The sequence below is a fragment of the Pseudomonas sp. B22129 genome (assembly GCF_044218875.1).
In the GTDB taxonomy this organism is placed as follows: domain Bacteria; phylum Pseudomonadota; class Gammaproteobacteria; order Pseudomonadales; family Pseudomonadaceae; genus Aquipseudomonas.
Window position 1 is genome coordinate 689,087 of record NZ_CP162592.1, and the last position, 230,686, is coordinate 919,772.

Consider the following 230,686-nt stretch of genomic DNA (forward strand, 5'->3'; position numbering starts at 1 on the left):
TCTGCCCAGCAGGGCGGTGAACTCTTCGGGCGAGCCATCCAGTTGGCTGATGCGGGCAAAGGTGTCATCAAGCATCTTGGGGGTGACGCCACCCAACGAAATGAATTGCACCTTGCCCGGCTGGCCCGGCAAATCCAGTTTGTCCTTGAGCCCATAGCGATACGCCAGGCGGATCTCGACTTCTTCCAGCAGTGCGATCCGCCGAAGTTTGGCTTGCGCGGACAACGACGGGTCGTTGTTGATCCTCGCCGTGCGTGCTTCGATGTCGGTGAGCGCGGTTTTTTCCACTTCATCCAGGCGGAACAAGCCACGGGCCAGTTTCATCAGCGCGGGCCCCTGATTGACGTCTGCGGCTGACGCTTTTGCGCGGTAAACCATGGTCATGATTTCCACGTTGCTGAACGACAAAGCAGCGCGGTCACAGCACGTCCCGCGCCCGGCCCAGGCAAACATCTCTTCGCGCAGTGCTTCGGACTCGACACTGTGTTCGCTGATGCTATCGAGCACCGCCCACACTCGTTGCTGCAGGTCTGCATGACCTTCGGCGGGTGCCTGCATATCGTTGAGCATGGTGAAAAAACCGTCGCCATTGGGCTGCTCGCGCACGCTCAGCCACTGGGCTTGCCGGGCTTGCGTCTGCTCTGGCGAAAAACCCTGGCTCCAGCGAGTAAAATTGGCACCCGTGGTGCCGCGAGCACCGCTCCCGGGCGTTGGTCGAAGCGGCGGGGTGAAAACTCCGGCGCTCAGACCGCTCCCCAGCCCCGCCTGCTCGACCCGCGTGCGGTAATCCGCGATGCGTTGCACAGTGGCTTCAGTCAACGGATTATTGCCGACGACCACCCGGCAGCGCAGAGCCAGCGAGCCCTCCAACGGAGCGTCCGCTGGGGGAACAACAAAATCCGGCAAGGTCGTCAGCCGGTTATTATTCAGCGCGACAACATCAAGCAATGGCTGGTCCCCAAGGCCCGCCGGCCATTGGTCGATGCCGGTGTCGCTCAGGTTCACCGAGCGCATATCGCTCATCCGGGTGAAGTCAGGGGTGATCCCCAGCGGGTTGTTCTCGATCATCAACGCCCTGAGCGTACTGCGCTCAGCCAGAATGCCGGCGGTCTCGGCCGTCAGGCGGATCTGGTTCTGGCTCAGATGCAACCGCGTCAAGCCACTCATCTGGCCCAGCGCCGGCGGCAGCTCGTGTAGCTGGTTCTGGGACATTTCCAGCCAGCGCACGCCGTGAAAACGGGTGAGAAATTCTTCGGGAGAAACGCTCAAGCCCATGTTGTTGAGCACCAGCGAACCGACGTGGCTGAAGTCCCCCTCCAGGGCCGGAAGGCTTTCCAACCGCAGGTTGCTCAGGTCCAGTATCTGCCCGATCGCTGCACCGTCTCTTGCGTAGGCTTCGCGTGCATCCTTTCGCCAACACTGGATGATCCGCCTTTTGGCCTCGAATCGATCACCGCCGCCATCATCAAGGCGCAGCCTGTCACGCATGCGCACATAACGTTGACGCCCGCCCCCGCCGCCCGTGGACGCCCACGCGTCGAGCTGCTGAGTGAGCCGTTGCAGCTCGGCTTTGAGCCGACTCACAATGGCTGGCGCGTCTTCACCCAGACCGAGCCAATACACTCTGGCCCGGCCCAGTGAATAACCTGGAAAAACGCTTTGCACATCCAGGATATCGGGCGATTCAACAACGAAGGTATCTTCGTACTTCATATGCTCCATCCCGGGGTAGCTTTGGGACACGCGCTGCCAATAACTGTCCAGCTCCAGCCAGGTGTCAGCGGCAAATGCGTTTGAGCGCAGGTCAATCGCATGGTTGATGCGGATCATTTGTTCGAAGTGCTCAGGGGCCGGGCGAAGGTGCTCGGCGGGGATGCTGCTGAGTTTATTATTCCTGAGGTCGAGCGCTTCAAGGTTCCACTGTTCGAGCAGGCCGGTGGGCCATTGCTCAAGCCCGGTGTGGCTCAGGTCCACCGTTTTGAGCCTGGGCATGTGGCTGAAATCCGGTGGCAGGTGCAAGGGGTTGCTGCTCAGGCTCAACGACTCCAGCCGGTGCATGCGCCCCAATTGCTCGACACTGTTTGGGGTCAGGCGTATCTGGTTGCCGTTGAGCTTCAAGTGGGTCAGGTAGTTCAGTTCGCTCAGGCCTTCAGGCAGCTCGGTCAACGCCGCGTTCTGAATCGTCAACTGCTTGAGCTGCTTGAAACGGCTGAGGAAATTTTGTGCACTCGTGGTCCAGGAGATGTTGTACAGGTCCAGCGATTGCACATGGCTGAAATCCGCAGTCAGTTCCGGCAGGTTCAAGCGTTGCCCGCAGGTGATTTTCAACTCGCGGGTCTGGCGCCGCCAGCAGGCGACGATGGCATCGGAGAACGTCTTGCGGGCACCGCCCTGACGGTCAAACAGGGTGGCGGTTGAACGGGGCTGTTCGTCGATCCATTTGGCCAGGTCCTGTTGCAGTTTTTTGTATTCCTTCTCCAGGCGTGTGAGTTCACCCGACACGTCGCTGCCCAACCCGGCAAGGAAGTCGCGAGTCTGGGCCTCGGTATAGGTCGGAAAGAGCTTTTTCGTGCGCTCGGCGGGTGTGCTGAAGACCCGACTGAGAACGCGCCGCACGCTGAAAGCGCCGCCCAGCAAACGCATCGACGGGTCATAGGCAGGCTTGTTCAGCGGCTGCTCCACCAGCACCGTACGCATGGGCCCGCGCGGCAACGGCGAACGCTGGATAAGTGCCTGCAGCTGTGCGGCATCGGTGGCCGCCAAGGCTTGACGCTCCTCGGCAGACAATTGCTGCCAGAGCGCTGCGTAGAAGTCGCCGGGGGGCGAGCCTTCGAACAAGCCGTCTTCCCTTAACACCAGCTGTTTTTGAAGTGCCGCGTCCGGCGAGCCGATCGCATCCAGCACCCTGCCCGTGGGCGAATACTCTCGCAACTCAATGCGCGTTCCACGGCGCCAGCCGGGCAAGGTTTCCAAGGTGCGCAAGGCCAGGATCCGACTGTCCTGACCCGCCAGGGCGCCCACCTGCAAACCTTCATAAGCCCGCGAGACGCGGATTTCCTGCGCCTGCCATTGGGCTTGCGCCTTGACGTGCTCCGGCAGGCGTTTACGGGTGCGAAAGACCTGTAATTGCTCGTCAGTCAGATTACGCAGCAAATGCTCGGCCATCGGCGTGGGCAGCGCCGGGTAAATGGATTGCAGCCGATTCACGTCGGGGTCATTGCTCAGGTTTTGCTTGCGATAACGCGCCTCCACCCACGTGTTTTGGTTAGCCTCGGCGTACTCGCCGAGTTCCAGGCGCAGCAGCCTGGCGCGCTCGGGCAAGGCATCGCTCGGCGCGCCCGGAAATTCGCTCAGGGCCGGGTCCGAGCCTTGCAGGGTATACAGCACCTCTTGCAACAGCTCACCGCGCGCCATCGCCTGCGCGTTCAACACCACCACGCGAGGCGCCGCCGAGGAAGGTGCTGCGTCCTCCCACAAGATATTCGCCTCGCCATCGATGACCCGCAACCGGGCATCGCCCAGCAGCCCCTTGCGTTGCAGCAAGTCCATTTGCAGAGCCGGGTCGGCCTGGGCATACACGGCGGGTTCGGTAGCCTTCATCTGCGCGATAAACGCATTGAAGTCATCGGCCAGCCTGAAGCGTTGCAGTGTGTCCGTCAGCACCAGCGGTAGCGGGTTGTTGTCGAGAAACCCGGCGCGCAGGGTGTCAACCTCAACGTCGCTGGCTTGCAGTGCCGCTTCCAGGCGCGCCGTGTCCATGCCTTCGGCCGGCAGCCCCAATCGGCTGAGCAGTGTGGGCGTGTCCCAGGTCAGCGGGGTTTCAGCCTCATGCTGCCAAGCCCCTTCCAGGTTATGCGTCAGGCGCGGGGCATAGGCCTGCGGGCGCGTTGGGTGCTCAATGCGGTACTCATTGTTGAGCGGGTCATGACGCACCTGGAAAGGGTCACCGTCGAGGGGCAATACCGTTTTCCCTTCGTGGCTATACAGGCCCAGTTCATTGGACCGGGCGCCGGCAGGCAGACTGACGGGGGCTTTGTAAGGGCTCAGCTCAGGGCGCCAGAGTTTTTCGTCGCCGCCGTCCAGAGTGACAGGCTGCAGCGCTTCGATCACAGGTTCCGGCTTGGCTGCAATCAGCTTGGGCAGCACTTTACCGCCCGCCGCCATGAGCGCGATAAACGCCAGGTTTTCCGCCACATCCACCAGGTGCGCCTTGGCCGCGCGGCGGTCGCCTTCCGCCCATTCGACGGAGCCTTCGAGGGTTTCGTACAGCAACTGGCCGGCCATCACCACCATCATCACTTCACCCAGCACCGGCACGAACATGGACACCACGTTCAACGCCAACATGCCGATACTCAGCAGTTTGGCAAACTTTTCCGAGCGCACCCGCGCGTCTACATCAGCGGTGGGCACCGCATGGCTGCGGGCGTCGGCCAGCAGCTTGTCGCGGTGCTGGTCGAAAAGGTACTCCCACAGGTCATGGTTTTCTTCCCACCCGTGCTGGCCTTTTTGATTGATTGTACTGGGCCCCAGGTACGGGTCCGACCTCAGACGCTTGATCGGCGCGGGGTCGGGCGGCACGTTGAGTACCGGTGCGAATATCGAGAACGGATTTAGCCCGGTGAGAAAATCATTCAGCAGCGGCGAATACGGTTTCAGGCCGGGTGTAGCCCCAGGCGCGGGGGTAACGTCGGTGAGTTCGGCAAAGTACCCCGGCAAGTGACTGTAATGCAGGAACCGGCTGAAAAACCGTTGATAGGCCGTCGGGTTGCCATCGTCGGGTGCCGAGCTGTCGCGGGCCGTGAAACGCTGCTTAAAGAGGGCCGGAACTTCATCCCATTTGACGCGTTTCAACGGCTGGTACGGGTCGTGAGGAATGTAAAGAATCAGGTCATTGGTGTAGCGGTATTTCTCGCAGATCACAAAGGCCAGGCAACCGGTAAGGCGTTTTTTCATCAGCCCGAGGTCACGGAACCACACCTGCCGCTTGCCCATCCAGGGGTGGTTCTCACCATTGATCACCGAAGTAATCATCTGGTAATCGTCCGCTCCGATGGCTTTCGTCAACAGCGCCTGCTCTGCCGCCGCCGCCAGGTCGGCCTTGCGTGCCACGCTGAATTTGTGACGCAACGCTTGCTCGGCGGTGGAGACCTGCGGGTACATGAAGGCCTTGAGGTAGCGTTGATACTGCGCGCCAATATCCAGCGAGCGGCACAAGCCGGTGAACTGCGCGACGGTCAGCGAAGTGCTGACCGTGTCATAGGTATCGCCCTGCGTTGTTGCGACCACAAACCCGGACGAGGCGTGAAACGCCCCCGCCTTGCACTCCCACTCTTCAAAGTTATGCAACGCCGCCTGCAGCAGCGGCAAACGCACAATGTCGAAAGTGCGCAGGGTATAAACCGGCTGCCGGACTTCGATTTCGGTACGCAGTTGCAGGATGGTTTTGTTCACATCCAGGTGCACGTTGAACTGCTCGCTCAACGCCTTGACCAACAGGGGCTCAGCGAAGCTGTCGATGTCTTGCAGCGTGGAAAAGGCCTTGTCGAGCGCGGTTTGCGCGCTGAAGCTGGTGGTGTATTTGTCGCTCAGCGCCTTTTGCTGCTCCGGCGTGGCGTTCAGGTACCAGTCCGGCGGCTGCGCGGGTGCGGCCTTGACTTGCTCGCGCCGGGCCGTGGTTGTTTTGATCAGCCAGGGCGGGCTGGTGCGCTCGAGAAATTCACGGTGAATACTGTGGGTTGCCGCCGGGGTGGCGGAAGGCAGATCGGCCATGATGTGGCTCCTGTGAAAGGGAGCATCAGCACATCATGGCCGACCCTTCGAGCTGCGCTAGATAGTTAGCGCGTGGGCGCTATTTTCAGAACTGCTCACGTGGGTTGAACGCGGCCTTTTTTGCCAGCTCCTGCCACAGCGCAATGGTCTCGTCGTCGGCCTGCTTGGGCATCACGGCCTTGAGCTGGATGTACAGGAAACCGCGCTCACCGGCCTTGTTCAGCAAGCCATGGCCCTTGGCGCGCATGCGTTGGCCGTTCTGGCTGCCGGCGGGCACCTTGAGGTTGATTTTGCCGGTCAGGGTCGGCACGGCCACTTCTGCGCCCAGTGCCAACTCCCACGGCGCCAGTGGCAGGTTGATGATCAGGTTTTCGCCATCCACCTCGAACTTGGAGTGCGGCGCAAACTTGATGATCAGGTACAGGTCGCCATTGGCCCCGCCGCCAATACCCGGCGCGCCCTGCCCCTTGAGGCGGATGCGCTCGCCGTCGGCCACGCCGGCGGGGATCTTCACGTTCAGGCTCTTGGTGGTGTTGGTCACATGCCGGCCCGAGGCGTCGTATTGCGGCACCTGGAAGCTGATCTGCTTGGACTCGGTGGACAAGGTGTCCTCAAGCGCCACGGTCAGCTGCATTTCCACGTCCTGGCCCTTGCGCCCGGTGGGGCGGCGCTGACCGCCGCCAAAACCGTCGCCGCGCGAGCCGAAGATCGAGCTGAAGAAGTCCGAGAAATCACCCGTGTCCTGGCCACCGCCGAAACCGCCACGGCTCTGCCAGCCCGGCGGCCCCTGGAATGGCTGGCCGTGTTGGCCGTATTTGCGCAGCTCGTCGTATTCCGCGCGCTTATCGGCGCTTTTAAGCGCTTCATAGGCTTCGGACGCGTCCTTGAATTTCTCTTCGGCGTCTTTTTCCTTGCTCACATCCGGGTGATATTTACGTGCGAGCTTGCGGTAGGCCGCCTTGATTTCCTTGTCATCGGCGCTCGGCTCTACGCCCAATATCTTGTAGTAGTCTTTGAAATCCATCGGTGGTTCACCATCCCTAATCGAGATCGCACAGCCCGGGGCACAACGTGCGGTGCATTGCACTTGTTGAGTGAAGTGGCCCGGGGGTGCGTCAAAGTGTTATCGGCGCTTGCCGTATGCAGCAGATGTGGGGGCGAATCACCAGGTTTCAAGGAAGATTTAACAGATGGTCGGCCTACGCATCCGCCCTCGACTGGCATACACTGCGCGGCCGTTTTTCAACCGGAACCTGATTGTCATGGAAAACCCATCCCCAGCCCGTGCCTGCGGCATCGACTTTGGCACGTCCAACTCCACCGTCGGCTGGATCCGCCCCGGCATGGAAACGCTTATCGCGCTGGAGGACGACAAAATCACCTTGCCGTCGGTGGTGTTCTTCAACTTCGAGGAGCGCCGCCCGGTGTATGGCCGCCTGGCGCTGCACGAATACCTGGAAAACTACGAAGGCCGGCTGATGCGCTCGCTCAAGAGCTTGCTGGGTTCCAAGCTGATCAAGCACGACACCAGCGTGCTGGGCACGGCCATGCCGTTCACCGACCTGCTGGCGCTGTTTATCGGCCAGCTCAAGAGCCGCGCCGAAGCCAACGCCGGCCGTGAGTTCGAGGAAGTGGTGCTGGGCCGCCCGGTGTTTTTCGTCGATGACGACCCGATGGCCGACCAGGAAGCGGAAAACACCCTGGTGGATGTGGCGCGCAAGATCGGCTTCAAGGACATCTCGTTCCAGTACGAGCCGATTGCCGCAGCGTTTGACTACGAGTCGACCATCCAGAAAGAAGAGCTGGTGCTGATCGTCGACATCGGCGGAGGTACCTCGGACTTCTCGCTGGTGCGCCTTTCGCCGGACCGCCGTCACAACGACAACCGCCAAAGCGACATCCTCGCCACCGGCGGTGTGCACATCGGCGGAACCGACTTCGACAAACAGCTCAGCCTGCAAGGCATGATGCCGCTGTTCGGCTACGGCAGCCGCATGAAGAGCGGCGCCTACATGCCCACCAGCCACCACATGAACCTCGCCACCTGGCACACCATCAACTCGGTGTACTCGCAAAAATCCCAGCTGGCGTTGGGCAGCATGCGCTACGACATCGAAGACACCGGCGGCATCGACCGTTTGTTCAAGCTGATTGAACAGCGCGCGGGCCACTGGCTGGCAATGGAAGTGGAAGAAACCAAGATCCAGCTGACCCACGAAGACAGCCGCCACGTGCTGCTTGACCGGGTTGAGCCGGGTTTGAGCGTGGAGCTGAGCCGGGCGCTCTTTGAGTCGGCGATTGATGGCCTGCTAGAGCGCGTGCGCGGCAGTGTCACGCAGTTGCTCAATGACGCTTCGGTGAGTGTCGCGCAGGTGGACACGGTGTTCTTTACCGGCGGTTCCAGCGGGATTCCGGCGTTGCGCCACAGTGTTTCGGCGATGCTGCCGAATGCGCGGCATGTGGAAGGCAATATCTTTGGCAGTATCGGCAGTGGTCTGGCGATTGAGGCCAGCAAGCGGTACGGCTACTGAGTTTCAGCCGAAAGACCGTGGCGACCCTTTCGCGAGCAAGCCCGCTCCCACACTTGGAATGCATTTCAAATGTGGGAGCGGGCTTGCTCGCGAAGAGGCCAACCCAGGCAACATAAAGCCTTAAACCATCCCGCCGAGCTTGAGCTCACTCTTCAGATACGCATAGTAGATCGGCCCCGCTACCACCCCCGGCAGCCCGAATGCGGCTTCAAACACCAACATCGCCAGCAACAATTCCCACGACTTGGCACTGATCTGCCCACCGACGATGCGCGCGTTGAGGAAGTACTCGACCTTGTGGATCACGATCAAGTAGCCCAGCGCCGCCACGGCCACCCAGATCGACAGCGACAACGCGACGATGGTGATCAGCGTGTTGGACATGAGGTTGCCGATCACCGGCAGCAAGCCGAGCAGGAAGGTCAGCACGATCAGGGTTTTGGTCAGTGGCAGGTGAATGCCGCACAGTGGCAGCACCACGGCCAGGAAGACCGCAGTGAAGGCGGTGTTCAGCGCAGCAATCTTGATCTGGGCGAAAACGATGTTGCGAAAGGCCTGGACCAGCAGGTGCAGGCGGTCGAACAGTGCAGCGGCCAAGGGTTTGCGCTTGGTCAGGTCAGGCACGCGCTGCAGGGCAATGATGGCGCCGAGCACCATGCCGATGAGCAAGGTCACAAACATGTGCGCGGCATCTTTGCCAACCAGCTGCAGTTCGCTCAGGTGCTTGCTCAGCCAATCGCCAATGGCCACGCGAAACTCGGCAGCGCTGGCCGGCAGGTAGGCGTCGATGAACGGCGGCAGCTGGCCGCGAGCGCGGTCGACCACGCCCATGAATTTGTCGAGGGAAGCCCCGGGGTTTTCCGCCTCGTGGAGCAGGAAGCTGATGGCGCCGGCAAAAATCAGGGTCAGCACACTGACAATTAAAGTGCCCAGCAAAGCCACCGCCAACCACCGCGCGCGACGGCCTTCGATCAGGCGCTGCAATTGCGGGGTAAGCATGTTTACCAGCTCATACACCAACAGACCGGCCAGCAGGCTGGGCAGCAGCTTGAGCGGCAGGACGAGCAATAACCCACCGAAAATGATGATGCAACTGACCAGCAACAACACGTGACGCTGCGAAAACGTTGGCATACAGCCTCAAAACGAACGGCGCTAAAGGATGGGCAGTCTGCCAGCCTTGAGGGAATCAAGCGAGAGTCTCAATTGCGAACACTGTCAATGTGGGAGCGGGCTTGCTCGCGAAAGCGGTGTGTCATTCAACACTTCAGGTTCTGAACCACCGCTTTCGCGAGCAAGCCCGCTCCCACAGGGGGGACTCGCGTGTTTAGCTACCTTTGAGGCAGGTGCTCATAAAGGTTTTACGCGCATCGCCGGCCAGCGCCTTGGTTTTTGCCGACGCATTGCAGTCTTTCATCTTCTGCTGCTGCGGGGTCAGGGTCTTGGCGTCGTTGGCCGCAGGCGCCGACAGGCAGGTCTTCATAAAGGCTTTACGGTCATCGCCCTTGAGCGTCTTGGTGGTTGCCTCGGCGTTGCAGGTGGTCATCTTGTTTTGCTGGGCGGTGGCGGCAAAGCCTTGCGAACACAGCAGCAGACCCATCATCAACAGCGGAATACGCAGCATCTTCATGGAGTTTTCTCCCTGTTACCGTGCCGAAAGGGCGCGGCCTACACGGCAGTGTAGTCAAAGCCTGTTACATCTTCACCGGCTGCGAATATTCGACCGACGGTACTGCTCCGGGGTACAGCCAGCGTGGCGCTGGAACATGGCGATGAAGGCCGAGGCGGTGCTGTAACCGAGGTCGAACGCCACGTGCTGCACGCTGCGTTCGCTGTCCAGCGCCTCAATGGCGGCCAGATAACGCAAGCGCTGGCGCCACTCGCCGAAGCTCATGCCGACTTCCCGCACAAACTGGCGAGCCAGGGTTCTTTCGCTGACATGCACCTGCTCGGCCCATTGCGCCAGCGGCCGGTTGTCGCCGGGTTCGGCCTGCATGCCTTCCAGCACGCCCAGCAGCCCGGGGTGACGGGCATAGGGCAGGAAGCAATCGTGAATCGGCGCTTGCTTGAGTTGGTCCACCAGCACCTGGGCCAGGCGAATATCCGCCTCGGTCTGCGGGATATTGACGTCTCGGCGGGCGAAGTCGCTGAGGATGGCCTTGAGGATTTCGCTGATCGCCAAGGTACATGGCGCCTGCGGCAGTCGCTCGCAGAGCTCCGGCGCCAGGCCCACCGAGCGATAGACAATCGCTTGGGCGTTGTAGGAGCTGTGCTCGGTGTTCGGCGGAATCCATACCGCGTACTGCGGCGGTGACATGAAGCGGCTACCGGCCACTTCCATGCGCATCACGCCATTGGCCGAATAGTCCAGCGAGCCCCAAAAGTGTTGGTGCGGCGTGCACTCTGTGTCAGGGGCGAAGTCGGAATAGCGAAAGTACACAGGGCTCGGCAGGCTGGGGAAATCCGCGAGGCGTACGGTGTATCTGGGCATGTTGTCCGGTTCTAGAGGTCGTTTGTCTGGATCGCAGTATAGGCTTCCATCCAGACAGAGGATAATCGCGCTTCATTACCCTATCTGGTTTCTATCGATGCAATACGCGTACCCCCTGCTCGCCATTTTTATCTGGGCCGGCAACACCGTGGTCAACAAGCTCGCGGTGGGCTCGATCTTCCCTGCTGAAATCGGCTTCTACCGCTGGCTGCTGGCGGCGTTGCTCTTTACCCCGTTCATGCTCAAACCGGTGCTTGCCAATTGGGCGCTGATTCGCCCGAACCTGGGCAAGATCTTCATTCTCGGCGTGCTGGGCATGGCCATTTACCAGAGCCTGGCCTACTACGCCGCGACGCTCACCACGGCCACCAACATGGGCATCATCCTCTCGCTGATGCCCTTGATGGCGCTGACGGCGGCGATCATCAGCCTTGGCCAGCGCCTGACTTTCGGCGCGTTGACCGGCGCGGTGTTGTCCTTCGCCGGCGTGGTCGTGGTGGTGTCGGCCGGCAGCCTCGGCGCCTTGCTGCAGCATGGGGTCAACCTGGGCGACGGCATGATGCTGGTCGCGACCCTCGCTTACGCGGTCTACAGCACCCTGCTGAAAAAATGGCAATTGCGCCTGCCGCCGCTGGTGCTGCTGTATTTGCAGATTCTGGTGGCGGTGGTGGTGCTGTTTCCGCTGTTCCTGTTTTCGGCGAAAGCGGGGCTGGGCTGGGCGAATGTCCCGTTGATTCTGTACGCGTGCTTGCTGGCTTCGATGCTGGCGCCATTGGCATGGATGCATTCGATCAAAACCCTGGGGCCGAGCCGCACCACGCTGTTTTTCAACTTGCTGCCGTTGATCACTGCGCTGATTGCGGCGGTGGTGTTGAAGGAACAATTGGCGATGTATCACCTGGTCGGGGGGTTGCTGACGTTGGCCGGGGTGATTTTGTCGGAGCGCTGGACGACACCGGTGCGCCGTGAGCTCGGTGTGGCCTGATACACCGCTATCGCAGGCAAGCCAGCTCCCACACTAGACCGCGTTCCTGCTTTGGAATGTGGTCTAGTGTGGGAGCGGGCTTGCTCGCGAAGAACGATAACGCGGTCTACCGGCTAAACCCCGGCAGCCTTCAACCGCTGCGCATGCTCAACAAACAACCTGATCGGCTCCGCCCCCTTGCCCACCAGCCCCAATGACTGGTTGACGATATCGAAATGGTCCAGCGCATAGTCATCACCAATCACCACGCCCAAGTGTGAACTGTAACGCCCGACCATGCCGTCGCACTGGCCCTTCTCCCGCACGAAGCTGCGGGCGAACAGGCGGCAACTGCGGTGCGTGCCGTCGAACAGGTTACGCCCACGGTCGGTGATACCCGGCTGCAAGGTGCCGGACCAGGAGTAATAGCGCACGCCGTTGACCTCTTCCGCGCCCTGCCCGCCCCATGTCTGCGGCAGGCCTTGAGGGTATTGGCGGTTGAACAGCGCCACGCCTGCGCTCGTCAGTGAATGGTGTGACGCCTGCAAGTCGGCCTTGAAGCGTGGCCCGCGATAGCCGGTTTCCAGCAGCCCCATCACCCACGCAACCCCATGGAACAGTGCGCTCATGAGCCGGCCTTTCACGCTGTCTGGCGGATAATGGGCGTGGATATGGTCCGCCAGCTCCGAGCCATGGTTGGGGCCGGCCACCGAGGTCACCGACGCGACCCAGTCCGGGCGCTTGGCTGCCGCATACCGCGCGGTCAGCGCGCCTTGGCTGTGGCCGATCAGGTTGACCTTGTCGGCGCCGGTCTCGCGGCGAATCCGCTCGATGTGCACCAGCAATTGCTCGCCACGCATTTCGCTGGAATCCAGCGGCGCCACCTGCACGGGAAATACCTGCGCCCCACCCGCCCGCAGCGCCGGAACGATGCCGTACCAGTAAGGAAACAACCCCACGCGCACGAACCCCAGCATGCCGGGCACCAGCACCAGAGGGTAACGCGTGGCAAGGGGTTGCGGCATGGGCAGCGGCTCTGATCAGGAAAGCGACAGTGCCATCCTAGACCAGCGTTTCATAAATCGACATGACCACCCCGTGACAGACTCATGACACCTTAAAAGCCGCCCGCAAAGTCATGCAGTTGGCGTTCGGCCTCTTCACAGGAGCGCTGGAACACTGTTTTGTCCGACTCTTCACCTTCGGCGGCGATCACACTCACGTCGTCGATACCGATGTAGCCCAACACCGTGCGCAGGTGCGGGTCGGCGTGGTTCATCCATTCAAACTCCCCGCCCGGCCCGAACCCACTGCCGCCGCGGCTGGTGATGATCAACGCCTTTTTGCCTTTCAACAGCGCCTGATACTGGGCAATGCCGTTGCTGTCCTGGGTGATATCGAAGGTCAGGCCCATGCGCACGATCTGGTCGATCCAGGCCTTGAGGCCGCTGGGCACGCCGAAGTTGTACAGCGGCATGGCGATCACCAGCAGCTCATGCTCGATGAGTTCGCCGACCAGTTCGTCACTCAGTTGCAGGTCGGCCTTCATCACCTTCGGCAGGGAGTGCGGCTCGGGGTAGAAATTCGCGGCCACGAAGGCTTCGGTGACATGGGGAATAAACGCTCGGCCGACTTCACGGCGGGTCACCTGAGCGCCCGGGTTGATGGCCTGCCAGGCGTCGAGAAACGACTCGGCCAGGCGCCGGGAATGGGAACGCTCACCGCGCGGGCTGGCGTGAATCACTAGCATTTTTTTCATGTGTATATCCTTGGCGAGTTAGACTCAGGCGGCCTGAATGGCCGCCGTTCTTGCTCGCCAATCTAGAGCCGAGCCTCGAGGCCGACAAATGAGCAATAGTTGATCGGAGTGAATTCATTTCACCTGTGGAGCCCACATGTTTGCCACGCTGCCCCTGACCGCCCTGCGCACGTTTGAATCGGCGTCGCGCCTGCTGAGCTTTAAAGCCGCCGCTGCAGAGCTGTCGGTGACGCCCACGGCGGTGTCCCATCAGATTCGCAGCCTGGAAACCTGGCTGGGCATTGCCTTGTTTGAACGCCTGCCGCGCCAGGTTCGCCTGACTGAAGGGGGCGAGCGGCTGTTTCAAAGCCTGCACGGCGCCCTGCTCGACGTGGCGCACAGCCTCGACACCCTGCGCCCGCAACGCAGCGCGGGGCAGCTCACCGTGTCCACCACGCCCGCGTTTGCCGCACTGTGGCTGGTACCACGGCTGGGGCGTTTCTACGCCGCCCACCCCGACATCAGCCTGCGCCTGGACACCCGCTGCGAAGTGGTCGACCTGCAGCAGGACGCCAGCGTCGATCTGGTGATTCGCTACAGCCTGGGGGATTACCCGCACTTGTACGGCCAGTGCCTGTTCGACGAATCCTTTGCGGTGTATGGCTCGCCTGAACAGGTCGCACGGGCCGGCGCCCAGGTGCCGACGCTGATCAGCGTGCGCTGGCACAACTCCGACCTGTACGCCTTGGGTTGGCAAGCCTGGTGCGAAAAAGCCGGTGAAACCTGGCTGGCCCACACCTCACTGCTGCGTGAATACGACGAGGAGCACTACGCACTGCAAGCGGCGATTGCCGGCCAAGGGTTGGTGCTGGCGAGCAATATTCTGGTCTCGGAAAGTGCGGCGTCGGGCCTGCTGGTGCCTTACCGGCCGCAGGTGCGCGTGGACGGCGCCGGTTACAGCGCGTTGTGCGTACCGGGCCGCGAACGCCACCCGCCGGTGCGCGCGTTTTTCCAATGGGTCCGGGAGGAAGCGAAGCTGTCCGGCCATGCACTTTGAAATCCGATAAAACTTTTTGCGTCAGCCAACACTCACAACTTGGAGCGATCACGCCGGCAGAGCGTGGCGCAAAACCGGATTAGCACCAGGAGATTGAGATGACTGAAGCACACTTGACTGACGTTGCGACCCTGCGCAGCCGCGCCCGCCAGAACGTCGAAAATGGCGCCGTCACCGAAGGCTACGACGCCGACCGCAAAGAAATCATCCGCCTGCTCAACGAGTCGCTGGCCACCGAACTGGTCTGCGTGTTGCGCTACAAGCGCCACTACTTCATGGCCACCGGCCTGAAAGCCAGCGTGGCCGCCGACGAGTTCCTCGAGCACGCCACTCAGGAAGCCGAACACGCCGACAAACTGGCCGAGCGTATCGTGCAGTTGGGCGGCGAACCGGAATTCAACCCCGACCTGTTGTCGAAGAACTCCCACGCGCAATACGTCGCGGGCAAGAACTTGAAGGAAATGGTCTACGAAGACCTGGTGGCCGAGCGGATCGCAGTAGACAGCTACCGCGAGATCATCCAGTACATCGGCGACAAGGACCCGACCACCCGCCGCATCTTCGAAGACATCCTGGCCCAGGAAGAAGAACACGCCGACGACATGGCGGATATTCTGCAAGACCTGTAATCAGCCACACCGCAATACCCCTGTGGGAGCGGGCTTGCTCGCGAAGGCGGATTTTCAGTCACCCAAGATATCGACTGATCTACCGCTTTCGCGAGCAAGCCCGCTCCCACATTGGGTTCTCGGTTTCTTCCATTAGCCTCTTACGGTTTTCGGCGCCTTGCCTTCCTTCATCTGTTGCAGCAGCGGCGCACACTGGTTCGGCTCATCGCCACTCGGGGCTACCAGCGCGAGCAACCCGGCCGCCGGGCCTGCGATCACACCCAGCGCCACCATGCCCGCACCTCGCAGCATCAATGGCACCGCTTTCACACCGGCATTGGGCTTGATGAACGGCCCGTTGACGTAAAGCGGCGAGCGCAGGGAAAACAAGCGAAAGCCCTTGGACTCCGGCGTGATGGTCAGGTCCAGTTGCTCGCTGGCCATATTCGCGGTGCCATCGATATAGATAATCGCGTTCTCGGTATCGAACACAAACAAACGCGTGGTCGCCAGGCCGGTCTTGATGCCGAAGTCGGCCGCTGCGCAGTTGATCTTCACTTCCTTGTCGCCGAACAGGCGGCCCACCACGTAGTTGCCCACATTGAGGCCGGCGATTTCCATCAGGCTGCGGCTGATTGCGCCGTCGTTGATGAGCATTTTCAGGTCACCGTTGGACGTACCCAGCAACGCCGCCACGGAGTTGCCACGCCCGGCAATGTCGGCATCGCCGTTGAGTTCACCAAAGCTGGTTTTCATCGGTTCGAAGGTCGGGAACAGCTGCTTGAGCTTGAAGTTGCGCGCAGTCAGTTTGGCGCGGCCTTCCATCGGTGTGGTGCGGCCATTCAAGCGGATCTGCGCATCAAGCTTGCCGCCGGCCACGCCGAAACGCAGGGGCTCCAGGCTCAGTTCGCCGTCGTTAAGCACGAGGTGGGTGTAGAGGTCGGTGAACGGCAACTCGGCGCTGTGCACGATGCGTTTGCCGGTGAACTCCACGTCAGCGTCCATATCGCGCCAGCGCTCGGTGCGGAACTCTTCCACCGGCAGCACTTTGGTCGCCGGCTGTTTGCTTTCACCGCCACGGGCTTTTTGCTTGGCGTTGGAATCGGCGCCGATCAAGGGAGCGAGGTCGGCCATCAGCAATTGGTTGGAGACCAGCGCGCCGGTGAGTTTGGGCCGTGGCTGGCTGGCGACGTAGCCCAGGTTACCGTGGATATCGCTGTTGCCGATCTTGCCGTTGAAGTTCTCGTAGGTGAACGACGCGCCGCTGGCCTCATGCAGCTTGGCGATCAAGTGGCCGTCGGTGGAGTACGCCGGGGAATCGGGCAGGGTCACGCCCGTCAGCGGGTAAAGATTGCCCAGGCTGCTGCCGGAAAGTTTCAGGCGCAGGTCCAGGGCGCCGAGGTTCAGCGGGTCGGTGAGCGTGCCCGCGAGGGCGATGCTGGTGTCGGCGATCTTGACCTGGGCCTGCAACGGAAACGGCTTGGCCGCGTCCTGCAGCGCCAACAGGCCGCCGATCTTGCCGGTGCCGTCGAGCTTCTGGCCGTGGTACTGGCCTTTGACTTTGAGCGCAAACGCGTAGTCCTGAGGCGCCGAGCCTTTTTCCAGGGCCTTCTTGGCATCCGCGTCACCGACGATCTCACCAAAGGGAATCGGTTTGCCCAGTGGGTCGATGATCACATCAAGCTGAGTTTTGAGAGTTTGGTCGTCAAGGGTCACGTGGCCCTTGTCGAAGCCGATGGCGCCAATGTCCACCACCCAGCTGGAGGGCTCGGCGTTGGGGTCTTTGGGGTCGAATTTGAAGGTCCAGTTGGCGCGGCCATCGGCCAGGCGCTGCAAGTCGGCGCTCGGTTCGGTGAGGTCGATACGCGGAATCACCACGCGCTGAACCAGCAACGCCAAGGGCGAAATACGCAGCTCGACTTTCTTGAGCGTGACCATTTGCGGCTTTTTCGACCAGTCGGGGTTACCCAGGGTCAGGTCCTCGGCAATCACGTGGGGCCATGGCACCCAGGCGCGCCAACCCCCTTCATCGGGCTCACGCGCCCACACCACGGCCAGGTTGCCATTGATTGCAAAGGGCCGATGCAATTCTTCAGAGACCTTGGCATTGAGCGGCGGCTTGATGCGGTTCCAGTCAAAGAACACCAGAACCAGTACCACCACGGCGATTAACACAACGAAGCTGGCGCAGCTCCAGGCGACGATTTTACGAGTGCGCGTCATTGCACAGGACTCCTCAACACGACTAGCTGAACTACAGCTCATAAGGCTACGACTGGCAAACGGCGCGGGGGTTTAACCCGATGGGTGAATTAGTCGCAAAAAGCCATTTTCCTGATCGAACGGACAGATTTGATCATCAACGGCGCACCAATGTTACCCACGTTCGTGTCGAAAATACCCAGCACGGTGCAAAACCGCGGGCTTGAGAGGCGCGATTTAGAGCCTTCGAAGGGAACAATCAATTCTGTTGATTATTACCATTGTGTTTATGAACTTTTATATCGACTTATCAAGAGTAGCATTAGCCCTGTACCCACTTTATCGCCCTCCCAAGGAGCAACTCTCATGAAACGCCAAGTACTCGCAGTCGCCCTGCTGTCCGTCCTCGCTTCCAGTGCCTTTGCCCTGCCAGCTGCCGAACAAGCAACCCCACAGAACAAAGCTCAAGCCGTTGAATCCAGCCAGACCCTGGCCCGCAGCGGTTCGCAAGAAGATGAAAACCGTGACTACGCCAAAGGCGCTGTTGCAGAAAATGGTTCGGAACACGCCAACAAACGCGCCTACACCGAAGGTGTTGCTGAAGGTGGCCGTGATCGCCTGGAACAGAAAGGCCTGGTAGAAGGCGGCGCTGAACAAGCCAACAAACGCGCTTACACCGATGGCGTTGCCGAAGGTGGTTCGGACCGCCTGCAAGAACTGCATCAAGCACAGAGCTAACCCCGTGGTGGCCCAGAAAAAAGCCCGATCTGCCGATCGGGCTTTTGCTTTTTCATAGACCGCATCACGCCTTGCCCCTGCCAAGTTCGACGCCAGCAAAGCTGTTTTGCTAGAGTGCGTCGCTGTACTTGCCGACAAAGCCCACCCGCCGATGCTGCCCCGCGCCGAACAAAAGCAACAGACCCGCCTCGCCTTGATGGACGCAGCCCGCCATCTGATGGAGTGTGGCCGTGGGTTCGGTAGCCTGAGCCTGCGCGAAGTGGCCAAGACCGCTGGCATCGTGCCAACCGGGTTTTATCGCCATTTTGATGACATGGACCAGTTGGGCCTGGTGTTGGTAAGCGAAGTCGGCCAGACCTTCCGCGCCACGATTCGCCTGGTACGCCACAACGAATTCGTGATGGGCGGCATCATCGATGCGTCCGTGCGGATCTTTCTGGATGTGGTGTCGGCCAACCGTTCGCAATTCCTGTTCCTGGCCCGCGAGCAATACGGTGGCTGCCTGGCCGTGCGCCAGGCCATCGGCGCCCTGCGCGAAGACATCACCCGCGACCTCGCGGCCGACCTGACCTTTATGCCCAAGCTCCAGCACCTGGACGCCGAAGGTTTGCATGTAATGGCTGACTTGATCGTCAAAAGTGTGTTCGCCACCCTGCCCGACATCATCGACCCGCCCGCCGCAGCCTTGCCCGCCCACCTCACGCCCCAGGCCAAAATCACCCAGCAATTGCGCTTTATCTTTATCGGCCTCAAGCACTGGCAAGGGCTGGGCAGCACTGAGTAAGCCGATCAACCTGCAGTGTGAAAGCGCTTGGCGCTGGTGTAGTTCTTCTTCCAGTACCTTTGACTCAGCGAATCGATCCGCACACGTTTTCCGGAACTGGGCGAATGGATGAACTTGTCCTGGCCGATATACAGGCCGACATGGCTGACCCGGCCGCTGCCGTTACCCGAAAAAAATACGGCATCACCCGGCCTGAGGGCATCGCGCTTGATGGTTGCCGCGCTGGAGCGGTGCATGTCGGAGGTGGTACGGGGCAACTGGATGTTGGCCTCTGTCTTGAACAGGTAGACCAGAAAGCTGCTGCAATCGAAGCCGCGCTCCGTCGAAGTGCCGCCCGCCTTATAAGGTGTGCCGAGCAACTGATGGGCACGGTCGATGACATGATCGATAGCGGTCGGGCGGTACTGGAGGTTGGCCGAAGCCAATGGCGTGACCCCTGCCAGAGTGACGACAACTGCACACAAAAATGACTTGAGCATGATGGACGACGCAGCGAATTAAACACGGCGCAAAGCCTAATCAAAAAGCGCGTTTTTTTTGGAAGTACGAATCCTCGTTCTCAGTAGGAAACCTCCCAAAAACATCTGACGAGAAATAGATGAAAGAAATTTCATGCAGCCTGCAACGGATCTCAACGCAAAACGCCCACATCCAGTGCTATAAACCCTGTAACGCACCAAATTGAAACACTCCCGGAACGGGCTGACGCCCTATTCGGAGGCATGGCTGCGCCTGCCTACAGGGTTTTCCTACTTGCATGCCTGATTGGCAAGCCCCTTGCTCTACCTCTCTTATCGCTCATAGCTGGAAGCCTTCTGATGCTGGTGATCCACCGCCGAATCGCCCCCCAAACCCTCTGGGCCGCCGAGTTGCTGCTGAACTTCGAAGCACGCAGCAAAAGCCGTCTGCGCTGTTTCAGTGCTGACGGTGAAGACGTCGGCCTGTTTCTGGAGCGCGGCCAGCCGCCGCTGCACGATGGCGAATTCCTGCAGGCTGAAGACGGACGCGTCGTACGCGTGTGTGCCCGCCCTGAACAGTTGTTGCACGTCACCTGCAGCAACGCGTTTGAACTGACCCGCGCCGCCTATCACCTGGGCAACCGCCATGTGGCCCTGCAAGTCGGCGATGGCTGGTTGCGCCTGCTGGATGACTACGTACTCAAGGCCATGCTCGAACAACTGGGCGCCAGCACGCAAACCCTCGAAGCCCCCTTCCAGCCGGAACACGGCGCCTATGGCGGTGGCCACCATCATTCGCGCCATGGCGACGAAGATTTCAACTACCCGCCCAAGCTGCACCAGTTCGGCGTACGTCTATGAACCCAGCCTGGGCGCTGTTGCGTCTGGCCAGTCCGCAATTGCCGATTGGCGGCTACAGCTATTCCCAGGGCCTGGAAATGGCCGTGGAAAACGGCCGCGTCAACGATGCCGCAGGCGCCCGGCGCTGGATCAGTGACCAGCTGTCACTCAACCTCGCCCGCTTCGAGGCACCGCTGTTGCTCGCCCACTGCCGTGCCGCAGCCGATGAGGATTGGCCGCGTCTGGCGCAGCTGTGCGAAGAACATCGCGCCAGCCGCGAGACCCGCGAGCTGTACCAGGAAAGCCGGCAAATGGGCTATTCCCTGCAGCAACTGCTCAACGGCTTGCCTGAACTCGATGACGCCGCGCGCAGCTTTCTTGAAAAGCGTACCGAACCCCACCTGGCCCTCGGCTGGGCCCTGGCCGCCCGCGCCTGGGCCATCAGCCCGGATGACGCCCTCGCCGCCTGGCTGTGGAGCTGGCTGGAAAACCAATTGGCCGTGCTGATGAAAACCCTGCCCCTGGGCCAGCAAGCCGCGCAACGCCTGACCAGTGAACTGCTGCCCTTGCTGCAACACGCCCAGCAGGACGCAGCCCGCATTGACCCCGACCATTTGGGCAGCGCCGCTTTCGGCCTGTCCCTGGCGTGCATGGCCCACGAGCGCCAGTACAGCCGCCTGTTCCGTTCCTAGGAGACAACACACATGAACACACAACCCCTACGCGTCGGCATCGGCGGCCCGGTAGGTTCCGGCAAAACGGCCCTGACCCTGGCCCTGTGCCTGGCACTGCGCGACCGCTACAACCTGGCGGTGGTCACCAACGACATCTATACCCGCGAAGATGCTGATTTCCTGGTGCGCAACCAGGCCCTCGCACCGGAGCGCATCATCGGCGTAGAGACCGGTGGTTGCCCGCACACGGCGATTCGCGAAGATGCCTCGATCAACCTCGAAGCGGTGGACCAGCTCAACCGGCGCTTCCCCGGCCTGGACCTGATCCTGGTGGAGTCCGGCGGCGACAACCTGTCGGCCACCTTCAGCCCGGAGCTGTCGGACCTGACCATCTACGTGATCGATGTGTCTGCCGGCGACAAGCTGCCGCGCAAAGGCGGGCCCGGGATTTGCAAATCCGATTTGCTGGTGATCAACAAGATCGACCTGGCCCCCCTGGTAGGCGCTTCACTGGAGTTGATGAACAGCGACACCACCCGCATGCGCAACGGCAAACCCTTTGTGTTCAGCAACCAGAAAACCGGCGTCGGCCTGGAAGAAATCGTCGCCTTTATCGAACGTCAGGGCTTGCTGACTGCAGCCTGATCTCACCCTGAAAAAGGAGCCTGTTCATGGGTCTCAACAAACTTCTCGCAACCGCCGCCCTGCTGCTGGCCCCCGCCCTCGCCTTCGCTCACCCCGGGCATGGCGATAATGGGCTGGTGGCCGGTATCAGCCACCCACTGGGCGGTATCGATCACTTATTGGCGATGGTTGCCGTCGGCCTGTGGGCGGCGCAGCAAAAAGGCAACGCGCGCTGGGCACTGCCCTGTGCGTTTGTGGGCACCATGCTGATTGGCGGCTTGCTCGGCTTCGAAGGCCTGGAACTGCCGGCGCTGGAAAGCGGGATTGCCGCGTCGGTATTGGCGCTTGGCCTGGCGGTGGCATTGGCGGTGCGGCCGCCGCTGTTTGTGGCGGTGGGTGCGACGGCGTTGTTTGCGCTGTTTCATGGGGTTGCCCATGGCCTGGAGTTGCCGGACATGTCCAGCCCGTGGGCGTATGCGGCGGGTTTCGTCGGCGCGACGGCTGCGCTGCACGCTGCTGGTTATGCGGTGGTGCGCTTCCTGCCGGCGGCAGCTGCGCCGTTGGTGCGGGTGGCCGGGGCGGCTTCGGCGGCGACTGGGGTTTGGTTGCTGGCAGGCTGATTTTTCGGCGCACTTCAGGGCCTCTTCGCGAGCAAGCCCGCTCCCACAGTTTGACCGAATACATCCTTGAAATACGGTCGAATTGTGGGAGCGGGCTTGCTCGCGAAGGCGGCAGCACAAACAACAGATAACCCAAGCCTGCTACCATGCGCGCCTACACCCCTGCCGTGACGACGCCAGCCAATGCCCAGCGCTTCCCAACCTTCCTTGAACACCGTGCTCACCCACTTCCACAGCCTGATCGTGCCACTCTGGCAAGGCCCTGGCTGGAATGCCGAGCTGGCGTTGCCCTATGAAGCCCTGGACGCTGATCACCAGCCGTTGCCCCCGCAGCGCTACCGTGCCATGGCTTGCGCCCGTCAGCTGTATCTGTTCGCCAGCCTGATCGGCGAGCCTGACGCGGCTTTCGCCGAAGAACGCGCGGCCGCGCTGTTCCGTTCCCTGCAACGGCACTTCCACGACGCCGAGCAGGGCGGTTGGTTCTACAGCATCGACCCCGCCGGCCAGCCGCTGGACAAGCGCAAAGACCTCTACACCCACGCCTTCATCATTTTTGCCTGTGCCCATTACTGGGCCAAAGTGCGTGAGCCGCTGGTGGAATCGGTGCTCAATGCCGCGCTGGATGTGGTCGCCGAACGTTTCGCTACGGGCAACGGCCTGTACGAAGCAGTGCTGGAGCGTAACTGGTCGTCCCTCGGTTCCGGACCGCTGCAAAACCCGTTGATGCATCTGGCCGAAGGCTTCCTCGCGACCCTGGCAGTACGTGAAGACGCCGTCACGCAGGACGCGCTGCTGGACCTGGCCACGGCCATGCAGAAACGCTTTATCGACCGCCAGACCGGCGTGATGATGGAAAAACCGCTGGGGGCTGTGGATAACTGGTTTGAACCGGGGCATCAGTTCGAGTGGTTCTTTTTGCTGGAATCTTCGGATGTAGTGCGCGGCACCCCACTGCATGCCTCGCTGACGCGAGCCTTCGCCTACGCCGAGCTCAAGGGTGTGGATAAATCGAGCGGTGCGGTCAGCGGCATGCTCGCTCTGGACGGCAGTGTGCGCGACGGTACGCAACGGATCTGGGCCCAGGCGGAATACCTGCGGGCGCTGACCTTGCGGCCGAACAGCGACGCGGTGCTGCAGCGCCAATTGCTGGCGCTGCAGCAGCACTTTTTGCATGAGAAGGGTTGGAATGAATGCCTGGATGCCAAAGGTGCCGTGAGCCGACGGGATATGCCGTCGACCACGCCGTATCACTTGGCGACTTGCTATCAGGGTTTGATCCAGCATTTGGGTTGACCTTTGGTGCCTCATCGCAGGCAAGCCAGCTCCCACATTCAGATGTGTGAATACCTTCAAATGTGGGAGCTGGCTTGCCTGCGATAGCGGTCTACCTGACGGTCACGCAACCCACTTGCGATCCCCGGTAAAGCTGATCGTCAACCACCGCGCCGCATCCGGCTTACCCAGCCCTGTGGATATCTCCTCACGCAACCCGTCGAGGGTGGCGACGTTTTCCACCGGGTAATCCGCCGGCAACACCACATGAATCTCGATAAACCGCGCCCGGCCGTGCTTTTGCACGTAGGACACGTAATCGTCGAAACCATGCTTGGCCTGTGCCGCGTCCATCACCTCGCGCACCTTGTCGTCCAACTGGTCCGGAGCAATTCCCAGTACCTCGCGCAACGCCGGGCGCAGGATCTTGAACGCTGGCGCGAGCATGCTCAGGGCCAGAAGGATCAGGATCAGCGGGTCGACATACACCGCCCATTCGCCATAGCCCTGGGACTTGAGCAACAACGCGGCGAGAAAACTGATCAGCAAACCCACCGACAGCATCGCGTCCACCAGCCAACTGATGTTGTCGAACTGGATCAACGAAGATTTCAGCGTGCGGTTGCGATAACGCACGTAGAAGAAGTAGGCGAATTCAACAACGGTGAACACCGCCGCATAGATGATCACCAGCCCCAACTCGATCTCGCGCCCGCCATTGATGATGCCGAACACGCCATTGAGGAACGCGTAGATCGCGATCAATAACAGGAAGCTGCCTTCGATCAGCAACACCATGGGTTCCAAGTGCCAGTAGCCGAACTGGAAGCGCTCGTTGCTTTTCTTGGCGATCAGCTTGGCCGTGATCAGCATCAACACCTTGATGGCGGTGGCGATCAGCGAGAAAAAGCCGTCGAACAGAATGGACTGGGCGCCAGAAATAACACCCGTGACAATCCCGGCGATCGCTACCGCGAACATCAGGATGGTCGATTGTTTGAGCAGTGCCTGCTCACCTCGGTTACTCACATTTCCTCCCGTTAAAACCTTAAATCCGCACGATGCGGAGGGGTTTTCAGGAAGGGAGTGTACCTTATGGCCTGTTTTTGACCGATATGACGCCATCGCAGGCAAGCCAGCTCCCACATTTGAATGTATTCACAAATCCAAGTGTGGGAGCTGGCTTGCCTGCGATCGGTGCGGCGCGGTCTTAAGCCTTAGCACCACGCTCAATCGCAAACCCAGCCCAGGTCTGGCTCACCGGCATCAACTCCAACCGGTTGATATTCACGTGCGCCGGCGTATTCAGCACCCAGAAGATCGTGTCGGCAATGTCCTGCGGCTGAATCGGCTCGGCACCGGCATAGGTCGCATCGTAACGCGCCTGGTCACCACCAAAGCGCACCAGCGAGAACTCGCTCTCACACAGGCCTGGCTCGATGTTGGTGACACGCACGCCCGTACCCTGCAGATCGCAACGCAGGTTCAGCGAGAACTGCTTCACGAAGGCCTTGGAGCCGCCATACACATGGCTGCCCGGGTACGGATAGCTACCGGCGATGGAACCCAGGTTGATGATGCCAGCGCCACGGCCATGGGCGATCAAGCGTGGCAACAACAGGCTGGTGGTGGTCAGCAGGCCCTTGATGTTGGTGTCGACCATGGTTTCCCAATCGTCGAGGCTGCACTTGGGCGCAGGGTCGGTGCCCACGGCCAGGCCGGCGTTGTTGATCAGCCCGCGCAGCTTGGCAAACGAGGGTGGCAGGTTGGCGATGGCCTCTTCCATGCCCTTGCGGTCACGCACGTCCACGACCAGGCCGTGTACTTCGGTTTGCCTGGAAAGCTCTTCGACCAGCGCATTCAGGCGGTCGGCACGACGGCCAGTGAGCACCAGTTTCCAGCCTGCTTCGGCAAAACGACGGGCACAGGCTTCGCCGAAGCCTGAGGTTGCGCCAGTAATAAACAGCGTGTCGGACATGGTGTTCTCCTTGCGGGCATCGGGGAAAAAATCAGCCAGCAGAATGCCCGTACACCGCCGTTGCGGCAACCCATATGCACCCACCTTCATCTACAACTGATCATTTTTTGATCACGCCGAGCAAAGCCACGCAAACCGTGGCTTGCAGCCATATGCGCGCAGCTTATCCACAGCTGGGCCCACAGTCTTTGGGGGCAAGTGCAAAACGCCTCAGGCCGCTGTGTGCGGGGCTTTCAGAGGGTTTTAGAAAGTTTTTTGCTTGACCTTGGCCGGGCCGTATGTAGACCCATCGACAGAAGGAAAATCAGGACGATGGCTCCAGGCCAGTCATTCCGGCCTCTGCGGCACTCTTTCCAGAGTTTAATCACAGACTTATCCACAGGGCGCAGGGACATATTTCGGTCATATACCTGTGTCTTTAAACAGGTTGACAAACCCCTGGGCAGGTCACCAAAAAACCACTGATCAGAAAACAACCATCACGCTACAGGCCGCGTGGTTATTGGCTTTCAGGCAGGTACTCCCACGTTACCCACAGCCGGTTCCACAGCGAATGGGGACAAGTCAAAACTGTGACAAAACAGGGATTTGCGGCGGCTATATGTCGCGCTTTGGGAAGAGGCTGGATTTGTTTTCCACAATTTGGCGGCGAGCCTGTGAACACCCCAAAAACAAATGTGGGAACCGCTTTATGTGGGAGCTGGCTTGCCTGCGATAGCAGCAACTCGGTTCATCAGATAGACCGAGGTGCCTGCATCGCAGGCAAGCCAGCTCCCACTGAGAGCCGGTTCCCACATGGGTTGTTGCATCAAGCCTTTAGATCAGTGCCCGCCGAGGTAGGCGTTGCGCACTTCCTCATTCACCAACAATTCCTTGCCGGTGCCTGTCAGGCGGATCTCGCCGTTGACCATCACATACGCCCGGTCCGACAAACGCAGCGCGTGGTTAGCGTTCTGCTCCACCAGGAAGATGGTCATCCCGGTGGCCGCCAGCTCGCGCAGGGTGGCGAAAATCTGCTTCACCACAATCGGCGCCAGGCCCAGGCTCGGTTCGTCCAGCAACAGCAGCTTGGGCCGGCTCATCAGCGCGCGGGCGATGGCGAGCATTTGCTGCTCGCCACCCGACATGGTCATCGCCCGCTGGGTACGCCGCTCCTTGAGCCGCGGGAACAGCTCGAACATGCGCTGCATGTCATCAAAGGCGAACTTATCCCCAATCGGGATCGTGCCCATCAGCAGGTTCTCCTCGACGGTCATGTCGGGGAACACCCGCCGCCCTTCCGGCGACTGCGCAATGCCATTGGACGCGATGTAGTGGGACGACTTGTGGGTAATGTCCACGCCGTTGTACAGAATCTGCCCCGACTCGGCGCGCGGCTGGCCAAAGATCGACATCAGCAGCGTGGACTTGCCCGCGCCGTTGGAGCCGATCAGGCTCACGGTTTCGCCTTCGTTGATGTGCAGCGAGACTTTTTTCAGGGCCTGGATCGGGCCGTAAAACACGTCCAGTTCCTTCATTTCGAGGATAGGTGCACTCATACCAGCTCCTCTTCGTCTGCGCCCAGGTAAGCGGCAATCACTTTCGGGTCGTTGCGGATCGCGTCCGGCCCGCCTTCGGCGATCACGTTGCCGTGGTCGAGCACCACGATGTGGTCGGAAATACTCATCACCATGCCCATGTCGTGTTCGATCAGCACCACCGTCAGGTCGTGTTCGTCGCGCAGCAGGCGAATCATCGCGCTGAGGGCTTCGGTTTCCTGCGGGTTGAGCCCCGCTGCCGGTTCGTCCAGGCAGATGATCTGCGGCCGGGTGCACATGGCGCGGGCGATTTCCAGGCGGCGCTGCTGGCCGTAGGAAAGCTCACCGGCCAGACGGTTCGCGCAGTCCACCAGGTCCACCACTTCCAGCCAGTAGAAGGCATGGTCGAGGGCGTCGCTCTCGGCCTTGCGGTAGCCCTTGGTGTTGAGGATGCCCGCGAGCATGTTGCGGTTGACCCACATGTGCTGGGCCACCAGCAGGTTTTCCAGCACCGACATTTCCTTGAACAGGCGAATGTTCTGGAAGGTCCGCGCCAAACCGGCACGGTTCACCAAGTGAGTGCCGCCGAACATCTTGTAGTACACGCGGCTGAAGAAGCTTTTCGGCGACACGAAGTCGACGGCTTTGAAGCGCTCGCCGAGCAACTGGATCACATTGGTCTGCTTGCCGCGAATATTCAGTTCGATCTTGCCGCCGCTGGCTTTATAGAAACCAGTGAGGCAGTTGAACACCGTCGTTTTACCGGCACCGTTGGGGCCGATCAGGGCGAAGATCGAGTTGCGTTCGACCTTGAGGCTCACATCGCTCAGGGCCTTGATGCCACCGAAGTGCATCATCAGGTGTTCCACGGACAGCACGACTTCCTTGCTCATGGCGCTACCCCCTTGCGTGGTGTCACACCGGTACGGCTGATCCGGATCAGGCCCCGTGGGCGCCAGATCATCATCACCACCATCAACACGCCAAACAGCAGCACGCGGTATTCGGAGAAGCTGCGCAGCAGTTCAGGCGCGACGGTCAATACGAACGCCGCGATCACCACGCCGACCGTCGAACCCATGCCGCCCAAGACCACGATGGCCAGGATCAGCGCCGACTCGAAGAAGGTAAACGACGACGGGTTGACGAAGCCCTGATAGCTGGCAAAGAACACCCCCGCCAAACCGGCGGTAGAAGCGCCGATGGTGAACGCCGAGAGTTTGACCAAAACATGGTTCAGGCCCATGGAACGGCAGGCGATTTCATCTTCGCGCAAGGCTTCCCACGCGCGGCCGACCGGCATGCGCGTCAGGCGATGCTTGATGTACAGCACGGCCAGCACCACCAGAAACAGCACGATGTAGATAAACATGAACTTGATGTTGGGGTTGTAATCGATGCCGAAGAACTCGTGGAACGGAATCCCGCCGTCCTTCGCCTTGCGCCCGAACTCCAGGCCGAGGAAGGTTGGCGAAGGCACCGGCATGCCGTTCGGGCCGCCGGTGAACGACAGCCAGTTGTTCAGCACCAAGCGGATGATTTCACCAAAGCCCAGGGTCACGATGGCCAGGTAGTCACCGTGCATTCGCAGCACCGGGAAACCGAGTATGCAGCCTGCCAATGCGGCAGCGATGGCCGCCAATGGCAGCACACTCCAGAAACCCAGGCCCAGGTATTGATAACCCAAGGCCAGGCCATAGGCGCCGATGGCGTAGAACGCCACGTAACCCAGGTCGAGCAAGCCGGCCAGGCCAACCACGATGTTCAGGCCAAGCCCGAGCAGCACGTAGATCAGCCCGAGAATCACCACGGTCAGCAGGTACTTGTTGGCGAAGATCGGGAACACGATGGCAATCACGATCAGTGCCGGGATGATCCAGCGCAGGCGGGATTTGTAGTCGGGCGGCAACACATGCACGCCGGAGCCACTGCTCTCGAAGCCCTGCAGAATCTTCAGGCCCTTGGGGGTTTGCAGGAACAGGCTCAGGGCGAAGCGGCCGGCCATTACGATGGCGACCAGCGTGGCCACACGGGCCGGTTCCAGGTTGAAGCTGTAGCCGTCGAGGACCACGCCGACGATCGGACCGAACACGATCAGGGAAATCAGCCCGGCGAGGACCGTATCGACCACACTTTTCTTGATATCGATGGGTTTGGCAGCAGACATGTTTACACCTTAGCCACGAGTGGGCGACCCAGCAGGCCCTGGGGACGGAAGATCAGAATCACCACCAGCAGGGAGAAACTGAACACGTCTTTGTAGTCCGAGTTGATCAACCCCGAGAACAGCGACTCGGAGATACCCAGGATGATCCCGCCGAGCATGGCCCCAGGCAGGGAACCGATGCCGCCGAGTACCGCTGCGGTAAATGCCTTGATGCCGATGATGAAGCCGGCATAGAAGTCGAAGGTGCCGTAGTTGAGCGTAATCAACACGCCAGCCAGGGCGGCCATCGCGGCACCGATGACAAACACGTAGGAGATCACGCGGTCGGTGTTGATGCCGAGGATGGAGGCCATCTTGCGGTCTTGCTGCGTAGCCCGGCACATACGGCCCAGCTTGGTGTATTTGATGATGTAGGTCAGCAAGGCCATGCCCGCGAAGGCGGCGACCAGAATGAAGACCTTGGTGTACGTCAACTGAACGAAACCGGTGCCGAAGTCGACACGCCAGGCCCCGGCCAGCAGGGTGGGAATACCTTGTTGCTTGGCGCCCTGTGCGATCTGGGCGTAGTTCTGCAGGATCAGGGAGATCCCGATGGCGCTGATCAGCGGTGCCAGTCGGGTAGAGTTGCGCAGTGGTTTGTAGGCGACACGCTCAATGACCCAACCGTAAACGCCGGTGACGACCACGGTGAAGATCAGGGTGCCGAGAATGAGCAGCGGGAAGGATTCGATGCCGAAGTAAGCCAGCAGTGCCAGACTGATCGCCGCGAGGTAAGCGGAAATCATATAAACCTCGCCATGGGCGAAGTTGATCATGCCAATGATGCCATAGACCATTGTGTAGCCGATGGCGATCAGGCCATAGACCGACCCGAGGGTCAGGCCGTTGACCAGTTGCTGCAGGAAAATACCATCCATAACGCAATCTCACGCGGTGAGAGACTGCACACCCGCCAGTTGCCGGTGTGCGGCTCTTCTTGGAGGAAAAAACAGATATCCATCACAACACCACTCCCCTGTGGGAGCGGGCTTGCTCGCGAATGCGGTGGGTCAGTCAACACCTCTGATACTGACAGACTGCTTTCGCGAGCAAGCCCGCTCCCACATTGGATGTGTGGCGGTCAGCCTTACTTCTGTTTTTCCAGCTGGTGGTATTTGCCGTTGGCATCCCACTGGTAAACCACGTAGTCGGAGATTTTCAGGTCGCCCTTAGAATCCCAGGCTTTTTCACCCATCACGGTTTTCACCGGGTGAGCTTTCAGCCACTTGGCCGCGTCTTCGCCTTTGTTGGACTTGGAACCGTTGAAACCGGCCGCCAGGGCCTGGATCGAGGCGTAGGCGTACAGGGTGTAGCCTTCAGGTTCTACGCCGGCTTTGCGGAATTGCTCCACAACGGCCTTGCTGTCTGGCAGCAGACGCGGGTCGGCGCCGAAGGTCATGTACACGCCGTCTACGTACTGCGCACCGCCAGCGGTGGCCACCAGTTCGTCGGTCACAACACCGTCATCGGACATGAACTTGACGTCTTTCAAGCCGGCTTCACGAATCTGGCGAACCAGAGGGCCGGCTTCCGGGTGCAGGCCGCCGAAGTACACGACGTCAGCACCGGTGGAGCGGATTTTGGTGACCAGGGCGCTGAAGTCTTTCTCGCCACGGGTCAGGCCTTCTTCCAGCACTGGCTTGACGCCACGTTTGGTCAACTGGGCAGCGGTGGCATCGGCCAGGCCTTTGCCGTAGGTGTCTTTGTCGTTGATGACCGCGACTTTCTTGCCCTTGAGCACGTCGACGATGTAGTCGCCGGCCACGATGCCTTGCTGGTCGTCACGCCCGCACATGCGGAACACGGCGCCCAGGCCACGCTCGGTGACCTGTGGGTTGGTGGAGCCCGGGGTGATCATGATGATGCCCGCTTCGTCGTACACCTCGGACGCCGGGATGGTGTTCGACGAGCAGAAGTGCCCGACCACACCGATCACTTTGTCCTGGTCGGCCAGGCGGTTGGCCACGGCCACGGCCTGCTTGGGTTCGCAGGCGTCGTCGCCGGCGACCAGTTTGATCTGCTCACCGTTGATGCCGCCGGCCTTGTTGATCACATCGGCTGCCGCTTGGGCACCCTTCATGTACTGCTCACCGAAAGCGGCGTTGGCGCCCGTCATCGGGCCGGCCACGCCAATTTTCACATCAGCTTGAACAAACGCAGAAACACCCAGCGCCGCTGCAACGGCGAGGGCCAGAAAACCTTTCTTGTAAAACGTCTGGGACATGAGTGGTGCTCCGAGGTTTTTGTTTATTGGCACTACGAAATCACTGCGAACTTCCGATTGAAACTTTCACGGAAAGCCCAGAGCAAGGCGCGTGCCATTACGTTTTTATTAACAAAAAAGACACGGTGTCATTGTTATTACAGGCGTTTCGGCTCATCGCGCCAGTACGTGCAACCCTCTAGCATCGAGAGGTGCAACCAATGGATCCAAAAAGTACAACCCGGGCCGGTCGCACCTGCAACCGGGCGAATAAACGACAGTTCCTACACCTGTAACAATGTGCGTAACGGAACTGCACATTTACAGTGCGTGATTGCTACGACTTGCACCAATACAGATTAGTAGCCTACTAAGAAAATGCAGGCTTTTGAGGGGTACTTCGCTGATCAGATCACGATCCTCAGGCATTGCCCGGCGTGATACAGCGAGAATCCTGCTTCATACAGACAACTGCGCAGGCCCACCCCGGCCAATGGTTGCATCGGCGCAAACGGAATCGGCAGCGCCTGGGGATTCTGGTGACACAAATAGTCGGCAAACGCCTTGCCGACCACACTGCCGGTGGTCACGCCACGCCCGTTATAGCCCGTAACTGCCACAAGACCGGGCGCCGGCTCGAACAGGCGCATCAGGTGGTCCGGGGTGAAAGCGATGCAGCCCGTCCAGGTGCACTCCCACTGCACCGATTTCAGGTACGGGAAATAATGCTGTTGCACCCGATCGGCCCACGCCTTGAGAAACCACGCCGGTTTCTGATTGCCATTGCCCAGGCTGCCGAGCAACAGACGGCCATCTGCGTCGCGACGGATGCTGCTCAGCACCTGGCGCGTATCCCAGGAGCCCTGCCCGCCTGGCAGGATCTGCTTGGCCGCATCGTCCGTCAGCGGCGCCGAGGCGACCTGGTAGTAGTAGCCCGGGAAGAAGTTGCGCCGCAGCTCAGTCCATTCGCCTTCGGTATAGGCGTTGGAGGCGATCACCACCTGTGCCGCCTGCACGGAGCCCTGGGCCGTCTGCACCGACCAGCTCGAACCCTGGCGCTCAAGTTGCGTCACCGGGGAATGGTCAAACAACTGCCCGCCCAACCCAACCGCCGCATTGGCCAAACCACTGGTGTAGGCCATCGGGTTCAGGGTGCCGGCGCGCCGGTCGAGCAAGGCGGCGGCGATCTTTTGGGTGCCCGTGGCTTGCTCGCAGGCTTGCCCGGTGAGCAATTCCACCGGCGCGCCACGGCGCTTCCATTGTTCTTCGCGGCTGCGCAAATCCGCCTCGCCACGGGCGTTATGCGCCATGTGCAGGGTGCCTTCGCGGCGCAATTGGCAATCGATGTTGTATTTGTCGATCAGGCTGAACACCAGTGACGGCGCCGCGCCCAACATGCGGTTGAGCTGGCTGCCCACCGCTTCGCCGAAACCCGCTTCGATCTCGTCCGGCGGGATCCACATGCCGGCGTTCACCAATCCGACGTTACGCCCCGAGCCGCCATGGCCCGTGCGGTGAGCTTCCAGCACGGCGACGCTTTTGCCCTGCTCCAGCAAATGGATGGCGGCCGATAAACCGGTGATACCGGCGCCGATCACGCACACATCCACCTTCACCTCGCCCTTGAGCGCGGCCCGATCCGGCCGGCCAGGGGTGAGCTGTTCCCACAAACATGCTTCGCGTAATGCCATTGCCAGACTCCGAATGAAACCTAACAAACCACTTTTCCGAACTGTTAATGCGGTCAAATGTGGGAGCGGGCTTGCTCGCGAATGCGGAGTGTCAGTCACTGAATATGTTTCTGACACACCGCATTCGCGAGCAAGCCCGCTCCCACATTGGCCTCACTTCGACTCGGGGAATCAGTCGAAGGTAATACCCTGTGCCAGCGGCAACTCCAGCGAGTAGTTCACGGTATTGGTCTGGCGACGCATGTACCCGCGCCACGCATCCGAACCCGACTCACGCCCGCCGCCGGTTTCTTTCTCACCGCCAAACGCGCCGCCGATTTCTGCACCGCTCGGGCCGATGTTGACGTTGGCGATTCCGCAGTCACTGCCCACGGCCGACATGAACTGCTCGGCCTCGCGCACATCCGTGGTGAAGATGCACGACGACAAGCCTTGAGGCACGGCGTTGTTCAGGCGCAGGGCTTCGGCGAAGTCGGTGTAGCCGATCACGTACAGGATCGGGGCAAAGGTTTCGGTGCACACCACGTCGCTTTGCTCAGGCATTTCCACGATGGCCGGCGACACGTAGTAGGCATTCGGGAATTTGTCTTCCAGCTGGCGCTTGCCGCCAAACACCTTGCCGCCTTCGCTCAGGGCTTGCTCCAGCGCATCCTGCATGTTGTCGAAGCCGTGCTTGTCGATCAGCGGGCCGATCAGGTTGCCTTCCAGCGGGTGGCCGATGCGCACTTTGGAATAGGCGGCCTTGAGGCGGGTGACGATTTCTTCTTTCACCGATTCATGGGCGATCAGGCGACGCAGGCTGGTGCAACGCTGGCCAGCGGTGCCGACGGCGCTGAACAGAATGGCGCGCACGGCCATGTCCAGGTCGGCGCTTGGGCCGAGGATCATCGCGTTGTTGCCACCCAGCTCGAGGATGCTGCGGGCGAAACGCGCAGCGACTTTCGGCGCCACTTCGCGGCCCATGCGGGTGCTGCCGGTGGCGCTGATCAGGGCCACACGCGGATCATCCACCAGTGCGGCGCCAGCGTCGCGGCCACCGATGACCACTTGGCTGAGGTACTCGGGGGCGTCGCTGAATTTTTTCAGCACACGCTCGAACAATGCCTGGCAGGCCAAGGCCGTCAGCGGGGTCTTTTCCGACGGTTTCCAGATCACGGCGTTGCCGCACACCAGCGCCAGCGTGGTGTTCCACGCCCACACGGCGACCGGAAAGTTGAAGGCGCTGATCACGCCGACCACGCCCAGCGGATGCCAGGTTTCACGCATATGGTGGCCCGGGCGTTCGGAGGCGATGGTCAAGCCGTAGAGCTGACGGGACAGGCCGACGGCGAAGTCGCAGATGTCGATCATTTCCTGCACTTCACCCAAGCCTTCTTGGGTGATCTTGCCGGCTTCCCACGACACCAACTCGCCGAGGTCGGCCTTGTATTCGCGCAGCACGTCGCCGAACTGGCGCACCAGCTCGCCACGGCGCGGTGCCGGCACTTTGCGCCATGCCTCGAATGCATGCTCGGCGCGACTGACCTGTTGCTCCACCTCGGCGGCACCTTCCCAATGCACGCTGCCGATACGGCTGCCATCGATCGGCGAATGCACGGGTTGTTTACCCGACTGGTACAGCGCCGGGTTTACCCCGAGACGATCAAGCAATGCGGCAACCATGGGTCACTCCTTCAATCTCAAACAGAAAATTCGCGCCGCCACACGCACGGCGATCCAGGCCTTATTTGTAGCTGGCCCAAGACTTGCCAACAAACGACGATTAGGCGAGATATCATTCCGTTTATTCATGCAAAGCATAAAAAGAGGCACACCGTGCTGAATAAAAGACATTTGCCCTCGATCACCGCCCTGCAGTGTTTCGAGGCCGCCACGCGCCACCTGAGCTTCACCCGCGCCGCCGAGGAGCTGAACCTCACCCAAAGCGCCGTCAGCAAGCAAGTTGCGCAGTTGGAAGAATTGCTGCAACACCTGTTGTTTCGTCGGGTGCGTCGCCGCTTGCAGATGACCCCGGCGGGGGATTTGTACCTGGTGGAAGTGCGAAAAATCCTCACGCAGGTGGAGATGTCCACCCATTACCTACGCTCCTACGGCGGCGAGACCGAAGTATTGCGCGTGTCCACGCCCTACACCTTCGGTGCGCGCTGGCTGGTGCCGCGCCTCAAGGGCTGGCGGCTGCGCCACCCGCACATCCACCTGGACCTGTGCAACGAGCAGGAGCCCGACGAACTGCTGCAAGGCAAAGCCGACATGGCGTTCTATTTCGGCCAGGGTTCACGTCCCGGCACCGAAAGCCTGAAGCTGTTCAGCGAAGAGCTGGTGCCGGTGTGTGCGCCCGAAAGCCTGCCTACGCAGCCGTTCACCGACCCCACGCAACTGAGCAACCTGGTGCTGCTGCAAAACGCCTCGCGGCCACAGGGCTGGCATGACTGGTTCGCCAGCCAGGGCTACCAGACCGAACACAGCTACCACGGGCCGCGTTTCGACACCTTTTATATGTGCATTCGTGCGGCGCAGGTGGGCTGTGGTGTGGCGTTGCTGCCACGTTTTCTGGTGGAAGAGGAACTGGCGGACGGCAAGCTGGTGATCCCTTGGCAGCACGCGATGCCGAGCCAGGATGCGTATTACCTGGCCTACCCGGAGCATTCGGCGGAGGTGCCCAAGGTAAGGGAGTTTGTGAAGTGGATGATGGAGCAGGTGCTTTAGCGCCAGGAATATCGCCTTCGCGAGCAAGCCCGCTCCCACACTTGGAATGCATTCCAAAATGTGGGAGCGGGCTTGCTCGCGAAGGCGTCAGTGGCGACAACGCAAAAAATCACTGGCAAACCACCCCTCGCCTATGCGCCACTAGCGCCATTCCTTAATTGTGCGTAAAGGCCGGCGCCCATCGCCGACCCGTCTGGAGATTCCCGTTATGAGCGAGAGTGTGTTTGCCGATCGCATCGTGCAGAACTTGCTCGACACCGACTTCTACAAGCTGACCATGATGCAGGCGGTGCTGCACAACTACCCGAACGTGGAAGTTGAATGGGAGTTTCGTTGCCGTAACAGTGAAGATTTGCGCCCCTACCTGGCGGAGATCCGCTACCAGATCGAGCGCCTCGCGGAACTGAGCCTGAGCCCCGACCAGCTTGGCTTCCTTGAGCGCATCAGCTTCATGAAGCCGGATTTTTTGCGTTTCCTCGGGCTGTTCCGCTTCAACCTGCGTTATGTGCAAACCGGCATCGAAAACGGCGAGCTGTTCATCCGCCTGCGCGGGCCATGGCTGCATGTGATCCTGTTTGAAGTGCCAATGCTGGCCATCGTCAGCGAAGTGCGTAACCGCTACCGCTACCAGACCGTGATCCTCGAACAGGCCCGCGAGCAGCTCTATCGCAAGTTCGACTGGTTGACGGCCAATGCCAGCGTCGAAGAATTATCCGAGCTGCAAGTCGCTGACTTCGGAACACGCCGGCGCTTCTCGTACCGCGTGCAGGAAGAAGTGGTCAGCGTACTCAAGCACGACTTCCCCGGGCGTTTCGTCGGCACCAGCAACGTGCACCTGGCCCGCGAATTCGGCATGAAGCCGCTCGGCACCATGGCCCACGAATGGATCATGGCCCACCAACAGCTCGGCCCGCGCCTGATCGACAGCCAGATCGCCGCCCTCGATTGCTGGGTCCGCGAATACCGTGGCCTGCTCGGCATCGCCCTGACCGATTGCATCACCACCGACGCGTTCCTCGGCGACTTCGACTTGTACTTCGCCAAGCTGTTCGACGGCCTGCGCCACGACTCCGGTGACCCGGTGCAGTGGGCCGAGAAAGCCATCGCCCACTACCACAAGCTCGGCATCGAACCGATGAGCAAGACCCTGGTGTTCTCCGACAGCCTGTCGCTGCCCAAGGCGCTGGAGATATTCCGCGCGCTGCGTGGTCGCATTAATGTGAGCTTCGGCATCGGCACCAACCTGACCTGTGACATTCCAGGTGTTGAGCCGATGAGCATCGTGCTTAAAATGACCGCCTGCAATGGCCAGCCCGTCGCGAAGATTTCCGATGAAGCGGGCAAGACCCACTGCACCGATCCGAATTTTGTCGCCTATTTGCGTCACGTTTTCAAAGTACCTGCCCTATCCAGCAAGGAGTGAATCATGCAAGCCGTACAGCGTGAGATTGCGCAGCAGCTCAAGGTCCAGGCGCCGTTCAATGACCAGGCCGCCCTTGAAGCAGAAGTTGCCCGCCGCGTGGCGTTTATCCAGGATTGCCTGCGCAATTCCGGGCTCAAGACACTGGTGCTGGGCATCAGCGGCGGTGTCGACTCCCTGACTGCAGGCCTGCTGGCCCAGCGCGCGATGAAAGAACTGCGCGAACGCAGCGGTGACGAGGCTTACCGTTTCATCGCCGTGCGCCTGCCCTACGAAACCCAGTTCGATGAAATCGATGCCACCGCCTCGGTGGATTTCATCGAGCCGGACGAGCGCCATACCGTAAACATCGGCCCGGCGGTCAAAGCCCTGGCCAATGAAGTCGCCGCGTTTGAAGGCAAGGCGGCGGTGTCCCGTGATTTCGTGCTGGGCAATACCAAGGCGCGCATGCGCATGGTGGCGCAGTACACCATCGCGGGCGCGGCCGGTGGCCTGGTGATCGGCACTGACCATGCGGCGGAAGCGGTGATGGGCTTTTTCACCAAGTTCGGTGATGGCGCATGTGACCTTGCGCCGTTGAGCGGGCTGGTGAAAAACCAGGTGCGTGCGATTGCCCGGCATTTTGGTGCACCGGAATCGCTGGTGGAGAAGGTGCCGACGGCCGACCTTGAAGACCTGTCGCCGGGCAAGCCGGACGAAGCGTCACACGGCGTGACCTACGCCGAGATCGACGCCTTCCTGCATGGCCAGCCGGTGCGCGAGGAAGCCTTCAAGATCATCTGCGATACCTACCGCAAGACCGAGCACAAGCGGGTGATGCCGTTCGCGCCGTGAACACTTTAGTGAATGGGCCGTTGTGGTGAGCGGGCTTGCCCCGCGTTGGGCTGCGCAGCAGCCCCAGTAAGGCAAACGAGGTCATTCAGACGGACCGAGTTGCAGGTTTTGGGACTGCTTCGCAGCCCAACGCGGGGCAAGCCCGCTCACCACAGGTTTTCGCCGCCCACAAAAAAGCGCCCCGCAAGGCGCTTTTTTTGCAGCTGGAACCCTGTTACTTCAGGGTCACAGTGCCTTTCATCATCGAGATGTGGCCCGGGAACGAGCAGAAGAACGCGTAATCCGTCCCGGCCGCCAGCTTCGACACATCGAAGGTCACCGAATCTTTCTCGCCGGCACCAATGATTTTGGTGTGGGCAATGATGCGCGTGTCGCCGTCTTTCAGGTAGTTCTTGTCGATACCGGCAGCCATGCCGTCGCTGGCGATGCCTGGCATGTCAGCGGCGGAGCTCAGCACCCAGTTATGGCCCATCACGTTTTTCGGCAAGCTGCCGGAGTGGGTCAATTCTACGGTGAAAGTTTTGCAGCTTTTGTCGATTTCGACGGCCTTGGTGTTGAAGGACATCTGGTCGGTGGAGTCGACAGTGACCTTGCACTCTGCGGCAAGCAACTGGCCGCTTGCCAGAGTCAGCAGGGAAACAGCAACGAGTTTGGCAAACATGTGAATCTCCATGGCAGGGTTTTAAAAGCGCGGATTGCGACAAGGGTGCCGCAATCAGACAGAAATTCTTATGATCTGAGTCAACAGATTGTATACAACTTTAGGCTATCGGCGTGATCAACACAATCTACCAGCCAAAGCGGCGGTGCCCGCCTATGATCGGCCCATCAACCACCGGAGCTTGCGCCATGCACCTCAACCAACTATTCAACGGCCTGTTGGCCGCGTACGCCTGCGGTAAGTGAAGGCCAAGCGCGGTGCTAAGCTGCTACCATAGCGACCCAAGGCAGCCGCGCGCCGCCACCCTCACCTTCGACCCTAGAGGATCGCCCATGGCCAAACCTAATTACTCCTTCGCCAAACGTCAGAGAGACTTGGCCAAGGAGCAGAAGAAAGAGGAAAAACTGCAACGCAAGAAAGCCGCTGCAGATGAAGAGGCCAATGGGCTGAACGCCGATACCGATGCTGAAGAGACGAACGACGAGACCGAAACACCAAAAGATCCTGCTGAATAGCCGATCGCTGATGTGGGAGCGGGGCTTGCCCGCGATGCAGGCGGCTCGGTGTATTAGCCAAATCGAGTAGCGGCCATCGCAGGCAAGCCAGCTCCCACACAAGCCAGCCCGCAAACCTCTACTCTAGCGGCATCACCGTCACCCGCACTTCCGGGTCATGGCTCCCTCCCCCCAGAATCACCCCGCGCAACGGCGACACATCCGAGAAATCCCGGCCCCAGGCCAGGGTGATGTGCTCCAGTGCCGGCTGCACGTTGTTCGTCGGATCGAAATCCACCCAGCCTGATACCGGGCAATACACCGAGACCCACGCATGCGACGCATCGGCACCGATCAGCCGTGGCTGGCCGGGCGGTGGCTGAGTCAGCAGGTAGCCGCTGATGTAGCGCGCCGCCAGGCCACGCGAACGCAGGCAGGCGAGCATCAGGTGGGCAAAGTCCTGGCACACGCCGCGCCGGCGCTCCAGCACTTCCACCAGCGGCGTGGCGACCTGGGTGGCTTCGGCATCAAAGGTAAATTCGCTGAAGATTTTCTCCATCAAGGCCTGCACGCCAAGCAGCAACGGCTCGCCGGGAGGAAAGCAGCTCTCGGAAAACTCGACGAAGGTGTTCTTCAGGTGCACGTAGGGCGATTCGAAGCGATAGCGGCAAGCCTCCAGCCTTTCAGGCGATAGCGCCTGGCTGGTGTAGCTCAGGCTCGCGCCGGTCTGGTCCCAGGGCGGTGACTGGTGAAAATCCGGCACAGGCCGCGCCAGTACCTCCACGGTCAAGCCGGCATTCACCAGCAACTCGTCGTGGGGGCGCTCGAACGCCAGCCGGGTGATCGGGTTGCCAAACACGTCCAGCTCATCGCGACGCGAGGTCGGCTCAGGGCTGATATCCAGTTGCTGCGAGCTGCAGCGCTGCCAGGCGCAAGGCCGTGGCCACAAATGCGCCAACTGCTGGGCGAGGGACACCGGGCTGTCGTAGTGGTAATGGGTATCGTGGAAAATCTGATAGCGCGCACTCATCACACCGACACCGTTTGCTGGCTGACATCATCCACATGGGCAAAGTGGCGCAACGCGAGGCGATCCGACACTTGCCCACTCTCATCGGCGACCGCTTGCAGCAGGTCGGCCAGGCCATCCAGCGCGGCACGCACGCTGGACTCACCAAACAACGGGTTCTCCAGGCAACCCAGGTCGAAACGCGAGAGGCGTTCCACCAAGGGTGCCAGGCCGGTTTCCCGGGGCACGCCAAAGTCATCATTGAGACGGCGCAAGGTGCGGCTGACCAGCTTCAACTGGAACAACACCGCATGGGGGTTCTGCTCATCCAGCAACAACAGGTCGAGCACCGGGATCAACTGCGGTACCGCCAGGTAGCGCGAGCGATAGGTGATGCTGCTGTTGCCCAGCTCCAGCAACCACTCAAGCCCGGCCTGATCAAACACCGCCACGCCACGCAGGAACGCCGCCAGGCTGCTGCTGAGAAACTGCAGACGCTCGATGCGTCGGCCCATCATCAAGAAGCGCCAGCCTTCATCGCGGGTCATATCGTCCAGGGCAAAACCGGACAGCGCCGCCAGCGACATCACCAAACGGTTGAGAAAATCCAGCAACTCGCCAAAATCCGGTGTTTCGCTTTCCAGCTCCAACGCTTCACGCTGCAGCTCAACCAGCGCCTGCCAGTTTTCCCGGGATAACTTGCCGCGCACCTGGGACGCCGCCCACTGCAAGCGCTGCAGGTTGGCCCGCAGGCTTGATGGCCAGTCATCCCCGAGCAAGGCGGCGAGCAGGCGCTCGGGCAATTCGCCCTCCTCCGGCAGCAGGCGAAGGTTCTCGCCCAATTCGACCGCCGCCTGCAACGCCAGTGGATCATCGCCGTCCACATAGCGCGCCAGAACGATGCGCAGCCAGCGCGCGCTGTTATCGCAACGCTCGCAATAGCGGCCGAACCAGAACAGGTTTTCCACCACCCGCGACGGCAGATACGGGTCGCGGCGCACCAGGTCATGGGCGCCGATTGCACGCTGTGCACGCCAATGTTCGCCGCCGATGGCACGTTCGCCGAGCACCCAGGTGTCCTTGCTCGCGCCGCCACGTTGCATCGACACCACTTCGGCATCGGCTTCGGCGGCGACTCGAGTCAGGCCGCCAGGCAACACGCGATAACCCTCATCGCTGGCCACGGCGTACACGCGCATGCCGATGGCGCGGTGCTGCAGGTGGTCGTCCACGGTGTGCCACACCGGCGCCTGAGACAGCTGCGCCAACTCTTGGGCGACATAAGCGTAAGGTCGCGCGCGCATGCGTTCGGCCAGGGCCTGACGTTGCTCGTCATTCAAATCGCGGCCGAACACCGGGCTGAAACTTTGCGACGGGAATGCCGGCTTGATCAGCAGCTCCGGCAATTTCTCCAGCGCTTCGGCCAGTACCGGCGCTTCACCGCACCACCAGGTGGCGATGGACGGCAGGATCAGTGCTTCGCCAAACAGGAACTCGTTGATCTTCGGTAGAAAGCCGAGCAAGCCCGGGGATTCCAGCACGCCGCTACCCAGCGCATTGGCCACCAGCACATTCCCTTGGCGCACCGCGTCGAGCAGGCCGGGCACGCCGAGGGCGGAGTCGGTGCGCAGTTCCAGGGGGTCGCAGAAGTCGTCGTCCAGGCGACGCATGATCGCGTTCACCCGGCGCAGGCCGCTGAGGGTTTTCAGGAACACGGTGCTGTCGCGTACCGTCAGGTCGCCACCTTCCACCAGCGGGTAACCGAGCTGGCGCGCGAGGTAGAGGTGTTCGAAATAGCTTTCGTTGAATCGGCCGGGCGTGAGCAGCACGATCAGCGGCGGCTGATCATCACCGGGTGCCTGGCGCGCCAGGGTTTCCTGCAAGGTGCGGAAGAAACCGGTGAGGTGCTGCACCTGCAAGTCCCGGTAAAGATCCGGGAACGCGCGGGACACGATGGTGCGGTTTTCCAGCGCATAACCCGCGCCCGAAGGCGCCTGGGTCCGGTCGGCGGTAACCCACCAGCGACCATCCGGGGTGCGCGCCAGGTCCACGGCGTACAGGTGCAGAAAGGCACCGTCGGGCGGCTGAATGCCCTGGCACGGCCACAGGAAATTGTTATGGCCAAACACCAGCTCTGCCGGCAGCAGCCCCTCCTTGATCAGCCGCTGCGGGCCATACAAGTCCGCCAGCACGGCATTGAGCAGACGTGCGCGCTGGGCAATACCGGCCGACAGGTGCTGCCACTCATCGGCGGCCAGCACGTGGGGCAGCAAATCCAGTTCCCAGGGGCGGTCGGCGCCCTTGGGGTCGGCGTAGACGTTGTAGGTCACGCCGTTTTCCTGGATCTGGCGGGTCAGCAATGCCTGGCGCTGGGCCAGTTGCGTCGGTGTGCTGCGTTGCAGGTGATCAAGCAAACGCTGCCAATGGGCACGTACCGCGCCACTGTCATCCAGCAGTTCGTGATAAGTGCCCGCGGTCAGCGGGTAACGGTCGAGCAAGTCGGACATGGAACGCTCGGCAGGGGCAAGGAATTCAAATTCACCGCAGTCTAATGTGGGAGCGGGCTTGCTCGCGAATGCGGTGGGTCAGTCAATACATGTATCGGCTGATCCACCGCATTCGCGAGCAAGCCCGCTCCCACATTTTAACCGCACTCAGTCACTCTTATGGGGAAAACGCCGCAGATCCAGGGTCATGGGCAGCTCATCGTTAATCACCAAAGCAGGCACCGAAAGCTTGCCAGGGCTATGCCCCAATCGGAAAAACCGCGCCATGCGCCGGCTCTCGGCTTCATTGGCATTCACCGGCAAGCTGTCGTAATTGCGCCCGCCGGGGTGAGCGACGTGATACTGGCAGCCGCCCAGCGAGCGCTGCATCCAGGTGTCGAGCACGTCGAACACCAGCGGCGCATGCACCGGGATGGTCGGCTGCAGGCAGTTGGCCGGTTGCCAGGCGCGATAACGCACACCCGCAACAAACTCGCCGACGCGCCCGGTGGCGTGCAGCGGCACCGCAATACCATTGCAGGTCAGCAAATAGCGTTGCGGCGCCAAACCGGTGAGCTTGACTTGCAAGCGTTCAAGGGACGAGTCCACATAGCGCACGGTACCGCCCGCCGCGCCCTCTTCGCCCAACACGTGCCACGGTTCCAGCGCCTGGCGCAGCTCCAGCTCGATACCGCTGACGGCGTAGTCGCCGACCTTGGGGAAACGGAATTCCAGGTGCGCGGCAAACCACTCGGCGCGCAACGGGTAACCGGCAGCGTTCAGTTCGACGATCACGTCGGCAAAATCCTGCTCGATGAAATGCGGCAGCAGGAAACGGTCATGCAGCTCAGTGCCCCAGCGCGCGAGTTTCGACGGCGCATAGGGCTCACGCCAGAAGCGCGCAACCAGCGCGCGCAACAGCAACTGTTGGGTCAGGCTCATGCGAGCATGGGGCGGCATTTCGAAAGCGCGCAGTTCCAGCAGGCCAAGGCGGCCGGTAGCGCCATCCGGCGAATAGAGTTTGTCGATGCAAAATTCGGCGCGGTGGGTGTTGCCTGTCACGTCAATCAGCAGGTTGCGCAGTAACCGGTCGACCAGCCACGGCGGGCAGTCTTCGCCCGGCGCGGGCATTTGTGCGAAGGCGATTTCCAGCTCGTACAGCGCATCATTGCGCGCCTCGTCCACCCGTGGCGCCTGGGACGTCGGGCCGATAAACAGGCCGGAAAACAGGTACGACAAGGAGGGGTGGTTATGCCAGTAGCTGATCAAACTGCGCAGCAAATCAGGGCGACGCAGAAACGGCGAATCCTTGGGCGTCGCGCCGCCGAGCACAAAATGGTTACCGCCACCGGTGCCGGTATGACGACCGTCGATCATGAATTTTTCAGTGGTCAGGCGCGTTTGCCGTGCCTCTTCGTAGAGGAATTCGGTGCGCTCCACCAACTCGTCCCAGGTGGAGGACGGTTGCACGTTGACCTCGATCACACCCGGGTCCGGTGTAACACGGAAGTTGCTCAGACGCGTATCCGCTGGCGGCTCGTAGCCTTCCAGCAACACCGGGCAATGCAGTTCCTCGGCGGTCGCTTCGATGGCGGCTACCAGTTCCAGGTAATCCTCAACACGCTCCAGCGGCGGCATGAACAGATACAGCCGCCCTTCCCGCGCTTCGGCACACAAAGCCGTGCGCGTCAGCCAGTCGGCGGATTGATCCACCTTTGGTACTCGTTCATCGCTCGGCGCGGCGTCGGCATGACGTTGCAGCTCAGCCGTGGAAGGTAATTCGGGCTGATCCTGATTGGGATCAACCGGATGCACAAACGGATACTCCGCCGCCGTTACCCACGGCTGAGAAGCCAATGGCAGGCGATAGCCCAGCGGAGAATCACCCGGCACCAAGCGACAATGGTTGTCACGCAGGTACCAGCGCCCGCTCTGCCAGCGATCATTGGCAGCAGTGCGCGCCAGCGGCAGCACTTGACCGATGACTTTATCCAGGCCCTGGCTGAACACTTTGCGCAGGCGCTCGCGCTCAAGCTCATCGCTCAGGCGCGGGTCTTTCGCAGTGACGTTTTGCGGCAGCGCGCCTTCGCGCCACAGGTAGTAGAAGTTGTCTTCTAAAGCCGGGAACACAAAGCGCGCCGGCAACTTGAGGCGCTCGGCAACGCTGGCCAGAAAGCGCCCCGCCAGCACGCCGTCGGCGCCGTAATCTTGCTGCTCATCGGCGATCAACGCACTGTTGTGCCAGATCGGCACGCCGTCGCGGCGCCAGTAGCAGTTGAGCGACCAGCGCGGCAGTTGCTCGCCGGGGTACCACTTGCCCTGGCCGAAATGCACCAAGCCTTGGGGCGCGTAGTGCTGGCGCATGCGCTGAAACAGTTCGGCAGAGAGGCGGCGTTTATCCGGCCCCAAAGCCGCAGTGTTCCACTCGACGCCGTCGGGGTCGTCGATGGACACGAAGGTCGGCTCGCCGCCCATGGTCAGGCGCACGTCGTGCTTGAGCAGGTCGCCGTCAATCTGCCGGCCAAGGGCCTGGATCGCCAGCCACTGTTCCTCGGTGCAGGGCTTGGTGACGCGCGGCGCTTCCCAAATCCGCTCCACCGACATTTCGTGGGTAAATTCGCACTCGCAGGGTTCCACCAAGCCGCTGATCGGCGCAGCCGACGACGGATCGGGACTACAGGCCAACGGGATATGCCCTTCACCTGCGAACAGGCCCGAGGTGGCATCCAGCCCAATCCAGCCCGCGCCAGGCAAATACACCTCGCACCAGGCGTGCAGGTCGGTGAAATCCACGTCGGTGCCGGACGGGCCGTCGAGGGCTTTGACATCGGCGGTCAGCTGGATCAAGTAGCCGGACACAAACCGCGCCGCCAGCCCAAGGTTGCGCAGCAGTTGCACCAGCAACCACGCCGAATCCCGGCACGAGCCGGAGGCGTTTTCCAGGGTGAACTCCGGGGTTTGCACACCCGGTTCCATGCGGATCAGGTAACCGATATCGGCGGCGAGGCGCTGGTTGAGGCCCACCAGAAAATCCACCGCGGGCAATGGCGTGCGGTCGATGCCGGCCAGGTAAGCGGCAAACTTCGGCGTCAGCGGCAAGGTTTCCAGGTACGGCGCCAGCTCGCGCCTCTCATCGGCGGCGTAGCTGAAGGGAATTTTTTCGGCGTAGGGCTCCAGGAAAAAATCGAACGGGTTGAACACTGCCATCTCGGCAACCAAATCGACTTCGACGCGCAGCTCGTCAGTCTTTTCAGGGAACACCAACCGCGCCAGGTAATTGCCCTGAGGGTCTTGCTGCCAATTGATGAAATGCTGCTCGGGCAACACTTTGAGGGCATAAGACAAAATCCGCGTGCGGCTGTGGGCCGCCGGGCGCAAACGCACAATCTGTGGGCCGAGTTCGACAGCGCGGTCATAGCGGTAATGCGTAACGTGGTGCAACGCGACATGAATCGACACGGCGGCCTCCTGCGAGCCAGGGCATGGAAACAAAGCGCGCAAGACTTATGCCAGAGCGGCCGTCATTGCGCTTTATCGAGGGACCCGGTGCAGTACAGCACCAAAACAGCGCCAACGCGGGGGCCGTGGTGCGAGGCTTGCACATATTTGTGGCGGATGTGTGAGAGGCGGGTGGTGAATCTACCCAATCAACGGGGTTTCGCGGCGTCTCGCAGGTGACGCACCTCAAGCAGCTTCTGACGCATTTCGCGGTGACGTTTGCTGTTAAGCAGCAGCAAACCAAGAAGCGGCAGCAGCACACTCAAACCATACAAAAGGAAATGCGGCCGGTACGCGACAGTCGGCAATACCGCCAGAATGCACAGCCCCAACAGGGCTGCCAGCGGCCAAACCCATTGCGGGCGCCCCCGCGCGATCATGAAATTGCAGTGCACCACGACCCAGGCCAGCGCAAGGCCGCCCAAGAAGGAATACTTGGCGTTGTCCGCCAGTGGAAGGTCCGCAAAATAGCTGTCGAACACCAGCGGGACAGCCAGCACCAGCGTAAACACTGACGCAAAGATCGCGCCCATAAACACCGGGAAGTACTGCGAGAGAAAGCTGCGAATGCTGGGCATCTCGTTCATTACTCAATCTCCTCATACAGGCCAACGGCAATGGTGCGCACATTTCCTGAAACGGCACTGCCGGTTAAACCGATGGCGGCGCCGAGCGCATCCTTAATCTGGGTCACCGTCGCGTGCTTGACCTGGGCCGGGGTGAAACGTTTGGTCGCCTCGCCGGACAATTGTTTCAACTTGAGCATTTTCGAGCTCATGCGCGGGTCTTTGATACTGAGCAATTCCTTGGTCAGCTTGGCGCGCTCCTGACGGTTCAAACCCTTGAGGACTTCCCGCACGCTTTTGCCGGTGGCGGCTTGGTTCATGCGAACCAGTTTCAGCGTGGTCAATGACGATGCGCCCACGCCGACCAGCGAAGCGGCATCCAGCGCGATCATCGTGTACTGATACCACTGGGCGCTGTCGAGTTCGTCATTTTTGGCGGGGTTGCTGATTTCATTGACCGTGCGATAACCACTGGCGACGCACTGCAGCGTGCTGGCCGTGGCGGCCGTGTAGCCGATCGCGGCAACCACGCTGCTGGCACCGGCTGTAAACGGCACCGCCACGGAGCCGCTGAGCACCACGATCCAGCCGATGACCGCACCGGCGCAGGACAGTGTGGTATTGACGGCTTCGCCCACGAGTCGCGACTCGCGGGGGTTGTCTTGCACCTGCTGTGCAAACTGCGCCGGGGCGATGTATTTCTGGGCTTCGCGCAGGATCACGCGTTTGGGCGCAATGCTGCAGATCGGCTGGAATTCGCGCAGGGTGATGACGTTGAAGTCGGCGTCGATGTACACAACGCCGGCACCGACAATCGCAGGGTCGGCATCGATGGCGGCGAACAGGCGCGGCAGGTTGATCTGGCTTTCGAGGCGCTGGCGCGCCATGAATTGGGAGCGGTTGGAATCCATGCCGATGCCGGCCAGGGGGCTGCCCATGGGGGTGTTCTTCCTTGAATTAGGTGGTGACTGTCCTGACGCCTTCGCGAGCAAGCCCGCTCCCACATTTGTCCGAGTTCCAGCATGAGAATGCGGTCAATGTGGGAGCGGGCTTGCTCGCGAAGGCAATTTAACTAACGCCACATTAACAAACAGGCTCGCCACCGAATAGAAAGCAAAACGCCAGCACGAGGCTGGCGTTTGGCCTATTCAGATTGCGATCAACGCGGCACCACCGGCTTGCGCGCAGGCTTGCCGCCTTTGCCCTTCGCCGCATCACTGCGCTCTTTGGCCGCCTGCTTGTTGCGGGCCTGGGCCGCAGCCTTGGCTTGCTCACGCTTGTCCCACGGGTTGCTGCCGTCACTGCCGCGCGGTGGCAAACCGGTGTGCTGGGTGAGGATCCTGGTGGTTTCCTTGGCAACCTTGTGGCTGCCGGCCGGCGTCGAGTTTTTGCGACGCGCGCTCTGGTAGCTGTCGGTCGACGGCTGGTGCAGCGGGATCAACTGCTCCTTGCCCGGCCCGATCAGGTCGGCGCGGCCCATGCGGGTCAGCGCTTCACGCAGGATCGGCCAGCCTTTCGGGTCGTGGTAGCGCAGGAACGCCTTGTGCAGACGGCGCTGGTCTTCGCTTTTGACGATGGCCACGGCGTCGCTCTTGTAGGTGACTTTGCGCAGCGGGTTCTTGCCCGAATGGTACATCGCGGTGGCAGTGGCCATCGGCGACGGGTAGAACGCCTGCACCTGGTCGGCGCGGAAGTCATTGCGCTTGAGCCACAGGGCCAGGTTCATCATGTCTTCATCGGTGGTGCCCGGGTGGGCCGCGATGAAGTACGGAATCAGGTACTGCTCCTTGCCTGCTTCCTTGGTGTACTTCTCGAACATGCGCTTGAACTTGTCATAGCTGCCAATGCCCGGCTTCATCATCTGGTTGAGCGGCCCTTCCTCGGTGTGTTCCGGGGCGATCTTCAGGTAGCCACCGACGTGGTGGGTGACCAGCTCTTTCACGTATTCCGGCGACTCGACGGCGAGGTCGTAGCGCAGGCCGGAAGCGATCAGAATCTTCTTCACACCCGGCAATGCACGGGCGCTGCGGTATAGCTGGATCAACGACGAGTGGTCGGTGTTCAGGTTCGGGCAGATGCCCGGGAACACGCACGACGGCTTACGGCATGCGGATTCGATTTCCGGGCTCTTGCAGGCAATGCGGTACATGTTTGCGGTCGGGCCGCCGAGGTCGGAGATCACGCCGGTGAAGCCCGGCACTTTGTCGCGGATCTCTTCGATTTCGCGAATGATCGACTCTTCGGAACGGTTCTGGATGATGCGGCCTTCGTGCTCGGTGATCGAGCAGAAGGTGCAGCCGCCAAAGCAGCCACGCATGATGTTCACCGAGAAGCGGATCATGTCGTAGGCCGGGATCTTTTCCTTGCCGTACGCCGGGTGCGGAATACGCGCGTAAGGCATGCCGAACACGTAGTCCATTTCTTCAGTGGTCATCGGGATGGGCGGCGGGTTGAACCACACGTCCACTTCGCCGTGCTTCTGCACCAGGGCGCGGGCGTTGCCCGGGTTGGTTTCCAGGTGCAGCACGCGGTTGGCGTGAGCGTAGAGCACCGCGTCACCACGAACCTTTTCTACCGAAGGCAGGCGGATCACGGTCTTGTCGCGGGTCATCTTCGGGCTGGCCAGGATCTGCACGACCTTGGCTTCTTCCGGATCGTCCACGGGCCCCTTTTCCTGCTCGATGGCGCAGGCCTGGGTGTCCTGGGTGTTCACGTACGGGTTGATGATCTTGTCGATCTTGCCCGGACGGTCGATACGCGTGGAGTCCACTTCGTACCAGCCCGCCGGCGTGTCACGGCGAATGAACGCGGTGCCGCGCACGTCGGTGATGTCTTCGATCTTGTGGCCCCACGACAGGCGCTGGGCAACCTCGACAATCGCGCGCTCGGCGTTGCCGTACAGCAGGATATCGGCGGTGGCGTCGATCAGGATCGAGTTGCGCACGCGGTCCTGCCAGTAGTCGTAGTGGGCGATGCGGCGCAGGGAAGCTTCGATGCCGCCGAGTACGATCGGCACGTTCTTGTAGGCTTCCTTGCAACGCTGGCTGTACACCAGGCTCGCACGGTCCGGGCGTTTGCCGGCCATGCCGCCCGGGGTGTAGGCGTCGTCGGAGCGGATTTTCTTGTCGGCGGTGTAGCGGTTGATCATCGAGTCCATGTTGCCGGCCGCGACGCCGAAGAACAGGTTCGGCTCGCCGAGCTTCATGAAGTCGTCTTTGGACTGCCAGTTCGGCTGCGCAATGATCCCGACGCGAAAGCCCTGGGACTCCAGCAGCCGGCCGATGATCGCCATGCCGAACGACGGATGGTCAACGTAGGCATCACCGGTGACGATGATGATGTCGCACGAATCCCAGCCAAGCTGATCCATCTCCTCCCTGCTCATCGGCAGGAATGGCGCTGGGCCGAAACATTCGGCCCAGTACTTGGGATAGTCAAATAACGGCTTGGCTGTTTGCATGACGATGACCGGTGTTGAGATGAAAAATCGCGGGCGCGGAATATAGCACAAATTTTGACCAATTCCGACGGCAGTGGTCGGCTTTTAGCAGGACAGCCTCTTCGCGCCAACACATAGCCTGGTTTGCTGCCCCCCGGGGCCTAGTCCATTAGGCCCTCGCCAGCAAATTCCGGGGATAGGCTGCCGTCATTCGACTCCCTCTCCCTTGGAAATGCCGATGAATACTGGCACCGCTACACCCGACGCTCATGCAAACTTCATCAAGACCCAACTTCCCGCCTGGCTCGCCGAGTCCCCTGCGGACATCCGTACGGCGCTGCGTGCCAGCCTGCTCATGGGCAACCAAACCAGGCACCAGCTCCAAGAGGTTTTCAAACGCATCCAGAGCCCTGAGGCTTTTGCACTCCCCCTGCTCGAGCGCGCGCTACGCCGTGAATACCTGACGCTGCTGGACGCCACCACATCAATCCTGGTGCGCGAATGGACAACCTCACACTTGCTGGGACTGCTACACACCCATGCCCGCACCACCGAGCACACCCTTCTGGAGGCGGCACTGCAGAATTTCGAGGCCTCGGAGGCAGAGGACGGTGGTATGGCGAAAGGATCGGGGCTGTTCACTACGGTCACCTCCGGCCGCCTCGCCAGTGCATTTTCGCCAACCGGCTTTGCGGACTTCTGCCGCAAGCTGGACCTGGGGGGCAGTTACCTCAGGCACATTCGCGAGATCATCAAGGGCAGCGCAGTGGTTCGCTCACACTTTCGCGAGCACGAACAATACCGACTTGAGGTGGCGCTACATCAGGCCTACCTCAAAAACGAGCTCCCGCAACGCTTGTATGAGGAACTGGTGGCCCTGGCTAAACACGGCCATCACTCGGACCTGACCTGCAGCCATCTGACGCTAGGCACGGTAGTGCTGCCCAGCGTGCTGGTCATCCAAGACGCCAAGGCTGCCACCCAACCACTTCTCTACACCCCCGAAGACCCGGTAGCAGCACTTCGCCGACACACCTCGATGCTGGAGCTGCACCTCCAACTGGCCGAACGCCTCATGCAACCGGATTACTTGGCCTTTTTCAAACGCCTGGTCCCAGTGCACGTGCGAGAAACATTACTGGTCGTAAAGCCTGCCTGGATTAACTGGCTTCCAATTGGCTCACCCGGAGAAATCAGGCCCGCCAGCCTGCAAGAACCGCTTTCGCTTACCCGAATAGCGGGCAATCTGTTCCAGGCTATCGCTTTGCAACGGTTCGCCCAGCTCGAAAGCGACGCGTGCGCCGTGGCGGTTCCCACCGCACAAGCAGACATGATCAGCCGACAAAAACGCCTGCAGTTCTACCTCGATCTCGGTAAATCCCTGCTGTTCTTCGCGGCATCCTTCGTCCCTATCGTGGGCGAGGTACTTCTGGTCGTCACCGGCGCCCAACTGATCGGTACGGTGTACAACGGTTTTGCCGCCTGGAGCCGGGGAGATAGCCATGAAGCACTCAACGACCTATTGGATGTGATCGATAATGTTGCCATGGCCGTCGCCACTGCCGGCGCGATCAAGGCCGGAGGTTTTGCGGCGGGATTGGTGAAAGTGCAGGTGCGCAATCAGGGCTGGCGCTTATGGCACTCCGACCTGGAACCTTACCGTCACGCGCAAGCGCTCCCCAAGCATCTGATTGCCGACAAACAAGGCTTGTATCAATACGCTCAGAGGCACTATCTGAAACTCGATGATCAGGCCCATGCGGTTCAGCGCTCACCCGATGGCGCGCAATGGGAGCTGTCACACCCCACCGACCCGCAGGCGTACTTGCCCCCGGTGTTGAGTAATGGGGCAGGCGGTTGGCGCCAGTTGCACGAAACACCATGGGAGTGGGACAACCTCAAGCTGATCAAGCGCCTGGGCCCCGATGCGAGCAACATCACCCAACCCTCTGTCGAGCCCATCCTGCTGCTCAGCGGCGTGGATAGCGCCACCTTGCGCCAGGCCCATCAGGAGATGCTGCGCCCACCGCCATTACTGCGCGACACGGTCAAACACTTCAACCAGGATCAGGAAATCAGTGACTTTGACCTGGATCGCGCCGAAGGCGCCTCGGTCACCGCGCACTCACCGCTCATCCAGTTCCACCTGCTCAGCTCATTGCCCGAGTGGCCCGACACTTACGTATTGAATATTGTCGATGAACAGCGCTCCCCCTTGATGAGCTTTGGGGCGGGCACCCATGAGATCAACGTCAGCGACGCCCGTTTCAGAAAAGGCGAGCTGTTACATGCCCTGCAGGAGCAAATGCCGCAGACTGAATTCAACAGCCTGCTGCCCTCTTCGTCTACGGACTATTTCACCAAGACCGAAAACCTCGCCATACGACTGCGCGAGCAAGCAACACGAAAAAAGCAGTGGCTGTTTTCGCAGCTCAACGCGGCCAGTGAAACGGCCGTCACACCGGTTGAAACAAGCATTCGCGCGCTGATGCCGGAACTCTCAAAAAGCCATCTTGAAGCGATAGAGCCCACCCTTACCCAACCGGAACGCCTGCGCCTGCAACAAGGAGAAGGCCTGCCCAAGGTGGTTCATGGGGAAGCCATCGAGTACCGCAAAATCACCCATATGACGCTGTTGAAAGGCGGCGTCTTTCTCGACGCCCTGCGCAGCCCCGAGAGCGTACAGCTGGTGCTGTACACCCTCGAACAGGTGCGAGGCTGGCCAACGTCGCACCGAATCGAGGTGTACGATGGCAGCCTGGAGGGACCGCTTCTGGGGATCAGTGGCAGGCTGGATGCGCCTGTACGCCATGCATTGATTCGCCAGGGCGAGCTGTACGCCCTGCATGGAGCACAAGGCGGGCTCACCTCTCTGCCTGAAGCAATTGAACAAACACTTTCGCCCTCAGAGCGCAGTGTGTTGCTCCAGCAAGCGGGCGCGAGCTCCCTTGAGCAAGCGTTGCGCACTACCGGTCAGTCACTGCTGGCCGAGGGCGCTGGACTTTGTCGAGGCGCACCGCCCTTGCCGCCGGCACCGAGCGTGACAGCGTGGCCACTCGACCCTTTCTTCGCCGAGACAGTGCCGCCGGCAGGGCTCACCCTGCGAACCGACGGCATCCATCAATCGCCACCGCTTGCCGATGGCAGTTATCGCTATTTCATACAAGACAGCCAGCGATACTATCAAGTCAGCCCTGACCCGCCGGGGTGGCGACTGATTGATGCCCGAAGCCGTTTCAGGGCCTATCAGCCCTATCTGCGCAAGAAAGCCGACAGCGGCTGGGAAATTGATACAACCAAAGGCACATGGCCAAGCGCAGAAGACACTTCTGCACAGTCAGCGCTCGACATGGAATCCAGCGATGAGTTTGAGTCGGCACACTCATCATCCAGCGCCTACATGTCAACGGAAGAAGGTACCGTGAGGGCCCGGCTAACCCCCCAGGAGCTGAGCCACATGCGCACTGAGCGCAGCTATCAGCACAGCCAGAATTATCGGCGCATTTATGATCGCGCCAACAATGGCCGCTACCCGTTGCGCAACGAGCAAGGCCAACCCATGCGCATCAAGCTTTTGCAGGCCCAGGGGCAATCGTTGACGTCAGATATGGTGTTCAAAAACAACCTGCTTCGACCTTACATCCAGTGGGAAGGCTATGAGAATGTCGCGCAACTGTACGAAGACACGCTGGAGGTTTTGCCCTTCACAGCAGCCCATCAGAAATTTGCACCGGAATCCGCGCTGATTGGTCAGGCAACGGTGATCACTCGACGGACGCTTGCCAAAGGTGAGGCACTGGGGGTGTATGGCGGGGAGGTACTGCCGTTTTTCGTGGCCAGGGCGCGCCGCGACCCGTACCTGATGCCGATCAAAAGTACCAGGCCAGTCTCGCCACACGCGGTCAATACGCAGCCGGTGCTATCAGGCGATAACGCATTATCGAGAATAAACACCATTTTTGAATATGAGGCAGGCATCCCGGTGCGGCAGGCCAGCAGCGGCTACAACGTTGAAGCGGCGCAATTCAGAGTCCAGACCCAGGTAGGCAGCAACCCGGCCGAGCAACACATACTCACTGGTTTTTTTGCCAGCGAAGCGATACCTGCCGGGACCGAATTACGCTGGAACTACCAGTACGACGAAACCACAATCAGGCAGCTGTTCCCCAGGCCCTAGCGGCGTTTACTCGTCGTCGAAGTTGTAGCTGCCCGGCGCAAGGTTTTCGAAACGGGTGTATTTGCCGATAAACGCCAGGCGCGCGGTCCCGATCGGGCCGTTACGCTGCTTGCCGATGATGATCTCGGCGATGCCCTTGTGCTCGGTTTCCGGGTGGTACACCTCGTCCCGGTACACGAACATGATGACGTCGGCGTCCTGCTCGATTGCTCCGGATTCCCGCAAGTCGGAGTTGATCGGGCGCTTGTTCGGCCGCTGCTCCAGGGAGCGGTTGAGCTGGGACAACGCCACCACCGGGCAGTTGAATTCCTTGGCCAGGGCTTTCAACGAGCGGGAAATCTCGGAAATCTCGTTGGTCCGGTTGTCGCCACCGGAACCGGGGATCTGCATCAATTGCAGGTAGTCGATCATGATCAGGCCGACGTCACCGTGTTCACGCACCAGGCGCCGGGTGCGTGCGCGCATTTCCGAAGGGCTGATACCCGCGGTGTCATCAATGAACAGCTTGCGGTCGTTGAGCAGGTTGACTGCCGAGGTCAGGCGTGGCCAATCGTCGTCTTCCAGGCGACCCGCCCGTACTTTGGTCTGGTCGATACGGCCGAGCGACGAGAGCATCCGCATGATCAGCGATTCACCTGGCATCTCGAGGGAGTACACCAGCACGGCTTTTTCGCTGCGTAACACCGCGTTTTCCACCAAGTTCATGGCGAAGGTGGTTTTACCCATCGACGGACGGCCCGCGACGATGATCAAGTCGGCCGGCTGCAGGCCGCTGGTCATGCCATCGAGGTCGGTGTAGCCGGTGGACAGGCCGGTGATGGCGTTGTCGGTGTTGAACAGCGTATCGATACGGTCGATGGCCTTGGTCAGCAGATCGTTGACGCCGACGGGCCCGCCGGTTTTAGGGCGGGCTTCGGCGATCTGGAAGATCTGCCGTTCGGCTTCGTCGAGAATCTCTTCGGCGGTACGCCCTTCCGGGTTAAACGCGCTGTCGGCGATTTCAGTGGCAATGCCGATCAACTGACGCAAGGTGGCCCGCGCGCGGACGATCTGCGCATAAGCCTTGATGTTGGCGACCGACGGGGTGTTTTTTGCCAGTTCACCCAGGTAACCGAGACCGCCCACCTGCGAGGTCTGACCTTCCTTGTCCAATTGCTCGGCAAGGGTCACGACATCGATCGGTGAGTTCAGGTCGGCCAGCTTGGCGATGGCACGGAAGATCAGGCGGTGGTCATGCCGATAGAAATCACCGTCCGAGACTTGATCCAGCACGCGTTCCCAGGCGTTGTTGTCCAGCATCAAACCACCGAGCACGGCCTGTTCGGCCTCGATGGAATGCGGCGGCACCTTCAGGGCAGCGGTTTGCAGATCGTATTGCTCGGGAGCTGAAATATCGTTCATGGCCACTTGGAATTAGGGGTTTGTAGAAAAACAAAAGGCACGACCTGTAAACAGGATCGTGCCCGATGTTAACCGCCTGGCACGCGAGGTGCCAGTCAGTTAGGTGCTGCTTAAGCTGCTACCACGACAACGCGTACGGTGGCTTCAACTTCGGCGTGCAGGTGCACGGCTACGTCGAATTCGCCTACGTTGCGGATGGTGCCGTTCGGCAGACGAACTTCGCTCTTCTGCACTTCAACGCCGGAGGCGGTCAGTGCATCAGCGATGTCGTGGGTGCCGATCGAACCGAACAACTTGCCTTCGTCACCGGCGGTGGCAGTGATAGTCACTTCCAGCTCAGCCAGTTGGGCAGCGCGAGTTTCGGCCGATGCTTTTTTGTCTGCTGCTGCTTTTTCCAGCTCAGCACGACGCTCTTCAAACGCAGCCAGGTTGGCAGCGGTTGCAGCGGTGGCTTTGCCGTATGGCAGCAGGTAGTTACGACCGTAACCGGCCTTAACGTTCACTTTGTCGCCCAGGTTGCCCAGGTTGGCGACTTTTTCCAGAAGGATCAGTTGCATGTGAAAATCCTCTAACTTTTAACCTTCACCGTTCGCGTTATCGGCATCTTTCGATGCCAGACGACCGCGAAAATCAATCAGGCCGTCGACAATGGCCAAAACCACGAGTAACGGATAGATCAGCTGCATAAACAGCAACAGCGTGACGTACAACCCCACCAGCCAGAACCTGGCCAGGCGCTTTCGCGCAACCAGCCCATGAATCAGGGCCAGCCCGGCAAACACCAGCGGTACGCTGCAAATCGGCGCCAGCAAGGCCATCTGTGGGCCGAAGTTCGGCCCGACAACCATGCACGCCAGCAGCAACATCGCCGGCCCCGCAGGGATTCTGATACTGCGAAATTCGCGACCAAAACCACCCGGGTTGTACAACAACGCCTGCCAATAACGCCCAAGAATCAGGCTCAGCACGCTGACGACCTGCAACAAAGCCGCAATCAGGCCGGTCAGGACCGGGGCAATCAGTGACGCAAACCGCGCTCGCTCATCTACCGACAATTGCTGGTAGAGATCCCCGAGGGCCATCGGCAGGATCTTGACGATCTCTTGCGACAGCGCTTCGATTTGCGGGCGGAAAGCCGCGCCAAGCATCACTGAGTACACCAACCCTAATGCCACGCTGACCAGCAGCGTGCGGACCCAGGACTCACTTGCGCGTAAAACCAACGCAAGGCTCGATGACCCCAGCAGTACCAGAAGTACTCGTGGATCACCAAATTGCAGCCACCAGATCAAGGCCGGCAACAATCCCAGGGCAAGAACGCCAAGGGCGTCCTTCAAACCGCGCCGCAGGAGCACAAGGCAACCGGCGGCAGCACCCAACCAATAAAGCAACGGCAATGCCGCACATCCAGCCACTACCAGAGTGGCCTGCACGCGACCGCGCATGATGAACTCAGCTAAGGCGCGCATGCATTCAATCCCTTACTACTTGTCGACTGCCCGGTCTCAGCGGCCGTGGCTGTCGGTGTAGGCCAGCAGGGCCAGGAAGCGGGCGCGCTTGATAGCGGTGGCCAGCTGACGCTGATAACGTGCTTTGGTACCGGTGATACGGCTTGGAACGATTTTGCCGGTCTCGGATACGTAGGCTTTCAGAGTGTTGAGATCTTTGTAATCGATCTCTTTCACGTCTTCAGCGGTGAAGCGGCAGAATTTACGACGACGGAAGAAACGTGCCATTTGATAGGCTCCTTAAAAGGTCCGTGGATTACTCGTCAGCGTTATCGCTGTTGTCGCTGTCATCACTATCAGCGCTATCAGCGCCTTCGTGCTCAGGACGGTCGCGACGCTCACGGCGCTCACTGCGGTTTTCTTCAGCCTTGAGCATCTCGGATTGGCCGGTAACGGCTTCTTCGCGACGGATGACCAGGTTACGGATCACTGCATCGTTGTAGCGGAAGTTGTCTTCCAGCTCGGCCAGGGCCTTGCCAGTGCACTCAACGTTCAGCATCACGTAGTGAGCCTTGTGAACATTGTTGATTGCGTAGGCCAGTTGACGACGGCCCCAATCTTCCAGACGGTGGATTTTGCCGCCGTCTTCTTCGATCAGCTTGGTGTAACGCTCTACCATGCCGCCGACTTGCTCGCTTTGATCCGGGTGGACCAAAAAGATGATTTCGTAATGACGCATGAATGCTCCTTACGGGTTGTAGCCTGCCGCTCAAAAACGGTCAGACAAGGAGTGAATGACACTTATGGATCTTGCCGCAAGGAGGCACATCGGTGCCTGCCAGGAAGGCAAGGGGCGCAATTGTAGAGAAGGGGGAGAAACGGCGCAAGGTGATTGGTGATTATTTGAACAATCACCCTCCCATGCTAAACACAAAACCAATGTGGGAGCGGGCTTGCTCGCGAAAGCGGTGCATCAGCCCCAACTGCAGTGACTGACATACCGTATTCGCGAGCAAGCCCGCTCCCACATTTTGACTTGCGCCAGACCTTACTACTTCTTCGGCTTGGCCTTCGCACCACGCTGGCGCTGGGCTTCAAACAGGCACACGCCGGTGGCAACCGACACGTTGAGGCTGCTGACGCTACCGGCCATCGGCAGCTTCACCAGGTAGTCGCAATGCTCGCGGGTCAGACGACGCATACCCTTGCCTTCGGCCCCCATGATCAGAATGGTCGGGCCGGTGAGGTCCTGGTCATAAATGCTTACTTCAGCCTCGCCTGCCGTGCCCACGACCCACAGGCCGCGCTGCTGGAGTTTCTCCAGGGTGCGCGCCAGATTGGTCACGGCCACCAGCGGAATCACTTCTGCCGCACCACACGCCACTTTACGCACCACAGGCGTCAGGGTGGCGGACTTGTCTTTAGGCACAATCACTGCCAGCGCGCCGGCGGCATCCGCCGAGCGCAGGCAGGCGCCCAGGTTGTGCGGGTCGGTCACGCCGTCCAGCACCAGCAGCAGCGGAGCGCCTTCGGTACGATCGAGCAGCTCGTCGAGCATCGCCTCGCCCCACACCTGGCTCGGGCTCACGTCGGCCACTACGCCTTGGTGAACGCCTTCCACCCACACGTCCATTTCACGGCGTTCGGCTTGACCGATGGCAACCTTGTTTTGGGTGGCCAGTTCGACCAGCGCTTGAACGCGCGGCTCGCTGCGACCTTCTGCCAACCATACCTGCTTGACGCGTTTAGGATGGTGACGCAGCAGTGCTTCTACGGCGTGCACGCCGTAGATTTTTTCCAGACTCATGACTTGGCCTTAGGTTTGCGCGACCCACCGCTTTTCGCGGGAGCCGAACCCGCTTTAGGCGGGCCTTTACGGTGTTTACTTGGCTTGCTCGACGGATTTTCCGCCCCGCGGGACTTTCCCCCAGACGCCGCTTTACCACCGCTTTTGGCTTCGTTAAGCAACTGCTGCTTCAACTCGCGGCTCTTGCGCACTTCAGCATTTTTCGCTGCTGCGTCGCTTGGACGGTAGGCTTCGGGGGCCTTTTCCTTGGTGGACGTGCGACGACCCGCCTTGGCTGGCGCAGGCTCGACGGCTGCCGCTTTCGCGGGCGCCCCTTTGCCTTTGCTGGCTGGCGCTGCAGGCTCGCTGCCACGCTTTTTACGGCTGCCCGGCGCTTCCGCGGGCTTGTCAGGCATGCCAAAGTCGATCTTGCGCTCGTCCAGGTCGACGCGCATGACCTGCACTTCCACGGTGTCGCCCAAGCGGAAGCTGCGACCAGTGCGCTCGCCCGCCAAGCGGTGATGCACAGGGTCAAAGTGGTAGTAGTCACCCGGCAAGGCGGTGACGTGCACCAGGCCTTCGACGTAGATGTCGGTCAGCTCGACAAACAGTCCAAAGCCGGTCACAGCGGTGATCACGCCTGGGAACGTCTCGCCTACACGGTCTTTCATAAACTCGCACTTGAGCCAGTTCACCACGTCGCGAGTGGCTTCATCGGCGCGGCGCTCGCTCATGGAGCATTGCTCGCCCAATTGTTCCAGAGCCGCTTCGTCGTACGGATAGATCCGTGCCTTCGGAATGGTCATGGCACCGGCGCGCTGGACGTGCGGGGTGTTTTGCTTGGAGTGAATCACGCTGCGGATCGCGCGGTGCGTGAGCAGGTCCGGGTAACGGCGAATCGGCGAGGTGAAGTGCGTGTACGCCTCGTAATTCAGGCCGAAGTGCCCTTGGTTATCAGCGCTGTACACCGCCTGGCTCAGGGAACGCAGCATCACGGTCTGGATCACGTGGTAATCCGGACGGTCCTTGATGCTGGCCAGCAAAGCCTGGTAATCCTTCGGCGTCGGGCCGTCCTTGCCTTTGTGCAGGGACAGGCCAAGCTCACCGAGGAAGGCGCGCAGTTTTTCCAGGCGCTCCGGCGGCGGGCCATCATGCACCCGGTACAACGCCGGAATTTCGTGTTTTTTCAGGAACTCGGCCGTGGCCACGTTGGCCGCCAGCATGCACTCCTCGATCAGCTTGTGCGCATCGTTACGGGTGGTCGGGGTGATCGCGGCGATCTTGCGCTCGGAGCCGAAGACGATCCGGGTTTCCTGAGTTTCAAAATCGATCGCGCCACGCACGTGACGGGCACCCAGCAACACCTTGTACAGCGAGTAAAGCTGCTTGAGGTGCGGCACGACGCCCGCGTATTCAGTACGCAGGGCCTTGGCTTCGCTGGTTTTCGGCGTTTCCAGGATGGTGCTGACCTTGTTGTAGGTCAGGCGCGCCTGGGAGTGAATCACCGCCTCGTAGAACTGGTAGTCGGTCATTTCGCCGGTTTTCGAGATAGTCATCTCGCACACCATGGCCAAACGGTCGACTTTCGGGTTCAGGGAGCACAGGCCGTTGGACAGCTGCTCAGGCAGCATCGGGATCACGCGCTCGGGGAAGTACACCGAGTTACCGCGCACTTGAGCTTCGTTGTCCAGCGCCGAACCGATCTTCACGTAGCTGGACACGTCGGCAATCGCGACGAACAACTTCCAGCCGCCGGAGAACAGGCGCAGTTTGCCAGGCTTGGCTTCGCAGTAGACCGCATCGTCGAAGTCGCGGGCATCTTCGCCGTCGATAGTGACGAACGGCAGATGACGCAGGTCGATGCGTTTCTCTTTGTCTTTTTCTTCCACTTGCGGCTTGAGCTTGGCGGCTTCTTTGAGCACCGCCTCAGGCCAGACGTGGGGAATATCGTAGGTGCGCAGCGCAACATCGATTTCCATGCCCGGCGCCATGTAGTTGCCGACCACTTCAACGATATCGCCCTGCGGCTGGAAACGTGCCGTTGGCCAGTGAGTGATTTTCACCTCGACGAACTGGCCGACCTTGGCGGCGCCATTGCGGCCCGGGGTAATCAGCACTTCCTGCTGGACCTTCGGGTTATCCGGCACAACAAAGCCGATACCGCCTTCTTCGAAGTAACGGCCGACGATGGACTCATGGGCGCGAGACACCACTTCAACGATCACGCCTTCACGGCGACCGCGACGGTCCAGGCCGGAAACGCGTGCCAAGGCACGGTCGCCATCGAACACCAGGCGCATTTGCGCCGGGCTCATGAACAGGTCATCGCTGCCGTCGTCCGGGATCAGGAAGCCGAAGCCATCACGATGGCCGGCAATGCGGCCCAGGATCAGGTCAAGCTTATCCACAGGCGCGTAAGTGCCACGGCGGGTGTAGATCAGTTGAGCATCGCGCTCCATGGCACGCAAACGGCGGCGCAGGGCTTCGAGCTGGTCTTCGGTGGTCAGACCGAACTCTTCAACCAGCTGCTCACGGCTAGCAGGCGAACCCCGATCGGCGAGGTGCGCCAGGATCAGTTCGCGGCTAGGAATAGGGTTTTCATATTTTTCCGCTTCACGAGCGGCCTCGGGATCGAGGGACTGCCAATCGGCCATTAGAGAGTTTTCACCTTGTCTATATGCGGGTTAGTTTGGCATACGCGTATTGAAACGGGAAATTTCAGGCATCAACAAGCGTTTAAAAGCCCTTTGCAGCCCCAGGCAAGCACCTTGCACGACCACTGGCGAAATTTTCCAGGGTTTTTTCGTGGCGGGGGTTTACAGCTTAAAAATCGCTCCGTATAGTGCGCGCCATCGACGACGGCAACGTTGTTGATGCTGCCCAGGTGGTGAAATTGGTAGACACGCCAGCTTCAGGTGCTGGTGATCGCAAGGTCGTGGAAGTTCGAGTCTTCTCCTGGGCACCAAATTCAGATCAAACCCGCGAAAGCGGGTTTTTTCGTTTCAGGCCTTTGATTTTTAAAGCAAAACCCGATTTATTTTTTCGAATCAGGGGTTTACAGATCAAAAAGCCCTCCGTATAGTTCGCTCCATCAACGGCGCAAGCGCTGATGATAAATGCCCAGGTGGTGAAATTGGTAGACACGCCAGCTTCAGGTGCTGGTGATCGCAAGGTCGTGGAAGTTCGAGTCTTCTCCTGGGCACCAAATTCAGATCAAACCCGCGAAAGCGGGTTTTTTCGTTTCCGGGGTTTGAAAACCTTCCCGCCGATTCACCCCCTCGCCCGCACTTGAGAAGTTTTATCGTTTATCCTTGCAATGATTTGTTGCACACAAGCGAGGAACAACCCGGATGATGATCCGCGATACCCGTCTCAAGACATCCCTTCTGCGTGGCCTGACCCTCACTCTGCTCGGCCTGACTCTACTCTCGCCCGCCGCCCATTCTGCCGACAAGGTCTCGCTGACCCTGTACAACGGCCAACACAAAGAAGTTGGCGATGAACTCGCCAAGGCCTTCGAAGCCAAGACCGGCATCCACGTCAACGTGCGCAAAGGCAGCAGCAACCAACTGGCCAGCCAAGTCGTGGAAGAAGGCGACCGCTCGCCTGCCGATGTGATCTACACCGAAGAATCCCCGCCGCTGAACAAACTCGGCGAGCAAGGCCTGCTGGCCAGGATCGACGCCAGCACCCTCGACGTATTGCCCAAGGACTACGTTGGCACCAACGGCGACTGGATGGGCGTGACCGCACGTACCCGCGTCGTGGCCTTCAACCCGAAACTGATTGCTGAAAAAGACCTGCCCAAGTCCGTACTGGATTTCGCCGGCCCCGAGTGGCAAGGCAAGGTCGGTTTCGTGCCCACCAGCGGCGCCTTCCAGGAACAAGCCGTGGCGATCATCAAGCTGCACGGTCGCGAAGCGGCCGAAGAATGGCTGACCGGCTTGCGCGCGTTCGGCAAGGTCTACAGCAATAATATGGTTGCCCTCAAAGCCGTGGAAAACGGCGAAGTGGCTACCGTACTGGTGAACAATTATTACTGGTTCGCCCTGAAGAAAGAAAAAACCAACCTGGATTCCCAACTGCACTACTTCACCGACGGCGACGCCGGCGGCCTGATCACCGTGTCTTCGGCTGCGGCGCTGAAATCCAGCAAGCACCCCAAAGAAGCACAACAGTTGCTCGCCTTCATGGCCAGCGAAGAAGGTCAGCGCGTGATCACCAACACTTCGGCCGAATACCCGTTGCGCAAGGGCATGGAATCCAGCCGCGGCCTCAAGCCTTTCAGCGAGCTGCAACCGCCAAAAATCACCCCGGCAGACCTGGGCAACGCCGAAGAAGCCCTGGACCTGGAACGTGACGTTGGCTTGAACTGATGAACCCATCGCTCCCCGCCCCTGCCTTGCGCGGGGGTTTCAGTCCGCGCCGCAAACGCCCCGCCATCTGGCTGTTACTGCCGGTATTGTTTCTGGTTGGCCTGAGCCTGCTGCCGCTGGCGTATGTCGCAACCAAAGCGTGGCAGGCCGGTTGGTCGCAAGCGGTTCATTTGCTATGGCGGCCTTATGTGTTCGGGCTGTTGCGCAACACCCTGGCACTGATGATTGGCGTGACCGTGGCGTGCGGCGTGATCGGCTTGTCGCTGGCTTGGCTGCTGGAGCGCAGCAACCTGCCGGGGCGGCGCATCTGGGGCGTGATCTTGTGCCTGCCGTTTGCGGTACCGGCGTTTGTCAGCAGCTTTACCTGGGTGTCGCTGAGCGCCAATTTCGAAGGGCTGGGCGGGGCGATTTTGGTGATGAGCCTGTCCAAATACCCACTGGTGTTTTTGCCGGTGGCAGCGACTTTGCGCAATCTTGACCCCTCCCTGGAAGAATCGGCCCGCACTTTGGGCTTGAATCGCTGGGGCGTGTTCTTTCGCATTACTTTGCCTCTGCTGTGGCCGTCGCTATTGGCCGGCGCGCTGCTGATCGCTTTGCACATGCTGGTGGAATTCGGCGCGCTGTCGATCATCGGCCTGCAGACCTTCACCACTGCGATCTACCAGCAATTCGAACTGGAATTCAGCAATGCCAACGCCGCCATGCTGTCGGCGGTATTGCTGGTGATGTGCCTGACCCTGTTGTGGCTCGAGCTGCGCGTACGCGGCAAGGGCCGGCATGTGCGCATCGGCCAGGGCGCGGCGCGGCACGCCGAACAAGTTCGGCTGGGGCACTGGGCGCCAGTGGGGCAACTCTATTGCCTGGCGCTGGCGATCATTGGCTCCGGCATTCCACTGGGAATGCTCGGTTATTGGCTGGCGGTGGGCTCGTCGGCGGCATTTCCGGCGGCCGAGATAGGTGAGGCGCTGCTGTCCTCGCTCGCACTGTCTCTGGGTGGCGCTGCGCTTTGCCTGGTATTGGCGGTGCCGGTGGGTTTGCTGGTAGTGCGCTACAAAGGCCAACTGGCGATCTGGGCCGAGCGCTTGCCGTATTTGCTGCACGCCCTGCCCGGCCTGGTGATTGCGCTGTCACTGGTGTATTTCGCACTGCATTACGTGCCGGCGCTGTACCAGACCTCGGCGCTGCTGCTGATTGCTTATGCGCTGTTGTTTTTACCCTTGGCCCAGGCACCGATTCGAACGGCCTTGAACAAGGCTGCGCCGCAACTGGAAGAGGCTGCGCGCACCTTGGGCGCATCGTCGTTCAGCGCGTTTTGCCGGGTGACCCTGCCGATTATCTTCCCGGCATTGGGCGCGGCATTTGCGCTGGTGTTCCTGGATGCGATGAAGGAATTGACGGCGACTTTGCTGCTCAGCCCGACCGGGCTTAACACCTTGGCGACAGCGGTGTGGGCGCACACCTCGAATGTCGAGTTTGCGGCAGCGGCGCCTTATGCGGCGTTGTTGATTCTAGTGTCGGGGTTGCCGGTTTATTTGCTAACGACTCGGATGTATTTGAGCCGCTGATATCGCCTTCGCGAGCAAGCCCGCTCCCACATTTTGCAATGCATTCCAAATGTGGGAGCGGGCTTGCTCGCGAAGGGGCCAGTGCAAGCGACCCTAAGCCCGAAACTGCCCCAGACTCGCCTTCAACTGCGCCGCCAACCCATCCAGCACCTTGCCACTGGCCGTGGTCTCCACCACCGCCTGCGCCGCACGCTCGGCCTGGGCATGAATCACCTCGACCCGCCCACGCACTGCATGCGCGCCTTTAGCCTGATGCTCAGCCGCACGCGTAGCCACGCCGATAGCCGCATGCACCTGCTCCACCGACGCCTGCACCGTCTGCTGCAAGCGCACACTGTCACGCAACACCAACAGCCCTTCGTTCGCTTGGCGCCCCGCCTTGCTGATGGTTTCCACCGCTTCGCGCGCGCCCTGCTGCAACGCCACGATATGCGCCTGGATGTCGCCGGTAGAACTTTGGGTTTTGCTGGCCAGCGCCCGCACTTCGTCCGCTACCACGGCGAAACCGCGTCCGGTTTCGCCCGCCCGAGCGGCTTCAATGGCCGCGTTGAGCGCCAGCAAGTTAGTTTGTTCGGCGATACCGTGAATCACCGTCAGCACCACCTCAATTTGCTCGCTTTGCTGCGCCAGACGCTCGATCACTGTGGAGCCAGCCTGCACCTGGCCCGCCAGTGCCTCGATCAAGCTGCCCACTTCTGCAGAAGTCCGCGAGTTCTCATCCGTGGCCTGCCGAATATCCACCACCTGCTGCAACGCCGCCTGCATTGCATGGCTTTCGGCCTGTGCCTCGTCGGCCATTTGCGACAGTGCACGCAGACTCTCAGCCACTTCATCACGCTGCAAACCGGCCGCCGCATCAGCACCGGCATTACGCAGGGTCATCGCACCAATTTCCACGCCGGTGCGCTGGGCCACGTCGCCCGCCTCACGCACGATGGGCTGCAACTTATCCACAAAGCGATTGACCGCCGAAGCCATGTCGCCGATTTCGTCCTTGCTGTTGATCTGCACGCGCTTGGTAAGGTCGCCCTCGCCCGCCGCCAGGTCATCCATGGCCGCAATCAACAGCTTCAGACGATTGACCACGCGACGCCCCAACACAATGGCAATCAACAGCAACACACCCAACCCGACAAGTGCGAGCCCCATGCCGATGCGCCAGCGCAAAGTGCCAGCGGCCTCCTGCACGGCGCCAGTGGTATTGGCCGTCATCTGGGTAGCGGTGGCTTGCGCCGATTGCAGGCGCGCGCCCATGGCTGCCGCACTGTCTGCTGCGGCGCCTTGCAGGCTGTCGCCGACCAACTGATCACTGCTGGCGATCAGCGCGGCGAAGCGCTTATCCAGCGCTGCAAGGTCAGTCTCGACCGACGCCGTCGACACCCCCATGCGGACCTTGCCGATTTCCACCCCGTTAGGGCTGATGGACGCCTCAACGTAGTACACCGACGGGTCGTCCTTCGCCGCATTCAACACTTTATCCAGGGCACGATCACCCTGCCCTTTCGCCAGTAATGCCTGATTGATCGGGTTTTCGCGGTTCAGGTAACGGGTCAAATGCTCGCCCGCTGCGTCGTCGTAGACCACGAACAACACGTTGGGATTACGCTGGGCACGCCGGGCAAACTCCGACAACGTCGGTACGTCGCTGTCCCACATCGCGCGCGGCGCCACCGAGGCGAGCAGTTGCGCCATGTCATTGGCCGAGTCTTGCAGGTCTTTTTCCAGGGTCGCACGCAGTTGCTTCTGCTCATCCTGCAAACGCGACGACAAGCCTGCGGTAAGACGCTGGCGGGTGCTGGACGACAGGCTGTCCAGGCTGGATTTCACTTCCTTGCCGGCTTGCGCCAACTCGCCAGACAACTTCTGGCTGTCGATGCCCAGGCGGTTGCCCAAATCAGCTTCCAGCGCCGTGACGGTGCTCCGCGTCAGCGCGACGGCCACCAGCACTTGCACCAAAAGGGCGATACCTAGGGTAACGAACACCGGCCGCAACAGCCGGCTTTGTAACAATGAGAGAACGGCAGACACTGGGAATCCCTCCACCACGGGTGCCATTAAATTGATAGCACCGCGAAAGAAAGAACCATAGCAAGGGTCGTGCCGTTTACCAGCCAGAAACGACAAAGGGCCCCCGAAGGAGCCCTTTGCTTTTTACATCAACAACTTATTAAGCGAACGGATGACGCAGAACGATGGTTTCGTTACGGTCCGGGCCCGTCGAAATAATGTCGATTGGCGCGCCGATCAGCGCTTCAACGCGCTTGATGTACGCACGGGCGTTCGCCGGCAGCTCTTCCAGGGTCTTGGCGCCCACGGTCGATTCGGTCCAGCCCGGCACTTCTTCGTACACCGGCTGCAGGCCTACGTAGCTGTCAGCGTCAGTTGGAGCGACGTCTTTGCCTTCTGCATCTTTGTAGCCGACGCAGATGTTGATGGTTTCCAGACCGTCGAGTACGTCCAGCTTGGTCAGGCAGATGCCCGAGATGCTGTTCACATCGATAGCGCGACGCAGGATAACGGCGTCGAACCAGCCGCAACGACGAGCACGACCGGTAGTTGCACCGAACTCGTGACCTTGCTTGGCCAGGTGAGCGCCGACTTCGTCGAACAGCTCAGTCGGGAACGGGCCCGAACCTACACGGGTGGTGTAGGCCTTGGTGATGCCCAGGATGTAGTCCAGGAACATCGGGCCAACGCCGGAACCGGTCGCAACGCCACCCGCGGTGGTGTTCGAGCTGGTCACGTACGGGTAGGTGCCGTGGTCGATGTCCAGCAGGGAGCCTTGGGCGCCTTCGAACATGATGTCCTTGCCAGCGCGACGCAAGTCGTGCAGCTCGGCGGTCACGTCCAGCATCAGCGGCTTGAGCAGCTCGGCGTATTCCTTGCACTCGGCCAGGGTCTTTTCAAACTCGATGGCCGGCTCTTTGTAGTAACCGACCAGCATGAAGTTGTGGTAGTCCACCAGTTCACGCAGCTTGTCTTCAAAGCGCGGCATGTTGAGCAGGTCGCCCACACGCAGGCCACGACGTGCAACCTTGTCTTCGTACGCCGGGCCGATGCCGCGACCGGTAGTACCGATCTTCAGCTCGCCACGGGCCTTTTCACGGGCCTGGTCCAGCGCTACGTGGAAGGACAGGATCAGCGGGCAGGACGGGCTGATACGCAGGCGCTCGCGCACCGGTACGCCTTTCTCTTCCAGCTTGATGATCTCGCGCAGCAGGGCGTCAGGTGCAACCACCACGCCATTGCCGATCAGGCACTGCACGCCTTCGCGCAGCACGCCCGACGGGATCAGGTGCAAGACGGTTTTTTCGCCATCGATAACCAGGGTGTGGCCAGCGTTGTGGCCACCTTGGTAGCGCACTACGGCGGCGGCATGTTCGGTCAGCAGATCAACGATCTTGCCTTTGCCCTCATCACCCCATTGGGTGCCCAGGACTACGACATTCTTACCCATAACACTTGTCCTCATTCGCGCAAACTTGGTGCCGGCGATGGCCGGCAGGAAAACTCAAGAAGCCAGTGGCGATACTTGCCAAAGCCCGTTCTGCAGAATCAATTGCCGGTCGCAGTCCGCTTCACGGGCGGCGGCCAATGGCTGCCCAGGCAACGCCTGGACGACACGCTGACCCTCACTGCGCAACTGGCAAACCTGCTGCCAGAGTGCCGCGTCCGTACTGTCGGGCATCCAGATGCCACCAGACGGCAGCTCGACCTCAGCACGCCCCAGGGTCACCAGGGTTTTCAAATCGGTGGAAAAGCCGGTCGCCGGACGTGCGCGACCGAAGTCAGCGCCGATATCGTCATAACGACCGCCTTGGGCGATGGCCTGGCCAACACCCGGTACAAACACGGCGAACACCACACCCGTGTGGTAGTGGTAACCGCGCAACTCACCCAGGTCGAAGTACAGCGGCAGTTCCGGGAACCGTGCCGACAACTGCTCGGCAATCGCCAACACATCGTCCAGGGCAGCCAATACCGGTGCCGGCGCATTGGCCAGGCGCTCACGCGCAGCCACCAGCACTTCACGGCCACCGCACAGGTTCACCAGCGCACGCAGCATACCGGCGAGGTCCGCAGGCACACCCTCGGTCAGGGCGATAACTTCATCGATGGCCTTGCGTTGCAGGGCATCGAACAGCTGTTGCTCCACTTCACCGGACAAGCCGGCCGCGCGGGCCAGGCCACGGTAGATACCGACGTGCCCCAGATCCATGTGCACATCCGGCACGTCAGCCAGTTGCAGCATGGCCAGCATCAAGCTGATCACTTCCACGTCGCTGCTCGGGCTCGCGTCGCCGTACAACTCGGCGCCCAACTGGATCGGGCTGCGCGAAGACGACAAGGCCCGCGGCTGGGCGTGCAGCACGCTGCCGGCGTAGCACAGGCGGCTCGGGCCTTCACGGCGCAGGGTGTGCGCGTCGATGCGCGCCACTTGCGGGGTGATGTCGGCACGGAAGCCCATTTGCCGGCCCGATTGTGGGTCGATGACCTTGAAGGTGCGCAGATCCAGGTCCTGGCCCGCGCCGGTCAGCAGGGATTCCAGGTACTCGATATGGGGGGTCACGACGAACTCGTAACCCCAGCTCTGGAACAGATCCAACACCTGACGGCGCGCCACTTCAATGCGCGCAGCTTCCGGTGGCAGTACTTCTTCGATGCCATCTGGCAGCAGCCAGCGGTCTACCGTTGCCATTACGCCATTCCCCTATGATCCGGGCGGCCAGCCCTCGGCCGAGCCTTGAGTGAAGCAGAAAATACCCGGCCCCTGCATAAACAACGCGCAAGAACGACGTGACGAAATGGCCTGCCAGCGGCCTCGTCGGGCACTTTCCTCGAAAAATCTGTGGCGCCTGCGGCGCAAAACAACAATCAAACGTGCAGACGCAAAAAAGCCGGGAATTTCCCGGCTGCCGCATCATACACCCGTTTTCTGAAAGGATCACCCCGCCAGGCGTTTTAGCCGCCCGACGGAGTGCGCCCTAAGGTCACAGGCTGTTACTTGGACTTTTCCAGGTAGCGGAAAAAGTCGCTGCTTGGGTCCAGCACCATGACGTCGGTTTTGTTCGCGAAGCTTTCACGGTAGGCGCGCAGGCTACGGTAGAACGCGTAGAACTCCTGGTCCTGGCCGTAAGCCTTGGCGTAGATCGCCGCAGCTTGAGCGTCGCCATCACCACGTGCCTCTTCAGACTCGCGATAGGCTTCTGCCAGCAGTACACGGCGCTGACGGTCGGCATCCGCACGGATACCTTCAGCCAACTCGTTACCTTTGGCGCGGTGCTCACGGGCTTCACGCTCACGCTCGGTGCTCATACGCTCGAACACGCTGCGGTTTACTTCTTTGGGCAGATCAATGGCCTTGACCCGAACATCGATCACTTCGATGCCCAGCTCTTTTTCCGCCATGGCGTTCAGCGAACGTGTGATGTCAGCCATCAGCGCGTCACGCTCACCGGAAACCACCTCGTGCAGGGTGCGTTTACCAAACTGGTCACGCAGGCCCGATTCCAGACGGCGCGACAAACGCTCGTCGGCAATCTGCTTGAGGCCGGAAGTTGCGGTGTAGAAGCGCTCGGCATCCTTGACGCGCCACTTGGCGTAGGCGTCAACCATCACGGCTTTCTTTTCCAGGGTCAGGAAGCGCTGTGTCGGTGCATCCAGGGTCATCAGGCGGCCATCGAACTTGCGCACCTGGTTCACGTAGGGGACTTTCACATGCAAACCCGGCTGGACATCCGCCTGGACCACACGACCGAATTGCAGCAACACCGCGCGCTCGGTCTGAGACACGATGTAGAAGCAGTTCCAGGCAGCGATGACCACGACGACACCCACAATCAGGGCTGTCAGCGATTTATTGCTCATCAACGACTCTCCCTGGTACGTGTTTGCTGTTGCAGCAAGTCAGCGGCCGCACGGGCGCTCGCTTCGTTGGCAGCGGCATTCGAACTGGTGGACGGCGCGCTGGTACCGCTACGACCCCCTTCGATCATCTTGTCCAGCGGCAGGTACAGCAGATTGTTCTGCCCACCCTTGCTGCCGGTCACGAGAACCTTGCTGGTGTTGCTGAAGACTTCCTGCATGGTGTCCAGGTACAGACGCTCGCGGGTGACTTCAGGTGCCTTGCGGTACTCGGCAACCAGTTTGGTAAAGCGATCCGCCTCACCCTTGGCGCGGGAGACCACTTCGTCGCGGTAACCGTTGGCATCTTCAAGGATGCGCTGGGCCTGACCACGGGCTTCCGGCACGACGCCGTTGGCGTAGGTTTCAGCCTGGTTGCGCGAACGCTGCTCGTCTTCACGGGCACGGATCACGTCATCAAAGGCTTCCTGCACTTCGCGCGGTGCGGCTGCGCTCTGTACGTTCACCTGGGTTACGGTGATACCGGTGCGATAAGTGTCGAGGAACCGTTGCAGGCGCTCCTTGATCTCGCTGGCCATCAATTCACGGCCTTCGGTCAGCACCTGGTCCATCGCGGTAGAACCGACGACGTGGCGCAGGGCACTTTCGGTGGCGTGTTGCAGGCTGATTTCCGGCTGATCAACGTTCAGCACGAAGTCCTGCAGGTTGCTGATCTTGTACTGCACGGTCAGCGGCACTTCGACGATGTTCTCGTCTTCGGTCAGCATCTGGCCCTGCTTGGTGTAGGCACGCTCACGCGTGACGTTCTCCATGTACTTCTTGTCGATCGGCGGGAAGTAGATGTTCAGGCCCGGGCCGACGGTTTCGTAGTACTTGCCGAAGCGCAGCACCACGGCCTGCTCCTGCTCGTCCACGACATACACGGCGCTGTACAGCCAAACCGCTGCGAGCACGACAAGCCCCAGGCCCAGCAGGCCATAGCCGCCGCCCTTGCTTGTGCGACCGCCGTCGTCACCACCACCACGTTTTTTCCCACCACCGAACAACCCATTCAGGCTTTCCTGCAGCTTTCGGAAGGCCTCGTCGAGATCCGGTGGCCCCTTGCGGTCGCCGTTATTGCGGCGCTTACCACCCCAAGGATCCTGATTATTCGAGTTGCCACCCGGCTCATTCCAAGCCATAGCGCTCTCCATCTGATAAAGCAAAGACGCACCCACGGCGCGCCGACCAATGCTACAGAATGCCTGCTACTGCGGCACAACCGCTTTCGGAGGCTTTTATTGCAAAGTGTGTTGTTCGATGAACTCTGTCGGTACCACACCTTCACGACTGACCAGCCGATTCAGCTCCGAGCGCGGCAATCGAACGGCCAGCAAGCTGACACCTTCTTCGTCATATTCTTCTTTCTGTACTGCGCCCAACTCGAAAAACTGTGCACGCAGTCGAGCAAAACGCTGCGGCAAGCGCAAGGTGCCGACAAACAAATCGCTGCCCAACAGCTCGGCAATGGCTTGTTCAAGCAATTCCAGGCCGCTGCCATCACGCGCCGACAACCAGACCCGCTGGGGCTTGCCGTCTTCGTCGCGCTGGATTTGCGGCTCTACCCCTTCAAGCAAATCGAGTTTGTTATAGACCTCCAGGATCGGCAAGTCCTGGGCGCCAATCTCGCCCAGCACCAGCATCACCTGCTCGATCTGCAACATGCGATCCGGTTCGGCCGCATCGATCACGTGCAACAGCAGGTCGGAATTGCTCGACTCTTCGAGCGTAGACCGAAATGCCTCGACCAGCTTGTGGGGCAAATGACGAATAAAACCCACGGTATCGGCCAGAACGATCGGCCCCAGGTCGTCAAGGTCCAGACGGCGCAGGGTCGGGTCGAGGGTGGCGAACAGCTGGTCAGCCGCGTACACGTCGGATTTGGTCACGTTGTTGAACAGCGTGGATTTGCCGGCGTTGGTATAGCCCACCAGGGAGACGGTCGGGATATCCGCACGGGAACGGCCGCGACGCGATTGCTCGCGCTGGCTGCGCACTTTTTCCAGGCGGCCCTTGATCTGGCGCAGGCGAACCCGCAACAGACGGCGGTCGGTTTCGAGCTGGGTTTCACCGGGGCCGCGCATGCCGATACCGCCACCTTGACGTTCAAGGTGAGTCCAGCCGCGAACCAGCCGCGTGCTCATGTGGTCAAGCTGGGCCAGTTCGACCTGGAGCTTGCCTTCATGGGTACGGGCGCGCTGGGCGAAAATATCGAGAATCAAGCCGGTGCGGTCGATCACGCGACACTCGAAAACACGTTCGAGGTTACGCTCCTGACTGGGCGTGAGGACGTGATTGAAGATCACCAGATCGGCTTCTTCGGCGTGAACCAGGTCGCGCAACTCCTCGACCTTACCGCTGCCAATCAAGAATTTGGCGGTTGGCCGATGACGCGGCACGTTAAAAAACGCAACGGTCTCGGCGCCGGCCGAATTTGCCAACTCCTGAAACTCCTGCGGATCTTCGCGCGCCTCAGGGTCCTGTCCATCCAAGTGAACGAGGATTACCCGTTCACCACCACCGTGGCGCTCAAAGAACAAAGGAGACTCCTATCAGGCGTTACCTGGCTCAGCATCACCCACTTCATCACCGGCTGCGCTAGGCAGACGAATTGGACGAACGGGGACGACTGTCGAGATAGCGTGCTTGTAAACCATCTGGCTGACGGTATTTTTCAGCAGGATCACGAACTGGTCGAACGACTCGATCGTGCCTTGCAGCTTGATACCGTTGACCAGATAGATGGAAACCCCAACTTTCTCTTTACGTAAAGTATTCAAGTAAGGGTCTTGTAGCGAATGCCCTTTTGACATGTGCCGCACTCCTTTAAGGATCAATAATAAAATTCGGAAAATAGATAGCTTATGGCCGTCACACCCCCAAGGATAGACGGCAATTGCAAGGACTCAGCTCAATATGGAGACCGTTCCCAGGTATTTCAAGGCGCGTGACAGATTGTCGCTGTCCAGGCTGTCCAGCCAGTGCAAATCGCTCCAGCTGCGCAACCAGGTGAACTGGCGTTTCGCCAATTGGCGCGTGGCAATGATGCCGCGTTCCTGCATCTCGGCTGACGTCAGCTTGCCATCCAGATAATCCCAGACTTGGCGATAGCCAACAGCACGTATCGAAGGCAACCCCGAATGCAGGTCACCTCTGGAACGCAGTGCTACGACCTCGTCCACAAACCCCTGTTCCAACATAATTGTGAATCTTTGTGCAATTCGTTCATGCAGCACCTGGCGATTTGCCGGAGCGATGGCCAGATTCGCCACAGTATAGGGCAATTGTGACTGACCAGAGGCGCCTGCATCAGCACTTTGCGCAGTTTGTTTCAGCCTGTGTTCAGTCATGGTCTGGCCGCTCACCCGCCAGACTTCCAGGGCGCGCGTCAACCGCTGGGGGTCATTGGGGTGAATGCGCGCAGCGGACACCGGGTCAACTGCCGCCAGTTGGTCGTGCAGGGCTTGCCAGCCAAGGCGTGCAGCCTCTTCTTCAAGTTCGGCGCGCACCTGGGCATCCGCCGGCGGCATGTCAGCCAAGCCTTCCTGCAAAGCCTTGTAGTAGAGCATCGTGCCGCCCACCAGCAGCGGAATATTGCCCCGCGCGGTGATATCGGCCATGGCGGCAAGGGCATCGGTGCGAAAATCAGCCGCCGAATAGCTCTGCGACGGGTCAATAATGTCGATCAACTTGTGCGGATGCTCGGCCAGCAGCGCTTTTGAAGGTTTGGCCGTGCCGATGTCCATGTCCCGGTAAACCAGGGCAGAGTCGACGCTGATCAGCTCGCACGGCAGCACTTTGGTCAGCTCGATGGCCAGGTCGGTCTTGCCGGCCGCCGTGGGGCCCATCAGGAAGATCGCGGGGGGCAAGGCACTCATCAGCGGCCGCGCAAGAACAGTTTGTCCAGATCGTCCAGGCCCATTTGGGTCCAGGTCGGTCGGCCATGGTTGCATTGCCCGCTGCGCTCGGTGTTTTCCATGTCACGCAGCAAGCCGTTCATTTCCGGCAACGCCAGGCGGCGATTGGCGCGGATTGCACCGTGGCAGGCCATGGTGCCGAGCAGTTCATTGATGTGCGCCTGGATGCGGTCGCTGGTGCCGTATTCCATCAGGTCGGCGAGTACATCGGCGACCAGACGGTTGGCTTCGGCCTGCTTGAGCAGCGCAGGAATCTGGCGGATTGCCAGGGTTTCCGGGCCCAAGCGCTGCAATTCAAAGCCGAGCTTCTGGAAAACGCTGTGGTGTTCTTCGGCGCAATCGGCTTCGCGCTGGCTGACGGCCAGGGATTCCGGCACCAGCAACGGCTGCCCGCTGAGGCCTTCACTGGCCATGGCGATCTTCAGGCGTTCATACATGATCCGCTCGTGAGCGGCGTGCATGTCCACCAGCACCAGGCCATGGGCGTTTTCCGCAAGGATGTAGATGCCCTTGAGCTGCGCCAAGGCATAACCCAGCGGCGGAATATCCCCGCCACCTTCCGGCAAGGCCACGGCGGCACCCGGCTCGGCCCCCGGCAGCGGCGCGAAAAATTCGCGATAAGCCGCCTGGGCCTCGGCCACCGGCACTGTCGATTGCGGGCGCGGTGTGTATTGATACTGATAACCCGCCCCCGCACCTGAACCAGGCGCAGTGTAGGAAGGCTGCGGCTGCGGCGATTGCAGCAGGTTGGCTGCCAGGCTCATTTCGCCCTGCGGGCCAAATTCACCCGCCTGCGGGCCACTTGGCCGTACCACGGCGGTTACAATCGGCGCCGACAGCTGGTCATCCGGCCGCACATCACCCAGCGCGCGGTGCAAGGTGCCATACAGGAAGTCATGCACCATGCGCCCGTCACGGAAGCGCACTTCGTGCTTGGTCGGGTGCACGTTGACGTCGACCACCGACGGGTCAACTTCAAAAAACAGTACAAACGTCGGGTGCCGGCCGTTGAACAGCACATCGCGATAGGCCTGGCGCACCGCGTGCGCTACCAGTTTGTCGCGCACCGCACGGCCATTCACAAAGAAATACTGCAAATCTGCCTGGCTGCGCGAAAAGGTCGGCAAGCCCACCCAACCCCACAGGCGCAGGCCATTGCGTTCGATTTCAATCGGCAGCGCCTGCTCCAGGAACCCCGGGCCGCAAATCGCCGAGACACGCCGGGCGCGGGCGGCATCGTCGTGGGCTTCATGCAGGCTGAGGATGGTCTTGCCGTTGTGGCGCAAGTGGAAAGCCACGTCAAAACGCGCCAAGGCCAGGCGCTTGATGACTTCCTGAAGGTGATCGAACTCGGTCTTCTCGGCCTTGAGAAATTTGCGTCGCGCCGGGGTGTTGAAGAACAGGTCGCGCACTTCCACCGACGTGCCCACCGGGTGTGCTGCGGGCTGGACCCGTGGCGCCATGTCACGACCTTCGGTTTCGACCTGCCAGGCCTGCTCGGCACTGCGTGTGCGCGAAGTCAGGGTCAGGCGGGCCACGGAGCTGATCGAAGCGAGGGCCTCACCGCGAAAGCCCAGGCTCATCACCCGTTCCAGATCTTCAAGGTCACGAATCTTGCTGGTGGCATGACGCGCCAACGCCAGCGGCAGGTCGTCGGAGGAGATACCACTGCCGTCGTCGCGTACCCGCAGCAGCTTGACGCCGCCCTGTTCCACGTCCACATCAATGCGCTTGGCGCCGGAGTCGATGCTGTTTTCCAGCAGCTCCTTGATCACCGATGCCGGGCGCTCAACCACCTCACCCGCGGCAATCTGGTTGGCCAGGCGCGGGCTGAGCAGTTCGATGCGCGAGCCGCTGTTCAAGACTGATTCGCTCATTACTGCGCCGCCAATTCAGTGCCAGGGATGGTCAATACCTGGCCGACTTTCAGTTCATCGGTTTTCAGGTTGTTGGCGCTGCGCAAGGTCGCGGGCGATACCTGGAAACGCACGGCCAGCATGGCCAGCGTGTCGCCGGGCTGCACGCGATGGTCGCGCGGGCCCTGGGCGATTTTCCCGGAATCGCGCAGCCAGGCGATATAAGTGCCCGGCGGCGGGTTCTGCTGGAAGAACTGGCGGATACCGGCGCTGATCGAACGGGCCAGTGCCTGCTGGTGGCTGGAGCTGGCCAGTTTCGAGGCTTCGTTGGAGTTGGAGATAAACCCGGTTTCCACCAGGATCGACGGGATGTCCGGCGACTTCAACACCATGAACCCGGCCTGTTCCACGCGCTGTTTATGCAACGACGTCACGCGGCCGATGTTGCTCAACACTTTCTGGCCAACGTTCAGGCTGGACGTCAACGAGGCCGTCATCGACAGGTCGAGCAGCACGCCCGCGAGCATTTTGTCCTTGTCATCAAGGGACACGTTGCCGGCCCCACCGATCAAGTCGGAGCGGTTTTCACTGTCGGCCAGCCAACGCGCGGTCTCGGACGTGGCGCCGCGATCCGACAGCGCAAACACCGACGCACCAAACGCGGCGGTCGACGGTGCGGCGTCGGCGTGGATCGACACAAACAGGTCGGCGCCTTTCTTGCGCGCGATTTCAGTACGGCCACGCAACGGGATGAAATAGTCGCCGGTACGCGTCAGTTCGGCGCGATAACCTTTCATGGCGTTGACCTGGCGTTGCAATTCACGGGCGATGGCCAGAACCACGTCTTTCTCATGCTGGCCGCGCGAGCCGGATGCGCCCGGGTCTTCGCCGCCGTGGCCGGCGTCGATCACCACGATAATGTCGCGTTTGCCCGCCGGTGCTGGCGGCGGAGGCGGCAACTTGACCTGCGGTTGCGACGGGTTGACCGGCACCGCTGGCACGGTCGCTACGCTTGGCGGCGGTGCTGGCGGCGGGTTGGCATCGGCGGCGTTATCAAACAGGTCGACCACCAACCGGTTGCCGTACTGGGCGTTCGGCGCCAGCACAAAGCTTTTCGGGGTCACGGCCTTTTTCAGGTCGATCACCACGCGCAAATCGGTCGGCGTGCGTTGGGCCGAGCGCATGGCGGTAATCGGGGTGTTGGCGGTGGACACTTTCAACGGCGCGGCCAGGGTCGCACCGTTGATATCGATCACCAGGCGATCAGGCGACGACAGGGTAAAAACGCTGTGCTGGACCGGGCCAGACAGGTCAAACACCAGCCGCGTGTTATCCGGCGCTCGCCACAGGCGAACACTTTTCACCTGTGAAGCAGCCAGAGCATTGACAGTCATTGCCGCAAGCAACACCCCCACGACAGCAACCAACGCGCGAAAGCGCATACCTAACCCCACCAATTATTTGAATTCCAGTGCCAAAGCGGCGCACCACGACTGACCGCGCACGCTCTGGGGCAACAACTTCAGCTGACGTCCTGTTTCATGCGGCGTAATGGTAATGGTCAGGTCCGGCTTTGGCAAAAAGCCTGTGCCTTTATCTGGCCACTCGATCAGGCACAACGCGTCTTCGTCGAAGTAATCGCGGATGCCCATGTACTCCAGCTCTTCGGGATCGACCAGCCGATAGAGGTCGAAGTGGAAAGCGCGTATAGCACCGATCTCGTAGGGTTCAACCAGTGTGAACGTGGGGCTTTTGACTGCCCCGGTGTGGCCCAGACCGCGAATGATCCCGCGTGACAATGTGGTCTTGCCCGCCCCAAGGTCGCCCTCGAGAAAAATCAGCCCGGCACCGGCCGTGACCTGGGAGATGCGATGACCGAACGCGACCATCGCGTCTTCATCGGCCAGGAAAAGAGTTACTTCAGGCACGGCGACTGCTCCTCCAGCAATTGTCGAATGGCGGGTATCAGGTCGCTGGCAGCCAAACCGCGACCAAAACTGCCCTGGCGATCCCCAGCCGTGGCGTGCAACCACACAGCCAGGCAGCTTGCCTCATAACCGGGCAAGCCCTGCGCTAGCAATGCGCCGACCAAGCCGGCCAATACATCGCCAAGCCCGGCCGTGGCCATCGCCGGATGGCCTTGGTCACATTGCGAAACACGCCCGTCCGGGCTGGCAATCAAACTGCCAGCACCCTTGAGGATAGCCACTGCATTGAATCTCTGACTTAAAACGCGCGCCACCTTAAGGCGATCGGCCTGAACCTCGGCTGTCGTGATACCCAGCAAGCGCGCAGCTTCACCCGGATGGGGCGTGATCACCGAGTTGGCCGGCAGGCTCAGGCCACCCGTGGCCAACTGATTCAACGCGTCAGCATCCCAGACCTGCGGCTGCGTGGCGTTGGCGGCAACCGACAGCAGGCTTTTGCCCCAAGCGGCATGACCCAGGCCTGGGCCGATGACGATCACCGAAATCTTTTCCAGCAGCCCCATCAGTTGGTTGGCTGAACTCACACCAACCGTCATGACCTCCGGCAGGCGCGCCAGCACGGCAGGCACGTGGTCGGGGCGGGTCGCCAGCGACACCATGCCCGCGCCACTGCGCAAGGCGCTTTCGGCGCTCAGCAACGCTGCGCCGCCAAAGCCGCGGTCGCCGCCGATGACCAGCAGGTGGCCGAACTGACCTTTATGGGCGTTCGGGGAACGCGCAGCCAGTTGCGGCAAATGGCCGGGCAACAGGGGCTGAACGTCGGTAATTGGGTGTTTTGTCTGCGGCATGCGTCTTCAAGCTCCGATGTCTGGCAGAATTATACGCATCTAACCTGTGGTTTCCCGTGTCTCATGCCTGCTATTACCTCCGATCTGCCCGCCCTCGCCCAATCGATCAAAGACTGGGGCCGCGAGCTGGGCTTTCAACAAGTCGGCATCAGCGGCCTGGACCTGGCCGAGCATGAACAGCACCTGCAACGCTGGCTCGACGCGGGCTACCACGGCGAGATGGAGTACATGGCCGCCCACGGCAGCAAACGCTCGCACCCCGACGAACTGGTGCCGGGCACCTTGCGCGTGGTCTCGCTGCGCATGGATTATCTGCCAGGCGACACGCAAATGGCGCAGTTGCTGGCAAAGCCGGAAAAAGCCTACATCTCGCGCTACGCCCTGGGCCGCGACTACCACAAGCTGATCCGCAAACGCGTGCAGCAACTGGCTGATCGCATCCAGGCGCAGATCGGCCCGTTCGGCTTTCGCGCATTTGTCGACAGCGCACCCGTGCTGGAAAAAGCCATCGCAGAACAAGCCGGGCTTGGCTGGATCGGCAAGAACACCCTGGTGCTCAACCGCAAGGCCGGCAGTTATTTCTTCCTGAGCGAGCTGTTTGTCGATTTGCCGCTCCCCGTTGACGCGCCTCACAGCACTGAACACTGCGGCCGCTGTACCGCCTGCCTGGACATTTGCCCGACCAACGCCTTCGTCGGGCCCTACGTGCTCGACGCCCGGCGCTGCATTTCCTACCTGACCATCGAACTCAAAAGCGCTATCCCGGAAGACTTGCGCCCCTTGATCGGCAACCGTGTATTTGGCTGCGATGACTGTCAGATCGTTTGCCCGTGGAATCGTTTCGCCCGCGCCACCGGCGAAAGCGATTTCAAGCCACGGCATAATCTGGATAACGCCGAGCTGGCCGAGTTATTTATGTGGGATGAGGATAAATTCCTCAGCAGCACCGAGGGTTCGCCGCTGCGCCGCGCCGGTTATGAGCGCTGGTTGCGTAACCTGGCGGTAGGCCTGGGCAATGCACCGTCGAGCATTCCGGTGCTCGAAGCGTTGAAGGCTCGCAGGGATTACCCGTCTGAGTTGGTGCGCGAACACGTCGAGTGGGCGCTGAACCAGCACACCTCGCGTTAATGCACGTCGTCGTTGTAGACGAACTTGGGCATTTCCCAGTGAAAACGGATCGCCAACAGGCGCAATAGAAAGCCGCTGAACAGGGTCAGCAAAATCGCCTGCTCGCTGGGCAGTTCCAGGTACAGGCAGAGCATGTAGAACCAGGCAGCGAGGAACGACACGCTGGCGTACAGCTCGCGGCGGAAAATCAGCGGGATGTCGTTGCAGAAAATGTCGCGCAGGATGCCACCGAACACGCCCGTGATCACGCCGCTGACCGAAGCCACCAGCATGCCGTGGCCCATTTCCAGGGCGGTCATGCAGCCGATCAGAGTGAAGGCCACCAAGCCCAATGCGTCCAGCGCCAGAAACAGCGAGCGCAGGCGGCGCATCAGCGGCGCGATGAAGATCGTCACCAGCGCCGCGATGGAGGTCAGCACCAGGTATTCCGGGTGTTTGACCCATGTCAGCGGGTAATGCCCCAACAGCACGTCACGCACCGAACCGCCGCCCAACGCCGTCACACAGGCGATCAGCACCACGCCAAACCAGTCCATGCCGCGCCGACCGGCGGACAGCGCGCCGGTCATGGCTTCGGCGGTGATGGCGATGAGGTAGAGCATCAACAGCATGATGGCGATCCTTGCGATTAGGCCGGCAGTCTAATCATTTGGTAGTGGCACCAAAAGGGGGCGCTTGGCGAAAGACCGCGTCGCGCCCTTCGCGAGCAAGCCCGCTCCCACATTCGACTGCATTCCAACGCTGGAACTCGGTTAAATGTGGGAGCGGGCTTGCTCGCGAAGGCGCCAGAACAGGCGCCACACCTTTAAGCCTTGATGAAATGCTTGCGGTAATGCTGCAACTCGGCAATCGACTCACGAATATCATCCAGCGCCAAATGCGTGCTGCCTTTATGGAAGCTGTCTTTGACTTCCGGCGCCCAGCGCGCGGCCAGCTCTTTCAGGGTGGATACATCCAGGTTGCGGTAGTGGAAGTAGCTTTCCAGCCCTTTCATATGGGTATAAAGGAAGCGACGGTCCTGGCAGATGCTGTTGCCGCAGATTGGCGACTTGCCCTTGGGCACCCACTTTTCCAGGAAAGCGATGGTTTCAGCCTCGGCTTCAGCCATGCTGATGCGGCTATCGCGCACGCGCTGGGTCAGGCCGGAGTTGCCGTGGGTGCGGGTGTTCCACTCGTCCATAGTGGCGAGGACAGCGTCGGAGTGGTGGATGGCGATCACCGGACCTTCGGCCAAGGTGTTGAGGTTGCTGTCGGTGACAATGGTCGCCATCTCGATGATGACGTCGGTGTCGGGGTTCAGACCGGTCATTTCCAGATCGATCCAAATCAGGTTCTGTGGGTTTTGCATGGCTCTATTCTCTTGGCACCTTGGCTTAGCTGCGCAGTTTAGCAGGCAGGGGCGTGCTAGACTCGCGACCGTTTTACCCAACCTTTGCATTATCGACACGGAACACCAATGGCCAAACGCCAGCTCAATCGTCGCCAAAACTGGCGCATCGAAAAGATTCAAGGTGAACGCGCCGCTCGCGCCGCCAAACGTGAATCCTCCGCCGTGGAAGCGCTTGAGGGCGGTGACCTGGGCCCCGAACAAACGGGCCTGGTGATCGCGCACTTTGGTGTGCAGGTTGAAGTCGAGGCGCTGGAAGGCGAACTCGCGGGCCAGGTGTTCCGCTGCCACCTGCGCGCCAACCTGCCTGCGCTGGTGACCGGTGATCAGGTGGTATGGCGCGCCGGCAACCAGGGCATCGGCGTGATCGTCGCCCAGTTGCCGCGCACCACCGAGCTGCGCCGCCCGGACAGCCGTGGCCAGCTCAAGCCAGTGGCCGCCAACGTCGACATGATCGTGATCGTGTTCGCACCGCTGCCCGAACCCCATGCCAACCTGATCGACCGCTACCTCGTAGCCGCCGAACATGCCGGCATCCGCCCGCTGTTGCTGCTGAACAAATTCGACCTCATCGACGATCAGAACGCCCCGGCGCTCAACGCGTTGCTGGCGGTTTACCGCACCCTGGGCTATCCGGTGCTGGAAGTCTCGGCGCATCACGGCAATGGCATGGAACAACTGCAACAGCAGTTGGACGGGCGCATCAGCGTGTTTGTCGGCCAGTCCGGCGTGGGTAAATCCTCGCTGGTCAATAGCCTGCTGCCGGAAGTCGAAACCCGCGTGGGCCCGCTGTCGGAACTGTCCGGGCAGGGCACCCACACCACCACCACCGCGCGGTTGTTCCACTTCCCGGGCGGCGGCGAGTTGATCGACTCCCCGGGCATCCGCGAGTTCGGCCTCGGCCACGTCAGCCGCAGCGACGTGGAAGCGGGCTTCATCGAGTTCAACGACCTGATCGGCACCTGCCGCTTCCGCGACTGCAAACACGACCGCGAGCCGGGCTGTGCATTGCTCAAGGCGCTGGAAGATGGCCGCGTACAGCAGCAACGGATGAACAGTTATCGGTCGATTATTGCGAGCTTGCCGGAGAGCAGTTATTAATTTATCCACGTCTTGATACATATAAGCTTGGGCGCTGAAGGCCCTAGCCCATTGATTTAACAGGAGCAAGCATCAAGAATCCGGATCAACTGGGTGGCTCATACGCACAAGCCAGCTTGTATTCGGATTTCTCGGTGCCCATAATTGCTCCGTCACCAGCGAAAGCTGGCAGGAGTCTGGATCCTTTTCGGGGTTGATCCAGCGGCGCAGAAGGGGCGAAGCAAGCTCCACTGCGTGTCGAATGAAGCCGCCTTCGGGCGGCTTTGCTTTTTGTGGGGCATTCATATTTGGCTCTCTACTATCACCCGAAACAAGGCGATGTGTTGCTCTGCGACTTCACCCGAGGTTTTGTGGCTCCGGAAATGTTGAAGATTCGCAAGGTGGTCGTGATATCCCCTACTGCAACCCATAACCGCAAGCTGTGCAGCGTTGTGCCTATCTCCTCTACCGCTCCCGATATCCAGCACGACTGGCATCATTTGCTACGGGCGAACCCACTTCAATCTGACGGTTACAAAGAACTCTGGGTGAAGTGCGACATGATTTATACCGTCAGCTTCGAGCGCCTCGACAAGCTACACAGAAAGACTCGTACCAAGGGCCGGGAATACTTCGTACCGCGCCTGGGCACCGACGATATGCATGGCGTCATCCGTGGTGTGAAAGCCTACCTTCCGCTGTAACAAGAAATGAAAAAGCCCCGACAGTGCGGGGCTTTTTATGGCGGAAATCATCGGTGACCAATCAAGGCGTTGGCGCCGTAGGATCTTTCACCCCACCATCATCAAACAGGTTCAGCTTCTGCCGCAGTTCATGGGCCGGCAACGGCTCCTGCCCTGGCGGAAGAGCGTTCGGGTCCGCCGGCACTTCACCCGGCGCGCCCTCACCCGACGTCGGAACCGGCGCTGCGCCTTGGTCCCCTTCAATCGCACGCTGGGCCTTTTTGGTCAGCACCACGATATCGATACGACGGTTGATCGGGTTGAACGGGTCTTTCGGATCAAACAGCTGCGAGGACGCAAAGCCCACCACGCGCGCCACTTGCGGGTCTGGATAGCTGCCTGCGACTAACGCACGGCGGGCGGCGTTGGCACGGTTGGCGGACAGCTCCCAGTTACCGAAGTCACCCTGGCCCGCATAAGGCTTGGCGTCAGTGTGGCCACTGATGCTGATCTTGTTCGGCACCGCCTTGATGGTGTCGGCCATGGCCAACAGGATGTCTTCAAAATACGGCTTCAGGCGCGCACTGCCGGAATCGAACATCGGCCGGTTGGCGGCGTCGGTGATCTGGATGCGCAGCCCTTCGGGCGTGATTTCGAAGGAAATCTGGTCCTTGAATTTCAGCAGTTGCGGGTTTTCTTCGACCTTGGTCTGCAACTCCTGCAACAGCAACTCCAGGCGCTCCTTCTCGACCTGCTCGGCCATGCTTTCGACTTTTTCGCGCTCGATCGGAATGTTTTCCTGCGGCGATTCCGTCTTGATTTCCGGGTTGATGGTGCGCTCAGGCGCCAACTGCGGCGAGCCGCCCAAGTCGATCACAAACGGCGTGCCGCTTTCCGAAAAACCAATGGGGTCTTTGAAGTAGCCGGCGATGGCGATCTTCTGTTCCGGCGTGGCGGTGGACATCAGCCACAGCACCAGAAAGAACGCCATCATCGCCGTCGCAAAGTCGGCGAAGGCGATTTTCCAGGCGCCACCATGGTGCCCCGCAGCGAAGCGCTTGACGCGCTTGATGATTATCGGCTGGTTGTTTTCCATGACTTAGCGACCGCGAACCGCTTGTTCCAGCTCGGCAAAACTTGGGCGGTGTTTCGGGTACAGCACCTTGCGCCCGAACTCCACCGCCAGCGAGGGCGGCATGCCGGATGCCGAAGCCACCAGGCACGCCTTGATCGCCTCGTACAGATTGATTTCTTCCTTGGCATCGTGGGCCAGGGAGGTGGCGAGCGGGCCGAAGAAACCATAGGCCGCGAGAATACCGAAGAAGGTACCCACGAGGGCCGCACCCACGTGCATGCCGATGGCCTTCTGGTCGCCTTCGCCCAGGGACGCCATGGTCACCACGATACCGAGTACCGCCGCGACGATACCGAAACCGGGCATGCCATCGGCGATACCGGTGACCGCGTGAGACGGGTGCTCCAGCTCTTCTTTCAGGCTGAACAGCTCCATGTCGAACAGACCTTCCAGCTCGTGGGGGGCCATGTTGCCGGAGGACATGATGCGCAAGTAATCACAGATATACGCGGTCATGCGCTCATCTTTGAGCACGGCCGGGTACTTGGCGAAAATCGGGCTGGCGGCGGCGTCTTCGATGTCGCCTTCGATGGCCATCATGCCTTCGCGGCGGCTCTTGTTGAGGATCTCGTAAATCAACCCCAGCACTTCCAGATAGAAAGTGTGGGAAAAGCGCGAGCTGAACATGCCCAGCGACTTCTTGATCACGTGCATGGTCATGTAGCCGGGGTTGGCCTGCAAGAACGCACCAAACGCGGCACCGCCAATAATCAGCACTTCGAAAGGCTGGATCAGCGCGGCAATTTTACCGTGGGAAAGGACATACCCACCCAGCACGCTTGCGATGACGACGATGATGCCGATAATTTTAGCCATAGGGGATTTGTACTTGCGCCGTCGGGTTCATGGACATATTGGGTGTAGCTGAAAAACTCTTGTTCTACTTATCGGCAAAACTGCGCCAGACTATAGCCCGTTAAGGCGAAAAGCCAATTCGGCCCGTTCCGGGCGTGTTGAACGCAAGTGATGATCGCGCCCCAATCATGGCCAATGAAACGACAGTCCCAACTGCAAAACCCACCACCCTCACCGCCTGGATCAAGCGCCTGGATGACGTGCTGCTGCCCGTCCCCCAAACCAGCCATGAGCGCGTGTGCAAAGCCATCCGCGACAGCCGCAGTTCATTGCGCGATATTGCCGAGCTGATGCAAAACAGCCCGGCGCTGGTGCTCGCGGTGATGCGCGAGGCCAACAGCCACACCCATGGCAGCATGGCGGAACCGGCAGAAAACCTCGAAGTTGCGCTGAACCGCCTGGGCCTCAAACGCGCGGAGGAATTGCTGGTTCGCCTGCCCTCGGTGCCGGAAAAAGACATTCCCGTGGCCCTGCGCCAACTGCTGCTGATCAGCCAGCATGCCTCCCAGCAAGCCAACGGTTTGTTCGCCAGCCGGCTGGCGCGGTTGTGGCAGGACATTCACTGGGGCAGCCTGCTGTTTCTGTCGCCGCTGTGGCCGATGGCCGTGGCCTATCCCAAGCTGCTGGAAGAATGGGAACTGCGAGTGATTCATAAGGGCCAGTCGGCGCATCAGGTTGAGCAGGAACTGTTCGGCGTGCGCCTGCTGGACCTTTGCCTGGGCCTGACGGATGCCTGGCACTTGCCGATCTGGGTTTCCCAGGGCTACACCTTGCTGCTCACAGAGCAACGTCTGCTGGTCAAAGCATTGCACATCGCCCGTGAAGATGACGCCTTGCGCCACCAGCAACTGCTGGACGCAGAACCCAATCTGCGCCGCTGGCTGAACCAGCCGGCCAACACCGTGCTGCTGGCCAACGGCCTGGCGATGTCGGCGCAAGAGTCCTGGACCTGCCCGCACACCGAGCGCTGGCAATACCTCACCGCGCTGTACCTGCAAGCGCCACTGGGCGACGTGCAGCAGCAGGTGCATCAGCAAGCCGTCATCAGCGCCCGCACCACCTTGATGCCCGACCTGTGGCACCCGGCGCTGTCATTGATCTGGCCGTGGCATGTGCAAAAGGTCCACCGCGGCCTGCTGCCGGCACCACCGCCCACCGCAGAGTCACTGGCCATCTGGCGTAAACGCTGCACCGAGCTGTTGGTCGAGCCGAGCCGCTTTGCCAACGCCATGCACCTGACGACCTGCGCAAAAGAAGCCTTGGTGGCCAGTGGCATGCAGCGCGTGTTGCTGCTTATGGCAGACCGTGCCTTGAGCACCTTGCGCGTGCACCAGGCCGACGGTTTGCCCAAGGAAGCCACGAACCTGAGCCTGGATGTGGTCAACAGCACATTGCTGCAACGCCTGCTGGAGAAGTCCGCCCAGGTGCGCCTGACACCTGACAACCACGCGCAGTTCTTCACGTTGCTGCCTCCGACCTTGCGCCGCCTGTTCACCGGCGAGCACCTGCTGTTGCGTTCACTGAGCTGCAACGGCCGTGTGGTGATGCTGATGGTCGCGGATCAAGGCGGCGGGCCGTTCTCGGAAACGACAGTGCAAGCCTTTGGTAAAACCGCCCAATGCATCGAAAAGGCCCTGCACAGCTTTACCAACCGCAGCGCCTGATGCTTGCGCTACAATCGCCCTCTTTTATCGCCAACATTTGTGCCCAGGAGACCTCACATGCCTGACTTCTCTGGCTTGCCGCTGGTGATCGAATCCAGCGACCTGCAAGGTCGCCTTGATGCCGAACACCTGATTCTGGTGGACCTCACCAGCGCCGCCCGCTACGCCGAAGGGCATATCCCCGGCGCGCATTTCGTTGACCCCAAGCGCACCCAACTGGGCCAGCCGCCGGCACCCGGTTTGCTGCCCAACAAAGCCGACCTGGAAAAACTCTTCGGCGAACTGGGCCACACCCCGGACGCCACTTACGTGGTCTATGACGACGAAGGCGGCGGCTGGGCCGGGCGTTTTATCTGGATGCTCGACGTGATCGGCCACCAGAAATACCACTACCTCGACGGCGGCCTGCTGGCGTGGCTCGAAGGCCGGCACCCGCTGTCAACCGACGTGCCCGCCCCGGTCGGCGGCCCGGTCAGCCTGACCTTGCACGACGGCCCGACCGCTACCCGCGAATACCTGCAAAGCCGTCTCGGCGCCGCCGACCTGGGCATCTGGGACGCACGCGGCCCGCTGGAATACTCCGGCGAGAAAGTCCTCGCAGCCAAGGGTGGCCACATTCCCGGCGCGGTGAACTTCGAATGGACCGCCGGCATGGACAAGGCGCGCAACCTGCGCATCCGCCGTGACATGCCGCAGATCCTCGAAGACCTCGGGCTGACCAAAGGCAAAGAAATCATCACTCACTGCCAGACTCACCACCGCTCTGGCTTCACCTACCTGGTGGCCAAGGCGCTCGGTTATCCGCGAGTCAAAGGTTATGCCGGTTCCTGGGGCGAATGGGGCAACCACCCCGACACCCCCGTTGAGATTTAAGGTTTAAGGACAGTTATGAAAAAGCAGTTGTTTATCCTCAGCCAGTATTTGCTGCCGCACCACTTGCTGTCGCGCCTGGCCGGTTGCATCGCCGAATGCCGCGTGCGCTGGTTCAAGAATGCGTTCACCCGCTGGTTCGCCAAGCGCTATCAAGTGGACATGTCCCAGGCCCTGGTTGAAGACGTTACCGCCTACGAGCACTTCAACGCCTTCTTCACCCGAGCCCTGAAAGACGGCGCACGCCCGTTGGATCAAACCCCGGGCGCAGTGCTGAGCCCGGCCGACGGCGCGATCAGCCAGCTTGGCCCGATCGAGCATGGCCGTGTGTTCCAGGCCAAGGGCCACAGTTTCAGCGTGCTGGAATTGCTCGGTGGCGATGCCGCGCTGTCCGCGCCGTTCATGGGCGGTGATTTCGCCACTGTTTACCTGTCACCGAAGGACTACCACCGTGTGCACATGCCGCTGGCCGGCACCCTGCGTGAGATGGTCTACATCCCGGGTCGCATCTTCTCGGTGAACCAGACTACCGCTGAAAATGTACCTGAGCTGTTCGCGCGCAACGAACGCGTTGCCTGCATTTTCGACACCGAACGCGGCCCAATGGCTGTGGTATTGGTGGGTGCAATGATTGTGGCGTCGATTGAAACCGTGTGGGCCGGGCTGGTGACGCCGCCGAAGCGCGAGCTGAAAACCTTCCGCTACGACGAAGCGGCGCGTGCGTCGATTCATCTGGAAAAAGGTGCGGAACTGGGTCGCTTCAAGCTGGGTTCGACTGCGATTGTGTTGTTCGGGCCGGATCAGGTGAAGTGGGCTGAGGAGCTGGCGGCCGGTACGCCGGTGCAGATGGGCCAGGGCATGGCACTGCCAAAAGCCTGATCCAAAACCGATTGAAGATTCAAATGTGGGAGCGGGCTTGCTCGCGAATGCGGTGGGTCAGTCAAAATATCTGTGACTGATATACCGCATTCGCGAGCAAGCCCGCTCCCACATTGACCGTGTCCTTTCAGTGATTACGGCTTACAGCTGACCATCGCGGTCGCGAAAGCCCAGCAGATACAGCACGCCATCCAGCCCCAAGGTCGAAATCGCCTGCTTCGCCGACTGCTTCACCAGCGGCTTGGCACGGAACGCCACACCCAGCCCGGCGATCGCCAGCATCGGCAAGTCATTCGCCCCGTCGCCGACCGCAATGGTCTGCTCCAGACGCAAACCTTCCTTGTGGGCCAATTCCTTCAGCAGATCCGCTTTGCGCTGTGCGTCGACAATCGGCTCTACGGCCACACCCGTCACCTTGCCATCCACCACTTCCAGCTCATTGGCGAACACATAGTCGATGCCCAGTTTCGCCTGCAATTGCTTGGCAAAGTAAGTGAAGCCGCCCGACAGGATCGCCGTCTTGTAGCCCAGGCGCTTGAGTTCGGCGAACAGGGTTTCGGCGCCTTCGGTCAGGCGCAACGAGGCGCCGATGGAGTCCAGCACACTGACGTCCAAGCCTTTGAGCAGCGCCAGGCGCTCCTTGAAGCTGGCACGGAAATCCAGCTCACCGGCCATGGCACGCTCGGTGATTTCAGACACTTGCTCACCTACGCCGGCAGCCTTGGCCAGTTCGTCAATGACTTCGGCTTCGATCAGCGTCGAGTCCATGTCGAATACCGCCAGGCGGCGATTGCGGCGGAACAGGGAATCTTCCTGAAAGGCGATATCGACATTCAGCTCCTGAGCCACGCTGAGGAATTCGGCGCGCAGGGCTTGTGGATCAGCCGGTTCACCGCGTACGGAGAACTCGATGCAGCCCTTGCCTTTGTCGGCCGGCGTGTCCAACGGCATGCGACCCGACAAACGGTCAATATGGTCGATATTCAAACCGTATTGCGCAGTGATTGAGCTGACGCGCTGCAATTGTTCGGCGGTGACCTTGCGGGTAAGCAGGGTGACGATGTGGCGTTTTTTGCCCTGACCGTCCACCCAGTGCTGGTAGTCGGCTTCGGAAACCGGAGTGAAACGCACCTGTTGATCCAGCTTGTACGCCGTAAACAGGATGTCTTTGAGGACTGAAGACGCCTGTTCGGTGCTCGGGATTTCCACCAGGATGCCAAACGACAAGGTGTCGTGGATCACCGCCTGGCCGATGTCGAGAATGTTCACACCACCCTGGGCCAGAACGCCGGTAATGGCGGCAGTGAGACCCGGGCGGTCTTCGCCAGTGATGTTTATCAGGACAATTTCGCGCAAGGCGCACCCCCAGGCTGGAAAAAAACCGCATTCTACCCACTTTCAGTGACCATCGGGCACAGCCAGCGCTTTGCCGGTCCTAGGGCTGTCGCTATACTGCGCGTCAACTTCACGGACCAAGAGCCGAGCGCAAGTGAACCGGCCCACGCCAGTAAAAACCGATAACTTCTTCCTGCTGATCTTCCGGGCACTGCGCCATCGCCGTGTACCGATCGCATTACGCATCGCCAGCCATAACGTGATCCTGGTCGCTCTGGCCCTGGTGATCTACGCCTGCGTGATGGGTTTGCAGTTCAAGCAGGCCATGCATGAGCAAGCCGATGCGCTGGGCGCCAGCCTGACGACGCAGACGGCCACATCGGCCACCGAGCTGTTGGTGTCCAACGACATCCTCAGCCTCAACGTGCTGCTCAACAACCTGACCAAGAACCCGCTGGTGGCGCATGCCGCCATCTACAGCGTGGACAACCGGATCATGGCCGAAGCCGGGCAGCGCCCGAAAAACGGCCTGCTGGGTGAGGCTGAAGGCCTGTACTCCAGCAATATCACGTTCCAGGACGTGAAGGCCGGCCAGTTGCGCATCAGCCTCGACATGCAGCAATTCCAGCAGCCGATGACCATCAGCCTGCAAAGCATGGGCATCCTGAGTGCGATCCTGCTGGCATTGGCCCTGGCCTTGAGCTTGCGTTTGGGGCGGCATATCTCCACGCCATTGATGCAATTGCGCATCTGGCTGCGCGATATCGATGAACACACCCCGGCCACCGACCGTCAGGATGAGATCGGCGACCTCGCGCGCCAACTGCATGCCAGTTTCGCCCCGGAGCCGGTGATTCCCGAGGCTGCGCCCGAGCCCGAGTACGACGACGCCGACTACAACGACGAACCCGAGTTTGAGGTGCGCGACCTGCGCGAACCGGGCTTTGACGAAGAGGCGCCAGCGGCACCTGCCAAGCCGGCGCCACGCCAGGTGGTCAGGGCTGAAGAGGACGAGCTGGACGACGAAGACCCGTTCGCCGACCTGCGCGACACCGTTTCCGCCGCCCCTGCCGCCGCACCCAAACCGGCACCGGCGCCCGTGAAGAATGCCGAGCCCCAGCACAGCGCCGTACTGGCCGTGCAACTGGGTGCCCAGGACCAACTGCGCCGCCTGCCCCGCACGCGCTTGACGGAATTGCTCGAACGCTACCGTGACTGTCTCGACCAGGCTGCCTCGCTGTATCAGAGCGAACTGCACACCCTGAACGACGGCAGCACGTTGATGCTGTTCCACAGCGAAGACAGCGGCGAAGACTACCTGACCAACGCGATCTGCTGCGGCGAGTTGCTGCGCGCCCTGGGCCATGCCTTGCAGATCGAAGTGGCGGACAGCGGCATCACTTTGCAACTGCAGCTGGGCCTGACCGTGGGCGACGACCTGTTTGGCATCAGCCAGATCGACTTGCTGCTGACCGAAAACGCCCAGGACGCGCTGGCCTTGTCGCAACACAGCCGCAACCTGCTGCTGGTGGAGCGCAAGATCAGTGAAGATACACTGATCCGCCAGCGCGCACGCATCCGCCCGATCGCCAGCCCAGAGGGCGCGAGCTGTGTGGAGCGGTTGATGGAGCCCTATCCGTCGATGCTGGAACGCCAGCTGGCGCGGATGCATGAGACCCGTACCAAGACATAGGCCCATGTGGGAGCGGGCTTGCCCGCGATAGCGGAACATCAGTCGACATATCATTGGCTGAACCACCGCCATCGCGGGCAAGCCCGCTCCCACAAGGTGTGTGTGGCATGGCTCAAATCGCAGACAACAAAAAGGCCCGCTGAGTAAGCGGGCCTTTTGTTTATGCGCGATTCAGATCAGAACCTGAACACTTCCATATCCGTACGAATCGGCGTTGCCATCGGCATCTTGGGCTTCTCCGGCGCTGCCGGCTTGGCCTGGGCTGGCGCTTGCTTGCGCGGTGCCTCGGCGACCGGCGGCTGGTTGGCCAATGGCTTGAGGGCCACTGACAACTGCTGTGCCAAATGCTGCAGCAACACGCCCTGGGCCTGGACCTGGGACGCGGTGGTGCCGGTGTGTTCTTCCTGCAGGTGCACGATGCGGTTGTCGCGCACCTGGCCACGGCGGTCGATCAAGCGCCACTGCGCGTCGAGGATCGCCGGCTGCGAAGCACCCGAGTCGAGCCGGGTAATGGTCAGCAACACTTGCACATCCGGGGTAAAACCCGTTGGCGCAGGCGCGAGCACCACACGCTGGCTGTCCAACTGGCCGGCGACCTGACGCAACATCAGCTGGTTGATATCGGACGACAAACTGCCCGCCCAACGACCATCGGTGGAACCTTGCAGGCTGCCGTCGTTCTGACGTTGCAGCAGGGTTTCGCGTTGCAGGTAGTCAGCAACGACGACCGGACCCAGCAATACAGCCATGCCAGCCGTTTGGGCTGGCTGAGCCGGACTTCCGCTGTCCAGCTGGTACAGCGACACCGGCTGGTGTGTGCTGCAACCCGCCAACCCCAAAAGGCCAGCGAGCATCAAAAATAAAGGAAGGCGTGGAGCAGTCATCATCCCATCCAGGTGGCTGCCACAAGGCGAACCACAATGTAATACTAAAAATAACCTAAACGCGCTCGGCCACGCCGGCGCTGGAAAGGCCATATCATCCGTGAATATGCGCCGTGACTCCAGCGTCATAGTGCCGATCTACGCGTTAAATCGTAGATCGGGGGCTCTAAAGCGCCTTAAACGGGTGTTTCCACCAACAATGCATCCACACGCTGGAAGCCGCGCGGCAGTTTGTTACCGCGTCGGCCGCGCTCACCCTTGTAGTGCTCAAGGTCGTCAGGGCGCAGCGACAGCGTGCGCTTGCCGGCTTGAAGCACCAGGGTAGAGCCTTCCGGGATCACCGCGATGTCGGTCACGTACTCTTCGCGACTGGCCACCCGCTCCCCTGGAATACCAATGATCTTGTTGCCTTTACCTTTACCCAGCTGTGGCAGATCGCTGATCTTGAACACCAGCAAGCGCCCTTCAGTGGTCACCGACGCCAGCCAGTTGCTATCGCGGTCTTCCACCGTGCGCGGCAAGATCACCTTGGCGTTGTTGGGCAGGCTCAACAACGCCTTGCCCGCCTTGTTCTTGGCCTGCAGGTCTTCACCCTTGACCACGAACCCGTAACCCGCGTCGGAAGCGATGACGTACAGCGAATCATCGTCCGGCAGCAGCACGCATTCGAAATTCGCCCCCGGTGGCGGTGTCAGACGGCCGGTGAGTGGCTCGCCCTGGCCCCGTGCCGACGGCAAGGTGTGGGCCGGTACCGAGTAACTGCGCCCGGTGGAGTCGATAAACACTGCAAACTGGTTGGAACGCCCGGCGGCAGCGGTCTTGAAACCGTCGCCAGCTTTGTACGACAGGCCGGTTGCGTCGATATCATGCCCTTTGGCAGAACGAACCCAACCCTTTTCCGACAGAACGACGGTAATTTTCTCGTTTGGCAGCAGCTCGGTTTCTGTCAGCGCTTTCGCTTCAGCACGCTCGACGATGGGCGACCGACGGTCATCACCATAGGTTTCGGCATCGTTGATCAGTTCGCTGCGCACCAGCTTCTTGAGCTTGGCTTCGCTGCCCAGCAGGGCTTGCAGTTTGGCTTGTTCCTTGAGCAGCGCGTCCTGCTCGTCGCGCAGCTTCATTTCTTCCAATCGCGCAAGCTGGCGCAAACGGGTGTCGAGGATGTAGTCCGCCTGGATTTCGCTCAGTTCGAAACGCGCGATCAGCTCGGCTTTCGGGTGCTCGGCGGTGCGGATGATGTGGATCACTTCATCCAGGTTGAGGTAGGCAATCAGCAAACCGTCCAACAGGTGCAGGCGACGCTCGACCTTGTCCAGACGGAATTGCAGGCGGCGGCGCACCGTGCTTACCCGGAACTCCAACCACTCCACCAGCAGGTTGCGCAGGTTCTTCAGCTGCGGCTTGCCGTCCAGGCCGATGATGTTGACGTTGACCCGGTAGCTGGACTCCAAGTCGGTGCTGGCAAACAGGTGCTGCATCAGCACTTCGTGATCGACCCGGCTGTTGGTCGGGATGATCACGATACGGCATGGGTTTTCATGGTCGGATTCGTCACGCAGGTCAGCGACCTGCGGCAATTTCGACGGTTTTGCCTGCATCAACGCGGCGATCTGCTCCAGCACCTTGGCGCCGGACACCTGGTGCGGCAGCGCGGTGACAATAATGTCGCCGTCTTCAATGTGGTACACGGCGCGCATGCGCACCGAGCCCTTGCCGGTTTCGTACATTTTCAGCAGGTCGGCGCGCGGCGTGATGATTTCCGCTTCGGTCGGGTAATCCGGACCCTGGATGTGCTCGCAGAGCTGCTCGACCGTGGCTTTGGGCTCATCGAGCAAACGTACGCAGGCCGTGGCAACTTCGCGCAGGTTATGCGGCGGCACGTCGGTGGCCATGCCCACGGCAATGCCGGTGGTGCCATTGAGCAGGATATTCGGTAAACGTGCCGGCAGCACCAGAGGTTCGTCGAGGGTACCGTCGAAGTTAGGGCCCCAGTCAGCGGTGCCCTGCCCCAATTCGCTGAGCAGCACTTCGGAGTAACGCGATAGCCGCGCTTCGGTGTAACGCATGGCGGCGAAGGACTTGGGATCATCCGGCGCACCCCAGTTACCCTGGCCGTCCACCAGCGTGTAGCGGTAGCTGAACGGCTGAGCCATCAGCACCATGGCTTCGTAGCACGCCGAGTCGCCGTGGGGGTGGAACTTGCCGAGTACGTCACCGACGGTACGCGCGGACTTCTTGTGCTTGGAATCAGCGTCCAGGCCCAACTCACTCATGGCGTAGATGATGCGCCGCTGCACGGGCTTCAGGCCGTCGCCGATATGCGGCAGAGCACGGTCCATGATCACGTACATGGAGTAGTTGAGGTAGGCATTTTCGGTGAAGTCAGCCAGCGACCGGCGTTCTACGCCGTCTAAGCTGTCTGCGAGGATGTCACTCATGCGGGCCTCATCATTGTTTGGTCTGGCGCAGCAGCAAAGTGCCGCTGCGCTGGGTAAATTCAAGTTGTTTCAGTGCACTCATGCCCAGCAATACCTGATCGCCGTCCAACCCCGGTGCCACCAGGGCACGTACGTCCTGCAGGACGATTTCGCCGAGTTGCAGGCGGTCGAGGTGGGTACGAAACCCCTGGCTCAAGCCATTGGCGGTACTCAAGGTAACCGGCATGCCGCGCTTAAGCCCCAGGCGATCGGCCAACCCGGCCGGAACCGCCACATCGGTAGCCCCGGTATCAAGCATAAAAGCCACCGGCTGGCCGTTGATCTGGCCGCTGGCGACAAAATGCCCCTGGTTATTGCCGAGCAGTTTTACTTCGATGTAACCCTCGTGTTTCTCTGAGGTCACCACGGCATTGGGGTTCTCCTGACGCGTTTCCCATTGCCCAAAAAAGTGTGTCGCCAAAAACAGCCCGGCGCCCCAAGCCACAAACATCAATACACGGCCGGCACGCTTGCCGGGCGGCTGAGTGCTCAAGGCTTGGCGCTCCAGCCACCCGCAGGGGCGGCGAAACGATAGACCACCGGGCGTTTTTCACCATCGGCGCGCGGGCCGAAGTTGTTGTCGATGCCCAGCCAGGCGCCTTCGGCATCCACCACCAGGGCTTCGGCCAGGCCGTAAGGCTGGGCATAGCGCCGGTGCGGCGCCAGGGTCTCGTCGGCAAACGACCAGCACAGCTCGACTTTGGCGGTGACCGCATCGCGCCGGCAAATCTGGAACGCATTGCGCTCCAGGGTAAACAGCTTGCCGTTGAACAGCGCCAGATCGGCAAAATCCTTGGACACCGCTTTGGCGTTGGTAAACTGCGCCGGCTGCACTTCCTGGCCAGCCTCGCTCAGCAATACACAGGGCCCGTCGCAGTCCCACACACTTTGCGCACGTTTGATGGAGATTAATCCACGCCGCTCGCGCTCGGCCGCCAGCCAAATCTGATTGCCGTCCGGGTTTATCGCCAGGCCTTCGAACAACGCATTGAAATGCAGCAACATGCCACTGGCGCGAGCTTCACGCACCATGCCCGGGGCGATTTTCAGCCACTGCGGCGCACCGCTCACCGGCACTTGCAGCACCGCCGCATGGGCTTCGCTGACAATGTAGTGGTTTCCCGCGCCATCGCAGGTGATGCCTTCGAAATCCAGGTCGCCACCGCGAATGAACGAAGCGGCCTTGGTACGCGAACGCAACCCCCACGGCAACCCCGACTCAGGCACGGGCGGCACGTCGATTTTCACCGTTTCGGCCTGCCAGGTCGGCGCGCTGATATCCAGACGATAAATCTGATCGTCATCACGATCAGACACGGTCCACAAATCCTTGCCGCACAACGCCAGGCCCGACAGGTTACCGCCACGCATCCCGTCCACCGGATGTTCGGATACGAGTTTGAGCTCAGCCACGGGTGCGGCAACCACTGGAGTGGCCGCCAACCCGCTTGATATCAGGATCGCCAGGGCGAAACCTGTACGCATCAGCCCAGAACCTCGGCGAGGTTGCCTTTGGATTCCAGCCAGGACTTGCGGTCCGGCGCGCGCTTCTTCGCCAGCAGCATGTCCATCATTTCCGACGTGGCGGCGTAGTCTTCGAGCGTCAACTGCACCAGGCGCCGGGTGTTCGGGTCCATGGTGGTTTCGCGCAGCTGCGGCGGGTTCATCTCACCCAGGCCTTTGAATCGCGTGACCTGTGGCTTGCCGCGTTTCTTCTCGGCCACCAGGCGGTCAAGGATGCCATCGCGCTCGGCTTCGTCGAGGGCGTAGAAAATCTCTTTGCCCAGGTCAATGCGGTACAGCGGCGGCATGGCGACGTAGACGTGGCCGGCATCCACCAATGGGCGGAAGTGCTGCACGAACAGCGCGCAGAGCAAGGTGGCAATGTGCAGGCCGTCGGAGTCGGCGTCGGCAAGGATGCAGATCTTGCCGTAGCGCAGTTGGCTCATGTCCGCCGCGCCCGGGTCGACCCCGATGGCCACGGCGATGTTGTGCACTTCCTGGCTGGCCAGGACTTCGCTGCCATCGACTTCCCAGGTGTTGAGTATCTTGCCGCGCAACGGCAGGATCGCCTGGAACTCTTTGTCCCGCGCTTGCTTGGCGGAACCGCCGGCGGAATCACCTTCCACCAGGAACAGTTCGGAACGCATCGGGTCCTGCCCGGCGCAGTCGGCCAGCTTGCCCGGGAGTGCCGGGCCCTGGGTGATGCGTTTGCGTTCGACTTTCTTGCTCGCCTTCAGGCGACGGCCAGCATTGTTGATCGCCAGCTCCGCCAGGGCCAGGCCCAGTTCGGGGTGCTCGTTGAGCCACAGGCTGAACGCATCCTTGACCACACCGGAGACAAATGCCGCTGCTTCACGGGATGACAGGCGCTCTTTGGTCTGGCCAGAAAATTGCGGTTCCTGCATTTTCATCGACAGCACGAACGCGATGCGCTCCCACACGTCTTCCGGCGCCAGCTTCACGCCGCGCGGCAGCAGGCTACGGTATTCGCAGAATTCGCGCATGGCATCCAGCAAGCCCTGGCGCAAACCGTTGACGTGGGTGCCGCCCTGGGCCGTCGGGATCAGGTTGACGTAGCTTTCCTGCACGCTGTCGCCGCCTTCCGGCAACCACAGCAGCGCCCAGTCGACGGCTTCTTTATTACCGGCCAGGCTGCCGCAGAACGGCTCGTTCGGCAGGCGTTCGAAGTCACTGACGGAATCTTCCAGGTAAGAACGCAGGCCGTCTTCGTAATGCCATTCGACTTTTTCGCCGGTGCCTTTGTCTTCAAAACTGACCAGCAGGCCCGGGCACAGCACAGCCTTGGCCTTAAGTACGTGCTTGAGGCGGCTGATGGAGAATTTGGGCGAATCGAAGTACTTCGGGTCCGGCGCAAAGTACACGCTGGTGCCGGTGTTGCGCTTGCCAACGGTGCCGATGACTTGCAAGTCGGTGGCCTTGTAGCCATCGGCGAACGTCATCTCGTACTCGTTGCCGTCGCGCTTGACCTTGACCCGCACGTGGTTCGACAAGGCGTTGACCACGGAAATACCCACACCGTGCAAGCCACCAGAGAACTGGTAGTTCTTGTTGGAGAACTTGCCGCCCGCGTGGAGCTTGGTGAGGATCAGCTCGACACCTGACACACCCTCTTCCGGGTGGATGTCCACCGGCATGCCGCGACCATCGTCGGACACTTCCAGGGAATGGTCGGCGTGAAGGATGACCTGTACCGATTTGGCGTGGCCGGCCAAGGCTTCGTCGACACTGTTGTCGATGACTTCCTGGGCAAGGTGGTTCGGCCGGCTGGTGTCGGTATACATGCCGGGGCGTTTGCGCACCGGGTCGAGGCCCGAGAGGACTTCGATGGCGTCGGCGTTATAAGAGCTAGCGCTGGGAGTGGCCATGGGGTCTCGTCGTGAGTCATTCGATTAAAAAGTGACCTGCGATTCTTACAATGAAGAAAAATCGAAGGATTGGTACTGATCTGCGCCAATACCGGCAAAGCTCAACATCGCCGGCAATTGTTGGGCGAACCCCTGATAACCATGGTCGCCGCCGGCCTGGATGCGCAAGGCGCAGGCACGGTAATACTGCTGGGCAAGGCGATAATCCAGCGTTTCATCGCCGGTCTGCAACCACACCTGGTAACGCCCGGCGTCCTGGGGCGCCGCAACCTCCAGCTCGGCCAGGGCCGCGACGTGGTCGTGGGTCAGTTCCCAGGTTTCATCGGTGTAGTGGTTCTTCTGGGTGCCCAGGTAGCCGTCGAACATCCGATGGGGGCTGACCGCCGGGTTCACCAGCAGCGCCTTGAGGCCATGGCGTTCAGCAAGATGGGTTGCATAGTAGCCGCCGAGTGAGCTGCCGACCAGCAGCGGCCGCCCCAGTTGCGCAATAGCCTCTTCCAATTGAGGAATTGCCTGACGCGGATGGTGATGCAGGGCCGGCACACGCAGCCTGTCGGCCAGGCCGAGGCTGTCCATTACGGTGATCAACTGGCTGGCCTTGTTGGACACCGGCGCGCTGTTGAAACCGTGGATATACAAGATCGAAGCGGACATGCCGGGCTCTCCATGCTTGTGCCAAAGAGGCGCAGTTTACAGGGATCGGGAGCCTGTGTGAGTCCCTGATCTTTCTGTCACCGCAGAACCCATGTGGGAGCGGGCTTGCTCGCGAATACGGGGTGTCAGTCAATATATCTGGTGACTGATACACCGTATTCGCGAGCAAGCCCGCTCCCACATTTTTAATCAGTGTTTGCAGCGGTTAATAACCGTTGCTGCCGTAATCGACGGTAAAAGCGAAGTTCTGGACTCGCTCTACGCCAGTCTCCAACCGTCCGTCGGCATGCAACCGCAACCAGCGATACCCCGGCGCTTGCTCGCTGACCTTGAAGTCTTCACTGCCCGGTGCGAACTGGATGCAGGTGGACGGTGAGGCCAGCAAGCGCACGCCGTTACGCTCGCGGTCGATTTCCTGGTGAACATGCCCCCACAGCACCGCCTTGACCTGAGGAAAGCGGTCCAGCACGGCAAACAACGCCTCCGGGTTGCGCAAGCCAATAGGCTCCATCCACGCACAACCGATCGGCACCGGGTGATGATGGAAACACACCAGGTGGTGACGGTTCGGCGCTTCACTCAGGGCTTGGGCAAGCAGTTGCAGTTGCTGATCCTGCAGATAGCCGGGCACGGAGCCTGGCACCGCAGAGTCCAGCAGCGTCACGCGCCAGTTGCCGATATCGACCACCGGCTCCAGCAAATCGCTGTGCACGGCGGCATGGGCCATGATCTGCGGCTCATCGTGGTTGCCGGGAATCCAGCGCGCCGGGGCGCTGATGACCTGAGTCATCTTGCGAAATTGCTGATAAGACTCCAGCGTGCCGTCCTGGGACAGGTCCCCTGTAGCCAGTACCAGATCGATCTGCGGCTGTTGCTCGCGCACCAGCTCGATCACCCGTTGCAGGCTTTCGTGGGTGTTCATGCCCAGCAGCGTACGGTCGGCCTCGGCAAACAAGTGGCTGTCGGACAACTGCACCAGCAACGCCGGCGCATCAGGGTTCACGGTGGATACGCTCGGCAAGGCGCTCTCCCAAGGCAATCACAGGAATAGTCATTGGCGCGATTATGCTGGGGCAGGACACAAGAGGAAACCAGAGGAAGCAGATGCAGTTCACATCTACCGCACAACTTCGAACTCGTGGCCCAGGGCCAGGCAATGGCTCAACCACTCACCGAGGAACACATTGAGCTGTGCTTTCTCATCGGGCTGGTGCATGAACACGTTCGGGTAAGGATAGATGCTGCGAAAGCGTCGCGCATGTTCGGCGCTGATCACTTCGGCCATCCGTGCGTCGTGATACACCTGCACTTCCAGCTGCGGCACCGGCAGCCAGGGCAGGCTGTGCTCTTGGCGTACGCGCAGGGTGGTGGTGTACGGGCAATTGACGATCACCTCAAGCGTCAGCACGCCGAGCATCTGGTCGCCATGGGTCACGGCAATGCGCCGCGCCTCGGGGGTGTGGCGCATGTCGGGGAGCAAGCGCATCAGCCGCGCATAGTTGGCCTCGCAGGCGGCTTGCAACCCGATCAGGTCGACTCGATAACGTTCCCGTGCCTTTACTGCCATAACCCCCTCACTTCCGCGCGATTAAGCGCAAGCCATTGCAGGGCGATAATGCTGGCTGCGTTGGAAATTTTGCCGTCACGCACCGCTTGCAGGGCATCTTCGAACGCCCACGGGGTGACGCGGATATCTTCTGCCTCTTCTTCCAGTCCATGGACGCCACCGGCGCCCGAGCTGTCGCAACGGCCCAGGTACAAGTGAACAAATTCGGTACTGCCGCCGGGCGAAGGAAAATATTTGGTAATGGGCCACAGCGCGGAGAACGTCAGCCCAGCTTCCTCCTCGGCTTCGCGGTGCGCAACCTCCTCCGGTTCTTCATCCTTGTCGATCAGGCCGGCAACCATCTCCACCAGCCACGGGTTGTCGGTGCGGCCCATGGCACCTACGCGGAACTGCTCGATCAGCACCACTTCGTCACGTTGCGGGTCATAGGGCAGTACGCACACGGCGTCATGACGCACGAAGACTTCGCGGTTGATCACCCGGCTCATGCCGCCATCGAACTTCTCGTGGCGCAGTTGCACGCGATCAAGCTTGTAGAAGCCCTGGTAGGCATTGTCGCGCTGAACGATTTCAATCGTGTTCGGCGTCGATTTGGCAATGTCCGTCATATTCACCTTCGTTGTGCCCGTACAATTGGCGCCATCCTAACGCGCCACCGCCCTCGGTGCAGCCCCTTTCCGGTTGCCGGGATAGACGGCGGGCGTCAAACTCACTCTAATCAGCTTAGTGGCGAACTGACTGCTTTGTTCGCAGTCGAAGCGCTACTCTTTTTCGCTTTCCATCGATTTGTGAAGGACACCCATGTCGCTTTTAAAAATCGCCTCCGTGGCCTGTATCGCCTTGACTCTGGGCGCCTGCCAGAGCCTGTTCCAGCCTGGCTCGCTGAAGCCGCTGGAGACCAAACCGGACGCCTCGGAACAGATCAAACCCGGCTGCGACAGCCCAGACTGCCCGCTGGTTAATATCGACACCGTGCACTTCCCGAGCGAGCCACAACTCGACACGCTGGTGGAACAACGCCTGTTGCAAATGACCCGCACCACACCGGGCGCCAGCGTACCGCCGACGTTGAATGCCTACCGTGACAAGTTCCTGCGCGAATCGCCGGACCGCAACAGCATGTACCTGCAAGCCAAGGTACGCGAACAGCATGACGGACTGGTGATCATTGAAGTGTCCAGCTACCTGGATACGGGCGCCGCCCATGGCGAGCCCGGCCGTGGCTTCATTAACTACTCACGCGCGCTGCACAAAGAGCTGAGCCTGACCGACATGCTGCTGCCGGGCCAGGAACAGGCCTTCTGGAACACCGCGAAAGTCGCCCACAACAGTTGGCTGATCAACTCGCAGATGGACCGCGACCCGGAGTTCGTGAAGAACTGGCCGTTCCAGAAAACCCCGAACGTGGCGCTGACCAGCGCCGGCGTGGTACTCAAGTACAACGTGGCGACCATCGGTCCTTATGCGTTGGGGCTGATCGAAATGACCATCCCCTACGCGCGCCTCACCGGCGTTCTCAAGCCTGAACTGATACCCGCGCGCCACTAAACGCCCGGCCCAGAATCAGTTGCAACAGCCCTGCCAGCACCAGCGCCGGCAGGGTCGCACCGACATCCGGATACAAATTGGCCAGCACGTGATAGGTGGCGATGCCGCCCAGCCACGCCGCCAGCGCCGGCCAATGCAGGCTGCCAACGCTGCCCTGGCCACGGCGGCGCAGGATGAAGTGGTCCACCAACACCACGCCGAACAGCGGCGCAAACACCGAACCGATCAGCAGCAGGAAGTTCTGGTACTGCGCCAACGGCGCAAAGCAGGCGATCAAGGTGCAGATCACACCGATGGCCAACGCCAGGTGCTCGACCTTCAAGCGCAACAGAATCCCGCTGGAGACCGCCGCCGAGTGAATGTCGGCGAAGGCGTTTTCCGACTCGTCCAACAGAATCAACAGCAGCGGAATGCCCAGGCCTGCGCCAGCCAGTGCGAGCAACAGCGCATTCACTTCACCGCTGGGCGCGAACGCCAGGGTGTAGGCCACGCCCAGGCTCATCAGCCAGAAATTACCGATAAAAAAGCCCAGCGCAGTGCCGCCGAACACGCTTTTGGCGCGCTTGCCGAAACGCGAATAATCGGCAATCAGCGGTAGCCACGACAGCGGCATGGCGATGGCGATGTCAAAACCCACCGCAAAAGGCATCGAACCGTCGCCGGGTTTGGCCCACAGCGCGGCCAGATCGGCTTTGGCGAACAGGTTCCAGGTCAGCCACAGGCAAGCGGCCAGCAGCAGCCAGATGCCCCACTTGCGCAGGATTTGCCGCACGAAGGTCAGCGGCCCGCTGACGGCCAGTAACGTCGCCAGACCACCAAAAAACAGCGTCCACAGCATTGGGCTGGCCAACAGGCTGCCTTCGCTGAACGCGCGCGTGCCGAGCAGGCTGGCGGCGTCGCGCATCACGATGATTTCAAACGAACCCCAGCCGATCAGTTGCAGCAGGTTCAGCAATGCGGGCAGGCTCGCGCCTTTGGCGCCGAGGCTGAGCTTGAGCGCGGCCATGGCGGACAGACCGGTGTCGCTGCCGATCACGCCGACGGCAGCGAGCAGCAAAACGCCCACCAGCGTGCCGAGGAAAATTGCCAGCAATGAGCCGGACAAGCCCTGGCCCGGCGCGAGCAGTGCGCCGGTTTGCAGGACCATCAGGCCGATGCCGAGGGAGAACCACAGGGAGAACAGGTCGCGGGCGCCGAAGACTCTTTTGTCAGCAGGCACCGCGATGTCCGGCGAATAGGTGCTGGGTTGAATGCTCAAGGGTGTTATCTCTGAGGAGCTGATGGGTAGCTCCTGTGGCGAGGGAGCTTGCTCCCGCTGGGCGGCGAAGCCGCCCCAAAATCTGCAATTGAAATATGCCAGTTGAAACACCGTTGCAGTTTTGGGAGTGCTGCGCACTCCAGCGGGAGCAAGCTCCCTCGCCACAGGGATGGGATCAGACTTTCTTGTACAGCTGACTGCCTTCCTGCTTGAACCGCTCCGCCTGCTCGGCCAGGCCTTTGGCCACGTCCACATCCACCGCTTCAATGCGCTGGTTGGCCGCGTACTCACGCACCTCCTGGGTGATCTTCATCGAGCAGAACTTCGGCCCGCACATCGAGCAGAAGTGCGCGACCTTGGCCGAGTCTTTCGGCAAGGTTTCGTCGTGGTACGAGCGCGCGGTGTCCGGGTCCAGGCCGAGGTTGAACTGGTCTTCCCAGCGGAACTCGAAGCGTGCCTTGCTCAAAGCGTTGTCGCGAATCTGCGCGCCCGGGTGCCCCTTGGCCAAGTCCGCCGCATGCGCCGCGATCTTGTAGGTGATGATCCCGGTCTTCACGTCATCCTTGTTCGGCAAGCCCAAGTGCTCTTTAGGCGTGACGTAGCAGAGCATGGCGCAACCGAACCAGCCGATCATCGCCGCGCCAATGCCGGAAGTGATGTGGTCGTAACCCGGCGCAATGTCGGTGGTCAGCGGGCCGAGGGTGTAGAACGGCGCTTCGTCGCAGCATTCGAGCTGCTTGTCCATGTTCTCCTTGATCAACTGCATCGGAACGTGGCCCGGGCCTTCGATCATGGTTTGTACGTCGTGCTTCCAGGCGGTCTTGGTCAGCTCGCCGAGGGTTTCCAGCTCGCCGAATTGCGCGGCGTCGTTGGCGTCGGCGATGGAACCCGGGCGCAGGCCGTCGCCGAGGGAGAAGCTGACGTCATAGGCCTTCATGATTTCGCAGATTTCGTCGAAATGCGTGTAGGTGAAGTTTTCTTTGTGGTGCGCCAGGCACCACTTGGCCATGATCGAACCGCCACGGGAGACGATACCGGTGACGCGTTTGGCGGTCAGCGGCACGTAGCGCAGCAACACGCCGGCGTGGATGGTGAAGTAGTCGACGCCTTGCTCGGCTTGCTCGATGAGCGTGTCGCGGAACAGCTCCCAGGTCAGGTCTTCAGCGGCGCCGCCGACTTTTTCCAGGGCCTGGTAGATCGGCACAGTACCGATCGGAACCGGCGAGTTACGGATGATCCACTCGCGGGTTTCGTGGATGTGCTTGCCGGTGGACAAATCCATCACGGTGTCCGAACCCCAGCGAATGCCCCAGGTCAGTTTCGCCACTTCTTCTTCGATGGACGAACCCAAGGCGCTGTTGCCGATGTTGCCGTTGATCTTCACCAGGAAGTTACGGCCGATGATCATCGGTTCCAGTTCGGTGTGGTTGATGTTGGCCGGGATGATCGCACGGCCACGGGCGATTTCTTCGCGCACAAATTCCGGCGTGATGATCTTCGGCACGCTGGCGCCGAAGCTGTGGCCGGCGTGCTGCTGCTCCATCAGGCCAGCGGCGCGGGCTTCTTCAAGCTTCATGTTTTCGCGGATGGCGACGTATTCCATCTCGGCGGTGATGATGCCTTTGCGCGCGTAGTGCATCTGCGTGACGTTGGCCCCGGCTTTGGCGCGGCGCGGGTTCTTCACGTGGGCGAAGCGCAGCGCGGTCAGCTCGGCGTCGCTCAGGCGCTGTTGGCCGAAATGCGAGCTCAGGCCTGGCAGGCGCTCGGTGTCGCCGCGCACTTCGATCCACGGCGAGCGCACATCGCCCAGGCCTTTGCGCACGTCGATGATCACATTGGGGTCGGTGTACGGGCCGGAGGTGTCGTAGACGACCACAGGCGCGTTGATTTCACCGCCGAAATCGGTGGGGGTCACGTCCAGGCTGATTTCACGCATCGGCACGCGGATGTCCGGGCGGGTGCCTTGTACGTAGATTTTTTGCGAGCGGGTAAACGGTTGCACGGAGCCGGAGTCGACTTTGGCCGATTCACTCAGGTGCACGGTATTTTTTAATGTTGTCGTCATCACGGGCTCTCCAACTATCCAGGCGGTGGATTTTTGTCGGAGCGAACCTGGGACGGATGGACGCACTGAAACCAGTGCTGTGCTCGGTGCACGAGGGTTGTTCAATAAACGAACAACATCCCGGACGAAGCACAAGAGGACTCGCCGGGTGACGAGAAATCTTGTTCCCTACGCAGGCGCTAACCTGATCAGGTTCAACGGGATCCGGTATTTACCGATCTCAGCCTTCCAACAAGGCACCCCGACAAGAACGCGGCCAGTCTAGACCATGCCGAGGGCAAATTGCCAATGACGGTGCATTCAGCGTGATGAATGGCGTGATTGCGGGATTGTTGCGCCGTGATCTGGCCACTACACTCGGGCGTTGCCCAATGCTCGCGTAGCGTTGGGCGCTTAATTATCGCCGCCATATTCACTCTAGGGATCGCCACATGCTGCGCAAACTCTCACTGGCTCTCGCCGTGTCTTGTGCGACCAACGGAATGGTCTGGGCAGCAGAAGCGCCCTTGTCCGCCCAAACCGATCTGGTCAGCGTCTACCAGGAAGCAGCCCTTAATAACGCCGACTTGGCCGCCGCCCGCGCTCAATATGGCGCACAGAAAGAAGTGGTGCCCCAGGCCCGCGCCGGGCTGCTGCCCAACCTGTCAGCCGGTGCCGACAGCAATAAACTGCGCACCCAGATCGACCAGCCGGCGGCCACCGTCAACCGCGACGCCCATTCCTGGCGTGCGACCTTGAGCCAGCCGCTGTTCCGCGCCGACCGCTGGTTCCAACTGCAAGCCGCCGAGGCCGTCAACGAGCAGGCCGCGCTGCAACTCTCGGCCACCGAGCAGAACCTGATCCTGCAAAGCGCCGAAAACTACTTCGCCGTGCTGCGCGCCCAGGACAACCTGGCCTCGACCAAGGCCGAGGAAAACGCGTTCAAGCGCCAGCTCGACCAGTCCAACGAGCGCTTCGACGTGGGCCTTTCCGACAAGACCGACGTGCTGCAATCCCAGGCCAGCTACGACACCGCGCGCGCCAACCGCATTGTTGCGCAGCGCCAGGTCGACGACGCCTTCGAAGCGCTGATCACCCTGACCAACCGCCAGTACAACTCGATTCAGGGCATCGTCCACACGCTGCCGGTGTTGCCACCAGCACCGAACGACGCCAAAGCCTGGGTTGAAACCGCCGGGCGCCAGAACCTCAACCTGCTGGCCAGCAACTATGCGGTGACCGCCGCCGAAGAAACCCTGCGCCAGCGCAAAGCCGGCCACTTGCCGACGCTGGACGCGGTGGCGCAATACGAAAAAGGTGACAACGACGCGCTCGGCTTCAGCAACCCGAACCAACTGCCGGTGCCTTACGGTGGCGATGTGTCGCAACGCACCATCGGCCTGCGCCTGAACATCCCGATCTACAGCGGCGGCCTGACCAGTTCGCAAGTGCGCGAATCCTATTCACGCCTCGACCAGAGCGAGCAACAACGTGAAGGCCTGCGCCGTCAGGTGGTGGAAAACACCCGCAACCTGCACCGCGCGGTGAACACCGATGTGGAACAGGTGCAGGCGCGCCGCCAGTCGATCATCTCCAACCAGAGCGCGGTGGAAGCCACGGAAATCGGCTATCAGGTGGGCACGCGCAACATCGTCGACGTGCTGGATTCACAGCGCCAGCTGTACTCGTCGGTGCGCAACTACAACAACAGCCGCTACGACTACATCCTCGACAACCTGCGCTTGAAACAGGCAGCCGGCACCTTGAACCCGGGGGATTTGCAGGACCTGGCGCGTTACCTCAAGGCTGACTACAACCCGGACAAAGACTTCCTGCCGCCGGATTTGGCCAAGGCGGCTGCCGAGCAGCTCAAGGCTCGCCCGGGCTCCTGAGCACAAAAAAATGTGGGAGCTGGCTTGTGTGGGAGCTGGCTTGCCTGCGATACAGACACCTCGGTCCTTCAAATACACCGGGGTGATGCTATCGCAGGCAAGCCAGCTCCCACATTTTGTTCCGTGTTAACTCAATAATCTGTCCAGGCCATCCAGCAAGCGCTTGAGCGCGCCCTGGTTGGCTTGCATCACTTTCAGCCCGGCCGCGCCCATGTTGCGTGCATCCTGCGGCAGTTCAAACAACTGCCGCACAGCTTCGGCCAGCCCATCGGCGTCATCCACCGCTCGCAGCGCCCCGGCTTCACGCATCATCGCGGTGATTTCGAGGAAGTTGAACACGTGCGGCCCCATGATCACCGGCTTGCCCAGCGCTGCCGGCTCCAGCGGGTTGTGGCCGCCGGTGGCCACCAGGCTGCCGCCAACGAAGGCGCTGTCGGCCAAGGCATACAGAAACAGCAACTCGCCCATGGTGTCGCCCAGCAAGACCGAGGTCTGCGCGGTCACCGGTTCGCCGCTGGAGCGGCGCACCGTGACAAACCCCTGCTGCGTGCACAGCTCGAACATCGGGCCAAAACGTTCCTGATGGCGCGGCACCAGAATCAGCAGTGCGTTGGGGTAGCTGTCGAGCAGTTGACGATGGGCGGCGAGCACCACCTCGTCTTCGCCTTCATGGGTGCTGGCGGCGATCCACACCGGCCGCTCGCTGGCGCCCCATTGTTCGCGCAAGGCGGCGGCGCGCACCGGCAATTGCGGGTCGATGGTCAGGTCGAACTTGATCGAACCGGTGACCTCGACCGTTTCCGGGCGCGCGCCGAGGCTTAGATAACGCTGGGCTTCGGTGTGCGTCTGCACGGCGAACAGGCTCATTTCGGCCAGCATCGGCGCGGTCAACTTGGCGAAACGCCCGTAACCTTTGGCCGAGCGCGCCGATAGCCGAGCATTGGCCAAGGCCACTGGAATGCCGCGTTGCGCGCAGGCATGGATATGGTTAGGCCACAGCTCGGTTTCCATGATGACCGCGAGTTTTGGCTGAACGCGATCAAGAAACCGCTTGGCTGCGCAGGGCAAGTCATAGGGCAGATAGCAGTGCTGGACGCGCGGCTCATGGGCGAACAGCGCCTGGATGCGCTCGGAACCGGTGGGCGTCATGCAGGTGACCGTGATGGGCAGCGTGGGGTGACGTTCCATCAACCCGCGAATCATCGGCGCGGCAGCAATGCTCTCGCCCACTGAAACGGCGTGCACCCAAATCCCCCCCGGTTTCATCACCGGCAAGCCATACGAGAAACGCTCGCCCACGCGTTTGGCGTAGGCCGGTGCCTTGCGTGCGCGCAGCCACAAACGTAAAGCCACCAACGGCAGCGCCAGGTAAAACAGACAGCTGTAGAGAGTTCTATTCATGGCGGCGGAGTTTATCGGCTTTTTCAGTCAATCGCCTGCAGGCACTCGGCAAATCGTTCGGCCAAAAAGCGTGCGGCGGGGCCGAGGTGTTCGTCGCGGCGCCAGACCAGCTCAACGACCAGGGCTGGCGGGGTCCATTCGCTGTCCAGTTCGACCATCTGTTGCTGATAGGTCGGGTACTGCACGATATGCAGGGGCAACCAGGCCCAGCCCAGGCCGCTCATCAACCATTCGGCGAGCACGTAGAAGCTGTCCGCACGCCACACCAAGGGGCTGGCGGCTTCGCTGCCGGGGTAGACGCTGGTCTGGGTCGACATCAGCAATTGGCGAAACTGCGCCAGGCGCTGGCAGGTCACGTACTTTTCCTGGGCCAGCGGGTGATTCACACCGCACACCGTGACCATCTCCACACTGCCCACCACCCGCCGCTCAAGGGCTTCGGGGATCTGGTCGTGATAGAACAACAGGCCCAAATCCGCCTTGCGCTCCACCAGCTTGCGCGCCACATCACCCTGGGCGGCGCTGGAGAGTTGCACTTCCAGATGCGGGTATTGCGCGGCCAATGCTTCAAGGCTGTCGAGCACGGGCTGGAACAACATGGCTTCGTCCTGGGCCAGGCGCAGCAGGGCTTCTTCACCGCGTGTCAGCGCCAGCGCGCGACCATTGAGGCGCTCGCACTGGCGCAAGACTTCGCGCGCTTCCTCCAGCAAGACGCTGCCAGCTTGGGTCAAGACGGGCTGACGGCCGCTGCTGCGCTCGAACAGGCTCAGCCCCAAGTCCGCCTCGAGCAGTGCAATGCCGCTGCTCACCGCCGACTGCGCCTTACGCTGGTGACGCGCCACGGCCGAAAACGATCGCTGCTCGGCGACGCTGACAAACAGGCGCATCTGCTCCAGGTTCCATTGCACACTCATGGCTCAACCCATCTTTAAATCGGATAGGTAATGACTTTATCCCATCTTGTTAAACGTTAGAATGGCGACCTTATCCAGCACGCCACACACCGAGGACACCCCCATGAATATCGCCTATGTCTACCTGGCCATTGCCATTTGCTCGGAAGTGATCGCGACCGTTTCCATGAAGGCCGTCAAAGGCCTGAGCACACCCATCCCGCTGCTGCTGATGATCGTGGGTTACGGCGTGGCGTTCTGGATGCTCACCCTGGTGGTGCGCACCGTGCCGGTGGGCGTGGCGTACGCGGTATGGGCGGGCCTGGGGATTGTGATGGTCAGCGTCGCCGCGCTGTTTATCTACGGGCAGAAGCTAGATGTTCCGGCGATGCTGGGCATGGGCCTGATTGTGCTGGGCGTGGTGGTGATTCAGCTGTTCTCGAAAACCGCCGGGCACTGACCACTCCTCAACAGCCTGTATACTGCGCCTCTTGTCTTGAACACTGAGGTCGCCGATGCCATCCGTTATTTCCACCGACGTTCTGATTGTCGGCGCCGGGGTTGCCGGCCTCTGGCTGAATGCGCGCCTGCGCCGCCAGGGGTTTTCCACCGTGTTGGTGGAAAGCGCCACCCTGGGTGGCGGGCAAACCGTGAAGTCCCAGGGGATCATTCACGGCGGTGCGAAATACGCCCTGCACGGCGCCCTCACCGGCGCCTCCGAGGCCATCGCCGATATGCCGCGCCGCTGGCGTGAAGCGCTGGCGGGCAACGGTGAGCTGGACCTGTCCGGCGTGCGCTTGCTCTCTGAAGCCCATTACCTGTGGTCCCCCGGCACGATTGCCGGCAACCTCACCAGCTTCTTCGCGAGCAAGGCCGTGCGCGGGCGCGTGGACCAGGTCAAGGGCGAGGAGTTGCCCCCGGCACTGCAAGACCGCCGCTTCAAAGGCAAGGTCTATCGCTTGGCAGAACTGGTGATCGACGTGCCGAGCCTGGTCGAGCGCCTGGCGCAACTGGCCGGTGACGGCTTGCTCGCCGGGCAGCACATCGAACCGCTGCGCGAAGGCGACACGCTGGTGGGCTTGAAGGTGGATGGCCGCGAAATCCGCGCCCAGCGCATCGTCTTGAGCGCGGGCGGCGGCACGGCGGATTTGCTCGGCGCCCTGGGCCTCAGCCAGCCGGCCATGCAGACCCGCCCGCTGCACATGATCATCGCCAAGGGCCCCGGCCTCAAACCTTTGTACGCCCACTGCCTGGGCGGCGGCACCAAGCCGCGCATCACCGTCACCACCCACCCGGCCGCCGATGGCAACTGGGTGTGGTACATGGGCGGCGACATTGCCGAGGCCGAGGGTGTGGTGCGCACGCCTGAAGAACAGATCGCCACCGCGCAAAAAGAGTTGGCGCAACTGCTGCCGTGGATCGACATGAGCCAAACCCGCTGGGCAACCCTACGCGTCGACCGCGCCGAGCCGCTGCAATCGGGCCTCACCCGCCCCGACAATGCCTTCCTCGCCGAACAGGGCCGCTTGCTCGTCGGCTGGCCGACCAAGCTGGCACTGGCACCGGACTTCGCGGACCGGGTGCTCAGCGCCCTGGAGCGCGACGGCATTCGCCCAACCGCCACCGAAGCCCTGCCCGACCTGCCGAAACCAGCCATCGGCCAACCTGCCTGGGAGCACCTGTTGCCATGAGCCTGCCGACCCTGCACGACCTGCATCGCCCCTTGGGCAGCACCGGCCTGTTGGTCTCGCCGCTGGGCCTGGGCACCGTCAAGCTGGGCCGCGACCAAGGGGTGAAATACCCCAGCGGCTTCCAGATTCCAGACGATGACGAAGCGCGGATGTTGCTGCGCCAGGCCCAACAACTGGGCATCAACTTGATCGACACTGCCCCGGCTTATGGGCGCAGCGAAGAACGCCTCGGTCCGCTGCTGCGTGGCCAGCGCAAAGACTGGGTGATTGTCAGCAAGGTCGGTGAAGAGTTCGAAGAGGGCCAGTCCCGTCACGACTTCAGTGCAGCCCACACACGGATGTCGATCGAGCGCAGCCTGAAAAGGCTTGAAACGGATTTTATCGATCTGGTGCTGGTGCACTCCGACGGCAATGACCTGCATATCCTCAACGATTGCGAAGTCTACGAGACCCTCGCGGCGCTGAAAAAAGAAGGCAAGATTCGCGGCTTCGGCTTCTCCGGAAAAACCGTCGAAGGCGGCGTGAAGGCTCTGGAAAGGGGCGATTGCGCCATGGTCACCTACAATCTGAACGAACAGGGCGAGAAAGCCGTGATTGATTATGCGGCAGCGCACGGCAAGGGAATTCTGGTGAAAAAGGCTTTGGCCAGTGGCCACGTGTGCCTGGAACCCGGAATGGATCCAATTCATGCCAGTTTCATGTTGTTGTTTGCGCAAACGGGCGTCGCCAGTGCTATTGTCGGGACCATTAATCCGCTGCACCTGGCCCATAACGTGGCGACCGCTGCCCAGGTCATTCGTCAACTCTGATGCCGCCCACGCGGCCGACCCCGTCGCAAGAAGGAGCCGACATGCCGCGAACGCTCATAAGAAAAAACCCCAGCAACTTCAAAACACTGCCGCTGCACGTCGAAGCCACACCCGAAGGCCTGAGTTACCAGAGCGTGGGCATGCCGCTCAACTTCGCCCAGACCCTGCAACGGCGCAAGCCGGTGGACGTGGCCGACCCCGAGCGCTTCGCCCTGGAGCTGGCCAACCTGGGGGTGTCGGTACGCCTGACCCTTCACTGGCAAAACAAAGATTACTGGGTGCTGGTGCGCCAACGGCGCCAGGACCGTGGTGACGTGGTGCTCAAGCTGATCTCCGGCTACGTCCCCGCCCATGAACTGAACCTGCCACTGCACACTGCGATCCAGGAAATTGCCGAAGAATGTTTGCTCGAGACGCCCGAAGGCTGGCTCGGCGGACGCTTCAATGACACCTGGCTGCCGGCGCCCTACTCCGCCGCCCTGCATTACCGCGAAGCCCTGCCGTTTCGCCTGAGCCCGCTGTCCGGCGCCGCCCGCCCGGTGCGTTGCGCCACCACCCAACTGATCGAGCGCCCACGGGCCTATGTGCACCTGCCCACGGCGTCACTGCAGTTGATTTATGACCTGCGCCTGGAAGTGCCCAGGGAAGCCAAATCCCTCAGCCTGTTCCATGTGGATGAACGTCTCGAAGGCGACCAGCTGGTGGCGCGCCTTGATCGCCAACGCCCGGATTTGTACCTGATGCCGTTGAAGGACGGCCAGCCCATCGCCGAGCTGTACACCGTCAAGAAAGACCAGCTCATCCCGGCGAGCACACGCGGCTTGTACCTGGCCGAAAGCTTCGCACAACAGGAGGGCTGGCTGGTGCGTGACGAGCGGATTCGCTGGAAGGACTGGCTGCGCCAGCAGGGTTTGGCAGAACCGGAGAAAGAGTCGAAATTGAAGCGCCTGGCACAGCGGGTGCTGCGCAAGATTGTGCCGAAGAAAAAAGCCGGTCGCTGAACTCAAAAACGCAGCAGATCAATGTGGGAGCGGGCTTGCTCGCGAATGCGGTGGGTCAGTCATGAATGTGGTGGCTGGTCCACCGCCTTCGCGAGCAAGCCCGCTCCCACACAAGCCCGCTCCCACATTTTGATTGTGGTCAGCCTTTAAGAAGCCGCTCCAGGCCGACTTTCAGCGGGGTCGGTTCGGGCAGGGTAAAGTTGGCCAACAGCCGCTGGTTGTTCGCCCGCGAATGCCGAATATCGCCCGAGCGCGCGGGCCCGTAAGTCACCGTCGGCAACTTGCCTACAATCTCTTCCAGCGCCTGCAACACCTGCTTGAGCGTGGTCGTGCGGTTCCAGCCGACGTTGATCGCACCCAGCGGCGCATCCGGCACCTCGATGGCTTGCACCAGCAAGTCCACCAGGTCGCCCACGTACATGAAATCGCGAGTTTGCTCGCCGTCGCCAAACACGGCAATCGGCACGCCCTGCTGCACGCGTTCGCTGAAAATGCTGATAACGCCGGAGTACGGCGAGGACGGATCCTGACGCGGCCCGAAGATATTGAAGAAACGGAAAATCACCGGCTCCAGGCCATGCTGGCGGCGGTAGAAGTCGAAGTAATGCTCGCCCGCCAGCTTGTCCGAAGCATAAGGCGTCAACGGTGCCTTGGTGGTCTCTTCGTCAATCGAGGCGCCTTCACCGTTGTTGCCGTACACCGCCGCGCTGGACGCAAACACCACGCGCTTGACGCCGGCTTTGCGCATGGCCTCGCAGACATTCAAGGTGCCCACAAAATTGCTCTGGTGCGTGCTGATCGGGTCATCCACGGAGGCCTGCACCGACGCCACAGCAGCCAGGTGCACCACCGCCGTCGCACCGGTGGCCGCTTGCGCCACCGACTCGGCATCGGCCACATCACCTTCAATCAGCTCGACGTTCGGGTTGCCCAACGGCAAATTGCTGCGCTTGCCGGTCGACAGGTTGTCCAGCACCCGCACGCCATACCCTTTGGCGAGCAAGGCATCAACCAGGTGCGAGCCGATAAAGCCGGCACCGCCTGTGATCAGGACCCACTTGGCCGCCTTACTCATTGTTGCGAATCTTCTCGACGATGGCCGTGGTCGAGCTGTTCTCAACCAGGCCCAGCACTTTGACCTTGCCACCGTAGGCGCTGACGATATCGGCCCCCACGACCTGGTCGACGGAATAATCGCCGCCTTTGACCAGCACGTCCGGCTTGACCTGAGCCAGCAAGTTTTCCGGGGTGCCTTCAGGGAAACTGATTACCCAGTCCACGGCGCCCAGACCGGCCAGTACGGCCATGCGCCGGTCGACGCTGTTGATCGGACGGCCCGGGCCTTTGAGGCGGCTGACCGACGCATCATCGTTAACGGCAACGATCAGGCGGTCGCCTTGGGCGCGCGCCTGCTCCAGGTAGGTCACGTGGCCCGCATGGAGGATGTCGAAGCAGCCATTGGTGAACACAATGCTTTCGTTGTGGGCACGGGCATCGTCGATGGCCAGCAGCAATTGCTCGATACCCAGCACGCCGCGTTCCGAGCCTTCGGAGCGCTGGATCGCGCGGCGCAGTTCAGGTGCGCTGATCGCTGCCGTACCCAACTTGCCGACCACGATGCCTGCCGCCAGATTGGCCAGGGCCACGGCGTGGGGCAGTTCCTCACCGGCCGCAATGGAGGCGGCCAGGGTGGAAATGACCGTGTCGCCGGCGCCGGTGACATCGAACACTTCACGGGCACGCGCTGGCAGGTGCATCGCCGGGTGGCCCGGGCGCAACAGCGTCATGCCGTGTTCGCCGCGGGTGACCAGCAACGCGCCGAGGTCGAGGTCGGCCATCAGTGTGGCGCCTTTCGTGACCAGCTCGTGCTCATCGGCGCAACCGCCGACGATGGCTTCAAACTCGCTCAGGTTTGGCGTGATCAGGCTGGCGCCCCGATAAATCGAGAAGTCCTTGCCCTTGGGGTCGGCCAATACAGGAATGCCCCTGGCCTTGGCGGCCTGGATCAGTTCCTGGTGATTTTTCAAGGCGCCTTTGCCGTAGTCGGACAGCACCAGCACCTTGATACCTTCAAGCAACGCGTCGACCTGGCCACTCAGGGCCAGGGCATCGGTGGCGAAGGGTTCTTCGAAATCGATACGCAGCAATTGCTGGTGCCGGCTCATGACCCGCAGCTTGACGATGGTCGGCTGATGGGCGATGCGCTGGAACAGTGCACGCACGCCGGCACCGCGCAGGCTGTTGGCCAAGCTGTTGGCGGCTTCGTCGTCGCCGGTTACACCGACCAGAGAGGCCGGGGCGCCGAGGGCGGCAATATTGAGGGCAACGTTGGCAGCGCCACCTGGACGGTCTTCGATTTGCTCGACCTTGACTACCGGTACCGGTGCCTCAGGGGAAATCCGTGAGGTACCGCCATGCCAGTAACGGTCGAGCATGACATCGCCGACCACCAAGACAGGGGCTTGATCGAATCGCGGCATGGACAACTTCATGGAGCAACCCACATACAAAATGAACAGGGGCGCGATATTAGCACAGGGTTACAGGAGGCTTGTGGCGGGCGTGACAGAAGATGGCGGACACTGCTGTGAATCCAGCGCTTAACAAATGTGGGAGCGGGCTTGCTGTGGCGAGCAAGCTTGCTTGCGCTGGGGTGCGAAGCGCCCCCAAAAAGCTGGCGACCGCTGCGCGATCGAGCGGGAGCAAGCTCCCTCGCCACAGCAAGTCCGCTCCCACAGTGTTTTCAGGTGATGTCGGCCGACACCGGTGCATCCAGGCCCATGGCGTGCAGGCGGGCATAATAGCCGTTCTGCGCCAGCAACTCGCCGTGGGTGCCACGCTCCACAATCCGGCCGTCGTCCATCACCAGAATCAGGTCAGCCTTCTCGATGGTGGACAAGCGATGCGCGATCACCAGGGTCGTGCGGCCCTGCATGACTTTGTCCAGAGCTGCCTGAATGTGCCGCTCGGATTCGGTGTCGAGGGCCGAGGTGGCCTCGTCGAGAATCAGCAGTGGCGCGTTCTTGAGCAACGCCCGGGCGATTGCCAGACGCTGGCGCTGGCCGCCGGACAACAGCACACCGTTCTCGCCGACCGGGGTGTCGAAGCCTTTGGGCAACTGGTCGATGAAGTCTTTGGCATAGGCATCCGCCGCCGCCGCTTCAACGTCCGCCCGTGGCGCACCCGCCAGGTCGCCATAGGCGATGTTGTTGGTCACGGTGTCACTGAACAGGGTCACGTGCTGGGTTACCTGGGCAATGTGCTTGCGCAGGTTGAGCAGCTTGTAATCTTCAACCTCTACGCCATCGAGCAGAATCTCACCGCTTTCATGGTGGTAAAAACGCGGGATCAGGCTGGCCAGGGTCGACTTGCCGCTGCCGGAACGACCGACCAGTGCAACCATCTGCCCCGGCTCGACGCTGAAGCTGATGTCCTTAAGCACATGGCGATCCGTGCCCGGATAAGTGAAGTTGAGTTGACGCACTTCCAGGCGGCCGCTGACCTTGTCGCGTTCGATCGTGCCACGGTCGACTTCCTGCTCTTCGTCCAACTGCTCGAAGATGCTTTCAGCACCGGCCACGCCTTTCTGGATGGTGGAGCTGACTTCCGACAATTGGCGGATCGGCTTGGGCAGCAGGCCGGCCAACGTGATGTAAGCCACCATGTCGCCTGCCGACGCATCACCGCGAAGGTAAAGCACGAGGAACATCAGCACCGCCATGGCGGTGTAGATCACCAACTGCAGCGCCGGCGTATAGATCGCACCGGTGCGGGTCATGCGCAGTTGCTTGTCGGTGTTGCTCAGGCTGGCCTTGAGGAAACGCTTCTCCTCGTAGACTTCACCACCGAAGCTGCGCACCACGCGGTAACCCTGGATGGTTTCGGAAGCGACGTGCGTCACGTCGCCCATGGCCACCTGAATCTTCTTGCTCTGCTTACGGAATTTTTTGCTGGCAGTTCTGACCATCACGGCAATCAACGGCAGGATGGCAACCATCACCAGCGTCAGGCGCCAATTCATGAACAGCAGGGAGGCAAACAGGAAGATCACCGTCATGCCTTCGCGGATCACCACCTTGATGGCATCCGTCGCGGCCCCCGTGACCATGGTCACGTTGAAGGTGATGCGCGAGATCAAATGCCCGGAGTTGTGGTTGTCGAAGTAGCGGTTTGGCAGCGTCAACAGGTTGTTGAACAGCTGTACCCGCAGGTCGTGGACCAGGCCCAGGGAAACCTTGGCCAGCAAGTAGTTGCCCAGGAACGAACCCAGGCCCTGCCAGGCGGCGATCAGAATGATCAGCAAAGGAACGGCTTGCAACAATTGCAGGTCGCGCAGGAACGGCACAGTGGGAAACAGCACCGCTTCAGGGTTGGAAAGACCGTCGACGAAGTACTTGAGGATGTACCCCAGCATGGGCTGGGTCGACGCGAAAATCAGAAATCCGACAATACTCAACGCGAACAAGCCCATATAGGGCTTAACGTAACTGAGCAGGCGGAAGTATATTTTCAAGCTCGAAGGGCTTGCGCTCGGACTGGAGTCGGTCATATCACGCGGCGTTTTGAAAAAGGAGGCTGACTTTAGCACAGCTTCTCTGTTGTACTTGCACCCGGCATGACCCTCGGCCCGGTTGGATCCAACCGGAGACATTATATGGCCACTAATCTAAGATGGTCGGCTTTCTCAATTCTGGAATGGCTTCTACTGTATGCACTCCAAGCGCCTCATTTATGGCTCAAATCGCGTTTTCGACTTCCTGGTCCTGTGGATTTTGCCCATTGGTTTGCTGCTACTGTTGAGTTCGCTGTTCTACGTCACCAATCGCAATGTCATGCACCGGCTCTACTATGGTTTTTTCAGTGTGCCGACCCTGTTCCTGCTGTGCTTGCGCCCGCGTGAACTCAAAGAGTTGCTGCGCGAGCCATTGGCGATTGCCTTTCTGGTGTTTTGTGCCTGGGCTTTGACCACTGTGCTCTGGAGCCCGGCGCCCACCGGCGACTCCAACCTGTACAAGGTCCCGCTGCAAACGTTCATGCTGTTTGCCGGCTGCGGTTTGATGCTGCATTACCGCAACGACCTGTTTCGACCGATCTTTTTCAGCGCCGCCGTGATTGCACTGGCGGTCTGCCTTTCCAACCTGGTGGCGTTTGTCAAAGGCTTCCAGCCGGGCATGCGCATGATCGGCGGCCTGGGCGCCCTCGATAACCCGTTACTGAGCTCCCATCTGTTCGGTTTTTTCTGTGTGTACTGGCTGTATGTCTGCGTCAATACAAAGCACATGCGCACACTGTGGCTCAGCGTCCCCGCCGTCACGATCATGACCGCGGCGGTACTGGCAACGGGTTCCAGGACACCCTTGGTTGCATTGGTAATGGCAGTGCTCTGGATGGGCCTGCTCAGCCGCAATCGGCGTTCGGCGCTGATGGTTACGGGCCTGGCCGTCACAGCGATCGCACTGTTGCTGTTTTACCCGGGATCAATCACCGAGCGCGGCAGCTCATTTCGTATCGAGATATGGCGCATCATGCTGGACCGTATCGCTGACTATCCGTGGATAGGCCACAGCTACGATTCCGAACTTTACGTAACGCTTGTGAACCATGAGTTTCTGCCGCTGCGCGAACCCCACAGCTTCGCTTTGGGCGTTCTCTATTACGTCGGCATCATCGGCTTTATCCCGTGGACCTTCATGCTTGGCTGGGGCCTTTACAAGGGTTTGAAAGAGCGCGCCCAGCCGCTGTTCATCCTCGCCTCCTCCCTGCTGGCCTACGGTATCGGCGCCGGCCTGACCGAGGGCGGTGGCATTCTGTCGCGACCCAAGGAGCACTGGTTTCTACTGTGGATCCCGCTGGCATTGATCGCGGGCCTGAGCCTCGCACAACGCCGGCACAGCGTGCTGCGCATACCGGTCAAGAGGCTTGGGGCGCAGGCTCTTGAAGCCTTGCACAAGGATGCCGTCATCATTGAGGAAGATGGCCTCGGCCCCAAGGTCCTGCGCCTGGCAGACGGCAGCTTCCTGAAGCTGTTCCGGGCCCGTCGCTGGTACACCTCCGGCGGCTTCAACCCCTATTCGGAGCGGTTCGCCAGCAACAGCGAGCAGTTGCGCTCGCTGGGTATTGCTTCACCGTTGATTCTCGACTTGTATCACCTGCGCGACGGCAGCAGCGCCGTACGCTACCAGCCGCTACCCGGGCTGACACTGCGCCAGGCCTTGCAAAGCCTGGACAGCAGCCTGCGCGAATCGCTGATCGAACGCTTTGGCCGGTTCATGGCCCAGTTGCATGAGCGCGGTGTTTATTTCCGCTCACTTCATTTGGGCAATGTACTGCTGATGGACGATGGCGAGTTCGGCCTGATCGACGTAGCCGACTTGCGCATTTACCCGTCGGCACTGCGTTACACACTGCGCCAGCGCAACCTGAAGCACATGCAACGCTATGCGCAGGACCGCAACTGGTTGTTCGAGACTCACTTTGCTGAGCTGACCAAGGGTTATGCCTCAGTTGCATCGCCGCAAGCCATGGCAAAGATTCGCCAACAGGTGCAAACGCTGGCTCGCCCGGCCACCTGAGCCGTGAAGCCGATGCGCCCCCTGTGCGGGGCGCATCGGCGCGGTATCAGTCTTTTTCCAGCGGGGAAAAATACAACCGCACCAAGCCGCGCCAGGTTTTCTTGTTCCACGCCCGAAACGGGATCTGCGCCAACAGCTCTCGCGCCAACGCACGGTTGCGGTTGGACGTTTTAAGGAACATGGAGCTGAGGAACTTGTAACGTACTTCGTCGTATTGCGGGTGATCACTGAACAACGCGTATGAACGCAGAATATTGTCGATCATGAATCGATGGTTCTTGTACGAGTTGGTGGCGTGTTTGCGGTAGCGCGCCATGAGCACGTTCAAACCATCAATAAAGTAGCCGGCCCGGGTAATTTTCAACTCGATCAACAAATCTTCCAGGCGAATTTCAGGGTCGAAACCACCGACCTTTTCCAGCGCTTCACGGCGAATCATCAGCGTGGGCGCGGGCGGGTAGGGTTTGCGCTCCATGAACATGTCGTCGAAGTCCAGGCGCCGGAAAGGCACGTCCCGGCGCTGGCGTTTCTCCGGGAACAGTTCGCCATTGGAATCGATCAGTTCGATGTTACCGGCACAGATCCCGACCTCAGGCTTGCCATCCATATAGGCCACCTGAGTCGCGATGCGCTCGGGCAACATGATGTCATCGGAACCGAACGGCACAACCAACGGGCCCTGGGACCGTGCGATGGCGCCATTGAGCGTGTTGGTCAACCCTTGATTCTGCTGGACGCGAAAATCAAACGTGTGCTGTTCCTGTAAACGGCGAATGCGCTCGACGCTGTCGTCTGTCGAGCCATCGTCAATTACCAGCAATTCGATGTTGGGGTAGGTCTGGTTTAGAACACTGAGAATGCTGGCCTCAATGTAGGGCCCATGGTTGTAAGACGCGATGATCACGGTGACCAAAGGCTGACTCTGGTTCATACATTATTCCTGTGTGCTTGAGCCAATCCTGAATCAATCAGTTCCAGGTACTCCTGGCGGAATACCTCAATGTCGTGCTGCGCCTGGAGGTACTGGTAAGCTTGCTCACCCTTTTGCGCCAGCGCTTCGTCGGGCAACGCCAAGTAGGTATCCAGCGCCTGAGTCAGCTGCGACACGTTGGCTGGCTCCACCGCAAGGCCGCCCGCCCCTTCAATCAGCGGGAGCATGGCGGGCACGCTTGAGGCGATCACCGGCAAGCGACCGCTCATGCCTTCCAGCAAGGCCAGGCCCAGGCCTTCCGCCAGCGACGGCATGGCCCAAATATCAAAGGCGCGAACGTACTGCAGGGCATTTTCCTTGAAGCCCAGCAGGTGCACGCGCCCACTCAAGCCAAGGCTCTGGATCTGCGCCGTCAGGCTGGATTCTTCACGCCCCGCCCCAATGATGGCGAGTTGGGCGGTGGGGTATTTGTCCTTGAGCGCGGCAAAAGCCTGCAATAGAAACGTATGCCCCTTGACCGGCACCAGCCGGCCCAGGGCGCCGATCAGGCGCACCGAAGGGTCGATGCCCAACAATTCACGCGCACGCTCACGGGAATGCTGCAGGCCTTCGGCCTGTTCGATATCGATGGCATTGGTGATGGCGTAGGTATTGCTATAGGTGAAGCCGCACTGGCAGTCCAGCAGGTATTGCTTAACAGCAGGCGACACGCCGACAAACCGCCAGTGCCTGTCGATCCAGCGCTGCGCCTGCTTGCGCCGGTAGACACGGTCATATTCGCCAAAACCGTGGGAGATGCCGATACACAACGGGATCTTCAACCAGCGGTTCAACTGCAACATCATGTTGACCGGTTTGAAGCGGTTGCACACTACGACGTCGAACTTTTCCTCACGGCAGAACTTATACAGCTGCCACATGGCGCGCAGCCTCAAGCCTTTGAGGGACTTGTCGGAAAACTCGAAATAGACGGAAGAAGCCGCACGGCTGACAGGCTCCCCCGGCCCCGGGCGGCCACGCAGGAACGCGGCCGTGACTTCGTAGCGGTCCGCCGGCAATGCCTTGACGATCTGTTCGGCCAGGTCGGCGAAGTCATGGGATTTAACATTGTAGTCAGGCTGCAGTTGCAGGACCTTGAAACGCCGACTCATAACTCTCCTCGATGGAAACCTGTGGCATCAATAACCCAGGATTTTTCAGCAGCCAGCGCCTCGACGTACTCGACGGGAGGCTCGGGCTGCAGCGGCCACTGATTGCGCTTCCAGCAGACAAAATGGAAGTATGGAAATTCCCGCCCACCATCCCTGTCATTGGTCAGACGGCCGTCATTCCAGAACCATTGATGAGGGAAGCGATCACTGCCGTCATGCCATTTGATGACGCCACCCGGCGTACTGAATGCCTCGGTGAACTCACTGCGTCGACGCCAGGGGTTGAATTTACCCACCAGATTGAACAATGGCTTCGGAAAGTTTTTGCGCCACAGGAAAATACGGCTGAACGCGCCTTCATCCAGCGCATGATGCGCCTGATCGGTGAAGCGCGCCTCCCAATCCTTGATCTGCATGAACGCATGCCGCTTTTTGGCGGTATTACGCATCAGGCACAAATGGCCGGCGACCCGCCGCTCATGGGTTGAAAACAGGTCATAGCCGGCCAGGCGCTCGCCGGTAAAGTAATTGCGCAGGTTGCCGTAGATAAGGTCCAGGTCGCCAAACGCCCAGAAATCGTAACCCGCGAGGCGATCCGCATGGATATGCCCGAGCGCTGGCTTGATGTCGCATAACTTGTAAGGCGCTTGAGGCGCAAAGTTGATGTACAGCCGCTGCGAAACCAGCGCGCAGTAATCGGCAAACGTGACGGTTTCAATCCTGACATTGGCGGGCACGTTTTCAGGCATCGGGCAATCGCTGAATAGCAGCCAGTCAATATCCGGGTTGCGCCCACAGCTCTCGAGGAAAAACGGCATCCAGAATGGCCAGCGACCAAAGTACGGAATAAGAAAGAGAATGCGGGGGCGCTGATTGATCACTCTGGGGGACTCACTGTCATTGATTCGGGAGCGCACGACGCTCCATCACGTTGCATTACATTACTTGTGCTTGATGAACCAAAAGAGTTCATGGCGCCGGATGGCTTTGCGGAAAAACTCGTTCTCTCCCCAGGGCGAGACAGCTCTTCCAGCCAGCAGGCGCTGAATGACGCGCCGCACACGCCGTTTGAACGGCATCCTCGGCTGCAAGTCATGCATCATGCCAAGCGACATTGCCTTGTCGCACTGCCGTTCCTCAGATACCGGCAGGCAGTAAGGCTGCAAAGTGTACGTTGAATCAAAGCATGGTGGCAAAGCGATACCAGCGCCCGAATCCCCCATCGGCCAACGGTCGTTGTCATGCAGATGGTTGGCGTAACCGAGCAACGTGGTCGGCTGCCACTCCAGCCCTTGCAAGGCCTCCAGAACAGCCTGTTGGGCGCAGATATGGTCGGGGTGCGGATCCAGCACCGCATGGGGCAGCACGATGACTTCCGGGCGCGCCATCAACAGTACGGCGCGCAGATCGGACAACAGGTTGTTCCAGGTCGGTCGGCCATCGGCGTCGGCCGGCAAGGTGAAGGGGTTGAACTGGCGAAACAGGCGAATATCCTCCAGCCCGGCCTCCCGCGAGGCCACCGCACGGTCGGGCTCGGCCTTCATCGCCGCCAGCTGCAGGCAGAAATAGCCCAGCTGCACGCAATGCTCCTGGGAGACACCGGCCCAACGCGGCACGGCGATGCTGTCCCAGGCACGCAGGCGGCCCTTGAGCCGCGCGGCTTCAGGCTTGCCCAACCCCATCTGCTGATAGTGCTCGGCCTCGATCTCGCCGGCCGTCAATGTCACGATCCAGGGCTGCGTCGCCTGGCTGTACAGGCCGAAGGCCGCAAGTTCGGCGTCGTCGGCGTGGGGCGCGATGACCATCACCCGCTGTTGAAGCACGTCAGGCTGGCGGAATACCGACAGAACCGGCTCACCCTGCACACGACAAAACCGGCTGCGCAACAGCAACTGACCGCCAAGAAGCGCCTGCGCCTGACCGGTAAGGTTCAGATAGCGCAAACCATCCACACCGCGCTCGAACACCTGACGATCACCTCCGGGCAAGGCGACATAGGGATCGATAAAACGGCCCAGCGCACTGCTTTTGAGGCGCAACGCCAGGATCAGCGTTTCATCGCCAGCCAGTGCCAATGCCTGATCCAGCACCAGGCAGCCCTGCTTCAGGCTGACCTTCGGCTGCTCGGTATCCGCCGCAAACTGATACTGATAGTCGTCCTTGGGCGAGTAGAAAAGGTGGTCGGCAAACCAGGCCTCGTGAGCGACCCACGCCAGCACCGCCAGCACCAGCGGCAACCACCAGGCCACCACCACGCCCACGCCAATCAACAGCAGCAACCCGACCAGCAGGCTGACGCGCTTGTTGCGACGATGGCGCTTGAGCAACGCCTGCTTGCGGCTCACGGACTCACTCATGTTTTGAATACCGGCACGGGGTTGCACCAACGGTCCTTGTACTCACGGTCAGCCCGGCCAAATGAAAAACGCAACGGCTTGCCGGCTTCCCGCGCCTGTTCCCAGGCGCTTTGTGTATTCAGGAAACTCAAGACGCTGCCCGGGCTGAACGCACGGGTTTCAGGGTCGACACCGCCGTTGATGTACTCGACGCTGACCCACTGCGGTGCTTCAACGCGGTACACCAGTTGAATCGCGATCGGCGCATCGTTGAGGAAAATCACCGAGCCGATCAGCCACTCACGCAACAGTTCGATCACCTGCGCCATGTGCTCGGCACCGGTGGCGGGAAAGCCCCAGCGGCGCTGGAACAAATCGCAATAAATCGCTGCCAGCTCCGCGCTGGAAAACTCATGGACCGCACGCATCACACCGCCCGCCTCTTCAAGCAGGCGCAATTCGCGGCGCTGGTTATAACGAAACTTTTTCGACAGTTCTTCAGGGCTGCGCGCCATGGCCAACTGCTCGGCCTGAGGCTTGAGGGCGACAAAGCGCCCCTCATTCAGCGCCGACAGGTACCGCCCGCGATGACGCAAGGGCGCTTGGGCATCGGCAGCCGCAGGCAGGATCAACTCGGCATTCCCCAAATCGAACAACCCCTTCTTGCCCTGGCGCTTGAGTACATCCTTGGACAAGGCCAAGTCCTGGCCCCAGGTGGCAATGCACGCCTTGAGCTCGCCACCTTGCTCCCACGCCAGATAACGCACAGGGATTTCAGCCAGCCCGGCCAGCCGCTCAACCACTTGCGGGTGGGTCGCCACACTGCCGCCAAAACGCTGCCAGGCATCGCTGTAGGTGGACGCATCAACGACGGACCAGCCACGCTCGCGCCAGCCTTGGAATCGATTGAGCATCAAGCCCTCGCGGTCAGTTCGATTACGTGAGGCAACTGCCAGAACACAGCGCGCACAGCCTGATCCGAGAACCGCTCGTGCAGGCGCTCCAGCATCATTTCGGCACATTGCTGGTGCTGCTGACGGTCCATGGCCGCCAAGTGACGCAACCCTTGCCCCAAGTGTTCGGCGTCGCCAAACGGAAACAGTATGCCTACACCTTCAACCACTTCACGGGCGCCACCACAGGAGGTGGCCAGCAGCGGCACGCCAGCGGCCATGGCTTCGAGCAGCACCATGCCGAAAGGCTCATTGTCGGAACTCAGGGCAAAGGCGTCGAACGCACGGAAATAACGGCGCGCATCCGGCACTTGGCCGAGAAACGACACGCGGTCAGCAATATCCAGCTCGCGGGCCAAAGCCTTCAGGTCTTTTTCCAGACGCCCGCTGCCGAGGATCGCCAGGCGACTCTGCGCGGGCAAATACGGCAATGCCTGGGCAAAGCCCTTGATCAATGTCGCCTGATCCTTGTCGGGATGCAGACGGCCGACGTTGCCGACCACCCACTCATCCGGCGACAACCCCAGGGCATCGCGCGCGGCATCGGCCGGCACTTGCAAGGCCTGCATGGCCTCGATACCGATGCGGTTATACAAGGTCTGGATGCGCGCCGCAGGCCAGGCGGGCAGACAGCGGCGCATGTCATCACGCACCGCATCGGACACGCCCAGCAGGCTCAGGCGCTTGCGGAAAATCGACGCGAACAGCTTGCGCGTACCGCGTTTGTAGTCACCAAACGCGTGGTGCACGCCGATCACCGGCAGGCGCGTGGCCAGCAGGGCGATGTAGATCGGTTTGAAGCGGTGGGCGATGCAGAAACTGAAATTGCGCGAGGCGGCAATCTTGCGCAGCTCGCCGATGGCGCCCAGCTTCAGGCCACGAATGGCCTTTGAGCTGAACTCCATGAACAACACTTCGTCACTGGCACACCCGGCGGCAACGTCGGGGTCGGCGACCCCGGTGAGAAACACCGTGGTCACCTTGTAGCCGGAGCCTGCGAACAGGCTCGCGTACTGTCGCGCGCAATCCAGGAACGGCCCGTCATAGCCGTGGCAGAACTGCAGGACGTGACGCTCAGCCGACCGTGTCATAAGGATCCACGCCGTCTTTGACGACCAGGATGTCTTCCATGATCAGGTACTCAAGGTCGGAGCCGAAGAACATGTTCAGCGCGTCGGTCGGCGAACAGATCATCGCTTCGCCACGACGGTTGAGCGAGGTGTTCAGCGACACGCCGTTGCCGGTCAGCACTTCCAGCTCTTTCATCATGTCGTAGTAGCGCGGGTTGTATTCGCGCTTGAGCACCTGGGCGCGGGAGGTGCCGTCTTCATGGACCACTTCCGGCACGCGGGTTTTCCACTCTTCAGCCACTTCAAAGGTGAAGGTCATGAACGGCGCCGGGTGGTCGACCTTGATCATCTGCGGGGCCACGGTGTCGAGCATCGACGGGCAGAAAGGCCTCCAGCGCTCGCGGAACTTGATCTGGTGGTTGATCCGGTCTGCCACGCCGGTGGCGCTTGGGCAACCGATGATCGAACGACCGCCCAATGCACGCGGGCCAAACTCCATGCGGCCCTGGAACCAGGCCACCGGGTTGCCGTCGACCATGATTTTGGCGATGCGCTGCGGCATGTTTTCGATCTGGCGCCACTTGGGCTTGCTCGCGTGCTTGGCGCAGGCGGCGATCACGTCTTCGTTGCTATAGGACGGGCCGAGGTAGACGTGTTCCATCTTCTCCACCGGCACGCCACGGGCGTGGGACACGTAGGCTGCCGCGCCGACGGCAGTACCGGCATCGCCGGACGCCGGCTGTACGAACAGCTCTTTCACGTCGTCACGGGCGATGATTTTCTGGTTCAGCTTCACGTTCAGCGCGCAACCGCCGGCGAAGGCCAGCTTGCCGGTGTCTTTGAGGATGTCGCCCAGGTAGTGGTCGATCATCTGCAGGGCCAACTTCTCGAACAGCGCCTGCATGCTGGCGGCGTAGTGGATGTACGGCTCGTCGGCTATATCGCCTTCACGCTTTGGCCCCAGCCACTCGATCAGTTTTGGCGAGAAGTAGAAACCTTTGCCCTTCTCTTTATAACGGCGCAGGCCGATGACGTTGGCGTAGTCGGTGTTGATCACCAACTCGCCATTTTCAAAGGACGCCAGACGCGAGAAGTCGTATTTGCTGGCGTCGCCGTACGGCGCCATGCCCATGACCTTGAACTCGCCGTCGAGCATCTCGAAACCGAGGAACTCGGTGATCGCGCCATACAGGCCGCCGAGGGAGTCCGGATCGTAGAATTCCTTGATCTTGTGGATCTTGCCGTTTTCGCCGTAGCCAAAGAACGTGGTGGCGTACTCGCCCTTGCCGTCGATGCCCAAGATCGCGGTTTTTTCCTGGAAGCCGGAGCAGTGGTAAGCGCTGGAGGCGTGGGCCAGGTGGTGTTCAACCGGTTCGATCTTGATTTTCTTCGGATCGAAGCCCAGTTGTTCCAGGCACCAGACAATCTTGTTGCGATAGCGCTTGTAGCGACGGTTGCCCATCAGGATCGCGTCAAGGGCGCGGTCCGGGGCGTACCAGTAACGCTTGGCATAGTGCCAGCGCGCCTCGCCGAACAGGCTGATCGGGGCGAACGGGATCGCCACTACGTCAACGTCGGAAGGCTTGATGCCGGCCTGTTCCAGGCAGAACTTCGCCGACTCGTAAGGCATGCGGTTCTTTGCATGTTTGTCGCGTACGAAGCGCTCTTCTTCGGCGGCCGCAATCAGCTTGCCGTCGATATACAGGGCTGCGGAAGGATCATGGCTAAGGGCGCCGGACAGGCCAAGAATCGTCAATGCCACAGGGGTCTAGCCTCTTTTAGTCTGCATGCAGGCGGGTCGCGCCTGAAAAAAGTGTGCTTCCCGTCTGGGCAGGAAACAGCTAAAGGGCGGGATTATAACTTAAAAGCAGGGGGAAGCTGTTAGCAGCGAGGGCTAGCGGTAGATCTCTATGCTGCCGTCGTTGTTCTGACGGTAAATCGTATAGGGCAGAACCAGGGTGTCCACGACTCCAGAGGCTACCGCGTCGAAAGCGACGAACGGTAAGGCCATGCCAGCATGATCCCCAAGGCTTATATCTTTCAGGCTTTTGTCGGGTGCAGGCTCACCATTGAGCTTACAAAAGTTGTAAATAACGCCACTGTAGATTCGCGGCACATTTTCGCAATGGCTGCGCGAATCCTTGAGATTCTGGCTAGCCACGGCGTCAGGGCGAAAAACAGTATTGATCGTGCCGCAGCCTGCCAGCGACAAACACACGGCCCCCCAAATGATGTTCGACAGATTCTTCACACCTCGCTCCCTTTGATCCCTCAACAATGCCGCTCACGCTAACATCGAAGCCAGTGAAGGCCCAACGCGGGCAGACCATAGGCAGCGTAGGATCATTCCCAAATGATAAAAATCGCCCGAGCCACTAAACTCGCGCCCTTTTGCGCGTTTACACCTTGAGTAACGCCACGGATTCCGGCTGACTGATGAACACCCTCACCCGCTTCACCCTGCTGCTGCCCGGCCTGATTGCCCTGTGCGACGCCGCCCGCGCCGACGACACCGCCCTGGTGCTCGACCCCAGCGTGGTCACCGGCTCGCGCAGCGCCAGCCCGACGTTCGACCTGCCCTACTCGGTCGACAGCATCAGCCATGAACAAATCAGCGACGGCCAGCTCGGCATCAACGCCTCTGAAGCCCTGTCCCGCGTGCCGGGCCTGGTGGTGCAGAACCGCCAGAACTACGCCCAAGACCTGCAAATCTCGTCCCGTGGTTTCGGCGCCCGCTCGGCCTTCGGCGTGCGCGGCATCAAATTGATTGCCGATGGCATCCCCGCCAGCACACCGGACGGCCAGGGCCAGGCCGCCACCTTCAACCTCGATACCGCCGAGCGCATCGAAGTACTGCGCGGCCCGGCCGCCACGCTGTATGGCAGCAACGCCGGTGGCGTGATCCAGATGTTTTCCCGCGACGGCGAAGGCCCGCCGCGCATTGGCGCCGAGACGCTGGTGGGCAGCGACGGCCTGAACAAGAACCACCTCACTGCCGAGGGCTCGGCCAATGGCGCGGGGTTTGTGCTCGACGCCTCACGCATGGACACCGACGGCTACCGCGACCACAGCAGCGCACGCCGTGACCAGACCTTCGCCAAGCTCAACTTCCAGCCGGATGACGACAGCAAGCTGGCGCTGATTTACAGCAGCCTGGAGCAGAACGGCACGCAGGACCCGCTGGGGCAAAAGTGGGACGCGTATAAGGCCGACCCGCGCTCGGTGGCGCCTGAGGCACTGGAATACAACACACGAAAAAGTATCGACCATCAGCAAGTAGGCATGAATTATGAGCGCTACTTCGGCGATGCGACGCTGCAGGTGAATGCCTACACCGGTCGGCGCAGTGTGATTCAGTATTTGTCGATTCCCAAAGGCACACCCACCAACGAACTTGGCGGCGGTGGTGTGGTGCAATTTGACCGCAAGTTCTACGGTGGCAGCGCGCGCTGGATGCAGCCTATCGAGAGTGCACCGGGCGAACTGATGATCATCACCGGCCTGGACTTTGACCAAAGCGAAGACAGCCGACACGGCTACAAAAACTACAGTGGAAACACTCTCGGCGTTAAAGGACAGCTACGCCGCGATGAAATCGACACCGCCCGCAGCCTTGATCCATACATCCAGGCCAACTGGGCACTCGACCGCTGGACCCTGCAAGCAGGCGTCCGGCACAGCACCATGGAGATGGACGTTGACGACCAGTTCCTGAGCAACGGCGATGCCAGCGGCAACAAGACCTATCAGAAAAATACGCCATCGATGAGCGTGATGTACGCCTTCACGCCTGAACTGCATGGCTACGTCAGTGCCGGCAAAGGCTTCGAAACACCGACCCAAGCCGAATTGGCCTACGCGCCGGGTAATACGGAAGGGTTCAACTTCGGGCTAAAACCGTCAGAAAGCACCCAGTACGAAGCAGGACTAAAGGCTCAGGTGAAAAATACCCGGATCAATGCCGCCGTGTTCCAGATCACCACAAACGATGAATTGGTAATAGCCCAATCCAAAGACGGGCGTACCAGCTACCAAAACGCCGGCCGCACGTTGCGCCGTGGCTTTGAGTTGGGCATCGAAAGCCAGCTCAGCGAACAGTGGAGCACCAACCTCGCCTACACCCGCCTGCAAGCCACCTACGACAGCGACTTTACCAACGGTGGGAAAACCATCGACAAGGGCAACTACCTCCCCGGCGTTCCGCAAACCACGCTGTTCGCCGAACTCAACTGGAAGCCCCGCGACTGGGTCAGCACTGCGCTGGAAGGCATGTACCGCAGCAAGGTCTACGTTGAAGACACCAACACCCAACACGCCGCGCCCGGCTACAGCGTATTCAACTGGCGCGCCCGCTTCGAACAGAAGGTCGAACACTGGACCTTCCACCAGACCCTGCGCCTGGACAACCTGCTCGACCGCCAGTACGTCGGTTCGGTGATCGTCGGCGACAGCAACTTCCGCTATTACGAAGCCGCGCCGGGCCGCTCGTGGTACGCCGGGGCAGGCGCGGAGTATCAGTTCTGATCAATGGCTTTCCAACACCCGCCGACTGGCAAAACTGAAGGTCAGCACCGCAAAAATCAACACGCCGGTCGCCACCTGTTGCCAGTAGAAATTCCAGCCGATCAGCAGCAAGCCGTTGGCGATCACGTTGATAAACAGCACGCCGAGCAAGGTGCCGGGGATATTCGCCCGGCCCTGCCGGCTCAAGGTGGTGCCGATAAATACCGCGCCAATCGCATTGAGCAAAAACGCGTTGCCGGACAACGGCACGTAAGCGCTGACTGTCGAACTGAGCAACACGCCCGCCACACCGCACGCCAGGGCTGTGGCCAGCGAAACCACGGTGACAATGCGCCGCACCGACAGCCCCGAGTAGTACGCCAGCAAAGGCTGGGTGCCCTGGGCCAGCAGTTCGCGACCCAGGCGCCCGCGCGCCAAGGCCAGGCCATAAAACAAGGCCAGGCCCAATACGATCAACAAAGGTATGAGCCCGGTCAGTTCCGGCTTCAAGCCTTGGGCGATATAGATCGGCTGACCGCCATCGGAGAGCAATTGCTGGGCGCTGGTGCCGATAAACAAGGCGCCCAGCGTGGCCAGAAACGGGCTGATGCGCAGCCCTGCAATCAAGCCTGCATTCATCACTCCCACCAGCAGCGCGGCGGCGAGTGCGCCGGTGGCAGCAAAGGCCCAGCCATGCCCGCCATTGAGCAACACCACAAAGCTGAAGCTGGCGAAATCCAGCGCCGTGCCCACCGACAGATCGATGCCGCCGGCGGCCACCGCGTAGGTCATGCCGATGGCGACAATCGCCAGCAACACGAAGTTGTTCAGCAGCAGGCTTTTGAGGTTGCCGCCACTCAAAAAACCGGGCGCCTGTAGAGCAAACACCAGCACGATGGCCGCAAATACCACAGGCAATGTCAGCGGCAGCACAGCACGCAGCTTCATACGCCGGCCCCTTTATTCAGTGCACTGGACGCCGCGACCACTAACAGAATCAACACACCCTGCACGCCGTTGACCCAGAAGCTCGACACGTTGAGCAACTGAAAGCCATTGATCAGAAAACCGATCAACAACGCCGCCAGCAAAGTGCCCGGGATACTCGCCACCAGCCGCCTCGAAAACACCACGCCGAGAAAGGCGATGGCCACCACTGACAGCAACATGTCGCCGGAACCGGTGGTGCTGCCACTGAAAAACGCCGCCGAACAGAGCGCGGCCACGGCGGCACAAAGGCCCGACAGCAGATAACTCGACAGCACATAGATCGGTACCCGCAAGGCCGCCGCCTCGGCAGCCTGGGGATATTCGCCCACTGCATGCAGGCGCAAGCCATAGACCGAGTGCTGGATAAGCAAGGTCAGCAAACCCGCCGTCACCAACAGCACCCAGGCCAGCGCCGGTACGCCCAGCCAGGCCCCGCCGCTGAGCAGATCCAGCAGCGGCGAGTCGGTGGACACCACGGTATTTTCCGTCAGCACCAGCTCCAGCCCGGCCAGCACATTCATGCTCGCCAGCGTCGCCAGCAGCGGCGGCAAACGCAGCACCACCACGGCCAGGCCATTGACCAACCCCACCGCCAGGCCGCAACCGAGCGTCAGCAGCAAGGTTAACCAAAGCTCCAGGCCAGCATTGTTAAGGCGGCTGAACACGGCCGCACACAGCCCCAGATTGGCGGCGAGTGAAAGGTCCAGCCCACCCGCCACCACATTCGAGCCGCCGCCGATAATCACGCAGGTCAGCCCGAAGGCCAGTACGCCGAGGATCGCCGATTGGCTGAACACATTGGCCAGGTTGCCCACTGACAGAAAGTTCGGCGCCGCCACGGCGAACCCCAACAGAATCGCAAGGAATACGCCTACTGAGCCTCGGCGCAGCACCAGCACCCACAGGCGCTGCGAAAACCCCGGCGTCACGACTTCAAGCATGTTCAACCTCCCGCACTGACGCCGCCGTAACGGGGACCGCACCCGTGGCACACGCCAGCAATTGATCGCTGTCGGCCTCGCCCGCCCGGAATTCACCGGCAATCTCGCCGCGATGCAGCACTAGAATCCGGTCGCTGATCCCCAGCAGTTCCGGCAGGTCAGACGACAACACCAACACTGCCGCGCCCTCTTCTACCAGCCGCCCGATCAGGCGATAGATCTCCACCTTGGCGCCGACATCCACGCCCACGCAGGGCTCATCCAGCAGGTACACCGCCGAACGGCGGCTGAGCCATTTGCCCAGGGCGACCTTCTGCTGGTTGCCACCACTGAGCTGGCTGACTGCTGCGTGTGGCCCGGGGGCCTTGATCGCCAACTCGTCGATCAGCCGCAGGCTTTCTGCCTGCTCCCGATGCCGACTCAACAGGCCCCAGCGCGAGAACCGCGCAAGCCCTGCCAGCGTGAGGTTTTCCAGCACTGACAACACCGGCGAGACCCCTTGTGTGCGGCGCTCCTCGGGCACCAACGCAATGCCCGCCGCGATCGCCTGGCCGGGCGAACGCAGGCGCAGCAAACGCCCCTCCAGATGAATACTGCCGCTGTCGGCTTTCTCGACGCCAAACAGCGTTTTGAACAGTTCTTTTGCGCCCGAACCGACCAGCCCTGTGAGGCCGACGATTTCGCCGCGCCGCACGTCCAGCTCAATATCCCGGTAGCGCCGCGCCAGGCTCAGCCCGCGCACCTGCAGCAGCGACTCGCCCAGTTCGACCTTGGCTTTGGGGTACATCTCCTGCACCTCGCGGTTGACCATCAGCCGCGCAATCTCGGCGCTGGACGTGTGCCGAGGCGCCACCACCGCCACGTCGCGGCCATTGCGCAGCACCGTGACCTCATCGCACAGGCTGTCGATTTCCTGCAGGTAATGGGAGATGTAAAGGATCGACAGCCCCTCGCCGCGCAAGCGTTTGACGATACGCAACAGTTGGTCGACCTCACGCTTGACCAGCGCGACGCTGGGCTCGTCGAACACCAGGATCTTGGGTTTGCGGATCAGCGCCCGGGTGATTTGCAGCACCTGGCGTTCGGCGCTGTTCAGCTCGCTCACCAACGCACCGGGAGGTAATTGCAGGTCGAAATATTCCGCCAGCAAACGCTCGGCTTCACGCTGCTGTTTACGCCGATCCACAAACGGCCCACGGCGCAATTCATGCCCGAAAAACAACGCCTCGCCCACGGTGAAACTGGCGGGTAGCAGGCGCTCCTGATGGATGAATTGCACGCCCAGCCCATCCACTTGGCGCGGCGACAGCGAGGTGTACGCCTGACCGTCGATACTCACCTGCCCCGCATCAGCCCGGTGAATACCGGCAAGGATCTTGATCAAGGTCGACTTGCCCGCGCCGTTCTCGCCGACCAACCCGTGAATGGTGCCGCGCTCAACCTTGAGGCTCGCGTTATCCAGCGCCACGGTGGCACCGAAGCGTTTGTGCAAGTGCTGCAAGTGCAACGCGGTCATCAGTCACCCCGCAGTTGCTGAACCTGCGCCAGGTTGGCGGCGGTGGTCAGCAACGTGGCCACGTGGGTTTCCTTGGGCAGATCACGCTGCCCGGCAAGGTAGCGCGCGACGTTCTGCACGGCGGTCTTGCCGATCAGCGCCGGCTGCTGCGCCACCACCGCGCCCACCGGCGAGTCCGCCTGGCCGATCAGCGCCAGCACTTCCGGCGTGCCATCGACGCCATAGGTTTTGATCTCGGTGCGTTTGGCGTCGATCAACGCCTTGCTCGCGCCCAGTTGCGGAATGTCCCACGCCGACCAGATCGCCGAGACGCTGCCTTTGGGATATTTGTTGAGCAGGGCCGAGACCTGGGAATAGGCGTCCTGCACGGTATTGGGGATCACATCGCGCAGCTCGGGCTGGATGATCTCAAGTTGCGGGTAGTCCTTGAGCGCGAGCTTCAACTGGTCGTAGCGGATCGCGCAAACGGGCACGCCGTAAAAGCCGTTGAACACCAGAATCTTGCCTTTGCCACCGGCGTCTTTGATCAGTTGATCGGCCAGGGCCTTGCCGGTGGCGACGTTATCGGAGGTGGTGTTGTTGAGGCTGTATTGCGACGGCGCGTCGATGGTGAACAGCGGGATGCCGGCTTTGCTGATGCGCTTGAGCCAGGGGTCGATCACGCTGAGGGTGCCGAGGGTCTGGATCACCGCGTCGGGCTTTTGGGTGACGACGGTTTGCAGTTGGGTGACGAGGTTTTTGTCGTTACGCCCGGCGTCGAGGGTGATGGGGGTGCCGCCCAGGCGTTTGATTTCATCGACCTGGGCCTGGAAGGCCTTGATATCGAAGTAGTGACTGGTGCCGGTCATGCTGACCGCGATGCGCTTGCCGGCCAGGGAGGGGACGCTGGCGTCGTCTTCGCTGGCGGCTTGGGCGACCTGGGTGAGTAGCAGGGCAGCGCCCAGGCAGAGCAGGCGGGAAATTGAGGTAAGGGTGGATGGCATGCTGCGGCTCCGCTGGGCGACCGATGAAAGAGTTCAGCCAGGGGTATTGCAGCGCGCGTGCAAGAAATTTTATTCAGCTAAATCAATTGGATAGATTTTTCAGTAGTAGGCGGATTGTCGTTATCGGCTGCCAAGTGCCTGATCGCTGTTGCTCAGGCAACACTTGCCTGTGTGGGAGCCAGCTTGTGCGGGAGGCTTTGTGTGGGAGCTGGCTTGCCTGCGATGCAGACACCTCGGTCTCTCAGTGAAACCGCGGTGATGCCATCGCAGGCAAGCCAGCTCCCACACAAAAGCAGACTGGAGTTTAGTCAGTACCCATCGGCAACCGCTGATCAATCACCTGATACAGCGCACTCGCCTGCGGCCAATTGCGCATGAACCGCGCCCGGTCTTTGGCAAACGCCGCGGCAAAACTCGCATCAGACCCGTGCTGACACATGGCGTCCAGATCAATCAACGACCAGCGATCCCCCGCCCAGAACAGGTTATGGCCCTTGAAATCGCCATGGCTGATCCGTTCGCGAATCAGTTGCGCAAACAGCTGATCCAGCGCCGCCAGCTCGGCTTGCGGCGCGTTGCCCTGTTCAACGTAGGGGGCAAACCGCTCGATAATGTCCGGCCCCGGCAAGTACTCGGTCACCAGATAGGCCCGGCTGCGCAGCCACAAAAACCGCTTCTCCAGCACCGCCAGCGGCTTGGGTGTAGCAATGCCCAGAAACGCCAGCCGATTGCCCTCGCGCCACGAATGCCAGGCCCGGCTCGGCCGCCAGAAGCGCTTGAGCCAATGGGCAAAATTCTTGATGTTGTAGCGCTTGATCACTAACGGCCGCCCCGCCACCTCGACCTTGGCCACCGTCGCCGCACCACCGGTCTTGTACAGGTGGCCTTGGTCCAGCAACGCATCCGCCTGCGCCAATACCGGCAACATCACGGGCTCTTCTTCACGACGAATCGCGCGCAAGCCAAAGGCGCCACGCACCACGCTGAACAACGTGCACTCGCGGCCAACCTTGCTCAGGAAGTCCTTCAAACGCCAGGCACTGACTTTGCGCACCTGCTTTTCCAGGGCTTGCAGCGGCAAGGCGTGTTCGCCATTGCCCAACAGGTAATACACCAGCAGTTCTTCGGTGAACGGCTCAAGGTTCTTCGGCAACTGGGCGAAAAACACCCCGAGGTTTTCCAGCACCCGCTGGCGCGACAAGGGTTTGCCGGCCTCTTCGACGCGAATCCCGGCGCCGTCGATCAGGTACAGCTTGCCGTCCTGGCGCAGCAGGTTGTCCAGGTGCAGGTCTTCCTGCCACAGGCCTTTAGTGTGCATCTGGGCAATCGCGCCCAACGCCTCGGCGAGTACAGCGGTTTGTTCGTCGGCCAGCGGCGGCAAGCCTTCGACCGCCTGCCAGGCATCGCCGAGGCTTTCGGCGCCTTCGATGAACTCAAACAGCAGCCAGCCGCCCTCGCCTTCCTGCAAGCCATCGGCCAGCAGCAATGGCGTAGTCAGGCCTTGCTCGGCCAACAGGCGTACACCCGCAAGCTCACGCTGAAAATGCCGCGCAGCCTTGCCGCCCACCAACAATTTGGCCAGCACCGGGCGCCCGCGCCAGACGGCGGCGCCGACGTAGCGCTCGCCCGGCAACACACGCAGCAGGCTGAGCAATTGCAATTGCCCGGGGCCTGCCGCGTCCGCCAGCTCCAGGGTCAGCGGCAGGTCGGGGGCACGCCCCGCGTCTTTGAGCGCAGACAAACGCATCAGCGCTTCTCCTTGTGGCTGCGACGGGCCGTCAGGCGCTGGTACCACGCGCCCACCAGCGAACTGTCTTGCGGCTGCTCGAGGTAAGCCGCCAGCAGTTGGCGGATTTGTGCATCCGACCATTGAGGTGCCCGGCGCAGCAGCGGCTCAAGGTCCTTGACCCGGTCACGCTGGCCGAACAACAACGGGCGGGTTTTCTCCAAGTCGATCAACTGCGCGGCATAAGCCTCGCCGCGTGCCTGCAGGAAAATATGCTTGGGGTAGAAGCAGCCATGCACCTGCCCCACGCTGTGCAGGTGGCGGGCCAACTTGCCGCAGGCCAGCAGGATCGCGCGGTGTTGGGCGTCCGTCAGTTGCGGCCACTGCTCCAGCAGCGAATCCAGGTCATTCCAGCCGTCGAGGGCACGAGTCAGCAGCATCGCGCGATGCTCGCCACCGACCTTGCGCTCACCGAAAAACGCAGCCTGCAACGCAGGAATACCGAGCTTCTGGTAACGGCTGATATTGCGAAATTCGCGAGCGAACGTGGGCTCGCCAAACGGCTTGTGCAGGGTGCGTGTCAGGTAGTTGCTCTGACGCTTGAGGTAATACCCCTGCCCTTCAAGCTCAAGACGAAACACGCTGCTCCAGCCGCCTTGGCTGGTATTGGGTTCGTCCACCGCGTCGAGTTGCCGGGCCCACAGGGAATCGAACGTTGCGAGGCCGTGGCGCTCAAGCAGAGCGCGGTCTTCGGCCGCCAGGAAATCACTCATTCGCGCCCCTCGAAAAACTTCACCACGTGGCGAATTCGCTGTTTGTCCGACGCCGACAGGTGTGGGCGCTGGCGATATTGCAGGTAGAACCGCAGCCGCTGGGTGGCCGACAAGTGATACTTGGCGACCTTGTCCAGGCAGGCCAGGTCCTTGGTGATCCGGTACTTGAGCCAGAAACCGCGCCAGAAATCACCGTTGGGGCAATCGATCAGGTACAGGGTCTGGTGGTCGTCGACCAGCAGGTTGCGCCACTTCAAGTCGTTATGGGTGAAGCGATGCTCGTGCATCGTGCGCGTGTATTCGGCGAGCTGGCGGCTGATGGCGTTGACCCACTTGGGGTCTTTCAGGCGGGCATCATTGCGGTCGGCCAGTACCGAAAGGTCTTCGGTTTTCGGCAGCTCGCGGGTGATCATCGCGCCACGGTCGTAGGCCAGGCCCTTGCGCTCCAGGCCCCAGGCCACCACGTCCGCCGTGGGGATGCCCCACTTGGCGAAACGCTTGAGGTTCTGCCACTCGGACTTGACCCGCGGCTTGCCCAGATAACGGCGCAGGCCCTTGCCGGCGCCCACATAGCGCTTGACGTAATAATTGACCCCGCCACGCTCCACCCGAATCACTTCCGACAGCGGGTCACGGGTCAGTTGCTCACCCTGCAGGGCGAACACCGCCTCAAGGCTGCCAAACTCATCCGCAAGGGCGGCGTAAGCAGGTTCCAGGTTCCAACCCGCCATCAGATCGCATCCCCCAGGCGTTGCTTGCGTGCGTAAAGCTTGTCGGCCTTGCGCTGCAACAGGCTCAGGGACGCCGATTGCTCGGCGAGAATCTGGCGCAGTGGCTGGCGGAAATAGCCCTTCAGGAAGCGGAGCTTGTCGCGTCGGGTCAGGCCGATTTCCAGCGCCGAGTAGTACAGCGCCGACAGATCTTTGTCACGCCAGCGCAGCGGTAAATGGGCACGCAGCTGGGCGCGGTGCAGGTCGATCACCGACAACTTGATGTTGTTCGCGTCGACCGGTTGCGCGGTGTCCAACAGGAAGTGGCACAGGTAACAGTCGCGGTGGTTCACGCCGCCCCGGTGCATATCGCCGACCATGCGCGCCAGCTCGTCCGTAAGTGCATGGCGCAACGCGGGCGCAGGCGGCTCGGCGACCCAGTTGACAGTCAGGTCTTCCAGGCTGATGGTCGGCGCCAGCTCTTCGGTGATGATGAACGAGTGCTGGTCGGCCGGGTTGCTGCCCTTTTCGCCAAAGGCCACGCCGGTCATGGTCGGCACGCCGAGTTCCTGCAGGCGATGGATCGCCGCCCACTCAAGGCCCGCGCCGAGCACCGGCAACTTGGCAGTGATCAGGTTCTTGAAGATTTCGCCCCAGCCGATGCCCCGGTGGATTTTTACGAAATACGGGCGGCCGTCGACCTCGGTGCGCAAGGTACGGCGCGCCGCCAGTTCACGAAACACCTGGCCTTGCAGTTTTTCGACTTCAGCGAAGGCGTCACGCCCGGCCCATAACGTCTTGAACGGTTCGGCAAGAATCAACTTCATCGTTTTGGCTCCGCCAGAATCACATCCGCAGCGTGCTGCGGCATGCTGTAGAGGTCGGCCGTCTCGGCGAAGGCCAACCCATTGCGGCCCCAGGCCGCGCGCTGTGAGGTGTCGGTGAGCATTTGGGTCAGGTACCTGTTGAGCTGCGCTTGTTCAAACGGCTCATCCAGCACCAGGCCGCTGTCGGCCTCTGCGATGTAGTGCGCGTAACCGCACACCGCCGAGACCAGCACCGGCAACCCGGCCACCAGGGCTTCGAGCAACACCGTGCCGGTGTTTTCGTTGTACGCCGGGTGGATCAACAGGTCGGCGCCCAACAGGAAACGCGGAATATCGCTGCGCCCCTTGAGGAACTGCACGTTATCGCCCAAGCCCAGGGTGGCGCTCTGCAGTTGGAATACTTTGGGGTCGTCCTGGCCAATTACAAACAGGCGCGTGCGTTTTTTCAGTTCCGCCGGCAGCGCGGCCACGGCCTTGAGGCTGCGGTCGACGCCCTTGGTCTTGAAGCCCGAGCCGATTTGCACCAGCAGCAGTTCGTCTTCGCTCAGGTTGAATTCCTTGCGGAACCCTTCGCGGATTTCAGCCGCATTCGGCGGCGCACGGCGGTCCTGGGCGATGCCCGGGGGCAACAGATGGAAGCGCTCAAGCGGCGTGTCGTAGTGCTTGATGAACAGCGGCTGCTGCACTTCGGAGATCATCAACACTTCGGTCTTGGCGTCTTTGGCAAACACCGCACGCTCGTACTCGGCAAAGTGTTTGTAACGGCCAAAGTAGCGGTACAGCGAGTGGCGCAGGTTTTGCGCCTTGTCTTCAAAGCAGCCGTCGGCGGCGTAGTACACGTCCAGGCCGGGCATTTTGTTGAAGCCAATCAGTCGGTCCACCGGGCGCTTGGCCAGGTCAGCTTCCATCCAGGCGCTGAGTTTTTCATTGCGCCGATGGTTGAAGAACGCCTTGACCGGCGCCACCAATACTTCAAAACCGGGCGGGACGTCGCCTTCCCAGATCAGTGTGTACACACGAATCTGGTGGCCGCGCTTCTGGCACTCCAGGGCGATACGCATGAAGTCGCGCTGCAGGCCGCCGAAGGGGAAATATTTGTACAGAACAAAAGCCAGTTGCATCAGTGCAGCTCCTCAGCCAATAACAACGTGCTCAGTCGGCTGGCCACACGCTCAGGGTTCAGGCGCGTGAAGCACAGGGGCGATTCGCGCTTGATGTCGAACCGACGAAGATCGTCGGCCGTCGGTTGATAGGTACAGGTTTTTTGCAGGCACGGCGCGCAGGGAAAATCGCTGGCCAGGTGAATCTGGCCCTTGCCGTAGGCGCCGGTAAGGCCCGGGTTGGTAGGGCCGAACAGCGAAATCGTCGGCACATCCAGCGCGGCGGCCAAATGCCCCAGGCCCGTGTCCACCGCCACGCAGGCGCGGGCGCCGGCCAATACACGGGCAACGCCGGCCAGGTTCAACTTGGGCAGCACTTCGGCGTTGGGCAGGCCTTGGGCCAGGCGCTCGGCGCGGGCTTTTTCGGCGGCATTGCCCCACGGCAACTTCACGTCCACACCCAGGCGGCCCATGCGCTCGGCCAACTCGCGCCAGTAGGCTTCGGGCCAGTGCTTGGTGTCCCAGGTGGTGCCGTGCAGCAGCAATACGAAGGGTTTTTTCGGCGGCAGGCCGAGCAGTTTTTCGACGCTCAGCCCGTAGTCGCCCAACGCTTTGGGCAAGTCATAACCCAAGGCCACGGCGAACAGCTGGCGCAAACGCTCCACCGCGTGCTGCCCACGGGCCACAGCCAGGCGCCGGGAATAAAAGCGTGCGGCGATAGGCTCACGGGCCGAGTCTTTATCAAAACCGGCTACCGGAGCACGCACGTAGCGCGTCAGCCAGGCGCTTTTAAGCAGGCCCTGGGCGTCGATCACCAGGTCGTATTTGGTCGACTGGATGCGCTGCTTGAAGCGCCGCCATTCGCCACTCTTGATGGTTTGCCAGATATTTTTGCGCCAGCGGCGGATGGCCACCGGGATCACCTTGTCCACTGCCGGGTGCCAGGTGGGAATTTCGGCAAAGCCTTCCTCCACCACCCAGTCAAAGCGAATGCCGGGAATGGCCCGCGCCGCGTCGGTCAGGGCCGGCAAGGCGTGGATCACGTCGCCCAGGGATGAGGTCTTGATTACCAGTACGCGCAAACTATCGGACCTCGACCGCAGTGCCCTGCAACCGCTGCAGGGCTTCGTTCACCGGCTGCGGCAGCAACTGGCGCATGCAGTTGTAGTGGCCGAAACGGCAGGTGCGCTCAAAACACGGGCTGCAATCCAGGCCCAGGCGCACCACTTCGACCTGGTCGGCCAAAGGCGGGGTGAAACCCGGGGAAGTGGAGCCGTACACCGCCACCAGTGGGCGGTTCAGTGCAGCCGCCACGTGCATCAGGCCGGAGTCGTTGGACACCACAGAATCTGCGCAAGACAGCAGATCAATCGCCTCGGCCAGCGACGTATCGCCGCTGAGGTTCACCGCCTCTTCACGCAGGCCGGGAATCAGGCGCTGACGGATGTCTTCGCCCACCGGGTGGTCCTTCTTCGAACCAAACAGCCACACCTGCCAGCCTTCGCGGATCTTGGCCTCGGCGACCTTGGCGTAATGTTCCGACGGCCAGCGCTTGGACTCGCCAAACTCGGCGCCGGGGCACAAGGCCAACACCGGGCGATCCAGTGTGAGGCCGAACTTGGCCAGCGCGGCGTCGCGGCTCACCGGGTCAATTTGCAGGCTGGGGCGCGGGTACGGCGTGGGCAATTCGGCGCCCGGCTCAAAGGCCAGGGCCATGAAGCGTTCGATCATCAGCGGGTAGCGCGCCTTGTCCAGCGTGCGCACGTCGTTGAGCAAGATGTAACGAAACTCGCCGCGCCAGCCCGTGCGCTTGGGGATGCCGGCGAAGTACGGCACCAACGCGGATTTGAGCGAGTTGGGCAACAGGATCGCCTGGTCGTACTGGCCCGCCAGGGATTTGCCGATACGACGGCGGGTCGCCAGCTCCAGCGCGCCGTGGCCGAGCGGAAAGCTCAAGGCCTGGCGCACTTCGGGCATGCGCTCAAGAATCGGCCGGCTCCACTCGGGGGCGAGCACGTCGATCTGGCAGTCTGGATGGCGCATACGCAGGCACTGAAACAGTGTCTGCGCCATTACCATGTCACCGACCCAACTGGGCCCAACGATCAGAATATTCATGTAGTTTCCACAAACGATACGGGGAGGCTTATGCCTCCCCGCCTCGATAATGACTGCAGATCGCGCTTTGTGTGGGAGCGGGCTTGCTCGCGAAAGCATCACCGCGGTCTGCCAGACAGACCGCAGCGCCTGCTTCGCGAGCAAGCCCGCTCCCACATAAAGCCGATTTCCACATTAGATTGGCGTCACTCAATTAATCAGCTTAACCCCAGCTCTTTCCAGATTCGCATCACCTGGCGCCGTTCGTCGGCAAACTGGTCTCCGGCCACCGTACCTGCCTCGTTTTGCAAGGCCTGGCGGTGGGCGGCGGAACGGTAAGCCTTATATACCTCGCGCAGCAGGTGAGCCTCGGCGGCGGGCATCAACCCCACCTGCTCGAGCCCTTCCAGGATGCGAATATTGTCGGTGTAGCGCAGCAACGATGGATGTTGCGCAGACCACGCCAAAGCCGCGTATTGCACCATAAATTCAATATCGACGATACCTCCGGCGTCCTGCTTGAGGTCGAACGCTGCCGTGGGTTCGAAGGCATTGGTGCCGGTTCCGGCTGCTGTGGACTTGGTGCCCAGGTTGTCACGCATCTTGGCGCGCATCTCGCTGACCTCCTGGCGCAGCTTCGCCAGGTCGCGTTCCTGCCCCAACACTTTAGCCCGTACCTGCTCAAACGCCTGGCCCACATCCTGGCTGCCCACCAGCACCCGTGCGCGGATCAGGGCCTGATGCTCCCAGGTCCAGGCTTCATTTTGTTGATAGCGCTCAAACGCGCCGAGCGAACTCACCAGCAGGCCGGAAGCGCCCGAGGGCCGCAGGCGCATGTCCACTTCGTAGAGCTGGCCGGAGTTGGTCTGGGTGGTCAGCAGGTGAATGATGCGCTGGCCCAGGCGCGTGAAGAACTGCGCGCCGTCGATGGGCTTGGCACCGTCGGTTTCAGCCTGCGGGTCACCGTCGTGAATGAACACCAGATCCAGGTCCGATCCATGCCCCAGTTCGATGCCGCCGACCTTGCCGTAACCGACAATGATGAAGCCGGGGTCGCACAGCGTGCCGTCCACCCGTTGCGGCGAGCCATGGCGCGCCACGGTTTGGCGCCAGGCCAGGGCCAGCACTTGTTCGAGGATGGCTTCGGCAAGCCAGGTCAGGTAGTCGCTGACTTTCATCAAGGGCAGGCTGCCGGCGATTTCCGAAGCGGCCACGCGCAGGCGGTGGGCCAGTTTGAAGTGGCGCAAGGCTTCCATTTGTTGCTCAAGGTCATCCTCGGGAATGCGCGTCAGCCGCTCGCGCAGTTCGGCGGCCAACTCCGGCGCCAATGGCGGCTTGAACAGGCGGCCTTCGTTGAGCAATTCGTCGAGCAACAGCGGGAAACGCGTGATCTGTTCGGCTATCCACGGGCTGGCGGCGCACAGGGTCAACAGGCGACGCAGGGCGTCAGGGTTTTCCGTGAGCAGCACCAGATAAGCAGAGCGCCGGGCGACGGCTTCCACCAACGGCAGCACGCGCTCCAGCACCAGATCCGGGTTGGCGTGCTCCACGGCCTGGGCCAGCAGGCGCGGGATAAACGCATCCAGACGCTCACGTCCCAGGCGCTGCATGGCGCGCAGCTGCGGGCTACCGCGCAGGCTGGCCAGGGCTTTGAGTGCCTTGGGCGCGTCGGTGAAACCGCCTTCAGCCAATTGCCGGCAGGCGGCGTCTTCGTCTTGGGACTCTTCCCACAACGGCAACCATTCACCGCCTACAACTAACTCGCTCTCTTCGCCTTCCTCTTCATCGGGGTCAGCGATGACTTGGCGGAAATGCCAATCGACGCGGCCACGCCAGTACATCAGGCGTTCGTGGAACGCAGCCCAATCGGCGAAACCCAACATAAAGGCGATGCGCGCCTGATCTTCAGGGCTGTCGGGGAGCATTTGCGTCTGCCGGTCGGCAATCGCCTGGATCGCGTGTTCGGTGTAGCGCAAGAATTCGTAGCCATTACGCAGTTCCGCGATCACCGCTGGCGGCAGATAGCCTTGGCCTTCCAGAGTGCCCAGCACTTTGAGCAGCGGGCGCTGTTGCAGGCTGAGGTCACGGCCACCGTGGATCAGCTGGAACGCCTGGGCGATAAATTCCACCTCGCGAATACCGCCCGAGCCCAGCTTGATGTTCTCGGCCATGCCTTTGCGCCGCACTTCCTGCTGAATCAGCTGCTTCATGGTGCGCAGCGCTTCGATGGCGGAAAAGTCCAGGTAACGCCGGTAGACGAACGGCCGCAGCATGTCGAGCAGCTGCGCGCCGGCCACCTGGTCACCGGCCACTACCCGCGCCTTGATCATGGCGTAGCGTTCCCAGTCGCGACCCTGGTCCTGATAGTACTGCTCCAGCGCGTTGAAGCTGAGCACTAACGCGCCGGCCGAGCCGTAAGGGCGCAGGCGCATGTCGACGCGGAACACGAAGCCGTCGACGGTCATCGGGTCGAGGGCCTTGATCAGTTTTTGACCCAGCCGGATGAAAAACTCCTGGTTATCCAGGGCGCGCTTGACGCCCACCGTCTCGCCGCCTTCGGGGTAGGCGAAGATCAGGTCGATGTCGGACGACAGGTTCAGCTCCACCGCGCCAAGCTTGCCCATGCCAAGGATGACCATGTGCTGGGCTTCGCCGCTGCGCCGGCCAGTGGGCGTGCCGAATTGCACGCAGTGGCGCTGGTACAGCCATTGATAAGCCTGGTCGATGCTGGCATCGGCCATGTCGGAGAGGTCACGGCAGGTTTGCACCAGGTCGGCCTGGCGGGTGAGGTCGCGCCAGATGATGCGCACTTGTTGGCGCGTGCGCTGGCGGCGCAAAACGCGGCCGAGCTCATCTTCTGTTTCGGCCTGTTGCACGGCACCCGCGATCTGGCTGCACAGCTCGCCGGGCGCAAAGCCGCGGTCCAGCTCGCCCCAGGCCACCAGTTCGAGCAACATCAAAGGGTCACGAACGCTCTGTTCAATGACGAAATCACTGGCGGCGCACACGCGCACGAAGTCGGCCCACCGTTGCGGCGGCCACTCGGAAAGTCCATGATCGTCGTCCAGCGCGGCCACTGCGTCACGAAATGACTGCTCGGCCCGCTGGGCAAAAGGCAAGAGAATGGCCGGTAATTCGGCCAGCGTTGGAAGGCTCATGGTCTATCCTTGATCGGCGCGTAAAGGGCGTGTTGCTGTGAAGGCAAGAACCACGCTTGGTGAAGGACTGTCGAACAAAGGTTAGAAATAGCTGAAATTAATTTCATTTTGGCAGCCAGCATCAAACTTTCACCTTTTCTTGTTCGCAAAAGATCAACAATAACGATTATGCTCACCAGCCAGACCGAGCCATACGCTCAGTCTTGTGTAGTTTTACTACTCGTATATACATTCGAAAGGCTGAAATGGCCGACGATTTGTAGTAAAACTACAGGACGCCGAAGCAACCTTCGGCCATCCAAGAATTTATGTCGTCTGCCCACAAGGCCAGTCGCAAACTCAGGCAACCGATTCTGGTAGCCTTTCCGCCCTGGAGCAAGCCATGCAAGACCTCGATCCCGTCGAAACCCAGGAATGGCTGGACGCCCTGGAATCGGTTCTCGACAAAGAAGGCGAAGACCGTGCTCACTACCTGATGACCCGTATGGGCGAACTCGCGACCCGCAGCGGCTCGCAATTGCCTTACGCCATCACTACGCCATACCGCAACACCATCCCTGTTACCCACGAAGCACGCATGCCTGGCGACCTGTTCATGGAACGCCGCATTCGCTCGCTGGTACGCTGGAACGCCATGGCGATGGTAATGCGCACGAACTTGAAAGATTCGGACCTGGGCGGTCACATCTCCAGCTTCGCTTCCAGCGCAACCCTGTATGACATCGGCTTCAACTACTTCTTCCAGGCCCCGACCGACGAACACGGCGGCGACCTGATCTACTTCCAGGGCCACACCTCCCCAGGCGTTTACGCCCGTGCGTTCATGGAAGGCCGCATCACCGAAGAACACATGAACAACTTCCGCCAGGAAGTGGACGGTAACGGCTTGTCGTCGTACCCGCACCCTTGGCTGATGCCTGATTTCTGGCAGTTCCCGACTGTATCCATGGGCCTGGGCCCGATCCAGGCGATCTACCAGGCTCGCTTCATGAAGTACCTGGAAGCCCGTGGCTTCATCCCTGAAGGCAAGCAGAAAGTCTGGTGCTTCCTGGGTGACGGCGAGTGTGACGAGCCGGAATCCCTGGGCGCCATCTCCCTGGCCGGCCGCGAGAAGCTCGACAACCTGATCTTCGTCATCAACTGCAACCTGCAGCGCCTCGACGGCCCGGTTCGCGGCAACGGCAAGATCATCCAGGAACTCGAAGGCGTGTTCCGCGGTGCTCAATGGAACGTGACCAAAGTCATCTGGGGCCGTTTCTGGGACCCACTGCTGGCCAAAGACGTCGACGGCATCCTGCAACGTCGCATGGACGAAGTCATCGACGGCGAGTACCAGAACTACAAAGCCAAAGACGGCGCGTTCGTACGCGAACACTTCTTCAACACGCCTGAACTCAAGGCGATGGTTGCAGACCTGTCCGACGACGAGATCTGGAAACTCAACCGTGGCGGCCACGACCCGTACAAGGTCTACGCGGCGTACCACGAAGCGGTGAACCACAAAGAACAACCGACCGTCATCCTGGCCAAGACCATCAAGGGTTATGGCACCGGTGCCGGCGAAGCGAAGAACACTGCGCACAACACCAAGAAAGTCGATGTCGACAGCCTGAAGTTGTTCCGCGACCGCTTCGACATCCCGGTCAAGGACGAAGAGCTGGAGAACCTGCCGTTCTTCAAGCCTGAGCCGAACAGCGCCGAAGCCCGTTACCTGGCCGAGCGCCGCGCCGCACTGGGTGGTTTCGTGCCACAGCGCCGCGCCAACAGCTTCAGCGTACCGACGCCGGACCTGAGCACCCTCAAGGCGATCCTTGACGGCTCGGGCGACCGTGAAATTTCCACCACCATGGCTTTCGTGCGCATCCTGGCGCAACTGGTCAAGGACAAGGACATCGGCCCGCGCATCGTTCCGATCATCCCGGACGAAGCCCGTACCTTCGGTATGGAAGGCATGTTCCGTCAGTTGGGCATCTACTCCTCCGTCGGCCAGCTCTACGAGCCAGTCGATAAAGACCAGGTGATGTTCTACAAGGAAGACAAGAAGGGCCAGATCCTCGAAGAAGGCATCAACGAAGCGGGCGCCATGAGCTCCTTCATCGCTGCCGGTACTTCGTACTCCAGCCACAACCAGCCGATGCTGCCGTTCTACATCTTCTACTCGATGTTCGGCTTCCAGCGCATTGGCGACCTGGCGTGGGCAGCAGGCGACAGCCGTACCCGTGGCTTCCTGATCGGCGGCACCGCCGGTCGTACCACGCTGAACGGCGAAGGCCTGCAACACGAAGACGGTCACAGCCACATCCTGGCGGCCACCATCCCGAACTGCCGCACCTTTGATCCAACCTACGGCTATGAGCTGGCGGTGATCATCCAGGACGGCATGAAGAAGATGACCGAAGAGCAGCAGGACGTTTTCTACTACATCACCGTGATGAACGAGTCCTACCAGCAGCCAGCCATGCCGGCCGGTGTTGAGGAAGGCATCATCAAAGGCATGTACCTGCTCGAAGAAGACACCAAGGAAGCGGCGCACCACGTACAGCTGATGGGCTCCGGCACCATCCTGCGCGAAGTGCGTGAAGCGGCGAAGATCCTGCGTGAAGAGTTCAACGTCGGCGCTGACGTGTGGAGCGTTACCAGCTTCAACGAACTGCGTCGCGATGGCCTGGCCGTAGAGCGTCACAACCGCCTGCACCCTGGCCAGAAGCCACAGCTCACCTTCGTTGAAGAGTGCCTGAATGGCCGTAAAGGTCCGGTGATCGCATCGACCGACTACATGAAACTGTTTGCTGAACAAATTCGCCAGTGGGTCCCGTCCAAGGAATTCAAAGTCCTGGGCACCGACGGTTTCGGCCGCAGTGACAGCCGCAAGAAGCTGCGTCACTTCTTCGAAGTTGACCGTCACTTCGTGGTGTTGGCAGCCCTGGAAGCCTTGGCTGACCGTGGTGAGATCGAACCTAAGGTGGTAGCAGACGCTATCGTCAAGTTCGGGATCAACCCGGAAAAACGCAACCCACTGGACTGCTGAGGAGATTTTTTGTGAGCGAACTCATTCGCGTACCTGACATCGGCAGCGGTGAAGGTGAAGTAATCGAGCTGTTTGTGAAGGTCGGCGACAAAGTCGAAGCCGACCAGAGCATCCTGACCCTGGAGTCGGACAAGGCGAGCATGGAAATTCCTGCTCCCAAGGCCGGCGTGGTCAAGAGCCTGAAAGTGAAGCTGGGCGACCGCCTGAAAGAAGGCGACGAACTGCTGGAACTGGAAATCGAAGGTGCCGCTGATGCGGCCCCTGCGCCAGCTCCTGCTGCCGCTGCTGCACCCGCGCCTGCTGAAAAGCCTGCTGCTGCCGAGGCCCCAGCGGCCCCGGCTGCTGCTCCGGCCGCAGCCTCTGTTCAGGACATTCACGTCCCGGACATCGGCTCGTCGGGCAAGGCCAAGATCATCGAGCTGCTGGTCAAGGTCGGCGACACCGTCGAAGCCGACCAGTCGCTGATCACCCTGGAGTCCGACAAGGCCTCCATGGAAATCCCGTCGCCGGCTGCCGGCGTGGTGGAAAGCATCGCGGTCAAGCTGGAAGACGAAGTCGGCACTGGCGACTTCATCCTCAAGCTCAAAGTACAAGGCGCTGCACCGGCTGCTGCCCCAGCACCGGCCGCCGCTCCCGCTGCCAAGGCTGAAGCTGCACCAGCCGCTGCTACCCCTGCGCCTGCTGCAAAAGCCGAGGCTGCTCCGGCCCCTGCGGCTGCACCAGCACCAAGCGGTGCCAAGGTTCATGCCGGCCCTGCCGTGCGTCAGTTGGCCCGTGAGTTCGGCGTTGAGCTGAGCGCTGTCGCGGCCAGCGGCCCTCACGGCCGCGTGCTGAAGGAAGACGTGCAGGTTTACGTCAAAACCATGATGCAGAAAGCCAAGGAAGCGCCGGCTGCCGGCGGTGCTACCGGTGGTTCGGGCATTCCGCCGATCCGCACCGTCGATTTCAGCCGCTTCGGCGAAATCGAAGAAGTGCCGATGACCCGCCTGATGCAAATTGGCGCGGCCGGCCTGCACGCCAGCTGGTTGAACATCCCGCACGTGACTCAGTTCGACCAGGCCGACATCACCGACCTGGAAGCTTTCCGCGTTGCGCAGAAAGCCGTGGCCGAAAAAGCCGGTGTGAAACTGACCGTGCTGCCACTGCTGCTCAAGGCCTGTGCACACCTGCTCAAGGAGCTGCCGGACTTCAACGCCTCGCTGGCGCCAAGCGGCAAGGCGATCATCCGCAAGAAATACGTGCACATCGGCTTTGCCGTCGACACCCCGGATGGCCTGCTGGTACCGGTCATCAAGAACGTCGACCAGAAGAGCCTGCTGCAACTTGCCGCTGAAGCCGCTGCACTGGCTGCCAAGGCCCGCGACAAGAAGCTCACCCCGGACGACATGCAGGGCGCTTGCTTCACCATCTCCAGCCTCGGTCACATTGGCGGCACTGGCTTCACGCCAATCGTCAACGCGCCTGAAGTGGCGATCCTGGGCGTTTCCAAGGCAACCATCCAGCCTGTGTGGGACGGTAAAGCGTTCCAGCCGAAGCTGATGCTGCCACTGTCGCTGTCCTACGATCACCGCGTGATCAACGGCGCTGCTGCGGCTCGCTTCACCCAGCGCCTGAGCCAGTTGCTGAACGACATCCGCACCATCCTGCTGTAAGCCTCAACGGGCCTCCCCTTCACCGGGGGGAGGCCTGGCTACACCGATTTCCGAGCGCCACGCTCGTACCTCAACCCCGCTCTGGCGGGGCTTTTTTTTGGGCGTTTGTTGGGCACCGGAAATGGCGTTGTACACCACCCATCACCCCGATTGCAGAAATCCCTCGCGCGGCCGATAACACACATATAGCACTTAGCCTTCATCCTCTCTTGTCAGTACGTGCTGCATGATGCAACCTTGCCGCAGGCGACAGTAAAGAGGGCGTGAGCCCGGCGCCGTGCGCGTCTTCCCAAGCGAGTTTCCCCCATGAAAAGCCAACCCGATGTCGCCCGAATGGCGGCCGAGGTAGTGACGCAATTACCGGTGCCTTCGCGCCTCGGTATGCTGCGTTTCGAGCGGCTTAATGAGGCAAGCTGGGCCTTGCTGTACCTCGACCCCAATTGCGAGCGCCAATTCGGCCTGCCGGCAGTTGAATTGTGTGCGTTGCTTGGCACCCCCTACGCCAGCCTGATGGAGCCCCAGGCGCGCTATCAGCTACACGACGCCATCCAGCAGCAACTGGCCCAGAGCCCGCACTATCTGGTGCGCTACACCCTGCACACCAATGATGGCCCGCTGAGCTTGCTGGAAATGGGCGAAGCCTACAAACAACACAATCGCCACCTGCTGCGCGGCTACCTGATGGTCGTCGACGGGCTGTTCAGCGAAATCCCCACGGCAGCCCCGACCGCTGACCTGGAAAACCAGAACAGTCGCCTGCAGATCGCCCTGGAACTCAACCAGCGCGCCCAGCAAGAACAACTGCAACATCTTGAGCGGGTACGCGCCCAACAAGAGCTGATCCTGCTGCTGGCGCGCCAGCGCTACACCACGCCCAATTCTCTGCTGGAAGCTGCCGAGCTGATCACCCGCAGCGCCTGCGACATCTACCAGATCGATTGCGCAAGCATCTGGAACCTCGAAGGCCAGCGCCTGGTGCCGATCTCGGCGTACCACCGCGCCGACCAACAGCACCACTTGCCCGAAGCCATCGACGCGAGCAGTTTCCCCGATTACCTGGAAGCCTTGCACTCCAGCCGCGCCATCGACGCCACCCACGCGATGCGCGACCCGCGCACCCGTGAAATGGCCGAGAGCCTGCGCGCCAAGGACGTGCACGCGATGCTCGACGCCAGCATCCGCGTGGATGGCCAGGTCGTCGGCGTGCTGTGCCTTGAACAGGGTGGCAGCTCGCGCGCGTGGCAATCCGACGAGATCGCCTTTGCCGGTGAGCTGGCGGACCAGTTCGCGCAAGTCATCAACAACCACAACCGCCGCACCGCCACCAGTGCCTTGCACCTGTTCCAGCGCGCCGTGGAGCAGAGTGCCAACGCGTTTTTGCTGGTCAATTGCGACGGTGTGGTGGAGTACGTCAACCCAAGCTTCACCGCGATCACCCAATACAGCGCCGAGGAAGTCCACGGCCACCGCCTGGCACAGCTGCCGGCGTTGGAGAACCTCAGCGAGCTGCTGTTCGACGCGCCGTCTTCACTGGCTAAAAGCAACAGTTGGCAGGGCGAGTTCAAGAGCCGGCGCAAGAACCTGGAGCCCTACTGGGGCCAGCTGTCGATTTCCAAGGTGTATGGCGACAACCGTGAGTTGACCCACTACATCGGCATCTACGAAGACATCACCCAGACCAAGCTCGCGCAACAGCGCATCGAACGCTTGGCCTACACCGACAACCTGACCAATTTGGGCAACCGCCCCGCGTTCATCCGCAACCTCGATGAACGCTTTGCCCGCGACAGCGACAGCCCGATCAGCCTGCTGCTGGTGGACATCGACAACTTCAAGCGGATCAACGACAGCCTCGGCCACCAGACCGGCGACAAACTGCTGATCAGCCTGGCCCGGCGCCTGCGCAACAGCCTGAGTGCCGGCGGCAGCCTGGCGCGCTTTGCCAGCAACGAATTTGCGGTGCTGCTGGATGACACCGACCTTGAGACGGGCCAGCAAGTCGCCAGCCAGTTGCTGACCACCCTCGACAAGCCGATGTTCGTCGACAACCAATTGATCAGCGTCACCGGCTCCGTGGGCCTGGCCTGCGCGCCGCTGCATGGCCGCGACCCGCAAACCCTGATGCGCAACGCAGGCCTTGCCCTGCACAAGGCCAAGGCCAACGGCAAACACCAGGTGCAGGTATTCACCGAAGCGTTGAACGCTGAGGCGAGTTACAAACTATTCGTGGAAAACAACCTGCGCCGCGCCCTGACCCAGAACGAGCTGGACGTGTTCTACCAGCCCAAGCTGTGCCTGCGCAGCGGCCGTTTGCTCGGCATGGAAGCGCTGCTGCGCTGGAACCACCCGGAAAAGGGCATGATCCGCCCCGACCAGTTCATCAGCGTCGCTGAAGAAACCGGGCTGATCATACCCATCGGCAAATGGATCGCGCGCCAGGCCTGCCGCATGAGCAAGCAGTTGAGCGCCAATGGCATGGGCAACCTGCAGGTGGCGATCAACCTGTCGCCCAAGCAGTTTTCCGACCCGGACCTGGTGGCCTCCATCGCCACCATCCTCAAGGAAGAACAACTGCCGGCCAACCTGCTGGAGCTGGAACTGACCGAAGGCCTGCTGCTGGAAGCCACCGAAGACACGCGCCAGCAACTCGACCAGTTGAAAAGCTTCGGCTTGACCCTGGCCATGGACGACTTCGGCACCGGCTATTCGTCGCTGAGCTACCTGAAAAAATTCCCCATCGACATCATCAAGATCGACCGCAGTTTTATCCACGAAATCCCGGACAACCAGGACGACATGGAAATCACCTCGGCGGTGATCGCCATGGCCCACAACCTTAAGCTCAAGGTGGTGGCCGAAGGCATCGAGACAGCCGAACAGTTGGCGTTCCTGCGCCGGCATCGCTGCGACGTCGGCCAGGGCTACTTGTTCGACCGGCCGATTCCCGGCGCAGAGCTGCTGGAGAAGCTTAAGCGCTACCCACGCGGGCCAATCGCCTGACAGCGCTGTAACACTCGGGCACACTGGCTGTCTGACTCATTACTTACCCAACTCAATCTGACTGAGAGGACTGATCATGGTCTTGCGCTCGGAAATTCTGGTGAACAAAAACGTGTTGCCTACTCAAGAACAAGCTTTGCCTGGCCGTGAAACCCCGATGAACCTGCCGGAAACGCATTTCGTCAACGGCAACCCCCTGCTGGGCCCGTTCCTGGACGACGTTGGCTTTGCGATTTTCGGCCTCGGTTGCTTCTGGGGCGCCGAGCGCCGGTTCTGGCAGCGCGACGGCGTGGTCAGCACCGTGGTCGGTTACGCCGGTGGCTACACGCCGAACCCGACATACGAAGAAGTCTGCTCGGGCCTGACCGGCCACAGCGAAGTGGTGCTGGTGGTGTACGACCAGGCCAAAGTGAAATACGAAGACCTGCTGAAGATGTTCTGGGAACTGCACAACCCGACCCAGGGCATGCGCCAGGGCAATGACATCGGTAGCCAGTACCGTTCGGTGATCTACGCGACCACGCCGGAACAACTCGCGGCAGCGCAGGCGAGTGCCGAGGCGTATCAGGGTGAATTGACCAAGGCGGGGCTAGGCGTGATTACCACGGAAATCGAAGAGGCGCCGACGGTGTACTTCGCCGAGGCGTATCACCAGCAGTATCTGGCGAAGAACCCGCAGGGCTATTGCGGGATCGGCGGTACGGGCGTGACCTGCCCGATCTGACGCCAAAAGCATCGCGGGCAAGCCCGCTCCCACCTTGATACGCGATCAACTGTGGGAGCGGGCTTGCCCGCGATAGCTTCATTTCAAGCGGTACAGTTATTCGGCAATCAACCAATCCATCTGCCACCCACCCTGGGTCTGGCCCAGCTGCTTGGACAGCCACGGCAGCAGCTCACGCAACTCCTCCTCCAAACCCCACGGCGGGTTGGCAATCGCCAGGCCCGAACCCGTCAGGGTGTTTGGGGTGTCCAGCGGATGCACCAGCAACTCCACACGCAGCAGCTTCGGCGCGCCAGTGCCGGCCAGGTCCTGATAGAAACGACGCAGCATGCGCTGGTCCTTCACCGGGTACCAGATCGCCGCTACAGTCTGACGCATACGGCTGACCGCTTCCTTGAGGGACGCCGCGCAGCGCTGCATTTCATCAAGTTTTTCAAACGGCGGGTCGATCAGCATCAGCGCGCGTTTTTCCGGCACCGGCAGCAAAGCACGCGGCACATGCCAGCCTTCGCCCAGGTGGACTTTGACCCGGCGATCACCCTTCATGTTGTCCTTGAGCAAAACGCCGTCTTCCGGGTGTTTCTCGTTGAGCAGCACACGGTCCTGAGGCCGCGTCAGACGACGCGCCAGCTCCGGCGAGCCCGGGTAATAGCGCAACTGGCCATCCGGGTTCATCTCGTGCAGCACGAGCATGTAGTCGGCGGTCAGCGGCGGCAGGTCGCTCTGGCCCCACAGGCGCGCGATGCCTTCCAGGTATTCACCGGTGCGGTTGGCCTGGTCGCCCTGCAGGTCGTACAAGCCGATGCCTGCGTGGGTGTCGAGGTAGGCGAACGGCTGCTCCTTGCGCGACATCAGGGCGATGAGGCGGGTCAAGGTCAGGTGTTTGAAGACATCGGCATGGTTGCCGGCGTGAAAGGCGTGACGATAATTCATGGTTGCTCCTGCGCAGGGGGCGAAGTTTACCTGCTACGCGGGCAAAGGTGCAGGGCTGCATGTCGGGCGGAGCCCATGCCGTCGATACAGCCCCTGAGTTCAGCTCAATTCCACAGCCAGGTAATTGGCCAGTGCTTCATGACTGACATTCGAGGTGCGTGCGAAATAAGCGACCTTGTGCTGCAAGGTGGTTGGCGTGAAGGCTGTGTACAAGTCGGGGCGCTGTTCTTCGAGCCATTGCAGCAAATTGTCGATCAGGGTTTGCGGTGACTGCTCGGCCAAATGCGCCAGTAACGGCGCAGGGACTCGCCACCATGGGCTGGTTTTGGCAGCCGTAACCGCGCCGGTCGCCACCGACAGCGGTCGGCCATTGATCAGGTAACGCTGGAACACCGGCAACACCTTTCCCGCCTCATCGCCCAGCTGTTGCAAAACCGGCAGAAACTGCGCGCCATCCCAAAAACGTAGAAACACCTGCTGGTCATCCGGCAAATACACCTTGGTCAGGCTTTGCAGGTGCGCCACCACTGCTTCCAGTGGGCTCGACGACACCGCCAGCCAGCCCCAGTCTGTCGACTCGGTCGCTGCTATCCAATCGAGAAAGGGGCTGTCGGGTTCGATGATACCGACATAGGGCATCACTTCACTCCACTCGGCATAAGCCGTGCCGGCCCAGAGTGATCGAGGGAGCGCCCCGGCCGCCGAGGATTGCCACGCAACCAGCGGCTTGGCATCACTGGCGTTCCCCAGCACTGCGAAGAGTTGCTCGCCGGTATGCAGAGGGGTTTCAGCCAGCCACGCAGTGGGTGTCATGGGTTGAGGCATGGGGGCAAATTCCTTTTAAGGCTCGTGGGTGATTTTGGGATCATGCGACGTCGCACTGCCCATTCCTGCAACGCTCACACTCTTCACAAAACGGCGCACTTCGCTTCAAGCTCGCCACTTGCACCGGGCTTAGCGGTGCAGGCAGTACCGCCAACAGTTTTTCCTTGATTCCGGGTGTCAACGGTGAAGCCGCCGGAGCAGGCGCACCGCCAATCTGGATCGGAACGCTGCTGAAAATCCCACCCGCTGAAAGCGTGATGGACTGCCCGCCCGCCTGAATCGTGACGCTGGCGCCTGCATCGATAACTACGCTTTGCCCCGCGCCAATCTGAATCGTTCGCCCGGCGCGCATCTGCTGCGAGCCGCCGACCACCAGATGATCATCCTGCTTCAGCTCAGTCAGTCGGTTGCCATGGGTGATGCGCTGTTCTTCGCCCTGCAGTTCATGGTGCGACTCACCCCCAACCTTCACCCGACGCGCGTTGTCGACCTGTACCTGTTGGTCATGCAGCACATGTTGGGTCCAGTCGCGTTGGGCGCGCAGGTAGATTTCTTCGGCGCCCTTGCGGTCTTCGATGCGTAGCTCGTTGTAGCCACCACCACCCGGGCTGCTTTGGCTGCGGAAAATGCTGCGGGTCATGTCGGCTGGCAAGTCGAGTGGCACGGGGGTCGCCGCGTTGGGCAGGCAACCCATGACCAACGGCATGTCCAGATCGCCATTGACGAAGCCCACCAGCACTTCCATGCCCACCCGTGGAATCAGCACCGCACCATAACGGTCATGGGCCCAGCCGCTGGCTACGCGCAGCCAGCAGCTGGAGTGGTCGTCGTGCTTGCCGTGACGATCCCAGGCCATTTGCACTTTGACCCGGCCGTATTCATCGCAATGGATTTCGCTGTTGGCAGGGCCGGTGACTACCGCGTTCTGATAGCCTGAAATTTGCGGCCGAGCCATGACCAGAGGCGTTCGAAATGGCACGTCCCAAGGGGTTACAACAAACTCGTTGCTGTAGCCCTGAGACAAATCATTGCCATCACCGTCAGGGACAACCTCCTCCAGCACTTGCGGTTGGCGGCCCTCGTGACGCAATTGGGTGACCAACCATAAATCATTCCATTCCTGACGAGGGTGGCCGGCCATCCTCAGGAATTGCCCGGTGACCAGGGCCGGCTGGTCACTCATTCCCCGGGCTTGCCGATAATCGCTGCGATGGCGCTCCAACAGCCGTTGCGCCAGGTATTTGCCATGATTACGGTCTGAAAAGTGACCGGGGTAGCCATGATCATCCAGCGCCGGGGAGAGCCGGGTGGCAGCCGTGCTTTCCAGTGTCAGGCGCGGCTTCTTGAAATCATAGTCGCGCAGGTTAACGCCGGTGCTACGGGTTTTGAGCCGCAAAATAAAGCGCTTGATCACCGGCGTGTCAGCCACCAGCCCGGAGCCTGGGGAGTAAGGCGTGGCCTGGTCCGGCTGCACGAAAACGCTCTGATCATCGCCGAACACCAGCAGGTGGCGCTCGGGACTGTGCTGGAAGTGGTAATGAATACCCGACTCGACACACAAGCGCTGAATGAACTCCAAGTCGGTTTCGCCGAACTGAACGCAGTACTCACGCTCGGGGTATTTCCCACTCAGTTGAAATGTAAAGGCATCTGGCTGAATAGCCTGGGCTTGCAGCACCAGCGCAATGATCTGGGGCACGGATTTCTTCTGGAAAATCCTCTGGTGAGTGCTGTGCTCCAGATAGGCCAACTGCGGCACCAGGGTGATTTGGTAACGGGTCAAGCGCCTGCCCGCATCACCTTGCGCCACCCGATACACCTGGCCGTGAATACCATGCCCCTCGGAGTCAAATCCCAGGAACGCCTGGCGATGTAGCAGGCTTTCGAGATCCAGATCGGCTTGATCACTGACCAGTTCGAGGTCAAAACGGAATGGCAGGCTTATAAATTCATCGCCCGAAAACCCATGGACCTTTAAATCGCTGGGCTGCCCATCGAGGGTCAGGTTAAACGCACTTTGATTGGCAGGAGCGAACATCCGGTGTTTCTCTGCGAGGGGTGGGCGGTCGATTCTGCACCAGCTTTTTGCCCACCTGAGCCCCCTCTGCGCAAATCAGTAAGCTCCTACACAATCGATTCCGAATTCTTCATCTATCCGGCGTCAAAGACGCCCCGCAGCCGTGCTAGCGTATTTGCCCCTTCCTCGCCGGATCACTGGAAAAAGCATGACCAGCCGCTACGCAAAAATCGCCCTGACCCTCTCACTCGCCGCCTTCGCCTGCTTGGTCGCGTTCAACAACATCACGGACTACGGCTCCAACTTCGCCTTCGTCAAACACGTGTTGAGCATGGACACCACCTTCCCGGGCAACGCCGCCATGTACCGCGCCATCACCACACCGTGGTTGTGGCATGCCGCCTACGCGCTGATCATCTTTGGCGAAGCACTCACCGGTTTGCTGCTAGTGCTGGGCGCATTGAAGCTGTGGCGCGCGCGGCACGCCGGCAGCGCCGATTTCAACCGCGCCAAAGCCTGCGCCACCCTCGGTCTCGCCCTTGGCTTCGTGGTGTGGTTTTTCGGCTTTATGGTGGTGGGCGGCGAATGGTTCCTGATGTGGCAATCCCATCAGTGGAATGGCCAGGATGCCGCGTTCAAGTTCTACATGGCGATTGTGGGTGTGCTGATCTTCTTGAACCTGCCGGATTCTGACTGAATCAAGCCACAAAAAAAGGCCCGCCATCCGTAGGACGCGGGCCTTTTTTTCAACTCAACGAGTGCTCAGCACCCGAAGAGGTTACTTGTTGAGGTTGTAGTCTTTTTCCGCCGCATCAAAACGCTCAACCATACCTGCGGTCGGTGCGCCCAGCTTGCTCACGAAGTAGATCGCAAGGCTGGCGAAGATGAAGCCCGGAATGATTTCGTACAGGCCCAACAGGCTGAAGTGCTTCCACACGATCACAGTGATCGCGCCGACCAGGATACCGGCCAGGGCGCCGTTGCGGGTCATGCCTTTCCACATCACCGAGATCAGCACCACTGGGCCGAAGGCTGCGCCGAAACCGGCCCAGGCATAGCTCACCAGGCCGAGCACGCGGTTGTCCGGGTTGGCGGCCATGGCAATAGCGATCAAGGCAACCACCAGCACCATCGCGCGGCCGACCCACACCAGCTCAAGCTGGGAGGCGTTTTTGCGCAGGAAGGTTTTGTAGAAGTCTTCGGTCAGGGCGCTGGAGCACACCAGCAACTGGCAGCTCAGGGTGCTCATCACGGCAGCAAGAATGGCCGACAGCAGCACACCGGCAATCCATGGGTTGAACAGCAGTTTGGCCAGCTCGATGAACACACGCTCGTGGTTCTCGGTGACAGGGCCGGCCACTTCCGGGTGCGCCGAGAAGTAGGCGATACCGAAGAAGCCTACCGCCACGGTGCCGCCCAGGCACAGGATCATCCAGGTCATGGAGATACGACGCGCATTGGCAATCGACTTCACCGAGTCCGCCGCCATGAAACGCGCGAGGATGTGCGGCTGGCCGAAGTAACCCAAGCCCCAGCCCATCAACGAAATGATGCCGATGAAGGTGGTGTTTTTCAGCATGTTGAAGTTGTCGGGGTTCTTGGCTTCGATGGCCAGGAAGGTAGTGTCAACGCCACCGGTGGCCAGCAACACGATGATCGGCGTAAGGATCAACGCGAAGATCATTAAGGTGGCTTGTACGGTATCTGTCCAGCTCACGGCCAGGAAACCACCGACGAAGGTGTAGGCAATAGTCGCCGCAGCACCGGCCCACAGCGCAGTCTCGTAGGACATGCCGAAGGTGCTTTCAAACAGGCGGGCACCGGCGACGATGCCGGAAGCGCAATAGATGGTGAAGAACACCAGGATCACCACCGCAGAGATGATCCGCAGCAGGCCGCTTTTATCTTCGAAGCGGCTGGAGAAGTAATCCGGCAGGGTCAGGGCGTCGCCATTGTGCTCGGTCTGCACCCGCAGGCGGCCGGCCACGAACAACCAGTTCAGGTAAGCGCCGACGATCAGGCCGATGGCGATCCAGCTTTCCGACAGGCCCGACATGTAGATCGCGCCCGGCAACCCCATCAGCAACCAGCCGCTCATATCGGAAGCACCGGCCGACAGAGCCGTCACCACGCTACCGAGGCTGCGGCCGCCCAGGATGTAATCGGAAAGGTTGTTGGTGGAGCGATAGGCCATGAAGCCGATCAGCACCATTGCTGCGATGTAGATCACAAACGTGATCAGGGTTGGATTACTAACGCTCATAAGAGTGACGCCCTGGCTTTGTTTTTATGTAGCGACGGTCTGTCAGACGGCCACCCATTGCTAACCGGGTAGACGAAACTGCGTGCCGCGCATTTATGACTGGCGTTTCCCCAGGAAAGCCGCCAGCCGATGAACCGAACCGCTGTGGTGGTTGCACCTTGGGCGTGAATGCTATTCAACAAAGCAAATAAGGTGCAACCAGTTTCTTGAGAATAAGTTGCACCTAGGTCTATTTCAGGCAAAACACCGGTTTTTTGCTCCTTTTCGGAGCAAGCGCAGAAAATTTCAGAACCGATTGCACCGTTATGCAACCGATTTGGCCAGACCGATCATTTCGCCTGATCACCATCAAAAATTTCATGGATAAAAAGGGTTGCACCCGGTTGCACCTCTTTCTGCGCAAAGCTAATCTTGCCGCCAGCAGATGCCACTCGGTAGTGGCACCCATGAGGATAAAAAGATGGCAACGACCACCCTTGGGGTCAAACTCGACGACCCGACCCGCGAACGCCTGAAGGCCGCCGCGACCTCCATTGATCGCACGCCGCACTGGCTGATCAAGCAGGCGATTTTCAATTACCTGGAGAAACTGGAGGGGGGTGCAACCCTGACCGAGCTCAATGGCTTGAGCACCAAGGACGCTGAAGACGCAGGCGAGGTCCCGAATGACCACGCCCACCAGTGCTTCCTGGAGTTCGCCGAGAGCATCCTGCCGCAATCCGTATTGCGCGCTTCGATCACCGCCGCTTACCGCCGTCCGGAGCCGGAAGTGGTGCCGATGCTGATCGAGCAGGCGCGCCTGCCTGCCGCAATGGCCGAAGCGACCAACAAGCTCGCCTCTTCAATCGCCGAGAAGCTGCGCAATCAGAAAAGCGCCGGCGGCCGTGCAGGCATCGTTCAGGGTTTGTTGCAGGAATTCTCCCTGTCGTCTCAGGAAGGCGTAGCGCTGATGTGCCTGGCCGAAGCGCTGCTGCGCATCCCGGACAAAGGCACCCGTGACGCACTGATCCGCGACAAGATCAGCACCGGCAACTGGCAGCCGCACCTGGGCAACAGCCCGTCGCTGTTCGTCAACGCCGCCACTTGGGGCCTGCTGCTGACCGGCAAACTGGTGGCCACCCACAACGAAACCGGCCTGACCTCGTCCTTGAGCCGCATCATCGGCAAAAGCGGCGAGCCGATGATCCGCAAGGGCGTCGACATGGCCATGCGCCTGATGGGCGAGCAGTTCGTCACCGGCGAAACCATCGCCGAAGCCCTGGCCAACGCGAGCAAGTTCGAAGCCAAGGGCTTCCGTTATTCCTACGACATGCTCGGTGAAGCCGCACTGACTGAACACGACGCCCAGAAGTACCTGGCCTCGTATGAACAAGCCATTCACTCCATCGGCAAAGCCTCTCACGGCCGTGGGATTTATGAAGGCCCGGGCATCTCCATCAAGCTGTCGGCCCTGCACCCGCGCTACAGCCGTGCGCAGTACGAGCGCGTGATGGATGAGTTGTACCCGCGCCTGCTGTCCCTGACGCTGCTGGCCAAGCAATACGATATTGGCCTGAACATCGACGCCGAAGAAGCCGACCGCCTGGAGCTGTCGCTCGACTTGCTGGAACGCCTGTGCTTCGAGCCACAACTGACAGGCTGGAACGGCATCGGTTTCGTGATCCAGGCGTACCAGAAGCGTTGCCCGTATGTGATCGACTACGTCATCGACCTGGCGCGCCGCAGCCGCCACCGCCTGATGATCCGCCTGGTCAAAGGCGCGTACTGGGACAGCGAAATCAAGCGCGCCCAGGTCGAAGGCCTGGAAGGCTACCCGGTCTACACCCGCAAGGTGTACACCGACGTTTCCTACATTGCCTGCGCACGCAAACTGCTGTCGGTGCCGGAAGTTATTTACCCGCAATTCGCCACGCACAACGCCCACACCTTGTCGGCGATTTACCATATCGCCGGTCAGAACTATTACCCCGGCCAGTACGAGTTCCAATGCCTGCACGGCATGGGCGAGCCACTGTACGAGCAGGTTGTAGGCAAGGTTTCCGAAGGCAAGCTGAACCGTCCGTGCCGCGTGTACGCACCGGTCGGCACCCACGAAACACTGTTGGCGTATCTGGTGCGTCGCTTGCTGGAAAACGGCGCCAACACCTCGTTCGTCAATCGGATTGCCGACCAATCCATCTCGATTCAGGAATTGGTAGCCGACCCGGTAGCCAGCATCGAGCAAATGGCGACGCTGGAAGGCGGCTTCGGCCTGCCACACCCGCGTATCCCTTTGCCGCGTGACCTGTATGGCAGCGACCGCGCCAACTCGGCGGGCATCGACCTGGCCAACGAACACCGCTTGGCGTCGCTGTCCTGCGCCCTGTTGGCCACCGCGCACAACAGTTGGAAAGCCGCGCCGATGCTCGGTTGCGCCTCCAGCAATGAAGCCGCTTCACCAGTACTGAACCCGTCCGACCTGCGTGACGTGGTCGGCCACGTGCAAGAGGCCACCGTCGCCGATGTCGACAACGCCATCCAGTGCGCCATCAGCTCCGGCCCGATCTGGCAGGCTACCCCGCCCGCCGAGCGCGCCGCGATCCTGGAACGCGCCGCCGATTTGATGGAAGGCGAAATCCAGCCGCTGATGGGCCTGCTGGCCCGCGAAGCCGGCAAGACCTTCGCCAACGCCATCGCCGAAGTGCGTGAAGCCGTGGATTTCCTGCGCTATTACGCGGTGCAGGCACGCAACGATTTCACCAACGACGCCCACCGCCCGTTGGGCCCGGTGGTGTGCATCAGCCCGTGGAACTTCCCGCTGGCGATTTTCAGCGGCCAGGTCGCTGCTGCATTGGCAGCGGGCAACCCGGTATTGGCCAAGCCCGCCGAGCAAACCCCGCTGGTCGCCGCTCAAGCGGTACGCATCCTGCTCGAAGCCGGCATTCCGGAAGGCGTGCTGCAATTGCTGCCGGGCCAGGGTGAAACCGTGGGCGCGCGCCTGGTCGGCGATGATCGCGTCAAAGGCGTGATGTTCACCGGCTCCACCGAAGTTGCGCGCCTGCTGCAACGCAACGTCGCCGGCCGCCTGGATGCCCAGGGCCGTCCGATCCCGCTGATCGCCGAAACCGGTGGCCAGAACGCAATGATCGTCGACTCTTCGGCACTGACCGAACAAGTGGTGATCGACGTGGTGTCCTCGGCCTTCGACAGTGCCGGCCAACGCTGCTCGGCCCTGCGTGTACTGTGCCTGCAGGAAGATTCGGCAGACCGCGTGATCGAAATGCTCAAGGGCGCCATGGCGGAATGTCGCTTGGGCAACCCTGAGCGCCTGTCCGTCGACATCGGCCCGGTGATCGACGCCGAAGCCAAGGCCGGCATCGAGAAACACATCCAGGCCATGCGCGACAAAGGCCGCACCGTGTACCAGGTGGCGATTGCCGACGGCGAAGAGATCAAGCGCGGCACGTTCGTGATGCCAACGCTGATCGAGTTGGAAAGCTTCGACGAACTGCAACGGGAGATCTTCGGCCCGGTGCTGCACGTGGTGCGCTACAAGCGCAAAGAGATCGACCAACTGATTGCGCAGATCAATGCGTCGGGCTACGGCCTGACCCTGGGCGTGCACACCCGTATCGACGAGACCATCGCCAAGGTGATCGACAACGTCAATGCCGGCAACGTCTACGTGAACCGCAACATCGTCGGCGCTGTGGTCGGCGTGCAGCCGTTTGGCGGCGAAGGCCTGTCGGGCACTGGTCCGAAGGCGGGTGGCCCGTTGTACTTGTATCGCCTGCTGTCGACTCGCCCTACGGATGCAATCGAACAATCCTTCGTTCGTGGCGACGCACTCGCCGCACCGGACGTGCGCCTGCGCGATGCCATGAGCCAGCCGCTGACCACCCTGAAAAACTGGGCCGACAGTAACCAGTTCAGCGACCTGAGTGCCCTGTGCAGCAGGTTCGCCACGCAATCGCAAAGCGGTATCACCCGCCAACTGGCTGGCCCGACCGGCGAGCGCAACAGCTACGCGATCCTGCCGCGCGAGCACGTGCTGTGCCTGGCTGAAGTGGAAGGTGATTTGCTGGCTCAGTTGGCGGCGGTATTGGCCGTGGGTGGTTCGGCGGTGTGGCCGGAAACAGACCTGACCAAAGCCTTGTTCCCACGCTTGCCGAAGGAGATTCAGGCGAAGATCAAGCGTGTGGCTGACTGGACCAAGGACGAGGTGGTGTTTGACGCGGTTCTGCACCACGGCGATTCCGACCAATTGCGTGCGGTGTGCCAGCAAGTGGCGCAGCGTGGCGGGGCCATTGTCGGGGTGCATGGTTTGTCGCAGGGTGAGACGGCGATTGCGCTGGAGCGCCTGGTGATCGAGCGGGCGTTGAGTGTTAACACCGCAGCTGCGGGCGGCAACGCCAGCCTGATGACCATCGGTTAACACATGTGGGGCGGGCTTGCTCGCGAATGCTGAGTGTCAGTCACAGATGTGCTGACTGATCCACCGCATTCGCGAGCAAGCCCGCTCCCACATTTCACCGCATTTCAATTCTTATGCCCGCGTTTTGCACTTGCATCACGCAAATCAATCTTGCTATCCAGCCTCTATTTGCGCACTTAGACTCCGGCCTATCCCCACACAGGTAAGCCGCCATGTCCGAGACGCTGCTCAGTTCCCGCAATCTGGCTTTCGAGCTGTACGAAGTCCTCGATGCCGAGGGCCTGACCCAGCGCGAGCGGTTTGCCGAACACAACCGCGAAACCTTCGACGCCGCGATCAGCACTGCGCGCAGCATCGCCGAAAAGTACTTTGCGCCGCACAACCGCAAAAACGACGAACACGAACCGCGCTTTGAGGACGGCAAGGCGATTCTGATCCCGGAAGTGAAACCCGCCGTGGATGCCTTCCTCGAAGCCGGCTTCCTCAACGCCGCCCGCAGCTTCGAAGCCGGTGGCATGCAGTTGCCGACCCTGCTGTCCCAGGCCTGCTTCGCACATTTCCAGTCCGCCAACGCTGCCTCCACGTCCTACCCGTTCCTGACTATGGGCGCTGCCAACCTGATCGAAAGCTTCGGCACCGAGGAGCAAAAACAACGCTTCCTGCAACCGATGATCGATGGCCGCTTCTTCGGCACCATGGCCCTGACCGAACCTCACGCGGGTTCATCGTTGTCGGATATTCGTACGCGCGCAGAACCTGCGGCTGGCGGCACTTATCGCCTCAAGGGCAACAAGATCTTCATCTCCGGCGGCGACCACCCGCTGTCGGAAAACATCGTGCACATGGTGCTGGCCAAACTGCCGGACGCGCCGCCCGGGGTGAAGGGCATTTCGCTGTTTATCGTGCCCAAATTCCTGGTCAACGATGACGGCAGCCTGGGCGAGCGCAACGACGTGCTGCTGGCGGGTCTGTTTCACAAGATGGGCTGGCGCGGCACTACGTCCACAGCCCTTAATTTCGGCGATAACGGCAACTGTGTCGGCTATCTGGTGGGTAAGCCCCACCAGGGCCTGAGCTGCATGTTCCAGATGATGAACGAGGCGCGCATCGGCGTCGGCATGGGCGCGGTGATGCTCGGTTATGCCGGCTACCTGTACTCGCTGGAGTACGCCCGCGAACGCCCGCAAGGTCGCCTGCCCGACAGCAAAGACCCAACCACCGCGCCGGTGTCGATCATCCAGCACGCGGACATCAAACGCATGTTGCTGACCCAGAAAGCCTACGTGGAAGGTTCTTTCGACCTGGGCCTGTACGCCGCGCGCCTGTTCGACGACACCACGACCCTGGACACCGAAGCCGAGCGCAAACAGGCCCACGAACTGCTGGACCTGCTCACACCCATCGTCAAATCCTGGCCGTCGGAGTTTTGCCTCAAGGCCAACGAACTGGCGATCCAGATCCTGGGCGGCCACGGCTACACCCGCGAATACCCGGTGGAACAATACTACCGCGACAACCGCCTGAACCCGATCCATGAAGGCACCCACGGCATTCAGTCCCTGGATCTGCTGGGGCGCAAACTCGCGCAAAATGGTGGCGCGGGGCTCAAACAGCTGATTCGCCTGATCGCCGAAACCGGCGCGCGGGCCCAGGAGTACCCTGGCCTGACTGCATTAAGAGAACCCCTGGAGCAGTTAGTGAACCGCCTGCAAAGCGTGACGATAGGCCTGCTGACGGATCTCGCCCAGGGAAAGGTCAACAGCAGCCTCGCAAACTCGGCGCTGTACCTGAAAGTGTTCGGGCACACGGTGATTGGCTGGCGCTGGCTGGAGCAAGCGATTCGCGCCGAAGAAGGCTTGGCCAAAGGCAATGCGGCCGACGTGGCCTTCTATAAAGGCAAGCTCCAGGCTGCCCGGTACTTCCTGACCTGGGAAGTGCCGGGCTGCCATCATGAACTGGCGATTCTGGAGGCACGCGATGACACGTGCCTGGGGATGCAGGATGAGTGGTTCTAACCGCTAAGGCTGTCCGATAGCCTTGGAGATTACATCGACCGTGGCGCTGACTTGCTCTTGGTAACGGTCGAGTTCCTGCTGATGATGCTTTTGCATTTCGATCTGCTCGGCGCACAGGTTCAGCGCGGCCAGTACCAATAATTTGTCACCGATCAGGGTCGGGTACTTTTTCTTGGTGGTGGCCAGGGAAGCCTTGAGCATGGTCACGGCGTGCAGCAGGGTTTGGTCTTCCCCTTGCGGCGCCTTGATCGAGTAATCCTCACCGAGAATCGAAACGACCTTTATCCCTTCATTCATGCGCTGACAGGCCCTGCGCTCACACGCTCAACCAACGCCTGGATGCGCGCAGCGGTAGCGCCGTTCTTTTCTTCCTGCTCCATCAGGTTCAATTGCAGGCTGTCGTTTTCATCCTTGGCACGGGCCAGTTCTGCCTTAAGGGATTCGTTGCTGCCCAACAGGTCCTGATTCTGTTGTACGAGGTCGCTGACCAGTTGTTCCAGCTGGCTGAGGGATGCTTCTAACATTTTGATTTCTCGGGCTTTTTCAAAGGGCGGTGACGATAAAGAAAATTCACCTCGGATGCCAGGGTTATCCCCGGCGTACAGCCCGTTTTTTAAGGGCCGGGCCGCACTTTCGAGCCTTAGTGACTGCAATTACCCGATCTGGTTCCTGAATCGCCTGAACCCGTCGTCAGATGCGACAAAAGCGCGCACCCATTTAAGACTTTAGTCGTATGGCCGATAGGCCTTACACACTCTCGTCTCAAGCCCGCACGGATCGCGGTCCTTCCAGGATCTCAGCATGTCCCTACGAAATATGAATATCGCTCCGCGGGCGTTCCTCGGCTTTGCGTTTATTGGCGCACTGATGCTGTTTCTCGGTGTGTTTGCCTTGAACCAGATGAGCAAGATTCGCGCAGCCACCGACGACATCACCCTGAGCAGCGTGCCGAGCATTCGCGCGCTGGACGAGTTCACCCAACTGACCCTGCGCCTGCGCGTGCTGTCCTACCGCCTGCTGACCAACCGCGAGCCGGAAGTGCAGCAAAAGACCCTGCAATCGTTTGAAACCCGCAACCAGCAGATTCGCGCCGCCCAAGGGGTGTACGAAAAACTGATCGAAAGCCCTGAAGAGCGCGCCGCCTATAACGAATACCTGCAGTTGCTGAGCCAGTACCGCCAGATCGAAGCGCGCATGATGACGTTGTCCAGCGCCAACCAGCTCGATGAGCTGCGCACGCTGCTCAACACCGAATTGCTGGCCAACTCCGACAAGATCAACGCCACGATGGACCGCCTGGTCGAGATCAACAGCAAGATGGCGCTGGCGACCAATCAGGCCGCTAAAGCCCAGTACGACAGCGCCTTCAGCCTGGTGGTGGGCCTGTTGGTCCTCACCACAGCATTGACCGTGCTGTTCGCCTGGCTGCTGACCCGCAGCATCACCGTGCCAATTTCCCAGGCACTGGAAGCGGCTGAAGAAGTCGCCGAAGGCAACCTCACGCGCCCGATCAAGGTTGAGGGCAACGACGAGGCCGGGCGCCTGCTCGCGGCCATGGCCAAGATGCAGGACAAGCTGCGCGACACCCTGCAACGCATCGCCGGCTCTGCCACCCAGCTGGCGTCTGCGGCGGAAGAGCTGAACGCCGTGACCGACGAAAGCGCCCGTGGCCTGACCCAGCAAAACAACGAAATCGAACAAGCCGCCACCGCCGTCAACGAGATGACCAGCGCCGTTGAAGAAGTCGCGCGCAACGCCGTCAGTACCTCCGAGGCTTCGCGCAACGCCACCACCTCTGCCGGCGACGGCCGCGACCTGGTGCAGGAAACCGTCAGTGCCATCGAACGCATGAGCGGTGATGTACAAGCCACCGCGACATTGATTGGCGACCTGGCGAATGAGTCCCGTGATATCGGCAAAGTGCTGGACGTGATTCGCGGCCTGGCCGACCAGACCAACTTGCTGGCGCTGAACGCCGCCATCGAAGCCGCCCGCGCCGGTGAAGCAGGTCGTGGCTTCGCGGTGGTGGCCGATGAAGTACGGGCGCTGGCCCACCGCACCCAGCAATCGACCAGCGAGATCGAGCGGATGATCGGCAGCATCCAGGCCGGCACCGAGCACGCGGTCGATTCGATGCGCAACAGCACCGAGCGCGCGGAATCGACGCTGAACATCGCCAAAGGCGCGGGGATGTCGCTGGATACGATCAATACGGCCATCGTGGAGATCAACGAACGCAACCTGGTCATCGCCAGCGCGGCGGAAGAACAGGCGCAGGTGGCGCGGGAAGTGGACCGCAACCTGGTGAATATCCGCGACCTGTCGGTGCAATCGGCGACCGGCGCCAGCCAGACCAGCGCGGCGAGCAGTGAATTGTCGCGCCTGGCGGTGGACTTGAACGGGATGGTCGGTCGTTTCCGTCTCTAACTGCCAACGCCTATCCTCTGTGGGAGCTGGCTTGCCTGCGATGGCATCACCTCGATCCACCTGAAGACCGAGGCGCCTGCATCGCGGGCAAGCCCGGCTCCCACACAAGCCAGCGCCGTGCCCTAAAAGCTTTTTGACAGCGCAGCAATTCAACAGGTTAGAATCGCTGGCACGCAGACTGCATGGTCAGTTTGCGCCTCGTCTACCCGGTTCTGGAGTACTGCCTTTGAATGCGACGACCATCAACAGCCTGTTCTTGATCGGCGCGTTGCTGGTAAGTGCGAGCATTCTGGTCAGTTCTCTTTCGTCCCGCCTGGGGATCCCGATTCTGGTGATTATCCTCGCGGTGGGCATGGTTGCCGGCGTCGATGGCGGCGGCATCATCTTCGATAACTACCCAACCGCCTACCTGGTGGGCAACCTTGCCCTGGCCGTGATCCTGCTCGACGGCGGCTTGCGCACACGGGTGGCGAGTTTTCGCGTGGCGCTCTGGCCGGCGTTGTCGCTGGCCACGGTGGGGGTGCTGATTACCACCGGCCTCACCGGCATGGCCGCGGCCTGGCTGTTCAACCTCAATATCATTCAAGGCTTGCTGATCGGCGCCATTGTCGGCTCCACCGACGCCGCAGCGGTGTTCTCCTTACTCGGCGGCAAGGGCCTGAACGAACGGGTGACCGCCAGCCTGGAAATCGAGTCCGGCAGCAACGACCCGATGGCGGTGTTCCTCACCGTCACTCTGATCGACATGCTCGCCAGCGGCCAGACCGGCCTGCACTGGAGCCTGCTCACGCACCTGATCCGCGAGTTTGGCATCGGCGGTATCGTCGGCCTGGGCGGGGGCTGGCTGATGCTGCAACTGGTCAACCGCATCAACCTGGCCACCGGCCTGTACCCAATCCTGGTCATTGCCGGCGGCCTGTTCGTCTTCGCCCTGACCAACGCCTTGCACGGCAGCGGCTTCCTCGCCGTGTACCTGTGCGGCCTGGTGATCGGCAACCGCCCCGTGCGCAGCCGCCATGGCATTTTGCATATGCTCGATGGCATGGCCTGGCTGGCGCAGATCGGCATGTTCCTGGTGCTGGGCCTGCTGGTCACACCTCATGACTTACTGCCGATCGCGTTGCCCGCCCTCGCCCTGGCGCTGTGGATGATCCTGTTTGCGCGGCCGCTGTCGGTGATGGTCGGCCTGCTGCCGTTCAAGGCGTTCCACGGGCGCGAAAAAGCCTTTATCGCCTGGGTCGGCCTGCGCGGCGCGGTGCCGATCATTCTGGCGGTGTTCCCGCTGATGGCCGGCCTGCCCCACGCGCAGCTGTACTTCAACCTGGCGTTCTTTATCGTGCTGGTCTCGTTGCTGGTACAGGGCACCAGCCTGCCGTGGGTGGCCAAGTTGCTCAAAGTGACCGTACCGCCGGACCCTGCGCCCATCTCTCGCGCAGCCCTGGAAGTGCACGTCACCAGCGAGTGGGAGCTGTTTGTCTACCGCCTGGGCGCCGAGAAATGGTGCATCGGCGCTGCCCTGCGCGAGCTGAAAATGCCCGAGGGCACCCGGATCGCCGCCCTGTTTCGCGGCCAGCAACTGCTCCATCCGTCGGGTAGTACGGTGCTCGAAGTCGACGATCTGCTCTGCGTGATCGGCCATGAGCACAACCTGCCGGCCCTGGGCAAACTGTTCAGCCAGGCGCCGCAACGCGGCCTCGACCTGCGTTTCTTCGGCGACTTCGTGCTTGAAGGCGACGCCCAGCTGGGCGCGGTGTCGGCCCTCTACGGGCTCAAACTCGAGGGTATCGACCCGGACATGCCGCTCAGCCGCTTCATCACCCAGAAGGTCGGCGGCGCCCCGGTTGTGGGCGACCAGGTGGAATGGAACAACACCCTGTGGACCGTCGCGGTCATGGACGGGAACAGAATCGGAAAAGTCGGCGTCAAATTCCCCGAAGGAAGTCGTCCGGGCCCCGGGCTCTTCCTCTAAACTGCGGGGCTATGGCGCCACGCCCCCCACCTTCTTGACCTTGCTCGACCGGTATCCATGACGACTCTGCGCACCTTTTTAGCCACTGCCCTGCTAGGCCTGACCCTTTGTGTCGGCAGCGTTCACGCGGCCGACCCGCCCAGTGCCGATGCCATCCAGCAAACCCTGGACAAGCTGCCTGACCGCAAGCTGCCCGACGCCGACATGAAGGCACTGCAATCAATCCTGCAACAGACCCTGACGTATCTGGGCAACAAGCAGGATTACGAACAACGCCTCGCCGACCTCAAGCGCCAGCTGGAAGACGCGCCGCGCCAGACCACTGACAACCAGCGCGAGCTGGTACGGCTCAAGGCCACCAAAGTCATCCCGGTTGCCCAGCGCTATGCCACATTGCCGGTGCCGCAGCTTGAGCAATTGCTGGTGCAACGCACCACCCAGCAAGGCGACCTGCAAAAGGAATTGGCCGATGCCAACAGCCTGACCATCGCCGCGCAAACCCGCCCGGAACGCGCCCAGACCGAAATCAGCAGCAGCCAGACGCGCATCCAGCAGATCAATTCGATCCTCAAGGCCGGTAAAGACAACGGCAAGGCGATCAGCGGCGACCAGCGCAACCAGTTGAACGCCGAACTCGCCGCCCTGAATGCACTGATCCCGCTGCGCCGCCAGGAACTGGCCGGCAACAGCCAATTGCAAGACCTGGGCAACAGCCAGCATGACCTGGTGCTGGAGAAAACCTCGCGCCTGGAACAAGAGATCCAGGACCTGCAAACCCTGATCAACCAGAAACGCCTGGCCCAGTCCCAGCAGACGGTGACGCAACAGTCCATCGAAGCACAGAAAGCCGGGGGCAGCAGCCTGCTCGCCACGGAAAGCGCGGCCAACCTGAAGCTGTCCGACTACCTGCTCAAAAGCACTGACCGTCTCAACGACCTGACCCAGAAAAACCTGCAGACCAAGCAGCAACTCGATACCGTCACCCAGAGCGACTCTGCGCTGGACGAGCAAATCAACGTGCTCAAGGGCAGCCTGCTGCTCTCCAAGATCCTCTACAAACAGAAGCAAGCGCTGCCGCGCCTGACGGTCGACCGCAACCTGGCGGACGATATCGCCAACATTCGTTTGTACCAGTTCGAGGTCAACCAGCAACGCGAGCTGATCAGCACCCCCAGCACCTATGTGGACAGCCTGCTGGCCAACCAGCCGCCGGAAGACGTCACCCCGCAACTGCGCCGCACCCTGCTGGAACTGGCGATCACCCGCAGCGACCTGCTGGAGCGCCTGAGCCGTGAACTGAGCGCACTGCTGAACGAGTCCATCACGCTGCAACTGAACCAGAAACAATTGCTCAGCACCGCGACCACCCTGCGCGCGACGCTGGATGAACAGATGTTCTGGATTCCGAGCAACAAGCCGCTGGACACCGAATGGCTGGAAACCGTCCCGGATCATCTGAGCAAACAAGTCACCACCCTGCCCTGGGCCTCCAGCGTCAGCGAACTGTATGACGGCCTGACCCAGCGCCCGCTGCTGTTCCTGCCGTTGTTGCTGCTGATTGGCGCGTTGCTGTGGCGACGCAAAGCCCTGTACCAGCGCCTCAACAAAGTCCACCTGGACATCGGCCACTTCAAGCGCGACAGCCAGTGGCATACACCCCAGGCGATTCTGATCAACATTCTGCTGGCGATGCCGGTGTCCCTGGGCCTGGCACTCTGCGGCTACGCCCTGCAAATCGACGCCCGCGGGCAAAACGCCAACCTGGGCGCGGCGCTGCTGCTGATTGCTCAGGCGTGGCTGGTGTTCTACACCGCCTACCGGATTCTCGCGCCGGGTGGCGTGGCTGAACTGCATTTCCGCTGGGAACGGCCGCAGGTGGCCTTTTTGCAGGGCTGGATCCGCAAACTGGGCCTCGTCGTACTCGCACTGGTGGCGGTGGTAGCCATCGCCGAGCACCAACCGGCGGCGCTGGCCGACGATGTGTTGGGCATCGGCGTGGTGCTGACCTGTTACGCACTGATGGCCTGGCTGCTCGGCCGCCTGCTGCTGAACAGCCCGACCCACGAAAAAGCCTCGCTGTTCCGCAAGTTCGTGGGGCTGGTATTTACCGCCCTGCCCGTCGCGCTGTTTATCGCCGTGTGCTTTGGCTACTACTACACCGCGCTCAAACTCAGCGACCGCTTGATCAACACCCTGTACCTGTTGATGTTCTGGCTGGTCATCGAAGCCACCTTCGTGCGTGGCCTGGGCGTTGCCGCACGGCGCCTGGCCTATGCGCGAGCCCTGGCAAAACGCCAGGCCGCCAAGGAAGCCGGCGACGGCGAAGCGGTCATCGAAGAGCCGACGCTGGACATCGAACAGGTCAACGAACAGTCGATGCGCCTGATCCGCCTGGCCTTGCTCGGCGGCTTTATCGCCGCGCTGTACTGGGTGTGGAAAGACCTGATCACCGTGTTCTCCTACCTCGACAACGTGACGCTGTACGAATACACCAGCGGCACCGGCGCCAATATCAGCATGGTGCCGATCAGCATCGGCGACTTGCTCGGCGCCTCGATCATCGTCGGCATCACCTTCGCCCTGGCGCGCAACCTGCCCGGTTTGCTGGAAGTGCTGGTGTTGTCCAAGCTGGACCTGGCCCAGGGCAGCGCCTACGCGACCACCACCTTGCTGTCTTACGTGATCGCCGGTGTGGGTTTTGTCTCGACGCTCTCAACGCTCGGCGTGAGCTGGGACAAGTTGCAATGGCTGGTGGCGGCGCTGTCGGTGGGGTTGGGCTTCGGGATGCAGGAGATCTTCGCGAACTTCATCTCCGGCATCATGATCCTGTTCGAACGCCCGGTGCGCATCGGTGACACCATCACCATCGGCAACCTGTCGGGCACGGTGAGCAAGATCCGCATCCGCGCCACCACCATCACTGACTTTGACCGCAAGGACATCATCGTTCCGAACAAGACCTTCATTACCGGGCAGTTGATCAACTGGTCGCTGACCGACACCATCACCCGGGTCACCCTGAAGCTGGGCGTGGACTACGGCTCTGATCTGGACCTGGTGAAGGAACTGTTACTCAAGGCCGCCAGGGAAAACCCACGGGTGCTCAAAGAACCAGAACCCCACGTGTACTTCCTCAACTTCGGTGAAAGCACCCTCGACCACGAACTGCGCATGCACGTGCGCGACCTGGGCGACCGCAACCCGGTGATCGACGAGGTGAACCGCTTTATCAACCGCGAGTTCAAGAACCACCACATCAACATCTCGTTCCGCCAGATGGAGGTCTACCTCAAGAACCTCCACGGCCAGGAATACAAACTGGTGGAAGTCGACACCCCGGCCAAGCCCGCCAACGACGGCGGCGTGCAGGAACCACCGCCGAGCAAACTCGACTAACGCGCCTATCCCCAGCAGAATGCTCGGACATTCTGCTGGAGATGGCCGGTGAAAGCCCTCGACGAACTGACCTTCGACAACCGCTTCGCACGCCTTGGCGACGCGTTCTCGACCCACGTACTGCCTGAACCCCTCGACGAGCCGCGCCTTGTGGTGGCGAGCGATGCCGCCATGGCGCTGCTCGACCTCGACCCGGCTGTGGCCGAAACGCCGGTGTTTGCCGAGCTGTTCGGCGGGCACAAGCTGTGGGCCGAAGCAGAGCCACGGGCGATGGTCTATTCCGGGCACCAGTTTGGCGGCTATACCCCGCAACTGGGTGATGGCCGGGGCTTGTTGCTTGGCGAGGTGTATAACGAGGCCGGCGAACATTGGGACCTGCACCTCAAGGGCGCCGGAATGACGCCCTACTCGCGCATGGGCGATGGCCGCGCGGTGCTGCGCTCTTCGATTCGTGAATTCCTCGCCTCCGAAGCCCTGCACGCGCTGGGCATCCCCAGCAGCCGCGCCTTGTGCGTGATCGGCTCCAGCACCCCGGTGTGGCGCGAGAAACAGGAGCGCGGCGCGATGGTGCTGCGCCTGGCGCCCAGCCATATCCGCTTTGGGCATTTCGAATACTTCTACTACACCAAAAAGCCCGAGCAGCAGGCGCTTTTGGCCGAGCACGTATTGAACCTGCACTACCCCGAATGCCGCGAACAGCCTGAGCCCTACCTGGCGATGTTCCGCGAAATCGTCGAGCGCAATGCCGAGATGATCGCCAAATGGCAGGCTTACGGCTTCTGCCACGGCGTGATGAACACCGACAACATGTCGATCCTGGGCATCACCTTCGACTTCGGGCCGTTTGCGTTTCTCGATGACTTTGACGCGCACTTCATCTGCAACCATTCCGACCATGAAGGGCGTTACTCCTTCAGCAATCAGGTGCCGATCGGGCAGTGGAACCTCAGCGCGCTGGCGCAGGCGTTGACGCCGTTTATCAGCGTGGATGCGTTGAAAGAAGCGCTGGGACTGTACCTGCCGCTGTATCAGGCGCATTACCTCGACCTGATGCGTCGGCGCTTGGGGCTGACAACCGCTGAAGACGAGGACCAGAAGCTGGTCGAACAATTGTTGAAGCTGATGCAGAACAGCGGCGTGGATTACACGCTGTTCTTCCGTCGCCTGGGCGATGAGTCAGCGGCCCTGGCTGTGGCGCGGTTGCGTGATGACTTTGTCGACCTGGCCGGGTTTGATGCCTGGGCCGAGCAGTACAAATCCCGCGTTTCACGGGACGGGGAATACAGCGAGGAGCAGCGCCGCGAGCGGATGCACGCGGTGAACCCGCTGTACATTCTGCGTAACTATCAGGCACAAAACGCCATCGCCGCCGCCGAGTCCGGAGATTACAGCGAAGTGCGGCGGCTGCATGAAGTGCTGTCCAAACCGTTTGAAGAACAGCCGGGGATGGAGCAATACGCACAAAGGCCGCCGGATTGGGGCAAGCATTTGGAAATCAGCTGTTCGTCGTAAGGAGACGCACCCATGAGGCTTTCTGACATACCGGCCGGGTTATTACGCAGCACCCGCCTGCACCTCGCCGCGCCCGCGCTCGAAAGAGCCGAGGCCATGCATGGCCTGATCAACGATTTCAGCCAGCCCCACACCGATTTCCTGGTCTGGGCCGACGGCAGCTCCACCCTGGAAAACGCCCGCGCCAACATGCAAACGGCGCTGGATGACTTCAACGCCGACAGGAACGAATACCGGTTCCTGATTATCGAGAACGACTCGGGCGCGTTGGTTGGCTGCATCAGCCTGATGATTCACGACCTGCGCATACCCTACCTGGAAATCGGCTACTGGATCGGCAGCCAGAGCATGGGCAAAGGCTACGCCAGCGAAGCCTGCGCCCTGGTGCGGGACATCGCCCTGGAGCACTTCAACGCCAAGCGCATCGAACTCACCACCGCCGGGCGCAACACACGCAGCATCAAAGTGGCCGAACGCTGCGGGTTCATCCGCGAGGCCGTGCTTTCCAATACCCGGATCGATAAGGCCAGGGTGGTGGATGACACCTGTGTGTATGTGTTCACAGGCGCCATACCTAGATAAAGGTTTCCACTGAAACCCCAAAACGCTCCGCCAGCCAACGAATTTGCCGTACGTTGAGCTGGCGCTTGCCGCTCAATATCTCAGAGACGACGGATTGAGCGCCAACGCCCGGCAGGTCGCTCTGGGTGAGGTTGTGTTCACGCATCATGTAGCGCAGCACGTCGACACCGCTGGCGACGGGCATGGGGCGATGCTCATGATCGTAAGCTTCGATCCAGTCACTGAGAATATCCACTAGGCTCATCAGCGGGCTGTCTTCGTTTTCGCCGATCAGGCTCAACAACTCGTCCAGACCGCACACCAGCGCGTCGTAATCCGCCTCGTTTTCCGGCTTGCGCATGACTGGCGAAACGAATTGCCAGTGTTCCGCCGCTACCCGCATAAGCGCGCTCATCTTATTTTTTCCTTCCATTTGTCTTTCTCATAATCGCGGTGATCAAGCAGGTGCTTGATGTAAACGCGCTGCGCTCGATACTCCACGCCCGCAATCAACCTCAACTTGTTGCCGCCAATATCGAATACATGAAACACCCCGACCTTATCCGTGGCAGGAAACATGGTTTTCATCGCCGCGAAGTCTTTCGGGGCGTTTCGCTTCATGACCCGATACCACTGATCCAACGCTGAGGCTGAACGTGGCCACTTTTGCTTGGCTTCCCAGATTCTTTTTTCACTGATCACTCGCATGCAACATCCTTATCGCAGCTTGCTATGAAGGTTAAACCCGAATTCTGAATATCGCAATTTGCTATACCCGCAAACAGACCAATGGCTCAAAACAGAGCAGACTCAAACAGCCTAGATCCGCGCCCCGGGATCAGCACGAGCGAAACTGTGAGCGGATGAGTCGCCTTGATAAACCCTGAGTCCGGCTCCAAATAGAGTCCATTGGCCCTATCAGAGAAGCCCACCATGTCCGAACCACTTGTAATCCCCTGCCCCCACTGCAACGGCCTCAACCGCATCCCCAACGAACGCCTGGGCGATGCGCCGAAGTGCGGGCGCTGCAAACAGCCGGTGTTGTTGAACAAGCCTTTTGAGTTGAAACAGGGCGACTACGCCAGCCAGATCAAGGGCGATTTGCCATTGCTGGTGGATGTTTGGGCGGACTGGTGCGGGCCGTGCAAATCCTTTGCGCCGGTGTTTGAGCAAGCGGCTGGGCAGTTGGAGGGTAAATGCCGGTTGGCCAAGCTGGACAGCGAGGCGAATCAGCAGTTGTCGGCGCAGTTGGGGATTCGCTCGATTCCGAGCTTGATTCTGTTCAGGAACGGCCGTGAAGTGGCGCGTCAGAGCGGGGCGTTTCCGTTGCCGCAGTTGATGGCGTGGTTACGCAGCCAAGGCGTGTAACTCGGATTTCAAGAACACTGCAAGCCAATGTGGGAGCGGGCTTGCTCGCGAAGGCGGTGCGCCAGCCAATACATGTGTAGCTGACACACCGCCTTCGCGAGCAAGCCCGCTCCCACATTTGGACCGCGTTTTAACTTGAAGACAGCGGGGCTTCGCGGTCCATCATCTGGCCGACCAGCATTACGCCGAGCTCGCTTAGTTGATGGATGGCGAGGGCTACGTCACGGTGTTCGCCGGTGAGGTCGTTGGACAGGTTGAGCAATAAGGTGCGAACGGACGAGAAGGTTTCGTAGCTGTTGAGTACGAGGGTTTCGGTGGGGAGGTTGGGGGCAACGGTATAAAGGTTAACCATGGATCGTCTCCGAATAGGCGACGTCTCACCACGGGCTACTAAACCCGATCACTGAACATTCAGCGACCGAAGAACCTTAGAGACGCCCACCCAGACGCACAAGCCGGGCGATTCTGGCTTATCTGTAGGTAACGAGACAAGGCACAACCCTGTTTGCCAGAGCCTTCCTACAGCCTTTGTGGGACAAATCCAAATCCCCCTGAAGACATGCAAAACAAATGTGGGAGCTGGCTTGCCTGCGATAGCATCACCTCGGTCTAACTGGTAGACCGAGGTGATGCTATCGCAGGCAAGCCAGCTCCCACAGGATCATGCAGTGCTCGCAAGGGTTCAGGCGTTTTCCAGCAAGTTATGCAACGCCACAAACTGCTGCGTCAGCTTGTGCCGTGGGTCGAGGTGAATCAGCGGTTTGCTCTCCTGGTGCGACTCGCGCATGCGCACCGAGCTGGCCAGGTACACCGGCAGCACCGGCAAACCCTCGGCAATCAACTCATCGAGCATCTGCTGCGGCAGGCTCGCCCGAGCCTGGAACTGGTTGACCACAATACCTTCCACCTCAAGGCCTTCGTTATGGTCTTCCTTCAATTCTTCGATTTCCGCCAGCAAGCCATACAGCGCCTGGCGCGAGAAGCTGTCACAGTCGAACGGGATCAACACCCGATCCGCCGCAATCAGCGCCGAAACCGCGTAGAAATTCAGTGCCGGCGGCGTATCCAGGTAAATCCGGTCGTAATCCTCGCTCAGCTCATCCAGCAGCTTTCGCAGCTTGTTGATCTTGTGCTTGGCCTCAAGCTTGGGCTGCAGGTCGGCCAGTTCCGGGGTCGCGGTGATGACGTGCAGGTTGTCGAAAGGCGTTTCGTAGATATCCACCTTGTTCTTCTTGGAAAACGGCCCGGAAGACAGGGTTTGCTTGAAAAAATCCGCGATCCCCATAGGGATATCGTCGCCGGTCAGCCCAGTGAGGTACTGGGTTGAGTTGGCCTGTGCATCGAGGTCCACCAACAGGGTTCGATAACCTTCACTGGCGCTGACCGCCGCCAGGTTGCAGGCAATGCTGGACTTGCCAACGCCGCCTTTCTGATTGAACACCACACGCCGCATGGAAAAACCTCCGTGTATCAATGAATGCCCGAGTGTAGAGGGCAAAAGCGCCTGTTAGCTACCTCGTTCATCCATGCACTGCTGCATCGCAAGCCTTTTGCGCGCTGACTGTCATCCACTCCCTACGCAAGAACAGGACAAGGCCGACAATCCAATCAGCCCCTTGCTAAAGGACAATCTGTAAATCTTTCCAACCAAATTGTAATCGGCCGTGAACAATTCTTTACCAAAGTTTGCTAGAACCCCGCAGCACCGGGATAATGCGCGCCACTCGGCGATTGCTCCCTGTCCCGGTATTCGGGGCCAATGGCCGCACATGGAAGCCCGCAGGGGCGGGATAACTTCTCAGTGATCACTTTCAACATCGCCCAATGGCGCGCCTGGGCTCCCGGCCTGCAGAGCGCGGACGACTGGCACGCCTGGTGCCAGGCACCGGTGTTGCTGCCTGCCAGCGATGCATCTCCCGACGTGTCATTTTTGCCGGCCATGCAACGCCGCCGCCTCAGCCGCATGGCTCGCATGGCGTTCAGCGTGGGCTGGCCGCTGGCCGAGGGTCTGCAAGACCTGCCGCTGGTGTTTATTTCACGCCACGGCGAAACCCCGCGCACCCTCGACATTCTCAGTGACCTGGCCAACGACGAGCCACTGTCGCCGACCCAGTTCAGCCTGTCGGTGCACAACGCAGTGATTGGCCTGTGGTCGATCCTGCGCAATGAAACCAGCGAAATGACAGCCCTCGCCGCTGCCGGCGATGGCCTGGAACACGGCATGCTCGAAGCCGCCGCGCTGCTCAACGAGGGCGCCCCGGCCGTATTGCTGGTGATCACCGAAGAACAGCCGCCCGAAGCCTATGCCGGCTGGATTCACGACGTGCCGTTCCCTTACGCCCTCGGGTTGCTGCTGACACCCGGCGACGAGTGGCAGTTGGAACTAAACAGCGGCGCTGTCCAACTCAGTCACACACAGTGGCCCCACGCCCTGAACCTGCTGCGCACCCTGCTCACCGAGCAGGCCACTTGCCAACATGCCTGGAAGAACCGTGTATGGAACTGGCAACGCAAGCCCTGACCGACAAACCACAGCACGCCTATTACTGGCGCCTGTTCGCCACCGCCACCAGCTTCTTTCTGTTCGGCGTGGGCGGGCTGTGCCTGCGCCTGCTGGTATTCCCGCTGCTCAGTTGCCTGCCGGGCAGCGCTGAAAAGCATCGCCAGCGCGCCCGCCACACCATCAGCCGGCTGTTCTGGCTGTTTATCCGCATGATGCAACGCGCCGGGGTGCTGACCTACAGCGTCGAGGGCGCCGAAAAACTTGGCCGCCCGGGTCAGATGATCATCGCCAACCACCCGTCGCTGATCGACGTAGTGTTCCTGATCGGGCTGATGCGCCAGACCAATTGCGTGGTCAAGCAAAGCCTGTTTCAAAACCCGTTCATGCGCGGGCCGGTGCGTGACGCAGGCTATATCAGCAACGATGGCAGCGCCGAGATGCTCGACGCGGCAGCCGATGCCCTGCGCGAAGGCCAAACCCTGATCATCTTTCCCGAAGGCACCCGTACCACTCCCGACGCGGCGCCTGCCTTTCATCGCGGCGGTGCAGCCATCGCCCTGCGCGGTGCGACAATCATCACCCCGGTGGTGATCAAGGTCAGCCCCACCACCCTGACCAAGGCCGAGCCCTGGTATCGCATCCCCAAACGCCGATTTCATTTTAGTTTGCGCGTAGGCGCCGATATAGAACCACAGGCGTTCGCAGCACTCGGGCCCGCGCCCCAGGCTTCACGCAAGCTCAACGATTACCTGCATCACTATTTCATTAAGGAGCTCGCCGAAGATGAGCGACAGACACAGCCTTGAGCACGACATAAAGACGCTGATCATCGAGGCCCTGGGCCTTGAAGATATCAGCGTCGACGACATCGGCAGCGAACAAACCCTGTTCGGCGAAGGCCTGGGCCTGGATTCGGTCGACGCCCTGGAATTGGGCCTGGCGATCCAGAAAAAGTACGGCATCAAGATCGATGCCGACGCCAAGGACACCCGCAATCACTTCATCAACGTGGCCAGCCTCGCGGCGTTCGTCACGGCCCGACAGGCAGCTTGAGACCGTACCATGCAAACTCGTGACGATATTTTCAACACCCTGCGCGATGCCTTGGTGGAACTGTTCGAACTGCCGCCGGAACGCGTCACCCTCGACGCCAACCTGTACCAGGACCTGGAAATCGACAGCATCGATGCCGTGGACCTGATCGACCACATCAAGCGCCAGACCGGCAAGAAAATCGCCGCCGAAGAGTTCAAGGCCGTGCGCACGGTCAACGACGTAGTAGAGGCGGTGTACCGTCTGGTCCAGCCAGCCGCATGAGCCGCTTGATCGGCCTTGGTCTGTTGCTGGCGGGGCTGCTGTACCCCTTTGCGGTGTATTACGGCACCGAGCACTTTGCACCCTGGCAATTCGGCTTACTGCTCGGCAGCCTGTGGCTGTTGCGCGCACTTACAGGCGCGCGGCGCCCCGGCAGCCGCTGGATGGCCTTGGCCGTGATCGTGTTTTGCCTGGCCCTGGCCTGGTTCGATAGCCCGCAGCTCCTGCGCTGGTACCCGAGCCTGGTCAGTGCATTCATGCTGGCGCTGTTCGGTTTGAGCCTGCACTACGGCCCGCCGATGGTCGAGCGCCTTGCGCGCATGACCGAGCCCGACCTGCCGCCAAAGGCAATTGTGTATACCCGCCAGGTGACCGTGGTGTGGAGCGTGTTTTTTTTGTGTAATGGCCTGCTCGCCGCCGCCCTCACCCTGTGGGCGCCACTGAGCTGGTGGACGTTGTACAACGGCCTCATCGCCTACGGGCTGATGGGGCTGTTGTTTGCCGTGGAATGGCTGGTACGACAAAGGGTTCGAGGCCGCGTATGAAAGGGTTGAAACTTGAGCACCTGCTGCTTGAGCCGCTGCAACAGCGTCCGGTGACTACCGAACCTGCGATGAATCATGCCCAGCTGTGGGAACAATCCCTGAGCCTTGCGGCAGGGCTGCAAGCGCGCGGCGTCCAGCGGGCCGCGGTGCACCTGGAAGACGCCGGCCTGCTGGCGATTGCGCTGTTGGGCGCGTGGCGAGCCGGGGTCTGCGTGTTATTGCCCGCCGACCTGCAACCCCAGACCCGCCAGCGCTGGAGCGACTGTGTTGATACCTGGCTGGTCGACGCCGCAGACCTCGACGCGCTGTATCAAGCGCCCCTGGAACCCGCAGCGTTGGACCTGGACACCTGCCAATTGAGCCTGTGCACCTCCGGCTCCAGCGGCGAGCCCAAGCGCATCGACAAATCCCTGCGCCAGCTGGCCAACGAAGTGCAAGCACTGGAAACCCTGTGGGGCGCAGACCTGAAGGGCGCCTGCATCATCGGCAGCGTGGCCACGCAGCATATCTACGGCCTGCTGTTTCGCGTGCTGTGGCCGCTGTGCGCCGGTCGCACCTTTGTGCGCCAGCAACTGGCGTTCCCCGAAGATATGCAGCGCGCCAGCCGCCAACACCCACAATTTGCCTGGGTCGCCAGCCCCGCGCTGCTCAAGCGCATGGGCGACAACCTCGACTGGCCCGCGCTGAGCCAGGTTTCACGGGTATTTTCGTCGGGCGGTGCGTTGCCCGTCGAGGCCGCTGGCGAGCTGTATGACCGCCTGCAGCAATGGCCGACGGAAATCCTCGGCAGCTCCGAAACCGGCGGCATCGCCTGGCGCCAGGGTGCGCAACCCTGGCAGCCGTTTGCCGACGTGATGCTGAGCCAGGACGCCGACGGCGCCCTGCGCATTGCCTCGCCGTATTTGCCGCAAGGCCATATCGAACAGACAGCCGATGCGGCGCGCATCCACTCCGATGGCCGTTTCGAGCTGCTTGGGCGCCTGGACCGTATCGTCAAACTGGAAGAAAAACGCATCTCCCTGCCCATGCTCGAACAGGCGCTGATGAGCCACGCCTGGGTCGCCGAAACCCGGTTGGGCGTGGTGCAGGAAAACCGTGCATCCCTTGGCGCGCTGGTGGTGTTGAGTGCCGACGGCCTGCACGCTCTGCGCAACCAGGGTCGCCGCAGCGTGACGCAGGCCTTGCGCGAACACCTGAGCGAACACTGCGAAGCGTTGGCCTTGCCGCGCCGCTGGCGTTTGCTGCGCCAGCTTCCTCTGAACAGCCAAGGCAAACTGCCTCAGGCGCACGTCGAAGCATTGCTGGTGGCCCCTCGGCCAAAAGCGCCCGAAGTGCTGGAGCAAGTCGAGACCGATGGCGAATGGACCCTGCAACTGAGCATCCCGCCGGACCTGGCCTATTTCAGCGGCCACTTCCCGGCCACCCCGGTGCTGCCGGGTGTGGTGCAGGTGGAATGGGCGTTCAACCTGGGCCAGCAATTGCTCGATCTGCCAGCCACGTTCTCCGGGATGGAAGTACTCAAGTTCCAGCAACTGGTGCGCCCCGGCGACACCCTCGAACTGCACCTGCGCTTCGACGCAGAACGCAGCAAGCTGTACTTCGCCTACCGCAACGGCGTTGCAGCCTGTTCCAGTGGCCGCATAGTGCTAGAGATGCGAAATGAGTAGGCTTCTGTGGCGAGGGAGCTTGCTCCCGCTGGAGTGCGAAGCACTCCCAACCCAGGCACTGCAATCTGCCAGGGGGATCTCGGTCGACAGTATTGGGACCGCTTCGCAGCCCAGCGGGAGCAAGCTCCCTCGCCACAGGGCTTGCAGCAATCCTGGAGATCAACTCCATGCATAACCCCTGCGCCCTGATCCCGGTCTACAACCATGAAGCCGCCGTGCCCGCTGTGGTTCACAGCCTGTTGCACAGCGGCCTGCCGTGCTTGCTGGTGGACGACGGCAGCAGCCCGGCGTGCGCCGCCGTACTCGCACAACTGGCCACCCTGGAAAACGTCACCCTGCTGACCTTGCCCTCCAACCAAGGCAAAGGTGGCGCGGTCATTGCGGGCTTTCGCGAAGCTGCGCGCCTGGGCTATAGCCATGCGCTGCAAGTCGACGCCGATGGCCAGCACGACCTGCGCGAAGTCGAGACGTTTATCGACACCTCGCGCAGGCACCCCGAGGCGGTGATCTGCGGCTACCCCGAATACGACGACAGCGTGCCCAAAGGCCGCCTGTATGCGCGCTACCTGACCCACGTGTGGGTGTGGATCAACACGCTTTCGCTGCAAATCCGCGACTCGATGTGCGGCTTTCGCGTGTACCCGCTGGCGCCGACCCTGGCGTTGATGAACTCGGCCTACATCGGCACACGCATGGATTTCGACTCCGACATCCTCGTGCGCCTGGCCTGGCGTAACCAGCCGATGCGCTGGCTGGCGACCCAAGTGCACTACCCCACCGACGGCCTGTCGCATTTTCGTTTGTTCCGCGACAACGTGCGCATCTCGGCCATGCACACCCGGCTGTTCTTCGGCATGTTGGTACGCGCGCCGATGATCCTGTGGCGGCGGTGGCAAGCATGAACGACAGCACCAAGCACTGGGCCGACCGCGAGGAGCGCGGCAGCTTCTGGCTGATGAAACTCACCGCCGGCGCCGCCAAAGTGCTGGGCCGTCGCCTGCTGAGCCCGGTGCTGTACGGCATCGTCTTGTACTTTTTCCTGTTCGGCCGCACCGCGCGCCAGAGCGCTTGGGAATACCAGCAGCGCCTGGCTGACTGGAGTGGCCGCGATGAGCTGCGCCCTACCCTTAAATCCGTCTTCAGCCAGTTCATGGCCTTCGCCGACTCCTTGCTCGACAAGCTCGACGTGTGGAACGGCAAGCTGCGTATCGACCAGATTGAAATCAACGACCCGGCGCAACTGCGCGGCCAACTGCGTGGCGAACGCGGGCAGATGCTGGTGGGCGCACACCTGGGCAACCTCGAAGTGTGCCGCGCCCTCGCCGAGATCGGTGAGCAAGTCACCATGAACGTGCTGGTACACACCAAGCACGCCGAGCAATTCAACCGCCTGCTGGGCGAAGCCGGAGCCACGCATTTGCGCCTGATTCAGGTCAGCGAACTGGACCCGGCCACCATGCTGCTGCTCAGCCAGCGCCTGGACGAAGGCGAGTGGCTGGCCATCGCGGGCGACCGCGTGCCGCTGCATGGCGGGCGCAAGGTTCGCGTGGATTTTCTCGGCGTCGATGCCGCATTCCCACAAGGCCCGTGGTTGCTGGCCGGTCTGCTGAAATGCCCGGTTAATGTGTTGATGTGCCTCAAACACAACGGCCGCTACCGCCTGACCATCGAGCCGTTCGCCGACTTGATCGAATGGAAGCGCAGCACCCGCGAGCAGGTGATCGCCCACTGGGCCGGGCGCTACGCCGCGCGCTTGGGCCAGTTCTGCCTGGAAGCGCCCCAACAGTGGTTCAACTTTTACCCTTTCTGGAAGACCGATGACGACGCATCTTGAGCCGGTAACCTTTGGCGAACGCCCCTTGCGCATTGAAGACGTGCTGGCCCTGGCCAACCGTCAGGCGCCCACGCAGCTGCAAAACGACGCCGCGTACCGCCAGCGCATTGCCAAAGGCGCGCAGTTCCTCGACTCGCTGCTGGACAAGGAAGGCGTGATCTACGGCGTGACCACCGGCTATGGCGACTCGTGCGTGGTGGCGGTACCGTTGCAACACGTCGAGGCGCTGCCGCGTCACCTCTACACCTTCCACGGCTGCGGCCTGGGCAAGCTGCTCGACGCGCAGTCCACCCGCGCGGTGCTGGCGGCGCGATTGCAGTCGCTGTGCCATGGCGTGTCCGGCGTGCGTGTGGAGTTGCTGGAGCGCCTGCATGCGTTCCTGGAACACGACGTGCTGCCGCTGATTCCGGAAGAAGGCTCGGTGGGCGCCAGCGGTGATTTGACGCCGTTGTCCTACGTGGCTGCGACCCTGTCCGGCGAGCGCGAAGTGATGTTCCGTGGCGAACGTCGCCAGGCCGCCGATGTGCACCGCGAGCTGGGCTGGGACCCACTGGTGTTGCGCCCGAAAGAGGCGCTGGCACTGATGAACGGCACCGCCGTGATGACCGGCCTCGCGTGCCTGGCCTTCGCCCGCGCCGACTACCTGCTGCAACTGGCCACGCGCATCACCGCGCTGAACGTGGTGGCGCTGCAAGGCAACCCGGAACACTTCGACGAGCGCCTGTTCGCCGCCAAACCGCACCCCGGGCAGATGCAAGTCGCCGCGTGGCTGCGTAAAGACCTGGCGATTGATGCACCCACCGCGCCGCTGCATCGTTTGCAGGACCGCTATTCGCTGCGCTGCGCGCCCCACGTGCTGGGCGTGCTGGCCGACAGCCTGAACTGGCTGCGTTCGTTCATCGAGATCGAACTGAACAGCGCCAACGACAACCCGATCATCGACGCCGAAGAAGAACGCGTGCTGCACGGCGGCCACTTCTACGGCGGGCACATTGCCTTCGCCATGGACAGCCTTAAAACGTTGGTGGCCAACGTCGCCGACCTGCTCGACCGCCAGCTCGCGCTGCTGGTGGATGTACGTTACAACCACGGCCTGCCAAGCAACCTGTCGGGCGCACCAGCGGATCGCGCGATGATCAACCACGGCTTCAAAGCCGTGCAGATCGGCACCAGCGCCTGGACCGCCGAAGCGCTGAAAAACACCATGCCGGCCAGCGTGTTCTCGCGCTCAACCGAATGCCACAACCAGGACAAGGTGAGCATGGGCACCATCGCCGCCCGCGACGCGATCCGCGTGCTGGAGCTGACCGAACAGGTCGCCGCCGCCACCTTGCTCGCCGCCAACCAAGGCGTGTGGCTGCGCGCGCAGGCTGAAGATGCGCGCCCATTGCCACCGGCCTTGGCCGCCATGCATGAAGAGCTCGCCAAAGACTTCCCGCCGGTTATCGAGGACCGCGCCCTTGAAGGCGAACTGCGCCTGTGCCTGAAACGCATCGCCGAGCAACACTGGAGGCTGCATGCGTAGCCAGGGCGTGCTGCATTGCGACACTGAAATTCTCGTGCCGTTTTTCGACGTCGACACCATGAACGTCGTGTGGCACGGGCATTACGTGAAGTACCTGGAAGTGGCGCGCTGCGCGCTGCTGGACAAGCTCGGCCACAACTACACGGCGATGCTTGAATCCGGCTACGCGTGGCCGGTGATCGACCTGCAACTGCGTTACGTGCGCGGCGCCGTGTTCGGCCAGACGATCAACGTGCGCGCCAGCCTGGTGGAATGGGAGAACCGTTTGAAGGTCAACTACCTGATCACGGATCTTGCCAGCGGCGAACGCCTGACCCGCGCAAGCACTGTGCAAGTCGCCGTGGAAATCGCCAGCCGCGAGATGCAACTGGCCTCCCCGAAAATATTCACAGACGCCGTAGAGAGAGCCCTGAAATGAGATCCCCTGTGGGAGCGGGCTTGCCCGCGATGGTCGTCAACGATAATGCAATCCGCCTGGCACTCCGCAGCGTCCTCAGGTTCATCGCGGGCAAGCCCGCTCCCACCTTGATCGGGTTGCTTTTGAGTTTCAGTGCTCAGGCTTTCGATTTACAACAACTCAGCGATCAACTCGCCAAACCCTCCGTCATCCACGGCAGCTTCACCCAGGAAAAACACTTGCGCGCCCTGCCCCACCCCTTGGTCAGCAAAGGCACTTTCGTGCTGGCCAAGGACCACGGTCTGCTCTGGCTGCTCAAGACCCCGCTGCAACAGGACTACCGCATCAGCGCCCAGGGCATTGCCCGCCGCGACGCCAACGGCTGGCAACTGCTGCCCAACAAAAGCGCCGGTGCCGAGCAGAATCGTTTGTTCCTCGCCGTGCTCCAGGGCGACAGCAGCGGCTTGCAACGTGACTTCGAACTGCAACTGCAGGGCGAAGCCAACGGCTGGAAACTGACGCTGGTCCCACGCTCGCTGTTGCTCAAGCAAGTCTTCACCCAGATCAATATCGACGGCGGCGAGTTGGTGCAAAAAATCGAACTGTTGGAAACCCAGGGCGACAGCACCGTTTTGCGCATGCAGGACAGCACGGCCAGCCAACCGTTGACCGAAGCGGAGCAGCATGACTTTGCCCAGTGAGCGCCTGCTGCCGCGCCTGTTCCTGAGCCTGCTGGTGGCCGTGCTGGCCCTGGCGGGCTGGCAGTGGCGCCACGGTGCGCCATTGTCGGCGAACCTGATGGAGCTGGTGCCGGGTAGTACGCCGGACGCGCTGGAACAACGCGCCGAACAGCGCATGCAGGAACCGCTGAACCGCGAAATGCTGGTGCTGGTCGGGCATACCGACCGCGAGCAAGCGGTAGCCGTGGCGCAGCAATTGGGCGAGCGCTGGCAGGCCAGCGGGCTGTTTGAAAAAGTGCAGTGGAACCTGCAAGCCGACTTGCCCGCGTTGCGTGAACAACTGCTGCGCGGGCGGCTGGCAATGCTCTCGGCCAAAGACCGCGAGCAACTGATCGACCACCCTGACGCCTTCATCCAGCAGCGCGTGCAATCCTTGTTCGACCCCTTCACCGGGTTCAGCCTGGTGCCAAGCCAGGACGACTGGCTGGGCCTCACCGGGCGCATCCAGAACAGCCAGCCGCAGCACGGCTCGGTGCAGCTGGATATCGGCAGCGGCGCGTTGATCGCCGACGCCGACGGCAAAAGCTGGGTGCTGCTGCGCGCGCGCACCACGGGCAATGCCTTCGACATGAAACTGCCCGTGCAAGTGGCGGAATTGCTCAAGGCCAGCCGTGAACAGGCAAGCGGGCAAGGCGCGCAACTGCTCGCCGCCAGCGGTTTGCTCTACGCCGCCAACGGTCAGCAGCAAGCCACGCGGGAAATGACCTGGGTCGGCGGCGGCGCCACGCTGGGCATCCTGTTATTGCTGTTGCTCGCATTCCGCCGTTGGCGCGTATTGCTGGCCTTTGTACCGGTGTTGGTGGGCATGCTGTTTGGCGCGGTGGCCTGCGTGGCGCTGTTCGGCCATATGCATGTGATGACCCTGGTGCTGGGCTCCAGCCTGATCGGCGTGGCCGTGGACTACCCGCTGCACTACCTGTCGAAAAGCTGGAGCCTGCAACCGTGGCGCAGCTGGCCGGCCTTGCGCATCACCCTGCCCGGGCTGAGCCTGAGCCTGGCGACCAGTTGCATCGGCTACCTGGCGCTGGCCTGGACACCGTTCCCGGCGCTCACACAAATCGCGGTGTTCTCCGCCGCCGGCTTGGTCGGTGCTTACCTGTCCGCCGTGTGCCTGCTGCCCGCGCTGCTCAAGGGTGTTGAACTGCGCCCGGCGCAGTGGCCGCTGCGTATCGCCGAGTGCCTGTGGCTGGCACGCACCGCCTTGCTCAAGCGCGTGCCAAGCCCGGTGCTGCTGGCGTTGCTGCTGCTGTTTTGCGCCGGCGGCCTGTGGCACCTGAACAGCAAAAACGACATCCGCCAATGGATCGGCGCCCCGCCACAACTGCTGCAAGAAGCCCAGGCCGTGGCGCGTATCACCGGGTTCCAGCCCACCAGCCAGTTCTTTCTGGTGCGCGCCGATAACCAGCAGCAGTTGCTGGAGCGTCAGGCGGCGCTGGGCCAGCGTCTGGATCAACTGGTGAACATGAATAAACTCCAGGGCTATTTGGCACTCAACCAATTGGTCAGCCTGCCCGCCGAGCAACAGCAACTGCGCGATGCGCTAAACCAACTGCCGCAACACTGGCAGCCGCTGCTGGACCTTGGCGTGCCCGCCAGCGCCTTGCAGGCCGAAGTCACACACTTGCAAGCGCTGCCCACCGAGGACATCGACGCCGCGCTGGTCGGCCCGCTCGCCGAACCCTGGCGCACGCTGTGGCTGGGCCCGGTGGACGGCGGCGTGGCAGCCATGGTCAGCCTGCAAGGCTTGAACAACCCGGCGCTGCTGCGGGTGCAGGCGCTGGATTTGCCCGGCGTGCAACTGGTGGATCGCCTCGGCGACCTGAACCGGGTGTTTGCCGACACGCAGATCAGCGCGGCGGAACTGAAGTTGATGTCCTGCGTGCTGATCGTGTTGTTGCTGATCCTGCCGTTCGGTTTTGGCGGCGCGTTACGCATCGTCGCCCTGCCGCTGCTCGCTGCACTGTGCAGCCTGGCGAGCCTCGGTTGGCTGGGGCAGCCGTTGACGCTGTTCAGCCTGTTCGGCCTGCTGCTGGTCACGGCGATCAGCGTGGATTACGCGATCGTGATGCGCGAACAAATCGGCGGCCCGGCCGTCAGCCTTTTAGGCACGCTGCTGGCGGCGCTGACGACCTGGTTGTCGTTTGGCCTGCTGGCGGTGTCGAGTACACCGGCTGTGAGTAATTTCGGCCTGTCGGTCAGCCTGGGCCTGGCCTTCAGCTTTATGCTGGCGCCCTGGGCCGGCCATCAGAAGCACGCCTCATGAATGTGATTATCGCCAAAGTGGCAAGGAGCCCTCGTGCCCACAGTTGAAATGGAACGTCGCCAGGTCGTCGTGATCGGCGCCGGGCCATCCGGTGCCATCGCCGCCGCGCTGTTAAAGCGCAACGGGCATGATGTGTTGATTATCGAGCGCCAGCATTTTCCGCGTTTCTCCATCGGCGAAAGCTTGCTGTCGCATTGCATCGACTTTATCGAAGAAGCCGGCATGCTCGACGCCGTGCAGGCCGCAGGCTTTCAGGTGAAAACCGGCGCAGCGTTTGCCTGGGGCGAGCGCTACAGCGCGTTTGATTTCAGTGATACGTTCAGCAATGGCAAGCCGACCACCTTCCAGGTGCAGCGCGGCGAATTCGACAAATTGCTGGCCGACCAGGCCCACTTGCAGGGCGTGGATATTCGCTACGGCGAAACCATCGTCGGCGTGGATTTCAGCGGAGAAAGCCGCTACCTGCACGTGCGCCGCGAGAATGGCAGCGAATACCACCTCAAGGCCAAGTTCGTGCTCGATGCCAGCGGCTACGGCCGGGTGCTGCCGCGCCTGCTGAACCTGGATGTGCCGTCAAACTTCCCGGTGCGCCAGGCGGTGTTCACCCACATTGAAGATCGCATCGAAGACCCGGGGTTCGACCGCACCAAAATTCTCATCACCACCCACCCGACGAAGCGTGATATCTGGTTCTGGACCATCCCATTCAGCAACGGGCGCTGCTCGGTGGGTGTGGTCGCGGCGAAAGAACATTTCGCTGGCCGCGACGAAGACCTCGACGCCTGCCTGCGCGGTTTTATCGCTGAAACCCCAAGCCTGTCACGCGTGCTGCACAACACCGTGTGGGACACACCAGCGCGAACCATCGGCGGCTACGCGGCCAACGTCAAAACCCTGCACGGCCCGGGCTTTGCGCTGCTGGGCAACGCAGCGGAGTTTCTCGACCCGGTGTTTTCCTCCGGCGTGACCATCGCCATGCGTTCGGCCAGCATGGCGGCCGCTGTGCTGCATCGTCAGCTCAAGGGCGAAACCGTGGACTGGCAAACCGAGTTTGCCGAGCCGCTCAAACGTGGCGTCGACACCTTCCGCTGCTACGTCGAGGGCTGGTACGCCGGCACGTTCCAGGATGTGATTTTCCACCCGGGCAGCTCGCCGGAGATTCGCCGCATGATCAGTTCGATCCTCGCCGGTTACGCGTGGGACGAGCGCAACCCGTTTGTCAGCGAGCCCAAGCGGCGGTTGCGGATGTTGTCGGAAATTTGTGCGGGTGAGCCAGTATGAGCAGTCAGTACCTGAGTAAAAATTACGTCGAAGAGACCAAATTCGGCTTCTGGTTCCTGCGCAGCCACACCTGGCAGCACCACGTGCTGCGCGTGGCGATCAACGACCTGCGCAGCTTGTTTACCGACCCGCTGCCGGCGGCGCCGGTACTGCTGGATGCCGGCTGCGGCCAGGGCAAGTCGTTCCAGTATTTGCAGCAGGTGTTTGCCCCCGAACGCTTGATCGGCCTGGATGCCGACCCTCACAGCCTGGCACTGAGCAAGGCCGAGGCCGCGCGCCAGAACCTGGCCATTGAGTTGATTGGCAGCGACTGCGCCACCCTCGACGTGCCGGACGAAAGCGTCGATATCCTGTTCTGCCACCAGACCTTCCACCACTTGGTTGAACAGCATCGCGCGCTCAAGGAGTTCTACCGCGTGCTCAAGCCGGGCGGCTATTTGCTGTTTGCCGAATCCACCGAAGCCTATATCGACACTTGGGTGATTCGCTGGCTGTTCCGCCACCCGATGCACGTGCAGAAAAGCGCTGAGGAGTATCTGGAGATGCTTCGCGAACAGGGCTTTGAGTTCGGCCCGCAGAATGTCTCGTACCCGTATTTGTGGTGGAGCCGTTCCAGCGATTTCGGCCTGCTGGAGCGCTGGGGCCTGCGCAACCCGCCGCCGGTGGGCCAGCGCGAAGAAACCCTGGTGAACTGCGTGGCTCGCAAACCTTTGACGAGCGCCGCGCCATGATCCGCCTGCTGCTGATCGGCTGCCTGTTGCTGCTGAGCGCCTGCGCCAGCGGGCCACCGCTGCCCGAGAAAACCCCGGCCCTGGACCTGCCGATGCAACTGCATGTACAGCGCCGCGCGGACGGCCAGAGCCAGGACTGGCTGTTGGTGATCCAGCGCGAAGGCGGTGGGATTCGCTGGTCAATGATGGACCCGCTGGGCATTCCCCAGGCGCGGCAAAAGCTGGTCAATGGCCAGTGGCAGGCCGACGGTTTGCTGCCACCCAACCCCCAGGCGCGAGAGCTGTTTGCCGCGCTGTTGTTCGCCCTCACCTCCGCTGACGACGTGCCAGCGCTCTACCCTCAAGCTCAGGCCATGGACCTCACCCGCACGCTGCCGGGGCATTGGCAGATCGTGTATCAGTCCTCGCAAGTGTTCAGCGTGAACATGGCGGGCCAACCATTGAGCTACCGCATCACGCCGCTTGGGGCTGCACGATGACGGCTTACCTGAATGCCCTCGGTGTGATTTGCGCACTGGGCCGTGGCCAGGCCGACGTCAGCCGCAGCCTGTTTGCCGGCGACTGCTCGGGCATGCGCGCCGAAAGCGGCTGGGTACCGGAGCGCGTGTTGCCGGTGGCCGGCGTGCACGGCGAGCTGGCGGCGATTCCACCGGCACTGAACCAGCAAAGCAGCCGCAACAATCAGTTGCTGCTGGAGGCTGCGTTGCAGATCGAGGGTGAGCTGCGCCAGGCGATCGCCACCTACGGCGCGTCACGGGTCGGCGTTGTGCTGGGCACCAGCACGTCGGGCATCGACGAAGCCAGCCGTGGTATCGCGCACTACCTGCGCGACCGGCAGTTCCCCGGCGACTACGACTACCAGCAACAGGAGCTGAGCGCCCCGGCGAACTTCCTCGCCGACTGGCTGCAACTCAGCGGCCCGGCCTATGTGATTTCCACCGCCTGCACCTCCAGTGCCCGTGCGCTGATGAGTGCCCAGCGCCTGTTGGACCTGGGCGTGTGCGATGCGGTGATCTGCGGCGGCGTGGACAGCCTGTGCAAGCTGACCCTCAACGGGTTCACTTCGCTGGAAGCGGTGTCGAGCGAGCGCTGCAACCCGTTTTCGGTGAACCGCAACGGCATCAACATCGGTGAAGCGGCGGTGCTGTTCCTGATGACCCGTACACCTGCGCCGATTGCCCTGCTGGGCAGCGGCGCGAGCTGCGATGCGCACCATATCTCTGCGCCAGAACCCACGGGCAAAGGCGCGTTGCAGGCGATGCGCAAGGCCCTGGCCAGTGCAAAGCTTGCACCCGAACAGATCGGTTACCTGAACCTGCACGGCACCGCGACCCAGCACAACGACGCCATGGAAAGCCTGGCCGTCGCCAGTTTGTTCCCTGATGGCGTGGCTTGCTCGTCAACCAAGCCCATGAGCGGCCACACCCTCGGCGCTGCGGGAGCCCTGGAAGCCGCGTTTTGCTGGCTGAGCCTGACCCACGGCGTGCTGCCACCCCATGTGTGGGACGGCCAGGCCGACCCGATGCTACCCACCTTGCAATGGGCAGGCGCCGGCGACACCTTGAAAAAGACCTGCCTGATGAGCAACTCGTTTGCCTTCGGCGGCAATAACGTCAGCCTGATTATTGGAGAGGCCCCATGATCCCTTGGCCACTCGCCGAACTGCTGCCCCACGCGGGCGACATGATCCTGATCGACCAGGTGCTGTCCTTCGATGAAGAGCAGGTTCACACCCGTACCCTCGTCAAGCCCGGCGGCCTGTTCAACCGTGCCGACGGCAGCCTGCCCGCCTGGGTCGGCATCGAGCTGATGGCGCAAAGCGTTGCCGCCTACGCCGGTTGCCGCGCGCGCCAGAAAGGCGAAGCGGTGGAGCTGGGTTTTCTGCTGGGTACACGCAAGTTCGAATGCAACGTGGAGCACTTTCCGGCAGGCGCCGAGCTGACTATCCACGGCCTGCGTTCCCTGGAAGACGACAACGGCATGGGTGTGTTCGAATGCCACCTCACCGGCGACGGTATCCAGGCCAGCGCGCGCTTGAACGTATTTCGACCGCCCCAGGCGGCCAACTATTTAGATGAATCGAAGGACGAAACGCCATGACTGAATCCGTACTGGTCACCGGCTCCAGCCGTGGCATCGGCCGCGCCATTGCCTTGCGCCTGGCTCAGGCCGGGCATGACATCGTGCTGCATTGCCGCAATGGGCGCAGCGACGCGGACGCGGTGCGGGCCGAGGTTGAAGCCTTGGGCTGCAAGGCGCGGGTGCTGCAATTCGACGTGGCAGATCGCGCAGTGTGCAAAGAAATCCTGGAGGCCGATGTGGAGCAGCATGGTGCCTATTACGGCGTGGTGCTCAACGCTGGCCTGACCCGCGACGGCGCGTTCCCGGCCTTGTCGGAAGACGATTGGGACGTGGTGATGCGCACCAACCTCGACGGTTTCTACAACGTGCTGCACCCGGTGATGATGCCGATGATTCGTCGCCGCGCGGCCGGGCGCATCGTGTGCATCACGTCGGTTTCCGGGCTGATCGGCAACCGTGGCCAAGTCAATTACAGCGCGTCCAAAGCCGGCTTGATTGGTGCCGCCAAGGCGCTGGCCATTGAGCTGGGCAAGCGCAAGATCACCGTCAACTGCGTCGCGCCGGGCTTGATCGACACCGCCATGCTCGATGAAAACGTGCCGGTGGAAGAGCTGATGAAGATGATCCCCGCGCAGCGCATGGGCACGCCGGAAGAAGTCGCGGGGGCGGTGAATTTCCTGATGTCGGCTGAGGCGGGCTATATCACCCGCCAGGTGTTGGCTGTGAATGGGGGCCTGTGCTGATGAAACGCGTCGTCGTCACCGGCATGGCCGGCATGACCTCCCTGGGCAGCGATTGGGCGACCATCTCGGCCAACTTCCGCGCCAACCGCAGCGGCATTCGGCGCATGGACGAGTGGGACCGTTTTACCGAATTGAACACGCGTTTGGCCGGGCCCATCGACGATTTCGTTGTGCCCGCGCACTGGACACGCAAGCAACTGCGCAGCATGGGCCGCGTCTCGCGCCTGGCCGTGTGGGCGGCGGAGCAAGCACTGAAAGACGCCGGTTTGCTGGGCGATGAATCGATCAAGGACGGGCGCATGGGCGTGGCCTGCGGTTCATCCACCGGCAGCACCGACGAGATCAAGGCATTCGGCAATATGCTGCTGAACTCGGTGGCCGAGGGGCTGAATGCCAACTCCTATGTGCGCATGATGCCGCACACTACGGCGGCAAATATCAGCATCTTTTTTGGCCTCACCGGGCGGCTGATCCCGACGTCCAGCGCCTGCACCAGCGGCAGCCAGGGCATCGGCTACGCCTACGAGGCGATCAAGTTCGGCCGCTTGCCGCTGATGCTTGCCGGCGGCGCGGAAGAGCTGTGCCCCACCGAAGCCATGGTGTTCGACGCGCTCTACGCCACCAGCCTGAAAAACGACGCGCCGCAAACCAGCCCGCGCCCCTACGACAGCGGCCGCGATGGCCTGGTGATCGGCGAAGGCGGCGGCATGCTGGTGCTGGAAGAGTTGGAACACGCCTTGGCGCGTGGTGCACACATCCACGCCGAGCTGGTCGGTTTCGGCAGCAACGCCGACGGCCAGCACACCACCCGCCCGGAGCAGAAAACCATGCGCCGCGCGATGGAGTTGGCGCTGGAAGATGCCGGGCTCGAGCCATCGGCCATCGGCTACGTGAACGGCCACGGCACCGCCACTGACCAGGGCGATATCGCCGAGACGCTGGCGACCAGCAGCCTGTTCGGCAGCCATATGCCGATCAGCTCGCAGAAAAGCTTCCTCGGCCACACCCTCGGTGCATGCGGCGCACTGGAGTCGTGGTTCAGCATCGAAATGATGAACCGCGACCAGTACGTGCACACCTTCAACCTCGATTCAGTCGACCCGCAGTGCGGCGAGCTGGATTACCTGAGAGGCGAGTTCCGCGAGATGCACCACGACTACGTGATGAACAACAACTTCGCGTTTGGCGGCGTGAACACCTCGCTGATCTTTCGCCGCTGGTCCTGAATTTTTTAATCGATTGGAGAAAACGGAATGTCTTCCCTGCTACGCGCCACCCTGATCACCCTGGCCCTGCTGACCACCGCCGGTTGCACCAACAAACCGGTGCTCAACACCCAGCACGAGCTGGCGGCCAACCCCCAGGCCAGCGAAGAAACCATGAAGCAGGTGATCGTCACTGCCCTGCAAAAACGTGAATGGACCGTGCAACGCCTGAGCCCGCAGCTGGTGCAGGCCGAAATCACCGTGCGCGGCCAGTTCTACGCGGCCATCGATATCCGCTACACCCGCAACAGCTACGCCATCACCTACCGCGACAGCCGCGACCTGGGCTACAAGGACGGCAAGATCCATCGTAATTACAACCGTTGGGTGAGCATGCTGGATCGGGATATTTTGGCGGCACTGCGCAGTAATGGCTCGGCGGCGCAGAACTGAAGCGCGCCCTCTGTGGCGAGCGGGCTTGCCCCGCGCTGGGCTGCGAAGCAGCCCCGGTCTGGAAGAGCGCAGAGATCCTGTTAGGGCTGCTGCGCAGCCCAACGCGGGGCAAGCCCGCTCGCCACAACAAGCCCGCTCGCTACCAACAACTCCACAAACGCCTCTGCCATCGGCGTTTGTGCGCCCTTGCGCTGCACCAGCCACACCGATGTCACCGCGTCCTGATCGAGCAAGGTGCGGTACACAACACCGTCGATGCGGATGCGCTGGTATGACGCCGGCAGCACCGAAACACCCAAGCCCGCCGCCACCAAACCGATGATGGTCATCGCCTCCCCCGCTTCCTGGGCGAAGCGCGGGCTGAAGCCGGCGTCGCGGGCCAGGTTGATCAATTGGGCATAGAGGCCACTGCCGTAGGTGCGCGGGAAAAATACAAACGGCTCATCAGCCAGTTGCGCCAGGTGCAGACCGCGTTCGGTGCCCTCGACCAAAGGGTGCCCTGCGTTCAATACGGCAACCAAGGGTTCGCGCATCAGCTCAATGACACTCAGCGAATCCGGCAAGGGTAAGGGGCGAATCAACCCCACCTGGATCGACTCATTCACCAGCGACTCCGCCACTTCGGTGCTGCTCATTTCCTGCAAATTCAGGTGCACTGCCGGGAAGGCCTGGCGAAAGGCAAAGATCGCTTTGGGAATGCTCGCATTGAACGGCGCCGAGGACGTGAAGCCGATCTTCAACTCGCCCAACTCTCCCAATTGCGCCCGCCGCGCGACATCTGCCGCCTTGTCGACCTGAGCCAATACCAATCGCGCCTCATTGAGGAACAGCCGTCCCGCCTCACTCAGCTCAACCCGACGATTGGTCCGTTCAAATAACCGCGCGCCTACTTCCTGCTCCAGCGCCTGAATCTGCTGGCTCAGCGGCGGTTGCGAGATGCCCAACACCTGCGCGGCGCGGCCAAAATGCAGTTCTTCGGCAACGGCGATGAAGTACCGCAAGTGTCGTAATTCCATGCAAGCCTCATTAGGTCGTAAAACCTATCAAACAGGTCGAACAATATATTGGAAAGAATCATTAGGCAGCTATATTCTTTTTTGCAGTGCCAGTCCTGGCCGGCTTTTCCTCCCCGAGGTCCCCGTGAAATCTGCTGTCGCGCCATTCGCTCAAGAAGTCCCGCCCACCGCTTTGGATGAAGTGGTCGCTCAACTCAATGACGAGTACATCGAAAAAGGCACACCGATGTTCATGCGCACGGTGCTGGCGTTGTTCTCCGGCGGTTTTGCCACCTTTGCGTTGCTGTATTGCGTGCAGCCAATGATGCCGGCGCTGTCCCACGAGTTTTCCATCAATGCGGCGCAAAGTAGCCTGATCCTGTCGGTGGCCACGGCTATGCTGGCATTGGGTTTGTTGGTCACCGGGCCGATTTCCGACCGGCTGGGGCGCAAGCCGGTGATGGTCGCCGCGCTGTTCTGTGCAGCGCTGGCTACCATCGCCAGCGGCTTGATGCCGACGTGGGAGGGCATTTTGCTGATGCGCGCGCTGGTGGGCCTGTCGTTAAGCGGGCTGGCCGCGGTGGCGATGACTTACCTGAGCGAAGAGATCCATCCGCAACACATCGGCCTGGCCATGGGCTTGTACATTGGCGGCAACGCAATTGGCGGTATGAGCGGGCGTCTGATCATCGGCGTACTGATCGACTTTGTGAGCTGGCACACCGCAATGCTGATCATCGGCGCCCTGGCGCTGATCGCGGCCACGGTATTCTGGAAAGTCCTCCCCGAATCGCGCAACTTCCGCACCAGCAGCCTCAATCCGCGCAATCTGCTGAACGGGTTCGTCATGCATTTCAAGGATGCGGGCCTGCCGTGGTTGTTCCTTGAAGGCTTCCTGCTGATGGGCGCTTTTGTCACGATGTTCAACTACATCGGCTATCGCCTGTTGGCAGAACCCTACGGGTTAAGCCAGGCGGTGGTCGGGCTGCTCTCGCTGGTGTATCTGACCGGCATCTACAGCTCGGCGAAAATCGGCTCTCTGGCCGACCGCCTCGGTCGCCGCCGGGTGTTGTGGGGCACCATCGTGCTGATGCTCGCCGGTATGGCGCTGACCCTGTTTACACCGCTGTGGCTGGTGGTGCCGGGCATGCTGATCTTCACCTTCGGCTTCTTCGGCGCCCACTCAGTGGCCAGCAGCTGGATCGGCCGGCGCGCGGTGAAGGCCAAGGGGCAGGCGTCGTCGCTGTATCTGTTCTGCTATTACGTGGGCTCGAGCATTGCGGGGACGGCGGGCGGTTTCTTCTGGCACTTTGCCGGGTGGAACGGGATTGGCGGGTTCATCATCGCGCTGCTGATCGGCGCGTTGCTGGTGGCGTTGAGGCTGGCGAAGCTGGCGCCGCTGGGAGAAGTGAAGGCCTGAACCTTTCTCGCTTTTAATGTGGGAGCTGACTTGCCTGCGATAGCGGTAGTGAATTCACCATCGCCATCGCAGGCAAGCCAGCTCCCACATTTGTCTTGTGTCTAACCATGAAAAAGCCCGGCGTCTGCCGGGCTTTTTTATTTACTCGTGATACTGCGCGGACAGCTCATGCACCGCTTGCAGGAATGCCCCCGCATGCTCCGGGTTCACTTCCGGGGTGATGCCATGGCCGAGGTTAAACACGTGGCCAGTGCCCTTGCCATAGCTGGCGAGGATGCGGCCGACTTCGGTGCGGATCGCTTCCGGTTTAGCGTACAGCACGGTCGGGTCCATGTTGCCTTGCAGCGCGACGCGGTTGCCCACGCGCTGGCGGGCTTCACCGAGGTCGCAGGTCCAGTCCAGGCCCAGGGCGTCGGCACCGGCATCGGCGATGCTTTCCAGCCACAGGCCACCGCCTTTGGTGAACATGATCACTGGGACCTTGCGGCCTTCGTGCTCACGGATCAGGCCGCTGACGATTTTGCGCATGTAAGCCAGGGAGAATTCCTGATACGCCGCCGCCGACAGGTTGCCACCCCAGGTGTCGAAGATCTGCACGGCTTGCGCGCCGGCCATGATCTGGCCATTGAGGTAAGAGGTGACCGACTGCGCCAGCTTGTCGAGCAGCAGGTGCATGGCTTGCGGGTTGTCGTAGAGCATGGCCTTGGTCTTGCGGAAGTCTTTCGACGAGCCGCCTTCGACCATGTAGGTGGCCAGGGTCCATGGGCTGCCGGAGAAGCCGATCAATGGCACACGGCCGTTCAGCTCGCGGCGGATGGTGCTCACGGCGTCCATCACGTAACCGAGGTCTTTGTGCGGATCCGGGATCGGCAAGGCTTCGATGTCGGCCAAGGTGCTGACGACTTTCTTGAAGCGCGGGCCTTCGCCGGTTTCGAAGTACAGGCCTTGGCCCATGGCGTCAGGGATGGTGAGGATGTCGGAAAATAGGATGGCCGCGTCCAGTTGCGGGTAGCGGTCCAGCGGCTGCATCGTGACTTCGCAGGCGAACTCCGGGTTCATGCACAGGCTCATGAAGTCGCCGGCGTTGGCGCGACTGGCGCGGTATTCCGGCAGGTAGCGACCGGCCTGGCGCATCATCCACACAGGGGTGACGTCCACAGGTTGCTTGAGCAGGGCACGAAGGAAACGGTCGTTCTTGAGGGCAGTCATGTCGGCATCCGCAAAAAAAGTGCGGGCATTTTCTCAGAGCCAGACGCAAAAGGCACGGAGTGAGCCGTGCCTTTTGTCTATCGGGTCAATTTGTCGCAATGAGTGGCGCCGCAAACCCCAATGTGGAATGGGGTTTGTGTGGGAGCTGGCTTGAACTGGTCAAGTAATCTTGGACACTGATTACGGTTCACGCCGCCACCCTTTCCTTCACGACCGGCGACCTGTAGTCGTTATAGCTGTGAGGCCTGCTGATGTTGTAGCGCGAGACATAGCGCTGCACGTCTGCCCGGGCCTCATGTTCCAGTTTGTAGCCCGTTTCAGGAACCCACTCGGATTTCAAACTACCAAAGAAACGCTCCATCGGGGCGTTGTCCCAGCACTCGCCTTTACGGCTCATGCTTTGCCTAAATCCATGTTTCACAAGCGCGTTTCTGAATTTATGGCTGGTGTACTGGCAACCTTGGTCAGAATGAAACAGCACATCCTGGGGATGGCCACGCAACTCCACCGCCATGCGTAGTGCTTCGCAGGTCAGGTTGGCATCAGAAATCATCGAGAACGACCAGCCTACGATCCTGCGAGCGTACAGATCCAGAACGGCGGCGAAGTACATCCAACGCTTGCCGACCTTGATGTACGTTACGTCGCCACACCACACCTGATTAACCGCCGTCACATCAAACTTTCGCTTGAGCATATGCGGCGCCACCAAGGCCTCCACGCCCGGCGACTTGTACTTATGGCGCCTGCGCTGACGACTAGCGATGCCAGCTTCGCGCATCAAGTTGCGAGCCATATAACGTCCGACACGATGTCCTTTGGCTTGCAGCTCCTTGGACAAGGTACGTGCGCCCGCCGACTCTCTCGACGCCTTGTGGTACCTGACCAGCGCGGCTTTGAGCTTTTCCCGCTCAGGATTTGCTCTGCCTTGGCGCTGGCGCCAGGCATAGAAGCTGCTGCGGTTAACCCCGAACGCCCGGCAACACCTTTTAACGCCGTACTGCTCGTCCAGCTCATCGATCAGCGTGAATGATCTTTGGCGTCCAAAAGCAGGAGAGCACTGGCCTTTTTTAAGATTTCAATGTCCAGGTCTTTCTCCCTGAGCAGGGCTTTGAGTCTCTGGATCTCTCGTTGATCAGCCGTAATTGCTTTGGCTCCCACCGGAGTCGAGCCCAAGCGTTCTTTTTGCACTTGATCGACCCAACGGCGCAGAGCAGTAGGGCCAATATCCAGGCTGGCACAGACCTCGGTAACCGGCTGACCTTCATCCAGCACCATGCTGGCAGCCTTGAGCTTGAACTCACTCGAATAAGATTTACGCATATCCAAACACCTCAGATTTGGGCGCTATCATAGCGCCCGATTGAAGTGTCCAAAATCATTAGGCCAGTTCAGCTTGCCTGCGATAGCGATGTTGAATTCACCACCGTCATCGCAGGCAAGCCAGCTCCCACATTTGACTGTGTTTCAAATCAAACCTGCAGGTAATCCAGGATCCCTTCGGCGGCGTTGCGGCCTTCGAAGATTGCCGTCACCACCAGGTCAGAACCGCGCACCATGTCGCCACCGGCGAAGATTTTCGGGTTGCTGGTCTGGTGCTTGTACTGGCCCTGTTCCGGGGCCACAACGCGGCCCTGGCTGTCGGTCTGGATCTGGAACTGCTCGAACCACGGCGCCGGGCTTGGGCGGAAACCGAAGGCGATCACCACAGCATCAGCCGGGATGATTTCTTCAGAACCCGGGATCGGCTCAGGGCTGCGACGGCCACGGGCGTCCGGTTCGCCGAGACGGGTCTCGACCACCTTCACGCCCTCAACGCGGTCTTCGCCGACAATGGCGATCGGCTGGCGGTTGTAGAGGAACTTCACGCCTTCTTCCTTGGCGTTCTTCACCTCTTTGCGTGAGCCGGGCATGTTGGCTTCGTCACGACGATACGCACAGGTCACCGACTTGGCGCCCTGGCGGATCGAGGTGCGGTTGCAGTCCATCGCGGTGTCACCACCGCCGAGCACCACGACCTTCTTGCCCTTCATGTCGACGAAATCTTCCGGCGACTTTTCAAAGCCCAGGTTGCGATTCACGTTGGCGATCAGGAAGTCCAAAGCGTCGTAAACGCCCGGCAAATCCTCACCGGCAAAGCCGCCCTTCATGTAGGTGTAGGTGCCCATGCCCATGAACACGGCATCGTATTCGGCGAGCAGTTGTTCCATGGTGATGTCTTTGCCGATTTCGGTATTGAGACGGAACTCGATACCCATGCCGGTGAACACTTCACGACGGTTGCTCAGTACGGTTTTTTCCAGCTTGAACTCGGGAATGCCGAAGGTCAGCAGGCCGCCGATTTCCGGGTTCTTGTCGAACACCACCGGAGTCACGCCGCCACGTACCAGCACGTCGGCACAGCCCAGGCCCGCCGGGCCCGCGCCGATGATCGCCACGCGCTTGCCGGTCGGTTTGACCTTGGACATGTCCGGGCGCCAGCCCATGGCGAACGCGGTGTCGGTGATGTACTTCTCCACCGAACCGATGGTCACCGCGCCGAAGCCGTCGTTGAGGGTGCAGGCACCTTCACAAAGACGGTCTTGCGGGCACACCCGGCCGCAGACTTCCGGCAGGGTGTTGGTCTGGTGCGACAGCTCGGCGGCGGCGAGGATGTTGCCCTCGGCCACCAATTTGAGCCAGTTGGGAATGAAGTTGTGCACCGGGCACTTCCATTCGCAATACGGGTTACCGCACCCCAGGCAGCGGTGGGCCTGGTCGGCCGAGTGCTGGGGTTTGAAGGGTTCGTAGATTTCCACGAACTCTTTCTTGCGTTGACGCAACAGTTTCTTCTTCGGATCTTTGCGCCCGACATCGATGAACTGGAAGTCGTTATTCAGACGTTCAGCCATGTTAAAACCTCATCAAACTCTTCAGGCGCATATCACTGCGGGTTGGCACGGATGCTGGAAAGCAACGATTTCAGGTTGGCAGCCTTGGGCTTGACCAGCCAGAAACGACGCAGGTAATCATCGAGGTTTTCGGCGAGGTTGCGGCCCCATTCGCTGCCGGTCTCCTCGACGTACTCGTCCAGCACGTGCTGCAAGTGGTTCCGGTAGGATTCCATGGCTTCGCCGCTGATCCGCTGGATCTCGACCAACTCGTGGTTGACCTTGTCGACGAAGGTGTTGTCCTGGTCGAGCACGTAGGCGAAACCGCCGGTCATGCCCGAACCGAAGTTGTAACCGGTCTTGCCCAGTACCGCGACAAAGCCCCCGGTCATATACTCGCAGCAGTGATCGCCAGTGCCTTCCACCACGGTGTGAGCACCGGAGTTACGCACGGCGAAACGCTCACCGGCAGTCCCTGCGGCGAACAGCTTGCCACCGGTGGCGCCGTACAAGCAGGTGTTGCCGATGATGGCGCTGTCCTGGGTCTTGTAGACGCTGCCTTTGGGCGGAACGATCACCAGCTTGCCGCCGGTCATGCCCTTGCCCACGTAGTCGTTGGCGTCGCCTTCCAGGTACATGTGCAGGCCACCGGCGTTCCACACGCCGAAGCTCTGGCCTGCCGTGCCTTTGAAACGGAAGGTGATCGGCGCTTTCGCCATGCCCTGGTTGCCGTGCTTGCGCGCGATTTCGCCGGAGATGCGTGCGCCAATGGAGCGGTCGCAGTTGCAGATATCCAAAGCGAACTCGCCACCGCTGGCGTCGTTGATCGACGAAGCGGCCATTTCGACCATCTTCTCGGCCAGCAGGCCTTTGTCGAATGGCGGGTTGCGCTCAACACCGCAGAACTGAGGTTTGTCAGCCGGGATGTGATCGCTGCCCAACAGCGGCGTCAAGTCCAAGTGCTGTTGCTTGGCAGTCTGACCCTGCAAGATTTCCAGCAGGTCAGTACGGCCGATCAACTCTTCCAGCGAACGCACGCCCAGTTTGGCCAGCCACTCACGGGTTTCTTCGGCGACGTAGGTGAAGAAATTCACCACCATGTCGACGGTGCCGATGTAGTGATCCTTGCGCAGCTTCTCGTTCTGAGTCGCTACACCGGTGGCGCAATTGTTCAGGTGGCAGATGCGCAGGTATTTGCAGCCCAGGGCGATCATTGGCGCAGTGCCGAAGCCGAAGCTTTCGGCGCCGAGGATTGCGGCCTTGATCACGTCGAGGCCGGTTTTCAAGCCACCGTCGGTTTGCACCCGGACTTTGCCGCGCAGGTCGTTGCCGCGCAGGGTCTGGTGGGTTTCGGCCAGGCCGAGTTCCCAAGGTGCACCGGCGTACTTGATCGAAGTCAGCGGCGAAGCGCCGGTGCCGCCGTCGTAGCCGGAGATGGTGATCAGGTCGGCATAGGCCTTGGCCACGCCAGCGGCGATGGTGCCCACGCCGGCTTCCGCTACCAGTTTCACCGAGACCAGCGCCTGCGGGTTGACTTGTTTCAAGTCGAAAATCAGCTGCGACAAATCTTCAATCGAGTAGATGTCGTGGTGCGGCGGTGGCGAAATCAGGGTCACGCCCGGCACTGCGTAACGCAGCTTGGCGATCAAACCGTTGACCTTGCCGCCTGGCAGTTGACCACCTTCGCCGGGCTTGGCGCCCTGGGCGACTTTGATCTGCAGCACTTCGGCGTTGACCAGGTATTCCGGGGTTACACCGAAACGGCCAGTCGCCACCTGTTTGATTTTCGAGCTTTTGATGGTGCCGTAGCGCGCCGGGTCTTCACCGCCTTCGCCGGAGTTGGAACGCGCACCCAGGCGGTTCATGGCTTCGGCCAGGGCTTCGTGAGCCTCAGGCGACAAGGCGCCCAGGGAAATACCGGCGGAGTCGAAGCGCTTGAGGATCGATTCCAGCGGCTCGACTTCGTTGATGTCCATCGCGGTGTCCAGGGTCTTCACCTTGAACAGGTCACGGATCATCGACACCGGGCGGTTATCCACCAGCGAGGTGTATTCCTTGAACTTGGCGTAGTCACCCTGCTGCACAGCGGCTTGCAGGGTGTTGACCACGTCCGGGTTGTACGCGTGGTATTCGCCACCGTGCACGAACTTCAGCAGGCCGCCTTGCTGGATCGGCTTGCGTGCGCTCCAGGCTTCGGCTGCCAGGGCTTTCTGTTCGGCTTCGATGTCGACGAAACGCGCGCCCTTGATGCGGCTTGGTACGCCACGGAAGCTCAGCTCACACACTTCTTCGGACAGGCCGATGGCTTCGAACAGTTGAGCGCCGCGATAGGACGTGACAGTGGAGATGCCCATCTTCGACAGGATCTTCAGCAAGCCCTTGGTGATGCCTTTGCGGTAGTTCTTGAACACCTCGTAGAGGTCGCCCAGCACTTCACCGGTACGGATCAGGTCGCCCAGCACTTCGTACGCGAGGAACGGGTACACCGCCGAAGCGCCGAAACCGATCAGCACCGCAAAGTGGTGCGGGTCGCGGGCAGTAGCCGTTTCCACGAGGATGTTGGAGTCGCAACGCAGGCCTTTTTCGGTCAGGCGGTGGTGTACCGCGCCGGTGGCCAGGGAGGCGTGGATCGGCAGCTTGCCTGGGGCAATGTGACGGTCGGTCAGCACGATCTGGGTACGACCGGCGCGCACGGCTTCTTCGGCCTGGTCGGCAACGTTGCGCACCGCGGCTTCAAGGCCCAGACTCTCGTCGTAGTTCAGGTCGATGATCTGGCGGTCGAAGCCTGGACGGTCCAGGGTCATCAGCGAGCGCCACTTGGCCGGGGACACCACAGGCGAGCTGAGGATTACGCGGGAAGCGTGTTCAGGCGATTCCTGGAAAATGTTGCGCTCGGCACCGAGGCACACTTCCAGGGACATCACGATGGCTTCGCGCAGCGGGTCGATCGGTGGGTTGGTCACCTGGGCGAACTGCTGGCGGAAGTAGTCGTACGGCGTGCGCACGCGCTGGGACAGCACGGCCATCGGCGTGTCATCGCCCATGGAACCGACCGCCTCGTAGCCTTGCTCGCCGAGCGGACGCAGCACCTGGTCGCGCTCTTCAAACGTGACCTGGTACATCTTCATGTACTGCTTGAGCTGGTCGACATCGTAGAAAGCCGAACCGTGGTCGTTGTCTTCCATGGTCGCCTGGATGCGCAGGGCGTTCTTGCGCAGCCATTGCTTGTACGGGTGACGCGACTTCAGGCGGTTGTCGATGGCGTCGGTGTCGAGGATCTGACCGGTTTCGGTGTCCACGGCCAAAATCTGGCCAGGGCCCACGCGGCCTTTGGCGATAACGTCTTCAGGCTTGTAGTCCCACACGCCGATTTCCGACGCCAGGGTGATGAAGCCGTTGGTGGTGGTGACCCAACGCGCCGGGCGCAGACCGTTACGGTCAAGCAGGCACACCGCGTAGCGGCCGTCAGTCATGACCACGCCGGCCGGGCCGTCCCACGGTTCCATGTGCATCGAGTTGTACTCGTAGAATGCACGCAGGTCCGGGTCCATGGTTTCGACGTTCTGCCACGCTGGCGGAATGATCATGCGCACGCCACGGAACAGGTCGATGCCGCCGGTGACCATCAGTTCGAGCATGTTGTCCATGCTGGAGGAGTCGGAGCCCACGCGGTTGACCAGCGGGCCGAGCTCTTCGAGGTCCATCAAGTCGTTGGCGAACTTGGTGCGACGGGCCACGGCCCAGTTGCGGTTGCCGGTGATGGTGTTGATCTCGCCGTTGTGGGCGAGGAAGCGGAAAGGCTGGGCCAGCGGCCATTTCGGCAGGGTGTTGGTGGAGAAGCGCTGGTGGAACACGCAGATTGCGGTTTGCAGGCGCTCATCGCTCAGGTCCGGATAGAAGGCGGTGAGGTCCGCCGGCATCATCAGGCCTTTATAAATGATGGTCTTGTGCGAAAAGCTGCAGATGTAGTGGTCAGTGTCGGCGGCGTTGGACACCGACGAGCGACGACGGGAGGTGAACAGTTTGATCGCCATGTCCTGATCGCTCAGGCCATCGCCTGCGATGAACACTTGTTCGATCTGCGGCAGACGCTCCAGGGCCAGGCGGCCGAGTACGCTGGTGTCGATTGGCACTTTGCGCCAGCCGACCAGTTGCAGGCCGGCAGCCAGAATCTCGCGGTTCATGTTCTCGCGAGCGGCTTCGGCTTTGACCGGGTCCTGGTTGAAAAACACCATGCCCACGGCGTATTGCTTGGGCAGGTCGACTGCAAATTGCTCTTTTGCGACAGCGCGCAGGAACTGGTCGGGCTTTTGAATCAGCAAGCCACAACCGTCACCGGTCTTGCCGTCGGCGTTGATCCCACCGCGGTGGGTCATGCAGGTCAGGGCCTCGATGGCCGTTTGCAAAAGGGTATGACTGGGCTCGCCCTGCATGTGGGCTATCAGGCCGAAACCGCAGTTATCCTTGAATTCATCGGGTTGGTACAGACCTGCTTTCATAGACACTTTCTCACCAGGCTGCCTCTTATGACGAGGCAAATTTCTTTTCAATTCAACCGGTTACCTTCCACGCCGAACGTACGCCGGCTTAGCGGGGGCAAAAGGGAGGTCATTGTACACACCGACACAGACGCTCACAAATTTAGCGACGAAATGTCGCAAATCTATGTCGCATTTATGAAAGGTTTAAAGCGATATGCTGTGCTAGTCAAAACTTTTTTAATTCTGACCGCTACGACTCAAAAGCTACCGTGACGCAGACACCACAAAGCGCGCGGCCTTCAGGGCTGCACGCTGTTGCGGATATTTTTTGAGGTGCCGGGAGAGGCGGCCTGGGTAAGGCCGCCGAATCTTCAGCGAGTTGTTGCGAGTTCTTGTTGAACGCTGGCAACAGTGCGAGGCCAAGGTTTACCAGCCTGAACCTTCGCTGGCAAGGCTTTGATCGCGGAATCGGCTGCGGCACGGCTTGGGAAGCTGCCGTAGGTGATCACGTAGAGAGGCTTGCCGTTGAGCACCTTCTTGAAATAACGGTACTCGCCGCCCTGCTCTTTCACGAACGCTTGAGCGTTGGCTTCGGAGCTGGTGCCAAGAATCTGCACCACGAAGTGGCCGGCAGGCTGGCTGGTGTACCAGCTGCTGCCAGCGGCGGCAGGCGCGGCAGCTTTGGCGACAACGGCAGGCTTTTCAGCAGGCTTGGCCGCTGGAGCCGGCTTGGCGACGGGCGCAGGTGCAACGGGCTTGGCGACGGGCGCTGGCTTGGCCGTAGCGACGGTCGGCGCCGGGGTCGGTTTGGCAACCGGAGCCGGCTGACCGGCTGGCACGCCCGCAGGCGGCGCAGTGGTGGTCACGGTCGGCGGTGTAGCGCTGGAGCCTTCCACCGGCACGCCGTCGTCGCCTTCGGAGATGCCACCGGCTTCTTCGGCGAGCGGGCCACGCATCACAGGCTGGCCGACCATCGGCAGGTTGGTCGGCTGGCCGGAGTTGGCGAATTCGACGTTTGGCGTGGGCTTGCCCAGTGGCAACTGCGCCTGTTCGGTTGGCGCGCCGGCAGTCGTCGGTGCCTTGCTGCGCCCCGGGATCAACCAGGCGGCGGCGACAGCGACCACGACAACGGCGGAAATCGCCAATACGTGCTTCTTAGGCATAGTGAACCCCATCTTTGGACGCTTCACCGCAGAGCGGCTGGCGATCATGGCTTCGATCAAGGCATCGCGGGCAACCTGGTTGATGGTGCCAGGCCAGCCGCCTGCGCTTTCGTGAATATCAGAGATCTGATTTGCAGTGAAAAGTTCGATACCCGCGCCCGCACCTTCGAGGCGTTGAGCCAGGTATTCGCGAGTTTCTTCTTCTTCGTACGGCTGCAATTCGATGACGTGGAACAGCTCTTGTTCGCCGCTGATCTGCTCCAGATCGGCAATCAACGACGACTCACCAAACAGGAACACGTGCGGGCGGCCTTCGGGCGTACCCGCCGCCAGCGCCAGCAGGGCTTCCAGAGCGGATTCGTCAAGCTGCTCGGCGTCATCCACCAGCAGGTAGACTTCCTGGCCGGTCAAGCCCAGCTGTACCACTTGCTTGAGGATCGCATTCGGCTCGGCGGTGGCTACGCTCAGGGCCTGGGCAACCTGGCGCAACACGCCTGCCGCATCACCGGCGCCACGGGCCGAGACCACCACGCTCTGCACCGACTGCTTGTTGGTGCTGGCGACGAGCGCCTGGCGCAGCAAGGTCTTGCCGCTGCCCAACGGGCCCGTCACCACCAGCAGCAGTTGGCTGTAGCGCGCCAGATGGTGCAATTGGCCGAGCACCGGTTTGCGCTGGGCGGGGAAAAATTTGAAGCCCGGCACCCGTGGAGCGAAAGGGTCGTGGCTTAACTGGTAATGGCCGAGGAACGCCTCGTCGGCATGCAAACTAGTCATCGGGATCTTATTAACCTTTAAGCTGGGCCAGGGCGCGGTAATCCGCTCCCAGCGTGGCCTGTAAAATCTCTTTCGGATAATCGTCGGTCACTACCGCTTCGCCGATGTGGCGCAGCAGCACCAGTCGCAGGCGACCGTCGATCACTTTCTTGTCTATTGCCATATGTTCGAGGAAATCCGCCTCGGTCATCTCCTCAGGCGGAATCACCGGCAAGCCGGCGCGCTGGAACAGGCGGATACCGCGATCCCGCTCCTGGGCGCTGATCCAGCCCAGGCGCTGCGACATGTCCAATGCCATCACAGTGCCAGCCGCCACGGCTTCCCCATGCAACCACACACCATAGCCCATGTGCGTTTCGATCGCATGGCCGAAGGTGTGGCCCAGGTTCAGGGTGGCCCGCACGCCGGACTCCCGCTCGTCGGCATTCACCACCAGCGCCTTGGCGGCGCAGGAGCGGGAAATCGCTTCGGTGAGGGCTGCCTGGTCCAGATTGCGCAAGGCGTCCACATGCTCTTCCAGCCAGCTCAGGAACGGCTCGTCGCAGATCAGCCCGTACTTGATCACTTCCGCCAGCCCCGCCGACAGCTCGCGCGGCGGCAAGGTGTTAAGGGTCGCGGTGTCGATCAATACGGCCTGGGGCTGGTAGAACGCGCCAACCATGTTCTTGCCCAGCGGATGGTTGATGCCGGTTTTGCCGCCCACCGACGAATCAACCTGGGACAACAAGGTGGTCGGTACCTGGATAAAGTCCACGCCGCGCTGGTAGCAGGCGGCTGCAAAGCCGGCCATGTCGCCGATCACACCGCCGCCCAGGGCGATCACGGTGGTGCGGCGGTCATGGCGCGCAGTGAGCAGGCCATCAAAGATCAGTTGCAGGGTTTCCCAATTCTTGTGGGCCTCGCCGTCGGGCAGGATCACCGAAATCACCGAGTAGGCCGCGAGGCTGCGGCTCAGACGCTCAAGATACAGTGGCGCGACCGTTTCATTGGAGATGATCGCCACTTGCCGGCCGGCAATGTGCGGTGCGAGCAACTCGGGCTGGTCCAATAGACCTTCGCCAATATGGATTGGGTAGCTGCGCTCGCCTAGATCGACCTTAAGTGTCTGCATGTGTCCCCGCGTGAAGATGTATTGACGATCGGCAACTCGGATGTGACGTCGCCTGATGGCTCTGCGCCACACTCGGCAGAGCAATGGCGCGCCGCCGAGAATAGCGCATTTCGAGCCGGGCTTTAACGGGGTGGCAACTGCTGCAAGCGTTCAAGAATGTCGAGAACGACCATTCGAGGCGGCCGCTCATCGGTTTCCACCACCAGATCGGCGATTTCCCGATACAGCGGGTCACGCAGCGTCAGCAAATCCCGCAGGGTCTTTGCCGGGTCTGCGGTGCGCAGCAGCGGGCGGTTGCGGTCGCGAGCGGTGCGGCCCACTTGCTGCTCGACCGACGCATGCAGATAAACCACACGACCTCCGGCATACAGCGCCCGGCGGTTTTCATCGCGCATCACTGCGCCACCACCGGTGGCCAATACCACGCCGTCGCAGCCGCACAGCTCGGCAATCATCGCCTGCTCGCGGTCGCGAAAGCCCAGCTCGCCTTCCTTATCGAAGATCCATGGGATATTGGCGCCCGTGCGCAATTCAATTTCCTTGTCGGAATCTTTGAACGGCAGGCGCAGCTCTTTGGCCAGCAAACGGCCGATGGTGCTTTTTCCAGCCCCCATCGGTCCTACAAGAATCAAATTTCGCACAGAATCAACGACTCACAGCAATCGCCTGGTTATTCATAATACGCGGAGTGAGGAACACCAGCAGCTCGGATTTTCTCTGCGCCACAACATCACGCCGGAAAAGGCGGCCAAGATACGGCACATCGCCCAAAAATGGCACTTTATCTACCACTTTGCTTTGGGTATCGGAGAAAACTCCGCCGATCACGATAGTCTCGCCATCCTTGACCAATACCTTGGCGTTGACCTCGTTTTTCTTGATCGGCGGCACGTCGTTGAGTTTATTCAGGTAGTCGGGCTCATCCTTGGTTACCCGGACCTCCATGATGACGTGGTCATCGGGGGTGATTTGCGGCGTGACCTCCAATGACAGCGAGGCCTCTTTGAACGACACCGACGTAGCGCCCTGGGAGGTGGATTCCTGATACGGAATCTCGGTGCCTTTGAGGATGCGCGCGGTTTCCTTGTCGGACGTGACCACTTTGGGCTGCGAGACGATTTCGCCGTTACCGGACTTCTCCATGGCGGTCAGCTCCAGATCCAGCAGCAGGTTGTCGGTGATAAAGGCCAGGCCCAGCCCGGAAGTACCGGTCAGCGAACCCAAATCGACAAATGGCGAGCTGGCCGGGCTTTCCGGCGGCTCGACACCTTGAGCCAAGGGCTTGCCGATCCCCCCGGCGCCCCAGTTGCCACGGTTGAGCCGCCCTCCCCAGCGCACGCCCAGGTTTTTGTCGTAATCCACGTTGGCTTCCACGATCCGCGCCTCGATCATCACCTGGCGCACCGGAATATCCAGTTGCGCCACAATCCGCCGCAGCTCTTCAAGCCGCTCGCCGGTCTGGTAGGCGATGATGTTATTGGTCCGCTCATCCACCGCCACCGAGCCGCGCTCATCGGTAACACCTTCAAGGCCCGTCACCGACTGGAACAACTTGGCCAGGTCTGCCGCCTTGGCGTAATTGACCTGCAACAGCTCGCGACGCAGAGGCGCAAGCTCGGCCATCTGCTTGTTTGCCTCCAGTGTCAGCAACTCACGAGCGGCCAGCTCATCAGCCGGCGCCACCAACAGAACACCCGCTTTTACACGTTTATCCAGCCCCTTGGTTTGCAACACCAGGTCCAGCGCCTGGTCCCACGGCACCTCCTTGAGCCGCAGAGTGATCGAGCCCTGCACCTCATCACTGGCCACCAGGTTGAGGCCCGCCACATCAGCGATTTGCTGCAGCACCGCGCGCAGCTCGATGTTCTGGAAGTTGAGGGTGAGTGTGTCGCCGGTATACGCGCCCGAAACTGCCTTGCCAGGAGGCGGCAGCTGAATCAGGTCCACGCGATTGGGCACAGCAAAGGCCATCGGTGCCGTGAACGCTATCCATAGCGCCACACCGAAGGACGAGAAAGTCCTTTTCATTTGTCTTATTCCGTTATGAGTTGACGTTCAGCACGAGGGTTCGCGAGCGCTCCAGCCATGCGCCCTGTTCATCGGGAAACAGTTCAGCCAATTCGACATGACCATCGTGAATAGCCGTGACCCGACCGTGGTTCGGCCCCAGGTAGTCGCCGACGGCGAGCCGGTGCACTGTTGAAACGGCCCGCAGCAGTGCAAAACGCTGCACCCCACGGGACAGTGTGCCGACCATTTCGAATTGATCGACGGCCAAGCCCTCAAGAGCGCTGCGCTGCCGAGTGAGGTCCGGCGCCGGGGCGGGCCGGCCCGACACAGGCTCGGCCTGTATTTCGGGCGGCCGAAACGGGTCGCGCAAAGAGGAGGGGGCGTAGGCAATGCGGGGGGCCGGCTCGACAACCCCGCCACCCTGCGACGCACCCCGATAAGCCTTCGCCAGCATCTCAAGACGCAGCACCGCCCCATCCGACCGAAGTGCAACATCGTGCACGGTGACCATTCGCGAGAGCTCGCCCAAAGCCTTCACGAACGCCGCCAGATCGTGAAAAGTACCGCTGGCGCCAATCTGCAGGGGCTGTTCAACATAAAACGGCTGAGGCAGTTCATCCATCACGGTGATGCTTTGAACCACCAGGCCATTGGCAATTGCCAGCCGTGCAAGATCCTCCAGCAAACCAGGTATCTGGCCCTCACCCGACAGTTGCAATGAAAGCTGCGCCGCTTTTGCCTGAGCCAACTCGAATTGGCTGGTGCGCGCTTCCAGGCCAGCAGACAACCCGGTTTTTTCCATGAATTGCTGTTGCAGCACCGCTTCCTGCGCCTCCAATGCTTGCAACCGCTCTCGTGACGGGTTCAGGAGCAAACCATTGCCCACCCCCCACACGAAACCCGCCAACGCACAACCCAACAGGGCCTTGCCCGGCAGGGGCCATTTTGCAGCGTTGTGAGAGAGCGAGTAGAAGTCGAGCCTGGGCAGGCTCATGGCTGCGCCTCGGTGGATTCCCCCTGGCGCACCATCAATTGAAATTCGTTGGCGCCCTGCTCGGCATCCGCCCGCACATGCTGTAACTGTGTTGCATGAGTGCCTTGGGTGGCTTCGAGGCGGCGCATCAGTTGGGCGATATCCTGGCTGGATTGCGCACTGCCAGTGACGCTGATCGTATCGCCCTTCGCCACTACCTCATGCAGATGAACGCCCTCGGGCACCGCGCGGGCCAACTGATCAAACATTTTGGCGCTGGAAGAACGCGCATCGTGCAGGTCCTGCACGACTTTCATACGCTCGGCCAATTGCTGGCTCTGCTCTTGAATATCGTCGATGGTCTTGATGCGTGAATCCTGAACGCCGATGTCCTTGCCCACATGGCTATTGCGCGTCACTTGCCGGTCGATCGCTCGATCAATCACTTGATCGGCCAGCCACACCGCCGCGAGCGCAACACCGCCGAACGCCAGCAGAAATATCAGGAAGTATTTGCGTCGCCGTTCCGCCTGGGCCTGGCGCCAAGGCAAAAGATTGATTCGTGTCATTGCGCGAAACTCCTCAGGGCCAACCCGCAAGCAATTCCCATCCCTTGGGCATCCACGGCCCATTGTGTGCCATCGACTCGATAGCCCGGCGTGAAGCTGGCGAAATCCTGACTGCAAGCGCGCTCCAATGCAAACCCTTCTACATCCACCACCCGCGCGACAAGCCCCGCCAGCGCCAAAACCGCCTCGCGGGACTCGACCTGCGCCTTCAAGCACGCTGCCAGCATGACCTCGACCCGCGCCGAATCCCGGGCCGAAGGGCCGCACACCTGAAAATCGATGGCAACTTCCTCCAATGGGTACGGAATATATTGGTCAGCTTCCATCTGTATCATCCAAGCCATTTCTTCGTCACTCAAGCCTGCCTCCATTTCGATCACCCGCGTGATGACGGAAGGCCCCGCGACCGCAATCGCCGCTTGCCGGGCGGATGTGTGCAGGCGCGACAACGCCTGAAGCAACGCCTGACCGATACCTTGCAGGTCCAGTAACGTGCCATCGACTACCGCATGCGCAGGAAGCGGCTGCGTGGCATAGCCTTCGACGGTGTACCCACCGGCTGAACCGCCCAGCTCGATCAGCTTGATACCCGTGTCATTGATGTCGACACCCAGAACAGTGTCGGCTTTTCGCCTGAAAAATCCCTTTACCATAAAACTCCCCAAAACTTTGCCTGTCATACCGCCTGATTGCCGCCGGGCGAGGTGCATTCGGTCGACTTGTTTGAGCCCCGCGAATGACGCCTCAGGCCGAAAATGCTTTAATGCCCAGCGTTTTTTCCCGCTTTTTATCTGCTGCTCGGGTCGATCCATCGTTTGCCATGCATGCCCCGACGCCTAACTCATTCTTTTCTCTGGAAATCCAAAAGCCTTGATTCGTCTGCTGAAGTTTTTCGGGTACTCCATTGTCGCCATCGTTTGCGGGTTGCTGCTCGTACTCAGCGGTGCATACCTCTACCTTAGTCCGGGTTTGCCCTCCGTAGAGGCGCTCAGAAGTATCCAGTTGCAGATTCCTTTGCGGGTCTACAGCAGCGATGAAAAACTGATCGCGGAGTTCGGCGAAATGCGCCGCACACCGATCCGTTTCGCCGATATTCCACCCAATTTCATCAACGCCCTGCTGTCGGCGGAAGACGACAATTTCGCCAATCACTACGGCGTAGACCCCAGCAGCCTGGTGCGTGCGGCCACTCAGTTGGTAAAAAGCGGACACATTCAATCCGGCGGCAGCACCATCACCATGCAGGTGGCGAAGAACTTCTTCCTTACCAGCGAGCGCAGCTTTTCGCGCAAGGCCACCGAAATTCTGCTGGCACTGCAAATCGAACGTCAGCTGACCAAGGACGAAATCCTTGAGCTGTACGTGAACAAGATTTACCTGGGCAACCGTGCCTACGGGATCGAGGCGGCATCCCAGGTCTACTACGGCAAGTCGATTCGTGACGCCAGCCTGGCGCAGATGGCAATGATTGCCGGCTTGCCCAAAGCCCCTTCGCGCTTCAACCCGCTGGCCAACCCGGCGCGCAGCAAGGAGCGCCGCGACTGGATCCTGGGCCGCATGTACAAGCTGGGCAAGATCGACCAGGCCGCTTACGAAAGCGCTGTGGCCGAACCGCTGAACGCCAGCTACCACGTGCCGACACCGGAAGTGAATGCGCCTTACATCGCCGAAATGGCCCGTGCCGAGATGGTCGGCCGTTATGGCAGCGAGGCTTACACCGAAGGTTTCCGTGTGACCACGACGGTGCCGAGCGACTTGCAGGAAATCGCCAATACCTCGGTGCACTCAGGCCTGGTCACCTACGACCAGCGCCACGGCTACCGTGGCCCTGAATCGCGCCTGCCGGGCAAAACCATGAGCGCCTGGACCACCGAGCTGGGCAAGCAACGCCCGATCAGCGGCCTGGAGCCGGCCATCGTCACCCAGGTGAAGAAAGATGGTGTGCAAGTGCTGACCCGCACCGGTGAAGCGCATGTGAGCTGGGACAGCATGAAGTGGGCACGCCCCTTCCTGAACACCAACAGCATGGGCCCGATGCCCAAGCAGCCCTCGGACGTGGCACAGGTGGGTGATTTGATTCGCGTGCAACGCCAGAAAGACGACAGCCTGAAATTCAGCCAGGTGCCACTCGCCCAAGGCGCACTCGTTTCCCTCGACCCGCAGAACGGCGCCATTCGTGCCCTGGTCGGCGGTTTTGCCTTTGAGCAAAGCAACTACAACCGTGCCACCCAGGCCAAGCGCCAGCCGGGCTCAAGCTTCAAGCCATTCGTGTACAGCGCTGCGCTGGACAACGGCTACACCGCCGCCAGCCTGGTCAACGATGCGCCGATCGTGTTCGTCGACGAATACCTGGACAAGGTCTGGCGCCCGAAGAACGACACCAACACCTTCCTCGGCCCGATTCGTATCCGCGAGGCGTTGTACAAGTCGCGCAACCTGGTGTCGATCCGCTTGCTGCAAGCGATGGGCGTGGGCAAGACCATCGATTACATGACGCGCTTCGGCTTCAATAAATCGGACCTTCCGCCAAACTTGTCCCTGGCCCTGGGTACCGCGACCCTTACGCCGATGGAAATCGCCACCGGCTGGAGCACCTTCGCCAACGGCGGTTACAAAATTGCGCCGTATCTGATCGACAAGATCGAAAGCCGCAATGGCGACACCCTGTTCACCGCCAACCCGCCACGCGTGCCGGGTGATGTGGTCAACGGCGTAGCGGCTCCCGACGGCATCGCGGCACCCACCAACGGCGGCATCACCATCAACCCGACCCCAGGCACAGTGCCTGCCGCAAACGCCACCGCCCCCGCCGAGCCGCAAGCGCCGGCAGTCGCAGAGCGTGTCGTGGATGGCCGCACCACTTACATTCTCAACAGCATCCTGGAAGACGTGATCAAGAAAGGTACCGGCCGCCGTGCACTGGCCCTGGGTCGTGCCGATATTGCGGGCAAGACCGGTACCACCAACGATTCCAAGGACGCCTGGTTCTCGGGCTACAACGGCGATTACGTGACCACCGTGTGGACCGGTTATGACCAGCCGGAAAGCCTGGGCCGTCGCGAGTTCGGCGGCACCGTCGCGCTGCCGATCTGGATGAGCTACATGGGCGCGGCCTTGAAGGACAAGCCGCTGCACACCCAAGCCGAGCCGGAAGGCATCCTCAGCCTGCGGATCGACCCGGTGAGTGGCCGTGCGGCCTCGCCAAGCACGCCGAACGCGTACTTTGAGCTGTTCAAGAGCGAAGACACGCCACCGTCGGTCAATGAGCTGGGTAACGGCGTGGCACCGGGCAGCCCGCTGCCGGCAGATGAGGCGGCGCCGATCGACCTGTTCTAACCCGATCTGCGGGAAAACGCAGATCCAATGTGGGAGCTGGCTTGCCTGCGATAGCGGTCTACCTGATACACCGCCATCGCGGGCAAGCCCGACTCCCACAGGGTTTATCCGGCGCCCTATGACCGTGGACACCAGCCACAAAAAAAGCCCCGACTCGCGAGAGCCGGGGCTTTTTGTTGGTGCGCTACAACGGCTTAGCCGTTGAACACATCATCCACGCTCTTGAGCGGGTAGTGCTTCGGATACGGCAGGGTGGCCACGCCGGTCTCGATGGCGGCTTTGGCCACGGCATCGGAGATCAGGGTGATCAGGCGCTTATCCATTGGTTTCGGAATGATGTACTCACGGCCGAATTCCAGCTTGATACCACCGTAGGCGTCGCACACTTCCTGAGGTACCGGCAGCTTGGCCAGTTCACGCAGGGCGTTGGCGGCAGCCACTTTCATCTCTTCGTTGATGCGCTTGGCGCGAACGTCCAGGGCGCCACGGAAGATGAACGGGAAGCCCAGCACGTTGTTGACCTGGTTCGGGTAGTCCGAACGGCCGGTGGCCATGATCACGTCGCTGCGGGTGGCGTGAGCCAGCTCAGGCGAGATTTCCGGGTCCGGGTTGGAGCAGGCGAACACGATCGGGTTGGCCGCCATGGATTTCAGGCCTTCGGCGCTCAGCAGGTTCGGGCCGGACAGGCCAACGAACACGTCTGCACCGTCGAGAGCGTCAGCCAGGCTGCGCTTGTCGGTCGCGTGGGCGAACATCGCCTTGTACTGGTTCAGGTCGGTACGCTCGGACTGGACTACGCCCTTGCTGTCGACCATGAAGATGTTTTCCAGCTTGGCGCCCATGCTCACCAGCAACTTCATGCAGGAGATGGCCGCAGCGCCGGCGCCCAGGCAGACGATCTTGGCGTCAGCCAGGGTTTTGCCAGCGATTTCCAGGGCGTTGATCATGCCGGCCGCAGTAACGATCGCGGTGCCGTGCTGGTCATCGTGGAATACCGGAATGTCGCACTGTTCGATCAGAGCCTTTTCGATCTCGAAGCACTCAGGTGCCTTGATGTCTTCCAGGTTGATGCCACCGAAGGTGATGGAGATGCGCTTGACGGTGTCGATGAAAGCCTGCGGGCTTTCGGAATCGACTTCGATGTCGAAAACGTCGATGCCGGCAAAGCGCTTGAACAGCACGCCTTTACCTTCCATGACTGGCTTGGAAGCCAGTGGGCCGAGGTTGCCCAGGCCGAGGATCGCGGTGCCATCGGAAATCACTGCAACCAGGTTGCCTTTGCCGGTGTACTTGTACGCCAGTTCAGGGTCGCGGGCGATTTCACGTACGGGCTCGGCAACACCAGGGCTGTAGGCCAGCGACAGGTCGCGAGCGGTGGCAGTGGCTTTGGTGAGCTCTACACTCAGCTTTCCTGGACGAGGATGGGCATGATATTCGAGAGCGGCAGTTTTCAAATCAGACATATCGGCATTCCGCTTTTACTGTTGGTCGACGGACCGCCGAGGATACGCGTGTCGCAAAGTCCCTACAAGACTGGGCAGTCACAGGTGTCAAGGGCCCTGCGCTACGACTTTTGGCCAAGAGCCACGGGATACAAGGGCTCAACTGTTCACAATCGACTTAAAAAATGTCTACAATTTTTTCTTCAAAGCCGACTTATTGAGCTGCCGATCAAATTCCGGGTACAAAAAAGGCGCCCACAAGGGACGCCTTTTTTATCAGCATGGAAAACCGCAGCTTTCCAGGTTGATCGGCCTTAGGCCTTTTTGGCACCGAAAGCACCGAAACGGTCAGCAAAGCGCTGTACACGGCCGCCGGTGTCCAGAGTTTTCTGCTTACCGGTGTAGAACGGGTGGCACTCGTTGCATACGTCAGTACCCAGTGGCTTGCACAGGTTCGAACGGGTTTCGAACTTGTTGCCGCAGCTGCAGGTAACTTCGATGGTTTCGTACGCTGGATGGATATCGGCTTTCATGGTGACTTCCTCGGGCTAGCGTGCCGCCACTCGACACTATTGTCGAATACCGCACGTAATTAGGCCGCGGATTCTACCAGACCTTTTTAAACGCGCAAGCGGCGGTTCCTGCCGATTCCCTGCATATAAGCCCCTTTCATCAGAAAAAACCTCTGGCACACCACATATCCCCTGTGGGAGCGGGCTTACTCGCGAAAGCAGTGTGTCAGACGCCAAAAATAGTGACTGATCGACCGCATTCGCGAGCAAGCCCGCTCCCACAGGGGATAGCATTACTCTGAAAATCCAACTCCAACTCCAACACCACAGACAGGACACCCCCACCGCAGGTCTGCTAGGCTCCCGCCCCTGCACCATCGCCTGCCTTTATAGATGAGACCCCCCGCGTGCCCGACGCCATTTTGCGCCTAGCCCTGCCCTCGCCCCTGCGCCGCCTGTTCGATTACCGGGCCCCGGCCGGTGTACTGCGGGCGCAGTTGCAGCCGGGCATGCGCGTACGGGTGCCGTTCGGGCGCCGGGAGATGATCGGCATTCTGGTAGAAGTCGCCGACCACAGCGAAGTCCCGGCCGAAAAGCTCAAGCCCGCACTGGCCATTCTCGACGCCACGCCGCCGCTGCCGCCTGCACTGTTCAAGCTGTGCCTGTGGACGGCCCAGTATTACCAGCACAGCCTGGGCGATACCTTGAGCTGGGCACTGCCGGTGCTACTACGCCAGGGCGAATTGGCCGAGGCGCGCCAGGAACGCTTTTGGTCAACCGTGCCCGGCGCCCGCCTCGATGACCCGCGCATCGCCCGCGCGCCGCGCCAGCGTGAAGCGTTGGCAACCCTGGCGCAGCACCCCCACGGCGTGGCTCATCAACTACTCAGCAAACTGATGCTGAGCAAGGACAGCCTCGACCTGCTGCTCGCCAAAGGCCTGGTCCAGGTGGAAATCCGCAAGCACGCCCCCGACCCGCGCCACCAACACTGGCTGGCCCAACCGGAATTGCCGCTGAACCCCGAGCAGCGCGCGGCCTACGAGGCCATTCGCGCCGGTTTCGACAGTTTCCACGCGTTCCTGTTGGCTGGCGTGACCGGCAGCGGCAAGACCGAAGTTTATTTGCAGCTGATCCGCGAAACCCTGCAAGCCGGTAAACAGGCGCTGGTGTTGATCCCCGAGATCAACCTGGGCCCGCAAACCCTGGCGCGTTTCGAGCAGCGCTTCAATGCGCGCATCGCCCTGGTGCATTCGGCGGTCAACGACCGCGAACGCCTGGAGTCCTGGCTGGCCGCGCGGGACGGTGAGGCCGACATTATTATCGGCACCCGCTCGGCGCTGTTCACCCCGATGAAAAACCCCGGGTTGATCATCATCGACGAGGAGCACGACGGCTCCTATAAACAGCAGGAAGGCCTGCGCTATCACGCACGCGACCTCGCACTGGTGCGCGCACGCCAGGAAGACATCCCGATTGTGCTGGGCTCGGCCACGCCCTCCTTGGAAAGCCTGCACAACGCCTACACCGGCCGGTATGGCCTCTTGCGCCTGAATGAGCGCGCCGGCGGCGCCAAACAGCCACGCTTCTTGCGCCTGGATGTGAAAAGCCGCCCGTTGGACAGCGGTATTTCAGGGCCGATGCAGCAGGCCATCGGCCAAACCCTTGCCGCCGGCCAGCAGGTCCTGGTGTTTCTCAACCGCCGAGGCTTTGCGCCGACGCTGCTGTGCCACGACTGCGGCTGGATGTCCGAATGCGAACGCTGCGACGCGCGCATGACCGTGCACCAACGCCATGGCGAGTTGCGCTGCCATCACTGCGGCCATGTAGAACGCACGCCGCGCCATTGCCCGCAATGCGGCAAAGTCGACTTGCGCCCCGTGGGCGCGGGCACCGAGCGAGCGGAAGAGCGTTTGGGCATTCTGTTCCCGGACTACCCGGTATTGCGCGTCGATCGCGACAGCACGTCGCGCAAAGATGCGATGAACCAACTGTTCGCCACCATTCAGAAAGGCCAGCCGTGCATCCTCATCGGCACGCAGATGCTCGCCAAAGGGCACCACTTTCCACGGGTGACGCTGGTGTCGATCCTGGATGCCGATGGCGGCCTGTTTTCCGGTGACTTCCGCGCCAGCGAGCGCATGGCGCAGCTTATCGTGCAGGTCGCAGGCCGCGCCGGGCGTGCCGAAGAGCCGGGCAAAGTGATTATCCAAACGCACCTGGCCGACCACCCCTTGCTGATTCAACTGACAGAACAGGGCTACTTTGCCTTCGCCGAGCAAGCCTTGAGCGAACGCCGCTCCGCCGGCCTGCCGCCCTTTTCGCATTTGGCCTTGCTGCGCGCGGAAGCCCACAAGCCCGGGCAAGCCGAAGGCTTTCTGGATGAAGCCTGCAGCGCCGCCGAAGGTTTGCTGGCCGAATTGGGGCTGGCCGGCATCGAATTGCTCGGCCCGGTGCCCGCGCCCATGGAACGCCGTGCCGGTCGGTATCGCGCTCAGCTACTCTTGCAGGCAACATCCCGCGCGCCATTGCATCGGCTATTAAGTAGCTGGTTGCTTGCGCTGGAGCAAATGCCCGGCGGCCGGCAGGTGCGATGGTCGCTGGATGTGGACCCGGTAGATTTGTACTAATTAAACCCTGTGGCGAGGGAGCTTGCTCCCGCTGGAGTGCGCAGCGCTGCCAAAAGCTTGGGGCCGCTACGCAGCCCAGCGGGAGCAAGCTCCCTCGCCACAGGTTAATCGTCTGTAGAGGTCCGACGAAGGTTGGCAAGCCCGCCCTCGCCACGGATAATGCCCAGTTTTTCCACCTGCGCATCGCGCGCCGCCGCTTGCGGTCGAAAGAGAACACCATGAAAGACACCATTCGCCAGCTGATCCAACAAGCCATCACCCAACTCGTCAACGAAGGTGTGTTGCCTGAAGGCCTGTCGCCGGCGATCCAGGTGGAGAACACCCGCGACAAGACCCACGGCGACTTCGCCAGCAACATCGCGATGATGCTGTCCAAGCCGGCCGGCATGAAGCCGCGCGACCTGGCGGAAAAAATCATCGCCGCGCTGCCGGCTGACGAGAGCGTCACCAAGGCCGAAATCGCCGGCCCAGGCTTTATCAATTTCTTCCAGAACACCCAGGCCCTGGCTTCGCGCCTGGATGCGGCCCTCGCCGACGCCAGGATCGGCGTGCGCAAGGCTGGCCCGCAGCAACGCGTGGCCATCGACCTGTCGGCGCCGAACCTGGCCAAAGAGATGCACGTAGGCCACCTGCGCTCCACCATCATTGGCGACGGCGTGGCGCGGGTGCTGGAGTTTCTCGGCGACACCGTGATCCGTCAGAACCATGTGGGCGACTGGGGCACCCAGTTCGGCATGCTGATGGCTTACTTGCAGGAAAACCCGATCACCAGCAACGAGCTGTCGGACCTGGAAAACTTCTACCGCGCCGCGAAGAAGCGCTTCGACGAATCCGAAGAATTCGCCGACCGCGCCCGTGGCCTGGTGGTCAAGTTGCAGGCCGGCGACGAGGAATGCCTGGCGCTGTGGAACCGCTTCCGTGAAATTTCCCTGTCCCACTGCCAGGAAATCTACGAACTGCTCAACGTCAAATTGACCATGGCCGATGTGATGGGCGAAAGCGCCTACAACGACGACCTGATCAACGTGGTCAACGACCTCAAGGCCAAGGGCCTGCTGGTGGAGAGCAACGGCGCGCAGTGCGTGTTCCTCGAAGAATTCAAGACCGCCGACGGCGAGCCGCTGCCGGTGATCATCGTCAAGGCCGATGGCGGCTACCTTTACGCCACCACCGACCTGGCGGCCGTGCGTTACCGCAGCGGCGTGCTGAAAGCCGACCGTGCACTGTATTTCGTCGACCAGCGCCAGGCCCTGCACTTCCAGCAGGTGTTCGAAGTGGCGCGTCGCGCGGGTTTCATCACCCACCCGATGCACATGGAACACATGGGCTTCGGCACCATGAACGGCGCCGACGGCCGCCCGTTCAAGACCCGCGACGGCGGCACCGTGAAGCTGATCGACCTGCTGACCGAAGCACAGGAACGCGCCTACAACCTGGTGAAGGAAAAGAACCCGGAGCTGGCCGAAGCCGACCTGCGCAACATCGCCCGCGTGGTGGGCATTGGCGCGGTGAAATACGCCGACCTGTCCAAACACCGCACCAGCGACTACAGCTTCAACTTCGAGCTGATGCTCAACTTCGAAGGCAACACCGCGCCGTACCTGCTGTACGCCTACACCCGAGTGGCCGGTGTATTCCGCAAACTGGGCAAGGACTTCAGCGAAGTCGAAGGCCAGATCAACCTTGAAGCGCCCCATGAGCAGGAACTGGCCGCCAAGCTCGCGCAATTCGGCGAAGTGCTGAACAGCGTCGGCGAGAAAGGCACGCCGCATATCCTGTGCACTTATTTGTACGAAGTCGCCGGCCTGTTCTCCAGTTTCTACGAGAACTGCCCGATCCTCACTGCCGACGATGAAGCCCAAAAGCAAAGTCGCCTGCGCCTCGCCGCATTGGCTGGACGGACCCTCAAGCAAGGCCTGGAACTGTTAGGCCTGGAAACCCTGGAGCGTATGTAAGTTGGCTGCCAAGAAAAAACCAGCACCCAAGCGCGGCGCGAGCCGCTACCAGGCCCCGGCTAAGAAGCCGATTCCGGGCTGGCTGTGGATGGCCATCGGCCTGGCGGTCGGTGCGTTCGTTGTGATTCTGATGAAGCTGGAGCCGGGCAAGGGCGATGACGTCAAACGCGTCAAGCAGGAGCAGCAGAAGGCCACCAAAATCGCCGAAGCCAACAAGACGGCGCCGAGCCCGACGGCACCCGTGAAGCCGAAATACGATTTCTACACGCTGCTGCCGGAATCGGAAGTGATCGTGCCGCCTGACGCCGTGCCGGAGAAAACCCTGCCGACGCCACAAGTGCCGACCACGCCGGTCACGCCTGCGGAAGCGGCGAAGATCGATACCGCACGCGCCCAGGCAGCGCTGGCCGGGATTACTCCACCGCCACCGCCACCGGTCGCGACCACCAAGGCCGCGCCGGTGACCAAGTTCTTCCTGCAGGCGGGCTCGTTCCCGAAACAGGCGGACGCGGACCGCGTGCGCGCGCAGATCATTCTGTTGGGCCAGGCCGTGACGGTTGAGTCCGGCACGGTGAAGGACGCGACTTGGTACCGCGTGCTGGTGGGGCCGTTCAGCAACCGTGAGCAACTGACCGTAGCGCAGAAGCAATTGGCCGGCGCCGGCTTTAGTAACCTGTTGTTACAACAACGCCAGAGCCGCTGACTTACAGTCAACACAGATCAACTGTGGGAGCTGGCTTGCCTGCGATAGCGGTGTAACAGTCAATATTTCAGTGACTGACACACCGCTATCGCAGGCAAGCCAGCTCCCACATTTGGTTTTGTGATGTTCTTGAATAGGTGTCAGACCAATAAACACCACTCGTCCGCACAGCCGTCCTACGGTTGAAATCCCCCCCGCCACCCCCATATCAGTTTCCATCAGGGCATTTTCGCCCCGCTGCGTGGAGACTCTCCCCTTGACCACCATCGTTTCAGTACGTCGCCACGGCAAAGTCGTCATGGGCGGCGACGGCCAGGTTTCCCTGGGCAACACCGTGATGAAAGGCAACGCCAAGAAAGTGCGCCGCCTGTACCACGGCCAGGTTCTCGCGGGCTTTGCCGGCGCTACCGCCGACGCCTTCACCCTCTTCGAGCGTTTCGAAGGCCAGTTGGAAAAACACCAGGGCCACCTCGTACGCGCTGCCGTCGAGCTCGCCAAAGAATGGCGCACCGACCGCTCCCTCAGCCGCCTGGAAGCCATGCTGGCCGTCGCCAACAAAGACGCATCCCTGATCATCACCGGTAACGGCGATGTGGTTGAGCCTGAACATGGCCTGATTGCCATGGGTTCCGGCGGTGGCTACGCACAAGCCGCAGCCAGCGCACTGTTGAAGAAAACCGACCTGTCAGCCCGTGAAATCGTCGAGACTGCCTTGGGTATTGCCGGCGACATCTGCGTGTTCACCAACCACAACTTCACCATTGAGGAGCAGGACCTCGCCGAGTAAGCCGTAGGCTTATTCCGCTTGAGGCCGCCAAACACTATGTCCATGACTCCCCGCGAAATCGTCCATGAACTTAATCGCCATATCATCGGCCAGGACGATGCCAAGCGCGCCGTAGCCATTGCGCTGCGTAACCGCTGGCGCCGGATGCAACTGCCGGAAGAACTGCGCGTTGAAGTAACGCCCAAGAACATCCTGATGATCGGCCCTACCGGCGTCGGTAAAACCGAAATCGCCCGCCGCTTGGCCAAGCTCGCCAACGCACCGTTCATCAAGGTCGAAGCCACCAAGTTCACCGAAGTGGGCTACGTGGGCCGCGACGTTGAATCGATCATTCGTGACCTGGCCGACGCCGCCCTGAAAATGCTGCGCGAGCAGGAAGTGACCAAAGTCAGCCATCGCGCCGAAGACGCAGCCGAAGAACGCATCCTCGACGCCCTGCTGCCACCGGCACGCATGGGCTTCAACGAAGACGCCGCGCCGGCCTCGGATTCCAACACGCGCCAGCTGTTCCGCAAGCGCCTGCGTGAAGGCCAGTTGGACGACAAGGAAATCGAGATCGAAGTCTCCGAAGTGTCCAGCGTCGACATTTCCGCACCGCCTGGCATGGAAGAAATGACCAGCCAGTTGCAGAACCTGTTCAGCAACATGGGCAAGGGCAAGAAAAAAAGCCGCAAGCTCAAGGTGAAGGACGCACTGAAACTGGTGCGCGACGAAGAAGCCGGGCGCCTGGTGAATGAGGAAGAACTCAAAGCCAAGGCTCTCGAAGCCGTTGAGCAGCACGGCATTGTGTTTATCGACGAAATCGACAAGGTCGCCAAGCGCGGCAACTCCGGCGGCGTCGACGTATCCCGCGAAGGCGTACAGCGCGACCTGCTGCCGCTGATCGAAGGCTGCACCGTGAACACCAAGCTGGGCATGGTCAAGACCGACCACATCCTGTTTATCGCCTCCGGTGCGTTCCACCTGAGCAAGCCAAGCGACCTGGTGCCGGAGCTGCAAGGCCGTCTGCCGATTCGTGTGGAACTCAAAGCGCTGACCCCGGGCGACTTTGAACGCATCCTCAGCGAGCCGCACGCTTCGCTCACCGAGCAATACCGTGAGCTGCTGAAAACCGAAGGTCTGGGGATCGAGTTCCAGGCAGACGGTATCAAGCGCCTGGCGGAGATTGCCTGGCAGGTGAACGAGAAGACCGAGAACATTGGTGCGCGTCGTCTGCATACGCTGCTTGAGCGTTTGCTTGAGGAAGTGTCCTTCAGTGCCGGCGACATGGCCGGTGCCCAGAACGGCGAGGCGATCAAGATCGACGCGGATTACGTGAATAGCCACTTGGGCGAATTGGCGCAGAACGAAGATCTGTCGCGCTACATTCTGTAAGCCACACGTAGAGCCGCTTTGCTTTAATGTGGGAGCTGGCTTGCCTGCGATAGCGATGGTGAATTCACCATCGCTATCGCAGGCAAGCCAGCTCCCACATTTTTGAGCCGGTTTCTTCAGGATCATCTCCTATGACCAAATTCCCCACTGCCGTAAACCTGCACAAAACCTCCAACACCCTCGGCCTCACCTACGGGCCTGACGAGGTGTATCAACTCTCCGCCGAGCTTTTGCGCACCCACTCGCCGTCCGCCGAGGTTCAGGGCCATGGCAAACCCATCCTGCAATTCGGCAAGCTCAACGTCCGGTTGACCAAGGTCGAACCGGCCGGTCAGTACGCACTGAAATTGACCTTCGACGACGGGCATGACAGCGGGCTGTTCACCTGGGACTACCTCTACCAACTGGCCGTGCGTCAGGACGCGCTGTGGGCCGACTATCTGGCCGAACTCAAAGCGGCCGGAAAAACCCGCGACCCGAGCGAGTCGGTCGTGCGGCTGATGCTCTAGTCAGGGCTTCTCTCTCTTTAGAGAGCATTTTCTAATTTCATCTGCTTGAATGCCCTCTCTTGTGGCCAACGATTGGCCCGCTTGCGAAAAAAATTAAACTCGGGTAACCAATGGAACTGGCAAGTTCCCTGCATTTGACGATGCGGTATTAACGGTCACCCGAGTCGCGTACCTGGCTTGTGTTGTGTATCGAAACCTGGTGCACAGCGGTACCCGGTACTCGTCTTTCGGACAATGGAGCGTCGTAGATGAGTAACAAGAACAACGATGACTTGAAACGCCAGGCCTCGGAAAACACCCTGGGGCTGAACCCGATCATCGCGTTACGCAAAAAGGATTTACTCGCCTCGGCGAAGATGGTGCTGACCCAAGCCATCAAGCAACCGCTGCACAGCGTCAAGCACGTCGCTCACTTTGGCGTCGAGCTGAAGAATGTGATGTTCGGCAAATCGCAACTCGCCCCCGAGAGCGACGACCGCCGCTTCAGCGACCCCGCCTGGAGCCAGAACCCGCTCTACAAACGTTACCTGCAAACCTACCTGGCATGGCGCAAGGAACTGCACGACTGGATCGGCGACAGCAACCTGTCCGAACAGGACATCAGCCGCGGGCACTTCGTGATCAACCTGATGACCGAAGCCATGGCCCCCACCAACAGCACGGCCAACCCGGCGGCGGTCAAACGCTTCTTTGAAACCGGCGGTAAAAGCCTGCTCGATGGTTTGTCCCATCTGGCCAAGGACCTGGTCCACAACGGCGGCATGCCGAGCCAGGTCAACATGGGCGCCTTTGAAGTCGGCAAGACCCTGGGCACCACCGAAGGCGCCGTGGTGTTTCGCAACGACGTGCTGGAGCTGATCCAGTACAAGCCGATCACCGAACAGGTGCACGAACGCCCGTTGCTGGTAGTGCCGCCGCAGATCAACAAATTCTATGTGTTCGACTTGAGCCCGGAAAAAAGCCTGGCGCGCTTCTGCCTGCGCAACGGCCAGCAGACCTTTATCGTCAGTTGGCGCAACCCGACCAAGGCCCAGCGCGAGTGGGGCCTGTCCACCTACATCGAGGCGCTCAAGGAAGCGGTGGATGTGGTCACGGCGATCACTGGCAGCAAGGACGTCAACATGCTCGGCGCCTGCTCCGGTGGCATCACCTGCACTGCGCTGCTGGGCCACTACGCCGCGCTGGGCGAGAAGAAGGTCAACGCCCTGACCCTGCTGGTGAGCGTGCTGGACACGACGCTGGACACCCAGGTGGCGCTGTTCGTCGACGAGCAGACCCTGGAAGCTGCCAAGCGCCACTCTTACCAGGCCGGCGTGCTGGAAGGCCGCGACATGGCCAAGGTGTTTGCCTGGATGCGCCCCAACGACCTGATCTGGAATTACTGGGTCAATAACTACCTGCTCGGCAACGAGCCGCCGGTGTTCGACATCCTGTTCTGGAACAACGATACCACGCGCTTGCCGGCCGCCTTCCATGGCGACCTGATCGAACTGTTCAAGAACAACCCGCTGGTGCGCGCCAACGCCCTGGAAGTGTGCGGCACGCCGATTGACCTCAAGCAAGTCACCGCCGACATCTACTCACTGGCCGGCACCAACGACCACATCACGCCGTGGCAGTCCTGCTACAAGTCGGCGCAGTTGTTTGGCGGCAAGGTCGAGTTTGTGTTGTCCAGCAGTGGGCATATCCAAAGCATTCTCAACCCGCCGGGCAACCCCAAGGCGCGTTACCAGACCAGTGACAGCCTGGCGGCGAAGCCGTTGGAGTGGCAGGAAAATGCAACCAAACATACTGATTCGTGGTGGTTGCACTGGCAGGCATGGCAGGCGGACCGGGCGGGCAAGTTGAAGAAAGCACCTACGAGCTTGGGTAATAAAACCTATACCGCAGCTGAGGCGGCACCGGGTACATACGTTCACGAACGATAGCCAGATGTATGGCTGAAATGCAGTCAGTGTGGGAGCTGGCTTGCCTGCGATAGCGGTAGATCAGTTGGCTGATGGGCTGACTGGAAGAATGCCATCGCAGGCAAGCCAGCTCCCACATGGACCGAGTTCCTACAGATAAGCAGTGCCACTCCACAGGGCTTGAGCATGCCGCAACCGTTCATCTTCCGTACCATCGACCTGGATGGCCAGACCATCCGCACGGCGGTACGCCCGGGCAAGCCTCACTTGACGCCGCTGCTGATCTTCAACGGCATCGGCGCCAACCTTGAGCTGGTGTTTCCGTTCGTCCAGGCACTGGACCCGGACCTGGAAGTGATCGCCTTCGACGTGCCGGGCGTGGGCGGTTCCTCGACCCCCAGCGTGCCCTATCGCTTTCCCGGCCTGGCCAAACTCACCGCACGCATGCTCGATTACCTGGACTACGGCCAGGTGAATGCGGTGGGGGTGTCCTGGGGCGGCGCACTGGCGCAGCAATTTGCCTACGACTACCCCGAGCGCTGCAAGAAGCTGATCCTGGCGGCTACGGCAGCCGGGGCGGTGATGGTGCCGGGCAAGCCGAAAGTGCTGTGGCTGATGGCCAGCCCGCGCCGGTATATCCAGCCCTCCCACGTGGTGCGCATTGCGCCGATGATTTATGGCGGCTCGTTCCGCCGCGACGCCAAACTCGCTGCCGAACACGCAAGCAA

186 protein-coding genes, 2 tRNA genes, 2 pseudogenes and 1 riboswitch (2 of these 191 cut by a window edge) are annotated in these 230,686 nt (G+C 61.2%); of the genes and pseudogenes, 79 read left to right on the plus strand and 111 right to left on the minus strand.

The annotated features are described in order from the left end of the window. A protein-coding gene (locus AB4P94_RS03190; RefSeq protein ID WP_395609371.1) for an NEL-type E3 ubiquitin ligase domain-containing protein crosses the window boundary here: on the minus strand, positions 1-5,772 show its 5' portion. 240 nt of this gene lie to the left of the window's left edge; only the first 5,772 of its 6,012 coding nucleotides appear in the window; it begins with the start codon at positions 5,770-5,772; its stop codon lies off the left edge, out of view. 85 nt (positions 5,773-5,857) lie between these two features. Continuing rightward, the gene (locus AB4P94_RS03195; protein WP_395609372.1) at positions 5,858-6,796 is read right to left on the minus strand and encodes a DnaJ C-terminal domain-containing protein; all 939 of its coding nucleotides are present in this window, start codon (positions 6,794-6,796) and stop codon (positions 5,858-5,860) included. 238 nt (positions 6,797-7,034) lie between these two features. Here AB4P94_RS03195 and AB4P94_RS03200 point away from each other — a divergent pair, with 238 nt between their 5' ends. Further along, complete coding sequence (locus AB4P94_RS03200) at positions 7,035-8,303, plus strand: Hsp70 family protein (RefSeq protein ID WP_395609373.1); 1,269 nt, start codon at positions 7,035-7,037, stop codon at positions 8,301-8,303. Positions 8,304-8,423: 120 nt separating this feature from the next. Here AB4P94_RS03200 and AB4P94_RS03205 read toward each other — a convergent pair whose 3' ends face one another. The 3 genes from AB4P94_RS03205 to AB4P94_RS03215 form a co-directional block, all read right to left on the minus strand. Beyond that, on the minus strand, positions 8,424-9,437 hold the full coding sequence (locus AB4P94_RS03205; protein WP_395609374.1) for an AI-2E family transporter: 1,014 nt from the start codon (positions 9,435-9,437) through the stop codon (positions 8,424-8,426). 193 nt (positions 9,438-9,630) lie between these two features. Beyond that, positions 9,631-9,933 (minus strand): PsiF family protein, encoded by a 303-nt coding sequence (locus tag AB4P94_RS03210; protein ID WP_257782056.1) that lies wholly within the window; start codon positions 9,931-9,933, stop codon positions 9,631-9,633. 72 nt (positions 9,934-10,005) lie between these two features. Further along, entirely contained in the window at positions 10,006-10,794 is a 789-nt protein-coding gene (locus AB4P94_RS03215; RefSeq protein ID WP_395609375.1) for an AraC family transcriptional regulator, read from the minus strand. 97 nt (positions 10,795-10,891) lie between these two features. Here AB4P94_RS03215 and AB4P94_RS03220 point away from each other — a divergent pair, with 97 nt between their 5' ends. Beyond that, on the plus strand, positions 10,892-11,779 hold the full coding sequence (locus AB4P94_RS03220; RefSeq protein ID WP_395609376.1) for a DMT family transporter: 888 nt from the start codon (positions 10,892-10,894) through the stop codon (positions 11,777-11,779). Positions 11,780-11,892: 113 nt separating this feature from the next. Here AB4P94_RS03220 and AB4P94_RS03225 read toward each other — a convergent pair whose 3' ends face one another. Next, on the minus strand, positions 11,893-12,783 hold the full coding sequence (locus AB4P94_RS03225; RefSeq protein WP_395609377.1) for an esterase/lipase family protein: 891 nt from the start codon (positions 12,781-12,783) through the stop codon (positions 11,893-11,895). Between the two features lie 92 nt (positions 12,784-12,875). Then, positions 12,876-13,517: an FMN-dependent NADH-azoreductase gene (locus AB4P94_RS03230; protein WP_395609378.1), complete on the minus strand. Its 642-nt coding sequence runs from the start codon at positions 13,515-13,517 to the stop codon at positions 12,876-12,878. A gap of 136 nt (positions 13,518-13,653) precedes the next feature. Between AB4P94_RS03230 and AB4P94_RS03235 the strand changes: the two genes are divergently transcribed. Beyond that, the gene (locus AB4P94_RS03235) at positions 13,654-14,553 is read left to right on the plus strand and encodes a LysR substrate-binding domain-containing protein (protein WP_395609379.1); all 900 of its coding nucleotides are present in this window, start codon (positions 13,654-13,656) and stop codon (positions 14,551-14,553) included. A gap of 98 nt (positions 14,554-14,651) precedes the next feature. Further along, positions 14,652-15,182 carry a bacterioferritin gene (locus tag AB4P94_RS03240; RefSeq protein WP_016972564.1) on the plus strand — a complete coding sequence of 177 codons (531 nt, stop codon included), beginning with the start codon at positions 14,652-14,654 and terminating at the stop codon, positions 15,180-15,182. Positions 15,183-15,314: 132 nt separating this feature from the next. On the opposite strand, the gene AB4P94_RS03245 is transcribed toward AB4P94_RS03240, so the two are convergent. Continuing rightward, a complete protein-coding gene (locus AB4P94_RS03245) occupies positions 15,315-17,384 on the minus strand; it encodes an AsmA family protein (RefSeq protein ID WP_395609380.1) in 2,070 nt (689 codons plus the stop codon). Positions 17,385-17,729: 345 nt separating this feature from the next. Here AB4P94_RS03245 and AB4P94_RS03250 point away from each other — a divergent pair, with 345 nt between their 5' ends. Then, on the plus strand, positions 17,730-18,101 hold the full coding sequence (locus tag AB4P94_RS03250; RefSeq protein WP_348061547.1) for a hypothetical protein: 372 nt from the start codon (positions 17,730-17,732) through the stop codon (positions 18,099-18,101). Positions 18,102-18,252: 151 nt separating this feature from the next. Next, the gene (locus AB4P94_RS03255) at positions 18,253-18,885 is read left to right on the plus strand and encodes a TetR family transcriptional regulator (RefSeq protein WP_395611287.1); all 633 of its coding nucleotides are present in this window, start codon (positions 18,253-18,255) and stop codon (positions 18,883-18,885) included. A 5-nt stretch (positions 18,886-18,890) separates the two neighbouring features. On the opposite strand, the gene AB4P94_RS03260 is transcribed toward AB4P94_RS03255, so the two are convergent. Next, positions 18,891-19,364: a C40 family peptidase gene (locus AB4P94_RS03260; RefSeq protein WP_395609381.1), complete on the minus strand. Its 474-nt coding sequence runs from the start codon at positions 19,362-19,364 to the stop codon at positions 18,891-18,893. A 339-nt stretch (positions 19,365-19,703) separates the two neighbouring features. Between AB4P94_RS03260 and ureE the strand changes: the two genes are divergently transcribed. The 5 genes from ureE (at position 19,704) to AB4P94_RS03285 (ending at position 23,394) form a co-directional block, all read left to right on the plus strand. After that, positions 19,704-20,204 carry an urease accessory protein UreE gene (gene ureE / locus AB4P94_RS03265; RefSeq protein WP_395609382.1) on the plus strand — a complete coding sequence of 167 codons (501 nt, stop codon included), beginning with the start codon at positions 19,704-19,706 and terminating at the stop codon, positions 20,202-20,204. Further along, on the plus strand, positions 20,201-20,875 hold the full coding sequence (locus tag AB4P94_RS03270; RefSeq protein WP_395609383.1) for an urease accessory protein UreF: 675 nt from the start codon (positions 20,201-20,203) through the stop codon (positions 20,873-20,875). Before ureE ends, AB4P94_RS03270 begins: the two co-directional genes overlap by 4 nt. A 12-nt stretch (positions 20,876-20,887) precedes the next feature. Beyond that, complete coding sequence (gene ureG, locus AB4P94_RS03275) at positions 20,888-21,502, plus strand: urease accessory protein UreG (protein ID WP_017737493.1); 615 nt, start codon at positions 20,888-20,890, stop codon at positions 21,500-21,502. A 26-nt stretch (positions 21,503-21,528) separates the two neighbouring features. Continuing rightward, a complete protein-coding gene (locus tag AB4P94_RS03280) occupies positions 21,529-22,101 on the plus strand; it encodes a HupE/UreJ family protein (RefSeq protein WP_395609384.1) in 573 nt (190 codons plus the stop codon). Between the two features lie 183 nt (positions 22,102-22,284). Next, complete coding sequence (locus AB4P94_RS03285; protein ID WP_395609385.1) at positions 22,285-23,394, plus strand: AGE family epimerase/isomerase; 1,110 nt, start codon at positions 22,285-22,287, stop codon at positions 23,392-23,394. Positions 23,395-23,496: 102 nt separating this feature from the next. On the opposite strand, the gene AB4P94_RS03290 is transcribed toward AB4P94_RS03285, so the two are convergent. The 9 genes from AB4P94_RS03290 to AB4P94_RS03330 all read right to left on the minus strand — a co-directional run bounded on the left by AB4P94_RS03290 (position 23,497) and on the right by AB4P94_RS03330 (position 34,630). Next, positions 23,497-24,402, minus strand: a complete 906-nt coding sequence (locus AB4P94_RS03290) for a cation diffusion facilitator family transporter (protein ID WP_395609386.1) — start codon at positions 24,400-24,402, stop codon at positions 23,497-23,499. A 181-nt stretch (positions 24,403-24,583) separates the two neighbouring features. Further along, positions 24,584-25,351 carry an SDR family oxidoreductase gene (locus AB4P94_RS03295; protein ID WP_395609387.1) on the minus strand — a complete coding sequence of 256 codons (768 nt, stop codon included), beginning with the start codon at positions 25,349-25,351 and terminating at the stop codon, positions 24,584-24,586. Between the two features lie 821 nt (positions 25,352-26,172). Then, the gene (locus tag AB4P94_RS03300) at positions 26,173-26,889 is read right to left on the minus strand and encodes an ABC transporter ATP-binding protein (RefSeq protein ID WP_395609388.1); all 717 of its coding nucleotides are present in this window, start codon (positions 26,887-26,889) and stop codon (positions 26,173-26,175) included. Next, positions 26,886-27,761: an ABC transporter ATP-binding protein gene (locus AB4P94_RS03305; RefSeq protein ID WP_395609389.1), complete on the minus strand. Its 876-nt coding sequence runs from the start codon at positions 27,759-27,761 to the stop codon at positions 26,886-26,888. Before AB4P94_RS03305 ends, AB4P94_RS03300 begins: the two co-directional genes overlap by 4 nt. Beyond that, the gene (gene livM / locus AB4P94_RS03310) at positions 27,758-29,035 is read right to left on the minus strand and encodes a high-affinity branched-chain amino acid ABC transporter permease LivM (protein ID WP_395609390.1); all 1,278 of its coding nucleotides are present in this window, start codon (positions 29,033-29,035) and stop codon (positions 27,758-27,760) included. Before livM ends, AB4P94_RS03305 begins: the two co-directional genes overlap by 4 nt. 2 nt (positions 29,036-29,037) lie before the next feature. Further along, entirely contained in the window at positions 29,038-29,952 is a 915-nt protein-coding gene (locus tag AB4P94_RS03315; RefSeq protein WP_016972578.1) for a branched-chain amino acid ABC transporter permease, read from the minus strand. A 209-nt stretch (positions 29,953-30,161) separates the two neighbouring features. Next, positions 30,162-31,298 carry a branched-chain amino acid ABC transporter substrate-binding protein gene (locus AB4P94_RS03320; protein ID WP_395609391.1) on the minus strand — a complete coding sequence of 379 codons (1,137 nt, stop codon included), beginning with the start codon at positions 31,296-31,298 and terminating at the stop codon, positions 30,162-30,164. Between the two features lie 386 nt (positions 31,299-31,684). Further along, positions 31,685-32,968, minus strand: coding sequence for an NAD(P)/FAD-dependent oxidoreductase (locus AB4P94_RS03325; RefSeq protein WP_395609392.1), 1,284 nt, complete (start codon positions 32,966-32,968; stop codon positions 31,685-31,687). A 171-nt stretch (positions 32,969-33,139) separates the two neighbouring features. Further along, positions 33,140-34,630 (minus strand): aldehyde dehydrogenase family protein, encoded by a 1,491-nt coding sequence (locus AB4P94_RS03330; RefSeq protein ID WP_395609393.1) that lies wholly within the window; start codon positions 34,628-34,630, stop codon positions 33,140-33,142. A gap of 153 nt (positions 34,631-34,783) precedes the next feature. Between AB4P94_RS03330 and AB4P94_RS03335 the strand changes: the two genes are divergently transcribed. From AB4P94_RS03335 to nadE, 3 genes are all read left to right on the plus strand, one after another. Beyond that, positions 34,784-35,674: a LysR family transcriptional regulator gene (locus AB4P94_RS03335; RefSeq protein WP_395609394.1), complete on the plus strand. Its 891-nt coding sequence runs from the start codon at positions 34,784-34,786 to the stop codon at positions 35,672-35,674. Positions 35,675-35,882: 208 nt separating this feature from the next. Next, positions 35,883-37,097: a nicotinate phosphoribosyltransferase gene (pncB, locus tag AB4P94_RS03340; protein ID WP_078740430.1), complete on the plus strand. Its 1,215-nt coding sequence runs from the start codon at positions 35,883-35,885 to the stop codon at positions 37,095-37,097. Between the two features lie 3 nt (positions 37,098-37,100). Continuing rightward, positions 37,101-37,928, plus strand: coding sequence for an ammonia-dependent NAD(+) synthetase (gene nadE / locus AB4P94_RS03345; protein ID WP_395609395.1), 828 nt, complete (start codon positions 37,101-37,103; stop codon positions 37,926-37,928). A 214-nt stretch (positions 37,929-38,142) separates the two neighbouring features. On the opposite strand, the gene azu is transcribed toward nadE, so the two are convergent. Then, positions 38,143-38,589 carry an azurin gene (azu, locus tag AB4P94_RS03350; protein WP_322143006.1) on the minus strand — a complete coding sequence of 149 codons (447 nt, stop codon included), beginning with the start codon at positions 38,587-38,589 and terminating at the stop codon, positions 38,143-38,145. 332 nt (positions 38,590-38,921) lie between these two features. Between azu and AB4P94_RS03355 the strand changes: the two genes are divergently transcribed. Beyond that, positions 38,922-39,104: a hypothetical protein gene (locus AB4P94_RS03355; protein ID WP_395609396.1), complete on the plus strand. Its 183-nt coding sequence runs from the start codon at positions 38,922-38,924 to the stop codon at positions 39,102-39,104. Between the two features lie 118 nt (positions 39,105-39,222). On the opposite strand, the gene AB4P94_RS03360 is transcribed toward AB4P94_RS03355, so the two are convergent. From AB4P94_RS03360 to AB4P94_RS03385, 6 genes are all read right to left on the minus strand, one after another. Continuing rightward, positions 39,223-40,113: a transglutaminase N-terminal domain-containing protein gene (locus tag AB4P94_RS03360; protein ID WP_395609397.1), complete on the minus strand. Its 891-nt coding sequence runs from the start codon at positions 40,111-40,113 to the stop codon at positions 39,223-39,225. Next, positions 40,113-42,599 (minus strand): circularly permuted type 2 ATP-grasp protein, encoded by a 2,487-nt coding sequence (locus AB4P94_RS03365; RefSeq protein WP_395609398.1) that lies wholly within the window; start codon positions 42,597-42,599, stop codon positions 40,113-40,115. The genes AB4P94_RS03360 and AB4P94_RS03365 overlap by 1 nt, the downstream gene beginning before the upstream one ends. Before the next feature lie 147 nt (positions 42,600-42,746). After that, the gene (locus AB4P94_RS03370) at positions 42,747-46,037 is read right to left on the minus strand and encodes a DUF2126 domain-containing protein (protein WP_395609399.1); all 3,291 of its coding nucleotides are present in this window, start codon (positions 46,035-46,037) and stop codon (positions 42,747-42,749) included. 188 nt (positions 46,038-46,225) lie between these two features. Beyond that, positions 46,226-46,663, minus strand: a complete 438-nt coding sequence (locus tag AB4P94_RS03375; protein ID WP_395609400.1) for a hypothetical protein — start codon at positions 46,661-46,663, stop codon at positions 46,226-46,228. Beyond that, complete coding sequence (locus tag AB4P94_RS03380) at positions 46,663-47,580, minus strand: NAD synthetase (RefSeq protein WP_395609401.1); 918 nt, start codon at positions 47,578-47,580, stop codon at positions 46,663-46,665. The genes AB4P94_RS03375 and AB4P94_RS03380 overlap by 1 nt, the downstream gene beginning before the upstream one ends. Positions 47,581-47,801: 221 nt before the next feature. Beyond that, positions 47,802-50,102: a YgiQ family radical SAM protein gene (locus AB4P94_RS03385; RefSeq protein ID WP_395609402.1), complete on the minus strand. Its 2,301-nt coding sequence runs from the start codon at positions 50,100-50,102 to the stop codon at positions 47,802-47,804. A 217-nt stretch (positions 50,103-50,319) separates the two neighbouring features. Here AB4P94_RS03385 and AB4P94_RS03390 point away from each other — a divergent pair, with 217 nt between their 5' ends. Continuing rightward, entirely contained in the window at positions 50,320-54,258 is a 3,939-nt protein-coding gene (locus AB4P94_RS03390) for a dermonecrotic toxin domain-containing protein (protein ID WP_395609403.1), read from the plus strand. A 6-nt stretch (positions 54,259-54,264) separates the two neighbouring features. On the opposite strand, the gene dnaB is transcribed toward AB4P94_RS03390, so the two are convergent. The 7 genes from dnaB to rnr all read right to left on the minus strand — a co-directional run bounded on the left by dnaB (position 54,265) and on the right by rnr (position 61,547). Then, positions 54,265-55,659, minus strand: a complete 1,395-nt coding sequence (dnaB, locus tag AB4P94_RS03395) for a replicative DNA helicase (protein ID WP_395609404.1) — start codon at positions 55,657-55,659, stop codon at positions 54,265-54,267. A 110-nt stretch (positions 55,660-55,769) separates the two neighbouring features. Then, positions 55,770-56,216 carry a 50S ribosomal protein L9 gene (rplI, locus tag AB4P94_RS03400; protein WP_003171376.1) on the minus strand — a complete coding sequence of 149 codons (447 nt, stop codon included), beginning with the start codon at positions 56,214-56,216 and terminating at the stop codon, positions 55,770-55,772. An 18-nt stretch (positions 56,217-56,234) separates the two neighbouring features. Next, complete coding sequence (locus AB4P94_RS03405) at positions 56,235-57,128, minus strand: hypothetical protein (protein ID WP_110623877.1); 894 nt, start codon at positions 57,126-57,128, stop codon at positions 56,235-56,237. 36 nt (positions 57,129-57,164) lie between these two features. Next, positions 57,165-57,395, minus strand: a complete 231-nt coding sequence (gene rpsR, locus AB4P94_RS03410; RefSeq protein WP_002551829.1) for a 30S ribosomal protein S18 — start codon at positions 57,393-57,395, stop codon at positions 57,165-57,167. Positions 57,396-57,423: 28 nt separating this feature from the next. Beyond that, positions 57,424-57,846 carry a 30S ribosomal protein S6 gene (rpsF, locus tag AB4P94_RS03415; RefSeq protein WP_003236224.1) on the minus strand — a complete coding sequence of 141 codons (423 nt, stop codon included), beginning with the start codon at positions 57,844-57,846 and terminating at the stop codon, positions 57,424-57,426. Positions 57,847-58,158: 312 nt separating this feature from the next. Continuing rightward, positions 58,159-58,914: a 23S rRNA (guanosine(2251)-2'-O)-methyltransferase RlmB gene (gene rlmB / locus AB4P94_RS03420; RefSeq protein WP_395609405.1), complete on the minus strand. Its 756-nt coding sequence runs from the start codon at positions 58,912-58,914 to the stop codon at positions 58,159-58,161. Beyond that, on the minus strand, positions 58,911-61,547 hold the full coding sequence (gene rnr / locus AB4P94_RS03425; protein ID WP_395609406.1) for a ribonuclease R: 2,637 nt from the start codon (positions 61,545-61,547) through the stop codon (positions 58,911-58,913). Before rnr ends, rlmB begins: the two co-directional genes overlap by 4 nt. A gap of 224 nt (positions 61,548-61,771) precedes the next feature. Between rnr and AB4P94_RS03430 the strand changes: the two genes are divergently transcribed. From AB4P94_RS03430 to AB4P94_RS03445, 4 genes are all read left to right on the plus strand, one after another. Then, positions 61,772-61,858 (plus strand) — tRNA-Leu (locus AB4P94_RS03430). A gap of 153 nt (positions 61,859-62,011) precedes the next feature. After that, positions 62,012-62,098, plus strand: a tRNA-Leu gene (locus tag AB4P94_RS03435). A 145-nt stretch (positions 62,099-62,243) separates the two neighbouring features. Then, positions 62,244-63,269: an extracellular solute-binding protein gene (locus tag AB4P94_RS03440; protein WP_395609407.1), complete on the plus strand. Its 1,026-nt coding sequence runs from the start codon at positions 62,244-62,246 to the stop codon at positions 63,267-63,269. Further along, on the plus strand, positions 63,269-64,834 hold the full coding sequence (locus AB4P94_RS03445) for an ABC transporter permease (protein ID WP_395609408.1): 1,566 nt from the start codon (positions 63,269-63,271) through the stop codon (positions 64,832-64,834). Before AB4P94_RS03440 ends, AB4P94_RS03445 begins: the two co-directional genes overlap by 1 nt. Positions 64,835-64,927: 93 nt before the next feature. On the opposite strand, the gene AB4P94_RS03450 is transcribed toward AB4P94_RS03445, so the two are convergent. From AB4P94_RS03450 to AB4P94_RS03505, 12 genes are all read right to left on the minus strand, one after another. Continuing rightward, a complete protein-coding gene (locus AB4P94_RS03450; protein WP_395609409.1) occupies positions 64,928-66,862 on the minus strand; it encodes a methyl-accepting chemotaxis protein in 1,935 nt (644 codons plus the stop codon). A gap of 139 nt (positions 66,863-67,001) precedes the next feature. Beyond that, positions 67,002-68,291, minus strand: a complete 1,290-nt coding sequence (locus tag AB4P94_RS03455) for an adenylosuccinate synthase (RefSeq protein WP_395609410.1) — start codon at positions 68,289-68,291, stop codon at positions 67,002-67,004. Between the two features lie 54 nt (positions 68,292-68,345). Further along, on the minus strand, positions 68,346-69,533 hold the full coding sequence (locus AB4P94_RS03460; RefSeq protein WP_116627338.1) for an ATP phosphoribosyltransferase regulatory subunit: 1,188 nt from the start codon (positions 69,531-69,533) through the stop codon (positions 68,346-68,348). Between the two features lie 302 nt (positions 69,534-69,835). Then, a complete protein-coding gene (gene hflC / locus AB4P94_RS03465; protein WP_065900122.1) occupies positions 69,836-70,702 on the minus strand; it encodes a protease modulator HflC in 867 nt (288 codons plus the stop codon). Further along, on the minus strand, positions 70,702-71,880 hold the full coding sequence (gene hflK, locus AB4P94_RS03470) for an FtsH protease activity modulator HflK (RefSeq protein ID WP_395609411.1): 1,179 nt from the start codon (positions 71,878-71,880) through the stop codon (positions 70,702-70,704). Before hflK ends, hflC begins: the two co-directional genes overlap by 1 nt. Before the next feature lie 96 nt (positions 71,881-71,976). Then, positions 71,977-73,278, minus strand: a complete 1,302-nt coding sequence (gene hflX / locus AB4P94_RS03475; protein ID WP_395609412.1) for a ribosome rescue GTPase HflX — start codon at positions 73,276-73,278, stop codon at positions 71,977-71,979. 12 nt (positions 73,279-73,290) lie between these two features. Beyond that, positions 73,291-73,551 (minus strand): RNA chaperone Hfq, encoded by a 261-nt coding sequence (gene hfq, locus AB4P94_RS03480; protein WP_071482778.1) that lies wholly within the window; start codon positions 73,549-73,551, stop codon positions 73,291-73,293. Between the two features lie 93 nt (positions 73,552-73,644). After that, positions 73,645-74,616 (minus strand): tRNA (adenosine(37)-N6)-dimethylallyltransferase MiaA, encoded by a 972-nt coding sequence (gene miaA / locus AB4P94_RS03485; RefSeq protein ID WP_395609413.1) that lies wholly within the window; start codon positions 74,614-74,616, stop codon positions 73,645-73,647. After that, positions 74,616-76,532 (minus strand): DNA mismatch repair endonuclease MutL, encoded by a 1,917-nt coding sequence (mutL, locus tag AB4P94_RS03490; protein ID WP_395609414.1) that lies wholly within the window; start codon positions 76,530-76,532, stop codon positions 74,616-74,618. The genes miaA and mutL overlap by 1 nt, the downstream gene beginning before the upstream one ends. Further along, positions 76,532-77,953: an N-acetylmuramoyl-L-alanine amidase gene (locus AB4P94_RS03495; RefSeq protein ID WP_395609415.1), complete on the minus strand. Its 1,422-nt coding sequence runs from the start codon at positions 77,951-77,953 to the stop codon at positions 76,532-76,534. Before AB4P94_RS03495 ends, mutL begins: the two co-directional genes overlap by 1 nt. Positions 77,954-77,968: 15 nt before the next feature. Continuing rightward, a complete protein-coding gene (tsaE, locus tag AB4P94_RS03500) occupies positions 77,969-78,439 on the minus strand; it encodes a tRNA (adenosine(37)-N6)-threonylcarbamoyltransferase complex ATPase subunit type 1 TsaE (RefSeq protein WP_395609416.1) in 471 nt (156 codons plus the stop codon). Continuing rightward, positions 78,427-79,287, minus strand: coding sequence for an NAD(P)H-hydrate dehydratase (locus AB4P94_RS03505; protein ID WP_395609417.1), 861 nt, complete (start codon positions 79,285-79,287; stop codon positions 78,427-78,429). The genes tsaE and AB4P94_RS03505 overlap by 13 nt, the downstream gene beginning before the upstream one ends. 63 nt (positions 79,288-79,350) lie before the next feature. Between AB4P94_RS03505 and queG the strand changes: the two genes are divergently transcribed. Continuing rightward, the gene (gene queG, locus AB4P94_RS03510) at positions 79,351-80,415 is read left to right on the plus strand and encodes a tRNA epoxyqueuosine(34) reductase QueG (protein ID WP_395609418.1); all 1,065 of its coding nucleotides are present in this window, start codon (positions 79,351-79,353) and stop codon (positions 80,413-80,415) included. Here the strand turns inward: queG and AB4P94_RS03515 are convergent. Together AB4P94_RS03515 and orn are read right to left on the minus strand one after the other, a co-directional pair. Next, positions 80,412-81,029, minus strand: coding sequence for a trimeric intracellular cation channel family protein (locus AB4P94_RS03515; RefSeq protein WP_176997469.1), 618 nt, complete (start codon positions 81,027-81,029; stop codon positions 80,412-80,414). The two genes, queG and AB4P94_RS03515, sit on opposite strands and share 4 nt — an antisense overlap. Positions 81,030-81,220: 191 nt before the next feature. After that, a complete protein-coding gene (orn, locus tag AB4P94_RS03520) occupies positions 81,221-81,763 on the minus strand; it encodes an oligoribonuclease (protein ID WP_003171343.1) in 543 nt (180 codons plus the stop codon). Positions 81,764-81,871: 108 nt separating this feature from the next. On the opposite strand from orn, the gene rsgA reads away from it, so the two are divergent. Continuing rightward, entirely contained in the window at positions 81,872-82,903 is a 1,032-nt protein-coding gene (gene rsgA / locus AB4P94_RS03525) for a small ribosomal subunit biogenesis GTPase RsgA (RefSeq protein ID WP_395609419.1), read from the plus strand. A 72-nt stretch (positions 82,904-82,975) separates the two neighbouring features. On the opposite strand, the gene AB4P94_RS03530 is transcribed toward rsgA, so the two are convergent. Beyond that, positions 82,976-83,188 carry a hypothetical protein gene (locus tag AB4P94_RS03530; RefSeq protein WP_395609420.1) on the minus strand — a complete coding sequence of 71 codons (213 nt, stop codon included), beginning with the start codon at positions 83,186-83,188 and terminating at the stop codon, positions 82,976-82,978. A gap of 2 nt (positions 83,189-83,190) precedes the next feature. Here AB4P94_RS03530 and AB4P94_RS03535 point away from each other — a divergent pair, with 2 nt between their 5' ends. Then, positions 83,191-83,586 carry a type II toxin-antitoxin system PemK/MazF family toxin gene (locus tag AB4P94_RS03535; RefSeq protein ID WP_395609421.1) on the plus strand — a complete coding sequence of 132 codons (396 nt, stop codon included), beginning with the start codon at positions 83,191-83,193 and terminating at the stop codon, positions 83,584-83,586. 61 nt (positions 83,587-83,647) lie between these two features. Here the strand turns inward: AB4P94_RS03535 and motB are convergent, their stop codons facing one another. Then, a complete protein-coding gene (gene motB, locus AB4P94_RS03540; RefSeq protein ID WP_395609422.1) occupies positions 83,648-84,661 on the minus strand; it encodes a flagellar motor protein MotB in 1,014 nt (337 codons plus the stop codon). A gap of 3 nt (positions 84,662-84,664) precedes the next feature. Further along, the gene (gene motA, locus AB4P94_RS03545) at positions 84,665-85,516 is read right to left on the minus strand and encodes a flagellar motor stator protein MotA (protein ID WP_395609423.1); all 852 of its coding nucleotides are present in this window, start codon (positions 85,514-85,516) and stop codon (positions 84,665-84,667) included. A gap of 167 nt (positions 85,517-85,683) precedes the next feature. On the opposite strand from motA, the gene AB4P94_RS03550 reads away from it, so the two are divergent. The 3 genes from AB4P94_RS03550 to asd are packed head-to-tail and all read left to right on the plus strand — an operon-like array spanning position 85,684 to position 88,968. Beyond that, positions 85,684-87,219 (plus strand): HDOD domain-containing protein, encoded by a 1,536-nt coding sequence (locus AB4P94_RS03550; protein ID WP_395609424.1) that lies wholly within the window; start codon positions 85,684-85,686, stop codon positions 87,217-87,219. Between the two features lie 57 nt (positions 87,220-87,276). Next, positions 87,277-88,092 (plus strand): rhodanese-like domain-containing protein, encoded by an 816-nt coding sequence (locus tag AB4P94_RS03555; RefSeq protein ID WP_395609425.1) that lies wholly within the window; start codon positions 87,277-87,279, stop codon positions 88,090-88,092. 15 nt (positions 88,093-88,107) lie between these two features. Then, positions 88,108-88,968, plus strand: coding sequence for an archaetidylserine decarboxylase (gene asd, locus AB4P94_RS03560; RefSeq protein WP_395609426.1), 861 nt, complete (start codon positions 88,108-88,110; stop codon positions 88,966-88,968). A gap of 141 nt (positions 88,969-89,109) precedes the next feature. Here asd and serB read toward each other — a convergent pair whose 3' ends face one another. Then, a complete protein-coding gene (serB, locus tag AB4P94_RS03565) occupies positions 89,110-90,324 on the minus strand; it encodes a phosphoserine phosphatase SerB (protein ID WP_200432031.1) in 1,215 nt (404 codons plus the stop codon). 133 nt (positions 90,325-90,457) lie between these two features. On the opposite strand from serB, the gene AB4P94_RS03570 reads away from it, so the two are divergent. Next, positions 90,458-91,996, plus strand: coding sequence for a histidine kinase (locus tag AB4P94_RS03570; RefSeq protein ID WP_395609427.1), 1,539 nt, complete (start codon positions 90,458-90,460; stop codon positions 91,994-91,996). 176 nt (positions 91,997-92,172) lie between these two features. Here AB4P94_RS03570 and AB4P94_RS03575 read toward each other — a convergent pair whose 3' ends face one another. From AB4P94_RS03575 to AB4P94_RS03615, 9 genes are all read right to left on the minus strand, one after another. Next, complete coding sequence (locus AB4P94_RS03575; protein WP_395609428.1) at positions 92,173-92,883, minus strand: membrane integrity-associated transporter subunit PqiC; 711 nt, start codon at positions 92,881-92,883, stop codon at positions 92,173-92,175. 173 nt (positions 92,884-93,056) lie between these two features. Further along, positions 93,057-95,321, minus strand: coding sequence for a DNA topoisomerase IV subunit A (parC, locus tag AB4P94_RS03580; RefSeq protein WP_395609429.1), 2,265 nt, complete (start codon positions 95,319-95,321; stop codon positions 93,057-93,059). A 10-nt stretch (positions 95,322-95,331) separates the two neighbouring features. After that, positions 95,332-95,853 (minus strand): TIGR02281 family clan AA aspartic protease, encoded by a 522-nt coding sequence (locus AB4P94_RS03585; protein ID WP_395609430.1) that lies wholly within the window; start codon positions 95,851-95,853, stop codon positions 95,332-95,334. Further along, positions 95,850-96,845, minus strand: a complete 996-nt coding sequence (locus AB4P94_RS03590; RefSeq protein WP_395609431.1) for an esterase-like activity of phytase family protein — start codon at positions 96,843-96,845, stop codon at positions 95,850-95,852. Before AB4P94_RS03590 ends, AB4P94_RS03585 begins: the two co-directional genes overlap by 4 nt. Continuing rightward, positions 96,845-98,749 carry a DNA topoisomerase IV subunit B gene (parE, locus tag AB4P94_RS03595; protein WP_395609432.1) on the minus strand — a complete coding sequence of 635 codons (1,905 nt, stop codon included), beginning with the start codon at positions 98,747-98,749 and terminating at the stop codon, positions 96,845-96,847. The genes AB4P94_RS03590 and parE overlap by 1 nt, the downstream gene beginning before the upstream one ends. 45 nt (positions 98,750-98,794) lie before the next feature. Next, positions 98,795-99,403, minus strand: coding sequence for a YqiA/YcfP family alpha/beta fold hydrolase (locus AB4P94_RS03600; RefSeq protein ID WP_395609433.1), 609 nt, complete (start codon positions 99,401-99,403; stop codon positions 98,795-98,797). Between the two features lie 205 nt (positions 99,404-99,608). After that, positions 99,609-100,424 (minus strand): 3',5'-cyclic-AMP phosphodiesterase, encoded by an 816-nt coding sequence (gene cpdA, locus AB4P94_RS03605; RefSeq protein WP_395609434.1) that lies wholly within the window; start codon positions 100,422-100,424, stop codon positions 99,609-99,611. Between the two features lie 96 nt (positions 100,425-100,520). After that, positions 100,521-100,970: a DUF1249 domain-containing protein gene (locus tag AB4P94_RS03610; RefSeq protein ID WP_003209507.1), complete on the minus strand. Its 450-nt coding sequence runs from the start codon at positions 100,968-100,970 to the stop codon at positions 100,521-100,523. Beyond that, positions 100,961-101,578, minus strand: coding sequence for an NUDIX domain-containing protein (locus AB4P94_RS03615; RefSeq protein WP_395609435.1), 618 nt, complete (start codon positions 101,576-101,578; stop codon positions 100,961-100,963). The genes AB4P94_RS03610 and AB4P94_RS03615 overlap by 10 nt, the downstream gene beginning before the upstream one ends. A 193-nt stretch (positions 101,579-101,771) precedes the next feature. Between AB4P94_RS03615 and AB4P94_RS03620 the strand changes: the two genes are divergently transcribed. Further along, the gene (locus AB4P94_RS03620; RefSeq protein WP_395609436.1) at positions 101,772-102,518 is read left to right on the plus strand and encodes an RsiV family protein; all 747 of its coding nucleotides are present in this window, start codon (positions 101,772-101,774) and stop codon (positions 102,516-102,518) included. Here AB4P94_RS03620 and cytX read toward each other — a convergent pair. Further along, on the minus strand, positions 102,487-103,776 hold the full coding sequence (cytX, locus tag AB4P94_RS03625) for a putative hydroxymethylpyrimidine transporter CytX (protein WP_395609437.1): 1,290 nt from the start codon (positions 103,774-103,776) through the stop codon (positions 102,487-102,489). The two genes, AB4P94_RS03620 and cytX, sit on opposite strands and share 32 nt — an antisense overlap. A 175-nt stretch (positions 103,777-103,951) precedes the next feature. Next, positions 103,952-105,841, minus strand: a complete 1,890-nt coding sequence (gene thiC / locus AB4P94_RS03630; RefSeq protein ID WP_395609438.1) for a phosphomethylpyrimidine synthase ThiC — start codon at positions 105,839-105,841, stop codon at positions 103,952-103,954. Between the two features lie 148 nt (positions 105,842-105,989). Then, positions 105,990-106,095: riboswitch (TPP riboswitch) on the minus strand. A 177-nt stretch (positions 106,096-106,272) separates the two neighbouring features. On the opposite strand from thiC, the gene AB4P94_RS03635 reads away from it, so the two are divergent. After that, the gene (locus tag AB4P94_RS03635) at positions 106,273-107,712 is read left to right on the plus strand and encodes a TolC family outer membrane protein (RefSeq protein WP_395609439.1); all 1,440 of its coding nucleotides are present in this window, start codon (positions 106,273-106,275) and stop codon (positions 107,710-107,712) included. Positions 107,713-107,838: 126 nt separating this feature from the next. On the opposite strand, the gene waaA is transcribed toward AB4P94_RS03635, so the two are convergent. Together waaA and AB4P94_RS03645 are read right to left on the minus strand one after the other, a co-directional pair. Next, positions 107,839-109,113, minus strand: coding sequence for a lipid IV(A) 3-deoxy-D-manno-octulosonic acid transferase (gene waaA, locus AB4P94_RS03640; RefSeq protein WP_395609440.1), 1,275 nt, complete (start codon positions 109,111-109,113; stop codon positions 107,839-107,841). Between the two features lie 23 nt (positions 109,114-109,136). Next, positions 109,137-110,027 (minus strand): LysR family transcriptional regulator, encoded by an 891-nt coding sequence (locus AB4P94_RS03645; protein WP_395609441.1) that lies wholly within the window; start codon positions 110,025-110,027, stop codon positions 109,137-109,139. Positions 110,028-110,130: 103 nt separating this feature from the next. Here AB4P94_RS03645 and AB4P94_RS03650 point away from each other — a divergent pair, with 103 nt between their 5' ends. Genes AB4P94_RS03650 through AB4P94_RS03665 form a run of 4 tightly spaced genes read left to right on the plus strand, consistent with a single transcriptional unit; the run spans position 110,131 to position 113,507 of the window. Then, positions 110,131-110,466 carry a multidrug efflux SMR transporter gene (locus tag AB4P94_RS03650; RefSeq protein WP_016972634.1) on the plus strand — a complete coding sequence of 112 codons (336 nt, stop codon included), beginning with the start codon at positions 110,131-110,133 and terminating at the stop codon, positions 110,464-110,466. Positions 110,467-110,521: 55 nt separating this feature from the next. Then, complete coding sequence (locus AB4P94_RS03655) at positions 110,522-111,697, plus strand: NAD(P)/FAD-dependent oxidoreductase (protein ID WP_395609442.1); 1,176 nt, start codon at positions 110,522-110,524, stop codon at positions 111,695-111,697. Beyond that, complete coding sequence (locus AB4P94_RS03660; protein ID WP_395609443.1) at positions 111,694-112,506, plus strand: aldo/keto reductase; 813 nt, start codon at positions 111,694-111,696, stop codon at positions 112,504-112,506. Before AB4P94_RS03655 ends, AB4P94_RS03660 begins: the two co-directional genes overlap by 4 nt. A gap of 41 nt (positions 112,507-112,547) precedes the next feature. Further along, positions 112,548-113,507 (plus strand): metal ABC transporter ATPase, encoded by a 960-nt coding sequence (locus tag AB4P94_RS03665; RefSeq protein WP_395609444.1) that lies wholly within the window; start codon positions 112,548-112,550, stop codon positions 113,505-113,507. 139 nt (positions 113,508-113,646) lie between these two features. Here AB4P94_RS03665 and AB4P94_RS03670 read toward each other — a convergent pair whose 3' ends face one another. The 3 genes from AB4P94_RS03670 to msbA all read right to left on the minus strand — a co-directional run bounded on the left by AB4P94_RS03670 (position 113,647) and on the right by msbA (position 118,056). Next, on the minus strand, positions 113,647-114,582 hold the full coding sequence (locus AB4P94_RS03670) for an NAD-dependent epimerase/dehydratase family protein (protein WP_395609445.1): 936 nt from the start codon (positions 114,580-114,582) through the stop codon (positions 113,647-113,649). After that, positions 114,575-115,999, minus strand: a complete 1,425-nt coding sequence (gene hldE / locus AB4P94_RS03675) for a bifunctional D-glycero-beta-D-manno-heptose-7-phosphate kinase/D-glycero-beta-D-manno-heptose 1-phosphate adenylyltransferase HldE (RefSeq protein WP_395609446.1) — start codon at positions 115,997-115,999, stop codon at positions 114,575-114,577. Before hldE ends, AB4P94_RS03670 begins: the two co-directional genes overlap by 8 nt. 251 nt (positions 116,000-116,250) lie before the next feature. After that, entirely contained in the window at positions 116,251-118,056 is a 1,806-nt protein-coding gene (gene msbA, locus AB4P94_RS03680; RefSeq protein WP_395609447.1) for a lipid A export permease/ATP-binding protein MsbA, read from the minus strand. A 160-nt stretch (positions 118,057-118,216) separates the two neighbouring features. Here msbA and AB4P94_RS03685 point away from each other — a divergent pair, with 160 nt between their 5' ends. Next, complete coding sequence (locus tag AB4P94_RS03685) at positions 118,217-120,079, plus strand: O-antigen ligase family protein (protein ID WP_395609448.1); 1,863 nt, start codon at positions 118,217-118,219, stop codon at positions 120,077-120,079. Positions 120,080-120,125: 46 nt separating this feature from the next. On the opposite strand, the gene AB4P94_RS03690 is transcribed toward AB4P94_RS03685, so the two are convergent. The 8 genes from AB4P94_RS03690 to AB4P94_RS03725 all read right to left on the minus strand — a co-directional run bounded on the left by AB4P94_RS03690 (position 120,126) and on the right by AB4P94_RS03725 (position 128,771). Further along, the gene (locus AB4P94_RS03690; protein WP_395609449.1) at positions 120,126-121,010 is read right to left on the minus strand and encodes a glycosyltransferase; all 885 of its coding nucleotides are present in this window, start codon (positions 121,008-121,010) and stop codon (positions 120,126-120,128) included. Then, on the minus strand, positions 121,007-122,161 hold the full coding sequence (locus tag AB4P94_RS03695; protein WP_395609450.1) for a glycosyltransferase family 4 protein: 1,155 nt from the start codon (positions 122,159-122,161) through the stop codon (positions 121,007-121,009). Before AB4P94_RS03695 ends, AB4P94_RS03690 begins: the two co-directional genes overlap by 4 nt. Further along, positions 122,158-123,042, minus strand: coding sequence for a DUF6625 family protein (locus tag AB4P94_RS03700; RefSeq protein WP_395609451.1), 885 nt, complete (start codon positions 123,040-123,042; stop codon positions 122,158-122,160). Before AB4P94_RS03700 ends, AB4P94_RS03695 begins: the two co-directional genes overlap by 4 nt. A gap of 60 nt (positions 123,043-123,102) precedes the next feature. Further along, positions 123,103-124,518, minus strand: a complete 1,416-nt coding sequence (locus tag AB4P94_RS03705; protein ID WP_395609452.1) for a PIG-L family deacetylase — start codon at positions 124,516-124,518, stop codon at positions 123,103-123,105. Then, entirely contained in the window at positions 124,515-125,411 is an 897-nt protein-coding gene (locus AB4P94_RS03710; protein WP_395609453.1) for an antimicrobial resistance protein Mig-14, read from the minus strand. Before AB4P94_RS03710 ends, AB4P94_RS03705 begins: the two co-directional genes overlap by 4 nt. Beyond that, entirely contained in the window at positions 125,411-126,541 is a 1,131-nt protein-coding gene (locus tag AB4P94_RS03715; protein WP_395609454.1) for a glycosyltransferase, read from the minus strand. Before AB4P94_RS03715 ends, AB4P94_RS03710 begins: the two co-directional genes overlap by 1 nt. Then, entirely contained in the window at positions 126,525-128,282 is a 1,758-nt protein-coding gene (locus AB4P94_RS03720; protein WP_395609455.1) for a carbamoyltransferase, read from the minus strand. Before AB4P94_RS03720 ends, AB4P94_RS03715 begins: the two co-directional genes overlap by 17 nt. 132 nt (positions 128,283-128,414) lie before the next feature. After that, positions 128,415-128,771, minus strand: a complete 357-nt coding sequence (locus AB4P94_RS03725; protein WP_395609456.1) for a YceK/YidQ family lipoprotein — start codon at positions 128,769-128,771, stop codon at positions 128,415-128,417. 185 nt (positions 128,772-128,956) lie between these two features. Between AB4P94_RS03725 and AB4P94_RS03730 the strand changes: the two genes are divergently transcribed. Further along, positions 128,957-131,044, plus strand: coding sequence for a TonB-dependent receptor family protein (locus tag AB4P94_RS03730; RefSeq protein ID WP_395609457.1), 2,088 nt, complete (start codon positions 128,957-128,959; stop codon positions 131,042-131,044). On the opposite strand, the gene AB4P94_RS03735 is transcribed toward AB4P94_RS03730, so the two are convergent. From AB4P94_RS03735 to glnE, 12 genes are all read right to left on the minus strand, one after another. After that, positions 131,045-131,971: an ABC transporter permease gene (locus AB4P94_RS03735; protein ID WP_395609458.1), complete on the minus strand. Its 927-nt coding sequence runs from the start codon at positions 131,969-131,971 to the stop codon at positions 131,045-131,047. Further along, complete coding sequence (locus tag AB4P94_RS03740) at positions 131,968-132,954, minus strand: ABC transporter permease (RefSeq protein ID WP_395609459.1); 987 nt, start codon at positions 132,952-132,954, stop codon at positions 131,968-131,970. Before AB4P94_RS03740 ends, AB4P94_RS03735 begins: the two co-directional genes overlap by 4 nt. Further along, complete coding sequence (locus AB4P94_RS03745) at positions 132,947-134,470, minus strand: sugar ABC transporter ATP-binding protein (RefSeq protein ID WP_395609460.1); 1,524 nt, start codon at positions 134,468-134,470, stop codon at positions 132,947-132,949. The genes AB4P94_RS03740 and AB4P94_RS03745 overlap by 8 nt, the downstream gene beginning before the upstream one ends. Further along, on the minus strand, positions 134,470-135,453 hold the full coding sequence (locus AB4P94_RS03750) for a sugar ABC transporter substrate-binding protein (protein WP_395609461.1): 984 nt from the start codon (positions 135,451-135,453) through the stop codon (positions 134,470-134,472). The genes AB4P94_RS03745 and AB4P94_RS03750 overlap by 1 nt, the downstream gene beginning before the upstream one ends. Positions 135,454-135,757: 304 nt before the next feature. Then, positions 135,758-137,200, minus strand: coding sequence for a lipopolysaccharide kinase InaA family protein (locus AB4P94_RS03755; RefSeq protein WP_395609462.1), 1,443 nt, complete (start codon positions 137,198-137,200; stop codon positions 135,758-135,760). Then, on the minus strand, positions 137,200-137,952 hold the full coding sequence (locus AB4P94_RS03760; protein ID WP_395609463.1) for a lipopolysaccharide kinase InaA family protein: 753 nt from the start codon (positions 137,950-137,952) through the stop codon (positions 137,200-137,202). The genes AB4P94_RS03755 and AB4P94_RS03760 overlap by 1 nt, the downstream gene beginning before the upstream one ends. Next, positions 137,949-138,683: a lipopolysaccharide kinase InaA family protein gene (locus AB4P94_RS03765; RefSeq protein WP_395609464.1), complete on the minus strand. Its 735-nt coding sequence runs from the start codon at positions 138,681-138,683 to the stop codon at positions 137,949-137,951. The genes AB4P94_RS03760 and AB4P94_RS03765 overlap by 4 nt, the downstream gene beginning before the upstream one ends. Beyond that, a complete protein-coding gene (rfaP, locus tag AB4P94_RS03770) occupies positions 138,683-139,489 on the minus strand; it encodes a lipopolysaccharide core heptose(I) kinase RfaP (protein ID WP_395609465.1) in 807 nt (268 codons plus the stop codon). The genes AB4P94_RS03765 and rfaP overlap by 1 nt, the downstream gene beginning before the upstream one ends. After that, positions 139,486-140,610 carry a glycosyltransferase family 4 protein gene (locus tag AB4P94_RS03775; protein WP_395609466.1) on the minus strand — a complete coding sequence of 375 codons (1,125 nt, stop codon included), beginning with the start codon at positions 140,608-140,610 and terminating at the stop codon, positions 139,486-139,488. The genes rfaP and AB4P94_RS03775 overlap by 4 nt, the downstream gene beginning before the upstream one ends. Then, positions 140,610-141,671 (minus strand): lipopolysaccharide heptosyltransferase I, encoded by a 1,062-nt coding sequence (waaC, locus tag AB4P94_RS03780; RefSeq protein WP_395609467.1) that lies wholly within the window; start codon positions 141,669-141,671, stop codon positions 140,610-140,612. The genes AB4P94_RS03775 and waaC overlap by 1 nt, the downstream gene beginning before the upstream one ends. A gap of 1 nt (position 141,672) precedes the next feature. After that, positions 141,673-142,707 carry a lipopolysaccharide heptosyltransferase II gene (gene waaF / locus AB4P94_RS03785; RefSeq protein WP_395609468.1) on the minus strand — a complete coding sequence of 345 codons (1,035 nt, stop codon included), beginning with the start codon at positions 142,705-142,707 and terminating at the stop codon, positions 141,673-141,675. Positions 142,708-142,904: 197 nt separating this feature from the next. Further along, entirely contained in the window at positions 142,905-145,844 is a 2,940-nt protein-coding gene (gene glnE / locus AB4P94_RS03790; RefSeq protein WP_395609469.1) for a bifunctional [glutamate--ammonia ligase]-adenylyl-L-tyrosine phosphorylase/[glutamate--ammonia-ligase] adenylyltransferase, read from the minus strand. Between the two features lie 382 nt (positions 145,845-146,226). Here glnE and aceE point away from each other — a divergent pair, with 382 nt between their 5' ends. The 4 genes from aceE (at position 146,227) to msrA (ending at position 154,248) form a co-directional block, all read left to right on the plus strand. Then, a complete protein-coding gene (gene aceE, locus AB4P94_RS03795; protein WP_395609470.1) occupies positions 146,227-148,872 on the plus strand; it encodes a pyruvate dehydrogenase (acetyl-transferring), homodimeric type in 2,646 nt (881 codons plus the stop codon). Positions 148,873-148,883: 11 nt separating this feature from the next. After that, positions 148,884-150,524, plus strand: coding sequence for a dihydrolipoyllysine-residue acetyltransferase (gene aceF, locus AB4P94_RS03800; RefSeq protein WP_395609471.1), 1,641 nt, complete (start codon positions 148,884-148,886; stop codon positions 150,522-150,524). A 306-nt stretch (positions 150,525-150,830) separates the two neighbouring features. Continuing rightward, positions 150,831-153,524, plus strand: coding sequence for a putative bifunctional diguanylate cyclase/phosphodiesterase (locus tag AB4P94_RS03805; protein WP_395609472.1), 2,694 nt, complete (start codon positions 150,831-150,833; stop codon positions 153,522-153,524). Between the two features lie 76 nt (positions 153,525-153,600). Beyond that, positions 153,601-154,248: a peptide-methionine (S)-S-oxide reductase MsrA gene (gene msrA / locus AB4P94_RS03810; RefSeq protein ID WP_016972668.1), complete on the plus strand. Its 648-nt coding sequence runs from the start codon at positions 153,601-153,603 to the stop codon at positions 154,246-154,248. A gap of 96 nt (positions 154,249-154,344) precedes the next feature. Here the strand turns inward: msrA and AB4P94_RS03815 are convergent, their stop codons facing one another. From AB4P94_RS03815 to AB4P94_RS03825, 3 genes are all read right to left on the minus strand, one after another. Continuing rightward, a complete protein-coding gene (locus AB4P94_RS03815) occupies positions 154,345-155,181 on the minus strand; it encodes a 23S rRNA (adenine(2030)-N(6))-methyltransferase RlmJ (protein ID WP_395609473.1) in 837 nt (278 codons plus the stop codon). A 99-nt stretch (positions 155,182-155,280) separates the two neighbouring features. Further along, positions 155,281-156,006: a DUF4123 domain-containing protein gene (locus tag AB4P94_RS03820; RefSeq protein ID WP_395609474.1), complete on the minus strand. Its 726-nt coding sequence runs from the start codon at positions 156,004-156,006 to the stop codon at positions 155,281-155,283. Positions 156,007-156,046: 40 nt separating this feature from the next. Continuing rightward, positions 156,047-158,044, minus strand: a complete 1,998-nt coding sequence (locus AB4P94_RS03825; RefSeq protein WP_395609475.1) for a type VI secretion system tip protein VgrG — start codon at positions 158,042-158,044, stop codon at positions 156,047-156,049. Positions 158,045-158,231: 187 nt separating this feature from the next. On the opposite strand from AB4P94_RS03825, the gene AB4P94_RS03830 reads away from it, so the two are divergent. Then, the gene (locus AB4P94_RS03830) at positions 158,232-158,720 is read left to right on the plus strand and encodes a DUF2165 family protein (RefSeq protein ID WP_395609476.1); all 489 of its coding nucleotides are present in this window, start codon (positions 158,232-158,234) and stop codon (positions 158,718-158,720) included. An 81-nt stretch (positions 158,721-158,801) separates the two neighbouring features. Here the strand turns inward: AB4P94_RS03830 and putP are convergent, their stop codons facing one another. Then, positions 158,802-160,286 (minus strand): sodium/proline symporter PutP, encoded by a 1,485-nt coding sequence (gene putP / locus AB4P94_RS03835; RefSeq protein ID WP_395609477.1) that lies wholly within the window; start codon positions 160,284-160,286, stop codon positions 158,802-158,804. Positions 160,287-160,746: 460 nt separating this feature from the next. On the opposite strand from putP, the gene putA reads away from it, so the two are divergent. Together putA and AB4P94_RS03845 are read left to right on the plus strand one after the other, a co-directional pair. Continuing rightward, positions 160,747-164,700 (plus strand): trifunctional transcriptional regulator/proline dehydrogenase/L-glutamate gamma-semialdehyde dehydrogenase, encoded by a 3,954-nt coding sequence (gene putA, locus AB4P94_RS03840; protein WP_395609478.1) that lies wholly within the window; start codon positions 160,747-160,749, stop codon positions 164,698-164,700. 212 nt (positions 164,701-164,912) lie between these two features. Next, a complete protein-coding gene (locus AB4P94_RS03845) occupies positions 164,913-166,715 on the plus strand; it encodes an acyl-CoA dehydrogenase (protein WP_395609479.1) in 1,803 nt (600 codons plus the stop codon). Between the two features lie 3 nt (positions 166,716-166,718). Here AB4P94_RS03845 and AB4P94_RS03850 read toward each other — a convergent pair whose 3' ends face one another. Together AB4P94_RS03850 and AB4P94_RS03855 are read right to left on the minus strand one after the other, a co-directional pair. After that, the gene (locus AB4P94_RS03850; RefSeq protein ID WP_395609480.1) at positions 166,719-167,012 is read right to left on the minus strand and encodes a cell division protein ZapA; all 294 of its coding nucleotides are present in this window, start codon (positions 167,010-167,012) and stop codon (positions 166,719-166,721) included. Beyond that, complete coding sequence (locus AB4P94_RS03855; protein ID WP_016972676.1) at positions 167,009-167,239, minus strand: hypothetical protein; 231 nt, start codon at positions 167,237-167,239, stop codon at positions 167,009-167,011. The genes AB4P94_RS03850 and AB4P94_RS03855 overlap by 4 nt, the downstream gene beginning before the upstream one ends. A gap of 343 nt (positions 167,240-167,582) precedes the next feature. Here AB4P94_RS03855 and AB4P94_RS03860 point away from each other — a divergent pair. From AB4P94_RS03860 to AB4P94_RS03885, 6 genes and pseudogenes are all read left to right on the plus strand, one after another. Next, a pseudogene (locus AB4P94_RS03860) lies at positions 167,583-168,239 on the plus strand (MCP four helix bundle domain-containing protein); the annotation flags it as partial. 303 nt (positions 168,240-168,542) lie between these two features. Next, positions 168,543-169,142 (plus strand): annotated as a pseudogene (locus tag AB4P94_RS03865) (methyl-accepting chemotaxis protein); the annotation flags it as partial. Between the two features lie 226 nt (positions 169,143-169,368). Next, on the plus strand, positions 169,369-171,111 hold the full coding sequence (locus tag AB4P94_RS03870; protein ID WP_395609481.1) for a potassium/proton antiporter: 1,743 nt from the start codon (positions 169,369-169,371) through the stop codon (positions 171,109-171,111). A gap of 57 nt (positions 171,112-171,168) precedes the next feature. After that, a complete protein-coding gene (gene mscK / locus AB4P94_RS03875; RefSeq protein ID WP_395609482.1) occupies positions 171,169-174,507 on the plus strand; it encodes a mechanosensitive channel MscK in 3,339 nt (1,112 codons plus the stop codon). A 48-nt stretch (positions 174,508-174,555) separates the two neighbouring features. After that, positions 174,556-176,019 (plus strand): protein adenylyltransferase SelO, encoded by a 1,464-nt coding sequence (gene selO / locus AB4P94_RS03880; RefSeq protein WP_395609483.1) that lies wholly within the window; start codon positions 174,556-174,558, stop codon positions 176,017-176,019. 12 nt (positions 176,020-176,031) lie between these two features. Then, the gene (locus AB4P94_RS03885) at positions 176,032-176,601 is read left to right on the plus strand and encodes a GNAT family N-acetyltransferase (RefSeq protein ID WP_395609484.1); all 570 of its coding nucleotides are present in this window, start codon (positions 176,032-176,034) and stop codon (positions 176,599-176,601) included. On the opposite strand, the gene AB4P94_RS03890 is transcribed toward AB4P94_RS03885, so the two are convergent. Both AB4P94_RS03890 and AB4P94_RS03895 read right to left on the minus strand, forming a co-directional pair. Further along, entirely contained in the window at positions 176,594-176,995 is a 402-nt protein-coding gene (locus AB4P94_RS03890; RefSeq protein WP_395609485.1) for a type II toxin-antitoxin system HigA family antitoxin, read from the minus strand. The two genes, AB4P94_RS03885 and AB4P94_RS03890, sit on opposite strands and share 8 nt — an antisense overlap. After that, a complete protein-coding gene (locus AB4P94_RS03895) occupies positions 176,992-177,288 on the minus strand; it encodes a type II toxin-antitoxin system HigB family toxin (RefSeq protein WP_395609486.1) in 297 nt (98 codons plus the stop codon). The genes AB4P94_RS03890 and AB4P94_RS03895 overlap by 4 nt, the downstream gene beginning before the upstream one ends. Before the next feature lie 225 nt (positions 177,289-177,513). Here AB4P94_RS03895 and trxC point away from each other — a divergent pair, with 225 nt between their 5' ends. Next, a complete protein-coding gene (gene trxC, locus AB4P94_RS03900) occupies positions 177,514-177,948 on the plus strand; it encodes a thioredoxin TrxC (RefSeq protein WP_395609487.1) in 435 nt (144 codons plus the stop codon). A 130-nt stretch (positions 177,949-178,078) separates the two neighbouring features. Here trxC and AB4P94_RS03905 read toward each other — a convergent pair whose 3' ends face one another. Continuing rightward, positions 178,079-178,300, minus strand: a complete 222-nt coding sequence (locus AB4P94_RS03905; protein ID WP_395609488.1) for a DUF6124 family protein — start codon at positions 178,298-178,300, stop codon at positions 178,079-178,081. 330 nt (positions 178,301-178,630) lie between these two features. Beyond that, complete coding sequence (locus AB4P94_RS03910) at positions 178,631-179,401, minus strand: ParA family protein (RefSeq protein WP_395609489.1); 771 nt, start codon at positions 179,399-179,401, stop codon at positions 178,631-178,633. Positions 179,402-179,749: 348 nt separating this feature from the next. On the opposite strand from AB4P94_RS03910, the gene AB4P94_RS03915 reads away from it, so the two are divergent. From AB4P94_RS03915 to AB4P94_RS04010, 20 genes are all read left to right on the plus strand, one after another. Continuing rightward, entirely contained in the window at positions 179,750-180,469 is a 720-nt protein-coding gene (locus AB4P94_RS03915) for a beta-ketoacyl synthase chain length factor (RefSeq protein WP_395609490.1), read from the plus strand. Further along, positions 180,445-181,257: a lysophospholipid acyltransferase family protein gene (locus AB4P94_RS03920; protein ID WP_395609491.1), complete on the plus strand. Its 813-nt coding sequence runs from the start codon at positions 180,445-180,447 to the stop codon at positions 181,255-181,257. Before AB4P94_RS03915 ends, AB4P94_RS03920 begins: the two co-directional genes overlap by 25 nt. After that, positions 181,235-181,504, plus strand: a complete 270-nt coding sequence (locus AB4P94_RS03925; protein ID WP_395609492.1) for a phosphopantetheine-binding protein — start codon at positions 181,235-181,237, stop codon at positions 181,502-181,504. The genes AB4P94_RS03920 and AB4P94_RS03925 overlap by 23 nt, the downstream gene beginning before the upstream one ends. A gap of 9 nt (positions 181,505-181,513) precedes the next feature. Next, positions 181,514-181,768, plus strand: a complete 255-nt coding sequence (locus AB4P94_RS03930; RefSeq protein ID WP_003187949.1) for an acyl carrier protein — start codon at positions 181,514-181,516, stop codon at positions 181,766-181,768. Continuing rightward, a complete protein-coding gene (locus AB4P94_RS03935; protein ID WP_395609493.1) occupies positions 181,765-182,310 on the plus strand; it encodes a hypothetical protein in 546 nt (181 codons plus the stop codon). The genes AB4P94_RS03930 and AB4P94_RS03935 overlap by 4 nt, the downstream gene beginning before the upstream one ends. Beyond that, complete coding sequence (locus tag AB4P94_RS03940; RefSeq protein WP_395609494.1) at positions 182,307-183,977, plus strand: AMP-binding protein; 1,671 nt, start codon at positions 182,307-182,309, stop codon at positions 183,975-183,977. Before AB4P94_RS03935 ends, AB4P94_RS03940 begins: the two co-directional genes overlap by 4 nt. A gap of 167 nt (positions 183,978-184,144) precedes the next feature. Next, complete coding sequence (locus AB4P94_RS03945; RefSeq protein WP_395609495.1) at positions 184,145-184,879, plus strand: glycosyltransferase family 2 protein; 735 nt, start codon at positions 184,145-184,147, stop codon at positions 184,877-184,879. Further along, positions 184,876-185,811 (plus strand): glycosyl transferase, encoded by a 936-nt coding sequence (locus tag AB4P94_RS03950; RefSeq protein WP_395609496.1) that lies wholly within the window; start codon positions 184,876-184,878, stop codon positions 185,809-185,811. Before AB4P94_RS03945 ends, AB4P94_RS03950 begins: the two co-directional genes overlap by 4 nt. Beyond that, complete coding sequence (gene hutH / locus AB4P94_RS03955) at positions 185,795-187,336, plus strand: histidine ammonia-lyase (RefSeq protein ID WP_395609497.1); 1,542 nt, start codon at positions 185,795-185,797, stop codon at positions 187,334-187,336. Before AB4P94_RS03950 ends, hutH begins: the two co-directional genes overlap by 17 nt. Further along, the gene (locus tag AB4P94_RS03960; RefSeq protein WP_395609498.1) at positions 187,329-187,754 is read left to right on the plus strand and encodes an acyl-CoA thioesterase; all 426 of its coding nucleotides are present in this window, start codon (positions 187,329-187,331) and stop codon (positions 187,752-187,754) included. The genes hutH and AB4P94_RS03960 overlap by 8 nt, the downstream gene beginning before the upstream one ends. A 29-nt stretch (positions 187,755-187,783) precedes the next feature. After that, positions 187,784-188,434, plus strand: a complete 651-nt coding sequence (locus tag AB4P94_RS03965; RefSeq protein ID WP_395611288.1) for an outer membrane lipoprotein carrier protein LolA — start codon at positions 187,784-187,786, stop codon at positions 188,432-188,434. Next, entirely contained in the window at positions 188,424-190,736 is a 2,313-nt protein-coding gene (locus tag AB4P94_RS03970) for an MMPL family transporter (protein WP_395611289.1), read from the plus strand. Before AB4P94_RS03965 ends, AB4P94_RS03970 begins: the two co-directional genes overlap by 11 nt. Positions 190,737-190,769: 33 nt before the next feature. Next, on the plus strand, positions 190,770-192,017 hold the full coding sequence (locus tag AB4P94_RS03975; RefSeq protein ID WP_395609499.1) for an NAD(P)/FAD-dependent oxidoreductase: 1,248 nt from the start codon (positions 190,770-190,772) through the stop codon (positions 192,015-192,017). Continuing rightward, on the plus strand, positions 192,014-192,748 hold the full coding sequence (locus AB4P94_RS03980) for a class I SAM-dependent methyltransferase (RefSeq protein WP_395609500.1): 735 nt from the start codon (positions 192,014-192,016) through the stop codon (positions 192,746-192,748). Before AB4P94_RS03975 ends, AB4P94_RS03980 begins: the two co-directional genes overlap by 4 nt. Next, positions 192,745-193,227, plus strand: a complete 483-nt coding sequence (locus AB4P94_RS03985) for a hypothetical protein (protein WP_395609501.1) — start codon at positions 192,745-192,747, stop codon at positions 193,225-193,227. The genes AB4P94_RS03980 and AB4P94_RS03985 overlap by 4 nt, the downstream gene beginning before the upstream one ends. Continuing rightward, the gene (locus tag AB4P94_RS03990) at positions 193,224-194,390 is read left to right on the plus strand and encodes a beta-ketoacyl-[acyl-carrier-protein] synthase family protein (protein ID WP_395609502.1); all 1,167 of its coding nucleotides are present in this window, start codon (positions 193,224-193,226) and stop codon (positions 194,388-194,390) included. The genes AB4P94_RS03985 and AB4P94_RS03990 overlap by 4 nt, the downstream gene beginning before the upstream one ends. Then, positions 194,387-194,848 carry a 3-hydroxylacyl-ACP dehydratase gene (locus tag AB4P94_RS03995; RefSeq protein WP_395609503.1) on the plus strand — a complete coding sequence of 154 codons (462 nt, stop codon included), beginning with the start codon at positions 194,387-194,389 and terminating at the stop codon, positions 194,846-194,848. Before AB4P94_RS03990 ends, AB4P94_RS03995 begins: the two co-directional genes overlap by 4 nt. Further along, on the plus strand, positions 194,845-195,573 hold the full coding sequence (locus tag AB4P94_RS04000) for a 3-ketoacyl-ACP reductase FabG2 (RefSeq protein WP_395609504.1): 729 nt from the start codon (positions 194,845-194,847) through the stop codon (positions 195,571-195,573). The genes AB4P94_RS03995 and AB4P94_RS04000 overlap by 4 nt, the downstream gene beginning before the upstream one ends. Further along, the gene (locus AB4P94_RS04005) at positions 195,573-196,799 is read left to right on the plus strand and encodes a beta-ketoacyl-ACP synthase (protein WP_395609505.1); all 1,227 of its coding nucleotides are present in this window, start codon (positions 195,573-195,575) and stop codon (positions 196,797-196,799) included. The genes AB4P94_RS04000 and AB4P94_RS04005 overlap by 1 nt, the downstream gene beginning before the upstream one ends. Before the next feature lie 27 nt (positions 196,800-196,826). After that, positions 196,827-197,231, plus strand: coding sequence for a hypothetical protein (locus tag AB4P94_RS04010; protein WP_395609506.1), 405 nt, complete (start codon positions 196,827-196,829; stop codon positions 197,229-197,231). Positions 197,232-197,311: 80 nt separating this feature from the next. On the opposite strand, the gene AB4P94_RS04015 is transcribed toward AB4P94_RS04010, so the two are convergent. Further along, a complete protein-coding gene (locus AB4P94_RS04015) occupies positions 197,312-198,247 on the minus strand; it encodes a LysR substrate-binding domain-containing protein (protein ID WP_395609507.1) in 936 nt (311 codons plus the stop codon). Between the two features lie 172 nt (positions 198,248-198,419). Between AB4P94_RS04015 and AB4P94_RS04020 the strand changes: the two genes are divergently transcribed. Continuing rightward, on the plus strand, positions 198,420-199,646 hold the full coding sequence (locus tag AB4P94_RS04020; protein ID WP_395611290.1) for an MFS transporter: 1,227 nt from the start codon (positions 198,420-198,422) through the stop codon (positions 199,644-199,646). A 141-nt stretch (positions 199,647-199,787) separates the two neighbouring features. Here AB4P94_RS04020 and hemE read toward each other — a convergent pair whose 3' ends face one another. From hemE to pilM, 12 genes are all read right to left on the minus strand, one after another. Continuing rightward, positions 199,788-200,855, minus strand: coding sequence for a uroporphyrinogen decarboxylase (gene hemE / locus AB4P94_RS04025; RefSeq protein WP_177058845.1), 1,068 nt, complete (start codon positions 200,853-200,855; stop codon positions 199,788-199,790). 187 nt (positions 200,856-201,042) lie between these two features. Then, positions 201,043-201,879 (minus strand): IS3 family transposase, encoded by an 837-nt coding sequence (locus AB4P94_RS04030; protein WP_395611291.1) that lies wholly within the window; start codon positions 201,877-201,879, stop codon positions 201,043-201,045. Beyond that, on the minus strand, positions 201,876-202,178 hold the full coding sequence (locus AB4P94_RS04035; RefSeq protein WP_014717988.1) for a transposase: 303 nt from the start codon (positions 202,176-202,178) through the stop codon (positions 201,876-201,878). The genes AB4P94_RS04030 and AB4P94_RS04035 overlap by 4 nt, the downstream gene beginning before the upstream one ends. 149 nt (positions 202,179-202,327) lie before the next feature. Beyond that, a complete protein-coding gene (locus AB4P94_RS04040; protein WP_057724416.1) occupies positions 202,328-203,746 on the minus strand; it encodes an FAD-dependent oxidoreductase in 1,419 nt (472 codons plus the stop codon). A 32-nt stretch (positions 203,747-203,778) separates the two neighbouring features. After that, complete coding sequence (gene gltB / locus AB4P94_RS04045) at positions 203,779-208,224, minus strand: glutamate synthase large subunit (protein ID WP_395609508.1); 4,446 nt, start codon at positions 208,222-208,224, stop codon at positions 203,779-203,781. Between the two features lie 353 nt (positions 208,225-208,577). Next, positions 208,578-210,143 (minus strand): SPOR domain-containing protein, encoded by a 1,566-nt coding sequence (locus tag AB4P94_RS04050; RefSeq protein ID WP_395609509.1) that lies wholly within the window; start codon positions 210,141-210,143, stop codon positions 208,578-208,580. Between the two features lie 10 nt (positions 210,144-210,153). After that, the gene (aroB, locus tag AB4P94_RS04055) at positions 210,154-211,254 is read right to left on the minus strand and encodes a 3-dehydroquinate synthase (RefSeq protein WP_395609510.1); all 1,101 of its coding nucleotides are present in this window, start codon (positions 211,252-211,254) and stop codon (positions 210,154-210,156) included. A gap of 122 nt (positions 211,255-211,376) precedes the next feature. After that, positions 211,377-211,895, minus strand: coding sequence for a shikimate kinase AroK (gene aroK / locus AB4P94_RS04060; protein ID WP_017256559.1), 519 nt, complete (start codon positions 211,893-211,895; stop codon positions 211,377-211,379). 4 nt (positions 211,896-211,899) lie between these two features. Continuing rightward, positions 211,900-213,225, minus strand: coding sequence for a type IV pilus secretin PilQ (locus tag AB4P94_RS04065; protein ID WP_395611292.1), 1,326 nt, complete (start codon positions 213,223-213,225; stop codon positions 211,900-211,902). 70 nt (positions 213,226-213,295) lie between these two features. Continuing rightward, on the minus strand, positions 213,296-214,258 hold the full coding sequence (locus AB4P94_RS04070) for a pilus assembly protein PilP (protein ID WP_395609511.1): 963 nt from the start codon (positions 214,256-214,258) through the stop codon (positions 213,296-213,298). Then, positions 214,255-214,806, minus strand: a complete 552-nt coding sequence (locus tag AB4P94_RS04075; protein WP_395609512.1) for a PilN domain-containing protein — start codon at positions 214,804-214,806, stop codon at positions 214,255-214,257. The genes AB4P94_RS04070 and AB4P94_RS04075 overlap by 4 nt, the downstream gene beginning before the upstream one ends. After that, on the minus strand, positions 214,803-215,459 hold the full coding sequence (gene pilM / locus AB4P94_RS04080) for a type IV pilus biogenesis protein PilM (RefSeq protein WP_395611293.1): 657 nt from the start codon (positions 215,457-215,459) through the stop codon (positions 214,803-214,805). The genes AB4P94_RS04075 and pilM overlap by 4 nt, the downstream gene beginning before the upstream one ends. Positions 215,460-215,679: 220 nt before the next feature. On the opposite strand from pilM, the gene AB4P94_RS04085 reads away from it, so the two are divergent. Further along, positions 215,680-218,142, plus strand: a complete 2,463-nt coding sequence (locus tag AB4P94_RS04085) for a penicillin-binding protein 1A (protein WP_395611294.1) — start codon at positions 215,680-215,682, stop codon at positions 218,140-218,142. 194 nt (positions 218,143-218,336) lie between these two features. On the opposite strand, the gene AB4P94_RS04090 is transcribed toward AB4P94_RS04085, so the two are convergent. Together AB4P94_RS04090 and rpmE are read right to left on the minus strand one after the other, a co-directional pair. Further along, positions 218,337-219,605 carry a malic enzyme-like NAD(P)-binding protein gene (locus AB4P94_RS04090; protein ID WP_178918592.1) on the minus strand — a complete coding sequence of 423 codons (1,269 nt, stop codon included), beginning with the start codon at positions 219,603-219,605 and terminating at the stop codon, positions 218,337-218,339. Positions 219,606-219,898: 293 nt separating this feature from the next. Next, positions 219,899-220,117: a 50S ribosomal protein L31 gene (gene rpmE / locus AB4P94_RS04095; RefSeq protein WP_010213765.1), complete on the minus strand. Its 219-nt coding sequence runs from the start codon at positions 220,115-220,117 to the stop codon at positions 219,899-219,901. A gap of 386 nt (positions 220,118-220,503) precedes the next feature. On the opposite strand from rpmE, the gene AB4P94_RS04100 reads away from it, so the two are divergent. The 8 genes from AB4P94_RS04100 to phaZ all read left to right on the plus strand — a co-directional run. Next, entirely contained in the window at positions 220,504-222,723 is a 2,220-nt protein-coding gene (locus AB4P94_RS04100; RefSeq protein WP_395609513.1) for a primosomal protein N', read from the plus strand. Between the two features lie 218 nt (positions 222,724-222,941). After that, positions 222,942-224,678 (plus strand): arginine--tRNA ligase, encoded by a 1,737-nt coding sequence (gene argS, locus AB4P94_RS04105; protein ID WP_395609514.1) that lies wholly within the window; start codon positions 222,942-222,944, stop codon positions 224,676-224,678. A 1-nt stretch (position 224,679) separates the two neighbouring features. Next, the gene (locus tag AB4P94_RS04110; RefSeq protein WP_016972721.1) at positions 224,680-225,381 is read left to right on the plus strand and encodes an SPOR domain-containing protein; all 702 of its coding nucleotides are present in this window, start codon (positions 224,680-224,682) and stop codon (positions 225,379-225,381) included. A gap of 256 nt (positions 225,382-225,637) precedes the next feature. Beyond that, positions 225,638-226,168 (plus strand): ATP-dependent protease subunit HslV, encoded by a 531-nt coding sequence (gene hslV / locus AB4P94_RS04115; RefSeq protein ID WP_010563201.1) that lies wholly within the window; start codon positions 225,638-225,640, stop codon positions 226,166-226,168. A gap of 36 nt (positions 226,169-226,204) precedes the next feature. Then, positions 226,205-227,542, plus strand: coding sequence for an ATP-dependent protease ATPase subunit HslU (gene hslU, locus AB4P94_RS04120; RefSeq protein ID WP_395609515.1), 1,338 nt, complete (start codon positions 226,205-226,207; stop codon positions 227,540-227,542). 131 nt (positions 227,543-227,673) lie between these two features. After that, a complete protein-coding gene (locus tag AB4P94_RS04125; RefSeq protein WP_395609516.1) occupies positions 227,674-228,051 on the plus strand; it encodes a gamma-butyrobetaine hydroxylase-like domain-containing protein in 378 nt (125 codons plus the stop codon). Positions 228,052-228,299: 248 nt separating this feature from the next. After that, positions 228,300-229,979, plus strand: coding sequence for a class II poly(R)-hydroxyalkanoic acid synthase (phaC, locus tag AB4P94_RS04130; protein ID WP_395609517.1), 1,680 nt, complete (start codon positions 228,300-228,302; stop codon positions 229,977-229,979). Between the two features lie 165 nt (positions 229,980-230,144). Then, on the plus strand, positions 230,145-230,686 hold the 5' portion of the coding sequence (phaZ, locus tag AB4P94_RS04135; protein ID WP_395609518.1) for a poly(3-hydroxyalkanoate) depolymerase. Its footprint extends 304 nt past the window's final position; the window shows 542 of its 846 coding nt (coding positions 1-542); its start codon is at positions 230,145-230,147; the stop codon falls past the right edge of the window.

Bases quoted from the DNA above. Each gene is read 5' to 3' on its own strand.
- AB4P94_RS03195 (WP_395609372.1), bottom strand. From the start codon at position 6,796: ATGGATTTCAAAGACTACTACAAGATATTGGGCGTAGAGCCGAGCGCC.
- AB4P94_RS03200 (WP_395609373.1), top strand. From the start codon at position 7,035: ATGGAAAACCCATCCCCAGCCCGTGCCTGCGGCATCGACTTTGGCACG.
- AB4P94_RS03205 (WP_395609374.1), bottom strand. From the start codon at position 9,437: ATGCCAACGTTTTCGCAGCGTCACGTGTTGTTGCTGGTCAGTTGCATC.
- AB4P94_RS03210 (WP_257782056.1), bottom strand. From the start codon at position 9,933: ATGAAGATGCTGCGTATTCCGCTGTTGATGATGGGTCTGCTGCTGTGT.
- AB4P94_RS03215 (WP_395609375.1), bottom strand. From the start codon at position 10,794: ATGCCCAGATACACCGTACGCCTCGCGGATTTCCCCAGCCTGCCGAGC.
- AB4P94_RS03220 (WP_395609376.1), top strand. From the start codon at position 10,892: ATGCAATACGCGTACCCCCTGCTCGCCATTTTTATCTGGGCCGGCAAC.
- AB4P94_RS03225 (WP_395609377.1), bottom strand. From the start codon at position 12,783: ATGCCGCAACCCCTTGCCACGCGTTACCCTCTGGTGCTGGTGCCCGGC.
- AB4P94_RS03230 (WP_395609378.1), bottom strand. From the start codon at position 13,517: ATGAAAAAAATGCTAGTGATTCACGCCAGCCCGCGCGGTGAGCGTTCC.
- AB4P94_RS03235 (WP_395609379.1), top strand. From the start codon at position 13,654: ATGTTTGCCACGCTGCCCCTGACCGCCCTGCGCACGTTTGAATCGGCG.
- AB4P94_RS03240 (WP_016972564.1), top strand. From the start codon at position 14,652: ATGACTGAAGCACACTTGACTGACGTTGCGACCCTGCGCAGCCGCGCC.
- AB4P94_RS03245 (WP_395609380.1), bottom strand. From the start codon at position 17,384: ATGACGCGCACTCGTAAAATCGTCGCCTGGAGCTGCGCCAGCTTCGTT.
- AB4P94_RS03250 (WP_348061547.1), top strand. From the start codon at position 17,730: ATGAAACGCCAAGTACTCGCAGTCGCCCTGCTGTCCGTCCTCGCTTCC.
- AB4P94_RS03255 (WP_395611287.1), top strand. From the start codon at position 18,253: ATGCTGCCCCGCGCCGAACAAAAGCAACAGACCCGCCTCGCCTTGATG.
- AB4P94_RS03260 (WP_395609381.1), bottom strand. From the start codon at position 19,364: ATGCTCAAGTCATTTTTGTGTGCAGTTGTCGTCACTCTGGCAGGGGTC.
- ureE (WP_395609382.1), top strand. From the start codon at position 19,704: ATGCTGGTGATCCACCGCCGAATCGCCCCCCAAACCCTCTGGGCCGCC.
- AB4P94_RS03270 (WP_395609383.1), top strand. From the start codon at position 20,201: ATGAACCCAGCCTGGGCGCTGTTGCGTCTGGCCAGTCCGCAATTGCCG.
- ureG (WP_017737493.1), top strand. From the start codon at position 20,888: ATGAACACACAACCCCTACGCGTCGGCATCGGCGGCCCGGTAGGTTCC.
- AB4P94_RS03280 (WP_395609384.1), top strand. From the start codon at position 21,529: ATGGGTCTCAACAAACTTCTCGCAACCGCCGCCCTGCTGCTGGCCCCC.
- AB4P94_RS03285 (WP_395609385.1), top strand. From the start codon at position 22,285: ATGCCCAGCGCTTCCCAACCTTCCTTGAACACCGTGCTCACCCACTTC.
- AB4P94_RS03295 (WP_395609387.1), bottom strand. From the start codon at position 25,351: ATGTCCGACACGCTGTTTATTACTGGCGCAACCTCAGGCTTCGGCGAA.
- AB4P94_RS03300 (WP_395609388.1), bottom strand. From the start codon at position 26,889: ATGAGTGCACCTATCCTCGAAATGAAGGAACTGGACGTGTTTTACGGC.
- AB4P94_RS03305 (WP_395609389.1), bottom strand. From the start codon at position 27,761: ATGAGCAAGGAAGTCGTGCTGTCCGTGGAACACCTGATGATGCACTTC.
- livM (WP_395609390.1), bottom strand. From the start codon at position 29,035: ATGTCTGCTGCCAAACCCATCGATATCAAGAAAAGTGTGGTCGATACG.
- AB4P94_RS03315 (WP_016972578.1), bottom strand. From the start codon at position 29,952: ATGGATGGTATTTTCCTGCAGCAACTGGTCAACGGCCTGACCCTCGGG.
- AB4P94_RS03320 (WP_395609391.1), bottom strand. From the start codon at position 31,298: ATGTCCCAGACGTTTTACAAGAAAGGTTTTCTGGCCCTCGCCGTTGCA.
- AB4P94_RS03325 (WP_395609392.1), bottom strand. From the start codon at position 32,968: ATGGCATTACGCGAAGCATGTTTGTGGGAACAGCTCACCCCTGGCCGG.
- AB4P94_RS03330 (WP_395609393.1), bottom strand. From the start codon at position 34,630: ATGGTTGCCGCATTGCTTGATCGTCTCGGGGTAAACCCGGCGCTGTAC.
- pncB (WP_078740430.1), top strand. From the start codon at position 35,883: ATGAGCGAGAGTGTGTTTGCCGATCGCATCGTGCAGAACTTGCTCGAC.
- nadE (WP_395609395.1), top strand. From the start codon at position 37,101: ATGCAAGCCGTACAGCGTGAGATTGCGCAGCAGCTCAAGGTCCAGGCG.
- azu (WP_322143006.1), bottom strand. From the start codon at position 38,589: ATGTTTGCCAAACTCGTTGCTGTTTCCCTGCTGACTCTGGCAAGCGGC.
- AB4P94_RS03355 (WP_395609396.1), top strand. From the start codon at position 38,922: ATGGCCAAACCTAATTACTCCTTCGCCAAACGTCAGAGAGACTTGGCC.
- AB4P94_RS03360 (WP_395609397.1), bottom strand. From the start codon at position 40,113: ATGAGTGCGCGCTATCAGATTTTCCACGATACCCATTACCACTACGAC.
- AB4P94_RS03365 (WP_395609398.1), bottom strand. From the start codon at position 42,599: ATGTCCGACTTGCTCGACCGTTACCCGCTGACCGCGGGCACTTATCAC.
- AB4P94_RS03375 (WP_395609400.1), bottom strand. From the start codon at position 46,663: ATGAACGAGATGCCCAGCATTCGCAGCTTTCTCTCGCAGTACTTCCCG.
- AB4P94_RS03380 (WP_395609401.1), bottom strand. From the start codon at position 47,580: ATGGGCAGCCCCCTGGCCGGCATCGGCATGGATTCCAACCGCTCCCAA.
- AB4P94_RS03385 (WP_395609402.1), bottom strand. From the start codon at position 50,102: ATGCAAACAGCCAAGCCGTTATTTGACTATCCCAAGTACTGGGCCGAA.
- AB4P94_RS03390 (WP_395609403.1), top strand. From the start codon at position 50,320: ATGAATACTGGCACCGCTACACCCGACGCTCATGCAAACTTCATCAAG.
- dnaB (WP_395609404.1), bottom strand. From the start codon at position 55,659: ATGAACGATATTTCAGCTCCCGAGCAATACGATCTGCAAACCGCTGCC.
- rplI (WP_003171376.1), bottom strand. From the start codon at position 56,216: ATGCAACTGATCCTTCTGGAAAAAGTCGCCAACCTGGGCAACCTGGGC.
- AB4P94_RS03405 (WP_110623877.1), bottom strand. From the start codon at position 57,128: ATGCGCGCCTTAGCTGAGTTCATCATGCGCGGTCGCGTGCAGGCCACT.
- rpsR (WP_002551829.1), bottom strand. From the start codon at position 57,395: ATGGCACGTTTCTTCCGTCGTCGTAAATTCTGCCGCTTCACCGCTGAA.
- rpsF (WP_003236224.1), bottom strand. From the start codon at position 57,846: ATGCGTCATTACGAAATCATCTTTTTGGTCCACCCGGATCAAAGCGAG.
- rlmB (WP_395609405.1), bottom strand. From the start codon at position 58,914: ATGAGTCTGGAAAAAATCTACGGCGTGCACGCCGTAGAAGCACTGCTG.
- rnr (WP_395609406.1), bottom strand. From the start codon at position 61,547: ATGGCCGATTGGCAGTCCCTCGATCCCGAGGCCGCTCGTGAAGCGGAA.
- AB4P94_RS03440 (WP_395609407.1), top strand. From the start codon at position 62,244: ATGATGATCCGCGATACCCGTCTCAAGACATCCCTTCTGCGTGGCCTG.
- AB4P94_RS03445 (WP_395609408.1), top strand. From the start codon at position 63,269: ATGAACCCATCGCTCCCCGCCCCTGCCTTGCGCGGGGGTTTCAGTCCG.
- AB4P94_RS03455 (WP_395609410.1), bottom strand. From the start codon at position 68,291: ATGGGTAAGAATGTCGTAGTCCTGGGCACCCAATGGGGTGATGAGGGC.
- AB4P94_RS03460 (WP_116627338.1), bottom strand. From the start codon at position 69,533: ATGGCAACGGTAGACCGCTGGCTGCTGCCAGATGGCATCGAAGAAGTA.
- hflC (WP_065900122.1), bottom strand. From the start codon at position 70,702: ATGAGCAATAAATCGCTGACAGCCCTGATTGTGGGTGTCGTCGTGGTC.
- hflK (WP_395609411.1), bottom strand. From the start codon at position 71,880: ATGGCTTGGAATGAGCCGGGTGGCAACTCGAATAATCAGGATCCTTGG.
- hfq (WP_071482778.1), bottom strand. From the start codon at position 73,551: ATGTCAAAAGGGCATTCGCTACAAGACCCTTACTTGAATACTTTACGT.
- miaA (WP_395609413.1), bottom strand. From the start codon at position 74,616: ATGAGTGCCTTGCCCCCCGCGATCTTCCTGATGGGCCCCACGGCGGCC.
- mutL (WP_395609414.1), bottom strand. From the start codon at position 76,532: ATGAGCGAATCAGTCTTGAACAGCGGCTCGCGCATCGAACTGCTCAGC.
- AB4P94_RS03495 (WP_395609415.1), bottom strand. From the start codon at position 77,953: ATGCGCTTTCGCGCGTTGGTTGCTGTCGTGGGGGTGTTGCTTGCGGCA.
- AB4P94_RS03505 (WP_395609417.1), bottom strand. From the start codon at position 79,287: ATGCCGCAGACAAAACACCCAATTACCGACGTTCAGCCCCTGTTGCCC.
- queG (WP_395609418.1), top strand. From the start codon at position 79,351: ATGCCTGCTATTACCTCCGATCTGCCCGCCCTCGCCCAATCGATCAAA.
- orn (WP_003171343.1), bottom strand. From the start codon at position 81,763: ATGCAAAACCCACAGAACCTGATTTGGATCGATCTGGAAATGACCGGT.
- rsgA (WP_395609419.1), top strand. From the start codon at position 81,872: ATGGCCAAACGCCAGCTCAATCGTCGCCAAAACTGGCGCATCGAAAAG.
- AB4P94_RS03530 (WP_395609420.1), bottom strand. From the start codon at position 83,188: ATGAATGCCCCACAAAAAGCAAAGCCGCCCGAAGGCGGCTTCATTCGA.
- motB (WP_395609422.1), bottom strand. From the start codon at position 84,661: ATGGAAAACAACCAGCCGATAATCATCAAGCGCGTCAAGCGCTTCGCT.
- motA (WP_395609423.1), bottom strand. From the start codon at position 85,516: ATGGCTAAAATTATCGGCATCATCGTCGTCATCGCAAGCGTGCTGGGT.
- AB4P94_RS03550 (WP_395609424.1), top strand. From the start codon at position 85,684: ATGGCCAATGAAACGACAGTCCCAACTGCAAAACCCACCACCCTCACC.
- AB4P94_RS03555 (WP_395609425.1), top strand. From the start codon at position 87,277: ATGCCTGACTTCTCTGGCTTGCCGCTGGTGATCGAATCCAGCGACCTG.
- asd (WP_395609426.1), top strand. From the start codon at position 88,108: ATGAAAAAGCAGTTGTTTATCCTCAGCCAGTATTTGCTGCCGCACCAC.
- AB4P94_RS03575 (WP_395609428.1), bottom strand. From the start codon at position 92,883: ATGATGACTGCTCCACGCCTTCCTTTATTTTTGATGCTCGCTGGCCTT.
- parC (WP_395609429.1), bottom strand. From the start codon at position 95,321: ATGAGTGACATCCTCGCAGACAGCTTAGACGGCGTAGAACGCCGGTCG.
- AB4P94_RS03590 (WP_395609431.1), bottom strand. From the start codon at position 96,845: ATGCGTACAGGTTTCGCCCTGGCGATCCTGATATCAAGCGGGTTGGCG.
- parE (WP_395609432.1), bottom strand. From the start codon at position 98,749: ATGGCCACTCCCAGCGCTAGCTCTTATAACGCCGACGCCATCGAAGTC.
- AB4P94_RS03600 (WP_395609433.1), bottom strand. From the start codon at position 99,403: ATGTCCGCTTCGATCTTGTATATCCACGGTTTCAACAGCGCGCCGGTG.
- AB4P94_RS03610 (WP_003209507.1), bottom strand. From the start codon at position 100,970: ATGGCAGTAAAGGCACGGGAACGTTATCGAGTCGACCTGATCGGGTTG.
- AB4P94_RS03615 (WP_395609435.1), bottom strand. From the start codon at position 101,578: ATGACGGACATTGCCAAATCGACGCCGAACACGATTGAAATCGTTCAG.
- AB4P94_RS03620 (WP_395609436.1), top strand. From the start codon at position 101,772: ATGTCGCTTTTAAAAATCGCCTCCGTGGCCTGTATCGCCTTGACTCTG.
- thiC (WP_395609438.1), bottom strand. From the start codon at position 105,841: ATGACGACAACATTAAAAAATACCGTGCACCTGAGTGAATCGGCCAAA.
- AB4P94_RS03635 (WP_395609439.1), top strand. From the start codon at position 106,273: ATGCTGCGCAAACTCTCACTGGCTCTCGCCGTGTCTTGTGCGACCAAC.
- waaA (WP_395609440.1), bottom strand. From the start codon at position 109,113: ATGAATAGAACTCTCTACAGCTGTCTGTTTTACCTGGCGCTGCCGTTG.
- AB4P94_RS03645 (WP_395609441.1), bottom strand. From the start codon at position 110,027: ATGAGTGTGCAATGGAACCTGGAGCAGATGCGCCTGTTTGTCAGCGTC.
- AB4P94_RS03650 (WP_016972634.1), top strand. From the start codon at position 110,131: ATGAATATCGCCTATGTCTACCTGGCCATTGCCATTTGCTCGGAAGTG.
- AB4P94_RS03655 (WP_395609442.1), top strand. From the start codon at position 110,522: ATGCCATCCGTTATTTCCACCGACGTTCTGATTGTCGGCGCCGGGGTT.
- AB4P94_RS03660 (WP_395609443.1), top strand. From the start codon at position 111,694: ATGAGCCTGCCGACCCTGCACGACCTGCATCGCCCCTTGGGCAGCACC.
- AB4P94_RS03665 (WP_395609444.1), top strand. From the start codon at position 112,548: ATGCCGCGAACGCTCATAAGAAAAAACCCCAGCAACTTCAAAACACTG.
- AB4P94_RS03670 (WP_395609445.1), bottom strand. From the start codon at position 114,582: ATGAGTAAGGCGGCCAAGTGGGTCCTGATCACAGGCGGTGCCGGCTTT.
- hldE (WP_395609446.1), bottom strand. From the start codon at position 115,999: ATGAAGTTGTCCATGCCGCGATTCGATCAAGCCCCTGTCTTGGTGGTC.
- msbA (WP_395609447.1), bottom strand. From the start codon at position 118,056: ATGACCGACTCCAGTCCGAGCGCAAGCCCTTCGAGCTTGAAAATATAC.
- AB4P94_RS03685 (WP_395609448.1), top strand. From the start codon at position 118,217: ATGCACTCCAAGCGCCTCATTTATGGCTCAAATCGCGTTTTCGACTTC.
- AB4P94_RS03690 (WP_395609449.1), bottom strand. From the start codon at position 121,010: ATGAACCAGAGTCAGCCTTTGGTCACCGTGATCATCGCGTCTTACAAC.
- AB4P94_RS03695 (WP_395609450.1), bottom strand. From the start codon at position 122,161: ATGAGTCGGCGTTTCAAGGTCCTGCAACTGCAGCCTGACTACAATGTT.
- AB4P94_RS03705 (WP_395609452.1), bottom strand. From the start codon at position 124,518: ATGAGTGAGTCCGTGAGCCGCAAGCAGGCGTTGCTCAAGCGCCATCGT.
- AB4P94_RS03710 (WP_395609453.1), bottom strand. From the start codon at position 125,411: ATGCTCAATCGATTCCAAGGCTGGCGCGAGCGTGGCTGGTCCGTCGTT.
- AB4P94_RS03715 (WP_395609454.1), bottom strand. From the start codon at position 126,541: ATGACACGGTCGGCTGAGCGTCACGTCCTGCAGTTCTGCCACGGCTAT.
- AB4P94_RS03730 (WP_395609457.1), top strand. From the start codon at position 128,957: ATGAACACCCTCACCCGCTTCACCCTGCTGCTGCCCGGCCTGATTGCC.
- AB4P94_RS03735 (WP_395609458.1), bottom strand. From the start codon at position 131,971: ATGAAGCTGCGTGCTGTGCTGCCGCTGACATTGCCTGTGGTATTTGCG.
- AB4P94_RS03740 (WP_395609459.1), bottom strand. From the start codon at position 132,954: ATGCTTGAAGTCGTGACGCCGGGGTTTTCGCAGCGCCTGTGGGTGCTG.
- AB4P94_RS03745 (WP_395609460.1), bottom strand. From the start codon at position 134,470: ATGACCGCGTTGCACTTGCAGCACTTGCACAAACGCTTCGGTGCCACC.
- AB4P94_RS03750 (WP_395609461.1), bottom strand. From the start codon at position 135,453: ATGCCATCCACCCTTACCTCAATTTCCCGCCTGCTCTGCCTGGGCGCT.
- AB4P94_RS03755 (WP_395609462.1), bottom strand. From the start codon at position 137,200: ATGCGTTTGTCTGCGCTCAAAGACGCGGGGCGTGCCCCCGACCTGCCG.
- AB4P94_RS03760 (WP_395609463.1), bottom strand. From the start codon at position 137,952: ATGAGTGATTTCCTGGCGGCCGAAGACCGCGCTCTGCTTGAGCGCCAC.
- AB4P94_RS03765 (WP_395609464.1), bottom strand. From the start codon at position 138,683: ATGGCGGGTTGGAACCTGGAACCTGCTTACGCCGCCCTTGCGGATGAG.
- rfaP (WP_395609465.1), bottom strand. From the start codon at position 139,489: ATGAAGTTGATTCTTGCCGAACCGTTCAAGACGTTATGGGCCGGGCGT.
- AB4P94_RS03775 (WP_395609466.1), bottom strand. From the start codon at position 140,610: ATGCAACTGGCTTTTGTTCTGTACAAATATTTCCCCTTCGGCGGCCTG.
- waaF (WP_395609468.1), bottom strand. From the start codon at position 142,707: ATGAATATTCTGATCGTTGGGCCCAGTTGGGTCGGTGACATGGTAATG.
- glnE (WP_395609469.1), bottom strand. From the start codon at position 145,844: ATGAGCCTTCCAACGCTGGCCGAATTACCGGCCATTCTCTTGCCTTTT.
- aceE (WP_395609470.1), top strand. From the start codon at position 146,227: ATGCAAGACCTCGATCCCGTCGAAACCCAGGAATGGCTGGACGCCCTG.
- AB4P94_RS03805 (WP_395609472.1), top strand. From the start codon at position 150,831: ATGAAAAGCCAACCCGATGTCGCCCGAATGGCGGCCGAGGTAGTGACG.
- msrA (WP_016972668.1), top strand. From the start codon at position 153,601: ATGGTCTTGCGCTCGGAAATTCTGGTGAACAAAAACGTGTTGCCTACT.
- AB4P94_RS03815 (WP_395609473.1), bottom strand. From the start codon at position 155,181: ATGAATTATCGTCACGCCTTTCACGCCGGCAACCATGCCGATGTCTTC.
- AB4P94_RS03820 (WP_395609474.1), bottom strand. From the start codon at position 156,006: ATGCCTCAACCCATGACACCCACTGCGTGGCTGGCTGAAACCCCTCTG.
- AB4P94_RS03825 (WP_395609475.1), bottom strand. From the start codon at position 158,044: ATGTTCGCTCCTGCCAATCAAAGTGCGTTTAACCTGACCCTCGATGGG.
- AB4P94_RS03830 (WP_395609476.1), top strand. From the start codon at position 158,232: ATGACCAGCCGCTACGCAAAAATCGCCCTGACCCTCTCACTCGCCGCC.
- putP (WP_395609477.1), bottom strand. From the start codon at position 160,286: ATGAGCGTTAGTAATCCAACCCTGATCACGTTTGTGATCTACATCGCA.
- putA (WP_395609478.1), top strand. From the start codon at position 160,747: ATGGCAACGACCACCCTTGGGGTCAAACTCGACGACCCGACCCGCGAA.
- AB4P94_RS03845 (WP_395609479.1), top strand. From the start codon at position 164,913: ATGTCCGAGACGCTGCTCAGTTCCCGCAATCTGGCTTTCGAGCTGTAC.
- AB4P94_RS03850 (WP_395609480.1), bottom strand. From the start codon at position 167,012: ATGAATGAAGGGATAAAGGTCGTTTCGATTCTCGGTGAGGATTACTCG.
- AB4P94_RS03855 (WP_016972676.1), bottom strand. From the start codon at position 167,239: ATGTTAGAAGCATCCCTCAGCCAGCTGGAACAACTGGTCAGCGACCTC.
- mscK (WP_395609482.1), top strand. From the start codon at position 171,169: ATGACGACTCTGCGCACCTTTTTAGCCACTGCCCTGCTAGGCCTGACC.
- AB4P94_RS03885 (WP_395609484.1), top strand. From the start codon at position 176,032: ATGAGGCTTTCTGACATACCGGCCGGGTTATTACGCAGCACCCGCCTG.
- AB4P94_RS03890 (WP_395609485.1), bottom strand. From the start codon at position 176,995: ATGAGCGCGCTTATGCGGGTAGCGGCGGAACACTGGCAATTCGTTTCG.
- AB4P94_RS03895 (WP_395609486.1), bottom strand. From the start codon at position 177,288: ATGCGAGTGATCAGTGAAAAAAGAATCTGGGAAGCCAAGCAAAAGTGG.
- trxC (WP_395609487.1), top strand. From the start codon at position 177,514: ATGTCCGAACCACTTGTAATCCCCTGCCCCCACTGCAACGGCCTCAAC.
- AB4P94_RS03905 (WP_395609488.1), bottom strand. From the start codon at position 178,300: ATGGTTAACCTTTATACCGTTGCCCCCAACCTCCCCACCGAAACCCTC.
- AB4P94_RS03910 (WP_395609489.1), bottom strand. From the start codon at position 179,401: ATGCGGCGTGTGGTGTTCAATCAGAAAGGCGGCGTTGGCAAGTCCAGC.
- AB4P94_RS03920 (WP_395609491.1), top strand. From the start codon at position 180,445: ATGGAACTGGCAACGCAAGCCCTGACCGACAAACCACAGCACGCCTAT.
- AB4P94_RS03925 (WP_395609492.1), top strand. From the start codon at position 181,235: ATGAGCGACAGACACAGCCTTGAGCACGACATAAAGACGCTGATCATC.
- AB4P94_RS03930 (WP_003187949.1), top strand. From the start codon at position 181,514: ATGCAAACTCGTGACGATATTTTCAACACCCTGCGCGATGCCTTGGTG.
- AB4P94_RS03935 (WP_395609493.1), top strand. From the start codon at position 181,765: ATGAGCCGCTTGATCGGCCTTGGTCTGTTGCTGGCGGGGCTGCTGTAC.
- AB4P94_RS03940 (WP_395609494.1), top strand. From the start codon at position 182,307: ATGAAAGGGTTGAAACTTGAGCACCTGCTGCTTGAGCCGCTGCAACAG.
- AB4P94_RS03945 (WP_395609495.1), top strand. From the start codon at position 184,145: ATGCATAACCCCTGCGCCCTGATCCCGGTCTACAACCATGAAGCCGCC.
- AB4P94_RS03950 (WP_395609496.1), top strand. From the start codon at position 184,876: ATGAACGACAGCACCAAGCACTGGGCCGACCGCGAGGAGCGCGGCAGC.
- hutH (WP_395609497.1), top strand. From the start codon at position 185,795: ATGACGACGCATCTTGAGCCGGTAACCTTTGGCGAACGCCCCTTGCGC.
- AB4P94_RS03960 (WP_395609498.1), top strand. From the start codon at position 187,329: ATGCGTAGCCAGGGCGTGCTGCATTGCGACACTGAAATTCTCGTGCCG.
- AB4P94_RS03965 (WP_395611288.1), top strand. From the start codon at position 187,784: ATGGTCGTCAACGATAATGCAATCCGCCTGGCACTCCGCAGCGTCCTC.
- AB4P94_RS03980 (WP_395609500.1), top strand. From the start codon at position 192,014: ATGAGCAGTCAGTACCTGAGTAAAAATTACGTCGAAGAGACCAAATTC.
- AB4P94_RS03985 (WP_395609501.1), top strand. From the start codon at position 192,745: ATGATCCGCCTGCTGCTGATCGGCTGCCTGTTGCTGCTGAGCGCCTGC.
- AB4P94_RS03990 (WP_395609502.1), top strand. From the start codon at position 193,224: ATGACGGCTTACCTGAATGCCCTCGGTGTGATTTGCGCACTGGGCCGT.
- AB4P94_RS03995 (WP_395609503.1), top strand. From the start codon at position 194,387: ATGATCCCTTGGCCACTCGCCGAACTGCTGCCCCACGCGGGCGACATG.
- AB4P94_RS04000 (WP_395609504.1), top strand. From the start codon at position 194,845: ATGACTGAATCCGTACTGGTCACCGGCTCCAGCCGTGGCATCGGCCGC.
- AB4P94_RS04005 (WP_395609505.1), top strand. From the start codon at position 195,573: ATGAAACGCGTCGTCGTCACCGGCATGGCCGGCATGACCTCCCTGGGC.
- AB4P94_RS04010 (WP_395609506.1), top strand. From the start codon at position 196,827: ATGTCTTCCCTGCTACGCGCCACCCTGATCACCCTGGCCCTGCTGACC.
- AB4P94_RS04015 (WP_395609507.1), bottom strand. From the start codon at position 198,247: ATGGAATTACGACACTTGCGGTACTTCATCGCCGTTGCCGAAGAACTG.
- hemE (WP_177058845.1), bottom strand. From the start codon at position 200,855: ATGACTGCCCTCAAGAACGACCGTTTCCTTCGTGCCCTGCTCAAGCAA.
- AB4P94_RS04035 (WP_014717988.1), bottom strand. From the start codon at position 202,178: ATGCGTAAATCTTATTCGAGTGAGTTCAAGCTCAAGGCTGCCAGCATG.
- AB4P94_RS04040 (WP_057724416.1), bottom strand. From the start codon at position 203,746: ATGGCTGAACGTCTGAATAACGACTTCCAGTTCATCGATGTCGGGCGC.
- gltB (WP_395609508.1), bottom strand. From the start codon at position 208,224: ATGAAAGCAGGTCTGTACCAACCCGATGAATTCAAGGATAACTGCGGT.
- AB4P94_RS04050 (WP_395609509.1), bottom strand. From the start codon at position 210,143: ATGACTAGTTTGCATGCCGACGAGGCGTTCCTCGGCCATTACCAGTTA.
- aroB (WP_395609510.1), bottom strand. From the start codon at position 211,254: ATGCAGACACTTAAGGTCGATCTAGGCGAGCGCAGCTACCCAATCCAT.
- AB4P94_RS04065 (WP_395611292.1), bottom strand. From the start codon at position 213,225: ATGGCCTTTGCTGTGCCCAATCGCGTGGACCTGATTCAGCTGCCGCCT.
- AB4P94_RS04070 (WP_395609511.1), bottom strand. From the start codon at position 214,258: ATGAGCCTGCCCAGGCTCGACTTCTACTCGCTCTCTCACAACGCTGCA.
- AB4P94_RS04075 (WP_395609512.1), bottom strand. From the start codon at position 214,806: ATGACACGAATCAATCTTTTGCCTTGGCGCCAGGCCCAGGCGGAACGG.
- pilM (WP_395611293.1), bottom strand. From the start codon at position 215,459: ATGGTAAAGGGATTTTTCAGGCGAAAAGCCGACACTGTTCTGGGTGTC.
- AB4P94_RS04090 (WP_178918592.1), bottom strand. From the start codon at position 219,605: ATGTCTGATTTGAAAACTGCCGCTCTCGAATATCATGCCCATCCTCGT.
- rpmE (WP_010213765.1), bottom strand. From the start codon at position 220,117: ATGAAAGCCGATATCCATCCAGCGTACGAAACCATCGAAGTTACCTGC.
- argS (WP_395609514.1), top strand. From the start codon at position 222,942: ATGAAAGACACCATTCGCCAGCTGATCCAACAAGCCATCACCCAACTC.
- hslU (WP_395609515.1), top strand. From the start codon at position 226,205: ATGTCCATGACTCCCCGCGAAATCGTCCATGAACTTAATCGCCATATC.
- AB4P94_RS04125 (WP_395609516.1), top strand. From the start codon at position 227,674: ATGACCAAATTCCCCACTGCCGTAAACCTGCACAAAACCTCCAACACC.
- phaC (WP_395609517.1), top strand. From the start codon at position 228,300: ATGAGTAACAAGAACAACGATGACTTGAAACGCCAGGCCTCGGAAAAC.